Annotated in this window: 197 protein-coding genes, 3 tRNA genes and 9 pseudogenes (1 of these 209 running past the window's edge); 116 read left to right on the plus strand and 93 right to left on the minus strand. The window is 60.0% G+C overall.

Annotation, left to right across the window (positions count from 1 at the left end; translation table 11 throughout):
- The coding region (locus tag AACY19_RS03250) for a retention module-containing protein (protein ID WP_339447894.1) at positions 1 to 3,775 on the minus strand (3,775 nt) is incomplete at its 3' end.
- A 359-nt stretch (positions 3,776 to 4,134) separates the two neighbouring features.
- On the opposite strand from AACY19_RS03250, the gene AACY19_RS03255 reads away from it, so the two are divergent.
- The 15 genes from AACY19_RS03255 (at position 4,135) to AACY19_RS03325 (ending at position 23,421) form a co-directional block, all read left to right on the plus strand.
- The gene (locus AACY19_RS03255) at positions 4,135 to 5,487 is read left to right on the plus strand and encodes a TolC family outer membrane protein (RefSeq protein WP_339447896.1); all 1,353 of its coding nucleotides are present in this window, start codon (positions 4,135 to 4,137) and stop codon (positions 5,485 to 5,487) included.
- A gap of 34 nt (positions 5,488 to 5,521) precedes the next feature.
- Entirely contained in the window at positions 5,522 to 7,678 is a 2,157-nt protein-coding gene (locus AACY19_RS03260) for a type I secretion system permease/ATPase (protein ID WP_339447898.1), read from the plus strand.
- Complete coding sequence (locus tag AACY19_RS03265; RefSeq protein WP_339447900.1) at positions 7,668 to 9,035, plus strand: HlyD family type I secretion periplasmic adaptor subunit; 1,368 nt, start codon at positions 7,668 to 7,670, stop codon at positions 9,033 to 9,035. Before AACY19_RS03260 ends, AACY19_RS03265 begins: the two co-directional genes overlap by 11 nt.
- A gap of 373 nt (positions 9,036 to 9,408) precedes the next feature.
- Positions 9,409 to 10,305 (plus strand): TauD/TfdA dioxygenase family protein, encoded by an 897-nt coding sequence (locus tag AACY19_RS03270; protein ID WP_339447902.1) that lies wholly within the window; start codon positions 9,409 to 9,411, stop codon positions 10,303 to 10,305.
- 18 nt (positions 10,306 to 10,323) lie between these two features.
- On the plus strand, positions 10,324 to 11,349 hold the full coding sequence (locus AACY19_RS03275; protein WP_339447904.1) for an ABC transporter substrate-binding protein: 1,026 nt from the start codon (positions 10,324 to 10,326) through the stop codon (positions 11,347 to 11,349).
- A 5-nt stretch (positions 11,350 to 11,354) separates the two neighbouring features.
- A complete protein-coding gene (locus tag AACY19_RS03280; RefSeq protein ID WP_339447906.1) occupies positions 11,355 to 12,215 on the plus strand; it encodes an ABC transporter ATP-binding protein in 861 nt (286 codons plus the stop codon).
- A gap of 21 nt (positions 12,216 to 12,236) precedes the next feature.
- Positions 12,237 to 13,103: an ABC transporter permease gene (locus AACY19_RS03285; RefSeq protein ID WP_339447908.1), complete on the plus strand. Its 867-nt coding sequence runs from the start codon at positions 12,237 to 12,239 to the stop codon at positions 13,101 to 13,103.
- Positions 13,104 to 13,196: 93 nt separating this feature from the next.
- Positions 13,197 to 14,114 carry a LysR family transcriptional regulator gene (locus tag AACY19_RS03290; RefSeq protein ID WP_339447910.1) on the plus strand — a complete coding sequence of 306 codons (918 nt, stop codon included), beginning with the start codon at positions 13,197 to 13,199 and terminating at the stop codon, positions 14,112 to 14,114.
- A 118-nt stretch (positions 14,115 to 14,232) separates the two neighbouring features.
- Positions 14,233 to 15,771 (plus strand): MFS transporter, encoded by a 1,539-nt coding sequence (locus tag AACY19_RS03295; RefSeq protein ID WP_339447912.1) that lies wholly within the window; start codon positions 14,233 to 14,235, stop codon positions 15,769 to 15,771.
- Positions 15,772 to 15,797: 26 nt separating this feature from the next.
- Positions 15,798 to 16,868: an HlyD family secretion protein gene (locus AACY19_RS03300; RefSeq protein ID WP_339447914.1), complete on the plus strand. Its 1,071-nt coding sequence runs from the start codon at positions 15,798 to 15,800 to the stop codon at positions 16,866 to 16,868.
- Positions 16,865 to 18,448: an efflux transporter outer membrane subunit gene (locus AACY19_RS03305; RefSeq protein WP_445262283.1), complete on the plus strand. Its 1,584-nt coding sequence runs from the start codon at positions 16,865 to 16,867 to the stop codon at positions 18,446 to 18,448. The genes AACY19_RS03300 and AACY19_RS03305 overlap by 4 nt, the downstream gene beginning before the upstream one ends.
- Positions 18,449 to 18,722: 274 nt before the next feature.
- The gene (locus AACY19_RS03310; protein WP_339447916.1) at positions 18,723 to 19,502 is read left to right on the plus strand and encodes an efflux RND transporter periplasmic adaptor subunit; all 780 of its coding nucleotides are present in this window, start codon (positions 18,723 to 18,725) and stop codon (positions 19,500 to 19,502) included.
- Positions 19,499 to 20,818 (plus strand): efflux RND transporter periplasmic adaptor subunit, encoded by a 1,320-nt coding sequence (locus AACY19_RS03315; protein ID WP_339447918.1) that lies wholly within the window; start codon positions 19,499 to 19,501, stop codon positions 20,816 to 20,818. Before AACY19_RS03310 ends, AACY19_RS03315 begins: the two co-directional genes overlap by 4 nt.
- Positions 20,819 to 22,915, plus strand: a complete 2,097-nt coding sequence (locus tag AACY19_RS03320; RefSeq protein WP_339447920.1) for a biotin/lipoyl-binding protein — start codon at positions 20,819 to 20,821, stop codon at positions 22,913 to 22,915.
- 11 nt (positions 22,916 to 22,926) lie between these two features.
- Positions 22,927 to 23,421 carry a GNAT family N-acetyltransferase gene (locus tag AACY19_RS03325; RefSeq protein WP_339447922.1) on the plus strand — a complete coding sequence of 165 codons (495 nt, stop codon included), beginning with the start codon at positions 22,927 to 22,929 and terminating at the stop codon, positions 23,419 to 23,421.
- A gap of 45 nt (positions 23,422 to 23,466) precedes the next feature.
- Here the strand turns inward: AACY19_RS03325 and AACY19_RS03330 are convergent, their stop codons facing one another.
- Positions 23,467 to 23,778 carry a DUF6916 family protein gene (locus tag AACY19_RS03330; RefSeq protein ID WP_339447924.1) on the minus strand — a complete coding sequence of 104 codons (312 nt, stop codon included), beginning with the start codon at positions 23,776 to 23,778 and terminating at the stop codon, positions 23,467 to 23,469.
- A 52-nt stretch (positions 23,779 to 23,830) separates the two neighbouring features.
- Positions 23,831 to 24,418 (minus strand): phage tail protein, encoded by a 588-nt coding sequence (locus AACY19_RS03335; protein WP_339447926.1) that lies wholly within the window; start codon positions 24,416 to 24,418, stop codon positions 23,831 to 23,833.
- A gap of 238 nt (positions 24,419 to 24,656) precedes the next feature.
- Between AACY19_RS03335 and AACY19_RS03340 the strand changes: the two genes are divergently transcribed.
- From AACY19_RS03340 to pgaD, 20 genes and pseudogenes are all read left to right on the plus strand, one after another.
- A complete protein-coding gene (locus AACY19_RS03340) occupies positions 24,657 to 26,288 on the plus strand; it encodes a glycosyltransferase family 39 protein (protein ID WP_339447928.1) in 1,632 nt (543 codons plus the stop codon).
- A 99-nt stretch (positions 26,289 to 26,387) separates the two neighbouring features.
- Positions 26,388 to 27,233 (plus strand): sulfotransferase family protein, encoded by an 846-nt coding sequence (locus AACY19_RS03345; protein ID WP_339447930.1) that lies wholly within the window; start codon positions 26,388 to 26,390, stop codon positions 27,231 to 27,233.
- A 56-nt stretch (positions 27,234 to 27,289) separates the two neighbouring features.
- Positions 27,290 to 33,700, plus strand: coding sequence for an Ig-like domain-containing protein (locus AACY19_RS03350; RefSeq protein WP_339447932.1), 6,411 nt, complete (start codon positions 27,290 to 27,292; stop codon positions 33,698 to 33,700).
- A 46-nt stretch (positions 33,701 to 33,746) separates the two neighbouring features.
- Positions 33,747 to 35,264, plus strand: a complete 1,518-nt coding sequence (locus AACY19_RS03355; protein ID WP_339447934.1) for a TolC family protein — start codon at positions 33,747 to 33,749, stop codon at positions 35,262 to 35,264.
- Positions 35,248 to 35,352: pseudogene (locus AACY19_RS03360) on the plus strand (adenylyl-sulfate kinase); the annotation flags it as partial. The gene AACY19_RS03355 and the pseudogene AACY19_RS03360, both read left to right, overlap by 17 nt.
- 29 nt (positions 35,353 to 35,381) lie before the next feature.
- Positions 35,382 to 36,167 carry an aspartyl/asparaginyl beta-hydroxylase domain-containing protein gene (locus AACY19_RS03365; protein WP_339447936.1) on the plus strand — a complete coding sequence of 262 codons (786 nt, stop codon included), beginning with the start codon at positions 35,382 to 35,384 and terminating at the stop codon, positions 36,165 to 36,167.
- Complete coding sequence (locus AACY19_RS03370) at positions 36,155 to 37,117, plus strand: sulfotransferase family protein (protein WP_339447938.1); 963 nt, start codon at positions 36,155 to 36,157, stop codon at positions 37,115 to 37,117. Before AACY19_RS03365 ends, AACY19_RS03370 begins: the two co-directional genes overlap by 13 nt.
- A gap of 128 nt (positions 37,118 to 37,245) precedes the next feature.
- Positions 37,246 to 37,332 (plus strand): annotated as a pseudogene (locus AACY19_RS27810) (aminoacyl-tRNA deacylase); the annotation flags it as partial.
- A gap of 103 nt (positions 37,333 to 37,435) precedes the next feature.
- Complete coding sequence (locus tag AACY19_RS03375; RefSeq protein WP_339447940.1) at positions 37,436 to 37,681, plus strand: DUF2789 domain-containing protein; 246 nt, start codon at positions 37,436 to 37,438, stop codon at positions 37,679 to 37,681.
- Positions 37,682 to 37,941: 260 nt separating this feature from the next.
- A complete protein-coding gene (locus tag AACY19_RS03380; RefSeq protein ID WP_339447942.1) occupies positions 37,942 to 38,370 on the plus strand; it encodes a MarR family winged helix-turn-helix transcriptional regulator in 429 nt (142 codons plus the stop codon).
- Complete coding sequence (locus AACY19_RS03385; RefSeq protein ID WP_339447944.1) at positions 38,367 to 40,430, plus strand: FUSC family protein; 2,064 nt, start codon at positions 38,367 to 38,369, stop codon at positions 40,428 to 40,430. The genes AACY19_RS03380 and AACY19_RS03385 overlap by 4 nt, the downstream gene beginning before the upstream one ends.
- Positions 40,427 to 40,636, plus strand: coding sequence for a DUF1656 domain-containing protein (locus AACY19_RS03390; RefSeq protein WP_236430529.1), 210 nt, complete (start codon positions 40,427 to 40,429; stop codon positions 40,634 to 40,636). Before AACY19_RS03385 ends, AACY19_RS03390 begins: the two co-directional genes overlap by 4 nt.
- A complete protein-coding gene (locus AACY19_RS03395) occupies positions 40,633 to 41,535 on the plus strand; it encodes an HlyD family secretion protein (RefSeq protein ID WP_339447948.1) in 903 nt (300 codons plus the stop codon). The genes AACY19_RS03390 and AACY19_RS03395 overlap by 4 nt, the downstream gene beginning before the upstream one ends.
- Positions 41,532 to 42,974 carry an efflux transporter outer membrane subunit gene (locus AACY19_RS03400; RefSeq protein ID WP_339447950.1) on the plus strand — a complete coding sequence of 481 codons (1,443 nt, stop codon included), beginning with the start codon at positions 41,532 to 41,534 and terminating at the stop codon, positions 42,972 to 42,974. Before AACY19_RS03395 ends, AACY19_RS03400 begins: the two co-directional genes overlap by 4 nt.
- Before the next feature lie 93 nt (positions 42,975 to 43,067).
- Positions 43,068 to 43,703 (plus strand): NADH:ubiquinone oxidoreductase subunit N, encoded by a 636-nt coding sequence (locus tag AACY19_RS03405; RefSeq protein ID WP_339447952.1) that lies wholly within the window; start codon positions 43,068 to 43,070, stop codon positions 43,701 to 43,703.
- A 292-nt stretch (positions 43,704 to 43,995) separates the two neighbouring features.
- Positions 43,996 to 45,501, plus strand: a complete 1,506-nt coding sequence (locus AACY19_RS03410; protein ID WP_339447954.1) for a YdgA family protein — start codon at positions 43,996 to 43,998, stop codon at positions 45,499 to 45,501.
- A 255-nt stretch (positions 45,502 to 45,756) separates the two neighbouring features.
- Positions 45,757 to 48,237: a poly-beta-1,6 N-acetyl-D-glucosamine export porin PgaA gene (gene pgaA / locus AACY19_RS03415; RefSeq protein ID WP_339447956.1), complete on the plus strand. Its 2,481-nt coding sequence runs from the start codon at positions 45,757 to 45,759 to the stop codon at positions 48,235 to 48,237.
- A 12-nt stretch (positions 48,238 to 48,249) separates the two neighbouring features.
- Positions 48,250 to 50,247 carry a poly-beta-1,6-N-acetyl-D-glucosamine N-deacetylase PgaB gene (gene pgaB / locus AACY19_RS03420; protein ID WP_339447958.1) on the plus strand — a complete coding sequence of 666 codons (1,998 nt, stop codon included), beginning with the start codon at positions 48,250 to 48,252 and terminating at the stop codon, positions 50,245 to 50,247.
- Between the two features lies 1 nt (position 50,248).
- Entirely contained in the window at positions 50,249 to 51,604 is a 1,356-nt protein-coding gene (gene pgaC / locus AACY19_RS03425) for a poly-beta-1,6-N-acetyl-D-glucosamine synthase (protein ID WP_339447960.1), read from the plus strand.
- Positions 51,601 to 52,128 (plus strand): poly-beta-1,6-N-acetyl-D-glucosamine biosynthesis protein PgaD, encoded by a 528-nt coding sequence (gene pgaD / locus AACY19_RS03430; protein ID WP_339447962.1) that lies wholly within the window; start codon positions 51,601 to 51,603, stop codon positions 52,126 to 52,128. The genes pgaC and pgaD overlap by 4 nt, the downstream gene beginning before the upstream one ends.
- Positions 52,129 to 52,180: 52 nt before the next feature.
- Here the strand turns inward: pgaD and AACY19_RS03435 are convergent, their stop codons facing one another.
- On the minus strand, positions 52,181 to 53,704 hold the full coding sequence (locus AACY19_RS03435) for an FAD-dependent oxidoreductase (protein ID WP_339447964.1): 1,524 nt from the start codon (positions 53,702 to 53,704) through the stop codon (positions 52,181 to 52,183).
- Positions 53,705 to 53,843: 139 nt separating this feature from the next.
- Between AACY19_RS03435 and AACY19_RS03440 the strand changes: the two genes are divergently transcribed.
- The 5 genes from AACY19_RS03440 to AACY19_RS03460 all read left to right on the plus strand — a co-directional run bounded on the left by AACY19_RS03440 (position 53,844) and on the right by AACY19_RS03460 (position 57,657).
- On the plus strand, positions 53,844 to 54,404 hold the full coding sequence (locus tag AACY19_RS03440) for a YbhB/YbcL family Raf kinase inhibitor-like protein (RefSeq protein WP_339447966.1): 561 nt from the start codon (positions 53,844 to 53,846) through the stop codon (positions 54,402 to 54,404).
- 87 nt (positions 54,405 to 54,491) lie between these two features.
- A complete protein-coding gene (locus AACY19_RS03445; protein WP_339447968.1) occupies positions 54,492 to 56,171 on the plus strand; it encodes a vWA domain-containing protein in 1,680 nt (559 codons plus the stop codon).
- Between the two features lie 30 nt (positions 56,172 to 56,201).
- Entirely contained in the window at positions 56,202 to 56,783 is a 582-nt protein-coding gene (locus tag AACY19_RS03450) for an RNA polymerase sigma factor (protein ID WP_339448881.1), read from the plus strand.
- A complete protein-coding gene (locus AACY19_RS03455; RefSeq protein WP_339447970.1) occupies positions 56,780 to 57,370 on the plus strand; it encodes a hypothetical protein in 591 nt (196 codons plus the stop codon). The genes AACY19_RS03450 and AACY19_RS03455 overlap by 4 nt, the downstream gene beginning before the upstream one ends.
- Positions 57,371 to 57,390: 20 nt before the next feature.
- Entirely contained in the window at positions 57,391 to 57,657 is a 267-nt protein-coding gene (locus tag AACY19_RS03460; protein ID WP_339448882.1) for a hypothetical protein, read from the plus strand.
- Positions 57,658 to 57,727: 70 nt separating this feature from the next.
- Here AACY19_RS03460 and AACY19_RS03465 read toward each other — a convergent pair.
- Positions 57,728 to 57,804 (minus strand) — tRNA-Arg (locus AACY19_RS03465).
- Between the two features lie 441 nt (positions 57,805 to 58,245).
- Between AACY19_RS03465 and gabD the strand changes: the two genes are divergently transcribed.
- From gabD to AACY19_RS03480, 3 genes are all read left to right on the plus strand, one after another.
- Positions 58,246 to 59,688, plus strand: coding sequence for an NADP-dependent succinate-semialdehyde dehydrogenase (gabD, locus tag AACY19_RS03470; protein ID WP_339447972.1), 1,443 nt, complete (start codon positions 58,246 to 58,248; stop codon positions 59,686 to 59,688).
- A gap of 185 nt (positions 59,689 to 59,873) precedes the next feature.
- On the plus strand, positions 59,874 to 61,151 hold the full coding sequence (gene gabT / locus AACY19_RS03475) for a 4-aminobutyrate--2-oxoglutarate transaminase (protein WP_339447974.1): 1,278 nt from the start codon (positions 59,874 to 59,876) through the stop codon (positions 61,149 to 61,151).
- Positions 61,152 to 61,286: 135 nt separating this feature from the next.
- Complete coding sequence (locus AACY19_RS03480; protein WP_339447976.1) at positions 61,287 to 62,498, plus strand: response regulator; 1,212 nt, start codon at positions 61,287 to 61,289, stop codon at positions 62,496 to 62,498.
- An 80-nt stretch (positions 62,499 to 62,578) separates the two neighbouring features.
- Here the strand turns inward: AACY19_RS03480 and AACY19_RS03485 are convergent, their stop codons facing one another.
- On the minus strand, positions 62,579 to 63,568 hold the full coding sequence (locus tag AACY19_RS03485; RefSeq protein ID WP_339447978.1) for a GGDEF domain-containing protein: 990 nt from the start codon (positions 63,566 to 63,568) through the stop codon (positions 62,579 to 62,581).
- Between the two features lie 144 nt (positions 63,569 to 63,712).
- Positions 63,713 to 64,897 carry a delta-9 fatty acid desaturase DesA gene (desA, locus tag AACY19_RS03490; RefSeq protein WP_339447980.1) on the minus strand — a complete coding sequence of 395 codons (1,185 nt, stop codon included), beginning with the start codon at positions 64,895 to 64,897 and terminating at the stop codon, positions 63,713 to 63,715.
- Positions 64,898 to 65,043: 146 nt separating this feature from the next.
- On the opposite strand from desA, the gene dibA reads away from it, so the two are divergent.
- From dibA to AACY19_RS03520, 6 genes are all read left to right on the plus strand, one after another.
- Positions 65,044 to 66,963 carry a phosphodiesterase DibA gene (dibA, locus tag AACY19_RS03495; RefSeq protein WP_339447982.1) on the plus strand — a complete coding sequence of 640 codons (1,920 nt, stop codon included), beginning with the start codon at positions 65,044 to 65,046 and terminating at the stop codon, positions 66,961 to 66,963.
- Between the two features lie 238 nt (positions 66,964 to 67,201).
- Complete coding sequence (gene oscA, locus AACY19_RS03500; protein WP_041477433.1) at positions 67,202 to 67,384, plus strand: sulfur starvation response protein OscA; 183 nt, start codon at positions 67,202 to 67,204, stop codon at positions 67,382 to 67,384.
- A gap of 132 nt (positions 67,385 to 67,516) precedes the next feature.
- On the plus strand, positions 67,517 to 68,530 hold the full coding sequence (locus tag AACY19_RS03505; protein ID WP_339447984.1) for a sulfate ABC transporter substrate-binding protein: 1,014 nt from the start codon (positions 67,517 to 67,519) through the stop codon (positions 68,528 to 68,530).
- A 174-nt stretch (positions 68,531 to 68,704) separates the two neighbouring features.
- A complete protein-coding gene (cysT, locus tag AACY19_RS03510) occupies positions 68,705 to 69,523 on the plus strand; it encodes a sulfate ABC transporter permease subunit CysT (protein ID WP_007917680.1) in 819 nt (272 codons plus the stop codon).
- A 13-nt stretch (positions 69,524 to 69,536) separates the two neighbouring features.
- The gene (gene cysW / locus AACY19_RS03515) at positions 69,537 to 70,409 is read left to right on the plus strand and encodes a sulfate ABC transporter permease subunit CysW (protein ID WP_007917679.1); all 873 of its coding nucleotides are present in this window, start codon (positions 69,537 to 69,539) and stop codon (positions 70,407 to 70,409) included.
- A gap of 3 nt (positions 70,410 to 70,412) precedes the next feature.
- Positions 70,413 to 71,402 (plus strand): sulfate/molybdate ABC transporter ATP-binding protein, encoded by a 990-nt coding sequence (locus AACY19_RS03520; protein ID WP_339447986.1) that lies wholly within the window; start codon positions 70,413 to 70,415, stop codon positions 71,400 to 71,402.
- A gap of 95 nt (positions 71,403 to 71,497) precedes the next feature.
- Here AACY19_RS03520 and AACY19_RS03525 read toward each other — a convergent pair whose 3' ends face one another.
- Positions 71,498 to 72,022, minus strand: a complete 525-nt coding sequence (locus tag AACY19_RS03525) for an Mpo1 family 2-hydroxy fatty acid dioxygenase (protein ID WP_339447988.1) — start codon at positions 72,020 to 72,022, stop codon at positions 71,498 to 71,500.
- A gap of 84 nt (positions 72,023 to 72,106) precedes the next feature.
- Between AACY19_RS03525 and AACY19_RS03530 the strand changes: the two genes are divergently transcribed.
- Complete coding sequence (locus AACY19_RS03530; RefSeq protein WP_339447990.1) at positions 72,107 to 72,784, plus strand: Crp/Fnr family transcriptional regulator; 678 nt, start codon at positions 72,107 to 72,109, stop codon at positions 72,782 to 72,784.
- A 126-nt stretch (positions 72,785 to 72,910) separates the two neighbouring features.
- Here AACY19_RS03530 and uraH read toward each other — a convergent pair whose 3' ends face one another.
- Both uraH and AACY19_RS03540 read right to left on the minus strand, forming a co-directional pair.
- Entirely contained in the window at positions 72,911 to 73,321 is a 411-nt protein-coding gene (gene uraH, locus AACY19_RS03535; protein WP_339447992.1) for a hydroxyisourate hydrolase, read from the minus strand.
- A 12-nt stretch (positions 73,322 to 73,333) separates the two neighbouring features.
- A complete protein-coding gene (locus AACY19_RS03540; RefSeq protein ID WP_339447994.1) occupies positions 73,334 to 73,819 on the minus strand; it encodes a GlcG/HbpS family heme-binding protein in 486 nt (161 codons plus the stop codon).
- A 136-nt stretch (positions 73,820 to 73,955) separates the two neighbouring features.
- Between AACY19_RS03540 and AACY19_RS03545 the strand changes: the two genes are divergently transcribed.
- A complete protein-coding gene (locus AACY19_RS03545; protein ID WP_339447996.1) occupies positions 73,956 to 74,636 on the plus strand; it encodes a heavy metal response regulator transcription factor in 681 nt (226 codons plus the stop codon).
- On the plus strand, positions 74,626 to 76,011 hold the full coding sequence (locus AACY19_RS03550) for a heavy metal sensor histidine kinase (protein WP_339447998.1): 1,386 nt from the start codon (positions 74,626 to 74,628) through the stop codon (positions 76,009 to 76,011). Before AACY19_RS03545 ends, AACY19_RS03550 begins: the two co-directional genes overlap by 11 nt.
- A 108-nt stretch (positions 76,012 to 76,119) precedes the next feature.
- Here the strand turns inward: AACY19_RS03550 and AACY19_RS03555 are convergent, their stop codons facing one another.
- A complete protein-coding gene (locus AACY19_RS03555; RefSeq protein ID WP_339448000.1) occupies positions 76,120 to 77,124 on the minus strand; it encodes an AraC family transcriptional regulator in 1,005 nt (334 codons plus the stop codon).
- A gap of 100 nt (positions 77,125 to 77,224) precedes the next feature.
- On the opposite strand from AACY19_RS03555, the gene AACY19_RS03560 reads away from it, so the two are divergent.
- The 3 genes and pseudogenes from AACY19_RS03560 to AACY19_RS03570 all read left to right on the plus strand — a co-directional run bounded on the left by AACY19_RS03560 (position 77,225) and on the right by AACY19_RS03570 (position 79,638).
- The gene (locus AACY19_RS03560; protein WP_339448002.1) at positions 77,225 to 78,298 is read left to right on the plus strand and encodes a fatty acid desaturase; all 1,074 of its coding nucleotides are present in this window, start codon (positions 77,225 to 77,227) and stop codon (positions 78,296 to 78,298) included.
- Between the two features lie 531 nt (positions 78,299 to 78,829).
- Positions 78,830 to 79,021: pseudogene (locus AACY19_RS03565) on the plus strand (hypothetical protein); the annotation flags it as partial.
- A 290-nt stretch (positions 79,022 to 79,311) separates the two neighbouring features.
- Positions 79,312 to 79,638 (plus strand): hypothetical protein, encoded by a 327-nt coding sequence (locus tag AACY19_RS03570; RefSeq protein ID WP_339448004.1) that lies wholly within the window; start codon positions 79,312 to 79,314, stop codon positions 79,636 to 79,638.
- Positions 79,639 to 79,728: 90 nt separating this feature from the next.
- Here the strand turns inward: AACY19_RS03570 and AACY19_RS03575 are convergent, their stop codons facing one another.
- Positions 79,729 to 80,034 carry a hypothetical protein gene (locus AACY19_RS03575; protein ID WP_339448006.1) on the minus strand — a complete coding sequence of 102 codons (306 nt, stop codon included), beginning with the start codon at positions 80,032 to 80,034 and terminating at the stop codon, positions 79,729 to 79,731.
- A 284-nt stretch (positions 80,035 to 80,318) separates the two neighbouring features.
- On the opposite strand from AACY19_RS03575, the gene AACY19_RS03580 reads away from it, so the two are divergent.
- From AACY19_RS03580 to AACY19_RS03605, 6 genes and pseudogenes are all read left to right on the plus strand, one after another.
- On the plus strand, positions 80,319 to 80,450 hold the full coding sequence (locus AACY19_RS03580; protein ID WP_445262284.1) for an energy transducer TonB family protein: 132 nt from the start codon (positions 80,319 to 80,321) through the stop codon (positions 80,448 to 80,450).
- Positions 80,451 to 80,562: 112 nt separating this feature from the next.
- A pseudogene (locus tag AACY19_RS03585) lies at positions 80,563 to 80,745 on the plus strand (MotA/TolQ/ExbB proton channel family protein); the annotation flags it as partial.
- A gap of 1 nt (position 80,746) precedes the next feature.
- Complete coding sequence (locus AACY19_RS03590; RefSeq protein WP_339448008.1) at positions 80,747 to 81,025, plus strand: ExbD/TolR family protein; 279 nt, start codon at positions 80,747 to 80,749, stop codon at positions 81,023 to 81,025.
- A gap of 191 nt (positions 81,026 to 81,216) precedes the next feature.
- Positions 81,217 to 81,798 carry an alpha/beta hydrolase gene (locus tag AACY19_RS03595; RefSeq protein ID WP_277760130.1) on the plus strand — a complete coding sequence of 194 codons (582 nt, stop codon included), beginning with the start codon at positions 81,217 to 81,219 and terminating at the stop codon, positions 81,796 to 81,798.
- 55 nt (positions 81,799 to 81,853) lie between these two features.
- Complete coding sequence (locus tag AACY19_RS03600; protein ID WP_339448015.1) at positions 81,854 to 82,786, plus strand: sigma 54-interacting transcriptional regulator; 933 nt, start codon at positions 81,854 to 81,856, stop codon at positions 82,784 to 82,786.
- Positions 82,787 to 82,953: 167 nt separating this feature from the next.
- A complete protein-coding gene (locus AACY19_RS03605; protein ID WP_339448017.1) occupies positions 82,954 to 83,751 on the plus strand; it encodes a MetQ/NlpA family ABC transporter substrate-binding protein in 798 nt (265 codons plus the stop codon).
- Positions 83,752 to 84,216: 465 nt separating this feature from the next.
- Here the strand turns inward: AACY19_RS03605 and AACY19_RS03610 are convergent, their stop codons facing one another.
- Positions 84,217 to 85,377, minus strand: a complete 1,161-nt coding sequence (locus AACY19_RS03610) for an AAA family ATPase (protein WP_339448019.1) — start codon at positions 85,375 to 85,377, stop codon at positions 84,217 to 84,219.
- Positions 85,378 to 85,514: 137 nt separating this feature from the next.
- Here AACY19_RS03610 and AACY19_RS03615 point away from each other — a divergent pair, with 137 nt between their 5' ends.
- The 3 genes from AACY19_RS03615 to AACY19_RS03625 are packed head-to-tail and all read left to right on the plus strand — an operon-like array spanning position 85,515 to position 90,729.
- Positions 85,515 to 86,618, plus strand: coding sequence for an efflux RND transporter periplasmic adaptor subunit (locus AACY19_RS03615; protein ID WP_339448021.1), 1,104 nt, complete (start codon positions 85,515 to 85,517; stop codon positions 86,616 to 86,618).
- Entirely contained in the window at positions 86,615 to 87,679 is a 1,065-nt protein-coding gene (locus AACY19_RS03620) for an efflux RND transporter periplasmic adaptor subunit (protein WP_339448023.1), read from the plus strand. Before AACY19_RS03615 ends, AACY19_RS03620 begins: the two co-directional genes overlap by 4 nt.
- Positions 87,676 to 90,729: an efflux RND transporter permease subunit gene (locus AACY19_RS03625; RefSeq protein ID WP_339448025.1), complete on the plus strand. Its 3,054-nt coding sequence runs from the start codon at positions 87,676 to 87,678 to the stop codon at positions 90,727 to 90,729. The genes AACY19_RS03620 and AACY19_RS03625 overlap by 4 nt, the downstream gene beginning before the upstream one ends.
- A gap of 117 nt (positions 90,730 to 90,846) precedes the next feature.
- Here the strand turns inward: AACY19_RS03625 and AACY19_RS03630 are convergent, their stop codons facing one another.
- From AACY19_RS03630 to AACY19_RS03685, 12 genes are all read right to left on the minus strand, one after another.
- Entirely contained in the window at positions 90,847 to 91,476 is a 630-nt protein-coding gene (locus AACY19_RS03630; protein WP_339448027.1) for a class I SAM-dependent methyltransferase, read from the minus strand.
- A gap of 138 nt (positions 91,477 to 91,614) precedes the next feature.
- Positions 91,615 to 92,259 (minus strand): methionine ABC transporter permease, encoded by a 645-nt coding sequence (locus AACY19_RS03635; RefSeq protein ID WP_339448028.1) that lies wholly within the window; start codon positions 92,257 to 92,259, stop codon positions 91,615 to 91,617.
- Positions 92,249 to 93,370 (minus strand): methionine ABC transporter ATP-binding protein, encoded by a 1,122-nt coding sequence (locus tag AACY19_RS03640; RefSeq protein ID WP_339448030.1) that lies wholly within the window; start codon positions 93,368 to 93,370, stop codon positions 92,249 to 92,251. Before AACY19_RS03640 ends, AACY19_RS03635 begins: the two co-directional genes overlap by 11 nt.
- A gap of 2 nt (positions 93,371 to 93,372) precedes the next feature.
- On the minus strand, positions 93,373 to 94,182 hold the full coding sequence (locus AACY19_RS03645; RefSeq protein WP_339448032.1) for a MetQ/NlpA family ABC transporter substrate-binding protein: 810 nt from the start codon (positions 94,180 to 94,182) through the stop codon (positions 93,373 to 93,375).
- A gap of 118 nt (positions 94,183 to 94,300) precedes the next feature.
- Complete coding sequence (locus AACY19_RS03650; RefSeq protein ID WP_339448034.1) at positions 94,301 to 95,659, minus strand: LLM class flavin-dependent oxidoreductase; 1,359 nt, start codon at positions 95,657 to 95,659, stop codon at positions 94,301 to 94,303.
- The gene (locus AACY19_RS03655) at positions 95,659 to 96,852 is read right to left on the minus strand and encodes an SfnB family sulfur acquisition oxidoreductase (RefSeq protein ID WP_339448036.1); all 1,194 of its coding nucleotides are present in this window, start codon (positions 96,850 to 96,852) and stop codon (positions 95,659 to 95,661) included. The genes AACY19_RS03650 and AACY19_RS03655 overlap by 1 nt, the downstream gene beginning before the upstream one ends.
- A gap of 38 nt (positions 96,853 to 96,890) precedes the next feature.
- Positions 96,891 to 98,132, minus strand: a complete 1,242-nt coding sequence (locus AACY19_RS03660; RefSeq protein WP_339448038.1) for an SfnB family sulfur acquisition oxidoreductase — start codon at positions 98,130 to 98,132, stop codon at positions 96,891 to 96,893.
- A gap of 344 nt (positions 98,133 to 98,476) precedes the next feature.
- On the minus strand, positions 98,477 to 99,241 hold the full coding sequence (locus tag AACY19_RS03665; protein ID WP_339448040.1) for a hypothetical protein: 765 nt from the start codon (positions 99,239 to 99,241) through the stop codon (positions 98,477 to 98,479).
- 463 nt (positions 99,242 to 99,704) lie between these two features.
- Positions 99,705 to 100,454: an L-cystine ABC transporter ATP-binding protein TcyN gene (tcyN, locus tag AACY19_RS03670; RefSeq protein WP_339448042.1), complete on the minus strand. Its 750-nt coding sequence runs from the start codon at positions 100,452 to 100,454 to the stop codon at positions 99,705 to 99,707.
- A 4-nt stretch (positions 100,455 to 100,458) separates the two neighbouring features.
- Positions 100,459 to 101,124 (minus strand): cystine ABC transporter permease, encoded by a 666-nt coding sequence (tcyL, locus tag AACY19_RS03675; RefSeq protein ID WP_093106265.1) that lies wholly within the window; start codon positions 101,122 to 101,124, stop codon positions 100,459 to 100,461.
- Positions 101,124 to 101,924 carry a cystine ABC transporter substrate-binding protein gene (gene tcyJ, locus AACY19_RS03680; RefSeq protein WP_339448046.1) on the minus strand — a complete coding sequence of 267 codons (801 nt, stop codon included), beginning with the start codon at positions 101,922 to 101,924 and terminating at the stop codon, positions 101,124 to 101,126. The genes tcyL and tcyJ overlap by 1 nt, the downstream gene beginning before the upstream one ends.
- A gap of 203 nt (positions 101,925 to 102,127) precedes the next feature.
- Positions 102,128 to 103,120 (minus strand): D-cysteine desulfhydrase, encoded by a 993-nt coding sequence (locus AACY19_RS03685; RefSeq protein WP_339448048.1) that lies wholly within the window; start codon positions 103,118 to 103,120, stop codon positions 102,128 to 102,130.
- A gap of 190 nt (positions 103,121 to 103,310) precedes the next feature.
- Between AACY19_RS03685 and epsC the strand changes: the two genes are divergently transcribed.
- The 3 genes from epsC (at position 103,311) to mgrA (ending at position 107,858) form a co-directional block, all read left to right on the plus strand.
- Positions 103,311 to 104,237 (plus strand): serine O-acetyltransferase EpsC, encoded by a 927-nt coding sequence (epsC, locus tag AACY19_RS03690; protein ID WP_339448050.1) that lies wholly within the window; start codon positions 103,311 to 103,313, stop codon positions 104,235 to 104,237.
- Between the two features lie 378 nt (positions 104,238 to 104,615).
- Positions 104,616 to 106,577 (plus strand): choline transporter BetT, encoded by a 1,962-nt coding sequence (gene betT / locus AACY19_RS03695; protein ID WP_339448884.1) that lies wholly within the window; start codon positions 104,616 to 104,618, stop codon positions 106,575 to 106,577.
- A gap of 243 nt (positions 106,578 to 106,820) precedes the next feature.
- Positions 106,821 to 107,858, plus strand: a complete 1,038-nt coding sequence (gene mgrA, locus AACY19_RS03700) for an L-glyceraldehyde 3-phosphate reductase (protein WP_007917913.1) — start codon at positions 106,821 to 106,823, stop codon at positions 107,856 to 107,858.
- Between the two features lie 45 nt (positions 107,859 to 107,903).
- On the opposite strand, the gene gshA is transcribed toward mgrA, so the two are convergent.
- From gshA to AACY19_RS03715, 3 genes are all read right to left on the minus strand, one after another.
- Positions 107,904 to 109,487: a glutamate--cysteine ligase gene (gene gshA / locus AACY19_RS03705; protein WP_339448053.1), complete on the minus strand. Its 1,584-nt coding sequence runs from the start codon at positions 109,485 to 109,487 to the stop codon at positions 107,904 to 107,906.
- Between the two features lie 213 nt (positions 109,488 to 109,700).
- Positions 109,701 to 110,084, minus strand: a complete 384-nt coding sequence (locus AACY19_RS03710; protein WP_187679402.1) for a PaaI family thioesterase — start codon at positions 110,082 to 110,084, stop codon at positions 109,701 to 109,703.
- Entirely contained in the window at positions 110,084 to 112,408 is a 2,325-nt protein-coding gene (locus AACY19_RS03715; RefSeq protein WP_339448059.1) for a Tex family protein, read from the minus strand. The genes AACY19_RS03710 and AACY19_RS03715 overlap by 1 nt, the downstream gene beginning before the upstream one ends.
- Before the next feature lie 358 nt (positions 112,409 to 112,766).
- On the opposite strand from AACY19_RS03715, the gene ompR reads away from it, so the two are divergent.
- Together ompR and AACY19_RS03725 are read left to right on the plus strand one after the other, a co-directional pair.
- On the plus strand, positions 112,767 to 113,507 hold the full coding sequence (ompR, locus tag AACY19_RS03720) for an osmolarity response regulator transcription factor OmpR (RefSeq protein ID WP_339448061.1): 741 nt from the start codon (positions 112,767 to 112,769) through the stop codon (positions 113,505 to 113,507).
- Positions 113,508 to 113,618: 111 nt separating this feature from the next.
- A complete protein-coding gene (locus tag AACY19_RS03725; RefSeq protein WP_339448063.1) occupies positions 113,619 to 114,932 on the plus strand; it encodes an ATP-binding protein in 1,314 nt (437 codons plus the stop codon).
- Between the two features lie 82 nt (positions 114,933 to 115,014).
- Here the strand turns inward: AACY19_RS03725 and rimK are convergent, their stop codons facing one another.
- Genes rimK through rimA form a run of 3 tightly spaced genes read right to left on the minus strand, consistent with a single transcriptional unit; the run spans position 115,015 to position 117,192 of the window.
- The gene (gene rimK / locus AACY19_RS03730; RefSeq protein WP_054047778.1) at positions 115,015 to 115,920 is read right to left on the minus strand and encodes a 30S ribosomal protein S6--L-glutamate ligase; all 906 of its coding nucleotides are present in this window, start codon (positions 115,918 to 115,920) and stop codon (positions 115,015 to 115,017) included.
- Positions 115,917 to 116,396 carry a retropepsin-like aspartic endopeptidase RimB gene (rimB, locus tag AACY19_RS03735; protein WP_003220644.1) on the minus strand — a complete coding sequence of 160 codons (480 nt, stop codon included), beginning with the start codon at positions 116,394 to 116,396 and terminating at the stop codon, positions 115,917 to 115,919. The genes rimK and rimB overlap by 4 nt, the downstream gene beginning before the upstream one ends.
- Before the next feature lie 16 nt (positions 116,397 to 116,412).
- Positions 116,413 to 117,192 carry a S6 modification regulatory phosphodiesterase RimA gene (gene rimA, locus AACY19_RS03740; protein WP_339448068.1) on the minus strand — a complete coding sequence of 260 codons (780 nt, stop codon included), beginning with the start codon at positions 117,190 to 117,192 and terminating at the stop codon, positions 116,413 to 116,415.
- A gap of 115 nt (positions 117,193 to 117,307) precedes the next feature.
- Between rimA and AACY19_RS03745 the strand changes: the two genes are divergently transcribed.
- Positions 117,308 to 117,718 carry an RNA-binding S4 domain-containing protein gene (locus AACY19_RS03745; protein WP_339448070.1) on the plus strand — a complete coding sequence of 137 codons (411 nt, stop codon included), beginning with the start codon at positions 117,308 to 117,310 and terminating at the stop codon, positions 117,716 to 117,718.
- Positions 117,719 to 117,850: 132 nt separating this feature from the next.
- Here AACY19_RS03745 and AACY19_RS03750 read toward each other — a convergent pair whose 3' ends face one another.
- Positions 117,851 to 118,651 (minus strand): phosphatase PAP2 family protein, encoded by an 801-nt coding sequence (locus tag AACY19_RS03750; RefSeq protein WP_339448072.1) that lies wholly within the window; start codon positions 118,649 to 118,651, stop codon positions 117,851 to 117,853.
- A 105-nt stretch (positions 118,652 to 118,756) separates the two neighbouring features.
- Between AACY19_RS03750 and hslO the strand changes: the two genes are divergently transcribed.
- Together hslO and AACY19_RS03760 are read left to right on the plus strand one after the other, a co-directional pair.
- Positions 118,757 to 119,659, plus strand: a complete 903-nt coding sequence (hslO, locus tag AACY19_RS03755; RefSeq protein WP_339448074.1) for an Hsp33 family molecular chaperone HslO — start codon at positions 118,757 to 118,759, stop codon at positions 119,657 to 119,659.
- A gap of 181 nt (positions 119,660 to 119,840) precedes the next feature.
- Entirely contained in the window at positions 119,841 to 121,382 is a 1,542-nt protein-coding gene (locus AACY19_RS03760; protein ID WP_007952682.1) for a phosphoenolpyruvate carboxykinase, read from the plus strand.
- A gap of 182 nt (positions 121,383 to 121,564) precedes the next feature.
- Here the strand turns inward: AACY19_RS03760 and AACY19_RS03765 are convergent.
- From AACY19_RS03765 to AACY19_RS03775, 3 genes and pseudogenes are all read right to left on the minus strand, one after another.
- A pseudogene (locus AACY19_RS03765) lies at positions 121,565 to 121,783 on the minus strand (hypothetical protein); the annotation flags it as partial.
- 348 nt (positions 121,784 to 122,131) lie between these two features.
- Positions 122,132 to 123,274, minus strand: a complete 1,143-nt coding sequence (locus AACY19_RS03770) for a hypothetical protein (RefSeq protein WP_339448886.1) — start codon at positions 123,272 to 123,274, stop codon at positions 122,132 to 122,134.
- A gap of 94 nt (positions 123,275 to 123,368) precedes the next feature.
- Positions 123,369 to 123,632, minus strand: coding sequence for a hypothetical protein (locus AACY19_RS03775; protein ID WP_339448075.1), 264 nt, complete (start codon positions 123,630 to 123,632; stop codon positions 123,369 to 123,371).
- 298 nt (positions 123,633 to 123,930) lie between these two features.
- On the opposite strand from AACY19_RS03775, the gene AACY19_RS03780 reads away from it, so the two are divergent.
- The gene (locus tag AACY19_RS03780; protein ID WP_339448076.1) at positions 123,931 to 124,434 is read left to right on the plus strand and encodes a polysaccharide deacetylase; all 504 of its coding nucleotides are present in this window, start codon (positions 123,931 to 123,933) and stop codon (positions 124,432 to 124,434) included.
- 6 nt (positions 124,435 to 124,440) lie between these two features.
- On the opposite strand, the gene AACY19_RS03785 is transcribed toward AACY19_RS03780, so the two are convergent.
- Positions 124,441 to 124,572: a hypothetical protein gene (locus tag AACY19_RS03785; protein WP_339448077.1), complete on the minus strand. Its 132-nt coding sequence runs from the start codon at positions 124,570 to 124,572 to the stop codon at positions 124,441 to 124,443.
- Between the two features lie 238 nt (positions 124,573 to 124,810).
- Between AACY19_RS03785 and AACY19_RS03790 the strand changes: the two genes are divergently transcribed.
- The 3 genes from AACY19_RS03790 (at position 124,811) to AACY19_RS03800 (ending at position 128,576) form a co-directional block, all read left to right on the plus strand.
- A complete protein-coding gene (locus AACY19_RS03790; protein WP_339448078.1) occupies positions 124,811 to 126,745 on the plus strand; it encodes a RecQ family ATP-dependent DNA helicase in 1,935 nt (644 codons plus the stop codon).
- 144 nt (positions 126,746 to 126,889) lie between these two features.
- Positions 126,890 to 128,113: a 3-hydroxyacyl-CoA dehydrogenase gene (locus AACY19_RS03795; protein ID WP_339448079.1), complete on the plus strand. Its 1,224-nt coding sequence runs from the start codon at positions 126,890 to 126,892 to the stop codon at positions 128,111 to 128,113.
- A gap of 31 nt (positions 128,114 to 128,144) precedes the next feature.
- Complete coding sequence (locus tag AACY19_RS03800; protein WP_339448081.1) at positions 128,145 to 128,576, plus strand: acyl-CoA thioesterase; 432 nt, start codon at positions 128,145 to 128,147, stop codon at positions 128,574 to 128,576.
- Between the two features lie 55 nt (positions 128,577 to 128,631).
- On the opposite strand, the gene AACY19_RS03805 is transcribed toward AACY19_RS03800, so the two are convergent.
- The 4 genes from AACY19_RS03805 to AACY19_RS03820 form a co-directional block, all read right to left on the minus strand.
- Positions 128,632 to 129,111 carry a glycine zipper domain-containing protein gene (locus tag AACY19_RS03805; protein ID WP_339448083.1) on the minus strand — a complete coding sequence of 160 codons (480 nt, stop codon included), beginning with the start codon at positions 129,109 to 129,111 and terminating at the stop codon, positions 128,632 to 128,634.
- A gap of 326 nt (positions 129,112 to 129,437) precedes the next feature.
- Entirely contained in the window at positions 129,438 to 131,786 is a 2,349-nt protein-coding gene (locus AACY19_RS03810) for an FdhF/YdeP family oxidoreductase (protein WP_339448085.1), read from the minus strand.
- Entirely contained in the window at positions 131,783 to 132,622 is an 840-nt protein-coding gene (gene fdhD / locus AACY19_RS03815; RefSeq protein WP_339448087.1) for a formate dehydrogenase accessory sulfurtransferase FdhD, read from the minus strand. Before fdhD ends, AACY19_RS03810 begins: the two co-directional genes overlap by 4 nt.
- Before the next feature lie 92 nt (positions 132,623 to 132,714).
- Positions 132,715 to 133,602 carry a LysR family transcriptional regulator gene (locus AACY19_RS03820; protein WP_339448089.1) on the minus strand — a complete coding sequence of 296 codons (888 nt, stop codon included), beginning with the start codon at positions 133,600 to 133,602 and terminating at the stop codon, positions 132,715 to 132,717.
- A 137-nt stretch (positions 133,603 to 133,739) separates the two neighbouring features.
- Between AACY19_RS03820 and lysM the strand changes: the two genes are divergently transcribed.
- A complete protein-coding gene (lysM, locus tag AACY19_RS03825; RefSeq protein ID WP_123449437.1) occupies positions 133,740 to 134,180 on the plus strand; it encodes a peptidoglycan-binding protein LysM in 441 nt (146 codons plus the stop codon).
- Between the two features lie 108 nt (positions 134,181 to 134,288).
- Here the strand turns inward: lysM and yrfG are convergent, their stop codons facing one another.
- On the minus strand, positions 134,289 to 134,951 hold the full coding sequence (yrfG, locus tag AACY19_RS03830; RefSeq protein ID WP_339448095.1) for a GMP/IMP nucleotidase: 663 nt from the start codon (positions 134,949 to 134,951) through the stop codon (positions 134,289 to 134,291).
- Between the two features lie 88 nt (positions 134,952 to 135,039).
- Here yrfG and nudE point away from each other — a divergent pair, with 88 nt between their 5' ends.
- Together nudE and cysQ are read left to right on the plus strand one after the other, a co-directional pair.
- The gene (nudE, locus tag AACY19_RS03835; RefSeq protein WP_339448097.1) at positions 135,040 to 135,606 is read left to right on the plus strand and encodes an ADP compounds hydrolase NudE; all 567 of its coding nucleotides are present in this window, start codon (positions 135,040 to 135,042) and stop codon (positions 135,604 to 135,606) included.
- A gap of 11 nt (positions 135,607 to 135,617) precedes the next feature.
- Complete coding sequence (gene cysQ, locus AACY19_RS03840; RefSeq protein WP_339448099.1) at positions 135,618 to 136,445, plus strand: 3'(2'),5'-bisphosphate nucleotidase CysQ; 828 nt, start codon at positions 135,618 to 135,620, stop codon at positions 136,443 to 136,445.
- 41 nt (positions 136,446 to 136,486) lie between these two features.
- Here the strand turns inward: cysQ and AACY19_RS03845 are convergent, their stop codons facing one another.
- Genes AACY19_RS03845 through rfbC form a run of 4 tightly spaced genes read right to left on the minus strand, consistent with a single transcriptional unit; the run spans position 136,487 to position 140,716 of the window.
- The gene (locus tag AACY19_RS03845) at positions 136,487 to 136,942 is read right to left on the minus strand and encodes a thioesterase domain-containing protein (protein WP_339448101.1); all 456 of its coding nucleotides are present in this window, start codon (positions 136,940 to 136,942) and stop codon (positions 136,487 to 136,489) included.
- Positions 136,939 to 138,324: a sigma-54-dependent transcriptional regulator gene (locus AACY19_RS03850; protein WP_339448103.1), complete on the minus strand. Its 1,386-nt coding sequence runs from the start codon at positions 138,322 to 138,324 to the stop codon at positions 136,939 to 136,941. The genes AACY19_RS03845 and AACY19_RS03850 overlap by 4 nt, the downstream gene beginning before the upstream one ends.
- Positions 138,321 to 140,129, minus strand: a complete 1,809-nt coding sequence (locus AACY19_RS03855) for a sensor histidine kinase (protein ID WP_339448105.1) — start codon at positions 140,127 to 140,129, stop codon at positions 138,321 to 138,323. Before AACY19_RS03855 ends, AACY19_RS03850 begins: the two co-directional genes overlap by 4 nt.
- Positions 140,130 to 140,170: 41 nt before the next feature.
- A complete protein-coding gene (rfbC, locus tag AACY19_RS03860; RefSeq protein WP_339448107.1) occupies positions 140,171 to 140,716 on the minus strand; it encodes a dTDP-4-dehydrorhamnose 3,5-epimerase in 546 nt (181 codons plus the stop codon).
- A gap of 166 nt (positions 140,717 to 140,882) precedes the next feature.
- On the opposite strand from rfbC, the gene AACY19_RS03865 reads away from it, so the two are divergent.
- From AACY19_RS03865 to AACY19_RS03875, 3 genes are all read left to right on the plus strand, one after another.
- Positions 140,883 to 143,795 (plus strand): aminotransferase, encoded by a 2,913-nt coding sequence (locus tag AACY19_RS03865; protein WP_339448109.1) that lies wholly within the window; start codon positions 140,883 to 140,885, stop codon positions 143,793 to 143,795.
- 153 nt (positions 143,796 to 143,948) lie between these two features.
- Positions 143,949 to 145,055, plus strand: coding sequence for an agmatine deiminase (gene aguA / locus AACY19_RS03870; protein ID WP_339448111.1), 1,107 nt, complete (start codon positions 143,949 to 143,951; stop codon positions 145,053 to 145,055).
- A 246-nt stretch (positions 145,056 to 145,301) separates the two neighbouring features.
- Entirely contained in the window at positions 145,302 to 145,514 is a 213-nt protein-coding gene (locus tag AACY19_RS03875; protein ID WP_339448113.1) for a hypothetical protein, read from the plus strand.
- A gap of 190 nt (positions 145,515 to 145,704) precedes the next feature.
- Here AACY19_RS03875 and AACY19_RS03880 read toward each other — a convergent pair whose 3' ends face one another.
- Positions 145,705 to 147,798 carry a TonB-dependent receptor gene (locus tag AACY19_RS03880; protein WP_339448115.1) on the minus strand — a complete coding sequence of 698 codons (2,094 nt, stop codon included), beginning with the start codon at positions 147,796 to 147,798 and terminating at the stop codon, positions 145,705 to 145,707.
- 248 nt (positions 147,799 to 148,046) lie between these two features.
- Between AACY19_RS03880 and AACY19_RS03885 the strand changes: the two genes are divergently transcribed.
- From AACY19_RS03885 to AACY19_RS03910, 6 genes are all read left to right on the plus strand, one after another.
- Positions 148,047 to 148,715: a DsbA family protein gene (locus AACY19_RS03885; protein ID WP_339448117.1), complete on the plus strand. Its 669-nt coding sequence runs from the start codon at positions 148,047 to 148,049 to the stop codon at positions 148,713 to 148,715.
- Positions 148,716 to 149,012: 297 nt separating this feature from the next.
- Entirely contained in the window at positions 149,013 to 150,299 is a 1,287-nt protein-coding gene (locus AACY19_RS03890) for an OprD family porin (RefSeq protein WP_339448119.1), read from the plus strand.
- 231 nt (positions 150,300 to 150,530) lie between these two features.
- Positions 150,531 to 151,277 carry a 2OG-Fe dioxygenase family protein gene (locus AACY19_RS03895; RefSeq protein WP_339448121.1) on the plus strand — a complete coding sequence of 249 codons (747 nt, stop codon included), beginning with the start codon at positions 150,531 to 150,533 and terminating at the stop codon, positions 151,275 to 151,277.
- A 79-nt stretch (positions 151,278 to 151,356) separates the two neighbouring features.
- Positions 151,357 to 151,734, plus strand: a complete 378-nt coding sequence (locus AACY19_RS03900; RefSeq protein ID WP_339448887.1) for a GNAT family N-acetyltransferase — start codon at positions 151,357 to 151,359, stop codon at positions 151,732 to 151,734.
- A complete protein-coding gene (locus AACY19_RS03905) occupies positions 151,731 to 152,447 on the plus strand; it encodes an AzlC family ABC transporter permease (RefSeq protein ID WP_339448123.1) in 717 nt (238 codons plus the stop codon). Before AACY19_RS03900 ends, AACY19_RS03905 begins: the two co-directional genes overlap by 4 nt.
- Entirely contained in the window at positions 152,426 to 152,743 is a 318-nt protein-coding gene (locus AACY19_RS03910) for an AzlD domain-containing protein (protein WP_115076201.1), read from the plus strand. The genes AACY19_RS03905 and AACY19_RS03910 overlap by 22 nt, the downstream gene beginning before the upstream one ends.
- On the opposite strand, the gene AACY19_RS03915 is transcribed toward AACY19_RS03910, so the two are convergent.
- Complete coding sequence (locus AACY19_RS03915) at positions 152,660 to 153,586, minus strand: LysR family transcriptional regulator (protein ID WP_339448124.1); 927 nt, start codon at positions 153,584 to 153,586, stop codon at positions 152,660 to 152,662. The two genes, AACY19_RS03910 and AACY19_RS03915, sit on opposite strands and share 84 nt — an antisense overlap.
- Positions 153,587 to 153,920: 334 nt before the next feature.
- On the opposite strand from AACY19_RS03915, the gene AACY19_RS03920 reads away from it, so the two are divergent.
- Positions 153,921 to 154,331, plus strand: a complete 411-nt coding sequence (locus AACY19_RS03920; RefSeq protein ID WP_007961687.1) for an MbcA/ParS/Xre antitoxin family protein — start codon at positions 153,921 to 153,923, stop codon at positions 154,329 to 154,331.
- Positions 154,328 to 155,008, plus strand: coding sequence for an RES family NAD+ phosphorylase (locus AACY19_RS03925; RefSeq protein WP_339448126.1), 681 nt, complete (start codon positions 154,328 to 154,330; stop codon positions 155,006 to 155,008). Before AACY19_RS03920 ends, AACY19_RS03925 begins: the two co-directional genes overlap by 4 nt.
- Before the next feature lie 199 nt (positions 155,009 to 155,207).
- Here AACY19_RS03925 and AACY19_RS03930 read toward each other — a convergent pair whose 3' ends face one another.
- The 4 genes from AACY19_RS03930 to AACY19_RS03945 form a co-directional block, all read right to left on the minus strand.
- Positions 155,208 to 155,612, minus strand: coding sequence for a nuclear transport factor 2 family protein (locus AACY19_RS03930; protein ID WP_339448128.1), 405 nt, complete (start codon positions 155,610 to 155,612; stop codon positions 155,208 to 155,210).
- On the minus strand, positions 155,602 to 155,973 hold the full coding sequence (locus tag AACY19_RS03935) for a Rid family hydrolase (protein ID WP_339448130.1): 372 nt from the start codon (positions 155,971 to 155,973) through the stop codon (positions 155,602 to 155,604). The genes AACY19_RS03930 and AACY19_RS03935 overlap by 11 nt, the downstream gene beginning before the upstream one ends.
- A gap of 64 nt (positions 155,974 to 156,037) precedes the next feature.
- Complete coding sequence (gene gstA / locus AACY19_RS03940) at positions 156,038 to 156,649, minus strand: glutathione transferase GstA (protein WP_339448132.1); 612 nt, start codon at positions 156,647 to 156,649, stop codon at positions 156,038 to 156,040.
- Between the two features lie 155 nt (positions 156,650 to 156,804).
- On the minus strand, positions 156,805 to 157,731 hold the full coding sequence (locus tag AACY19_RS03945; protein WP_339448134.1) for a LysR family transcriptional regulator: 927 nt from the start codon (positions 157,729 to 157,731) through the stop codon (positions 156,805 to 156,807).
- A 99-nt stretch (positions 157,732 to 157,830) separates the two neighbouring features.
- Between AACY19_RS03945 and AACY19_RS03950 the strand changes: the two genes are divergently transcribed.
- A complete protein-coding gene (locus tag AACY19_RS03950) occupies positions 157,831 to 159,204 on the plus strand; it encodes an MFS transporter (protein ID WP_339448136.1) in 1,374 nt (457 codons plus the stop codon).
- A 170-nt stretch (positions 159,205 to 159,374) separates the two neighbouring features.
- Here AACY19_RS03950 and AACY19_RS03955 read toward each other — a convergent pair whose 3' ends face one another.
- The 6 genes from AACY19_RS03955 to AACY19_RS03980 form a co-directional block, all read right to left on the minus strand.
- Positions 159,375 to 159,941: a UbiX family flavin prenyltransferase gene (locus tag AACY19_RS03955; protein WP_339448138.1), complete on the minus strand. Its 567-nt coding sequence runs from the start codon at positions 159,939 to 159,941 to the stop codon at positions 159,375 to 159,377.
- Positions 159,928 to 161,436: a UbiD family decarboxylase gene (locus AACY19_RS03960; protein ID WP_339448140.1), complete on the minus strand. Its 1,509-nt coding sequence runs from the start codon at positions 161,434 to 161,436 to the stop codon at positions 159,928 to 159,930. Before AACY19_RS03960 ends, AACY19_RS03955 begins: the two co-directional genes overlap by 14 nt.
- 66 nt (positions 161,437 to 161,502) lie before the next feature.
- Positions 161,503 to 161,925, minus strand: coding sequence for a DoxX family protein (locus AACY19_RS03965; protein WP_045157108.1), 423 nt, complete (start codon positions 161,923 to 161,925; stop codon positions 161,503 to 161,505).
- 15 nt (positions 161,926 to 161,940) lie between these two features.
- Positions 161,941 to 162,975, minus strand: a complete 1,035-nt coding sequence (locus AACY19_RS03970; RefSeq protein WP_339448145.1) for a hydroxyacid dehydrogenase — start codon at positions 162,973 to 162,975, stop codon at positions 161,941 to 161,943.
- Positions 162,972 to 163,844 (minus strand): TauD/TfdA dioxygenase family protein, encoded by an 873-nt coding sequence (locus AACY19_RS03975; protein WP_339448147.1) that lies wholly within the window; start codon positions 163,842 to 163,844, stop codon positions 162,972 to 162,974. Before AACY19_RS03975 ends, AACY19_RS03970 begins: the two co-directional genes overlap by 4 nt.
- Before the next feature lie 26 nt (positions 163,845 to 163,870).
- On the minus strand, positions 163,871 to 165,166 hold the full coding sequence (locus AACY19_RS03980; RefSeq protein ID WP_339448149.1) for an aminotransferase class I/II-fold pyridoxal phosphate-dependent enzyme: 1,296 nt from the start codon (positions 165,164 to 165,166) through the stop codon (positions 163,871 to 163,873).
- Positions 165,167 to 165,307: 141 nt separating this feature from the next.
- Here AACY19_RS03980 and AACY19_RS03985 point away from each other — a divergent pair, with 141 nt between their 5' ends.
- Positions 165,308 to 166,234: a transcriptional regulator GcvA gene (locus AACY19_RS03985; protein WP_339448151.1), complete on the plus strand. Its 927-nt coding sequence runs from the start codon at positions 165,308 to 165,310 to the stop codon at positions 166,232 to 166,234.
- Positions 166,235 to 166,748: 514 nt separating this feature from the next.
- Here the strand turns inward: AACY19_RS03985 and AACY19_RS03990 are convergent.
- The 11 genes and pseudogenes from AACY19_RS03990 to AACY19_RS04040 form a co-directional block, all read right to left on the minus strand.
- Positions 166,749 to 168,101 carry an ATP-dependent nuclease gene (locus AACY19_RS03990; RefSeq protein ID WP_068936921.1) on the minus strand — a complete coding sequence of 451 codons (1,353 nt, stop codon included), beginning with the start codon at positions 168,099 to 168,101 and terminating at the stop codon, positions 166,749 to 166,751.
- A gap of 2 nt (positions 168,102 to 168,103) precedes the next feature.
- Complete coding sequence (locus tag AACY19_RS03995; protein ID WP_339448155.1) at positions 168,104 to 169,075, minus strand: reverse transcriptase domain-containing protein; 972 nt, start codon at positions 169,073 to 169,075, stop codon at positions 168,104 to 168,106.
- A gap of 605 nt (positions 169,076 to 169,680) precedes the next feature.
- Positions 169,681 to 169,947 (minus strand): annotated as a pseudogene (locus tag AACY19_RS04000) (hypothetical protein); the annotation flags it as partial.
- Positions 169,944 to 170,924 (minus strand): integrase domain-containing protein, encoded by a 981-nt coding sequence (locus AACY19_RS04005; RefSeq protein ID WP_339448157.1) that lies wholly within the window; start codon positions 170,922 to 170,924, stop codon positions 169,944 to 169,946. The gene AACY19_RS04005 and the pseudogene AACY19_RS04000, both read right to left, overlap by 4 nt.
- A gap of 910 nt (positions 170,925 to 171,834) precedes the next feature.
- Positions 171,835 to 173,164: pseudogene (locus AACY19_RS04010) on the minus strand (tyrosine-type recombinase/integrase).
- 172 nt (positions 173,165 to 173,336) lie between these two features.
- Positions 173,337 to 173,412: transfer RNA gene (locus AACY19_RS04015), tRNA-Thr, on the minus strand.
- Between the two features lie 419 nt (positions 173,413 to 173,831).
- On the minus strand, positions 173,832 to 175,067 hold the full coding sequence (locus AACY19_RS04020; RefSeq protein ID WP_339448159.1) for a methyltransferase: 1,236 nt from the start codon (positions 175,065 to 175,067) through the stop codon (positions 173,832 to 173,834).
- Positions 175,048 to 175,737 (minus strand): ABC transporter permease, encoded by a 690-nt coding sequence (locus tag AACY19_RS04025; protein WP_003220713.1) that lies wholly within the window; start codon positions 175,735 to 175,737, stop codon positions 175,048 to 175,050. Before AACY19_RS04025 ends, AACY19_RS04020 begins: the two co-directional genes overlap by 20 nt.
- Positions 175,734 to 176,429, minus strand: a complete 696-nt coding sequence (locus AACY19_RS04030; protein ID WP_339448161.1) for an ABC transporter permease — start codon at positions 176,427 to 176,429, stop codon at positions 175,734 to 175,736. Before AACY19_RS04030 ends, AACY19_RS04025 begins: the two co-directional genes overlap by 4 nt.
- A gap of 78 nt (positions 176,430 to 176,507) precedes the next feature.
- Positions 176,508 to 177,257 carry an ABC transporter substrate-binding protein gene (locus AACY19_RS04035; RefSeq protein WP_339448163.1) on the minus strand — a complete coding sequence of 250 codons (750 nt, stop codon included), beginning with the start codon at positions 177,255 to 177,257 and terminating at the stop codon, positions 176,508 to 176,510.
- A 13-nt stretch (positions 177,258 to 177,270) separates the two neighbouring features.
- Positions 177,271 to 178,044, minus strand: coding sequence for an ABC transporter ATP-binding protein (locus AACY19_RS04040; RefSeq protein WP_025110949.1), 774 nt, complete (start codon positions 178,042 to 178,044; stop codon positions 177,271 to 177,273).
- 551 nt (positions 178,045 to 178,595) lie between these two features.
- On the opposite strand from AACY19_RS04040, the gene gabP reads away from it, so the two are divergent.
- The gene (gene gabP, locus AACY19_RS04045) at positions 178,596 to 179,987 is read left to right on the plus strand and encodes a GABA permease (RefSeq protein ID WP_339448166.1); all 1,392 of its coding nucleotides are present in this window, start codon (positions 178,596 to 178,598) and stop codon (positions 179,985 to 179,987) included.
- A 70-nt stretch (positions 179,988 to 180,057) separates the two neighbouring features.
- Here gabP and vapC read toward each other — a convergent pair whose 3' ends face one another.
- From vapC to AACY19_RS04105, 12 genes and pseudogenes are all read right to left on the minus strand, one after another.
- Positions 180,058 to 180,465 (minus strand): type II toxin-antitoxin system tRNA(fMet)-specific endonuclease VapC, encoded by a 408-nt coding sequence (gene vapC, locus AACY19_RS04050; protein WP_339448168.1) that lies wholly within the window; start codon positions 180,463 to 180,465, stop codon positions 180,058 to 180,060.
- Positions 180,465 to 180,695, minus strand: a complete 231-nt coding sequence (gene vapB / locus AACY19_RS04055) for a type II toxin-antitoxin system VapB family antitoxin (RefSeq protein WP_339448170.1) — start codon at positions 180,693 to 180,695, stop codon at positions 180,465 to 180,467. The genes vapC and vapB overlap by 1 nt, the downstream gene beginning before the upstream one ends.
- Before the next feature lie 163 nt (positions 180,696 to 180,858).
- Positions 180,859 to 181,311, minus strand: coding sequence for a hypothetical protein (locus AACY19_RS04060; RefSeq protein ID WP_339448172.1), 453 nt, complete (start codon positions 181,309 to 181,311; stop codon positions 180,859 to 180,861).
- Between the two features lie 6 nt (positions 181,312 to 181,317).
- A complete protein-coding gene (locus AACY19_RS04065) occupies positions 181,318 to 181,731 on the minus strand; it encodes a hypothetical protein (protein ID WP_339448174.1) in 414 nt (137 codons plus the stop codon).
- A gap of 29 nt (positions 181,732 to 181,760) precedes the next feature.
- Positions 181,761 to 181,952: pseudogene (locus tag AACY19_RS04070) on the minus strand (alpha/beta hydrolase); the annotation flags it as partial.
- A gap of 150 nt (positions 181,953 to 182,102) precedes the next feature.
- Positions 182,103 to 182,198, minus strand: a pseudogene (locus AACY19_RS27815) (DUF1016 N-terminal domain-containing protein); the annotation flags it as partial.
- Positions 182,199 to 182,276: 78 nt separating this feature from the next.
- Positions 182,277 to 182,630, minus strand: coding sequence for a hypothetical protein (locus AACY19_RS04080; protein WP_339448176.1), 354 nt, complete (start codon positions 182,628 to 182,630; stop codon positions 182,277 to 182,279).
- 125 nt (positions 182,631 to 182,755) lie between these two features.
- Positions 182,756 to 182,831 (minus strand) — tRNA-Phe (locus tag AACY19_RS04085).
- A gap of 103 nt (positions 182,832 to 182,934) precedes the next feature.
- Positions 182,935 to 183,207 carry an oxidative damage protection protein gene (locus AACY19_RS04090; protein ID WP_064388926.1) on the minus strand — a complete coding sequence of 91 codons (273 nt, stop codon included), beginning with the start codon at positions 183,205 to 183,207 and terminating at the stop codon, positions 182,935 to 182,937.
- On the minus strand, positions 183,204 to 184,271 hold the full coding sequence (gene mutY / locus AACY19_RS04095) for an A/G-specific adenine glycosylase (protein WP_339448180.1): 1,068 nt from the start codon (positions 184,269 to 184,271) through the stop codon (positions 183,204 to 183,206). Before mutY ends, AACY19_RS04090 begins: the two co-directional genes overlap by 4 nt.
- Complete coding sequence (locus AACY19_RS04100) at positions 184,268 to 186,493, minus strand: AsmA family protein (protein ID WP_339448182.1); 2,226 nt, start codon at positions 186,491 to 186,493, stop codon at positions 184,268 to 184,270. The genes mutY and AACY19_RS04100 overlap by 4 nt, the downstream gene beginning before the upstream one ends.
- A 78-nt stretch (positions 186,494 to 186,571) precedes the next feature.
- Positions 186,572 to 186,976 carry an acetyl-CoA sensor PanZ family protein gene (locus AACY19_RS04105; protein ID WP_339448184.1) on the minus strand — a complete coding sequence of 135 codons (405 nt, stop codon included), beginning with the start codon at positions 186,974 to 186,976 and terminating at the stop codon, positions 186,572 to 186,574.
- 224 nt (positions 186,977 to 187,200) lie between these two features.
- Between AACY19_RS04105 and AACY19_RS04110 the strand changes: the two genes are divergently transcribed.
- The 7 genes from AACY19_RS04110 to AACY19_RS04140 all read left to right on the plus strand — a co-directional run bounded on the left by AACY19_RS04110 (position 187,201) and on the right by AACY19_RS04140 (position 193,182).
- Complete coding sequence (locus AACY19_RS04110; protein WP_339448186.1) at positions 187,201 to 188,865, plus strand: OFA family MFS transporter; 1,665 nt, start codon at positions 187,201 to 187,203, stop codon at positions 188,863 to 188,865.
- A 270-nt stretch (positions 188,866 to 189,135) separates the two neighbouring features.
- On the plus strand, positions 189,136 to 189,729 hold the full coding sequence (hisB, locus tag AACY19_RS04115; protein ID WP_007909204.1) for an imidazoleglycerol-phosphate dehydratase HisB: 594 nt from the start codon (positions 189,136 to 189,138) through the stop codon (positions 189,727 to 189,729).
- On the plus strand, positions 189,729 to 190,367 hold the full coding sequence (hisH, locus tag AACY19_RS04120; protein ID WP_008080553.1) for an imidazole glycerol phosphate synthase subunit HisH: 639 nt from the start codon (positions 189,729 to 189,731) through the stop codon (positions 190,365 to 190,367). The genes hisB and hisH overlap by 1 nt, the downstream gene beginning before the upstream one ends.
- Positions 190,368 to 190,628 carry a DUF2164 domain-containing protein gene (locus AACY19_RS04125; RefSeq protein ID WP_339448188.1) on the plus strand — a complete coding sequence of 87 codons (261 nt, stop codon included), beginning with the start codon at positions 190,368 to 190,370 and terminating at the stop codon, positions 190,626 to 190,628. It begins immediately after the preceding gene.
- A 103-nt stretch (positions 190,629 to 190,731) separates the two neighbouring features.
- Positions 190,732 to 191,481, plus strand: a complete 750-nt coding sequence (gene hisA / locus AACY19_RS04130; RefSeq protein WP_339448190.1) for a 1-(5-phosphoribosyl)-5-[(5-phosphoribosylamino)methylideneamino]imidazole-4-carboxamide isomerase — start codon at positions 190,732 to 190,734, stop codon at positions 191,479 to 191,481.
- A 92-nt stretch (positions 191,482 to 191,573) separates the two neighbouring features.
- A complete protein-coding gene (gene hisF / locus AACY19_RS04135) occupies positions 191,574 to 192,344 on the plus strand; it encodes an imidazole glycerol phosphate synthase subunit HisF (protein ID WP_007909211.1) in 771 nt (256 codons plus the stop codon).
- A gap of 82 nt (positions 192,345 to 192,426) precedes the next feature.
- Complete coding sequence (locus AACY19_RS04140; protein ID WP_339448193.1) at positions 192,427 to 193,182, plus strand: substrate-binding periplasmic protein; 756 nt, start codon at positions 192,427 to 192,429, stop codon at positions 193,180 to 193,182.
- A gap of 134 nt (positions 193,183 to 193,316) precedes the next feature.
- Here the strand turns inward: AACY19_RS04140 and AACY19_RS04145 are convergent, their stop codons facing one another.
- The 4 genes from AACY19_RS04145 to gpmI form a co-directional block, all read right to left on the minus strand.
- The gene (locus AACY19_RS04145) at positions 193,317 to 194,093 is read right to left on the minus strand and encodes a divergent polysaccharide deacetylase family protein (protein WP_339448195.1); all 777 of its coding nucleotides are present in this window, start codon (positions 194,091 to 194,093) and stop codon (positions 193,317 to 193,319) included.
- A gap of 2 nt (positions 194,094 to 194,095) precedes the next feature.
- The gene (locus AACY19_RS04150; protein ID WP_339448197.1) at positions 194,096 to 195,415 is read right to left on the minus strand and encodes a S41 family peptidase; all 1,320 of its coding nucleotides are present in this window, start codon (positions 195,413 to 195,415) and stop codon (positions 194,096 to 194,098) included.
- 31 nt (positions 195,416 to 195,446) lie between these two features.
- Positions 195,447 to 196,733, minus strand: coding sequence for a murein hydrolase activator EnvC family protein (locus tag AACY19_RS04155; protein WP_339448199.1), 1,287 nt, complete (start codon positions 196,731 to 196,733; stop codon positions 195,447 to 195,449).
- 242 nt (positions 196,734 to 196,975) lie between these two features.
- Positions 196,976 to 198,505, minus strand: coding sequence for a 2,3-bisphosphoglycerate-independent phosphoglycerate mutase (gene gpmI, locus AACY19_RS04160; protein WP_339448201.1), 1,530 nt, complete (start codon positions 198,503 to 198,505; stop codon positions 196,976 to 196,978).
- A 153-nt stretch (positions 198,506 to 198,658) separates the two neighbouring features.
- Between gpmI and AACY19_RS04165 the strand changes: the two genes are divergently transcribed.
- From AACY19_RS04165 to secB, 3 genes are read left to right on the plus strand one after another with little or no spacing between them, the layout of a single operon-like run.
- A complete protein-coding gene (locus tag AACY19_RS04165; RefSeq protein ID WP_016986346.1) occupies positions 198,659 to 199,072 on the plus strand; it encodes a rhodanese-like domain-containing protein in 414 nt (137 codons plus the stop codon).
- A gap of 1 nt (position 199,073) precedes the next feature.
- On the plus strand, positions 199,074 to 199,328 hold the full coding sequence (gene grxC, locus AACY19_RS04170) for a glutaredoxin 3 (RefSeq protein WP_339448212.1): 255 nt from the start codon (positions 199,074 to 199,076) through the stop codon (positions 199,326 to 199,328).
- A 57-nt stretch (positions 199,329 to 199,385) separates the two neighbouring features.
- Complete coding sequence (gene secB, locus AACY19_RS04175) at positions 199,386 to 199,871, plus strand: protein-export chaperone SecB (RefSeq protein ID WP_197869348.1); 486 nt, start codon at positions 199,386 to 199,388, stop codon at positions 199,869 to 199,871.
- A gap of 130 nt (positions 199,872 to 200,001) precedes the next feature.
- Here secB and AACY19_RS04180 read toward each other — a convergent pair whose 3' ends face one another.
- On the minus strand, positions 200,002 to 200,457 hold the full coding sequence (locus AACY19_RS04180) for a tRNA (cytidine(34)-2'-O)-methyltransferase (RefSeq protein WP_339448216.1): 456 nt from the start codon (positions 200,455 to 200,457) through the stop codon (positions 200,002 to 200,004).
- Between AACY19_RS04180 and AACY19_RS04185 the strand changes: the two genes are divergently transcribed.
- Positions 200,456 to 200,896, plus strand: a complete 441-nt coding sequence (locus AACY19_RS04185) for a hypothetical protein (protein ID WP_339448218.1) — start codon at positions 200,456 to 200,458, stop codon at positions 200,894 to 200,896. The genes AACY19_RS04180 and AACY19_RS04185 overlap by 2 nt on opposite strands.
- 542 nt (positions 200,897 to 201,438) lie before the next feature.
- Here AACY19_RS04185 and ntrC read toward each other — a convergent pair.
- From ntrC to glnA, 5 genes are all read right to left on the minus strand, one after another.
- Positions 201,439 to 202,875 carry a nitrogen regulation protein NR(I) gene (gene ntrC / locus AACY19_RS04190; protein ID WP_339448220.1) on the minus strand — a complete coding sequence of 479 codons (1,437 nt, stop codon included), beginning with the start codon at positions 202,873 to 202,875 and terminating at the stop codon, positions 201,439 to 201,441.
- Positions 202,872 to 203,957: a nitrogen regulation protein NR(II) gene (gene glnL, locus AACY19_RS04195; protein ID WP_158959732.1), complete on the minus strand. Its 1,086-nt coding sequence runs from the start codon at positions 203,955 to 203,957 to the stop codon at positions 202,872 to 202,874. The genes ntrC and glnL overlap by 4 nt, the downstream gene beginning before the upstream one ends.
- A 231-nt stretch (positions 203,958 to 204,188) precedes the next feature.
- On the minus strand, positions 204,189 to 204,806 hold the full coding sequence (locus tag AACY19_RS04200) for a DUF4124 domain-containing protein (RefSeq protein WP_339448222.1): 618 nt from the start codon (positions 204,804 to 204,806) through the stop codon (positions 204,189 to 204,191).
- Positions 204,803 to 205,315 (minus strand): DUF4124 domain-containing protein, encoded by a 513-nt coding sequence (locus tag AACY19_RS04205; protein WP_339448223.1) that lies wholly within the window; start codon positions 205,313 to 205,315, stop codon positions 204,803 to 204,805. Before AACY19_RS04205 ends, AACY19_RS04200 begins: the two co-directional genes overlap by 4 nt.
- A 226-nt stretch (positions 205,316 to 205,541) precedes the next feature.
- Positions 205,542 to 206,948: a glutamate--ammonia ligase gene (gene glnA, locus AACY19_RS04210; RefSeq protein WP_339448224.1), complete on the minus strand. Its 1,407-nt coding sequence runs from the start codon at positions 206,946 to 206,948 to the stop codon at positions 205,542 to 205,544.
- 327 nt (positions 206,949 to 207,275) lie between these two features.
- Here glnA and thiI point away from each other — a divergent pair, with 327 nt between their 5' ends.
- Both thiI and typA read left to right on the plus strand, forming a co-directional pair.
- Positions 207,276 to 208,730, plus strand: coding sequence for a tRNA uracil 4-sulfurtransferase ThiI (gene thiI, locus AACY19_RS04215; protein ID WP_095047172.1), 1,455 nt, complete (start codon positions 207,276 to 207,278; stop codon positions 208,728 to 208,730).
- 139 nt (positions 208,731 to 208,869) lie between these two features.
- Complete coding sequence (gene typA / locus AACY19_RS04220) at positions 208,870 to 210,690, plus strand: translational GTPase TypA (protein WP_339448233.1); 1,821 nt, start codon at positions 208,870 to 208,872, stop codon at positions 210,688 to 210,690.
- A gap of 121 nt (positions 210,691 to 210,811) precedes the next feature.
- Here the strand turns inward: typA and AACY19_RS04225 are convergent, their stop codons facing one another.
- Positions 210,812 to 211,249, minus strand: a complete 438-nt coding sequence (locus tag AACY19_RS04225) for a YkgJ family cysteine cluster protein (RefSeq protein ID WP_041477534.1) — start codon at positions 211,247 to 211,249, stop codon at positions 210,812 to 210,814.
- 259 nt (positions 211,250 to 211,508) lie between these two features.
- Here AACY19_RS04225 and AACY19_RS04230 point away from each other — a divergent pair, with 259 nt between their 5' ends.
- The 5 genes from AACY19_RS04230 to AACY19_RS04250 all read left to right on the plus strand — a co-directional run bounded on the left by AACY19_RS04230 (position 211,509) and on the right by AACY19_RS04250 (position 221,013).
- Positions 211,509 to 213,959 (plus strand): glycogen/starch/alpha-glucan phosphorylase, encoded by a 2,451-nt coding sequence (locus AACY19_RS04230; RefSeq protein ID WP_339448236.1) that lies wholly within the window; start codon positions 211,509 to 211,511, stop codon positions 213,957 to 213,959.
- A 181-nt stretch (positions 213,960 to 214,140) separates the two neighbouring features.
- A complete protein-coding gene (locus AACY19_RS04235; RefSeq protein ID WP_339448238.1) occupies positions 214,141 to 217,725 on the plus strand; it encodes a DUF2339 domain-containing protein in 3,585 nt (1,194 codons plus the stop codon).
- A complete protein-coding gene (locus AACY19_RS04240) occupies positions 217,722 to 219,086 on the plus strand; it encodes a DUF3999 domain-containing protein (RefSeq protein ID WP_339448240.1) in 1,365 nt (454 codons plus the stop codon). Before AACY19_RS04235 ends, AACY19_RS04240 begins: the two co-directional genes overlap by 4 nt.
- A 310-nt stretch (positions 219,087 to 219,396) precedes the next feature.
- Positions 219,397 to 220,407 carry a class 1 fructose-bisphosphatase gene (locus AACY19_RS04245; protein ID WP_339448242.1) on the plus strand — a complete coding sequence of 337 codons (1,011 nt, stop codon included), beginning with the start codon at positions 219,397 to 219,399 and terminating at the stop codon, positions 220,405 to 220,407.
- A 3-nt stretch (positions 220,408 to 220,410) separates the two neighbouring features.
- Positions 220,411 to 221,013 (plus strand): DUF924 family protein, encoded by a 603-nt coding sequence (locus AACY19_RS04250; RefSeq protein ID WP_339448243.1) that lies wholly within the window; start codon positions 220,411 to 220,413, stop codon positions 221,011 to 221,013.
- 109 nt (positions 221,014 to 221,122) lie between these two features.
- On the opposite strand, the gene AACY19_RS04255 is transcribed toward AACY19_RS04250, so the two are convergent.
- Entirely contained in the window at positions 221,123 to 223,015 is a 1,893-nt protein-coding gene (locus tag AACY19_RS04255) for a methyl-accepting chemotaxis protein (RefSeq protein WP_339448245.1), read from the minus strand.
- Positions 223,016 to 223,298: 283 nt separating this feature from the next.
- On the opposite strand from AACY19_RS04255, the gene AACY19_RS04260 reads away from it, so the two are divergent.
- Positions 223,299 to 223,553, plus strand: coding sequence for an outer membrane protein assembly factor BamE (locus AACY19_RS04260; RefSeq protein WP_150604007.1), 255 nt, complete (start codon positions 223,299 to 223,301; stop codon positions 223,551 to 223,553).
- 30 nt (positions 223,554 to 223,583) lie between these two features.
- Positions 223,584 to 224,153 (plus strand): lipocalin family protein, encoded by a 570-nt coding sequence (locus tag AACY19_RS04265; protein ID WP_339448252.1) that lies wholly within the window; start codon positions 223,584 to 223,586, stop codon positions 224,151 to 224,153.
- A 121-nt stretch (positions 224,154 to 224,274) separates the two neighbouring features.
- On the opposite strand, the gene AACY19_RS04270 is transcribed toward AACY19_RS04265, so the two are convergent.
- Positions 224,275 to 225,639, minus strand: coding sequence for a formimidoylglutamate deiminase (locus AACY19_RS04270; RefSeq protein WP_339448254.1), 1,365 nt, complete (start codon positions 225,637 to 225,639; stop codon positions 224,275 to 224,277).
- Between the two features lie 146 nt (positions 225,640 to 225,785).
- Here AACY19_RS04270 and hutC point away from each other — a divergent pair, with 146 nt between their 5' ends.
- The 3 genes from hutC to hutU form a co-directional block, all read left to right on the plus strand.
- Positions 225,786 to 226,496 carry a histidine utilization repressor gene (hutC, locus tag AACY19_RS04275; RefSeq protein WP_339448889.1) on the plus strand — a complete coding sequence of 237 codons (711 nt, stop codon included), beginning with the start codon at positions 225,786 to 225,788 and terminating at the stop codon, positions 226,494 to 226,496.
- Positions 226,493 to 227,062, plus strand: coding sequence for a HutD/Ves family protein (locus AACY19_RS04280; protein ID WP_339448256.1), 570 nt, complete (start codon positions 226,493 to 226,495; stop codon positions 227,060 to 227,062). The genes hutC and AACY19_RS04280 overlap by 4 nt, the downstream gene beginning before the upstream one ends.
- A gap of 403 nt (positions 227,063 to 227,465) precedes the next feature.
- Positions 227,466 to 228,152, plus strand: the 5' portion of a protein-coding gene (gene hutU / locus AACY19_RS04285; protein ID WP_339448258.1) for a urocanate hydratase. It continues 981 nt past the right edge of the window; 687 of the gene's 1,668 nt are visible here — the first part of the coding sequence; the start codon lies at positions 227,466 to 227,468; its stop codon lies beyond the right edge, outside the window.

The raw sequence follows: 228,152 nt of genomic DNA on the forward strand, positions 1-228,152 counted from the left end.
CCACCAGGTTTTCGTAGTTGCCGCCGCTTACACCCGTGATCGAATTACCCAGCGACGCCTGACCGGTCAGTGCATCGTTCGGCGCGGTGAAGGTCACGGTGCCGGTAGTCTTGCCGATTTCAATGGTAATGCTCTGACCATTGGCCAGGGTCACCACGACCGGCGAACCGGTGACTGGCGCGCCAACAGTGGCGGTGTAGGTGACGGTGCCACCTTCGGCCACAGTGGTGTCAGCCGTCAGTTTCACGGTCGAGGTGTCAATGGTGTCCGTCACTTCGGTCACGGCTGGTGTGGTGCTCGGCACCAGATTCTCGAAGTTACCGCCAGTGGCGTCCTTGATGGTGACTTCGACTTTGCCGGCGTCTTTGTAGACGTCATCGGCGGGTGCTGGAACCGTCACGGTGCCTGTGGTTTTGCCGGCCTCGATGGTGATCACCGAGCCGTTGCTCAGTGTCACGGTTACCGGCGTGCCGGCAGGATTGGTCAGGGTCGCGGTGTAAACGATCGAACCACCCTCGGCCACGGAGCCGGTTGCGCTCAGCGACAGGTTGGTGGTGTCGGCGACGTCGGTAACAGTGGTCGATACCGGGGTTTTGTCGGCGACCAGATCTTCGTAATTACCGCCGGAAACGCCGGTGATCGAGTTGGTCAGCGGCGCATTGCCAGTCAACGCATCGTTAGGCGCAGTGGTGGTCACGGTGCCGGTGGTTTTGCCGACTTCGATGGTGATGTTTTGACCATTGGCCAGCGTTACAACCACGGGCGAACCGGTCACCGGCGAGCCGACGGTGGCGGTGTAAGTGACGGTGCCACCTTCAGCCACCGAGGTGTCAGCCGTCAGTTTCACGGTCGAGGTGTCGATGGTGTCCGTCACTTCGGTCACGGCTGGTGTGGTGCTCGGCACCAGGTTCTCGAAGTTACCGCCAGTGGCGTCCTTGATGATGACTTCGACCTTACCGGCGTCTTTGTAAACATCATCGGCAGGCGCTGGAACAGTGACGGTGCCAGTGGTTTTGCCGGCCTCGATGGTGATCACCGAGCCGTTGCTCAGTGTCACGGTTACCGGCGTGCCGGCAGGATTGGTCAGGGTCGCGGTATAAACAATCGAACCGCCTTCAGCCACGGTGCCGGTGGCCGTCAGCGACAGGCTGGTGTCGTCGATCGAGTCGGTGATGGTGGTGGTCGCTGGCGTCGTGTTCGGCACCAGGTTTTCGAAATTGCCGCCGGTAGCACCGGTAATGGTGGTGCTGACCGTGCTGCCATTGTTGTAAACGTCGTTGGCCGCGGTCGGCACGTTGACCGAGCCGGTGGTCTTGCCGGCTTCGATGGTGATGGTCGAGCCGTTCGACAGGGTGATGGTCACCGGGGTTTGCGCGGCGTTGGTCAGCGTTGCGGTGTAGGTGATCTGGCCGCCTTCGACGACGGTACCGGTGGCGGTGAGGCTCACAGTGGTGGTGTCGATCGAATCAGTCACCGTGGTGGTGGCTGGCGTGGTGTTTGGCACCAGGCTTTCGAAGTTGCCGCCGCTGGCGCCAGTAATGGTGGTGCTGACGGTGCCGCCATTGTTGTAGACGTCGTTCGCCGCGGTCGGCACGTTGACGGTGCCGGTGGTCTGGCCGGCTTCGATGGTGATCGTCGAACCGTTCGACAGGGTGACGGTCACCGGGGTTTGCGCCGGATTGGTCAGGGTCGCGGTGTAGGTGATCTGCCCACCCTCGACCACTGTGTCGGTGGCCGTCAGGGTCAGGTTGGTGGTGTCGATCGAGTCGGTGATGGTAGTCACCGCTGGTGTCGGGTTCGGCACCAGATTTTCGAAATTGCCGCCGGTAGCGCCAGTGATGGTGGTGCTGACGGTGCTGCCATTGTTATAGACGTCGTTTGGCGGCGTCGGCACATTGACGGTGCCGGTGGTTTGACCCGCGCCAATGGTGATGGTCGAGCCGTTCGACAGGGTGACGGTCACCGGCGTTTGCGCCGGGTTGGTCAGGGTCGCGGTGTAGGTGATCTGCCCGCCTTCGGTGACACTCGGCGCGGCCGTCAGGGTAACGGTGGTGGTGTCGACCGAATCAGTGATGGTGGTGACTGCTGGCGTCGGATTCGGCACCAGGTTTTCGAAGTTGCCACCAGTGGTGCCGGTAATCGTGGTGCTGACGGTGCTGCCGTTGTTGTAAACATCGTTGGCGGCGGTCGGCACGTTGACCGAGCCCGTGGTTTTGCCGGCTTCAATGGTGATGGTCGAGCCGTTCGACAGGGTGATCGTCACCGGCGTTTGCGCGGCGTTGGTCAGGGTCGCGGTGTAGGTGATCTGGCCGCCTTCAACGACCGAACCGGTCGCGGTGAGGCTGACAGTGGTGGTGTCGACCGAATCAGTCACCGTGGTGGTGGCTGGCGTGGTGTTCGGCACCAGGTTTTCGAAGTTGCCGCCGGTAGCGCCAGTGATGGTGGTGCTGACGGTGCTGCCGTTGTTGTAGACGTCATTGGCCGGAGTCGGCACGTTGACGACGCCCGTGGTCTGGCCGGCTTCGATGGTGATCGTCGAACCGTTCGACAGGGTGACGGTCACCGGGGTTTGCGCCGGATTGGTCAGGGTCGCGGTGTAGGTGATCTGGCCACCTTCAACGACCGAGCCGGTCGCGGTGAGGCTGACAGTGGTGGTGTCGACCGAATCGGTAATGGTGGTGGTTGCCGGTGTCGGGTTCGGCACCAGGTTTTCGAAGTTGCCGCCGGTAGCGCCCGTGATGGTGGTGCTGACGGTGCTGCCATTGTTATAGACGTCATTGGCCGGGGTCGGCACGTTGACGGTGCCGGTGGTCTGGCCGGCGCCGATGGTGATCGTTGAACCGTTCGACAGGGTGACAGTCACCGGCGTTTGTGCCGGATTGGTCAGGGTCGCGGTGTAGGTGATCTGGCCGCCTTCGGTGACACTCGGCCCGGCCGTCAGGGTGACGGTGGTGGTGTCGATGGTGTCAGTGATCTGAGTCGTGGCCGGGGTGGTCGGCGGGGTCACGGTGATGCCGTTGCCGCCGGTGGTGCCGGTGACGGTCACGTCGATCTGGGTCGGGTCGTTGTAAACGGTGTCGTTCGGCGCCAGCGGCACGTTGACAGTGCCAGTGGTGGAACCGGCCGGAATCACGATCACCGCGCCGTTGGACAGGGTGATGGTCAGTTCGGTTTGCGGCGCCTGGGTCAGGGTCGCGGTGTACACCAGGACGCCGCCCGCTTCAGTGATGGTCGGCGTGGCGCTGAGGCTCAGGGTCGACTCGCGCAGGGCGTTGGCGGTGGTGTCGTTGGTCTGGCCGCCTGTGATGTTCTGTGCGACTTGGGCGCCGGCGTTGATGCCTGCGGTCGGGAAGCCAATGGTGGGGTCGACGCGGCCAGCGGTGGCGTCGAGCATCACAAAGCTGTGACCGCCACCCGCGGCACCGCCAGTACCTGCGGCGCTTGGGCCGGCAGCGGTGGCATCAAGGGCGGTCGTCGGGTCGACGCCGGCGGCAATGGCCTGCTGCAGTTCTTCTACAGAGGGCGCAGCCTGCGCAGTGGCTTCGGCCAGGTCAGTGCTGGAGTCGGGCGCGTTGGCGCTCCATTGGGTTTCGCGGCCCAGGTCCAGTGTGCGGCCATCAGCCAGTTCAAGCGACACGGCGCCGGAGAGGCCGGTGTCGATCTGATCGCCGACAAACAGTCGATCGCCTTCAACGAGTACGCGACGCACGCCCTCTGGGGACACCACGAATACCTGACCAACAATGCTTTTGACGATGGCAACAACACTGCTCATTGAAGACTCTCCGGGGTGTCACGTTCAGTTGACTTCCATGGACCTGACGGCATGGGCGCCGATTCAGTCTGGACGTACTTTTAAAATTTGCTAAACAAGTTTTGACGCGTCTGATCGTCAATAAATTGGCTAGATTCTTTCGCTATTAACTTTATGCCAAACTATTGACCTTCTGGGTGCCATCCTAAACAATCGCCCCACTAATGTCACATTGATATTTCCGCGGCGACCTGTGCTTCAGCGTGTGATCCAGTTCCTGTTTTGAACTTTCCGACATACGGTCATTCCGGTTGCCATCATCCGACGCAGCGCCACGTTCTGCTGTGATTCAAGACAAGAAGTTCTGGGAAATTCCTACCATGCGTTCGCCCCTGTTTTTGGCTGTACCCTTCGCTCTCGCCGCCTCTTTCGTACAAGCACAATCCTTACCAGAAGCCATGCAACAGGCATTGGATGTTCATCCGGAAATCCAAGCAGGGGTGAACAGTCGTTTGGCCGCGGATTATCAATTAAGAGCGGCGAAAGGTGGATACCTGCCGAAGGTCGATCTGCTCGGCGGTTATGGCCGTGAAGGCACCGACAGCGTCACCACCCGTGCCAATGGCGGCGGCAACCACTGGGAAACCCTGAACCGCAGCGAGTCAAGTTTACGTCTCTCGCAAATGGTCTTTGACGGTTTTGCGACGTCCAGCGAAGTCGGGCGTCAACAAGCCACCGTCAACTCCCGCGCCTACTCGTTGCTCGGCACTTCCGAGCGCACCGCACTGACCGTCGCTCAGGTGTACCTCGACGTCCTGACCCGCCGTGAATTCGTGCGTCTGGCTGAGGACAACCTCAAGAGCCACCAGCGCATTTACGACCAGATCCAGTTGCGCACCCAGCGCGGTGTCGGCAGCGGTGCCGACCTCGATCAGGCCGAAGCGCGGATGGCCCAGGCCCGTAACAACCTGATCACCGAGCAGACCAACCTGGCCGACTCGGAAACCAACTTCCTCAGCGCCGTCGGCCAGATGCCCGATCAACTGGAGCGCCCGGCACCGTTCCTGGCGATGATGCCGGCCAACCTCAATGAAGCCCGGCAGCAGATGCTGGAAAACAGCCCGATCCTGCGCTCGGCCGAGTCCGACATCGCCGCCGCCGAGAAACAGTACGAAACCGCCAAGTCGACGTTCTACCCGCGTTTTGACGCCGAACTGGGCCGCACTGCCGACAACGACCTCGACGGCCAGAACGGTCACAACAATGAATGGCAAGCCATGCTGCGCATGCGCTTCAACCTCTACTCGGGCGGCAGCAACAAGGCCGATCTGGAATCCAAGTCGTACCTGTCGAACCAGGCGCTGGATATCCGCAACAACGCCTTGCGTCAGTTGAACGAAGAACTGGGTCTGGCCTGGAACGCCTTGAACAACGCCAATGCGCAGGTGCCAATCGCTCAGCAGTACGTCGACCACAGCACCTCGGTGCGCACCGCTTACCAGCGTCAGTTCAGCCTTGGCGAACGCACCCTTCTCGATTTGCTCGACAGTGAAAACGAGTTGTTCACCGCTTCGCGGCGTCTGGCTGAAATCAAAAACATTCAGTTATTTACTCAGTATCGAATCAAGGCGACCATGGGCGAGTTGCTCAGAAGCCAGGGAGTGGTCGCACCGTTGGCATCCGTTGTGCAGAACGACGTGAAGCCCAAGGTGCAGTTGCCTGGGATGAATTGAGTTATCCCTTTTCAACCGTCAAAGAGTGTCGAGCGTGGAATCAGAAGTCAGTCGAGTTCATCTCAGTCATGATCCACGCGCGTTGCACGACGATCCGTTACTGGACGGTCTGCTCGCCCTTTGCATGCTGCACCAGAAGCCCGCCAGCGCGGCAATGCTGACCACCGGCCTGCCGCTGCCCAAACAACGCCTGAGTGTCGATTTGTTGCCCCGCGCGGCGGCTCGCGCGGGCCTGCAGGGTCGGGTGCTGCAACGCAAGCTGGAAGAGATTCCGGCGATTGCGATGCCGGCGTTGCTGCTGCTCAAGGATGGCCGCAGTGCCGTCCTGCTTGGCTGGCAAGGCGACAACGAAGCGCGGGTGCTGCTCAGCGAAAGCGATGGCGGCGAGTCCGTGGTCAGTCGCGAACTGCTCGCCGACGATTATATCGGCAAGGTCTTCTTCGCCCAGCCGCAGCACAAATTCGACGTCAACCACGGCACGCTGATTCCGCGTGCGCGTTCGTGGTTCCGCGACACCCTCAAGCGCTCGCGCTGGCTGTACGCCGATGCGATTGCCGCCAGTTTCCTGATCAACATCATCGCCATGGCCGCGCCGCTGTTCGTGATGAACGTCTACGACCGCGTGGTGCCGAACCAGGCCGAAGCCACCTTGTGGGTGCTGGCGCTGGGCATCACCGGCGCCTACATCTTCGATCTGGTCCTCAAAAGCCTGCGCAGCCTGTGCCTGGATCTGGCCGGGAAGAAAACCGACCTGATCATCTCGGCGACGCTGTTCGAACGCATCGTCGGCATGGCGATGAAGTACCGCCCGGCGCGGGTCGGCAGCTTCGCGCAGAACATCCATGAGTTTCAGAGCCTGCGCGACTTCCTCGCATCGCTGACCCTGACCAGCCTGATCGACCTGCCGTTCACCATCCTGATCTTTATCGTCATCGCCATTCTCGGCGGGCATCTGGTGTGGATTCCGGTGTTGGCGTTCCCGATTGCCTTGCTGATTGGCTACGCGTTGCAGAAACCGTTGGTGGCGACGATGGAGCGCACCATGGCCCTCGGCGCCGAGCGCCAGTCGAGCCTGATCGAAACCCTCGCCGGCCTCGACGCGGTCAAGGTCAACAACGCCGAGAGCGAACGCCAATATCAGTGGGAGCAGACCATCGGCACCCTCAGTCGCCTCGAGTTGCGAGTGAAAATGCTCTCCGGGCTGGCGATGAACATCACCCTGCTGATCCAGCAACTGGCCGGGGTGATCATGATCGTCTTCGGCGTGTACCAGATCATCGCCGGCAACCTGAGCATGGGCGGCCTGATTGCCTGCTACATGCTCAGCGGCCGCGCACTGAGCCCGCTGGCGTCGCTGTCCGGTCTGCTGACCCGCTACCAGCAAGCGCGGGTGACCATGACCTCGGTCGACCAGATGATGGAGCTGCCGCAAGAGCGCAACTTCGAAGAACGCCCGCTCAGCCGCAAGGTTTTGCAGGGCGCTATCGAATGCCGTCAGCTCAATTTCACCTACCCGGAACAACAAAATCCTGCGCTGAAGAACATCAACCTGGTGATCCGTCCCGGCGAGAAAATCGGCATCATTGGCCGTAGCGGTTCGGGCAAGAGTTCGCTGGCGAAACTGCTGGTCGGCCTGTATCAGCCGGACGACGGCGCGTTGCTGGTCGACGGCGTGGACATCCGCCAGATCGACGTCAGCGAACTGCGCTACAACATCGGCTACGTGCCGCAAGACATTCAACTGCTCGCCGGCACCCTGCGAGACAACCTGGTCTCCGGCGCACGTTATGTAGAAGACGAACTGGTCCTGCAAGCCGCCGAACTGGCCGGCGTCCACGAATTTGCCCGCCTGCACCCGCAAGGCTACGAACTGCAAGTCGGCGAGCGCGGGCAGAACCTTTCCGGCGGCCAGCGGCAGAACGTCGCCCTGGCCCGCGCACTGCTGCTCAATCCGCCGATCCTGCTGATGGACGAGCCGACCAGCGCGATGGACAACACGGGCGAAGAACGTCTCAAGCAACGCCTCGCGGCCGTGATTGAAAACAAGACCGTGGTGCTGGTGACGCACCGGGCTTCGCTGTTGTCGCTGGTGGATCGCCTGTTGGTCATCGACCGTGGACAGATTCTCGCCGATGGCCCGAAAGCCGCCGTGATGGAAGCGTTGAAGAAGGGGCAGATCAGTGTTGCTTAAGTCCGGTTTCAAGGATTCGATCCGTCGTTACTTCAAGGGCTCGGCATCGCTGCAGGGCCAGCCGCTGCCGGAGGTCAACAAAGCGCTGATCGAAGACGCCCCGCGCGTCGTGCGCCTGACCATCTGGGCGATCATCGGCTTCTTCGTGTTCCTGGTGCTATGGGCCAACTTCGCGGTGATTGACGAAGTGACCAAGGGCGACGGCAAGGCGATTCCGTCGTCGAAGATTCAGAAAATCCAGAACCTCGAAGGCGGGATCATCTCCGAACTGTTCGTCAAGGAAGGCCAGGTCGTCGAAGCCGGCGCGCCGCTGATCCGTCTCGATGACACGCGATTTGCCTCCAACGTCGGTGAAACCGAAGCGGATCGTCTGTCGATGCTGCTGCGCGTCGAGCGTCTGAGCGCCGAGGTCGATGACCGTCCGCTGAATTTCCCCGAGGACGTGCTCAAAGCCGTGCCGGGCCAGGCGAAAAGCGAAGAATCGCTGTACATCAGCCGTCGTCAGCAATTGCACGACGAGATCGGCGGTTTGCAGGAGCAGTTGATCCAGCGTCAGCAAGAGCTGCGCGAGTTCACCTCCAAGCAGGCGCAGTACCGCCAGCAACTCGGTTTGCAGCGTCAGGAAATCAACATGTCCGAGCCGCTGGTGGCTCAGGGCGCGGTGTCGCCGGTGGAAGTGTTGCGGCTCAAGCGTGCCGAAGTGGAAACACGCGGTCAGCTCGACGCCACGACCCTGGCGATCCCGCGCGCGGAATCGGCGATCAAGGAAGTGCAGCGCAAAATCGACGAGACGCGCGGCAAATTCCGCAGCGAAGCGCTGACTCAACTCAATGAAGCGCGCACCGATCTGAACAAGGCCCAGGCCACCGGCAAGGCGCTGGAAGACCGCGTCAGCCGCACGCTGGTGACATCGCCGGTGCGCGGTATCGTCAACAAGTTGCTGGTCAACACCATCGGCGGCGTTATCCAGCCGGGCAGTGACATGGTCGAGATCGTGCCGCTGGATGACACCTTGCTCGTCGAAGCGAAGATCCGTCCGCAGGACATTGCCTTCCTGCACCCGGGTCAGGAAGCGATCGTCAAATTCACTGCGTATGACTACACCATTTACGGTGGGCTGAAGGCCCAGCTGGAGCAGATCGGTGCGGACACCATCACCGACGAAGACAAGAAAACCACCTATTACGTGATCAAGGTGCGCACTGAGCGCAGTCACTTGGGCACCGATGAAAAACCCTTGCTGATCATCCCGGGCATGGTCGCGTCGGTGGACATCATCACTGGCAAGAAGTCGGTGTTGAGTTATCTGCTCAAGCCGATCATCCGCGCGCGGGCTGAGGCGTTGCACGAACGCTAGAGGTGCAGCGCGGCTTGCGGCCCCTTCGCGAGCAAGCCCGCTCCCACATTTGGATTTCTTTTGAACACAGAATTTGTGTCCACTGAAAATCAACTGTGGGAGCGGGCTTGCTCGCGAAAGCGTCAGTTGATTCGCAACGTCCCTGTCAGTAAGTGACAAAAACCGTCACTCACCATCTCGTCCATTTCTCACCAATCGCCATATCGTTATTCATTAACGGTATTTAATTTCCGATTCTTATAGCTATAAAGTCATCCCCCTGCGTACCTGCCGACCAATCGGCGCGCCGCACGACCTGAACCCACACGCAATCCAGCGTGAGTTTCTGATCGACGCGCGCGCCCATGAGCGTGCCGTGCGTGGGAGATGATTGATGTCCGCAGCCACTGCTACCCCGAGCGCCGCGTCTGCCGCGCCGCAAACTTTTGAAATCCGTCCGTTCAGCGGTGCGGTCGGCGCCGAAATCGTCGGCCTTGATCTGACCCGCCCAGTCAACGCTCAGGACTTCGCCCGCATTCACCGCGCGCACCTGGATCATCACGTCGTGGTATTTCGCGACCAGCAGATCACTGCGCAGCAACAGATCGACTTCAGCCGCCGCTTCGGTGTGCTGCAGATTCACGTGCTCAAGCAGTTCCTGCTGGCGAACCACCCGGAAATTCTCATCGTTTCCAACATCATCGAAAACGGCCAGAACATTGGCCTCTGTGACGCCGGCAAATTCTGGCACTCCGATCTTTCTTATAAAGAGCTGCCGAGTCTTGGTTCGATGCTGCATGCGCAGGAGCTGCCGTCCGAAGGCGGCGACACGCTGTTCGCTGACATGCACAAGGCCTGGGACAACTTGCCGGAAGCCCTGCGCAATGCCGTGCAGGGTCGCTTTGCTGCGCATTCCTACACCGCCCGCTACAGCGAAACCAGATTCGAGGGCAACTGGCGCCCGACCCTGACCCCGGAGCAACTGGCTCAGGTCGCCGAAGTGGTGCATCCGGTGGTGCGCACGCACCCGGAAAACGGGCGCAAGGCATTGTTCGTCAGCGAAGGCTTCACTACGCGCATCGTCGGGTTGCCGGAAGACGAAAGCCAACAATTGTTGAGTGAGCTCTACAGCCACAGCGTGCAGCCGCAGAACCTCTACCGCCATCAGTGGCAGCCCCATGATCTTGTGTTCTGGGACAACCGTTCGCTGATCCACCTCGCGGCCGGCTGCCCCGCGCACCTGCGCCGCAAGCTGTACCGCACGACCATTCAGGGCGACGCGCCATTCTGATTTGCCGGAGATTCGATCATGTCCAAACGTCTTCCATTCGCCCCCCTGGCCGCCGCTATCGGCCTCGGCTTCAGCTTGATCGCCGGCAGTCTGGTGGCGCCGCCGGTGGTCCACGCCGAAGGTGAAATCCGTATCGCCGAGCAATTCGGGATTGTCTATTTATTGCTCAACGTGGTTCGCGATCAAAACCTGATCGAGAAGTACGGCAAGCAGGAAGGTATCGACATCAAGGTCGACTGGACGCAGCTCTCGGGCGGCGCGGCGGTCAACGATGCGTTGCTCTCCGGCTCCATTGACATCGCCGGTGCCGGCGTCGGTCCGCTCTTGACCATTTGGGATCGCACCCACGGCAAGCAAGGCGTCAAAGCCGTGGCGTCGCTGGGCAATTTCCCGTACTACCTGGTGAGCAACAATCCCAAGGTCAAAACCATTGCCGACTTCACCGGGCAGGACCGCATCGCAGTGCCTGCGGTCGGGGTGTCGGTGCAGTCGCGCTTCCTGCAATACGCCGCTGCCAAACAATGGGGTGACAAGGAATTCAATCGCCTCGACAAATACACCATCGCCGTCCCGCACCCCGATGCGACGGCTGCATTGATCGCTGGCGGCACCGAGCTGACCGGGCATTTCTCCAACCCGCCATTTCAGGATCAGGCGCTGGAAAATCCCAACGTGCATGTCGTGCTCAATACCTACGACCTGCTTGGGCCGAACTCACCGACCGTGCTGTTCGCCACCGAAAAATTCCGCAACGAAAACCCGAAGACTTATAAAGCGTTCGTCGAAGCGCTGACGGAAGCGGCGCAGTTTGCGCAGAACGACAAGGGCGCAGCGGCCGACACCTACATCCGCGTGACCAAAGCCAAAATCGACCGCGCTGCGCTGCTGAAAATCATCGACAACCCGCAGTTCGAATTCAGCGTCACCCCGAAGAACACCTACCCACTGGCCGAATTCCTCTACCGCGTCGGCGCGATCAAAAACAAACCTGAATCGTGGAAGGACTACTTCTTCCAGGATGCCAAACCTCTGCAAGGGAGCTGACCGCGATGAATGCCCCTTTGCCAGGCCTCGCGGCCAGCAACCCTGTCGCCCGCAGCCAGGCGCTGCTGGCGGTTGATCAGGTCAGCCTCGAATACCGCACGCCGCAACGCGTGGTACGCGCAACCCATCAGGTCAGTTTCGACGTCGACCAGCAAGACCGCTTCGTGCTGCTCGGCCCTTCCGGCTGCGGCAAGTCAACCTTGCTCAAAGCCGTCGCCGGGTTCATCGCGCCTTGTGAAGGCGAGATCCGCCTGCAAGGCAAACCGGTCGATGCACCGGGCCCGGACCGGATCGTGGTGTTTCAGGAGTTCGATCAACTGCCGCCGTGGAAAACCGTCAAACAGAACGTGATGTTTCCGCTGCTGGCGTCGCGCACGCTGAACAAAAAGGACGCCGAAGCACGCGCGCTGCACTATCTGGAAAAGGTCGGTCTGGCGGCGTTCGCCGATGTTTATCCGCACACCTTGTCCGGAGGCATGAAAGCGCGGGTGGCGATTGCCCGGGCATTGGCGATGCAGCCGAAAATCCTCCTGATGGACGAGCCGTTCGCCGCGCTCGATGCGTTGACCCGACGCAAGATGCAGCAAGAATTGCTGCGGCTCTGGGAAGAGGTGCGCTTCACCTTGCTGTTTGTTACGCACTCGATAGAAGAGGCGCTGGTGGTGGGCAATCGCATTCTGTTGTTATCGCCGCATCCGGGACGGGTGAGGGCAGAAGTACACAGCCATCAATATGATTTGCAGAGCCTTGGCGGCGTCGCTTTCCAGGCATCGGCCCGACGCATTCACCGTTTGTTGTTCGATGAAGGTCAGTCGCCGGAAACCGAGCGCGATCACGACTTCAACGATATTCGCATCGCTTATTGAGCGCTTTTTGAGGATTGCCCGATGAGCCATTCATCATCTGTACGTCAAGAATTCGAAACCGTGCTGGCGCCGCTGACCCGCGTGCCGGTCGAGCGCGAACTGCCGCTCGGCCAACGCTTGTGGCAACAGGGTTGGTTGCGTAAAAGCGTGATCCTGATGTTGCTCGCGGTCATTTGGGAGATCGTTGCTCAAGTACAGAACAACGACCTGCTGCTGCCGGGTTTTGTGCAGACCAGTCATGCGTTGTATGACGGCCTGCTCAGCGGCGAGTTGCCGGGCAAGGTATGGATATCGCTGGTGGTGCTGCTCAAGGGTTACCTGATCGGCATCGTCCTGGCGTTTGCCCTGACGACGCTGGCGGTCTCCACTCAGGTTGGCCGGGATCTGCTGAGCACGCTGACGTCAATGTTCAACCCGCTGCCGGCCATTGCCCTGCTGCCGCTGGCCTTGCTCTGGTTTGGTCTTGGGCAGAACAGTCTGATATTCGTGTTGGTGCATTCGGTGTTGTGGGCGTTGGCGCTGAACACTTACGCGGGTTTTCTTGGCGTCTCGGAAACCTTGCGTATGGCCGGGCGCAATTACGGACTTAAGGGCATGCGCTTTGTCCTGTTCATCCTGATCCCTGCGGCGCTGCCGTCGATTCTCGCCGGGCTGAAGATTGGCTGGGCGTTTGCCTGGCGCACGTTGATCGCCGCTGAGCTGGTGTTTGGCGCCACCAGCGGCAAGGGCGGGCTGGGCTGGTACATCTTCCAGAACCGCAATGAGCTGTACACCGACAAGGTGTTTGCCGGGTTGGCGGTGGTGATCCTGATCGGCTTGCTGGTGGAGAACCTGGTGTTCGATACGCTGGAGCGGGTGACGGTTAAACGTTGGGGCATGCAGCGCTGAAAGAGAGGATGGGCCCGTCCGGCTAACACCTTGCCTTGAGGTATTTGCTAGCATTGCGCGCAGATCAATCCTGATCAGCCATGAGTGCTCAGCATGCAACTCCCGGACATGAACCTTCTGGTCGCCCTCGACGCTTTACTCGACGAGGGCAGTGTGGTCGGCGCCGCACGTCGGATGAACCTCAGTCCGGCGGCCATGAGCCGCACTTTGACGCGAATCCGCGAAGCGATTGGCGATCCGGTCCTCGTGCGTGCGGGGCGGGGGCTGGTGCCAACGCCCAAGGCGCTGGAGCTACGCGAGCAGGTGCGTGACGTCGTCGAGCAGGCCGCGCTGCTGTTCCGCTCCGCCGATACCGTGGAGCTGGGCACACTGCGCCGGCGTTTCAGCATCCGCGCCAATGACTTTTTCATCGGTGTTTACGGCGGCAAACTGTTCGATACCCTCGACCAGCAGGCGCCGCATTGCGAACTGCGCTTTGTCCCGGAAGGCGATGGCGATGATGAAGCGCTGCGCGAGGGGCGCATTGATCTGAGCGTCAGCAACACCCGGCCCGTCACCCCTGAAGTCAAGGTGCAGAACCTGTTTTCCACCCATTTCGTCGGTCTGGTGCGCGAGGATCATCCCTTGCTCGACGGCGAAATCACCGCTGAACGCTATGCCGGTTTTTCCCACATCAGCATGTCGCGCCGGGGCATCGCTCGGGGGCCCATCGACACCGCGCTGAATGCCTTGGGCCTGGAGCGGCGGGTGGCGGTGATTGCGCCGAGTTTCCATGCTGCCATGTTCGCCCTGCCGGATTCCGACCTGATCCTGCCCGTGCCCAAGGAGGCGCTGCTGAGCGTGCGCCGGCTCGGTTTGAAACTTCGTTCGTTCGACTTGCCGGTCCCGCTGCCGACGCTGATGCTGACTCAGGCCTGGCACCCGCGTTTCGACAAGGACCCGGCGCACCGCTGGCTGCGCGAAACCCTCAAGGCTTGCTGCGACGAGACGTGGCTGGCGGCTCAACCCTGAAGATCTTTTGCTTTACATCATTGCGTCTGGCGCACTTATAAGCTGCCAATAAGTCAATTTTCGTCATTGCCAAGTCCCACTAAGATGCTCCGGTATTTTTCCTTCCGGAGTTCTATCCATGACATCCCTGAAGGTCGCGGCGCCCCTCGCTGCGACCCGCCCGGCGCAGGCGGTCACGCCCCCGGTGTTCGGGGCGCGGATCATCATCGGTCTGCTGGGCGTTTTGCTGGCCGTGCTGGTGTCGGGCCTCAACGAGATGGTGACCAAGGTTGCCCTCGCCGATATTCGCGGTGCGCTGAACATCGGTTACGACGAAGGCACCTGGCTGGTCGCCAGTTACACCGCGACGTCGGTCGCAGCGATGGCCTTCGCGCCGTGGTGTTCGGTGACCTTCTCGCTGCGCCGTTTCACCCTCTGCGCAATCAGCCTGTTCACCCTGCTCGGGGTGCTTTGCCCGTTCGCGCCGAACTACGAAAGCCTGTTGCTGATGCGCACCCTGCAAGGCCTGGCGGGCGGTGCGTTACCGCCAATGCTGATGACCGTGGCCCTGCGCTTTCTGCCGGCGAACATCAAGCTTTATGGCTTGGCGGGTTATGCGCTGACGGCCACGTTCGGTCCGGGTCTCGGCACGCCGCTGGCCGGCTTGTGGACGGAGTACGTCGGCTGGCAGTGGACGTTCTGGCAAATCGTCGCGCCCTGCCTGATCGCCATGGCCGCCGTGGCGTATGGATTGCCCCAGGACCCGTTGCGTCTGGAACGCCTCAAGGCCTTCAACTGGAAAGGCCTGCTGCTGGGCTTTCCGGCGATCTGCATGCTGGTGATCGGTCTGTTGCAGGGCAATCGCCTGGACTGGTTCGAGTCGAACCTTATCTGTGGCTTGCTCGGCGCCGGCGCGCTGTTGCTGGTGGCGTTTCTGATCAACGAGTGGTCACAGCCGATTCCGTTTTTCAAATTGCAGATGCTTGGTATCCGCAACCTGTCATTCGCCCTGATGACTCTGGCCGGGGTGCTGGTGGTGTTGTTGGCGGTGGTGCTGATTCCGTCGAGTTATCTGGCCCGGGTGCAGGGTTATCGTGCGGCGCAGACCGCGCCGATCATGCTTATCGCCGCGATACCGCAACTGATTGCGCTGCCGCTGGTGGCGGCGCTGTGCAACTTGCGCTGGGTTGACTGCCGCTGGGTGCTCGGGATTGGTTTGAGCATGTTGGCGCTGTCGTGCGCGGGTGGATCGCAGCTGACTTCGCAATGGATTCGTGACGATTTCTACGTCCTGCAATGGCTGCAGATTTTCGGCCAGCCGATGGCGGTGCTGCCGCTGTTGATGCTTTCCACCGGCAGCATCACGCCGCTGGATGGGCCGTTCGCCTCGGCATGGTTCAACACCGTGAAAGGCCTGTCGGCAGTGGTTGCCACCGGGGTGATCGAGGCGCTGAGCACTTCGCGCCTGCATTTTCACTCGACGATGCTGGTCGACAACCTCGGCAACTCACCGTTGGCCGACAGCAGCGATCCCGGTCTTGCCCATCGCCTGCATGAGCAGGCCGTGGTGCTGACGTCTGCCGATCTTTATTGGTGCATGGTCGGCGTCGCGGTGGCGCTGATCCTGTTGATTTTCTGGCTGCCGACGCGAATTTACCCACCGCGTGCACCGACCTGAACGCGGCACTGAACCTGAAGGTTTTTATGACGACTCAAACAACGCAAAAACTCGCTGTGGCCGTGGCCGCCGCGCTGGCCGTAGGCGTGCTGGTGTACCTGGCGCTGCCCGGCGTGTTCGGCAAACGGACCCAGCAAAATACCAACGACGCCTTTGTTTCCGCCGATTACACCCTGGTGGTGCCGCGTGTGGCCGGTTTCATCAAGGAAGTGCTGGTCGAGGACAACCAGCAGGTCAAGGCCGGGCAGTTGCTGGCCTTGATCGATGACCGCGATTTGCGCGCCTCCGCCGAAGCGGCGGACGCGCAAACGCTGGTGGCACGGGCGCAGTTGCAGAACGCTAAAGCGACCCTCGAACGCCAGGCTTCGCTGATCGCTCAGGCGAAGGCGGCGGTGGTTTCGGCCAAGGCGGAAATGGCCTTCGCCCGGCAGGAACTGAATCGCTACAACCATTTGGCCGGCGTCGGTGCCGGCACCGTGCAGAACGCGCAACAGGCGCGCACCCGTATTGATCAGGCCAGCGCACGGCTGGACACTGCAACGGCAAAGCTCGCGGCGGAACGCAAGCAAGTCGAGATTCTCACGGCGCAGCGGGATGCCGCCGAAGGCCGCCTGAAACACGCGCAAGCGGCGCTGGAAATCGCCAGTTTCGAACTCTCGTACACACGGATCACCGCCCCGCAGGACGGCATGATTGGCGAGCGGGCCGTGCGCGTCGGCGCTTACGTCACGCCCGGCAGCAAGTTGCTGGCGGTGGTGCCTTTGAAACAGGCCTATGTGGTGGCCAACTTCCAGGAAACCCAACTGATCGACGTGCAGCCGGGGCAGCAAGTGCAAGTGCGGGTCGACAGCCTGGGTGGCGAAGCCTTGAGCGGTCGCGTCGAAAGCATTGCGCCCGCCACCGGTGTGACCTTCGCGTCGGTGAAACCGGATAACGCCACGGGCAATTTCACCAAGGTGGTACAGCGGATTCCGGTGAAAATCATGCTGGAGCCGGGTCAGCCGCTGGCTGAGCGGTTGCGCGTGGGGATGTCGGTGGAGGCGAGTATTGATACGCGCAGTCCGGCGACGTCGGTGCGTGAGGTGACCCAGCGATGATTTGTGGTAACTCGGATGGCCTCATCGCTGGCAAGCCAGCCTCCACAAGGTTCATCTTTGCGGAAAACCAGGCCGGTCAATCTGCGCAATCCCTGTGGGCGCTGGCTCGCCAGCGATTGCGCCAGTGGCAGCCACTCAGCTTGAGTGCCTTGCTCACAGTAACGCTCACCGCCTGCACGGTTGGCCCCGACTTCCAGAAACCCGAAGCCAAACAAATCACCGACTGGACCAAACCCGCCAGGTCCGCCCCCAGCCAAGCCGTCAATGAACCGCTTGACGAACGTTGGTGGGAGGTCTTCCACGACTCACAACTGTCGGCCCTGACTCAGCGTGCAGTGCAGAGCAACCTTGATCTGCAACTGGCCAGCAGCCGTCTGCAACAAAGCCGCGCCGCGCGCCAGGTGATCACTGCCGAGCGCTATCCGAACACTGCCGCAACCGGCAGTTACGGGCGTGAACGCAACAGCAGCAAAGGTTTGAATGACCCGTCCGGGCACAACGGTGATTCGGCCTTCAACCTCTGGGACGCTGGTTTCTCCGCGTCATGGGAGCTGGATTTCTGGGGCCGCGTGCGCCGCGAAACCGAAGCTGCCGACGCCAGTCTCGAAGTCGCCGAAAACGATCGTCGCGGCGTGCTGCTCACCGTTCTCGCCGACACCGCGCAGAACTACATTCAATTGCGCGGCGTACAAAACACCCGAGCTGTCACCGAGCAGAACCTCGACGTCGCCCGGCATAGCCTGAAACTCTCGCAACTGCGTCTGGCCGACGGCGTCGCGACTGACCTTGATGTCGCCGAGGCCGCCGCGCAAGTCGCGGCCATCGAATCGCGCCTGCCGGCGCTGGAACAACGCCAATCGCAATTGATCAATGCGATCAGTCTGTTGCTCGGCGAACCGCCGCAAGCCTTGAGCAAAGCACTGTCCACGGACGGCGCCGTGCCGCAGTCGCCGCTGCAAGTCGCCATCGGCCTGCCGTCGCAACTGGCCGAGCGCCGCCCGGACATCCGCCAGGCCGAGTCGCGCCTGCATGCGGCGACGGCGAGCATCGGTGTTGCCAAGGGCGATTTCTACCCGCGCATCACGCTGTCCGGCAACGTGGGCTCGCAAGCCATGCAGCTCAGCGATTTCGGCTCATGGGGTTCTCGCGCCTTCGGCATCGGTCCGCAATTCAGTCTGCCGCTGTTCGACGGCGCACGCTTGCGCGGCGTATTGCAGTTGCGTGAAGCCCAGCAACAGGAAGCGGCCATCGCCTACCAGCAAACCGTGCTGCGCGCCTGGCACGAGATCGACGATCAACTCACTGCCTACAATGCCAGCCAACGCCGCCGCGACAGCCTCGCTGAAGCCGCACGCCAGAACCAGATCGCCCTGCGCACCGCGCAACAACAATACGTCGAAGGTGTGGTCGATTTCGTCAACGTCCTGACGGTGCAACGCGCGCTGCTGGAAACCCAGGAACAATGGGTGGAAAGCTCCACTGGCGTGTCGCTGGCGATGGTCGGGTTGTACAAGGCTCTGGGTGGGGGATGGGAGTCGGTATATCCGGTCAATCAAGCGGCTACCCATAATCCGGCGTGATGCTTGAGTACTTCCATCGATAAATCGTGGTGCGTTCGCGGGTTCCAAGGGATGGCGTCCAGAATGCGCGCTGACCTTGCCGTCACGCAAAGCGCCCAGAGGAATCGGAAGTTTCTCTAACCCGGGCAGGAAGCTGCTGATCACCAGCAGCGTTCAGACGGTTCAATAGGTCCTGGCCCCTTTGCAACCCTACAATTCCAAGGAGTAGTGGCCTTTCGCTTGACGCTAAACCCCGCTGTCGTAGACTCCGCACATCCGTCAGGGAGTAGCGGTCATGCAGCGTTTTCGTGGTTGGGTTGTAGGATTGGCCTTTGTCAGCTGTGCAGTTCAGGCGCAAACGCCCGGGCCAGACGATCCGCTGCTGGATAACAGCGCGCCGGGCGCGCAGGCGTCGGGCAGTGAAGCGCGGGGTGTATTGCGGGCGCGGGATCAGGCGACGCTGGCCAGTGAGCTGTCCGGACGGATTGTCGAGTTGCCCTTCAGCGAGGGTGAGTCGTTCAAGAAGGGCGACACCCTGGCGCGTTTCGATTGCTCGGCTTATCAGGCGCAGCTCAATGCGGCGCAGGCCGCCAACCGTGGGGCTGGTGAGGAACTGGCACACAACAGGCAATTGGCCGCGCTCAATTCGGTCGGGCGGTTCGAAGTCGCCAGGGCCGAGGCCAAGGTCAGCGAGACCCAGGCGCAATCCCAGGTTTATCAGGTGCAGGTCAAGCGTTGCAGCGTGATCGCGCCGTTCGACGGGCAAGTGGTCGAGCGCAAGGTGAAGCGCTACGAAAGCGTGCCGGCCGGTGCGCCGATGCTCGATGTGGTCGACAACCGCACCCTGGAAATCCATCTGCTGGTGCCGTCGCGCTGGATGGCCCGGCTCAAGCCCGGGCAGACGTTCAGCTTTGTTCCCGATGAAACCGGCCAGCCTCTAGAAGCCACGGTCAAGCGCCTCGGTGCGCGCATTGACGAAGGCAGTCAGACACTGTTGCTGGTCGCCACCTTGCCCGAAGCCAAGGGCTTGCTCGCCGGCATGAGCGGCACTGCGCGTTTCCCGGAGCTTAAGTGAACGCTCCGGTGAGCGGTGGCGCCGAGCAGGTATTCGCCAGATTTCTCGACCTCGAACGCCAGACCCGTGCCGCCCGCGATGCTGCGCAACTGGCCTACAGCCTGGTCAATGACGGCCAGTCGTTGTTCGGTTTTCGCCATGCGGCGTTGCTGATTGCCGGCAAGGTGCAAGCGGTGACCGGGGTCAGCGCGGTGGAGCCGAATGCGCCGTTCGTGGCGTTTGTCGAGCAGGCCGTCGCCCAATTGTTCAAGCAGGATGTGTTGAAGCAGGCGCGGGTGATTGCGCCGGAACTGGTCAGCGAATCGATTCAGGCCGACTGGCGAAGTTTGTCCGCCGCACAGGTGTTCTGGCTGCCGCTGATTGATCGCGACGGGCAAGTGTTTGGCGGTCTGTGGCTGGCGCGGGATGTGCCGTGGAACCCTTCCGAACAAGTCCTGCTGTCGCAACTCGGTGACACTTACAGCCACGCCTGGCAGGCGCTGCAACCGCGCAAACCGTGGCGGCTGCGCTGGACCCGTAAGCGTCAGGTGGCCTTGCTCGCCGTGTTGTTGCTCGGGCTGCTGATCCCGGTGCGCCAATCGGTGCTGGCCCCGGCCGAGGTGGTGCCGCTGGGCGGGCGCGTGGTCGCGGCGCCGTTGGACGGGGTGATCGCCGAGTTTCTGGTCAAACCCAACCAGACCGTGAAAGCCGGTGACGTGCTGGTGCGTTTCGAAAGCACCACGCTCAAGGCCCAGGCCGACGTCGCCGAGCGTGCGCTGGGTGTGGCCGAAGCTGAATTGAAAGCCAATTCCCAGCGCTCGTTTGCCGACGCTGAATCAAGCTCCAAGGTGGATTTGCTCGCTGCCCGCGCCGAACAGAAGCGCGCCGAACGCGATTACGCCCGCGAGCTGCTCAAGCGCAGCGAAGTGCGCGCCGAACGCGATGGCATCGCGGTGTTCGCCGATGCCGAGCGCCTGACCGGCAAACCGGTGCAGACCGGTGAGCGCTTGATGGAGATTGCTGATCCGAGCCAGGCCGAGTTACGCATCGAACTGGCGGTCGGCGATGCGATTTCCCTTGAGTCTGGCGCCGAAGTCGCGCTGTTTCTCGACAGCGATCCGTTGCAACGTCACCTCGCCACGCTGGAACGCTCGGCTTACGAGGCGCAACCCACGGCGGGCGGGCAACTGGCCTACCGCCTCGATGCCAGTTTCGCCGGCGCGCCGCCGCGTATCGGCCTGCGTGGCACGGCGAAGATCTTCGGCGACCGCGCACCGCTGGCCTTGTACCTGCTGCGCCGGCCACTGGCCGGTCTGCGTCAGAGCGTGGGCCTGTAAATGAATCTGCCGAGCCTGCGCGCCGACCTGCAATTGTCGCCCGCGGCGCCGGCCCTCGACGGTTCGCCGCGCTGGACCCTGGCCGATCCGGTGCGCGGGCGCTACTTCAAGCTCGGCGCCGCGGCGATGCGCCTGTTGCGTCATTGGTCGCTGGGTGATGCCGAGCAGGTGCTGCGCGCCGCCAATCGTGAACCGGGGCTGCGTCTGGACGGGACAGAGCTTGAGCAACTGCTGGAGTTTTTGCGCGGGCACGATCTGATCAGCGCCGTCGACGACCAGCAGCGCGCCAGCTATCGGCTCAAGGCCTTGGCGCAAAAACAAAGCGTGTGGCAAATCCTCCTGCATCAATACCTGTTTTTCCGCATTCCGCTGTGGCGCCCGGACGCATTTCTCAATCGTGCCTGGCCGTGGCTTGCGCGATTCGGCCCGCGCCTGCTGCGCTACGGTGTGCCGGCGACGCTTGGGCTGGGTGTGTTTCTGGTGTCGCGAGACTGGCAGCGTTTCGTCGGTACTTTCCCGCACCTGTTCAGCCTCGGCGGCGCGCTGGCCTTCGGTGTGGCGTTGTTGTTCGCCAAGCTCTGCCATGAGTTCGGTCACGCGTTCATGGCCAAACGCGCCGGGTGTCGAGTGCAGAGCATGGGGGTGGCGTTCATGGTCTTGCTGCCGATGTTCTACACCGATGTCAGCGATGCCTGGCGGGTCAATGATCGCCGCGCGCGGCTGTTGATCGGCGCCGGTGGCGTGCTCGCGGAACTGGTGCTGGCGTGCATCGCTCTGCTGGCATGGTCGTTGTTGCCGGACGGCCCGGCGCGCACGGCGGCGTTCATGCTCGCCAGTGCGACCTGGATCACCACGCTGGTGGTCAACCTCAATCCCTTCATGCGTTTTGATGGCTACTTTCTGATCAGTGACTTCTGGGAAGTCGACAACCTGCAGGGTCGCGCATTTGCGCTGTGTCGCTGGCGCTTGCGCGAGTTTTTGTTCGGCTACGGTGCACCGGCGCCGGAGCCTTGGTCGCCGAAGATGCAACGGCGTTTGCTGATCTGGGGGTATGGTTCGTGGTTGTGGCGTGCGGTGTTGTTTTTCGGGATCGCGCTGGCGGTCTATCACCTGTTCTTCAAGGTGTTGGGGATTTTCCTGATGCTGGTGGAACTGGTGTGGTTCATCTTTTTGCCGATCATGCGTGAGTGGCGCCAGTGGTGGGGCCGCCGCGAACAGGCCCACGGCCCGCGCGTACTGCTCAGCGCGCTGGCGCTGCTCGGTCTGTTGCTGGTGCTGATCGTGCCGTGGCGCAGCTCGGTGGAATTGCCCACGATGCTCGAGGCCGGGCGTGCCAGTGCCCTGCATGCGCCGACGGCGGCGCGGGTGAAAGCGGTGAAGGTCGCGGACGGGCAGGCCGTCGCTCAGGGTGACGTGCTGATCGAACTGGAATCGCCGGACCTTGAATCGCGGCTGGCGATAGTGCGTCGGGAAATCCAGATCCAGCAGTTGCAGATGCGCCGTCAGGCCAGCCGCAGTGAAACCGCTGCGGATGCCGGCATCGTCGAGCAACGCCTGGCAGAAGCGGTCGCCGAATACCGGGGCTTGAGTGCCCAGCGCGAACGCTTGCTGCTGCGCGCACCGCATGCCGGCAACGTGCGCGATCTGCTGCCGAACCTGAGCGTCGGCCGCTGGCTGTCGACCCAGGATGCGTTGGCGCGGGTGGTCGAAGAAGGCACGCGGTTGCGCGGTTATCTGGCCGAAGCGCAATTGTGGCGAGTCAAACCGGGAGCCACTGGGCGGTTTATCGCCGACGACCCGATGCACCCGGCGCTCGCCGTGCAGCTCAATGAAATCGACACCAACGGCGTGGCTTACGTCGATCAGGAGGCGTTGACCTCCGATCATCACGGGCCGATTGCCGTGCGCCGTGATCAGCAGCAACGCGCGGAGCCGGTGCAGGCGCAATATGGCGCGCGGTTGAGCGCACTGGATGCGGCGTCGACGCCGGCGCAACCGTTGCGCGGTGTGGTGGTGTTGCAGGGCAGCGGCGAGTCGTTGCTGGGCGTGGCGTGGCGCCGAATGGCGGCGCTGGGTGTCAGGGAAAGCGGTTTCTAACGGAGAGCACGATGACGGACAACGCAGCAGTGGCGGCAGAGGGATTGGTGGTGCGGCCTTCGCGGGCCACGGACGGGCCATTTCTGCACAGCCTGTATCAGATGGCGCGCCCGGACCTGCAATGGATCGACGGCGAGCAGGAACAGGTGCAGCAAGTCGTCGCCCAGCAGTTTCAGGTGCAGGAACAAGGCATGGGCGAGAATTTTCCCAACGCCATGCATTACGTGGTGGAAAAACTCGGCACTGCCATTGGCGCGTTGAGTACTGACTTTGGCACTAACGAGATTCGCGTGTTGTATCTGGCGTTCATCCCGCAGGCACGCGGCAAGGGTTTTGGTCGCGCGGTGCTGCAAGGCGTACAGAAAGCCGCGCAACAGATTCGCTGCCCGGTGGCGACGGTGGTGTGGAACAGCAATCCCCATGCGCGCCGGCATTACCTGGCGTTGGGTTTTGCCGTCGAAGAGAGCAACCCGGCAGCAGAACGATTGGTCTGGTACCCCCGATAATCCCTGTGCAGGAGCAGCCTGCGGCAGCTCCTGCAGGGGAGGCGGTCAGTTGAACACGATGTGGAAGTAGCCCAGCCGCGCATCCCGGCCCATCGGTGGCACCCGCGATACGAAGATGCCGTCGACCCGCCCCAGTTCCGGTAACTCCAGTGCACACAAACCGTCGACAAACTCGGTGGGCTCCAGGCTGCTCAATTCGACGCTGAAGGGCATGCGCTCGCTGTAGCGCATCTTCGCCTTGGGATTCTCTTCAAGTTCACCGATGTGTATTTGCAGCGCACTGCCGTCGGGCAGGTGCAGTGTGCCAATCCGTCCCGACAGGGCGCGGAAATGTCGGCTTTGAACCGCTTGCAGCATGGTTTCGCTCCAGCAATCAAAGGAGCCGGGGGGAGGGCCCCCCGGTGGTGGGTCAGTTACGCGATGGGAAGATGCCTTCCAGCGCGATGCTGAAGTTGAGCACCAGATACGGGTTCATGACCGGCAATGGCAGGCCGTTGCCGGTGGCTGTGATTGTCCCGCTGATGCTGGTTGCTGCCCCTTTGAGGGGAACGGGCGAAGCGCCTTGAGCATCGGAAAAGATATTCGCCAGACCCGGGCCGGTACCCGAAGCGCCGATATAGGCGTTGGTGGCGGTCGGCGCGCCGGCTGGATTGCTTGCCGGGTTAGCCAGTTGCACGGTGGTGGTGGCCGTGAGGCCGGCGAGGGCGTGGGTGTGGTTTGGCAGGTTGTTGATCGTCGCAGTCACTTGTTCGTTGCCGGAGACTTCCCCCATGACCCGTGGCGTCAGGCCTGCGCCACTGCCCTGGCAGATCGGCATGCGGCTTTGCAGGTTGGGTAGCGCGAACGTGGTCGAGCCATTACCCCCATAAAACGTACCCAGCAATGCAAACAAGGCCTGATTCTGGCTGACGCCGATGAGTTGACCGTTGCACAACGACCAGCCTCTGGGCGCAAAGTTGAAGGCAAACATCTGAACAGTACCCAAAAAAACTTCCATAAAATCCTCATCCTTCTGATTGGTTGTCGGCGGGCCGCTAGTAGGTTCAGGCTGCTGCTATTGCCTTGGCACTCCGTGGCCAGGTCACGCCACGCCCAAGCGTAGACGCGGATTGGCAAGGTTGCCGAGTGTCGTGCAAGCGCAAATCGGCATCGACGGTTCTCCCGTGGCTGACCTAAAGTGACTGGCACGTTCTGACTCATAGAAGCGCGCTGTCGTGGTGCGGCGAGAGGAAGCAATGGCGGTCAACAGAGTTACGCCGGTGGGTGACACACAGGACCCGCATGCGACGCCGGGCTCGTCGTTTGGCAGCCTGCGATTGATCCGCTGGGCCCGGGAACACTGGCTGCTGCCCATCATGCTGCTGGCCGCAGCGGTCAGGTTCTACGACCTGACCGCTGCGGCGATCTGGGGCGATGAGGGCTCCAGCGTGCTGCTGGCGCGCTATTCACTGGCGCAGATCTGGGATCACGCCGCATTCGATGTGCATCCGCCGCTGTACTTCATGCTGCTCCACGGCTGGATCGAATTGTTCGGCGACGGAATTTTTGCCGTGCGTTGCCTCAGCGTTCTGACCGGTATTGCTGCCGTCGGGTTGGGCATCTGGCTGGTGGATCGCCTGGCCACCCGCCGCGCCGCGATGATCGCCGGGCTGCTGTTGGCGCTGCTGCCGACAGCGGTGCGCTACAGCCAGGAAGTGCGCATGTATTCGCTGCTCGGCCTGCTGCTGATCGCCGCGACACTGGCGCTGGTCTACTGGATCAGACACCCGCAGCGTCATGGTTATCTGGTGGGGTATGCGCTGTTGATGACGGCGGCGCTCTACACCCATTACTTCGCCGTGCTGGCGGCGCTGTGTCACTGGATTTACCTGGGAGTGATCCGGGTGCAGCGCGGTTATCGCTTCCGGCATATCCAGCGCCCTGGCTGGTGGCTGGCAAACCTGGCGATGGTTGCAATGTACCTGCCGTGGCTACCGCAATTGCTGGACCTGATGCAGCACATGGAGCAACTCAGGGCTGGCGGCGATGTCGGCTGGGAAGACCCGGCGACGCTGGGCTCGCTGCCCGCGATGATCTGGACCTGGATGATTCAGGAGGAGGGCGAACATCTGCCGGTGTTGCTGTTCGGCGCTTTGCCGCTGGGTTTGCTGGGGCTGGCGGCGGTGGCGCTGATCCGAGATCGCAGCGTGTCGCGCGGCAGTGTCCTGCTGGCGTTGTATACCGGATTACCGTTGTTGCTGGTGTTTGCCGTGTCGTTCATGACCCCGGTGTTCATCGAACGCTACCTGACCGCTTATGCGCTGGGCCTGCCGCTGCTGGCGGCGCTGGCCATCGACCGTTTGTACAGCCGCATGCGGGTGTTGGCGCTGGCGGTGCTGGTATTGCTGGTCGGGGTTGAACTGGTGGGGGTGAACAACAACGCCACGGTCGACAGCAACGACCAATTCGACCGCGTGGTGAACTACGTCAACCAGCACTACCAGTCCGGTGACCGCATCGTCACCAGCGACATGCTTTGGTACCTGAGTTACGTCTACTACGACCGCACCGGCGCCCCTGTGCGCCTGTTTACTCCGCCCGCTGCGGACGGCCGTTCGACCCGCCCGAACGAATACGGATTCGGCACTCTGGTGAGCGGCGACGTGTACCTCGACAGTCTCAGCGAACTCACCGGCAATGCGCGGGTGTGGCTGGTCGGAGCGTTCGATGAGCCCGGGGAATTCCAGCCGTTGCCCGCAACGTGGAAGGCCAGCGCAGAAATCCATGCGGGCGGCGTGCAGGCGCGATTATTCGTGCCCAGACCGAGGGTTGATCCGGTTGTATCGCAAGAAAAACGTTTCACCTACAAATTCGCGATAAAAGATTAGCTATTTAGTTCTTTTTGCTCTTAGTTGATATCAAAACACTACTAGTCGCAGGGTTACTGTTGGACTACGCTTCTTCGGACAAAAGGACTTCCGACTACGGTGAAGGGATTGCAGCAGTTCCACTTTATCTCAGGCCTGCCGCGCGCAGGTTCGACCCTGCTTTCTGCAATCCTTTTGCAGAATCCGCGTTTTCACGCCGGCATGACCAGCCCGGTCGGTTCCTTGTTTTCCAGCGTTCTGGAGCAATGCAGCGCCGGCAGCGAATATGGCGCGGTGATCGACACGGCCATGCGCCGCCGTCTGCTGCGCGGTCTGTTCGAATCCTGCTACGCCGACAAGGCCGACAAACCGGTGGTGTTCGACACCAACCGCCAGTGGAGCTCACGCCTGCCGGCGCTCAACGACCTGTTTCCCAACGCCAAAGTCATTGCCTGTGTGCGCAACGTCGCCTGGGTGATGGACAGCCTCGAACGGCTGTACCGCGCCAATCCTTATGAAAATACCAAGCTGTTTGGCGATGCCGCCGAGCGCAACACGGTGTACAGCCGCTGCGAAACCCTGGCCCAGCGCAATCGCCTGGTGGGTTTTGCCTGGGCGGCGCTCAAGGAAGCCTATTACGGCGAACACGCCGATTCTTTGCTGATCGTCGATTACGACCTGCTGACCCAGGCTCCGGAGCGGGTCATGCGGCTGGTCTACGATTTCATCGGCGAGCCGTGGTTCGAGCACGATTTCGACCATCTGGCCTACGACGCCCCTGAGTTCGACCAAAGCCTGGGCCTTGCCGGCCTGCACAAGGTCAAGCCGAAGGTCGCGCTGCAGTCACGCCGCACGATCCTGCCGCCGGACCTGTTCAAGCAATACGCCGATCTGTCCTTCTGGCTCGATGGCTCCGCCAGCGCCGCCAATGTCATTCGTATGAAGTCCGACGCCGCGATCAATTGATCGCGGCGTTTTTTATTGATGCGTCACGTACAGTCGTTCGAATTCGGGTGAGCAACATGTGGTGGTCTCTTTTTGGCGGTGCGAAGGTCAAGTCACGGTCCGGTGAGGGTCAGCGCTCGCTGGCGTCGCCGATGATCATGTCGCTGGAACCGCGCATGCTGTTCGACGGCGCGGTGGCCGCCACCGTGGCCGATACTGCTGCGCAGGCGGACAGTCATGCCACGGCGGATGCTGCCAAGGCACCAGCGGCCGATCACCCGGTCGCCAGCAAGGACACCCACGGCCAGGCCGATGCCACGCCAGCCACCAGCCCGGTGGCGGTGCCGGGCCAGAGCGTGGTGTTTGTCGACTCGCGCGTAAAGGATGCCGACAGCCTGCTCCAGGGCGTCGCCCCCGGCACCCAAGTGGTCAAACTCGACGCGACCAAGGATGGCCTGCAACAGATCGCCGACTACCTTGATCAGCATCACGGCGTCAGTTCTGTGCAGATCATTGCCCACGGTAATGCCGGCGATTTGTGGCTGGGCGACAGCTATCTGTCCGCCGACAACGTCGCGCAGCGCAGTGCGGTCCTGGCGGAAATCGGCAAGGACATGAATGCCGGCGGCGACATCCTGATCTACGGCTGCTACACCGCCGAAGGGGATCGCGGTCTGAGCTTCGTCGACTCGCTGGCGCAACTGACGGGTCGTGACGTGGCGGCCTCGAACAACCGTACCGGCGTCGGTGGCGACTGGGATCTGGAGATTGCCACCGGCACCATCGAAAGCGCCAACGTGCTGTCGACAAGCGCCATGAGCGAATACCAGTGGGGCCTGGCCACCTGGACGGCGACCAACAACCTCAACAGCGGCGTCGGATCGTTACGCGCGGCGCTGGCTTCGGCGCAGAACGGCGACATTGTCACCTTTAATTCCGGCATGACCATCCAGCTCACCTCCGAGCTGCTGATCAACAAAAGCATCACCGTCGATGGCGACCTGAACAACGACGGCGTGGCCGACGTGACCCTCGATGGCCAGTACAAGACCCGCGTCGTGGAAGTCACTTCCGGCAGCACCGTGACCCTCGACGGTCTGGTGATCACCAAAGGTCTGGTGGCAGGTAACGGCGGGAATGGCGGCTCGGCGGCGGCAGGAGCCATGGGCGGCGGGATTTTCAACGCCGGGATTCTGACCCTGAACAACGTGAGCGTCACCGCCAACGCGGCCTCTGGCGGTGGCGGCGGTGGTGGTGTGACCGTTGGCTATGTTGGCGGTGGCGGTGGCGGTGGTGGTGGTATCGGCGGCCAGAACGGTGGCCACGGCGGCACGTCGGGCCCGGGCACCGGCACGTATGCCGGCGGCGCAGGCAGTGCCAATGCCGGCGGCTATGGCGGCGGTTACAGCCCGACCGACATGGGCGGGCGCGGTGGCACCAGCACCGGTGGCGCGGGCGGCAATGGCGGCAGTGCCGGTGCCGGTTACAGTCAGGGCGGCAGCGGTGGTTCGGCCACCAATGGGTCACTGTCCATCGGCGGTGGTGGTGGCGGTTCCGGTTGGGACAAGGTCGGCGGCGTTGGCGGCAACGCGGCGGGCGGTATCTACAACGCGTCGAGCGGCACCCTGAAAGTCATTGGCACCTCGGTCATCAGCAACAACATTGCCGCCGGTGGCGGCGGCGGTGGTGGCGGTGGTGTCGGCAGCAACGGCGCCGATGGCGGTGCCGGCGGTCGTGGCGTCGGCGCGATCTGGAACAACGGCGGCGTGGTGCTGATCACCGCGAGCAACTTTGCCGCCATCAGCGGCAACGCCGCGGCCAGCGGCAGTGGTGGTCTGTCCAGCGGCGGTTCGACCGGCACCACGCCGGGTGCGCTGGTGGGGATCTTCAATAATGGCGGCACCCTCAACACCGCCTATGTCGAACCACCGACCGCCAGCATCGTGGTTGCCGATACGTCCCTGCGCATCGGTGAAACGTCGCTGGTGACCATCACGTTCAGCCGTGCGGTCAGCGGTTTCACCAACGCCGACCTGACCATTGCCAACGGCACGTTGACCGCAGTGTCCAGTGCTGACGGCGGGATTACCTGGACGGCGACCTTCACGCCGACCAACAACCTTACCGACACCACCAACCTGATCACCCTCGACAACACCGGGGTGACGGCCGTGTCCGACAGCGTGGCGGGCGTAGGCACCACCAACTCGAACAATTACGCGATCGACACCCAGCGTCCGACGGCGACCATTGTCATGGCCGACACCGCCCTGAAAATCGGCGATACCTCGTTGGTGACGATCACCTTCAGCGAAGCGGTGGTCGGTTTCACCAACGCCGACCTGACGATTGCCAACGGCACACTGTCCAGCGTTTCCAGCGCTGATGGCGGTATTACCTGGACGGCGACCTTCACCCCCACCGCCAGCATTACCGATGCCAGCAACCTGATCACTCTCGACAATACCGGCATCGCCGATCTGGCTGGCAATGCGGGCAGTGGCACTACCGACTCGGTCAATTACGCCATCGACACCGTGCGTCCGACCGCGAGCATCGTAGTCGCCGACACTGCCTTGAGAGTCGGCGAAACGTCATTGGTGACCATTACCTTCAGCGAAGCCGTGAGCGGTTTCACCAACGCCGACCTGACCATCGCCAACGGCACGCTCAGCGCAGTCAGCAGCGCCGACGGCGGCATTACCTGGACGGCGACGTTCACCCCGACCAGCAACATCAGCGACGCCAGCAACCTGATCACCCTCGACAATACCGGCGTGGCCGATCTGGCGGGTAACGGCGGGACGGGCACCACCGATTCCAACAATTACGCCATCGACACCCAGCGCCCGAGCGCGACCATCGTGGTCGCCGACACGGCCTTGAGAATCGGCGAAACCTCGCTGGTGACCATTACCTTCTCCGAGGCCGTGACCGGTTTCACCAACGCCGACCTGACCATCGCCAACGGCACGCTCAGCGCAGTCAGCAGCGCCGACGGCGGCATTACCTGGACGGCGACGTTCACTCCGACCAGCAACATCAGCGACGCCAGCAACCTGATCACCCTCGACAATACCGGCGTGGCCGATGCGTCGGGCAACGCTGGCGCGGGCACCACCGATTCCAACAATTACGCCATCGACACCCAGCGCCCGAGCGCGACCATCGTGGTCGCCGACACGGCCTTGAGAATCGGCGAAACCTCGCTGGTGACCATTACCTTCTCCGAGGCCGTGACCGGTTTCACCAACGCCGACCTGAGCATTGCCAACGGCACCCTCAGCGCGGTGTCCAGCAGCGATGGCGGTATCACCTGGACGGCGACCTTCACCCCGACCAGCAACGTCACCGATGCCAGCAACCTGATTACGCTCGACAACACCGGCGTGGCCGATGCGTCGGGCAACGCCGGGACGGGCACCACCGATTCCAACAATTATGCAATCGACACTCAGCGTCCGACCGCGACCATCGTGTTCGCCGATGCCGCACTGAGCGCTGGCGAAACCTCGCTGGTGACCATTACCTTCTCCGAGGCCGTGACCGGTTTCACCAACGCCGACCTGACAGTCCCCAACGGTACGCTCACCACATTGAGCAGCGCGGATGGTGGCATCACCTGGACGGCGACCTTCACCCCGACCGCCGGCATCCAGGACACCAGCAACATCATTACCCTGGCCAACACCGGGATCGCAGACCTTGCCGGGAACGCCGGCACGGGCACGACTAACTCCGGCAACTTCACCATTGACACGGTTGCCCCCAATGCCACGATCGTCGTCGCTGACAACAGCCTGGCCATCGGTGAAACGTCGTTGGTAACCATTACCTTCTCTGAGGCGGTGAATGGTTTCAACAACGCCGACCTGACCGTTGCCAACGGCACCCTCAGCGCAGTGTCCAGCAGCGATGGCGGTATCACCTGGACGGCGACCTTCACCCCGACCAGCAACATCACCGACGCGAGCAACCTGATCACCCTCGACAACAGCGGCGTACAAAACGGTTCCGGCAACGCCGGCGTTGGCACCTCCGTTTCCAACAATTACGCCATCGATACCCAGCGTCCGACCGCGAGCATCGTGGTCGCCGACGCCGCGCTGGGCGTCGGTCAGACCACCACCGTCACCATTACCTTCAGCGAGGCGGTGAGCGGTTTTACCCTCGCCGATCTGACCGTGGCCAACGGCACGCTGTCCGGGCTGAGCACCTCGGACAACATTACCTACACCGCGACCTTTACCCCTTCGGCGGGCGTCACTGACACCAGCAACATCATCACTCTGGACAACACCGGCATCACCGACGTCGCCGGCAACACCGGCAGCGGCACCACCGATTCGAACAATTACGTGATCGACAGTCAGCGCCCGACGGCCACCATCGTCATCAGTGACAACGATCTGCGTCCGGGTGAAACGGCGACCGTGACCATTACCTTCAGTGAAGCCGTCAGCGGCTTCGACAATGCCGACCTGAGCGTGGCCAATGGCACCCTCAGCAACGTCACGTCGAGCGATGGCGGCATCACCTGGACGGCAACCTTTACCCCGACCATTGGCGTCACCGATGCCACCAACCTGATCGTCCTCAATAACAGCGGCATCGCCGATCTGGCGGGTAATGCCGGCACCGGCACCACCAATTCGGCCAACTACGCGGTGCAGACCGAAGTGCCGACGGCGACCATCGTCGTCGCGGATACCTCGCTCAAGGCCGGGGAAACCTCGACGGTGACCATCACCTTCAGCGAGGCGGTCTTGGGCTTCACCAACGCTGACCTGACCATCGCCAATGGCACCCTTAGCAACCTCAGCTCCAGTGATGGCGGGATCACCTGGACGGCGACGTTGACGCCCACCGCCAACATCACCGACACCAGCAACCTGATCACCCTCGACAACAGCGGCGTGGCCAACGCATCGGGCAACAGCGGCGTGGGCACCACCGACTCGAATAACTTCGCCATCGACACCACGTTGCCGACTGCGAGCATCGTGGTCGCCGACAATCGTCTGGGCATCGGCGAAACCAGCATCGTGACCATCACCTTCAGTGAAGCGGTCAGCGGTTTCGACCTGTCGGACATCAGCGTAGCCAACGGCACGCTGTCGAGCCTCAGCAGCAACGACGGCGGCGTCACCTGGACGGCAATCCTGACGCCGACCGCCAACGTCAACGACACCACCAACCTGATCGTGATCGATACCGCCGGTGTGCAGGATCTGTCCGGCAACCTTGGCGCGAGCATCGCGATTTCCAACAACTACGCCCTTGATGCGACCCGGCCGACGGTGAGCATCGTGGTCGCCAACCCGAATCTGGGCATCGGCCAGACCACCACGGTGACGTTCACTTTCAGCGAGGCGGTGAGCAACTTCGATCTGTCTGACCTGAGCGTGACCAACGGCGATTTGAGCAACCTGAGCAGCAGCGACGGCGGCAAGACCTGGACGGCGAGCTTCACGCCGACCGCCAGTGTCACCGACCCGAGCAACTTCATCGCGCTCGACACCCGCAACGTTACCGATCTGGCCGGCAACGTCGGCAGCACCGTGGCGGTGTCGAACAACTATGCGCTGGACAGCGAGCGGCCCACCGCGACGGTGGTGATTGCCAACCCGAACATTGGCGTCGGCCAGACCTCTCAGGTGACCATCACCTTCAACGAAGCCGTGATCGGCTTCGATCTGTCTGACATCAATGTTGCCAACGGCACCTTGTCCAATCTGAGCAGTAACGATGGCGGCAAGACCTGGACCGCCACCCTGACGCCGACCGCCAACGTCAACAGCGCAAGCAACGCGATCAGCGTCAACAGCGCGGGCGTCAGCGATGCTTACGGCAACAGTGGCAGCGGCGTCAGCAGTTCCAACAATTACGCGATCAACACCGTGCCACCGGTCATTCCGCCGACCACACCGACCACACCGACCAGTGTCGTGATCCCCGATCCACTGATTCGCAGCAGCGACCCCGTGGTGCCGGCATTGCCGCTGAATGTGCCGCTGCAGCCGATCATTTTCACGGCACCGACCGGTGATCTCGGCTCGCCGCTGACGTTTGCCCCGCTGTTCGAGCAACGGGTGCTCGGCAACGGTATTCGTCCGGTCGGCGACATTTTCATCAACCGCGGCGCCCTGAGCCCGAGTTTCATCGCCCAGGTGTTCGCCAGCAGTGACAGCAGCGGCGACGGGGCCGGCCATGGTTTCCTCGGTTTCGGCGGCGGTGATGGCGGTGTGTTTGCCAGCAGCAACCTGGCCAGCCTGTTCAATCAGGACAGTGCTGCGCAACGCGATACGCTGAACGCCTTTGGCAGTCAGTCGCTCAAGGCCGGCGATATTTCCCAGGGTTTGCGCGGCGTGTTTGGCGCACCGACCTTAGGCCAGCAATTGCAAGACATCAAAGACACCGAGCAGCACCGGGTGGACAACCTGGCGGCGGCTCTGCAGCAGGTCGGCATCAGCGAAATTCCGGCCTGAACACACAAAAACTCAACACTGTGCGGTACCTAGGGGCGATCCAGGGATGAAAAGAAGTCAGAAGTTGTTCGGCGCCAGCCTGCTGGCGCTGGCGATCAGCGGGTGTGCGGTGACCAGTGATCCGATAGAACGCAGCGTCAGTGAACAGCGGGCCAGGTCCGACCTGCAAGGCATGTACAAGGATCAGGAACCGCTGCGCGGCCCGCTCACCCTGCACCAGGCCATGGCCCGCGCGGTGAAATACAACCTCGAAGGTCGCTTGAAAATCATGGAGGAAGCGCTGGCCAAGCGGCAGCTCGACCTCGCCAGTTTCGACATGCTGCCGCGCATGGCGCTGGACGCCGGTTACGTCGGGCGTAACAACGTCAACGCTTCCAGCAGCCAGAGCGTGCGCACCGGCACTCAATCGTTGGAGCCGTCGACTTCCCAGGACCGCGACCGCGACGTCGCCGACCTGACCATGGTCTGGAACGTCCTCGACTTCGGTGTCAGCTACATCAGCGCCAAGCAACAGGGCGACCAGCGCCTGATCGTCCAGGAACGCCGGCGCAAGGTGATCAACACCATCGTCCAGGACGTGCGTTCGGCTTATTGGCGGGCGATGGCCGCCGAACGTCTGCTCAAGCAGATCGACAGCCTGATGGCGCGGGTGCAGACCGCCCGGGACAACAGCCAGACCCTCAGCGATCAACGCATTGGCGACCCGGTGCAATCGCTCGGTTACCAGCGTTCGCTGATCGAAGCCACCCGGCAACTGGAAGAGCAACGCCGTGCCCTGTCACTGGCGAAAACCGAACTGGCAACGCTGATCAACTTGCCACTGGGCACTCAACTGACATTGGCAACCGATGACGGTTATCAGATTCCCGAGCTCAAGGTCGATCTGGCGAAACTGGAGCAGGAAGCCCTGACCAGCCGCCCGGAGCTGCGCGAACAGGATTACCAGACGCGTATCAGCGCCGCCGAAACCCGCAAAGCCATGTTGCGCCTGTTGCCGGGCCTGGAGTTTTCCGCTGGCGGGCACTACGACAGCAACTCGTTCCTCGTCGAACAGGGTTGGGCCGATTACGGGGTGAAAATCACCTGGAACCTGTTCAACGTGATCTCCGCCCCGGCAGCGATCAATGTCGCCAAGGCCGGCGAAGAAGTCGCCACCGCGCGGCGTCAGGCGATGTCGATTGCGGTGCTGGCGCAGCTGTATGTCGCCAACGCCAACTATCAGGAAGCCCTGCGTCAGTTCAAGACCAATCAGCAACTGTCGGACATCGACGGGCAAATCGTCGGTCAGTTGCGTAATCGTCATCAGGCTGCCGGCATCGGTGAGCTGGAGCTGATTCAGGGTGAGTTGAACAACCTGCAAGCGGATCTGCGCCGTGATCTGTCTTACGCCGACCTGCGCAACGCCTACGGGCAGATCTTTGCCAGTGCCGGCCTCGATCCACTGCCGGACCAAGTGCAGTCCACCGAGGTGGAGTCGATTGCCACGGCGCTGGCCAACCGCGAGTCAGCCTGGGCGGCGGGGGATATCTCTGTGCCTGTAGTCGCCCATGCCCCGGCCCAGTGATGTGCTGGCGCCGCACGCCAGCATCAGCCGCACGCAACGCGAGGCCCGCAATGGTCATCGTGGTGCGGCGATCCTGCTGACCGGTGTGCTCGGTGAATCCCCGGTGTTGCCCAAGACATGACCCGCCCCGCGTATTCGCGATTGCCGGTGAACGTGGATCTGCCCTTGCTGTTACAGGCGCTGGCAGCGATTGCCGACGACGCTTGGCGTGGTCATTTCAATGCTGATTATTTTTCCGGCGACTGGAGCGGGGTGGCGCTTGTTTCGGCAGCCGATACGCTGACCGAGCTGTCCCCGGGACGCGGTGAGCCGGTGCCGCGTGGCCCTTGGCTGCGTGATGAGCGCTGGCAAAAAGGGCTGCGCAATCTCTCCGTGGATATCGTCAGTGCACGATTGCTGCGCCTCGGGCCTGGCGGAAAAATTCACGAGCACCGCGATTACGACCTTGATGGCCCACAGGCCGACCGGCGTTTGCACATTCCATTGCTCAGCCCGCCGAACGTCGACTTCTGGCTCGACGGCCAGCGCATGCCCATGCAGGTCGGGGAATGCTGGTTTCTTGATCTCGCCCGGCGACATCGTGTGGATAACCGTGATACCTCGGCGCGAGTCCATCTGGTGCTCGATTGCCGCCCCGGTGCCTGGCTTGAGCAGGTCATCAACGAAGGCTTGCACTCCACCCCCGAGCCCGGTTTGGCCGATACGCCGTTGCAGCGCTTTCAGAGGCTGGTGGCTGAAGATGTTTCGCTCTCTCTTGTCCTTCGCGCGCTGCACGATCCCGACCTGTTCATCACCCGGTCGCTGGAACTGGGCGCTGAACGTGGTTTGTTGTTCTCCCGCGAAGAAGTGCGTGCAGCGATGCGCGAGGGTCGCCGGCAATGGAATGAGCAATGGAGCGTTTGAATCTCGAAGGCTGGCTGCCGATTCGTGTCTGGCCGGTTGACGGACAGTGGCAGGTGGATTGGTGCTGGTTCGGTGACGCGCCGCTGCATCAGCCGTTTTTTCGCGAGACGGTCGAGGAGGCATTGCGGCTGCCGTTCAATCAGGCATTTCGGCGGCAGACGCCGTTGGCGGCGCTGAGTGAATGGCAAGCGCAAAGCTTCGGAGTCGCGCCGAGTGCTTTTATTCTGCATGCCTCGCGCTGCGGTTCGACATTGCTCAGCCAAATGCTCGCCCGACTTGACGATCACATCGTCGTGTCCGAGCCGCCGCCGCTGGACGCCTTGTTGCGCAGCGATTTACCCGCCGCCGAACGCCGGGCCGCCATTATCGGATTGCTTTCGGCCTACGGTCAGCGCCGGCGCGGTGTGGAAAAGCGCCTGGTGATCAAACTCGACGCCTGGAACATCGGTGAGTGGCCCCTGCTACAGGACTGTTTCCCGGATACGCCGTGGCTGTTTCTCTATCGCAACCCGTTGGAAATTGCCGTTTCCCACCTGCGTCGATCAGGCATGCACATGGTGCCTGGGATGCTCGGCGAATGTGCGCTGGAGGATGGTTTGCCGTTCGAGGGGCGCGAAGACTTTATTGCCAGGCGTTTGGGACGATTGCTTGAGGCGGGTGCGGTGCATTGCCGTGACTCGGGCGGTTTACCGGTCAATTACAGCGAGTTGCCCGAGGCGATGGCCGGGCGGTTGGCAAGGTTTTTCCACTTGAACGATGAACAGCGCAGGCAGGTTTTTACCGCGACCGTGCAGCATGCGAAACAGCCTTCGCAAACATTCATTGCCGACAGCGAAGACAAGCGGCGCGAGGCATCGGCGCTGCTGCAAATGCACGTGCAGAGGTGCACGCAAGCGTCTTACGAGGCACTGGAAAAACTTCGTCTGACCGCCACAGCGTTTGCTTCATGAGGCCCTGAAACGGAGCCTCGACCTCTGACTTGGCAGTGGCGCTGGCTGAATTCTGATCAGTGAGCGGACGTGTCCAGTGAGCGGAATTCCCTGCGCCGGCACTTCGCCGAACTAGACTCAAAAGACATGGCAACCACAGCTATCTGCTGCACATGAGCATGCCCGAGTTTCTGAAAATGGTGCCGCATGCCCCGGTGCGGGAGTTGAGTCATTAGGGGCTGTGCTGTCAGCACCGGCGCTTTCGCGAGCAAGCCCGCTCCCACACGGATTCAGGCGCGAATAATCTCCCAAACACCCCCGTTTTTGAAGGAACTCAGCATGGAACAACCAACCCACACCCTCCCAGCCCTGTTCAAACAACTCGGCCTGGACAACGACCCGGTCAGCATCGACCAATTCATCGCTACCCATTCCCCGCTCAAACCCGAGCTGCACTTGGCGGATGCATTTTTCTGGTCGAAGAGCCAGGCGCAATTTTTACGCGACGAGATTCTGGAAGACGCCGATTGGGCGGAGGTGGTGGATCAGCTGAATGTGATGTTGCGCAGGGGGCGGGCGGGGTAATGCGACTTTGCGAAAGGCCAGGCCCTTGCCGTATGAACCAGCACGATGATCCAGGCGCCAAGCCGCCTCGGTGAAGCGGCGATCCATGTCGAGCGCGTATGTAAATCGTCTACCTGCCTGATAAAGCTTCCGCTTGTGCCGCCGACCAGCGGGGCAATTTGTTTCAAAACTTGACTGAAATTCCCCGCCAATGCGATATTGATAGTTAGCAAACTAACAGTGTGCATTTTCTCGTGCCGAACGAACTCGACGCTCTCCAGATGAACATCAGCAGTGCCATGGTGGTGGCCGCCAGGCATTGGCGGAAGATCTGCCAGACCACGCTGGTCAACTATGGAATCTCCGAAGCCTGCGCCGTGCCGCTCTTGATGATCGGGCGTCTGGGCGAGGGTGTGCGGCAGGTGCAGGTGGCGCAGGCGGCCGGAATGGAAAGTCCGTCGCTGGTGCGTCTGCTCGATCAGTTGTGCCATTCAGGTTATGTCTGCCGTACCGAGGATGCCCAGGATCGCCGGGCCAAGTGCCTGAGCCTGACCGACACGGGTCGCGAACTCGTACACGCGGTCGAGATCGAACTGGTGCGCTTGCGTCATGAGGTGCTCGAAGGCATCGAGCAAAGCGATCTGGAAGCTACGCTTCGGGTACTCAGAGCTTTTGAGGCGGCCAATCCGCCTGTGGTGGTCAATTCTTGAACGGTTTTTTCTCAGGCATTCCGCCGGCCCGTGACTGGTTCTACGGGATTCGTACTTTTGCAGCGTCGATGATCGCGCTGTACATCGCCTTGCTCATGCAAATGCCGCGTCCGTATTGGGCGATGGCCACGGTGTATATCGTCTCCAGCCCCTTTCTCGGCCCGACCAGTTCCAAGGCGTTGTACCGTGCCATCGGCACTTTCCTCGGCGCGGCAGCGGCGGTTTTTTTCGTGCCGATGTTCGTGCAGAGCCCGTATGTGCTGGTGGTGGTGATTGCCTTGTGGACGGGGATTTTGCTGTTCATGTCCCTGCATTTGCGCACCGCCAACAGCTATGCGCTGATGCTCGCCGGCTACACCTTGCCGCTGATTGCCTTGCCGGTAGTCGATAACCCGCTGGCGGTGTGGGACGTGGCGGAAGCGCGGACGGAGGAAATCTTTCTCGGCATCGCTGTCGCTGCCGTGGTCGGCGCGATGTTCTGGCCGCGCCGTCTGGCGCCGGTGTTCAACGATGCCGTGGGCAAGTGGTTCGCCGACGCCACCACTTACAGCCTGAAATTCCTCAGCCGCGACGTGCAGCCCGAACAGGTCACCGCGCTGCGCATGGCCATGGTCGCCAACTTCAACAGCCTTGAGCTGATGATCGGCCAACTGCCCCACGAAGGCGCGCGGCCGCAAACCGTGCGCAACACCAAAGAGCTGCGCGGGCGCATGATTCATCTGCTACCGGTCATCGATGCACTGGAAGACTCGCTCTACGCCCTTGAACGGCGCACGCCGGAGCTGGTGGAAAAGTTCGAGCCGCTGCTGGTCGCGACCCGCGAATGGCTCGCTCATCAGGACGCCGATCTCGAGCGGTGGCAAGCGTTGAAAGATCAGCTCCAAGCCTTGCAACCGAGCGCCGAAGCGCTGGAAGATCGCAAGCAACTGCTGTTCTCCAATTCGATCTATCGTCTGGGCGAATTCATCGATTTGTGGCAAGACTGCCGCAGCCTGCAAGACGCCATTCTCTGTGACCGCCAGGATAACTGGCGCGCGGTATATCGCCACTGGCGACTGGGTCGCCTGACACCGTTCATTGATCGTGGGCTGATGCTGTATTCGGTGGCCTCGACGATTCTGGCGATCATCACCGCCTCGGTGCTGTGGATTCTGCTCGGCTGGCCGGACGGCGGCAGCGCGGTGATTCTGGCAGCGGTGGCGTGCAGCTTCTTCGCCTCGATGGACGACCCGGCGCCGCAGATTTACCGGTTCTTTTTCTGGACCGGGATGTCGGTGCTGTTCGCCAGTCTTTATCTGTTTTTGATCCTGCCCAACCTGCACGATTTTCCGATGCTGGTGCTGGCGTTTTCGATCCCGTTCATCTGCGTCGGCACCCTGACGGTGCAGCCGCGTTTCTACCTCGGCATGCTGCTGACGCTGGTCAACACCTCGTCGTTCATCAGTATTCAAGGCGCTTACGACGCGGACTTTTTCGCCTTCGTGAACTCCAACCTCGCGGGGCCGATTGGTCTGTTGTTCGCCTTCATCTGGACGCTGGTGGCACGCCCCTTCGGTGCTGAACTGGCGGCCAAGCGCCTGACCCGCTTCAGCTGGAAAGACATCGTCCACATGACCGAACCGGCCAACCTCGCCGAGCACCGCAAACTGGGGGTGCAATTGCTCGACCGTTTGATGCAGCACCTGCCGCGCCTTGCCCTGACGGGCCAGGACACCGGCATCGCCATGCGCGAAGTGCGTGTCGGCTTGAACCTGCTCGATTTGCTCGCCTACACCCCACGAACAAGCGGCGTGCCGAACGCGCTGTTGCAGCAAGTGGTCAGTGAGGTCGGCGAGTATTTTCGCGCCTGTCTCAAGGCTGGCGAACGCTTGCCGGCGCCAGCCCCGCTACTCATGACCATGGATCGCACCCGTCGCGCGCTCAATGGCCAGGGCGATGATGAAACCCGGCTGAACCTGTTGCACGCCTTGAGCGGGTTGCGTCTGGCGCTGTTGCCCGGCGTCGAATTCGTCTCCAGCGCCGAGCCCGAAGAACCGCTGCCTGATGGAGCGCCCCTATGATCGGTGATCTGGACATCAGCGGCATTTTCCTGCCGACGCTGCTGGTGTTGATGGGCATCACTTATGTGCTGTTTTTGTTGGTGCATGCCGTGCTTACGCGTCTGCACTTTTACCGTCTGGTCTGGCACCGGGCATTGTTCAACGTGGCCCTCTACGCCGTGCTGCTGTACGGCGTGGACTCACTCAGTCGATACCTGATGACATGAAAAAACCGTTTTTGACCATCGGTCGCGTGGTACTGACCCTGCTGATCGTGACTTTTGCCGTTGTCCTCGTCTGGCGCATGGTGATGTATTACATGTTCGCGCCGTGGACCCGTGACGGCCACATTCGCGCCGACATCATCCAGATCGCCCCGGACGTGTCCGGTCTGATCCAGCAGGTTGAAGTGAAAGACAACCAGTTGATCAAGCGCGGCCAGGTGCTGTTCAGTATCGACCAGGATCGCTTCAAACTGGCACTGCGTCAGGCCAAAGCGGCTGTCGCCGACCGCGAAGAAACCCTCGCCCAGGCCCAGCGTGAAGCCAAGCGTAACCGTGGCCTCGGCAACCTCGTGCCCGCCGAGCAACTGGAAGAAAGCCAGTCGAAGGTCGCCCGCGCGCAATCGGCACTGGCCGAAGCCATGGTCGCTGTGGACAGTGCCCAGCTCAACCTCGACCGCTCGGTGATTCGCAGTCCGGTGGACGGCTACGTCAACGACCGCGCGCCGCGTCCGCAGGAATTCGTCACCGCCGGGCGTCCGGTGTTGTCAGTCGTCGACAGCAACTCCTTTCACATCGACGGCTATTTCGAAGAAACCAAACTCGACGGCATTCATGTCGGTCAGTCGGTGGATATCCGGGTGATCGGCGACCGTGCGAAATTGCGCGGGCATGTCGAAAGCATCGTCGCCGGTATCGAAGACCGCGACCGCACCAGCGGCAGCAACCTGCTGCCGAACGTCAACCCGGCGTTCAGCTGGGTGCGGCTGGCGCAGCGGATTCCGGTACGAATTGCCTTTGATGACGTGCCGGAAGATTTCCGCATGATCGCCGGGCGTACCGCGACCGTTTCGATCATCGACGATCAGCCACGCGACGAACGTAAACAGGAGCCTGCGCAATGAGCAGGGCGCTGATGATCGCCGGGTTGGGCGTGATGCTGTCGGCCTGTCAGATGGTCGGGCCGGACTATCACGTGCCAGAAAACGCGGCCGTGCAACGCAAGGATTTTCAGGGTGAGCTGGCCGTCGCGGGCAAACCGGTGGTGTCGGCACCCGTGCCGGCGGATTGGTGGCGGCTGTATAAAGATCCGCGCCTCGATCAACTGGTGCAGCAGGCCATGGCTTCCAACACCGATCTGCGCGTCGCCGCTGCCAATTTGCAGCGGGCCCGTGCGCAGGTCGATGAGGCCGAAGCGGCCGGTGGCTGGAGCGGCGGGGTGAAAATGGGCGCCCAGCGGTTGCAGGAGTCCGGTCAGGCCTTCCTGTTGCCGGAAAAAGTCCCGGTCGCCAACATCGGCGATATCGGCATCAGCGCCTCGTATCAGTTCGATCTGTGGGGCACCTTGCAGCGTGGCATCGAAGGCGCCAAGGCCAATGCCGACGCGACCCAAGCTGCAGCGGATACCGCACGGATCACCTTGGTGGCAGATGTGGTGCGCGCTTACACCCAGGTCTGCGCAGCCAACGAAGAACGGGAAATCGCCCAGCATTCCCTCGACCTGCAATCCCAAGGCACCACGTTGATTCAGCGTCTGCGCGACGCCGGTCGTGGCGATGAAACCCAGGTCACCCGTTCGCAAACCCAATTCAAATCCCTGCGCGCCGAGATGCCGCGCTATGAAGCCGCGCGTCAGGCCGGGTTGTTCCGGCTGTCGATGCTGCTGGCGAAACCGGTCGATCAGTTGCCGGCAGGCACCGCCACGTGCGATGAACTGCCGAAAATCGCTCAATTGGTGCCGGTCGGTGACGGTGCCGCGCTGCTCAAGCGTCGCCCGGACATTCGCCAGGCCGAACGCCGTCTGGCCGCCGCAACTGCCGGAATCGGTATCGCCACCGGCGAGCTGTACCCGGACATCAGCATAGGCGCGACCATCGGCACCGTCGGTATTCTTGATGACCTCGGTGATCCGTCGACCAACCGCTGGGGCTTCGGTCCGTCGCTGAGCTGGAAAGTACCGACCAACGGCGCCCGTGCACGCATTCGCGAAGCGGAAGCGACGACCCAGGGCGCCCTGGCGCATTTCGACGGCGTGGTGCTCAACGCCATTCGCGAAACCCAGACCGGTCTGGCGCAGTACAGCGCGCTGCTGCAACGCCGTGATGCGCTGGCTGATGCCGAGCAGTCGGCGAAACTCGCTGCCGACCAGACCCACCGCTTCTTCCAGGCCGGCCGCGAGTCATTCCTGGCGGACCTGCAAGCGACCCGCACCTACACCGACGTCACCGCGCAACTGGCCGCCGCCAATACCCAGGTTGCGATGAGCCAGATCGATTTGTTCCTCGCCCTGGGCGGCGGTTGGGAAAGCGGACGAACGCACGCTGCAAGCCCCGGCAAACCCTGAGGCCGTTGCTATGCTTTGAAGTGTTGGAAGGGCGCCCCGTGCAAAGCACCCTTCCAGCGCACATTGCTAGCGCTGGTCTAGGGGAAACCAATAATGAAAAACCCTTACGCTCTCGGCTTCTGGTGCGCCCTGGTCGCACTGGTGCTGCTGTCGGCCACCTATTTCTACGGCATCATGCTGGCCCATCAGATCGACAAGGCCATGATCTTCCTCGACAGCGCCGTCGCGCTGATCGCGGTCATGGCAATCGTTGTGGTGGCCTGGGCGTCGGTGCAAGTGCAGCGGGTCAAGAAACGGCAGCTTGAACAGGGCAAGACCCTGGTGCTGATCTGGGACACCAAAGTCGCCCTGCGCCGGGTCGAAACCGTGTTCGACCGGTATTTCTGGGGCAGCTACTGGCAGCCGGGGCGCACGTTCGCTGAGGTCATGGGCGAACTCACCGGCACGCCGCTGGAAAAAAGCCTCGAGGCGCTGAAAAAGCAGTGCCTGGAGCTCGACAAGCAGATCGCCGACGAGGGCTGGCACTGGCTCAACAATGCCCGTGAATTGTCCGATGTCGCCACGGCCATGGCCCGCGAGCGCTACCAACTGGATTTCTGCGATCCGCGCGCTGACGGGCCGGGCGGGGCGGTGATCGATCGGGATTTTGAAGTGCTGGTGTACACCTGGACTGCGCGGCTCAAAAGCTTTGATCATCAGCTCGATGAGATCGAGGTTCAGTATTCATGAATGGCGTTTGAATCATCTGGCCGCTTCGCGAGCAAGCCCGCTCCCACAGGTACGGCGTTGTCCCTGTGGGAGCGGGCTTGCTCGCGAAGGCGGCTACATCAACAGCGAAACTCTCAATGCCCGCCCACTGTCCACTCTCCCCATAGACACTCTTTAACCTTTAAACATTGGGCCACCACCCGCGCCCAGTGCTAATCTCCACCGCTAATTTCAGCGGAGTCGAGCCGCGACCCGGTCACGGGTTCAGGGAAGACGACCACACTCACAGCCACGGAAATCGATCAGGTCATTCATGAATAAATCAGCAGGCGTGCTCCTCGGAATTGTTGTTGCCATCGGCGCGATCAGCGCAGGCGGGGCCTGGTACACCGGGACCAAAATCGAAGGCGTGCTGAACAACGCCGTCAGCAACGCCAACAAAGAGCTGCAAACCGCCATGGCCGGCTCCAACGGCACCGCGTCGCTGGAACTGGTGTCGCTGGAACGTCACACCTTCACCAGCACCGCGCACTACCGCCTCAAGGGCGAAGGCGAGATGTTTGGCGACAAGCCGGTCGAATTGCTCTTCGTCGATCACATCGAACACGGCCCGCTGCCGTTCTCGCGTCTGGTATCGCTGAAGTGGCTGCCGGTCATGGCCACCAGCAACTACGAACTGGAAAAGAGCCCGGCCACCGAAAAATGGTTCGCCGCCACCAATGGCGCCGCGCCGCTCAAGGGCGTGACCAGCATCGGCTACGACGAATCCACCACCAGCTCCCTCGAACTGCTGCCGTTTGAAACCGCACTGGACGAACAATCGAGCCTGAAGTTTTCTGGCCTGACCATGGACATCTCCGCCAGTGCCCAGGCGCAAAAGGTCAAAGCCAACGGTTACATGGACAACCTGAAACTGGTCACGGTGGCTGAAGATCAGGCGCCGGTGCAGGTCGAGCTCAAAGGCCTGACCCTGGCCAGCAACCTCGCCAAAAGCAGCTACGGCTACTACACCGGCGAAAACACTCTGGAGCTGACCGACAGCAAAACCACCTTCGGGCCCAAGCAATCGGTGCTGGGTGTGAAGAAATTCGAAATGAAGAACCTCACCGAAGAAAGCGGCAGCAATGCGTCCGGTCGTGCTGACTACAAGATTGGCGAAATCAGCCTTAACGACAAGAAAATCGGCTCGGCGAACATGGCCATGAGCCTGAAAAATCTCGACATTCCGTCGACGATGTCGCTGATGCAGATCTACCAGACCAAACTGCAGCCATACGAGAAAGCCGCTGCCGAGGCCGCCGCTCAAGGTCTGCCAGCGCCAGAGCTGAACCTCACCGAAGCGGAAAGTGCGCAAGTCAAAGCCGACCTGCAAAAACTCCTGGCGGCCGGCCCGCAGATTGCCCTGGAAAACCTCTCGTTCAATACCGCCAACGGTGAGAGCCGCGCCAACCTGGTCATCGACCTGACCAAGCCGCAATCGATGGATCTGCCGCCGGATCAACTGGGCAAACAATTGATCGCACTGCTTGACCTCAATATCCAGGTGTCCAAGCCAATGCTGGTCGATCTGCTTAGCGTGCAGGCGCAACTCGATGGTCAGACCGATGCGAAAGCCATCGTCGATCAGTCAAAAGAAGCGGCTGACATGTTCGCAGGCATGGCAGTCGGTTCGCAGTTGGCAGTTGTCGAGGGCACCAACGTGGTGACCAAGCTGCATTACGCCGCCAATCAGGTCGAATTCAACGGCCAGAAGATGACCGTCGAGCAGTTCGTCAGCTTCCTGATGAGCAAGTTCGCAGGCGTCACGCAAGTGCAGTAATTCTGCGTCGTTAATAGCAACGCCCGGCCTCTGCTGAACAGACGCCGGGCGTTTTGCTGTCTGGCGTTCGGGTTTCGGTCCTCCGGCTGAGCCGTTCTCGGGAATCTGAACAATTATTGTGTTCTGAGGATTGGTCGACGTCTGCGTGCAAGACTGCCTGACTAAGCTTGGCCGTTGGATGTGCATGGGCGGCCACCGTTACGAATGGGCAAGGAGGGCATCGCGACCCGGCTGGCCATGTAAGGATGCTGACGAATGCCGCGTATTGATGTTCCTGTACTGCATCGTGGTTTACGCCCTTTGTTTCGTGTTGCGCTGTGCAGCCAGTTGCTCTGGCCGGCACTGGCGCTCGCCGATACACCCTATGATCAGATGGTGCGCGACGCCCGTGCCGGGCAGTACACGCCTGCGCTGACGGTCTTGCGTCAGGTCCCGCCGGGGCAGTCAACCAACGGGCAGATCAGCGATCACATGCAAATCGCCAGTTGGGCGGGCCTCGACGCCGAAGTGGTGCAGGTCTATGAAACCCAGGGTCGCGACCGTGTGCTGCCGGTGCAGGCGCTGACCGCCACCGCTCGCGCCTATCGCAACCTCAAACGCTGGGATCAGGCCACTCGGGTGTACAACAAGGCCCTGGCGCTGGAGCCGGACAACGCCGATCTGCAACTCGGTCTGGCCTTGACCCAGGCCGATGCCGGCAAGCCCGACGAAGCGGTGACTCGCGCCAAGGCGCTGGTCGCAGCCAAACCCGATGATCCTTCTCGCCGTCTCGCGCTGGGCTACGCGCTGACCCGTGCCGGCAAGCAATACGACGCGCTGTTCGAATACGATCAAGCCTTCAAACGCGCCGGCAGCAAACCCGAAGTCGCCAGCGAATACGTGGTCGCCCTGCAAAAGGCGCGTCTGCCGGAACCGGCGCTGCGTCTGGCCAATCAACGTCCGGGCCTGATCGATCCGGTGACCCGGCGCCGCCTCGAAGGCGATCTGGCCGCCGAACGCGTGCGCCTCGCCGAACTCGCCACTCGCAGCGAAAAAGAGCGCTACGTCATCGCTGACCGCGCGCTGGCCGACTACGACAAATTGCTCGCCACCTGGGCGCCGGATGCCACTGCCCATGACGACGTGACCCGCTGGCGCATCGACCGCATGGGCGCGCTCAAGGCCCGGGCGCGCACCGCCGACGTCATCAGTGAATACCAGAAACTGCAAGCCGAAGGCGTGAAGATTCCGACTTACGCCCTGCGCTGGGTCGCGTCGTCTTACCTCGATCAGCGCGAGCCGGAAATCGCCACTGACCTCTACCGTCAGGTGCTTTCGGCGTCGGACGCCGATGTCGGTGATCGCCTCGAAGACAGCGCGGCGCTGTACTACTCGCTGCTCGAAAGCGACCGCGCCGATGAAGCGCGCAAGGTCGCCGAAGACCTGGCCAAATCCCAGCGTCCGCGCATCGAGCTAAAGGGCTTGCCAATCGGCAATCCTAACGATGAGTGGATGGACGCCCAGCAACTCGCTGCGCAGGCCGGCACTTACGGCTCCGATTTACCGCACGGTGAAGAGCGTTTGCAGACGCTGGTCGATCAGGCGCCGGGCAACATCGGCTTGCGTCTGGCCCAAGCCGATCTGTACCTGGCTCGCAACTGGCCGCGCCGCGCAGAAATGCAGCTCAAGGAAACCGAGAGCATAGTGCCGCGCGACATGGGCCTGGAAATTGCCCAGGCGCGCACGGCGATGGAACTGCAGGAATGGCGGCAAATGGATGCGCTGACCGACGATGTCGTCGCGCGGAATCCGGATAACCGCCAGGTTCAGCGTCTGGCCCGCGAGCGCGAAGTCCACGACATGTCCGAGCTGCGCGTCGAAGCCTACGGCGGCAAGGCCAACGGCGGTGGCGACAGCGACGCTGGCGCCGTCAGCGGCAGCCGCGACTTCGGTATTCAGAGCACCCTTTACAGCCCGCCGATTGATGAAGACTGGCGGGTGTTTGCCGGGGTCGGCTATGCCACCGGCGACTTTACCGAAGGTACCGGCCACCACCGTTTCCAGCGCGTTGGCCTGGAGCGGCGCACCCGCGACATGACCCTCGAAGCCGAAGTCTCCAATCACGATTATGGCTACGGTGACAAACAGGGCGCGCGGCTGGCAATCGCCCGTGACATCAACGATCACTGGCAGTATGGCGGCAGCCTCCAATACCTCTCGGCTGAAACACCGCTGCGCGCGCTCAACAGCGACATCAAGGCCAACGGCGGCAGCGGTTTCATCCGCTGGCGCGGCAACGAAAGTCGCGAGTGGCGCCTGTCGGTCAGCCCGTCGCACTTCAGCGACGGCAACAACCGCGTCGAGGCTTTGCTGACCGGTCGCGAGGGCATCTACAGCGCGCCGAACCTGCAGGTCGATGCAGGCCTGGAAGTCGGCACCAGCCATAACTCGAAGTCCGATGACGTGCCGTACTTCAACCCAAAATCCGACTTCAGCGTGATGCCGCTGGTCAACGTCAATCACGTGCTCTACCACCGCTATGAGACGTCCTGGAGCCAGCAATTCCAGGCTGGCGCGGGTACTTACAGCCAGCGTGATCACGGCACTGGCGGCATGGCGTTGCTCGGTTACGGCCAGCGTTATGCCTGGAACGACGTGTTCGAGGTGGGCGGTTTGTTCAGTGTGATCAACCGGCCCTACGACGGTGATCGGGAGACCGATCTGCGTCTGCTCGTCGACCTCACTTTCCGCTTCTAGAAGAGTTTGAAGATGCCTTTGATTTCGCGTTTCATCCTTCTGCTGGGAGTGCTGTTGATCAGCGCTTGCGCCCAGCAAGCTCCGGCCTTCACACCGCCGTCCGAGCGTCCGCTGGCGGCCAGTGAAAAACCGTGGCCGAAAAACCACGTGCTCGGCATTGCCTACCACGATGTCGAAGACCGCGACCCCGATCAGGCCGTGGTCGCCGTGCGCACCGAGCGCATGATCGAACAACTCGCCTGGCTGCGCGAGAACGGCTACAAGCCGGTGACGGTCGATCAGATCATGGCCGCGCGCAAGGGCGGCCCGGCGTTACCGGCCAAGGCGATTCTGCTCAGCTTCGACGACGGTTATTCGAGCTTTTACACCCGCGTGCTGCCGGTGCTGCGCGCCTACAACTGGCCCGCGCTGCTGGCGCCGGTGGGCAGCTGGATCGATACCCCGCTCAATCAACCGGTGGATTTTGCCGGTGCGCCGCGTGCGCGTTCAGACTTTCTGACCTGGGATCAGGTGCGCGAGATTTCCCGGTCCGGTCTGGTGGAAATCGCTGCCCATACCGATGCCAATCACAAGGGCATCCTCGCCAATCCGCAAGGCAACCTGCAGCCTGCCGCCGCGACCCGGCGTTACGATCCGGCGACCAAACGCTATGAATCCGAGGCCGAATTCCAGGCCCGGATTCGCATCGACGTGAACAACATCTCGGAGAAAATCCGCAAGGTTACTGGCAAGAAACCGCGCGTCTGGGTCTGGCCTTACGGCACCGCCGACGGCACCTCGCTGACCGTGGTGGGCGAGGAGGGCTACGAAATGGCCCTGACCCTCGACGACGGTCTCGACACCCTCGACAACCTGATGAGCAGTCCGCGTTTCCTCGTTGCCTCCGACCCCGATGGCGAGCACTTCGCCAACAGCGTCGTCGGCGTGCAATCGAATTTCGCCATGCGCGTGGTGCATGTGGATCTGGACAACGTCTACGATCCTGACCCGGCGCAGCAGGACATCAACCTCGGCAAACTGGTCCAGCGCATGGCTGACATGGGCGCCAACACGGTGTTCCTGCAAGCCTTCGCCGACCCCAAGGGCGATGGTTTGGTGCACTCGCTGTACTTCCCCAACCGCCACTTGCCGGTGCGCGCCGATATCTTCGACCGCGTGGCCTGGCAATTACGCACCCGCGCCCATGTGAAAGTCTTTGCCTGGATGCCGGTGCTGAGTTTCGGCCTCGACTCTAAACTGCCGCGCGTTACCCGCTGGGACCCGAAAACCGGCATCACGGCGGTCGATCCCGACCAGTACCAGCGCCTGTCACCGTTCGACCCGGAGGTGCGGCGGATCATCGGTGAAATCTACGAAGACGTCGCGCGGCTGACGTCGGTCGACGGCATTCTTTATCACGATGACGCGGTACTCTCGGACTTCGAAGACGCCAGCCCCGAGGCCTTGAAAACCTATGCCGCCCACGGCTTGCCAGGTTCGATTGCGGCGCTGCGCGATGACCCGGCGGCCATGCAGCGCTGGACCCGTTTCAAGAGCCAATACCTCATCGATTTCACCAACGAGCTGACGGCCAAGGTTCGCGCCATTCGTGGCCCGCAGGTGCTGACTGCACGCAATATTTTCGCCGAGCCGATGCTCAATCCCGAGAGCGAAGCGTGGTTTGCGCAGAACCTCGACGACTTCCTCGTGACCTACGACTGGACGGCGCCGATGGCCATGCCGTTGATGGAAAAACAAACCCAGGCGCAATCCGGCCCTTGGCTGGAAGCGCTGGTAGCCACGGTCAGGAAACGCCCTGGGGCACTGGATCGCACAGTGTTCGAATTGCAGGCGCGGGACTGGACGAAAAAGGATCAGGCCGACATCGACGGTGCGCATCTGGCGGACTGGATGGGCCGTCTCAAGCGTCAAGGCGCGACCAGTTTCGGTTACTACCCGGACAACTTCCTCGACAACCTGCCGGACCTGAAAACCGTAAGGCCTGCGCTTTCCAACAAATGGAATCCATAACATGCTGGATAGACTGTTAGCCCTGCTTGTTCTGGCGCTCGTACTCGGCCTGCCGCTGGGCCTGATCTTCCTGGTCACCGGGCAGTTCCTGATGGACTTCGTGTTCTTCTACCCGTTGTTCATGTCCGGGTTGTGGATTTCTGGCGGTCTGTATTTCTGGCTGCATTGGGAGCGCCACTGGCCCTGGAAAGACGACACGCTGCCGCCCCCGCTGGAAGGCGAGCCGCTGATCTCGATCCTGATCCCTTGCTACAACGAAGGCGAGAACGCCGCCGACACGATCCACGCGGCACTGGCCCAGCATTACCCGAACATCGAAGTCATCGCGATCAATGACGGCTCCAAGGACAACACGGCCGAGGTGCTCGACGCACTGGCCAAGGAAGATCCGCGCCTGCGGGTGCTGCACCTGGCGGAAAACCAGGGCAAGGCTGTCGCTCTGCGCATGGGCGCCATTGCTGCGCGCAGTGAGTATCTGGTGTGCATCGACGGTGACGCGCTGCTGGCGCCGAACACGGCGGCCTATCTGGTCGCACCGATGCTGGATAACGCCCGCCTCGGCGCGGTGACCGGCAACCCGCGGATTCGCACGCGGTCGACGCTGGTCGGGCGGGTGCAGGTCGGCGAGTTCTCCTCGATCATCGGCCTGATCAAACGCACGCAGCGGGTGTTCGGGCGGATCTTCACCGTGTCCGGCGTGATCGTCGCGTTCCGCCGTTCGGCGCTGAACCGGGTCGGCTACTGGAGCCCGGACATGATCACCGAAGACATCGACATCAGCTGGAAGCTGCAACTCGATCACTGGAGCATCTTCTACGAGCCCCGCGCACTGTGCTGGATTCTGATGCCGGAAACCCTTGGCGGCTTGTGGAAGCAGCGGCTGCGCTGGGCTCAGGGCGGTGCCGAAGTGCTGTTCAAGAACATTCGCGGCATCTGGCAGTACCGCCATCGTTACCTGTGGCCGCTGCTGTTCGAATACTGTCTGTCGACCGGTTGGGCCTTCACGTTCCTGCTGTCAGTGATTTTCTGGGGCGTGGGCAAGTTCGTGGTGATGCCGGAGGCCATCGCTGTTGATCACTTGATGCCGCCGGCGTTTACCGGATTGTTGCTGGCCTTCGTCTGCCTGGTGCAGTTCGCCGTCAGCATCATCATCGACCGCCGTTACGAACCCGGGCTGGGCAGGACCATGTTCTGGGTGGTCTGGTACCCGATTGCGTTCTGGTTCGTCAGCCTGCTGACCACGCTGGTGAGCTTTCCCAAAGTATTGTTCGGCCAACATCAGAAACGTGCGCGTTGGGTCAGTCCCGACCGTGGCATCAAACCGATCGGGGACGACGAAGAGGAGGTCATCAAATGAAAATCATCCGGACCCGCCAGCGACCATTTCTGGTCGTGGTCGATGTGTTCCTCACGGTAGTGGCGTGGGTCGGCCTGCTGTTTCTGCTGGTACGTGGACTCTGGCCGTTGATCGAAACCCACACCGCTGGGCCGCGCATCGACAACCCGGCGTTCGACGCGCTGGGAACGTTGCAGATTTACCTGTGGGTGGCGCTGGTCAACGCGGTCATCCTGATTGGCTGGGCGCGCTATCAACAGCGCAAAAGTCGCAGCTTCGCCCAGCGCCGTTTGCCGTCGCCGGTGATTGACGATGAAGGGCTGAGCAAGAGTTTCAAACTCTGCGATGAACGCTTGCAGAAATTGCGCACGCCCGGGGTGATGACCATCCATAACGATCAGGAAGGTGATATCAGTCATGTGGTGACGCATTTCTGGCCGGTGCAGCAGGAGAAATTGCCACCGCCACTGGCACCGCTGGAGCATCCGCGAGTGATCTTTCTGCATGCCGAAGATGACGATAACCGTGAGCCTCTGCCGCGTTGATTGATTGCTCCCATGCTCCCGCGTGGGAGCAATCAAGCACGATCAGCGCGGGTCAGGCCTGGATCAGTGCCCAGGCTTCCTCCATCGGCAAGGGCTGCTTCATCCGCTCGGCCAGCAAGGCCATGGCGCGTTCCTTTTCGCAGGCGACTGCGGCGACCAACACACCATTGCGGCCAAACAGGCCAATGAACGGTGGATGTTCGGGCTCGCCAAGAAACTCCACCTCATCCCAATGCTCGGCGTGTCCGAGGTAGTCGTAGTTCTTGCCGAAATGCCAGGTCCAGAAAAACGGCACGTCGAGGTAATGTTCTTCGCCACCGAGCATATTGGCAGCGGCGATGCGTGCGTGTTGCTGGGCCAGGCGCCAGTGTTCGATGCGCTGCAACTGGCCGTTCAGCGCAAACGTGGCGATGTCGCCGATGGCCCAAAGATTTTCGCTCACGCGCATCCCGCCATCTACGCGCAGTGACTGGTCCTTTTCCCTTGGCAGTGACGCGAATGCTTCTGTCGCCGGATGAACGCCAACCCCGGCCAATATCAGATCCGCCGAGAGCTTTAATCCATTGCTGAGCAATACCGCTTCGACTTTGCCGTCGCCAATGATTGCTGTCGCCTCATGATCGTCGATGAATTTCACGCCATGTTCTTCATGCAGTGAGCGGATGGCCTTGCCCACGGCGTCACCGAATTGAGCGGCGAAGGGGATGGCGTGGCGGGCGAGCACGGTGACGTCGAGGCCATGCTGGCGCAGGGCCGAAGCGCATTCGAGGGCGATGAAACTGTCGCCGATGACCACTGCGCGTTGATCAGGGCTGGCGGCATTCATGATCTGTGCAGCCTGAGCTTTTGAGCGCAGCACGAAGACTTGCGGCAGGTCGGCACCGGGCAATTCCAATCGGTTCGGCTCTCCACCAGTGGCCAGCACAGCGGCGTCGTAGCGCAGGGGCTGGCCATCGCGCAGATGCAAAATCCTGTTTGCGGCGTCGAGCGAGATAAGCTCGTTCTCCAGTCGTTCGATGCGCTGTTCTGTATAGAAATTGTCATCTCGCAGCGGCGCCGTCTCCTCGGGCGGCATTTCCCCGGCGAGGACAAATTTGCTCAGCACCGTGCGGTCGTAACCGGCATCGGCCTCGCGGTCGATCATGACGATGCGACCACCGAAACCCTTTTCCCGCAGCGCCGCCGCACACGCGGTGCCAGCCGCGCCCGCGCCGACGATCACGAACGTGCGCGGATCATCCGCCGGTGGGGTGTGCGTATCCGGCAACGGTTGGTCATCGATCCACACCTCGTCGCCGCGCAACTCCAGTGGATATCGCTTGAGGCTGTCGAGGGCGGGCGGCTCACACAACGCGCCGTCTTCGGCGCGAAAAGCGGCCTTGTGCCACGGGCAGATCAACCGTCCGTGACACAAGGCGCCGTCAGCCAACGGCGCGCCGGCATGTGGGCATTCGCCCTGAAAGGCACGCAACTGCTCGCCTGCGCGCAGCAGCACAATCTTGCAGTCGCCGATTTCCACTTGCAGGCCACGGTCTTGCGGGACATCGGCGATACGGGCGACTCGGTGCAGGGACATGCTCGGCTTCCTCGCGGGTATTTCTCTTGTGAGTTTGCGCAGCCGTGCGAGGTTCAGCCATTTGCCACTGCCACCGCACGAACGGTACGGCTATAGTTTGCAGGCCGCCGACGGCCCAACTGCACAAGGTGCTCCCGGAATGACCCGATTGACCTCTCTCAACCCTTGGCTCGCCGCCGTTGCTGTCGCCCTTTGCGTGCAGTTTCCGGCGCAGGCCCAAGAGCGTTTCACCCTGAGCATCCCGGGTGTGTCCGATAACCGTCTGTTCACTGCGGCTGCGGCCAGCGATGCGCCCGGTTGCGGTGGCAAGAACCAGTCGCCGGCGTTGAGCTGGAACGCCGGCCCTGCGGGCACCCAGAGCTACGCCATTGTCATGCACGATCCGGACGGCCAGAAAGGTTTGGGCGTCGATCACTGGATTCACTACGGCATCAAGTCCACCACGCACCAGATTGCGGCGGGTGTCGGCGCCAAGTCCGCGTTCGAAGGCGTCGGCGGCACCAACAGCAAGGGCAACACCCATTACATGGGCCCATGCCCGCCAGTGGGCGACAGTGCGCACCACTACATCATCCAGATCTACGCGCTGGATCTGGCTCCGGATGCCTTGCCCGCCGGTCTGAGCCGCGCCGAGCTGATGGAAAAAATCAAAGGCCATGTGCTGCGTAACAGCAGTGTGGTGCGGCGTTATCACCGCTGAAAAAATTTTTGGCGGCGTTTAACCCGAACTGAAAGGGCTGCCCGTCTCAGTGGATGAATGATCAATTTCATCCCGAGGTCAGCCCCCATGTCACTTCCTCTTCTACGTCCAGTTGCGGTCGGTGTGCTGCTGGCGCTTGTCGGTTGCGGTGTTTCTTCCAAACCCGATTCCGCTGCTGTGCCAGCGCCGGCGCAGCCGCAAGTGCTGGTTCAGCAGGAAGCGATGCCGGTCGCTGGCGCGCAGGCCAAGCGCGTGGCACATCCGGCACCGGTTGCCGGTTTCGCCGTGATGCCGTCTGCGGACAGTTATCCACAGGGTTATCGCGATGAGCCGCGCGAGCAATATCAGGCGCTGGTCGATAACCCGATCCATAGCGTTGCCGAAACCCCGGTTTCAACCTTCAGTGCTGACGTCGATACCGGCGCCTATGCCAATGTCCGCCGCATGCTCAATCAGGGCCGTCTGCCTCCGGAAGGTGCCGTGCGGCTGGAGGAAATGGTCAATTACTTCCCCTACGACTACGCGTTACCCAGCGATGGCTCGCCGTTTGGCGTGACCACCGAACTGGCCGTCGCCCCGTGGAACCCGCACACCCGCTTGTTGCGTATTGGCATCAAGGCTTCCGACCTCACCGTGGCGGAACTGGCCCCGGCCAACCTGGTGTTTCTGGTGGATGTGTCCGGTTCGATGGATCGCCGCGAAGGCCTGCCGATGGTTAAAAGCACGCTGAAATTACTGGTCGATCAATTGCGCAACCAGGATCGAGTGTCACTGGTGGTGTATGCCGGCGAATCCAGAGTGGTGCTGGAGCCGACTTCCGGACGGGAGAAAGCGAAAATTCGTACAGCCATCGAGCAATTGACCGCCGGCGGTTCCACCGCAGGTGCCTCCGGTATCGAACTGGCCTACCAAATGGCACAGCAGGCCTTTATCCCTAAAGGGATCAATCGCATCCTGTTGGCCACCGACGGTGACTTCAATGTCGGCATCAGCGACTTCGACAGCCTCAAGCACATGGCTGTGGATAAACGCAAAACCGGGATTTCGCTGACGACCCTGGGTTTCGGTGTGGATAACTACAATGAACACCTGATGGAACAACTGGCCGACGCCGGCGATGGCAACTATGCCTACATCGACAACCTGCGCGAGGCGCGCAAAGTGCTGGTGGATCAATTGAGCTCGACCCTCGCCGTGGTGGCGAAAAACGTCAAGTTGCAGGTGGAATTCAACCCGGCGCAGGTCAGTGAATATCGTCTGCTCGGCTACGAAAACCGCGCGTTGAAGCGTGAGGATTTCAGCAATGACAAAGTCGATGCCGGCGAAATCGGCGCAGGACACACGGTGACCGCGTTGTACGAAATTGTTCCGGCGGGTGAGAAGGGGTGGCTGGAGCCGCTGCGTTACGGCAAGTCGGAGTCGGTTGTTTCGCGGCAAAATGGAGAATTGGCAATGCTGCGCGTGCGTTATCAACCGCCCGAAGGTGGGAAAAGTCTGTTGATTGAGCGTCCAATTGCCAATCAGGTCGCAACCGCCAGCGAGGATCTGCGTTTTGCTGCTGCGGTCGCGGCATTTTCCCAGCAACTCAAGGAGGATCGTTATACCGGCGACTTCAACCTGCAAGACACCGAAGCACTGGCCCGTGGTGCTCGTGGCGATGATCGCTTCGGCTTGCGCAACGAGTTCGTGCAACTGATCGAGCTGGCGCAGAGCCTGCGTATCTCGACCGCAGCGAACGTGCAGCCCGCTGAGCGACGGATTGAATAAGTGAGTCGTCTGAAAGGCTTCATCAGTCAGCTGTTTGCCTGCGCAGACAGCTCAACCGCCAGCAGCGATGAATCGCTGCTGGCGCGTTATCGCGAGGGCGACAGCGCGGCGTTCGAGATCTTGTACGCCCGCCATCGGCAGGGGTTGTATCGGTTTTTACTGGGGTTGAGCGGCAAGCCGGACCTGGCCGACGAAGTGTTCCAGGACACCTGGCTGAGCCTGATCCGCAGCGCCAGTCAGCCACAAGGCAGGGCGACTTTTCGCACATGGCTGTTCCAGATCGCCCGCAATCGCCTGATTGACCATTGGCGCAAACACGGCGCCCGGCAACCGCTGCACGACAGCTATGACGAACAAAGCCACGCGGTCAGCGATGAGGCGAATGATCCCGAACAACTGCTGAGCCTCAGCCGCGATAGCCAACGCCTGGAAAGCGCCCTGCAAATCCTGCCCGCTGATCAGCGCGAAGTGTTCCTGCTGCGTGCCCACGGCGATCTCGACCTGGCGCAAATCGCCAGCCTCACCGAAACACCGCTGGAAACCGTCAAAAGCCGCTTGCGCTACGCCCAGCAAAAACTGCGTCGGCTGCTGGCCGAGGAGGTACTGACATGACTGACGCCCGCCAGACACCCGAAGATCAACTGCTCAAGCATTACCGCGAACAGCACAACGCCGAGCCGCCAGCGCACCTCGATGCGTTTATCCTCAACGCGGCCCGTCGCGAGGTCCCGACGCCCAGACCAAGCCTGTTGCAACGCTGGCTCGATGCATGCCGCAAACCACGCTGGCAAGTCGCGTTCGCCAGTCTTGTTGGCGTCGCCCTGATGTTGTCGCTGGTGCAGCGCGCGCCCGAACCGCAAGGGCAATTCGACTTTGCCCCGGCAGCGAAACCCGCCGCACCGCTGGCGCGCAAGCAAGCGCCTGAAGCATTGTCCGCGCCTGCAGGAGCCATGCCCGCGCCCGCACCGATGGCAGAAATGGCTGCGCCCATGCAAAGCGAAGCCATCAGCGCTGACCAAGCCAGACTCAGCAAACGTGCCGCCGCCCCCGCCAATGGCCTCGATGCACAACTACGCGAAGTCCTGCGTCTGCGCGAAACCGGCCAATCGCAAGCGGCCGACAGCCTGTTCAACAACCTGCACAAACGCTACCCGAACACTGATCTCGACGCCCGATTTCAGCAGTTGCAGAAAAAATGACCGCCTCATCCCCGAGCCATTTGGCATTGCCCCGGAAAAACGCGCACTATCGGGTCATTGCCAAGACGCTGGAGGACAACGTGGCAGCAAAAATTGACCGCATTGCCCAACTGCTCAACTGCCCGGACAAGGGCGAAGAGATGCGGCGCGCTATTACCGAGGCACGTAAGGAATTTCTGCTTAACCAGTCACAAGAGGATGTCGTTGATGAAGACGACGTCTTTGAGGAGGAGATTGGGGAAGAGGACGACGATGATTACGATGAGTTTGATTGGACGACGGAGTGACGTCTGTCTTTGCGTCGCCCACAAAAAAGCCCCTGACCATCACAGTCCGGGGCTTTCTCGTTTAAATCAATGGTGCACCAGGCGGGATTCGAACCCACGACCCCTGCCTTCGGAGGGCAGTACTCTATCCAGCTGAGCTACTGGTGCAGCGGGCGACATCATACCTAGGTCGGCTCGGGGCGTCCATGCTGGGTTTGGCGTGGATTGTCAGTGCGCGTGTCGGCTGAAATCGCTGCATTCCATAAAGCTGTAACGTCCTGCAAAACCCTCGCTTGGCGCTTTGGCGGGGTTGATCTAAGGTTTTCATGCGCCGGGGGCTTTTGGCTCGTTGATCTGAAAAAACCGGCAAAAGCGGCGTTTTTGTTCTTTTTTTCGAACGACCTATTGTCCTTTAACCCCTTTGATCCTACGATCCGTTTGAGATTTCAAACGCTCGTTGACGGGGTGTTGAAGCGCCGGTGCTTCGAATCGTGCACTGTTCATGCGCCACACCTGGTCACTGATTTCCCTGACGGCAGCCTTGCGAGGCGCCTTTCTACAATCATAATTTGCTCCGCGCGGGCCGCGGTGCTGTTAAGGAAAGCCGACATGCAGCTTAAAGACACCCTGTTGTTCCGCCAGCAAGCCTTCATTGATGGCGCTTGGGTCGATGCGGACAACGGTCAGACGATCAAGGTCAACAACCCGGCCACCGGCGAAATCCTCGGCACCGTGCCGAAGATGGGCGCTGCCGAAACCCGTCGTGCCATCGAAGCCGCTGACAAGGCGCTGCCGGCATGGCGTGCACTGACCGCCAAGGAGCGTGCCGGCAAGCTGCGTCGCTGGTTCGAACTGATGATCGAAAATCAGGACGACCTCGCGCGCCTGATGACCCTCGAGCAGGGCAAGCCGCTGGCCGAAGCCAAGGGCGAAATCGTTTACGCCGCTTCGTTCATCGAGTGGTTCGCCGAAGAAGCCAAGCGCATCTACGGTGACGTCATACCAGGTCACCAGCCAGACAAGCGCCTGATCGTGATCAAGCAGCCAATCGGCGTGACCGCGGCAATCACCCCGTGGAACTTCCCGGCGGCGATGATCACCCGAAAGGCCGGCCCGGCATTGGCCGCCGGTTGCACCATGGTGCTCAAGCCTGCTTCGCAAACTCCGTTTTCTGCTTTCGCACTGGCCGAACTGGCCCAGCGCGCCGGCATTCCTGCGGGCGTGTTCAGCGTGGTTTCCGGCAGCGCCGGCGACATTGGCAGCGAGCTGACCAGCAACCCGATCGTGCGCAAGCTGTCCTTCACCGGTTCGACCGAAATCGGTCGTCAACTGATGTCGGAATGCGCCAAGGACATCAAGAAAGTCTCGCTGGAACTGGGTGGTAATGCACCGTTCATCGTGTTCGACGACGCCGACCTGGATAAGGCCGTCGAAGGCGCGATCATTTCCAAGTACCGCAACAACGGTCAGACCTGCGTCTGCGCCAACCGTTTGTACATTCAGGATTCGGTCTACGACGCGTTTGCCGAGAAGCTGAAAGTGGCCGTGGCCAAACTGAAGATCGGCAACGGTCTGGAAGACGGCACCACCACTGGCCCGCTGATCGACGAAAAAGCCGTGGCCAAGGTGCAAGAGCACATCGCTGACGCCGTATCCAAAGGCGCAACCGTACTGGCTGGCGGCAAGCAGATGGAAGGCAACTTCTTCGAACCGACCATCCTGACCAACGTGCCGAAAAACGCCGCCGTGGCCAAGGAAGAAACCTTCGGCCCGCTGGCGCCGCTGTTCCGTTTCAAAGACGAAGCCGAAGTGATCGCGATGTCCAACGACACCGAGTTCGGTCTGGCCTCCTACTTCTATGCTCGCGACCTGGGTCGCGTGTTCCGTGTGGCCGAAGCCTTGGAATACGGCATGGTCGGCGTCAATACCGGGCTGATCTCCAACGAAGTCGCGCCATTCGGCGGCATCAAGGCCTCGGGCCTGGGCCGTGAAGGCTCCAAGTACGGCATCGAGGATTACCTGGAAATCAAATACCTCTGCCTGGGCATCTAAGCCCGGACAAGGATCGCTGCAAACGCAAAGGGCACGAGAGCGCTGTCCCTTTGCGTCGTTTCAAACCGGAATTTTCTCTGCGGCCAGGAACGCCGTGGCAGTCGATCATCGCATGCTGCCACCGTCGATTTCTCCCGCTTAATCCTTGAACCACGCCGCCCGATGAGCGGCGAATGAGGACTGTAATGAGCAAGACTAACGCTGAACTGATGGCCCGTCGTACCGCAGCTGTTCCACGTGGTGTCGGCCAGATTCACCCGATCTTCGCTGAATCGGCCAAGAACGCTACCGTGACTGACGTTGAAGGTCGTGAGTTCATCGACTTCGCTGGCGGTATCGCTGTACTGAACACCGGCCACGTTCACCCGAAAATCATTGCCGCCGTGACTGAGCAGCTTAACAAGCTGACCCACACCTGCTTCCAGGTGCTGGCCTACGAGCCCTACGTTGAGCTGTGCGAAAAGATCAACGCCAAGGTGCCAGGTGATTTCGCCAAGAAAACCCTGCTGGTCACCACCGGTTCCGAAGCCGTCGAAAACGCCGTGAAAATCGCCCGTGCCGCCACTGGCCGCGCTGGTGTGATCGCGTTCACCGGTGCTTACCACGGTCGCACCATGATGACCCTGGGCCTGACCGGTAAGGTCGTGCCTTACTCGGCCGGCATGGGCCTGATGCCGGGCGGCATCTTCCGCGCGCTGTACCCGAACGAACTGCACGGCGTGAGCATCGACGACTCGATCGCTTCCATCGAACGCATCTTCAAGAACGACGCCGAGCCGAAAGACATCGCCGCGATCATCATCGAGCCTGTGCAGGGTGAAGGTGGTTTCTACGTCGCGCCGAAAGAATTCATGAAGCGTCTGCGCGCTCTGTGCGACCAGCACGGCATCCTGCTGATCGCTGACGAAGTGCAGACTGGCGCTGGCCGTACCGGTACGTTCTTCGCCATGGAGCAGATGGGCGTTGCTGCCGACCTGACCACCTTCGCCAAATCCATCGCTGGCGGGTTCCCGCTGGCCGGTGTGTGCGGCAAGGCCGAATACATGGACGCCATTGCTCCAGGCGGCCTGGGCGGCACCTACGCCGGCAGCCCGATCGCTTGCGCCGCTGCCCTGGCAGTGATGGAAGTGTTCGAAGAAGAAAACCTGCTGGATCGCTGCAAAGCAGTCGGCGAGCGTCTGGTCACTGGCCTGAAGGCTATCCAGGCCAAGTACCCGGTGATCGGCGAAGTCCGTGCCCTGGGTGCGATGATCGCGGTCGAGCTGTTCGAAAACGGCGACAGCCACAAGCCGAACGCCGCTGCTGTGGCGTCCGTTGTCGCCAAGGCTCGCGACAAGGGTCTGATCCTGCTGTCCTGCGGCACCTACGGTAACGTCCTGCGCGTACTGGTACCGCTGACTTCGCCGGACGAACAACTGGACAAAGGTCTGGCGATCATCGAAGAGTGCTTCTCCGAGCTCTGATCACCCCGTGTGACCTGATCGACAAAAAACCCGCTTCGGCGGGTTTTTTTTGCTCCTTGAAACACATCGACGCATTAGCGCTGTATCGAATCGCCAGCATTGGCTAAGGTTCAGGCATTGCAAGGGAGAGCGCGCATGACTGCCGTTGATTTACCCGCCGTACCAAGAGTGCTGATTGCCGAGGCCGACCCCTGGTCTCGCGACCTGCTCAAACAAGTGCTGTTGAACGTGCGTTGCGATGCACGGCTGGATTTGTGTGCCGATGGTCAGCAAGCGATATCGCTGCTGAGCGAAGTGCCGTATGACCTCGCTATCGTCGATTGGGAGCTGCCCGGCGTCGATGGCTTGAACGTGCTGCGCAGCGTGCGTCAGCGCAAACGCAATCCGCCGTTGCCGTTCATTCTGATGAGCAGCCGCAACGATAGCGCCAGTGTCCGTGAGGCCCTGCCGCTGGCACCGACGGCGTATCTGACCAAACCCCTGAACATGGAAAGCCTGACCGAGCGCTTGCAGGGTTTGCTGCTCCATGCCGGTGAAGAAGTGCTCTGTGAGGTGCCGGCGTTGGCGCCGGGCATGACCTTGTCGGTGTTTCTTGAGCGCCGTCGTGAGCAGGCCGACGGTGCGCCGTTGATGACCGACGTTCAGGTGGCCGTCAAACGCAGCCTTAATCCCGGCGGCCTGGATCTGAAACTGTTGGAAGAAGAGATAAAAACCGATCCACAGATCACCGCAGTGTTGATCGCCGCAGCCAACAGCGCTGCGCAACACCACGGCGCACCGGTGCAAACCCTGGCGCAGGCGCTGCATCGACTGGGCACCGGGCAGAGCATGAATCTGATTCTTGGGCTGGCGCTCAAGCGCAGTGCCAAGCTCAGTGACCCGTGTCTGGCGGATTACGCCGAGCGTTATTGGGGGCTGTCGCTGCACACCGCTGAGTACGCCCGCACGCTGGCGCGTCTGCTCGACCTGGATCAGGAGCGCTGCTATTGCGCGGGCATGCTCCATCGCCTGGGTGACCTGGCGTTGCTGCGTTGCTTGCAGGAATGGCAGCAGGCGGGTGGTGAGCTGGATGAACTGGAGGAAGTCGGCGAAGCGCTGGCGGAGTTTGGCGCGGCTTACGGGTCGGCTCTGCGCACCCGCTGGCGTCTGCCGTTGGAGCTGCGGGAGTTGATTGCGTCGGTCTACCAGCTCGGTGGCGGGGTGTATTCCCGTGAGGCGTTGGTGATGAACATGGCGGCGCAAATGGCACGCCTGACTGAACATGAAGGCATCGAGGAGTTGGCGAAGAGTCGCACGGCGCGATTGCTCAAGATCGGGCTGCCGGAGTTGATGCGGATGCGTAAATAACCCGCACTCACCGGCATGCCAAAGGTGGGAGCGAGCCTGCTCGCTCCCACAGTGGGATTGTGTTGAAGCGAGGGGCGGGGTCAGGCAGAGATGATGCGGTTCTTGCCCTGTCGCTTGGCCTCATACATTGCACCATCTGCGCGGGCGAACAGGCTGTCGAGGCTTTCGTCTTCTTCGGTGAGGCCGGTCAGGCCCTGACTGACGGTGATGCCGAATGTCCGGCCATCATGGCTGAAACGCAACCGCTGAATTTCCTGCTGCAGTCGTTCAGCCACTTGCATGGCCATGTCGGGCGCACATCCTGGAAACACCGCAGCAAACTCTTCACCGCCTATTCGCCCGAACAGATCCCCCCGACGCAACGACCCACGCCCGCACTCGGCAATCCGCTGTAGCACGTTGTCGCCTTCCGGGTGTCCGTAGCTGTCGTTGATTACCTTGAAGTCATCGATATCCAGCAGAAGAAACGCCAGCGGTGAGCCTTGCAGGCGAGCCTTTTCGAACTCATGCTGGGCACATTCGAAGAAATGGCGGCGGTTGCTGCTTTGCGTCAGTACGTCGGTCGTCGCCAGACGATGCAACTCGGTTTCCATTTGCTTCTTGTCGGTGATGTCCTCGGCGATACCGACGATGATCACCGGTTGCCCGGGTTCGTCCTGACGGTTGATGAAGCACTTGTCGCTGAGCCAGCGCACCTGGCCATCAGCGGCGATGATCCGATACTCGCGATCTTCCACCGCGCCCTTGTGCAGCACTTCGGCGAGGCTGCGTTCGGCGTAGTCCAGATCGTCGGGGTAGATGCTGTCGCGCCACTGGTTGTAGTCGGCCAGCAGAAGCGCTGCGGATCGGCCGAAAATCCGTTCATAGGCGGGGCTGACGTAAAGCACCTGCCGGGTTTCCCAGTTGAAGGCCCAGAGCACGGCGTTGACGCTGACCAGCAAAGAGCTGAACAGCTGCTCGCGTTCGCTCAGACGAGCGACTTCGCCTTGGGCGTGCATCAATGCCATAAGGGTTTGTGCGGCTTCAGGCCACTGCGGCAAGGATGAGTCTTGTTGGTTGTTATTGACCATCGGCACCAATCTCAAAAGGCGTGCCGGAAGTCGACAACGGCCACGGTACAACCCGCCGGAGGTGGCGAAGTGTCATTGAGATAGGGGATTGGAGGGGAAGTTCCAAAGGGTGCGCCCGGGTGGCGGGCGCACCGATCAATGGCTTCAGGCCGCTGCTGGACGCAGCGAGTAGGTTTTCAACTGGTCGGCGAACTCACGCAGGGACTGGATGCCGCTGGCCTCTGCTTCATGAATCCACTCCTTGATGGCGGCGAGCATGTCGTGGCCATTTGCGCTGGTCTTGACCCAGATCTGCTGCAAGGCCAGGCGTTTTTCGTAAATTACCTTCAACGACTGACTGTGCTCGAGCATGGTCTGGATGCGCAGGTGGTGACGATCCTCCAGCAGGCTGGTTTCGCGCGACAACAGACGCTTGGCGCGGTGGAACTGGTGCCGTACCGAATGATCGACCTTGGCCAGTTCCTGCTTGACCAGCGGCCCGATCACGAGCTTGCGGTACTGGGCCATGATCTGGAAGCGGTTGTTGAGGATTGCCATCGCGGTGTCCATATCCAGGCTGCCCTTGCCTTCGACGCGGTGGGCAATTGGCGCGACCCGCTGAACCTTGGCCAGATGCAGGAAACTGAAGACCTTGATCCATGCCCAGCCCAGATCGAACTCCCACTTCTTCACCGACAGCTTGGCCGAGTTAGGGTAGGTGTGATGGTTGTTATGCAGCTCTTCGCCGCCGATCAGGATGCCCCATGGCACCAGATTGGTCGCCGCATCGCGGCATTCGAAGTTACGGTAGCCGACGGCATGGCCGAGACCGTTGATCACGCCGGCGGCCCACACTGGAATCCACATCATCTGGATCGCCCAGATGGTGATGCCGATGGTGCCGAACAGCAGCAGGTCGATGACACCCATGATCGCCACACCCAGCAAAGGATAGCGGCTGTAGACGTTGCGCTCGATCCAGTCTTCCGGGCAGTTCTTGCCGTAGATGCGCAGGGTTTCCGGATTCTGCGCTTCAGCGCGGTACAGCTCGGCGCCGGTACGCAACACCGTCGACAAACCCTTGATGACCGGGCTGTGCGGGTCATCCTCGGTTTCGCATTTGGCATGGTGTTTACGGTGGATGGCGGTCCACTCGCGGGTGTTCTGCGCGGTGGTCAGCCACAGCCAGAAACGGAAGAAATGCTTCAGGCCGGCATTCAGCTCAAGGGAGCGATGGGCCGAGTAGCGGTGCAGATAGACCGTGACGGCAACAATCGTCACGTGGGTCATCAGCAGGGTGACTGCGACCAGAGACCAGGCCGACAAGCCAAGAAAACCTTCGTACCACATAGGCTATAGGGCCCTCGATAAAGATAAAAACAGCCGTTGCATTATCACCAAGCACACAGATAAAACCAGTCGCCCTTTCAGATAAGAGTCGCTGGATGTTTCTTGACCTATAATTCCCAACTTTTTGCAGGGACATGGACGGCCGAATGTCTGCCACTTACCGCGATGCCATGCGTGCAGCATTGCTCTATCTCGTGCTTGCCGCCGTCTGGCTGTTGGGTACTGATCATTTATTAAACAATTTCTTCGATAAATCCGTCGATCTTGCCCGGTGGCAACTGATCAACGGTTACATCTTTGCCGCGCTCAGCGCCGGGCTGATCTTCCTGGCGCGGGCGCGCTTGTGCGGATTTCTCGGCATTGGCGCACGGTTGCGCGAGCGTCACGCGGATCGCGAGCGCTTGCGTCAGGCCGCGGCGGTGTTCGATTGCACCCGCGAAGGCGTGCTGGTGACCAATCATCAGGGCCTGATCGTGCACGTCAATCGCGCTTTCATGGCGATCACCGGCTATCAGCGTGAAGAGGTGCTCGGTCAGCAACCGAGCCTGTTCAAATCCGGGCACCATCCGCCGGGTTTCTATCAGGCCATGTTCGCCACACTGGAGTCGCATGGCGAGTGGAGCGGGGAAATCTGGAACCGCCGTAAAAGCGGCGAGATTTATCCACAGTGGCAAACCATCCGCGTCATTCACGATGATCAGGGGCGGCTCAGCCATTACGTCGCGGTGTTCTCCGACATCAGTGCGATCAAGGATTCCGAACACGAATTAAAGCACCTGGCGCACCACGATCCGCTCACCGATCTGCCCAATCGCCTGCTGTTCAGCGACCGCGCCGAGCAGGCGTTGGCGTCGGCGCAGATCCACAAGCGCGGCTGTGCCTTGCTGATGCTCGATCTCGATCACTTCAAAATGATCAACGACAGCCTTGGGCATAACGTTGGCGACCGCTTGCTCAAGGCGGTAGCGGCGCGCCTGCAGGAACTGTCTGGCCCCGGCGTGACCCTGGCGCGCCTCGGCGGCGACGAGTTCGCGGTGCTGGCGGAAAGTTGTCCACAGCTGGTTCAGGCCGCGGCGCTGGCCCAGCGCATTCTCGATGCGCTCAAGGAGCCGTTTCGCATCGAAAGCCATGAACTGTTTATCAACGCCAGCATCGGCATCAGTCTGTTCCCCAGTGATGCATTGAGCGCCGAGCAACTGTTGCGCAATGCCGGTGCCGCCTTGTTCAAGGCCAAGAGCAGCGGGCGCAACGATTATGCCCTGTACACCGAGGAACTCACTGCTCACGCTCAACAACGCGTGGAAATCGCTTTCGAACTGCGCCGCGCGCTGGAGCAGCAGGAACTGCGGGTCTATTACCAACCGGTGCATGACTTGAAAACCAGTCGCCTGATCGGTCTCGAGGCGTTGGTGCGCTGGCAGCATCCGCAGCGTGGCCTGGTCTCGCCAGCCGAGTTCATCCCGATTGCCGAACGCACCGGGCTGATCGCCGAAATCGATGCCTGGGTCATGCAGCAGGCTTGTCGGCAAATGTGCCAATGGCAGCAGGCGGGCATTGCGCTGTCGTTCGTCGCGGTGAATGTCTCGTCGCGTCTGTTCGCCCGGCGTGAGCTGTACCAGCAAGTCGCGCAGGTGCTGCATGACACCGGGCTGAATCCGGCTTATCTGGAGCTGGAAGTCACCGAAAGTGCGGTGATGGATGACCCGGAAGTGGCGCTGGAACAGATGCATCGCCTGCGCGAGTTGGGCGTTCGCCTGGCCATTGACGATTTCGGCACCGGCTACTCGTCGCTGCTGAGACTCAAGCGCTTGCCGGTGCAGAAGCTGAAGATCGATCAGGGTTTCGTCGCCGGGCTGCCGTGGGATGAGGACGACGCGGCGATTGTCCGGGTGATTGTCGCGCTGGCGCGCAGCATGGGCATGCAGGTGCATGCCGAGGGGATCGAGCAGGTTGAGCAGGCGGTGTTTCTGTTGGGGCAGGAATGCGATCTGGGGCAGGGCTACTGGTTTGGGCGACCGGGGCCGGCGGCAGAAATTGACTGGACGCGCGCGCCATCGATGGCTTAACGACCAAAAGGTCGCAGCCTGCGGCACCTCCCACGGGGATGGGTGTAAAAGCTGCTGAAGGCTGCGATCTTGTTGCTTCACCAGCGCGCAAACCCTTGCCCTGTCACATAATGTTTTTTTGGTTATATAAAAATTCTTAAATAGTCTTTTTAAGAATATCTGTGCCTCTCTTATATTGCTCCTACGCCGAACGCAGTGCCGCCCACTGCCAGGCAATCCCATTCAAAGGAGCAGCACCATGAGCGCATCCCTTCGCAGCGTTGACGGTCAGGACGAAGCCACCATCTTGCGTGAAATCCAGAGTGCCCTGCGCGATCTGCGGTTTGGTGCGGTGGAGATCACCGTGCACAACGCGCAAGTCGTGCAGATCGAACGCAAAGAAAAATTCCGTTTGCAGCAGCCAGGCAAACAACCGGGCTGAAAGATTGCGGCCCGTGCCAGCTCCGGCGGGGGATTGATGCACGCGCTGGCGCAGACCGCGATCTTCAACAGGCCACCCGATTCCAGATACTCATAAGAAAAAGCCACCACCAGAATTCCAGGAGCTTTCACCATGTCGTCGATTCGCCGTTACGCTTTGGCCGCCCTGGCCAGTGCTGTGTTTGCCGGTTCCGCGGTTGCCAAGGATTACGAGCTGCTCAACGTGTCGTATGACCCGACGCGCGAGCTGTATCAGGAATACAACGCTGAATTCATCAAGTTCTGGCAGAAAGATCACGCTGGCGACACCGTGAAAATCCAGCAATCCCATGGTGGTTCGGGCAAACAGGGTCGTGCGGTCATCGACGGTCTGCGTGCCGACGTCGTGACGCTGGCACTGGCCGGCGATATCGACGAAATCGCCAGGCTTGGCAAGACCCTGCCCGCCGACTGGCAGAAGCGTCTGCCGCAAGCGAGTACGCCGTACACCTCGACCATCGTCTTCCTGGTGCGCAAAGGCAATCCGAAAGGCATTAAGGATTGGGGCGATCTGGTCAAGAACGACGTCTCGGTGATCACGCCGAACCCGAAAACCTCCGGCGGCGCACGCTGGAACTTCCTCGCCGCGTGGGCCTATGGCCTGAAAGCCAACGGTGGTGACGAAGCGAAAGCCAAAGAATATGTGCAGACCCTGTTCAAGCACGTGCCGATTCTCGACACCGGTGCACGCGGTTCGACCATCACCTTCGTCAACAACGGTCAGGGCGACGTGTTGCTGGCCTGGGAAAACGAAGCGTTCCTGGCGCTGAAAGAAGATGGCGGCGCCGACAAGTTCGACATCGTCGTGCCTTCGCTGTCGATCCTCGCCGAACCTCCGGTGGCCGTGGTCGACAAGAATGCCGAAAAGAAGGGCAACGGGCAGATCGCCGAAGCCTACCTGAAGCACTTGTACAGCCCGGCCGGTCAGGAAATCGCTGCGAAGAACTTCTACCGTCCGCGTGACAAGGATGTGGCCGCCAAATACGCCCAGCAGTTTCCGAAGCTGGAGCTGGTGACCATCGACAAAGACTTCGGCGGCTGGAAAACCGCGCAGCCGAAATTCTTCAACGATGGTGGCGTGTTCGACCAGATTTATCAGGCGCAGTAATCTGACTTCAGCCACACCACAAGCCTGATGCTCAGGTGCAGTCAGTGTGGGAGCGGGCTTGCTCGCGAAAGCGGGGTGTCAGACGACGTAGAGTTGGCTGATACTCCCTCTTCGCGAGCAAGCCCGCTCCCACATGGGTGCGTTCAGCGAAATGCTTTTTAACCAAGGACTTTTATGTCGCGTCGTATCTCCCCCGTCATACCCGGCTTCGGGCTGACGCTGGGTTACACCTTGGTGTACCTCAGCCTGATTGTGCTTATCCCGCTGGCGGCGATGTTCGTCCACGCCGCCCAACTGACCTGGGATCAGTTCTGGACGATCATCTCCGCGCCACGGGTGCTGGCCGCCTTGAAGCTGAGCTTCGGCACCGCGCTGTGTGCGGCGATCATCAACGGCATCATCGGCACGTTGCTGGCGTGGGTGCTGGTGCGCTACACCTTCCCCGGACGCAAGGTGATCGACGCGATGATCGACCTGCCGTTTGCCCTGCCGACCGCTGTGGCCGGTATCGCGCTGACTGCGCTGTACGCGCCGGCCGGTCTGGTCGGGCAATTCGCCGCAGACCTCGGATTCAAAATCGCTTACACCCCACTGGGTATCACCCTCGCGCTGACCTTCGTCACCCTGCCGTTCGTGGTGCGCACGGTGCAGCCGGTACTGGCCGATATTCCCCGTGAAGTCGAAGAAGCGGCGGCGTGCCTCGGTGCGAAACCATGGCAGGTGTTCCGCCACATTCTGGTTCCGGCACTGCTGCCCGCCTGGCTGACCGGTTTTGCCCTGGCGTTCGCCCGTGGCGTCGGCGAGTACGGTTCGGTGATTTTCATCGCCGGCAACATGCCGATGAAAACCGAGATCCTGCCGCTGCTGATCATGGTCAAACTCGACCAATACGACTACACCGGCGCCACCGCTATCGGCGTGTTGATGCTGGTGGTTTCCTTCGTCCTGTTGCTGCTGATCAACTTGCTGCAGCGGCGCATCGAAACCCCATAAGGAGGCGCGAACAATGTCCCAATCGTCTATTGCGGCCGCCTCTTCGGCCAACGCAGCGCGCCGTGGCAGTGCCACTTCGCGCAGAATCCTGATCGGCCTCGGCTGGCTGATCTTTTTCCTGTTTTTGCTGCTGCCGTTGTTCATCGTGGTGTCGCAAGGCTTGAAGAATGGCCTCGGTGCGTTCTTCACCGCGATCTTTGAACCGGATGCGTTATCAGCACTGAAACTCACCGTGTTCGCCGTGCTGATTTCGGTGCCGCTGAACCTGGTGTTCGGCGTCAGCGCCGCCTGGTGCGTGAGTAAATACTCGTTCCGCGGCAAGAGCATGCTGGTGACGCTGATCGATCTGCCGTTCTCGGTATCGCCCGTGATCGCCGGTCTGGTCTACGTGCTGATGTTCGGCGCGCAAGGCCTGTTCGGGCCGTGGTTGCAGGATCATGACATCCAGATCGTTTTCGCCTTGCCGGGCATCGTGCTGGCGACGATCTTCGTCACCGTGCCGTTCGTGGCCCGTGAGCTGATCCCGCTGATGCAGGAACAAGGCACGCAGGAAGAGGAAGCCGCACGCCTGCTCGGCGCCAACGGCTGGCAGATGTTCTGGCACGTCACGGTGCCCAACATCAAATGGGGCCTGATCTATGGCGTGGTGCTGTGTACCGCACGGGCCATGGGTGAATTCGGCGCGGTGTCGGTGGTTTCCGGGCACATTCGCGGGGTGACCAACACCTTGCCGCTGCACGTCGAGATCCTCTACAACGAATACAACCACGTGGCCGCGTTCGCCGTGGCGAGCCTGTTGCTGATCCTGGCGCTCTTCATCCTGCTGCTCAAGCAGTGGAGCGAAAACCGTATCAACCGCCTGCGCGCCAGCGCCGCGGAGGAATAATTCATGTCGATCGAAGTGCGTAACGTCAGTAAGAATTTCAATGCGTTCAAAGCGCTGGACAACATCAGCCTCGACATCCAGAGCGGTGAACTGGTGGCGCTGCTCGGCCCGTCGGGCTGCGGCAAGACCACCCTGCTGCGGATTATCGCCGGTCTGGAAACCCCGGATCAGGGCAACATCGTGTTCCACGGTGAAGACGTCTCCGGCCATGACGTGCGTGATCGCAACGTCGGTTTCGTGTTTCAGCACTACGCCCTGTTCCGCCACATGACCGTGTTCGACAACGTCGCCTTCGGCCTGCGCATGAAACCGAAAAACCAGCGCCCGAGCGAAAGCCAGATCGCGACCAAGGTTCACGAACTGCTGAACATGGTGCAGCTGGACTGGTTGTCGGATCGTTACCCGGAGCAGTTGTCCGGTGGTCAGCGACAGCGGATTGCCTTGGCCCGTGCCTTGGCGGTCGAGCCGAAAGTGCTGCTGCTGGACGAACCGTTCGGCGCACTCGACGCCAAGGTGCGTAAGGAGCTGCGCCGCTGGCTCGCGCGGCTGCACGAAGACATCAACCTGACGTCGGTGTTCGTGACCCACGACCAGGAAGAAGCGATGGAAGTCGCCGACCGTATCGTGGTGATGAACAAGGGCGTGATCGAGCAGATCGGCTCACCGGGCGACGTCTACGAAAACCCGGCCAGCGATTTTGTTTATCACTTCCTAGGCGATTCGAACCGCTTGCTGTTGAGCGACGACAATCACGTGCTGTTCCGTCCGCACGAAGTATCGTTGTCCAGGCATGAGCTGGAGGATCACCACGCGGCTGAAGTACGTGATATCCGCCCGTTGGGTGCGACCACGCGGGTGACGCTGAAAGTGGAAGGGCAGACGGATCTGATCGAAGCCGAAGTGGTGAAAGACCACGACAGCCTGATCGGCCTGGCCAAGGGCGAAACCCTGTTCTTCAAGCCGAAGGTCTGGCAGAAAGTCGCCAACCTCTAAAGTCAAAAGCTTCGTCGGATCGCCGTCCGGAGCAAGCTCGCTCCCACATTTGGAACGCATTCCATTGTGGGAGCGAGCCTGCTCGCGAATGCGGTCTAGACAGCCGCACGATTCGGGTTAACTCGCACCACCCCCGCCCGCGCCTCGATCTGCTCTTTCAACTCATGCCGCATCCCGAGCATGAATGCCACTTCGGCCACCACAAACAACGGCCCGACGATCAGCCCGCTAACATCATCGACAAACGCCGGTTTGCGCCCTTCGTAGTGATGCCCGACAAACTGGATCACCCAGCCGATCACAAACATCCCCAGCCCGCTGCTCAACCAGACCGTCGTGCTTTGCTGTGCCAGCAGATGCCCGGCCCAGACTGACAGGCCCATCAGCACGGTCATCAGCACGCCAAGCTTCACTTCCAGACGCAGGTAAAACCACGCCGAGGCCAGCGCCACGACAACGGCTGGAGATATCCACAAACCACCCAGCGACCATTCCGGCCGCGACAACAAGACTGCAACGGCCACCACAATCAGCGGAATGCCAATAAAGTGGCTGGCGATGTTGCGCGGATCACGGTGGTAGGCGGCGTATTGACTGAGGTGGTCGACGAGGCTTTTCATTGTTGTTCCTCCGGTAGGGTTGATCGCATCATCCCTCGGGATCAGGGTTCGCTCTGTCAGGCAGGCGACAATCCAGGAGTGTTTATGCAAATACGTTCGCGATTGATGACCGGACAATGGTTCAGTCATCTGCCGGCGTCCTTTCAGGATAGTCTGCTGGCGGTGGCCCGGGAGCGGCGGCTGACGGCAGGTCAGTGCCTGTTCCAGCGCGGTGATGCGCCGTGTGGCCTGTACGCGGTGCTCGACGGCACCGTGCGCATCGGCGCGGTGAGCGAGCAGGGCAAGGAGGCGTTGCTGAGTCTGGTGGAGGCGCCGCACTGGTTCGGCGAAATCTGCCTGTTCGATGGCCAGCCGCGTACTCATGATGCCTATGCGGTCGGGCCGTGTACGTTGCTGAATATTCCGCAGGCTGCGTTGCTGAAGCTGCTCGATGAGAACCCTGTGTTCTGGCGACATCTGGCGCTGCTGATGAGCCACAAACTGCGCCTGATGTTCATCAGCCTCGAACAGCTGAGCCTGCTGCCAGCCCCGGCGCGTCTGGCCCACCGCTTGCTGATGATCGCCGAAGGCTACGGCGAACTCGACGCGCCGCGCCGCGTGCTGCAACTGCCGCAGGAACAGTTGGCGTCGATGCTGTCGTTGTCGCGCCAGACCACTAACCAGATCCTCAAGGATTTGCAGGGGCAGGGGATTCTCGGGCTCGGGTATGGCGAGATTGAAATCCTCGATGCCGAGCGACTGCGCGTCCTCGCCACGATCTAAAAAACACCTGAAACCGATGTGGGAGCGGGCTTGCTCGCGAAGGCGATTTACCATTCAACCTCAATGTTGACTGACACACCGCCTTCGCGAGCAAGCCCGCTCCCACATTTTTGATCTGTGTTGATCTTACGAGCCGCGATAGGTCGAGAAACCATACGGGCTCAGCAGCAGCGGGATGTGGTAATGCTGATCCGTTTGCTTCACTTCGAAGATCACCGGAATCTCCGGGAAGAACGTGTCGTGCTTGATCTTTTTGTAGTACTCGCCGGTCTTGAACACCACGCGGTACTCACCCGCCTCGAAGGGCTGTTTGGCCGGGAACAGTTCGGCGATGCGCCCCTGTTCGTTGGTTGTGCCCTGAGCCAGCGGCTGCCAGTCCTGGCCGACGTGTTTTTCCAGGGTCACGTTGATGCCCGGCGAAGGCAGGCCGTTTTCCAGATTGAGCACGTGAACGCTCAACGGGTTGCCGGCCGCCAGAGCCAGACTCGAGAAAGCGCTCAGGCCGAGCGCGGCGAAAGTCATGCGCAACGTTTTCATGGATGCATCTCCTTATTGGGAACGGGTGGTGGCCAGACCGGTTTCCCCGGCAGCCTTGATCGCACAGTTTTCGTCTTGCTCACCGCCGCCAGAGCCGGCAACGCCCATGGCGCCGACCAGTTCAGAGCCGAGGAACAGCGGAATGCCACCACCGAGCAGCAGCAGCTCGTCGAGGGTGTTGAGGTTGACGGTTTCCGGATGGCTTCGGGCCCGCTCGGCAAATAACCGTGTGGCGGTTTTGGTTGATAGCGCGGTGTACGCCTTGCGTTGGCTGGCGGCGGTGTTGTGCGGGCCGACCCCATCGCCACGCAAGGTCACCAGCAGATTGCCGCCACGGTCGAGCACCGACACCGTGCCGGTGCAATTGACCAACGCTGTGTCGGCGAGCAGACGTGCGGTTTTCAGATCGAGATCGGCGTGGCGAGGCAGTTCAGGGGCGGCGAACACGCTGGCACTGAGGCCGATGGCAAGACTGGCTGCAAGGTATTTGACGGTCATGGACAGGCTCCAAAAGCGAAGACCGTCACCTTAATCGCCGGTCTTCGTCAGAACCTCGTCAGTCTGATTACAAGTTTGTAATGGGCAACGCCGCCAAAGGCGCCTAGCCTGTGTGTCTGAATAATCGAGGTGTGCCATGCGTTTGCTGGTCGTAGAAGATGAAGCCAAAACCGCGAACTTCCTCGCCAAAGGCCTGGGCGAGTCGGGTTTTGCCGTGGACGTGGCGCTCAATGGTCTCGATGGGCGCTACTTCATCGAGCAGCAGGAATACGACCTGATCATCCTCGACGTAATGCTCCCCGGTCTCAATGGCTGGCAGCTCTTGCAACTGATCCGTCAGCGCGGCGCCACGCCGGTGCTGTTTCTCACCGCCAAGGACGCCATTGAAGACCGCGTGCGTGGCCTCGAACTGGGTGCCGACGATTACTTGCTCAAACCCTTCGCCTTCGCCGAACTGCTTGCGCGGGTGCGCACGCTGCTGCGGCGCGGGCCGATGCGCGAAGCCGAGTCGTACAGCATCGCCGACCTGGAAATCGATGTGCTGCGCCGTCGAGTCAGTCGGGGCGGTCAGCGCATCGCTTTGACCAACAAGGAATTCGCCTTGCTGCAATTGCTCGCCAGTCGCCAGGGCGAAGTGCTGTCGCGCACGCTGATTGCCTCGCAAGTGTGGAACCTGAATTTCGACAGCGACACCAACATGGTCGAAGTCGCGGTGCGCCGTCTGCGTTCGAAGGTCGACGATCCGTACATGCCGAAGCTGATCCACACCGTGCGCGGCGTCGGTTATCAGCTGGAAGCACCCGACGATGCGCGCTAGGTCGATCGCCTGGCGCCTGGCGCTGGCGTTCGCATTGGTCTGTGCCTTGGTGTTGAGTGCGATTGGCGTGTTCCTCTACCGCTCCCTGGCATCGGAAATCGCCTGGCGCGACGACCTCGCGTTGCTCGGCCGACTGGAGCAGGTGCGCGCCTTGCTCGCCGACAGCGACAGCCTCGGCGCCTTGCAGGCGCGGCCACGGCTGTATCAGAACATGCTTGGCAATCTCGACAGCCTGCTGCTGGTGCGCCGCGCCGATGGCTCCAGCGTCATCGCCATCAACCCGCGTCAACGCGATTTGCCGGCGCTGAGCGCAATCCCCCGCGAGCAAACGCCGCAGCGTCGCGACGTGCTGACCTGGCAAGCGCCGGACGGTGCCGAACTGGCGCTGCTATCCGGTGAAGCACAAGGGCCGAACGGTGAGCCGCTGACGGTCATCGCCGGCAAGGTGTTGAGCGAGCGCGAGCAGATGCTCGCCAGTTACCGTTTGCGTTTGTATCTGGCGGTCGGCCTCGGTGCGTTGCTCGCCTTTGCCTTGGGCTTGCTGTTGCTGCGCCGGGGATTGCAACCATTGCGCCAGCTGAGCGAAGCGGTGCGCGGCATCGATCTGCGCAGCCTTCATCAACGCTTGCCCGCCGCTGACACGCCCGCCGAACTGCTCGAACCGGTGCAGGCGCTCAACGGCATGCTGGCGCGGCTGGACGACAGCGTGCAGCGCCTGTCGCAGTTTTCCGCTGACCTTGCCCACGAAATTCGCACGCCGTTGCACACGTTGCTGGCGAGCAACGGCCAGGCGCTGAATCATCCGCGCAGCACGGCGGAATATCAGGAAGTGCTGGCCTCGAACATGGAAGAGTTCGAGCGCCTCAAGCGCATGGCGCAGAACCTGATGTTCCTCGCCCGTGCCGAGCAGGCCGAGCGCGCGCTCAATCGGCAAACGCTCGATCTGCACAGTATTGGCAGTGAGCTGTGCGATTACTTTGAAGCCCTGGCAGAAGACCGCGATCTGCGGCTGGACAATCAACTGCACGGCGAACTGCTCGCCGATCAGCAGTTGCTGCAGCGGGCGCTTGGCAATCTGCTGGCCAATGCTGTGCGCCACGCTGGCTCCGGAACCGTGATCAGCCTGCGTCGCCGCGATGAGGCGGGTTGGTGCTGGTTGCAGGTGCACAACCATGGCCCGGCCATTGCGTCGGAGCATCTGGGCAAACTGTTCGACCGTTTCTACCGTGTCGATCCTTCGCGCGCGGAGCCGGGGGATTCGGGTGGGTTGGGGTTGGCGATCGTGCAGTCGATCATGCAGTTGCATGGGGGGCGGGTGCAGGTGAGCAGTGATGCGGCGGGTACGGTGTTTGAGCTGGGTTTTGTGGTGAATTGAAGGACGTCTTCGCGAGCAGGCTCGCTCCCACATTTGGAATGCGTTTCACATGTGGGAGCGAGCCTGCTCGCGAAGGCGTGGGAGCTGACGACCCAACCCTGGGATCAATCAGCGCAAGCCATCGCGAAACTGCCCCGGCGTCAGCCCCGTCCAGCGCTTGAACGCGCGGCTGAAGCTGCTGGTATCGGCGAAGCCGAGCAAGTAACTCACTTCGCTCAACGAACACTGCGGGTCGCGCAAATGCAGCAGCGCCAGATTCTCGCGACTCTCGTTGAGCAACGTATCAAAGCGACAACCCTCGTCCGCCAGATGCCGTTGCAAGCTACGCAAACTCAGGTGCAACGCCTGGGCAATCCGCTCGGCACTTGGCTCACCTTCCGGCAATTGTTCTTCAATGGCATCGCGCACCTTGCGCTCCCAGGTCAGCGGTTGAAGCTGAGCCATGGTGCGTTTGAGCACGGCTTCGTTGTGTTCGGCGAGTTCCGGGTTGGCATCGTCGAGGTGGCTGTCGAAGTCGGCGAGGGCGAATTCCAGGCGATCCTCGACACAGCCGAAATGCACCGGGGCGCGGAACACTTTGTGCCATTGATGCGCGTCGCTCGGCTCCGGGCGGCGCAGATAAACCGCCAGCGGCGCGTAATCGCGACCGAGGCGATTGCGGCAGGTGCGCACGTAGATCGCGGTGAACGCATCGATGGCTTCGAAGGCTGGCGCCGGATTGCCTGACGGAATCTTCAGACGAAATTGATAGCGGTCGTCGTTGCGACTCAGCTCCAGCTCAAGGGCATCGCTGACCACCGGGTGATAGCGCACGATGCGCTCAAAGACCTCGCGCAGACTGCCGCTGGCGACCAGCGCATAACCGAGGGCATGGAACGTGGTCGGGCTGACAAAGCGCGATACGCGCAAACCAATCGCCGGATCGCCGCTGACCTGCACGGCAATCTCCCACAGGCGCGTGGTGCCGGACAGCGGATAGCGCGCGTTGGGGTCGTCCATCCATTGCGGATCGAGCCCGGCCTGTTGGCACAGGGCAATGCTGTCCAGCCCCAGCGCATCGAGTTGCTTGCGCAAGGCACGGGTCCAACTGGCGAGGGAGGTCGGTTCCTTCATGCTGATTGGCGCTTCCGGTCAACAGGTTGGCGTTCTCGGCTACCGCGATTTAAGGCCTGACGAGGCACGATGCGAACATCCATAAACAGAGGATGGAAGCATGGACGGTACTTCTGCAAGTCCCCAGCGACACAATGCGGCCCAGCGATCAGCGCGTATTCGCGAAGTGGTGCTGGCCAAAGGCGTCGAACTGCGTGAGCGCTACCCGATTCTCAAGCATCAGGATGCGCTTGGGGCCGGGATTCTGGCCTTTGCCCTGATCGGCATGATTGCCTCGGCGACGCTCTACATCAACGGCCATCTGGCGTGGTGGGTGTGCGTGCTGCTCAATGCGTTTTTTGCTTCGCTGACCCATGAGCTGGAGCACGACCTGATCCACAGCATGTACTTTCGCAAACAGCGCGTGCCGCACAACCTGATGATGGGGCTGGTCTGGCTGGCACGGCCGAGTACGATCAATCCGTGGATTCGTCGCCATCTGCATCTCAATCACCATAAGGTCTCCGGCACTGAAACCGACATGGAAGAGCGCGCGATCACCAACGGCGAGCCGTGGGGCTTTGCGCGGTTGCTGATGGTCGGCGACAACGTGATGTCGGCATTCATCCGCATGCTGCGGGCCAGGACCTGGGCGCATAAATTCAGCATCATCAAACGCACGCTGAAGGTCTACGCGCCGCTGGCGCTGGTGCATTGGGGCGCGTGGTATGTGTTTCTCGGTTTTCATGCGGCCAATGGCGTCGCGTATTTGCTGGGCGCGCCGATTGAGTGGTCGGCGAACACACTAGCGGTGATGCAGGTGATCGATATCGCCGCCGTGGTGATCATCGGCCCGAACGTGTTGCGCACCTTTTGCCTGCACTTCATCAGCTCGAACATGCACTACTACGGCGATGTCGAGCCGGGCAATGTGCTGCAGCAATGTCAGGTGCTGAACCCTTGGTGGTTGTGGCCGTTGCAGGCGTTCTGCTTCAACTTTGGCAGCAGTCACGGGATTCACCATTTTGTGGTGAAGGAGCCGTTTTACATTCGCCAGATGACCGTGCCGGTGGCGCACAAGGTGATGCGCGAGATGGGCGTGCGGTTCAACGATTTTGGTACGTTCGGGCGGGCGAACCGCTTTGTTCGGCAGGCTGAAGGGGTGAGTGAAGAGGTGCGTACAGTCCGGGCTTGATCTGTTGTTGCAAAGGGCCTCTTCGCGAGCAGGCTCACTCCTACAGGGGTGCGCATTCCAACTGTGGGAGTGAGCCTGCTCGCGAAAGCGGTTTGTCAGGCAACCTCAATCCGGCTGAAACGGCGAAGCACTGAGAATCCCCCCGGTCTCCTCCACATATTTCTGCCAGTGACCGATCAACGTGCTGAGCTTGTCAGGCTGACTCAACGCCAGGTCATAAAGCTGCCATTGTGTGGCTCCTTGCGCCTCAATCACCCAAGCGGAGAGTGACTCCCAAGGTACGAAAACCGGTGTTTGCGCGTCCGTGGGCATGAAAACAATTGAGGTTTGCCACCACCAAAGTCCAGATACGCATCGTTCAGCTCGCTTATCTAAGGACTGTGGGGCGATGCATCGGTGGGTAGTGGCAGCGGTGCCAGGTAAGCCCAGGAATCGTATTCGATGCGACCGACTTGAACAGACGGTGCCTGCATTATTTCGGTCAGCGAGCGTTGATACGTTGCAAGATCCGAGTAGGTGCGATTGCTCGCATCTTTTCCCCACGGCGATCTCAATCAGTACAGCTCCAGCCCGTCCGGGTTGCTCAACCTCAGCTATCGCATCACCGATGATCTGCTCGGCTACGCCACCCTGTCCCACGGCGAAAAATTCGCTGGGGTGAACCTCGCGGTGGGGTCTGCGCCCACCGCCGGCGCCGACTCGCTGCTGATCGGCACCCCGCGCACCCTTGGTGTGACCGGTCGTTATGACTTCTGACTGGATCGTTCAAGGCGCTGCATCATGTTGCCCGCCATCGGCGTGCAGCAGACCAACGTGAGTTATTAGTAGAAATGGAATTAATGCTCGACGGATTGGCAATAACTTATGAGTAACCGGAACAGTGGTTATTGCAATTTCGTTAGTTTGAGGCATGGACAATATTTGAATGTCGAACCATCCTGACTGTCGTGAGTTTCCAGGAGGAAACTTGCTCTCATCGGAAGACACTTATCCAACGATAAAGGAATCTCGTTATGTCGAACATTAACGGCAATTATGTAAACGCTAACGCTGGCGCCAAACTGACGATTACCGATGGCAACGATTCCAACGGCACTTTCAGCGGCAAGTTCAGCCAGAACGGCGTGAACTACGACATCGCTTATGGGCATTACCATTTCCAGAACAGCACCGGCCAGCCTACGATCATCACGTTCACGGCCCTCAATGACAGTACGGGTTATCAGTCCTGGGTATTGTTCTCGTCGGACCACAATTATTCGAAAGTTCGTGCGGTTGGCTCACGTAATAACTTTGATGGCGATGTTGTAGGGCTGGCCGGGGAGTTCGTCAAACAATAAGCACTGTAAATAAGAGTCGCCATACCCTCATCGGGTATGGCGGCTTTTTTATAGGCGGCGCACGTGTCTGATATTTCCCTTCGGCAACATTCAGTTGCCGTCGATCAAGATACACGTTTGTGCTTTACAGCCCTTTGCCTGACTGAGCGTGACAAACTTGAATCCCGCCTCTGGCGTCGAAGTCGAGACTGTCAACGCCGATGATTTGTAATCTTTGGCCTGAAAGTGTTCACCCGGTAAAACCACACCGCGCCACTTTCCCTGAAACACATAAATCGGAAAACCGGTTTTATTGGTGATTTCCAACTCAACCGGGGCCGTGTCCTTGGCAGTGGCGAGCGATAGCGGCGCCAGTAATAGCGCCATGTAGATCAATGTCCATTTGCTTGATTGCATGCTTACTCTTCCTGAGTCGATTGATAACGCGATAGCGATCTAATGCGCTCGTGACAACTCATGCAATGTGATTGTTGTAAGTGGGCATGTAGACGAACCCATACCTTGTACGAATATTTCTGATGCTTGAAAGCATCGAATTTTGTCCGTTCGGCTACAGCCCTTGATTGGCATGGGGTTGCGAAAAATGATCAGTTCGCATATTTCCAAATGGTCTATGTATAGCCTGAAAATTTACTTTCGGAGATAAGCGTCAGACCCAATGATTAACCCATCGATCTGTCGTGGGGGGTTCAACAAACGGCGGATCGGCAGCGCTGAGCGCGGCCAAGCAGTGGAGCTTCGTCCCGGCCAAGCAGGGTGATGTTGCCCAGGATGGCTGGGTCAGCGTGCCCATCGATTTCAAGATTCATTAAACCGAAACCTATTTCGCGCTAAACGTTTACACGAGGGAACACATCATGACGTCACTGGCATCTCCACTGGAATCCATCGAAAGCGCGGTGATCTGGCTGCTGGTGGTTTTTTCCGGCGGCGCTGGTTTACAACTACTTTTTGCGGCGTCTGAAACTGACCGCCGCGGATCTGGATGACTTCGCCCATGACTTCTACAGCCTGGCACAGAAGAACTCGTTCCGCGTGCTGATCCACCCGACTGCAAACAAGGTAGCGGCGCCGGGCAACGCGACAAAAGTGAAGGAGGCGTCCTGATATGGCCTTCTCCACGCAAGACAGCGACGAGGTGCTGAGCGAGATCAACGTGACGCCGCTGGTGGTGAGCATCGACGACGTCGGCAAACTGTTTATCAACAAGGATGGGATTCAGCCGGACCTGCTGGAATTCAAGCTCAAGTCGGCCAAGGCGAAAGACCCGGAAGTGCGCGTGCAACTGCAGGCTGACGACGGGGTGAACTACGGCGAAGTGGCGCAGGCCATGGCTTCGATCGAGCGGGCGGGGATTACCAAATGGTCGGTGATCACGGCGCGGTAACAGGATTTTCGTTTTTCCGGGGCCGTCTCCTTGGCAGGGTGCGGCCCTTTTTTTATCCCGAACGGCCCTGCTCCTACAGAGAACTATTTATATTCATTTCGGGTATTAACAAATAGCTTCTTATTCCTTAACGAATATAAATCCCGTCCCTATACTCGATCAGGAACAGACACGACGCAGGAGAGCTCCCCATGCGCAACGAATCAATCCGCTACCTGATTGTGCCGGGCTGGCAAGGATCGCCAGAAGATCATTGGCAAACCCACTGGCAGAACAGTCTGCCAAACAGTGCGCGGGTCGAGCAGGCCGATTGGCTGACGCCGCGTCGTGAAGACTGGGTCGCTGCGCTGGCCGAGGCGATTGCCGCCGACAGCACGCCGGTCATTCTTATCGCCCATAGCCTCGGCTGCGTCACGGTTGCTCATTGGGCCGCCACGGCGCCGCTGCAATACCTGCGTCAGGTCCGCGGCGCTTTGCTGGTCGCGCCAGCGGATGTCGAGCGTCCGGCCTGCGCGCCAGCCCTGCGCAACTTTGCACCGATTCCGACGGATCTGCTGCCGTTCCCGAGCCAGGTTGTCAGTTCCGACAACGATGCCGCCGTCAGCGCGCCGCGAGCGCTTGAGCTGGCCCGCAACTGGGGCGCCGAGGCGGGGATTCTCGCCGGTGCCGGACACATCAACGTCAAGTCCGGGCATCAGCGTTGGGAGCAGGGATTTGCTTACCTCTATCGCCTGCAAAACCGTATGGAACACCACGCCCGCCGTCGTGCCTGATTTCTTTTTTCCTTGAGCGCCCCCGTCTGCCGGCGGTTTTGGGCGGGAGTCTGCCATGAGTTTCGAAACGTTCGGTCCGCCATTGCTGACCTTTCCCGATGCGGAAAAAAGCCCCCTGAGCATTCGCGCCAAAGCTCTGGTGTTCGTCGATCCGCGCTCGCGTCAGTTGCGCGAAGAACTGGAGCAATTGGCGCCGCGCTCGACCTCGGTATTGATCCGTGGCGAGACCGGTACGGGTAAAGAATTGCTCGCTCGGCACATCCATCGCGCCAGTGACCGCAGCGGTCTGTTCGTCTCGGTCAATTGCGGTGCGATCAGCCCGACCTATGCCGACGCCGAACTGTTCGGCTATGCCGCTGGCAGCTTCAGCGGCTCGGCGAGCAGTCGCGCCGGTTGGTTCGGTTCGGCCAATGGCGGCACCTTGTACCTCGACGAAATCGGCGACTTGCCGCTGCCGATCCAGATCAAACTGCTCGCCGCCCTGGAGAACCACGAAGTCACCCGTGTAGGTGCGCATCAGCCAAGTCCCGTGGATGTGCGCCTGGTTGCGGCCACCAGTATTGATCTGGCGCAAGCGGTGCACGCCGGGAAATTCCATGAGCGGCTTTATCACTACCTCAGCGAAGGTCATCTCGAGTTGCCGGCCCTGCGCGCGCGCACCGGCGATATCCTGTCGCTGGCTGAGTACTTTTTAGGCATCTACAGCCAGCGTCTGGACCTGCCAGTGCCTTTAATCAGCGAGGCGGCGCAGCACCTGCTCGAACAGCACAGCTGGCCGGGCAACACCCGCGAGCTGGAAAACGTCATTCACTTTGCCCTGCTAGTAAGCACCGGCGACGAGATTCTGCCGGAGCATCTCAATTTGCCCGAGGCGTCTGGGCCGCAGCTTCAGATCGAACGACTTGTGGCACAAATCAACATCGGCGGCACCGTGACTGAGCTTAAGGCCTTGAAAGAGTTGCTGATTAATTTGAGCGAAGCGTTGTAACCATTTTGTTCAATATGAACAAAATGGAATATGAAGCTGAATAAACGTTATTGTCCGGGAATAAAAAATCCCGGTATTGTCCGACCCACGCCAGCGATATCACTTCACTGGCACACGTATTAAATGCCGTCGTCGATGACGACCGTGATTTTCGATAAGGACACTGCATGAAAAAGGTTCTGTTGTTTACCGCATTGGCGGCGGCTCTGACTGCTTCCCTGGCCAGCGCTGGTGAAAAACTGGTGGTTGCTGCGACCCCGGTGCCCCACGCTGAAATCCTTGAGCTGATCAAACCGACCCTGGCCAAAGAAGGCGTGGATCTGGAAATCAAAGTGTTCACCGACTACGTCCAGCCGAACGTACAGGTCGGCGAGAAGCGTCTGGATGCCAACTACTTTCAGACCCTGCCGTACCTGAACAGCTTCAACCAGGGTAAATACAAGGACGACAAGTCCAAGTATCTGGTGACCGTGCAGGGCGTGCACGTCGAACCGTTCGGTGGCTATTCGAGCAAGTACAAGACCCTGGCTGAACTGCCGGACGGCGCCACCATCGCCATCCCGAACGAAGGCAGCAACAGCGGCCGTGCATTGATCCTGCTGCAGAAGGCTGGCCTGATCGAACTGAAAGATCCGAAAAACGCTTTGGCAACGCCGAAAGACATCGCCAAGAACCCGCACAACTTCAAGTTCAAGGAACTGGAATCGGCCCTGCTGCCACGGGTTCTGAAGGAAGTTGATCTGGACATGATCAACACCAACTACGCGCTGGAAGCCAAGCTGAATCCGCAGAAAGATGCGCTGGTGATCGAAGGCGCTGATTCGCCTTACGTCAACTTCCTGGTGGCCCGTGAGGACAACAAGAACAGCGACGCGATCCAGAAACTGGCCAAAGCCCTGACCAGCCCTGAAGTCAAAGCGTTCATCGAGAAGAAGTACAACGGCGCGGTACTGCCGGCGTTCTGATCTGACGCTTGAACCACCCCTTCAAGGTGTGAAAACGCCGATGGCCAGTGATGGTCATCGGCGTTTTTGTGTGTGCCTTGGAAAAGCCCCTCACCCTGGCCCTCTCCCTACGGGCGGTCCGACGTTTCGGGAGGGCTGGGGTGAGGGGCCTTTGATTTACGCTGTGGCCTTCAACGCTCGCCTCAACGCCATGAGCAATTTCACAATCTCCTGCGGGTCCAGTCGCTGCGGCACTTTTACGTCCATGTTCTCTTCCTTGTTATGGGTTTGGCCGAGGGAGTCTGGCCAAAAGCTGTTCGTCCTTGGAGGGCTTACGTGAAAAAAAGATCCTTCCTACAGCGCAAAGGAAAATAGCCTTCTTATTCCTTCCCGGCAAACTGCGCGATGTGTGTATTAAAAAGTGTCCACCCTGTGTCCGGTACATACAGGGAGTGGACCAGGGTTAAGGGCTTTTGCCTGGAGCGCTCAATCAGGCCAGTTCCACGCCGGCTCATCCAGCACCCGCTGCCCGACCATCCCGGTCTGCCCCAGGGTTTTCTCCAGCACGATGCAATTGCACTCCGGGTCTTCCTGCAACGCCGAAATCAACCGCCGCGCATGCGACACCACCCACACCTGACACTGCTCCGAGGCACGAATGATCAATCGCGCCAATGCCGGTAACAGATCCGGGTGCAGGCTGGTTTCCGGTTCGTTCAGCACCATCAGCGACGGTGGCCTCGGTGTCAGCAGCGCCGCGACCAGCAGCAGATAGCGCAACGTGCCGTCCGACAACTCCGCCGCCGACAATGGCCGCAACAAGCCTTCCTGAAAAAACTCGATGGCAAAGCGTCCGCCCGTCAATGGCTCGATGCGCAGGCGTGCCCCAGGGAACGCGTCGCTGATTGCAGTCTGCAACGCCTCGGGATCGCCGATTTCGATGATGGTCTGCAACGCCGCCGCCAGGTCGCGACCGTCGTGATGCAGCACCGGCGTGCGCGTCCCCAATTGCGGCTGGCGCACTGGCGCATCGGCGTCGCTGCGAAAGTGATCGTAGAAGCGCCAGCGTCGGATGAACTCGCGCATCTGGAACACTTCCGGCGAGCTGCGCAGGCTGCCGACCTGATCGAACAGGCTGTCGAAGTTTGGCGTGTGCTGCGCCAGCACATCCCAGCCACGACCTTCGCGGGCACGGATCATCGGGCCGTTGCGATCCACAAGCAGACTCGCCGGGCGATACAGCGGCCCGGCCCAGATGCATTCGCGTTTGATTTGCGGATCGAGGGAAAAAAACGAGCGGCTCGGCTCGGGCAGCCCCAAGGCAATCGAATAACTGAAGTCTTCCCCGGCAAATCCCAGGCGCAAACGCCGCACGCCCTGCCGCACCGTCGGCTCGATCGCCACTTCACCGTTGAGCATGCGCCGGCTGATGGTTTCCGGCCCGGCCCAGAATGTCGAATCCAGTCCGCCTTCGCGCGCCAGTGCGTTGACCACACCGCCCTGCGCGGTTTCCGCGAGCAGGCGCAAGGCCCGATAGAGGTTGGACTTGCCGCTGCCATTGGGGCCGGTGATCAGGTTCAGGCGACCCAGCGGGATCACCAACTTGTTGATCGAGCGGTAATTGGCCACTGCCAGAGTGTTGAGCATGGAATTCCTTCTCTATGAGGCGCCCATTGTGGAGGTGCCGCAGGGAAATATGGGGATCGAACGGGCGAACGTTGAACCCTGTTCTAAGCTCACAGTCGTATCGTCACTTGCACGTTCGTACACAGGAAGGAGTCTGCATGGCGAGTCCCGGATTGAAAACAGCGATCATGCTGAGTCTGTTCACTTTGCTGACGGCATGCGGCGACGAGAAACCCGCTGCGCAGTATCTGCCACGGGTGTTCGTGCAAGAGGTCAACCCCACGGATTACGCGGCGTCGGTGACGCTCACCGGCGACGTGCAGGCGCGTGTGCAAACCGAATTGTCATTTCGCGTCGGCGGCAAGATCATCCAGCGCATGGTCGACGTCGGTGACCGCGTCACGGCCAGACAGGTGCTGGCCAAACTTGATCCCAAGGATTTGCAGACCAACGTTGATTCCGCCCAGGCCCAGGTCGTCGCCGAACAGGCGCGTGTGAAACAGAGCGCAGCGGCGTTCGTGCGTCAGCAGAAGTTGCTGCCCAAGGGTTACACCAGCCAGAGCGAATACGATTCCGCCCAAGCGGCGTTGCGCAGCAGTCAAAGCGCCCTCAGTGCGGCCCAGGCGCAACTGGCCAATGCCAGGGATCAACTCAGCTACACCTCGTTGATTGCCGATGCGCCAGGTGTGATCACCGAGCGACAGGCCGAAGTCGGCCAGGTCGTGCAGGCCACTGCGCCGATTTTCAGCCTCGCCCGCGATGGCGACCGCGATGCAGTATTTAACGTTTATGAATCACTGCTGGCCGAGCGTCCCACCGATAACAGGATCACCGTCAGCCTGCTCGACAACCCCGACATCAAAACCACCGGCACCGTGCGCGAAATCACTCCGGCGGTGTCGGCCCAGTCCGGCACCGTGCAAGTCAAAGTCACTCTCGACAAACTGCCGCCGGGCATGCAGCTCGGCTCGGTGGTCAGCGCGACCGCCAAAGGCACCGGCAAATCGGCGGTGGAACTGCCGTGGTCGGCGCTGACCAAAAACGTCAGCGACCCGGCGGTGTGGATGGTCGACGACAAGGGTGAGGCGCAGCTGCATACGGTCACGGTCGGCCGTTACCTGACCGGCAAGGTTATCATCAGCGGAGGCCTCAAGGGGGGCGAGAAAGTTATCGTCGCTGGCGGACAGTTGCTGCATCCGGGGATGAAAGTCGAGATCGCCGAAAACACCTATAAAGATCTGCAACCGGGAGCACAGCCATGAAGCATCTGTGGCTGTTACCCGTCGCTGTGCTGCTGGCCGCGTGTTCGAAGAAGGAGCCGCCGCCGGAGCCGGTTCGTCCGGTGCTGTCGGTCAAGGTCGAAGCGCTGAGCGAAGAAAATCTCGGACGCTTCGCCGGCAGCATTCAGGCGCGTTATGAAAGCAACACCGGTTTCCGCGTCGGCGGGCGTATCGCCAGTCGCAACGTCGATGTCGGTGCCGAGGTGGAGAAGGGCACGCTGCTCGCCACCCTCGATCCGTCCGATCAGCAGAACCAGTTGCGCTCGGCCCAGGGCGATCTGGCAAGAGTCCAGGCGCAGTTGATCAATGCGCAAGCCAATGCCCGTCGCCAGCAAGCACTGTTTGACCGTGGTGTCGGTGCTCAAGCCCAACTGGACATCGCCACCACCGATCTGAAAACCACCCAGGCCTCGCTCGATCAGGCGCGCGCGGCGGTCAACCAGAGCAAGGACCAGCTCGGCTACACCGAATTGCGCTCCGACCACCGCGCGGTGGTCACTGCGTGGAACGCCGAAGCCGGACAGGTCGTCACGGCGGGCCAGCAAGTGGTGACCCTGGCGCAACCGGACATCAAGGAAGCGGTGATTGATCTGCCGGATACCCTGGTCGATCAGATCCCCAGCGACGTGGTGTTTTCCGTGGCCGCGCAACTCGACCCGAGCATCAACACCACAGCGGTCATCCGCGAGATCGAACCGCAGGCGCAAAGCGCTACACGCACGCGACGGGCGCGCCTGACCCTGGCCGATACGCCGGACGGTTTGCGCCTCGGCACGGCCATCAGCGTGACCCTCAGTTCGGCAATCAAACCGCGCATCGAATTGCCTGTCACCGCGCTGCAGGAGGTCGATGGCAAATCGCGTATCTGGGTGATCGACACGCAAAACAAAACCGTCAGCCCCCGCGACGTCACGCTGATCAGTCGCACCGACAGCAGTGTGGTGCTGGGCGGTGGCGTGAAGAACGGCGAGCGCGTGGTGACTGCCGGCGTCAACAGCCTCAAACCCGGACAATCCGTGAAACTTGACGAGGACAGTCAATGAAAGGCTCTTTCAACCTCTCCGAATGGGCCCTCAAGCATCAGTCTTTTGTCTGGTATCTGATGTTCGTCGCGTTGCTGATGGGCGTGTTCTCGTACTTCAATCTGGGGCGCGAAGAAGACCCGTCGTTCACCATCAAGACCATGGTCATCCAGACCAAATGGCCGGGCGCGACCCAGGAAGAAACCCTCAAGCAGGTCACCGACCGCATCGAGAAAAAACTCGAGGAACTCGATTCCCTCGACTACGTAAAAAGCTACACGCGGCCCGGCGAATCGACGGTGTACGTGTACCTGCGCGACACCACCAGTGCCGAGGACATCCCGGAAATCTGGTATCAGGTGCGCAAGAAGATCGACGACATTCGCGGGCAGTTCCCCCGAGGGATTCAGGGCCCGGGATTCAACGACGAGTTCGGTGACGTATTCGGTTCGGTGTATGCCTTCACCGCCGACGGCCTGACCATGCGCCAGTTGCGCGACTACGTGGAACTGGCGCGGGCGGAGATACGCAATGTGCCGGGGCTGGGCAAGATCGAGATGGTCGGCCAGCAGGACGAAGTGATTTACCTGAATTTCTCAACGCGCAAACTCGCCGCGCTGGGCATCGATCAGCGCCAGGTAGTGGACAGCCTGCAATCGCAGAACGCCGTGACGCCTGCGGGCGTGATCGAGGCCGGGCCCGAGCGGATTTCGGTGCGTACCTCGGGGCAGTTCGCTTCCGAAAAAGACCTCGCCGAGGTCAACCTCAAGCTCAATGACCGGTTCTACCGGCTGGCCGACATTGCCGACATCAGCCGTGGTTACGTCGACCCCGCCACCCCGGAGTTTCGCTTCGACGGCAAGCCGGCCATCGGCCTCGCGATTGCCATGCAGAAGGGCGGCAACGTTCAGGAGTTCGGCAAGGCCTTGCATGCGCGCATCGACCAGCTCACGGCCAACTTGCCGGTCGGCGTTGGCGTGCACACGGTTTCCGATCAGGCGGTGGTGGTCGAAGAGGCCGTTGGCGGCTTCACCAGCGCCCTGTTCGAAGCGGTAATCATCGTGCTGGTGGTGAGCTTCATCAGCCTTGGCGTGCGCGCCGGTCTGGTGGTGGCGTGTTCGATCCCGCTGGTGCTGGCGATGGTGTTTGTGTTCATGGAATACAGCGGCATCACCATGCAGCGGATTTCCCTCGGCGCATTGATCATCGCCCTCGGCCTGCTGGTCGATGACGCGATGATCACCGTGGAGATGATGGTCACGCGCCTGGAAATGGGCGAGACCCGCGAGCAGGCGGCGACGTTCGCTTACACCTCGACGGCGTTCCCGATGCTCACAGGCACGCTGGTGACGGTGGCCGGTTTCGTGCCCATCGGCCTCAACGCCAGCTCCGCCGGTGAGTACACCTTCACCCTGTTCGCGGTGATTGCGGTGGCGATGCTGGTGTCGTGGGTGGTGGCGGTGTTCTTCGCGCCGGTGATCGGCGTGCACATCCTCAGCGCCAACGTGAAACCCCATGAAGCCGAGCCGGGCCGCGTTGGCCGCGCGTTCAATGGCGGCCTGTTGTGGGCGATGCGCAATCGCTGGTGGGCCATCGGGATTACCGTGCTGCTGTTTGTCCTGTCGATCTTTTGCATGCGCTTCGTGCAGAACCAGTTCTTCCCGTCCTCGGACCGTCCGGAAATTCTCGTTGACCTGAACCTGCCGCAAAACGCCTCGATTGATGAAACCCGCAAGGCCGTCGACAAGCTCGAAGCGACGCTCAAGGGCGACCCGGACATCGTGCGCTGGAGCACTTACATCGGTCAGGGCGCGATCCGTTTCTACCTGCCCCTCGACCAGCAATTGCAGAACCCGTACTACGCGCAACTGGTGATCGTCAGCAAAGACTTCGAAGCCCGCGAGGCTCTCAGTCAGCGTCTGCGCGAACGCTTGCACAAGGACTTTGTCGGCATCGGCAGCTACGTGCAGGCGCTGGAAATGGGCCCGCCGGTAGGGCGCCCGATCCAGTACCGGGTCAGCGGCAAGGATATCGATCAGGTGCGCAAACACGCCATCGACCTGGCCACCGAACTGGACAAGAACTCGCACATCGGCGAAATCATTTACGACTGGAACGAGCCGGGCAAAGTCCTGCGCATCGACATCGCCCAGGACAAGGCACGCCAACTCGGCCTGTCCTCCGAAGATGTGGCGAACCTGATGAACAGCATCGTCAGCGGCTCGCCGTTGACTCAGGTCGATGACGATATCTACCTGATCAACGTGGTCGGACGTGCGGTTGATTCCGAACGCGGCACGCCGGAAACCCTGCAGAACCTGCAGATCGTTACGCCGAGCGGCACGTCGATTCCATTGCTCGCGTTCGCCACGGTTCGTTATGAACTGGAGCAGCCGCTGGTGTGGCGTCGCGACCGTTTGCCGACCATCACCATCAAGGCCTCGGTGCGCGACGAGATCCAGCCGACCGATCTGGTGAAAATCCTCAAGCCGTCCATCGACGCCTTTGCCGAGAAATTGCCGGTTGGCTACAAAGTCGCCACTGGCGGTACGGTGGAGGAAAGCGGCAAGGCCCAAGGGCCGATTGCCAAGGTCTTGCCGTTGATGCTGTTCTTGATGGCGACCTTCCTGATGATTCAGTTGCACAGCGTGCAGAAGATGTTCCTGGTGGCGAGTGTCGCCCCGCTGGGACTGATCGGCGTGGTGCTGGCGCTGGTGCCGACGGGTACGCCGATGGGCTTCGTGGCGATTCTGGGGATTCTGGCACTGATCGGCATCATCATCCGCAACTCGGTGATTCTGGTGACCCAGATCGATGAGTTCGAGCAGAAAGGCTATGCGCCGTGGGACGCGGTGGTCGAGGCCACCGAGCACCGGCGCCGGCCGATCCTGCTGACCGCCGCTGCGGCGAGCATGGGCATGATCCCGATTGCCCGGGAAGTGTTCTGGGGGCCGATGGCTTACGCGATGATTGGCGGGATTGTGGTGGCGACGTTGCTGACGCTATTGTTCCTTCCGGCGCTGTATGTGGCCTGGTACAAGATTCGCGAGCCACAAAAGGATGCCGCTTGAAAGCGAGTGCTGCGCACTCTTTTCGCGAGCAAGCCCGCTCACACAGTTGACCGAGTTGCCCAGGCGGACGCGGTCAACATGTGGGAGCGGGCTTGCTCGCGAAGGCGTCAGAACCGGCTACGCAGATTTACGCCAGACACTCGCCAGCCAGGGCTGCTGCTCTCGCGGCAGCCCTGCCGGCCGGTAGTAGTGCTCCAGCTCGACAAAACCCGCCGCCGTCAACAGCCCTTGCCAGGCCGCCAGATCGTGATACGAGCCATAACGCGGCCCGTTCCAGCCTTCACGGTTATCCCCACGCGGATTGGAGCTGAACAACACCCCACCCGGTTTCAACGCACCCTGCAATTGCTTGAGCACTCTCGGCAATTCCTGCAACGGCACATGAAACAGCACCGCATTGGCAAAAATTCCGTCGAAGCGTTCGGCTGGCAGATCCAGCTTCAGAAAGTCCTGCTGCAACACTTCGCAGCCACTGTCCTCACGGGCCATCCGCGCGAATTCCTGCGAACCATCCAGCCCGACCGCAACATGACCCATGCGCGTAAACGTCTGCAAATCCCGGCCCGGACCACAACCGAAATCCAGAATGGTAAACGGTGCTGAGCCCTGAATATGCCGCAGCAGCGCGTCTATGTTCTGGCTGACATCGTGGTCGCGGGTGCCTTCACGGAAGTCCTCGGCCACCGAGTTGTAGTGGCCGAGGGTGGTGGCAGTGATCTGGTCGAGATCGGCGGGAGTCTGTTTCATGGTCGAGGGCTGCACGGGCAAAGGAGATTTGCCGAATATACGCCATCGGGGCCATTCGCGAGCAGGCTCGCTCCCACAGGGGAACACCATTCCAAATGCGGGAGCGGTTTTAGCGGTGTGACATGATTGCGGATGAGTTCAGCGCTTGTTCAACCCCCGCGCCAAGCGATCCCCACACAACTGAATCACCGCCACCAACGCCACCAGCAACACAATGACCGTCAGCATGATCTGGCTGTCAAAGCGCTGATAGCCGTAGCGATAAGCGATGTCGCCCAATCCGCCAGCACCAATCGCCCCGGCCATCGCCGACGAGTTGATCATGGTCACCAGGGTAATGGTGAACCCACCGACGATGCCCGGCAGCGCCTCCGGCAAAAGTACATGCCAGACGATGTGCCAGCGCCGGCAACCCATCGCTTGCGCGGCTTCGATCAAGCCATGATCGACCTCACGCAAACTCACTTCGGCAATTCGCGCAAAGAACGGCGTCGCCGCAATCGTCAGTGGCACCACCGCAGCCCACACGCCGTAGGTCGTCCCGACAATCAGGCGGGTAAACGGAATCAGCGCAACCATCAGAATCAGAAACGGGATCGAGCGAAACAGGTTCACGAACGCGCCCAAGGCACGGTTCAACACCGGCGCTTCATAGATCCCGCCCTTGTCGCTGGTGACCAGGATCACCGCCATGGGAATCCCCACCAGCAACGCGATCAGCGACGACACGCCAACCATCAGGAACGTGTCGATAAAGCCCTGCAACAAGCGATCAAACCACATAGCCCACCACCTCCACCCGTTGCGCCCATGGCGTGGCGCGCTCGCGCAGTTGCACGGCGCTGAGCGAGGAGCCGTTCACCGCCAACAACAGTTGCCCCAACGCATGCCCCTGAATCCGTTCGACGCCGCCCTGAAGCAATTTCACTCGTCCACCGAGCGCAGCAAACAGTGCCGCCAGATCCGGCTCATCACTGGCACTGCCGGTGAACTGCAAGCGCAGCACCACAGCAGCAGCGCAAGAGGGCACTTGCGCGTGCAGGCGGCTGCGCAATTCTTCCGGCAGCGCGTGTTGCAACGGCGCCAGCAAAGTCCGGCTGACTTCGTGCTGCGGGTTGCCGAGCACTTCCCACACCGGGCCCTGCTCGACGACGCGGCCGTGTTCCAGCACCACAACGCGGTCGCAGACTTCGCGAATCACTGCCATTTCATGGGTGATCAACACAATGGTCAGACCCAGGCGCTGGTTGATCTCGCGCAGCAGGCCGAGGATCGACTGGGTGGTTTGCGGATCGAGTGCCGAAGTCGCTTCGTCGCAGAGCAAAATATCCGGGTCATGCACCAGCGCGCGGGCGATGCCGACGCGCTGTTTCTGGCCGCCGGAAAGCTGCGCCGGATAGGCCTGGTGCTTGGCTTGCAGGCCAACCAGTTCGAGCAGTTCGCGAACCTTTTTCTCGCGTTGTTCCTTCGCCACTCCAGCCACTTTCAGCGGCAGTTCAACGTTCTGCCAAACGGTCTTGGCCGACATCAGATTGAAGTGCTGGAAGATCATGCCGATCCGTCGGCGCAGTGCTACGAGGCGATCTTCATCGAACTCGCCGATGTCGACCTGATCAATCAGCACCCGCCCCGAAGTCGGTTGTTCCAGGCGATTGATCATGCGAATCAGCGACGATTTGCCAGCGCCGCTGCGGCCGATGATGCCGAACACCTCGCCGTGCTGGATTGCCAGGTCGATGCCTTGCAACGCCGCCACCGGACCTTGCCGACCGTTATAGGTTTTGCCCAGACCGATGAAGCGCACATGGGCGCGATTCAATTCAGGGTGAAGTTCGGTTTTTTCCGCATTGTGTGGCTCTGGAGTTTCCAGTCGCCGCTGGATCGCCGCCGTCATGCTCAGCTCTCCCAACCGGCTTGATACAGCTTGCCGTGGGCCTTATCCAGCGCCGCGCGAACGGCCGGCGAATGCTGGTAAATGTCGACGAATTTGATCAGGCGCGGGTCGGTTTTGCTCTTCGGCTGAATGACGAACTGGATCACGTATTCCTTGTGGTCGAGACCGTCGAACAGCAATGCCGAGCCAGCATCGAAGGTCTTCGCCAGCCGAATGTACGCCGGGTAACCCTGCACCAGGTCGGCGTCGTCGTAGGCGCGCACCAGCTGCACCGCTTCCACCTGAAGAATTTTGATTTTCTTCGGGTTGGCGACGATGTCGTCTTCGGTGGCCTTGTAGCCGACGCCGGGTTTCAGCGTGATCAGACCGGCCTTTGCCAGCAGCTGCAAACCGCGACCGCTGTTGATCGGGTCGTTGGCGATGGCGACGCTGGCGCCTTCTGGCAATTCGTCGAAGCTTTTGTATTTCTTCGAATACAGGCCGACGTTGTTGATGATCCCCGGCGCGAACGGCACCAGATCAAAACCCGAGGCGGCCTTGGCGTTTTCGAGGAACGGGATGTGCTGGAAGTAGTTCACGTCGATGTCGCCGGCGGCGAGGCTGACGTTCGGTGCGATCCAGTCGGTGAACTCCACCAGCTCGACGTTCAGGCCTTGTTTGGAGGCCTCTTCGACGGCGGCTTCCAGCGGAATGGCGAAGGCAGCGGTGGTGCCGATTTTCAACGGAGCGTCGGCGGCGAACACGGCCGAGCTGAACAGGCCGAGGGCCAGGGCCAGTGCTTTGACTGGGTGGGACAGGCGTTTCTGGGTCATGATGAGTTTTCCAGTCAGTGCAATAATTTGTGGTGTCTGGTCGGACTTCTTCGCGAGCAGGCTCGCTCCCACAGGGAAATGCATTGCAAATGTGGGAGCGAGCTTGCTCGCGAAGCTTTTAGCGGCGGTACGAAGATCCAGTGTGTTGCTCCGGCAACTGCGCCGCGCCGTGAAACAGCTTTTGGCGCAAGCTGCCGTTGTCGTATGCAGTCTTGTACGACCCACGCCGCTGCAGCTCGGGAATCACCAGCTCGATGAAATCGACGTAGCTTTCCGGCGTAACGATCCGGGTCAGGTTGAAGCCATCGAGGCCGGTTTCGGCGATCCACGCTTCCAGCTCATCCGCCACTTGCTCAGGAGAACCGACGACGGTGATGTAGCGCCCACCGAGGGCGTGCTGGTCGAGCAACTTGCGCCGGGTCCAGTCGTTGTTCTGCAGGTTTTTGGTGGCGGACTGGATGGCGTTGCTTTTCACGTACTGGATCGGTTCGTCGATCTCGTATTGGGAAAAGTCGATACCCGTCGATGCGGAAAAATGCGCGACGCCGGCCTCGGCACTGGCGTAGCTGAGGTATTCGGCATGCTTGGCCCACGCGGCTTCTTCGGTCGCGCCAACAATCACGTTGAGGCCCATGAACACCTTGATGTCTTCGCGATTACGTCCGGCTTCGACGGCGCTGGCGCGGACCTTGTCGACCTGAACCCTGGTCGACGGCTTGTTCTGGCCGCTGATGAACACGCACTCGGCGTGACGCCCGGCAAACAGCAGACCGCGATCCGAACTGCCGGCCTGAAACAGCACTGGCGTGCGTTGCGGCGACGGCTCGCAGAGGTGATAACCCTCGACCTGATAGAACTCGCCCTTGTGCTCGACCTTGTGCACTTTTTCCGGATCAGCGTAGACCCGCTGCTGGCGATCATTGCGCATCGCGCCGTTTTCCCAACTGCCTTCCCAGAGTTTGTAGAGCACTTCGAGGTATTCGTCGGCCTGATCGTAGCGACGATCATGCTCGACCTGTTCGCTCAGCCCCATGGCTTTGGCGGCGCTGTCGAGGTATCCGGTGACGATGTTCCAGCCGACGCGGCCACGGCTCAAATGATCGAGCGTGGACATGCGTCGGGCGAACAGGTACGGCGGCTCGTAGGTGAGATTGGCGGTGAGACCGAAACCGAGGTTTCTGGTCACCGCAGCCATGGCCGACACCAGCAACAGCGGGTCATTGACCGGTAACTGGATCGACTCTTTCAGCGTGACGTCGACCGAGTTCTGATAGACGTCGTACACGCCGACGATGTCGGCGATGAACAGCCCGTCGAACAGCCCGCGCTCGAGCAGTTGTGCCAGTTCGGTCCAGTATTCAATGGTGTTGTAGCGGGTTGAGGTGTCGCGCGGATGCGCCCACAAGCCGTGGTTGATGTGGCCGATGCAGTTCATGTTGAAGGCGTTGAGCAGCATCTTCTTTTTCGCAGCACTCATCAGATCGTCCCTCGCAGCGGAGGGTTTTCGTCGTTGAGGTAGTAGTTGCCCACCGCGTGATACTTCCAGCGCACCGGGTCGTGCAGGGTATGCACGCGGGCGTTGCGCCAGTGGCGGTCGAGGCCGTGTTCGATCAGGGTGGCCTGGCTGCCGGCCAGTTCGAACAGCGTGCTGCCGGCGGCGAGGGAAATTTCAGTGCTGATCGCGCGGGTTTCGGCCACGGCAATCGACGCGGCGGCGACGGTATCAGCGCTGGTTTCGGCCTGCGCGGCGTCGAGGAACTCCCCGGCACGCTCCAGCAATGCTTCAGTGGCGTGCAGGCGAATGCCCAAGTGGCCGAAGCTTTTCAGCGTCAGCGGATCTTCGCTGGCTTTGTCGTTACCGGAATCGATCCATGGCCGGGTTTTGCTGCGCACAAAGTGCAGCGCATCTTCAAAAGCGGCACGGGCAATGCCGGTGTCGATGGCGGCGTGAAGGATTTGCGCCAACGGGCCGACCGTGGTCGGGCGTTCAAAAGCACTCTGGAACGGGATCACGTCTTCGGCGGCGACATACACGTCTTCAAACACCACCGAACCGCTGCCGGTGGTGCGCTGGCCGAAGCCGCTCCAGTCGTCGATTACGGTCAGGCCCCGGCTGTCGCGCGGCACAAAGGCCAGTTGCTGCACGCTGTTTTCATCGACCACGGACGTCGGAATGCGCTGGGCGTAAATGGCGCCGGTCGCATAGAACTTGCGGCCATTGATGCGATAGCCATCACCGTCGCGCTTGAGGCGGGTGACGCGGTCGTGAGCGGTTTTGGTACCCAGTTCCGCGAGTGCATTGCCGAAGCGTTGGCCGGCGAGCACTTCGGCGTACAGCCGTTGTTTCTGCGCGTGACTGCCGTTCACACGGAGCACTTCGAGGGCGTAGAAATGGTTCTGCGGAATCTGCCCGAGCGAGCCGTCAGCCTGAGCGATCAGGGCGATGACTTTGGCCAGTGTCACGTTGGACACCCCAGCGCCGCCGTATGCCTTCGGCACGCTGATGCCCCACAGGCCCGAGCGGGAAAACACGTCGAGTTCCGGTAAGGGCAGGCGGCGTTCGCGGTCGCGCACGGCGCTGTCGCGTTTGAAGTCTTCGGCAAGGTCGCTGGCGACGATCAGGGCTTGCTCATCGCTGGTGATGACCGCGACGTGATGGGAAAAAGTCATGGGTTTCTCCATTGCACTTGAGAAAGTGTGCGGTCGTCTCAGATCCAGGAATGGCGGGCAGGCAGCGTGCCGTTGAGGCGATAGGCGCCGACCGCGTGATATTTCCAGCGCACCGGGTCGTGCAGGGTGTGCACGCGGGCGTTGCGCCAGTGGCGGTCGAGGTTGAATTCGGCGAGGGTCGCGCGGCTGCCGGCCAGTTCGAACAGCTTTTCGCTGGCGAGCAAGGAGATTTCGGTGGTCAACACTTTCGCCTCGGCCACGGCAATCGAGGCGCGGGCGGCGGATTCGGCAGTGAGCGGCGCGGCGTGCACCTGATCGAGCACTTTGCCGGCCTTGCGTAGCAGCGCCTCGGCGGCATGCAATTCGATTTTCAGTTTGCCGATGTCGGCGATGACGTAGAGGTCATCGCTGGCGCGATCAACCCTGGCGTCGATCCATGGCCGCGCACGGGTTTTGACGAATTCGATGGCGTCTTCGATGGCGCCACGGGCGATACCGGCGTCGATGGCGGCTTGGATCAGCTGCGACACTGCGCCTTGGGTGTTCGGGGTTTCGTTGATCTTCCAGTTGTCGACCACCAGACTCGACTCTACGCGGACGTTGTTCAGCAGAATCGTGCCGCTGGCGGTGGTGCGCTGACCGAAGCCCGACCAGTCGTCGACGATGCGCAACCCCGGCGTGCCACGACGAACAAAGGCCAGCACTTGCTTGCCGTCGTCGTTGAGCGCTTTCACCGCAACCCAATGCGCAAACAGTGCGCCGGTGGAGTAGAACTTCTGGCCGTTGATCACGTAATCATCGCCGTCGGCGGTGATCCGTGCTTTCAGCTCCAACGTGTTTTTAGTGCCGCGCTCCGGGCCGGCATTGCCGATGCGCCAGCCTTCGAGGACGCTCTGGAACAGCTGCTTTTTCTGCTCATCGCTGGCACTGCCGAGCACCAGATTGATGATGCCGAACTGGTTCTGCGGGATCTGTCCCAACGCCGGATCGGCGGCGGAAATGATCGCGAACACCTCGGCCAGAGTGACGAACGAAACTTGCGGGCCACCGTATTCGCGCGGGATGGCGATGCTGCCCAGACCGCTGCGCGTGAACTGTTCGATTTCCGACCACGGCAATTTGCGCTGACGGTCGCGGGTGGCGGCCTGTACGCGGGCAACCTGCGCCAGCTCATGGGCAGCCTTGATGGCTTGGGCGTCGTTGCGCAAGACCTGTGCGGGCAACAACAACGGGGCGATGTCCAGATCAGACTGGACGTTTGCATCGGCCAGACTGGACATCAGTGCCGCTCCTTGGCTGCACGCAATGCCCTGGCGATCTGCACTGGGGTGATTGTGTTCCGGACCATACTACCTACCTCACATCTCATGAAAAACGCCGCTAGAGTGCGGCGAACGAAAGAATGTCCGGTGGTCCGGTTCATATACCCTAAGCTTGTATAAATATTAAATATACTAACTTTTAGGAATATGCATAGAAGGGGTGATGGTCAGGTTGGTTAAAAGTTTTCAGTGGACGAGCAGATCTCGATGGACTGCGCAGCAGGCCTTTTGTCGGGGCCCCCTGCGCGCGACTTCGAGGATGAATTCCTTCGCCACGGAGGCCCCCTCGCCGTGAGCCTGGTTTATTGCCTGGGGGATTCGGCAGCTTTGAGTTCAGGCCGCAGCGGCACTTTCAGATAAGGGTTGGCACAACCGATTTTCAGCGTTCTCGGCGGTGCCCAGCGCGAGTTGTTGCCGACCCGGTCGAGGATGCAATACGTCACGTCCAGGCGCAGATCCTCGCCGCCTTCCATGATCACGGCCGGAGGCACCCAGACCTGTATCGGCAGCCCGACATCGGCTGCCGTCACCTGGGCCAGATCCATGCGCACGTCGCCCCAGCGCAGGGTGATGGCATCGCCCTCGGCCATGTTCACGTAGGGCTCGATGGTCAGCGGTACGCCGCGTTTGATCTGGTTCGGGTTCACGCCCTGGCGCCGAATGCTTTCCGGGATCGTCACGGCGGCCAGTTGCTGGTTTTCATCGCCAGAAAGTGCCGGCGGTTGCCCTCCCGGACAGTCGAGCTTCACCTCCACCCGCGTCGCCGCCGACAGGGCCGGGCCCTGACCGACCTGCATCAACCGGTAGTGGATGCGCGCAGTGCCGTTGGCAACGAAACTTTCCGGCACCCGCAGGCTGACGGTCGTTCCCAGATCCTCGGCTGTCAGCACCCGGGAGGCGACGTAGCATTTGTTCCAGAACAACTCGATCAGGTCACCGCAATCCATGCCGGGCCAAGGCGCAATGTCGACCAGCAAATGAGCGGCGGCGGCGAGGTTGATACCGTTTTTTTGCGTGGGCGCCAGGGTTGGCGCGGTGAGTTCGGGGGTGTGCAAAGTGCGGGTCATCGATTTCTCTCCTTGAAGCCTTGCAACGAATTCCGTTTCTGGAAAAACAAAAGGCGTGAATCAACTGGCAATAAAGCTGTGGGCTTTTATTGATGTAGGGTGCAAGTTGATCGAACTAAGTCGCGCCGGTTGGGGACTAGATAAGAACGTGACGGGTGGGGTGTCAATAGAGCGAGTTAGTTAATCCGTGAATTACGCTTCAATCAGAATGTTCCTACAGCACAGAGGCCATATGCCTAGGCGATGAGGCGAATAAGGCTACGTATCTTCGCTGTTTTTGCAGGTTTTTACACAGACGTGTTGAAACCCTTTTATGAAATATCTAGCGCATTCAGAGTGAATCAACTCTGTTGCAGAACATATATGTGCAGCGCGGGAAGGGAGGTTTTTTATATGTGATTATCAGTGAGGGTTAACGTAACTTCCATCCGTGGAAGTTGACGGTCAACTGCAACTAGCGTTTTCAAGCGTGGTTAAGAAACTTGCTGAGGAATTGTTGAGTGCGCACTTCTTGCGGGTTGGCAAACAATGCCTTGGCTTCACCTTGCTCGACGATCACGCCTTTGTCGAAAAACACCACGCGATTGGCCACGTCGCGGGCGAAGCCCATTTCGTGGGTGACAATCACCATCGTGCGTTTCTCTTCGGCCAGACCGCGAATGGTCGACAGCACTTCACCGACCAGTTCCGGGTCGAGGGCCGAGGTTGGCTCGTCGAACAGGATCACTTCCGGCTCCATCGCCAGCGCGCGGGCAATCGCCACGCGCTGTTGCTGACCACCGGAGAGACGACGCGGGTATGCGTCTTCTTTACCGGCCAGGCCGACCTTGGCCAACAGTTTCTTGCCCAGGGCCGTCGCTTGGTCGCGGGGCATCTTCTTGACCACAATCGGGCCTTCGATGACGTTCTCCAGTGCGGTGCGATGGGGGAACAGGTTGAAGTTCTGGAACACGAAGCCGACGTGTTGGCGCAGGTTGCGTACCAGGCTCTGCTGCTGGTTCAGCGGGCGGCTGGTATCGATCTCGATATCGCCGACCTTGATCCGGCCGCTGGTGGGTTCTTCAAGGAAGTTCAGGCAGCGCAGGAAGGTCGTTTTGCCCGAGCCGCTGGGGCCGATGATCGCGACCACCTCGCCTTCCTTGACCTCCAGGTCGATGCCGTTGAGCACGACTTGACCCTTGAATTGCTTGGTCAGTTTTTCCACGACAATCATCGGGTCAGGACTCCTGGTCGTGCCGATTGACCCGCTCTTCCAACTTGTTCTGCAGGTGCGATAGCACCGTGGCCAGAATCCAGTAGATCAGCGCGGCGGCAAGATACATGGTGAAGACTTCGAAAGTCCGGGCGGTAATCAACTGCGCCTGACGGAACAGCTCCGGCACCTGAATGGTGGCGGCGAGTGCCGTGTCCTTGACCAGTGAAATAAAGCTGTTGCCCAGCGGCGGCAACGCCGTGCGCATCGCTTGCGGCAGGATGGCCCGGCGCAAGGTTTGCGCACGGGTCATGCCGATGCTCGCAGCGGCTTCCCACTGTCCGCGCTCGATGGAGCCGATGGCGGCACGGAGGATTTCACAGGCGTAGGCAGCCATGTTCAGCGAGAAGCCGATGAGCGCCGCCGGCAGCGGATCAAGTTCCAGACCCAATTGCGGCAAGCCGTAATAGATCACGAACAGTTGCACCAGCAACGGCGTGCCGCGAAAGAACGACACGTAGATGCGCGCCAGCCAGCTCACCGACTTGAACCGCGACAGGCGCATCAGCGCCAGGCCAAAGCCCAGCAGCAGACCGAAGAACATGCCGCCGAGGCTGAGGACGACTGTGTAGTACGCGCCCTTGAGCAGGAAGGGCGCGGAATCCAGGGCGAGTTGGAAAGCTTCTTCCATTATTGAGTGACGTCAGCGTTGAAGTACTTCTCCGACAGCTTCTTCAAAGTGCCGTCGGCACGCAGCTCGTCGAGGGCCTTGTTGACCGCGGCCAGCAGTTCCGGCTCGCCTTTGCGCAGGGCAATACCGGATTCCTGACGGGAGAAGGCTTCACCGGCAGCGACGGTTTTCGGGGCTTTCTTGGCGTATTCCAGAGCAGCCAGGCGGTCAATCAGGATCGCATCGGTGCGGCCATTGTTGAGGTCGGCGAACTTGGTCGGATCATCGTCGTAGGTGCGCACGTCAGCACCCGGCACGTTGGCGCGGACCCATTGTTCGTAGTTGGTGCCCAGGCCGACACCGACTTTCTTGCCGGACAGGTCAGCGGCGGTCTTGATGTTCAGCGCGGATTCCTTGCTCTTCAGCACCAGAGCCTGAATCCCGGAAACGGTGTACGGCTCGGAGAAGTCATACTTCTTCTTGCGCTCGTCGGAGATGGTCACCTGATTGACCACGACGTCCAGACGCTTGGATTCCAGTGCCGCGAGGATGCCGTCCCACTTGGTCGGCTGAACCTTGGCTTTTACGCCCAGCTTCTGCGCCAGGGCTTCGGAGAGTTCGACTTCGAAACCGGACAGCTTGCCGTTCTCGTCAACGAAGCTGAACGGTGGGTAAGTGCCTTCCAGGCCGACGTTGATAACGCCTTTGTCCTTGATCTGTTGCAGTTGCTCACCGGCCACGGCCTGGCCAATCAGGCCGGCGCTCAGCGCCAGGCCCAGCGAACCGACCAGCAGATTGCGACGTAGTGCGGAAAAATTCATGACAAGCCCCTGTGTTTTCTTATGGAAGACGCTTAAGGAAAGTTGGCGAATTCGTGATTCGAGTGACGGCGTTATCGTGCCCTAAAGCAGCTTATGCGTCTCGCGCGAAATTCGCCTGCGGCGAGACTATAAGGTGATCAAGTTAGATCCGAAAATAATCAATATCTAATCTGTTAGATCTTACTCGAATATAAGGATCGCTCTCAGAGAAAATCCTTGTAGGCGAACAGCGCCGGCGCGCCACCGGTGTGCAGGAAGATGATCGGGCCCTCAGCAAAACGCTGACGCCCGATGCCATCGAGCAGCCCGGCCATCGCCTTGCCGGTGTACACCGGGTCGAGCAGCACGGCTTCCTGACTCGCCAGCAATTTCACCGCAGCCAGTGTCCCGGCGTTCGGTTCACCATAACGCGGGCCAAAATACTCATCCCACAACTCGACCTTGAAAGCGGCCGGCAGCTCGACACCGAGCAGCTCTGCCGTGCGCTCCGCCAGGCCTTGGACTTTCGGGCGCTGGTCTTCTTCACTGCGCGAAACGGTCACGCCAATGACCGGCAATTGCGGCAACAGTTCAGCCAACGCCAAGGCCAGGCCGCTGTGTGTGCCGGCGCTGCCCGAGGCCAACACCACGGCGGCAAAATCGACGCCGGCGTTCTTGATCTGCTCGGCCAGTTCAAGTCCGGCGCGCACGTAACCCAAGGCACCAAGGGCATTCGAGCCACCGATTGGTACCAGATAGGGCTTCTTGCCGTTGCTGCGCAGACGCACGGCGAGGGCGGCCAGTTGTTCGTCGGCATTGTCGAGGTTATCGACCCGTTCGACCTTGGTGTCGAACAGATCCAGCAACAGGCGGTTGCCGTTGCCGGTGTAATTGCTGTCGTCGGTGCCCAGCGGATTTTCCAGCAACGCCACGCAGCCGAGACCGAGCTTGGCGGCCAGCGCGGCGGTCTGGCGAACGTGGTTCGATTGCAGCGCGCCGGCGGTGATCAGCGTGTCGGCGCCTTGGGCCAGCGCGTCGGCGGCGAGGTATTCGAGTTTGCGCAGCTTGTTGCCGCCCATGGCCAGCGGCGTCAGGTCATCGCGCTTGATGTACACCTCGCGGCCGAGCCAGGTGGACAGGCGTTCGAGTTTTTCCAGCGGGGTGGGGTGGCCGAGCAGGTCGAGACGGTTGAAGCGTTCCAGCTGATTCTTGATCATGGGTCCGTACTGGCGGAGAAAGATGAAGGGACTATAGGCACGCGCTTTTGCAGGGGCAACCGTGAATCGCTTATAGCCAAATCGACTGAGGCCAGCACTATCGGTTCTTAATTCGCCCTTGCGACCTTGCCGTAAAGTAAACGCCGTTGACGCGGCCAGACAGTCCGGCCGCCCGTGAGGAGTCTTTACCGTGAGCGAGCGTTCCAGCCATTGGCAATTGCAGACCATCGTCAGTCAACTGCGCAGCGCGCGGGATCAGTGGCGGGCACAGAACGGCCGGGCGTCCGGCGAGCAGGGTGGTCGCGAGTTGCCGTCGCGGGCGGCGATGGCGGAGATTCTCGAAGCGTTGTGTGGTGCGTTGTTTCCGATGCGACTCGGTCCGGTGGATCTGCGCGAAGAGAGTGAGGACTTTTACGTCGGTCACACCCTTGATGTCGCACTGAATGCCTTGCTGGCGCAGACCCGCCTGGAGCTGCGCTATGCCGCCCGCCACAGCGCGCAGGCCGACACCGAAGTCGAGCCCCGCGCCATTCAGATCGTGCAGGATTTTGCCTTGGCTTTACCGGGCTTGCGCACGTTGCTCGACACCGATGTGCTGGCGGCTTATCACGGTGACCCGGCGGCGCGCAGCGTTGATGAGGTCCTGCTGTGCTATCCGGGGATTCTCGCGGTGATCCACCATCGTCTGGCCCATCACCTGTACCGCGCAGGGTTGCCGTTGCTGGCGCGGATCAGCGCGGAAATCGCCCATTCGGCGACCGGCATCGATATCCATCCGGGCGCGCAGATCGGTCGCAGTTTCTTTATCGATCACGGTACGGGTGTGGTGATTGGCGAGACGGCAATCATCGGCGAGCGGGTGCGGATTTATCAGGCGGTGACGCTGGGGGCGAAGCGGTTCCCGGCGGATGAAGACGGGCAGTTGCAGAAGGGCCATCCGCGTCATCCGATCGTTGAGGATGATGTGGTGATTTACGCCGGTGCGACGATTCTCGGGCGGATCACCATTGGCAAGGGCTCGACCATTGGCGGCAATGTGTGGCTGACCCGCAGTGTGCCGGCGGGGTGCAATTTGACTCAGGCCAATCTGCAGCATGATGACGGGACGCAGAAGTAGGCTCTGAAATTGCGTTGCGGCATCTGGCCTCTTCGCGAGCAGGCTCTCTCCCACACTGGAATGCGTTTCGCGAATGGTTTTAAGGCCAAATCGGGATAATGGCCATCAGCCAATTCTCAAGTGAACGAATCCCCTCAAACCCGCGTCATACCCCTCCTTGGGCTACTGTAGGAAAACTACCGCCCAGCCCTGCGATTAGTCCTTACCACCCGATCCATGTTTAACTTGAACGTTCATTCAAGTTAAACCGGTGGTTCGCTGCCCGCTCACAACAGGAGGCTTGCCTTTGCTGAGTCCGATCATTTCAGCCACGTTTAAACCCCTCGAGGTGCACGTTTCATGAGTGCATCGTCTACCCCCGCCAGCGGTCTGGTGCGCATGAATCCGCCGGTGTTCTATTTCGCCGCGACGGTGATTCTGCTGTTTGGTCTGGTTGTCATTGCCATGCCGGAACAGGCCGGCGCCTGGCTGCTGGAAGCGCAAAACTGGGCGGCCAACACGGTCGGCTGGTACTACATGCTGGCGATGACCCTGTACCTGGTCTTCGTGGTGGTCACCGCCTTATCCGGCTACGGCAAGATAAAACTCGGTGCCGACCACGACGAGCCCGAATTCAGTTACCTGTCCTGGGCCGGCATGCTGTTCGCCGCCGGGATCAGCATCACGCTGTTCTTCTTCTGCGTCTCTGAACCGCTGACCCACATGATCCAGCCGCCGCAAGGCGAGGCCGGCACGGCGGAGGCGGCGCGTCAGGCCATGCAGATTCTGTTTCTGCACTGGGGCCTGCATGGCTGGGGCGTGTTTGCTTTCGTCGGCATGGCGCTGGCGTATTTCGCTTATCGCCACAACCTGCCGCTGGCCCTGCGCTCGGCGCTTTACCCGCTGATCGGCAAACGCATCAACGGCCCGATCGGTTACGCGGTGGATGGCTTCGGCATCATCGCCACAGTGTTCGGTCTGGGTGCCGACATGGGCTTCGGGGTGCTGCACCTCAACTCCGGTCTTGATTACCTGTTCGGCATCGCTCACACCCAGTGGATTCAGGTCGGCCTGATCACGCTGATGATGGGCGCGGCGATCATCGTGGCCGTTTCCGGCGTCGATAAAGGCGTGCGGGTGATGTCCGACATCAACATGCTGCTGGCCTGTGCGCTGCTGCTGTTTGTGTTGTTCGCCGGGCCTACCCAGCACCTGCTCAACACGTTGATCCAGAATATTGGCGACTACCTCGGCGCCTTGCCGATGAAGAGTTTCGACCTCTACGCCTACGACAAACCAAGCGACTGGCTTGGCGGCTGGACAGTGTTCTACTGGGCCTGGTGGATTGCATGGTCGCCGTTCGTGGGTCTGTTCATCGCGCGCATTTCCCGTGGCCGCACCATCCGCGAATTCGTCTTCGGCGTGTTGTTGATTCCGCTCGGCTTCACCCTCGCGTGGATGTCGATCTTCGGCAACAGTGCACTGGATCAAGTGCTCAACCACGGCATGAGCGCGCTGGGCATGTCGGCCATCGACAACCCATCGATGAGCATTTACCTGCTGCTGGAAACCTATCCGTGGAGCAAAACCGTCATCGCCGTGACGGTGTTTATCAGCTTCGTGTTTTTCGTGACGTCTGCCGACTCCGGCACCGTGGTGCTCTCGACACTGTCGGCCAAGGGCGGCAATCCGGACGAAGACGGGCCGAAGTGGCTGCGGGTGTTCTGGGGCGCGATGACGGCGCTGATCACCAGCGCTCTGCTGTTCTCCGGCAGCATCGACGCGCTGAAATCGGCGGTGGTGCTGACCTCGTTGCCGTTCTCGCTGATCCTGCTGCTGATGATGTGGGGCCTGCACAAGGCGTTCTATCTGGAGTCGCAGAAGCAGATCGCACAGTTGCATTCGCTGGCACCGGTCTCCGGTTCACGGCGCGGCACGGGGGGCTGGCGACAGCGCTTGAGCCAGGCGGTGCACTTCCCGTCGCGCGACGAGGTGTACCGCTTCATGGACACCACGGTGCGCCCGGCAATTGAAGAAGTGACGGCGGTGTTCGTCGAGAAAGGCCTGAATGTGGTCACGCAGCCGGACCCGGCGCACGACAACATCAGCCTGGAAATCGGCCACGGCGAGCAGCATCCGTTCATCTATCAAGTGCAGATGCGCGGCTACTTCACGCCATCGTTCGCGCGCGGCGGCATGGGTTCCAAGCAACTCAACAACCGCCGCTACTACCGCGCCGAAGTGCATTTGAGCGAGGGCAGTCAGGATTACGATCTGGTCGGCTACACCAAGGAACAGATCATCAACGACATCCTCGACCAGTACGAACGGCACATGCAGTTCTTGCACCTGGTACGTTGATCGGCGCCTGAGCGCCGGGGCTTTTCAGGACTCGGCGCTCAGCATCATCAATAACATCATCGCCGCCAGCAGCACTGCTCTGTGGGACACCGGTTGCGATGCTCAAAGAGCGTTTGGCCGGCGACTTTTTTTGCTTGCTGGCCTGCGCCTGCCGTTGATCCATCCTTCTGACCGATGAGCTGATATCCACCTTAGGGTGTATCGTGTGCGCTAAAGACGCCCACGGCCCCTGGAGAGGATTCGATGACTTACACCGCTGCCGAAAACCGCTATGACTCTATCCCTTACCGCCGCGTTGGCCGCAGCGGTCTGGTGCTGCCAGCGCTGTCGCTGGGCCTGTGGCACAACTTCGGCGACAGCACGCCGATCGACACCCAGCGCGCCTTGCTGCGCACCGCGTTTGACCTGGGGATCAACCATTTCGACCTGGCCAACAACTACGGCCCACCGTATGGCAGCGCCGAGATCAATTTCGGACGTCTGCTGCGTGAAGACTTCAAGCAGTACCGCGATGAGCTGATCATCTCCAGCAAGGCCGGTTGGGACATGTGGCCAGGCCCTTACGGTCAGGGCGGCGGCTCACGCAAATACGTGCTGGCCAGCCTCGACCAGAGCCTGCAACGCCTGGGTCTGGACTATGTGGATATCTTCTACTCGCACCGCTTCGACCCGGACACTCCACTGGAAGAAACCGCCAGTGCCCTCGCCACCGCCGTTCAACAGGGCAAGGCGTTGTACATCGGCATCTCGTCGTACTCCGGGGTGAAAACCCGTGAGATCGCTGCGCTGCTCAAAGAGTGGAAAGTGCCCCTGTTGATCCATCAACCGGCCTACAACCTGCTCAATCGCTGGGTGGAAAAAGATCTGCTCGATACCACCGATGAACTCGGCACTGGCGTGATCGCTTTCACGCCGCTGGCGCAAGGTCTGCTCACCGACAAATACCTCAACGGCGTGCCGGCGGATGCGCGAGTCAATCGTCCGGGCGGTGGCTCGCTGCAGGCTTCGCACTTGTCCGAGGCCAACATTGCCCACGTGCGCGCCTTGAACGAGATCGCCAAGCGTCGTGGCCAGAGCCTGGCGCAACTGGCGTTGGCGTGGACACTGCGTGATCCGCGAGTGACCTCGGCACTGATCGGCGCGAGCCGGCCGGAGCAGATCATCGAGAACGTCGGCGCGTTGAAGAATTTGAGCTTCAGTGCTGAAGAGCTGGCGGAGATTGACCGGTTTGCCCAAGAGGGCGGGATCAATCTGTGGGAGAAGCCGTCGACGGCGGAGTGAGTCACCCCAGCCCTCTCCCCCCAAGGGGGCGAGGGTGAGGGGCTCTTAGTTGCTGATCGCCAAAATACTCGCCTGATACGAGCCAACGAACACATCAAAATCCCCCACCTCGTTCTGCTCCAGCTCAGCCTGAGCTGCCAGCGACGAACGCGCCAGTTCCTCAAACTTCGCCTGCTCATCCGCCGCCAATGGCTCGCTGCGGAAGAACCCGGCATGGGCCTGGCTCTGACGCAGCGAGAACTGCGCAAAGCTTTCTTTATGCTCAGCCATCGCCGCCAGTACTTGCGCGGAGGGTGTCAGGGACGGGTCGCTGACCTTGGCCAGTTGCGCATCCAGCGCCTTGCTGTGGGCGTCGCCGCCATGGCTCTGATCCAGCAACGCTGCCAGTGGCGCGATTTGCTCCAGCAATTGTGCAGCCCACTCTTTCATCTCGACCGACTCACCGTCACGCTGCAATTGCAGGCCCGGGCGACGACCTTCCTTGACCACGCTGAGGAAGTTCGACGTCGCGTTGCCGCAAGACGTGTTGGTCAGCAGCGGGCTGTCATTGAGCGCGCAGTACAGCAGGAACGCATCGAGGAAACGCGACTCGGTCAGGTCGATACCCATTGGCAGGAACGGGTTGATGTCCAGGCAACGCACTTCAACGTATTGAATGCCACGGGCCACCAATGCCTGAATCGGCCGCTCGCCGGTGTAGGTCACGCGTTTCGGGCGGATGTTGGAGTAGTACTCGTTTTCGATCTGCAGGATATTGGTGTTCAGTTGCACCCACTCGCCATCCTGGTGCGTGCCGACCTCCACGTAGGGTGCATACGGCGTGGCCACGGCTTTGCGCAGGCTGTCGGTGTAGCTCGCCAGATCGTTGTAGCACGGGGTCAGGCCGGCCTGGGCGTTGCTCTGGTAACCGAGGTCGCTCATGCGCAGGCTGGTGGCGTACGGCAGATACAGGGTGTCCGGGTCCAGTTGTTCCAGTTGATGCGAACGACCGCGCAGAAATCCGGCGTCGAGCGCTGGCGAAGCACCGAACAAGTACATCAGCAGCCAGCTGTAACGACGGAAGTTGCGGATCAGCGCGATATAGGACGACGACTGGAAATCACGGTCAGTGCCGACAAAACCTTCGGTTTCGCGCAGCAGCGGCCAGAGTTTTTCCGGCAGCGAGAAGTTGTAGTGAATCCCGGCGATGCACTGCATGGTCTTGCCGTAGCGCAGGGCCAGGCCCTTGCGGTAGACGTACTTGAGCTGACCGATGTTGGACGTGCCGTAATAGGCAATCGGGATGTCTTCCTCGGCCGGCAACGGGCACGGCATCGATGGACTCCACAGGTACTCGTTGCCGAGCTTGCTGTAGGCAAAACGATGAATCTTGTCCAGGCTCGCCAGCGTGTCCGCCGGGTCGGGCAGGGCGGGTGTGATGAATTCCAGCAGCGACTCGGAGTAGTCGGTGGTGATCTGTTCGTTGGTCAGCGCGGAACCCAAGGCTTCTGGATGCGGCGTTTGCGCCAGGCGACCTTCGCTGGTCACGCGCAGGCATTCACGTTCGATACCGTGCAGGCACTGTTCGAGCAGAGAGAGGTTAGCGCGCTCGCCAAGCAGGGCCAGGCGGCGGTTGAGAAGTTCGCTCAATTTGGATTCCTTCACGCGTCAGTCGCCCCAATATGGGGGTGGGCAAGACGGTCTACAAGGGTGAAGTTGAAACTGGCGTTTTCGCCTGGTTTTTGAGCCGTAAAGGCCCGTGCCGATCGCCAACTTCACTCCTTGAATCTGGCTATTGCGCGTGCGGAAAAGTTCGACGCCGCAGACACAGCGCCGAAATTAACTCAAATTGATGACCAGTAGCTACAGGACAGCGAACGTGCCTTGCGCTTTTGCGACCAGTTTGTCGCCCTGCATCACGTCGGCTTCAACCACCAGCGTGCGGCGGCCCGGGTGGATCACCCGCGCCGTGCACAGCACCTCACCGTCGGAAACGGCGCGGATGTAGTTGATCTTGCACTCGATGGTCGCGCTCTGCTGATCGAAACCGTGAGTGCTGGAACAGGCCAGCCCCATCGCGATATCGACCAGACTGAACAGCGCGCCGCCATGCAATTTGCCGCCGCGATTGCGCAGTTCCGGCTCCAGCCCCAGGGCGACTTGCGCCACCCCGGTTTCCAGGCTGTGCAGGCGGCAGCCCAGCAGCTTGAAAAACGCGCTTTCGACGAGCCCGGCCGGAATCTCCATCAGCGTTTCTTCAACTGCTTGGCGTTGGCGAACAGCGAGGCCATCGCATTGTTCACCGGCGCAGCGGTGGCGGTTTCCTTGCGGGGCGCGTTGTTCGAAGGCTGGCGTTGCGCCGAGCCCGGACGTGAGCCACGGGCACCGTCGATCTTCTCGCCAGGCGTGTCGCCCATGCGCATCGACAGGCCAACGCGTTTGCGCGGAATATCGACTTCCATGACCTTCACTTTCACCACGTCACCGGCCTTCACCGCTTCGCGTGGGTCCTTGATGAACTTCTCCGACAGCGCCGAGATGTGCACCAGACCGTCCTGATGCACGCCGATGTCGACGAACGCACCGAACGCAGTCACGTTGGTTACCACGCCTTCGAGAATCATGCCCAGTTGCAGGTCTTTCAGATCTTCGACGCCTTCCTGGAACTCGGCGGTCTTGAACTCCGGACGCGGGTCGCGGCCCGGTTTTTCCAGTTCCTGGAGGATGTCGGTGACGGTTGGCAGACCAAAAGTCTCGTCAGTGAATTTCTTCGGGTCCAGACGCTTGAGGAACCCGGCATCGCCGATCAGCGAGCGAATGTCGCGGTCGGTTTCGGCGGCGATGCGCTGCACCAGCGGATAGGCTTCCGGGTGAACGGCCGACGAATCCAGCGGGTTGTCGCCGTTCATCACGCGCAAGAAGCCGGCCGCCTGTTCGAAGGTCTTTTCGCCCAGACGCGCGACTTTCTTCAGTGCTGCACGGGTTTTGAACGCGCCGTGCTCATCGCGGTGAGCGACGATGTTTTGCGCCAGCGTTGCGTTGAGGCCGGAGATACGGGCCAGCAGCGCCACCGACGCGGTGTTCACATCAACGCCAACGGCGTTCACGCAATCTTCGACCACAGCGTCCAGACCGCGCGCCAGTTTCAGCTGCGAAACGTCGTGCTGGTACTGGCCGACACCAATGGATTTCGGATCGATTTTCACCAGTTCTGCCAGCGGGTCCTGCAGGCGGCGGGCAATCGACACCGCGCCACGGATCGACACGTCCAGATCCGGGAATTCCTTGGCGGCCAGTTCCGACGCCGAGTACACCGAGGCACCGGCTTCAGACACCATGACCTTGGTCATTTTCATGGCTGGATATTTTTTGATCAGTTCGATGGCCAGTTTGTCGGTCTCGCGGCTGGCGGTGCCGTTACCGATGGCGATCAGGTCAACCGAATGCTTGGCGCACAGGGCGGCGAGGATGGCGATGGTCTGATCCCATTTGTTGTGTGGCACATGCGGGTAAACCGTGGCGTGATCGAGCAGCTTGCCGGTCGAGTCGACCACAGCGACCTTGCAACCGGTACGCAGGCCCGGGTCGAGGCCCAGCGTTGCGCGCGGGCCAGCCGGGGCGGCCAGCAGCAGGTCGTGCAGATTGTGGGCGAAGACGTTGATCGCCTCGGTTTCGGCACCGTCACGCAGTTCGCCGAGCAGGTCGGTTTCCAGGTGCGTATAGAGCTTGACCTTCCACGTCCAGCGCACCACTTCGCCGAGCCATTTGTCGGCCGGGCGATTCTGGTTCTGGATATTGAATTGCTGGGCGATCATGCCTTCGCACGGGTGCATGGTGCCCGGCAGTTCGTCGCCGACTTTCAGCGCGGAACTGAGGATGCCTTCGTTGCGGCCACGGAAAATCGCCAGTGCGCGGTGCGACGGCATGCTTTTCAGCGGTTCGTCGTGTTCGAAGTAGTCGCGGAACTTGGCGCCTTCTTCTTCCTTGCCGGCAATCACGCGGGCGCTGAGGGTCGCTTCCTGTTTCAGGTAGCTACGCAGTTTTTCCAGCAGGCTTGCGTCTTCAGCGAAGCGCTCCATCAGGATGTACTTGGCGCCTTCGAGGGCTGCCTTGACATCGGCCACGCCTTTCTCGGCGTCGACGAAGCGTGCGGCTTCGGTTTCCGGGGCGAGACTCGGGTCGTTGAACAGACCGTCGGCCAGGTCGCCGAGGCCGGCTTCCAGGGCGATCTGGCCCTTGGTGCGGCGTTTTTGCTTGTACGGCAGGTACAAGTCTTCGAGGCGCGTCTTGGTGTCGGCGAGTTTGATGTCGCGCTCAAGGGCAGGGGTGAGCTTGCCTTGTTCCTCGATACTGGCGAGGATGCTGATGCGCCGTTCGTCGAGTTCTCGCAGGTAGCGCAGACGCTCTTCCAGATGACGCAACTGGGTGTCATCGAGGCTGCCGGTGACTTCTTTCCGGTAACGGGCGATGAAGGGAACGGTAGAGCCTTCATCGAGTAGCGCGACGGCCGCTTCGACCTGTTGTGGGCGTACACCGAGTTCCTCGGCAATGCGGCTGTTGATGCTGTCCATAAAACCACCTGACATATTGTGAAAGCAGGCTCGCAGGCGCGCAAATAAAGGCCCGGAGTCTGGTTGAGCGGCTAGAGAATTGCCGCTGCCTGGGTCAAAAGGCAGCCCGTTGACCCGTGAAATCGAATAATTACTGCATCGGCCCGGAGAGAATTCCGGCCACCTGCGGTAACGATTCAGACGTTGCCTGGCACAAAACGCCGCGCATTATAACCAGCGTTCTGTCATTCGGGGGCGTTGCAGTCTGTAGGCATAAACCCCGGTTTTCTGGTCGTGAAGGAAAAATCTGCTAACAATGCACTCGGTGCGTATAACGTCAGCTACGCCATAATGCGCGCCGAGCTAAAAGGAGCATCCAATGAGCAGCACTGCACAAACTGCTGAAGGCGAAAAAATTCTTATCGTAGATGACGATCCGGGGCTGAGCAGCCTGCTGGAGCGTTTCTTCACCAGCAAGGGCTACCGCGCCCGTACCGTTTTGAACACCGAGCAGATGGACCGTCTGCTGGCCCGTGAAGTTTTCAACCTGGTCGTCCTCGACCTGATGCTGCCGGGCGAAGATGGCTTGACCGCCTGCCGCCGCCTGCGTGGTGCGAACAACCAGATTCCGATCATCATGCTCACCGCCAAGGGCGACGAGCTGAGCCGTATCAAAGGCCTCGAACTGGGCGCCGACGATTATCTGGCCAAGCCGTTCAACCCGGACGAGTTGATGGCGCGGGTCAAGGCGGTACTGCGTCGTCAGGCCGCGCCGGTGCCGGGTGCGCCGGGCAGCGAAGACGAAAGTGTCACTTTCGGTGATTACGTGTTGTCGCTGGCGACTCGTGAACTGACGCGTGGCAACAAAGTGCACATGCTCACCACCGGTGAGTTTGCGGTACTCAAGGCACTGGTGATGCATGCTCGCGAGCCGTTGACCCGCGACAAACTGATGAGCCTGGCCCGTGGCCGCGAGTGGGATGCGCTGGAGCGTTCCATCGACGTGCAGATTTCCCGTCTGCGCCGGTTGATCGAGCCTGATGCGTCGAAACCACGCTACATCCAGACGGTCTGGGGCGTGGGCTACGTATTCGTACCGGATGGCACCGCCACCAAGTGATCGGTGATTTGTAGGAGCGGGTCTGCAGGGTGGTCAAATGACCTTGCCCGCAGACTCGCAAACCGCAATATGCGAGCATGGCTCGCTCCTGCAAGCGTGTAACGGTTATCGATGAAAACCCCCGTCTGGTTCCCCCAAAGTTTTTTCTCCCGCACCCTCTGGCTGGTGCTCATCGTCGTGCTGTTTTCCAAGGCGCTGACGCTGGTTTATCTGTTGATGAACGAGGACGTGCTGGTGGATCGCCAATACAGCCACGGCGTCGCCCTGACGCTGCGCGCCTATTGGGCTGCCGATGAAGAAAACCGCGCGAAGATCGCCGATGCCGCGACCCTGATCCGGGTGGTCGGTGCCGGTGTGCCGGAAGGCGAACAGCATTGGCCGTACAGTGAAATCTATCAGCGACAAATGCAGGCGGAGCTGGGTGCCGACACCGAAGTGCGTTTGCGCATGCATTCGCCACCGGCGCTGTGGGTGCGGGCGCCGAGCCTCGGCGATGGCTGGCTGAAGGTGCCGCTTTACCCGCATCCGTTGCGCGGCCAGAAAATCTGGAACGTGCTCGGCTGGTTCCTCGCCATCGGCTTGCTGTCGACCGCCTCGGCGTGGATTTTCGTCAGCCAGCTCAATCAGCCGCTGAAGCGTCTGGTTTATGCCGCCCGGCAACTTGGTCAGGGGCGCAGCGTGCGTCTGCCGATCAGTGACACCCCCAGCGAGATGACCGAGGTGTATCGCGCCTTCAATCAGATGGCCGAAGACGTCGAACAGGCTGGGCGCGAGCGCGAGCTGATGCTGGCCGGGGTTTCCCACGATTTGCGCACACCGTTGACGCGGCTGCGCCTGTCTCTGGAACTGATGGGTGATCACACCGACCTGACGGACGACATGGTGCGCGACATCGAAGACATGGACGCGATTCTCGACCAGTTCCTGGCGTTTATCCGCGATGGTCGGGACGAGTCGGTGGAAGAGGTCGATCTCAGCGATCTGGTACGCGAGGTGGCTGCACCCTACAACCAGAATGAAGAGAAGGTGCGCCTGCGTCTGGAGCCGATCCAGCCGTTTCCATTGCGTCGGGTGTCGATGAAGCGCCTGCTCAACAACCTGATTGGTAACGCGTTGAACCACGCCGGCAGCAGTGTCGAGGTGGCGGCCTATGTGTCCGGAGATACCAGCGCGCCGTATGTGGTGCTGAGCGTGATGGATCGTGGCGCGGGGATTGATCCTTCGGAGCTGGAGGCGATTTTCAACCCGTTCACCCGTGGCGACCGCGCGCGGGGTGGTAAGGGAACCGGGTTGGGTCTGGCAATTGTGAGACGGATTGCGTCGATGCATGGCGGCAATGTTGAGTTGCGCAATCGGTCTGGTGGTGGGCTGGAAGCGCGGGTGCGGCTGCCCCTGGGGTTGATGTTGCCCCGGGATGCGGTATAGAAGCAGCTACAAGCTACAAGCTACAAGCTACAAGCTGCACGCAGTAGCTTTCACTTGTCGCTTGCAGCTCGAAGCTGCTTTTCTAGCCCTTGCCTTTGGTGCGGGTCATGTTCGGCCCGCCATTCTTCTCAAGATGCTCAATGATGATCCCCGCCACGTTCTTGCCCGTGGTGGTCTCGATCCCCTCCAGACCCGGTGACGAATTCACTTCCATCACCAGCGGCCCGTGATTGGAACGCAGGATATCCACACCGGCCACCGCCAGGCCCATGACCTTGGCGGCGCGCAACGCGGTCATGCGTTCTTCCGGGGTGATCTTGATCAGGCTGGCGCTGCCGCCACGGTGCAGGTTGGAACGGAACTCGCCCGGCTTGGCCTGACGTTTCATCGCCGCGATGACTTTGTCGCCGACCACGAAACAACGAATATCCGCCCCGCCCGCTTCCTTGATGTATTCCTGAACCATGATGTTCTGCTTCAGACCCATGAAGGCCTCGATCACCGATTCGGCAGCGGTCGCGGTTTCACACAGCACCACACCGATGCCCTGGGTGCCTTCCAGCACTTTGATCACCAGCGGCGCACCGTTGACCATGTCGATCAGGTCGGGAATGTCATCCGGCGAGTGAGCGAAACCGGTGACCGGCAAGCCGATGCCTCGACGCGACAGCAATTGCAGCGAACGCAACTTGTCCCGCGAACGGGCGATGGCCACTGACTCATTGAGCGGAAAAACGCCCATCATTTCGAACTGGCGCAACACCGCGCAGCCGTAGAATGTCACCGAAGCGCCGATGCGCGGGATCACCGCATCGAAGCCTTCCAGGGGTTTGCCGCGATAGTGGATCTGCGGCTTGTGGCTGGCGATGTTCATGTAGGCGCGCAGGGTGTCGATCACTACCATTTCATGCCCGCGTTCGATGCCGGCTTCGACCAGGCGACGGGTGGAATACAGACGCGGATTTCGCGACAGCACAGCGATCTTCATGCAACACCTGTGGAGGAGGTAGATACCGGGAACACCGGCTTGTCTTGTACATATTTGATGCCCGGATTGACCACCAACTGGCCATCGATCAGGGCTTTGGAACCGAGCAGCAGGCGATAACGCATGGACTTGCGGCAGGCGAGGGTGAATTCCACCGCCCAGACCCGATCACCCAGCGCCAGGGTCGTGCTGATCACGTAGCGCACCTGCGCCTGGCCATTGGAGCTTTTGATGGTTTTGCGCGTCACCAGCGGTGCTTCGCAGCGCCGATGACGCAACTGCACCACCGTGCCCAGGTGCGCGGTAAAACGCACCCATTTCTCGCCGTCGCGTTCGAACGGCTCGATGTCGGTGGCGTGCAGGCTCGAGGTACTGGCGCCGGTGTCGATCTTTGCCCGCAGGCCCGCGACTCCCAAATCCGGGAGCGCCACCCACTCGCGCAGACCCACAACGGTCAAATGGTCAAATGTCTTCAATAGAAAAAACCAACGATTAACGCTTCCAGGCCTCAGGTGATACCTGGGCCAACGCTTTGAATGCAGGCTTGGCGAACCAGTAGCCTTGCATCAGAAATATTCCACAGTCCGCCAGGAAGTCCCGTTCACCGGCGCTCTCAATGCCTTCGGCAATGACTGTAACGTCCAACTCCGCACAGATTGTGACAATCCCCCGGACGATAGCCTGACGAACACGGTCTTGATCGACATCGCGGATCAGCGCCATGTCGAGTTTGATCAGGTCCGGTTGGAAATCAGCCAGCAGATTGAGCCCCGAATAACCGGCACCGAAATCGTCGATGGCGGTCTTGAAGCCGAATTCGCGGTATTCACGCAGAATATTGGTCAAATGGCGATAGTTATCTACGTGCTGGCTTTCCAGGGTTTCGAAAATCAGTCGGTTGATCGGGAAATCGTGTTTTTTGGCAGCCTCAAGCGTACTGCGAATACATAACTCTGGACGATAGACGGCGTTGGGCATGAAGTTGATCGACAAGTGTGTCTGCATATTTAGACGGGCCGCGCCTTCGATGGCGCGGGTCCGGCAGAGTTGGTCGAAACGGTAGCGGTTCTCTTCTGTAACCTGATCCAACACTGTGGGTGCGCCTTCACCGGCCACCCCTCGAACTAGCGCTTCATGAGCGAAGACCGACTGATCGCGCAGGTCCACGATGGGTTGGTAGGCAAAAGCGAAATCGAAATTCAAAGGCTCAGTCTGCTGGCAGCTCCGGCAGCCGGTTCCGGGTGAAGTCAATGAAGATGGAAATTTGGTCACTCGATCACCCCGTGCCGCTGAACCGGCCAAGATCACAGTCTATCTGGAGGCCCGGTTCTTGCGCCTGATAGAAACGGTAGTAGAGTTCCGACTACTGGCTGAACGAGGAATTCAAATGGCACAAAAAAACGACGAGGACGACAACAGGGTTCGTCTCGACAAGTGGCTATGGGCTGCGCGTTTTTACAAAACCCGTGCGTTGGCCAAAGCCGCCATCGAGAGTGGCAAGGTGCATTGTCGCGGCGAGCGCTGCAAACCAGGCAAAGAGCCGCGCATTGGCGATGAGTTCGAGATTCGGACCGGGTTTGAAGTGCGGACCGTCAAGGTTGAAGCGTTGTCGATTGTGCGGCGCGGCGCACCCGAGGCGCAGACCATGTACGCGGAGACGGAGGCGAGTATCGCCAAGCGTGAAGCCGCAGCGGCGATGCGCAAGGCGGGCGCGTTGGGCGTAAGCACCGACGGCAAGCCGAGCAAGAAGCAGCGGCGGGATTTGTTCAGGTTTCGTGGCAGCAGTAACGACGAGTAAAAACCGTACTTGCGTGTTGTGGGTTCTGGTCTCTTCGCGAGCAGGCTCGCTCCCACAGGAGATTGCATTCCAATGTGGGAGCGAGCCTGCTCGCGAATCGAGGGTGCAGCCGTCGCCGAAGACCGCCCGGAATCAGGCGCTACGCACCACGCTCATCCGCGACACCACCGGCAACTTGCCCAGCAGTGCGAAAATCGGCGCTGTCACTTTCAGCCAGAAGTTCGACGCGTGACAAGCAAACGGCGTGTAGTAACCCCAGCCCAACGCCCACACGGCCAGCAGCATGCCGCCGATGTAGTCGTCCTGGCCCCAATGCGCACCGGCCACCAGTCGCGGCAACATGAACAGCAGCGCCAGGCCCCAGACCGTCACGAACTGACCCGTCGTGCGACTGAACACACCCATGAACAGCGCCCAGATCAACAGCACTGACGCGTGATCACCCGGAAAGCTCTGGCCCGAGCGATCCTTCAGCTCCCAGGTTTTTTCCAGATTCGGGAAGTAGTCGCTGATGTGCACGGCGCCTTCCAGCACCATCGACGGACTGCTGTGTTGCCAATCCATGTAGTCGGCGAACTTGGAAAACAGCGCGCGAATCACCACCATCAACAACAGAATGGACAGAAAACCGAAAAAAGCCCGGCGCACATCAATCGCCTTGAACACCCAGTCGCCCTTGATCAGCAGTGTCAGCAGAATCAGGCCGACGATGATGTCGAACGGTCGCAGACTTGCAATTGCCCAGATGTGGAGCCATATCGGGTTGCTGGCCAGCGGTGCATTAAGCGAGCGGAACAGCCACTCGTCGAAAATCACACACAGCGAGTTGCCCGTAGGCCATAACCAGAAAGCCAGTAGCGCTAATGGCACTACGTTGCACAGAACCAGCCGGCCGAGGTTCCACCTTGATTGGAACAAACCCGGATTGTTCATAAAATGCCTCCCATGGCAGAGCAGTCGGCACCAAAAAGGGTGCCAGGAAGCGCAAATTTTCACGTCTTGTAACCATTTTGTCACCACATTCAGATACCCAGACCTATGACCGACCTACCGGATACCGATTTCACACAGCGCTTCATCTTCGATGACAGCGACACCCGCGGCGAACTGGTGGCGCTTGAGCGCAGCTACGCCGAAGTCCTCGCCAAGCACCCGTACCCCGAGCCAGTGGCGCAACTGCTGGGCGAATTGATGGCGGCCGCCTCGTTGCTGGTGGGCACGCTGAAGTTCGACGGTTTGCTGATCTTGCAGGCGCGCTCCGAAGGCCCGATTCCGCTGCTGATGATCGAATGCTCCAGCGAGCGCGAGATCCGTGGTCTGGCGCGCTACAACGCCGAGCAGATCGCGGCGGATGCGACCCTCGCCGACCTGATGCCGAACGGCGTTCTGGCCCTGACCGTCGACCCGAACGTCGGCCAGCGCTACCAAGGCATCGTCGACCTCGACGGCGAAACCCTGTCGGAATGCTTCACCAATTATTTCGTCATGTCGCAACAGGTCGGCACCCGCTTCAAGCTGTTTGCCGACGGCCGTCGTGCCCGTGGCATGCTGCTGCAACAGCTGCCGGCCGATCGTCTGAAAGACGAAGAAGATCGCGCCGCCAGCTGGCAGCACATCACCGCGCTGGCCAGCACCCTGAGCGCCGATGAATTGCTCAGCCTGGACAATGAAACCGTGCTGCATCGTCTCTACCACGAAGAGCAGGTGCGCCTGTTCGACGTGCAACATTTGCGCTTCAACTGCAGCTGCTCGCGGGAACGCTCGGGCAATGCGCTGGTCAGCCTTGGGCTGGAAGATGCGCTGGCGCTGGCAGCCGAGCAGGGTGGCAAAGTCGAGATCGATTGCCAGTTCTGCAATCAGCAGTACCTGTTCGATTCGGCCGATATTGCTCAGTTGTTCGCTGGCGCAGGCGTGGACACGCCGTCAGATACCCGGCACTAAAACGGTTCAGCGCAGGTAAATTCACTGCGTAACGACGGAATTTCGCCGTTACGACGGGAGGACCCTACTCTTTTTGGGCTTTTCTGGCATAATCCGGCCCACTTTTTTCGCGGTAGTAGTGCACGACTTTCTACTACAAAACGTTTGGAGCACACTCGGCCACTGGCCGACGGGGAACCTCATGACGCAAGCCAATAACGCCGTGTACACCGATCTGAGTGTTGATGATCTGGTAAAAGAAGCCCTGAACCGCGGTGAGGGCGAGCTTGCCGATACCGGCGCTCTGGTTGTTCGTACTGGTCATCGCACCGGTCGTTCGCCTGTAGACCGTTTCATCGTTGAAGAGCCTTCGACTCAGGCCGCTATCGCCTGGGGCCCGATCAACCGCAAGTTCCCGGCCGACAAGTTCGATGCCCTGTGGGCTCGCGTGGAAGCCTTCAACAACGCGCAAGAGCACTTCGTTTCCCACGTGCATGTAGGCGCAGCTGAAGATCACTACCTGGCTGTGAAAATGACCACCCAGACTGCCTGGCAGAATCTGTTCGGTCGTTGCCTGTTCATCAACCCGGCCCAGTACAACCCGGCTGGTCGTGAAGAGTGGCAAGTGCTCAACGTGGCCAACTTCGAATGCGTGCCTGAGCGTGACGGCACCAATTCCGATGGTTGCGTGATCATCAACTTCGCACAGAAAAAAGTGCTGATCGCTGGCATGCGTTACGCCGGTGAGATGAAGAAAGCCATGTTCTCCGTGCAGAACTTCCTGCTGCCGGCTGCTGACGTGCTGCCAATGCACTGCGCTGCCAACATCGGCGAAGAAGGCGACGTGACCCTGTTCTTCGGACTGTCGGGCACTGGCAAAACCACCCTGTCGGCTGACGAAAGCCGTTACCTGATCGGTGACGACGAACACGGCTGGGGCGAAGGCGTTGTCTTCAACATCGAAGGCGGTTGCTATGCCAAGTGCATCGACCTCTCCGAGAAGAACGAGCCGGTTATCTGGAAAGCCATCAAGCACGGTGCCGTGCTGGAAAACGTTGTCATCGACGACGCCAAGCACGCCGACTACGCCGATGTCAGCCTGACCCAGAACAGCCGCGCAGCCTACCCGCTGGAGCACGTTGCCAAACGTTCCGAGAAGAACCTGGGCGGCGAGCCAAACGCTGTAATCTTCCTGACCTGCGACCTGACCGGCGTGCTGCCGCCAGTGTCGATCCTCAACGAAGAACAAGCGGCCTACCACTTCCTGTCCGGCTACACCGCTCTGGTGGGCTCGACTGAAATGGGTTCGGGCAGCGGCATCAAATCGACCTTCTCCACCTGCTTCGGCGCACCGTTTTTCCCGCGTCCGGCTGGCGAATACGCAGAGCTGCTGATCAAGCGCATCCGCGGTTTCGGTTCGAAGGTTTATCTGGTCAACACAGGCTGGACTGGCGGCGGCTACGGCGTCGGCAAGCGCTTCAACATCCCGACCACCCGTGCGGTGATCGCGGCGATCCAGAGCGGCGCGCTGATCGGCGCTGCCACTGAACACCTCGACACCATCAACCTCGACGTGCCACTGGCCGTACCGGGCGTTGAAACCAACCTGCTCAACCCACGCAACACCTGGGCTGACAAGGCTGCATACGACGAGGCTGCCAAAGCATTGGCCGGTCTGTTCATCGAGAACTTCAAGAAGTTCGAAGTGAGCGACGCGATCAAGGCGGCTGGGCCAAAATTGTAAGATTGGTTTGTGGTGAATGAAAAAGCCGCCCATTGGGGCGGCTTTTTTGTGGGTAACTGATCCTGAGGCAAAGGCTTGACTGCCATTATTCCCGCAGAATGTTGCTCAATCAGCCAACGCATTCCTCCCGCCCCTTCTATTACATCGCCGATAGACGGATTCACAACTAGCTGCTTTTGGAAGGCGTGGGTGATGTGAGGGATGTCTTCGACGTCGGCTTGTTTGAAGTTGAGGCAGTAGAGGGTGCGTAGCAGGTCGCTTGAAGCGCGCAGGCGCTGGACGGCGCATTCGAGGATGTCTTGCGGATTGGCTTCTGAGTCGATGATCAGTGGCTTTGTGTCGGTGAGGTTTGATTCGAGTGGGCGGTAGCGATCAGCGGTGAAGTGATTCCATGTTTTCATTATTTTTTGCCTCGTTTTGCGTCATGTGAATCCGCACCCACCGTGACCAAGCGATAGGTGGCGGACTGCGTTCGGGTTGGTCAACCGATGAGGCATTCACAACCGGCACGCCCGAAGGCGTCCCGAACACAGCCGCCATAAAGCGTGCTGACACAAAAAAGCGCCAGCAGCATACAACGACTGTAAATGCACATCTAATACGGGTGACCAAGCCCGAGCCGCTGATTAGCAGCGACAGCCACAACTATAGGTTCACACCCTCAAGCGCCGATAGGCGACAAAGCGTCTGCTCCTGTAGGAAGCGGACGAAGATTTGGCCGGACGTTCCTAGCGTCTGATAAACGCCTTTCAACGCAAATGCCGATACGCCGAAATATCCAGCAGGCTCGTCGAAAGCCCTGTCGCCGGCTGATAGATCGTGCCCTTCACCGTCGAGAACGGCACGCCTTTGCTGCCCAGCGAAACCGGGCGCTCGCCTTTGTCCAGTTCGGTGAAGTAGGTGTAGGACTGGCCGTGCATCAGTTGGTAGAGCGCTTCATTGCGAGCGATATTGCCAGTGAGGAGGTTCAGATCGGCGTCGGTCAGGTTCAGGGTTTTGCTCAGTTGAACGCCCCAGCGCTTCAGGCAGGTTTCTGCGAAGTGGCGGACGATGCGCCCAGGTTCGACCAGCCTTTTCAGGTCGTCGGTGTTAAGCGGAACACCTCCGCTGGCAGTGGCATTACCCGCCATGGTCGCGTGGCGGCCGGCCATGGGATAGATGGAGGTTTTAGTGCCCGGGGCGGTTTGCGGGATGACGCAGCTGAAGCCTTTGGAGCGCTCGTCGCGAGCGTAAAAACCCACATATTCTTTGACGTTGGCGCCGAGTTTGACGCGCTCTTCCTGGAAGTTGCCGATACCCGGCACAGGGTCGAGGGCAAATATGTTGATCGGAATATGCTTAAGTTGTTGATCTTTTAACAGGGTATTGGCCAGCATGTGGCAACTAATGCCGCCCCGGCTCCAACCGACAAGATTGACTTGAGTTGGAATGACACCGCCGGTGCGGAACGTCTTGATGATTTGTTCCTGTAGTTTCTGTTGAGTAATGCTGCGATCGCCATAGTTATATTTACGCCAGAACCATGAGCCTTCAACTTTCACATCCTCGATAGGAATACCGGCGGCTTTGAGGCGGTTGTATTCGGCTTCGGTCAATTGCTCGCGCTGCCAGTCACATTTGCCCTTGATGACATTGACGGCGTGCCGGACGTTTTCTTCCCAGCCCTTGCCGAACAAAGTGCCGCTCAAGCCGTATTCCTTGCTTTTGGTGAGCAGGTCGTCGGCCTGCAGGTTACCGCTGCCGGGGCCGTCGACGACGATCCACTCGGCAAACTCGCGACCGGGATGATTGGCCGCCAATGTGGAAATCAATTCGCCGTCGTGAAAGTTTGTGTGATTGACGTCGAACTTGTTGGAGCCAGTGCCGCAAAAGAAAATGGTTAAAACTGTCATGGTGTTGCCCTTGGTTAAATATAAGAGCAAGCAACTTAGTGTCGGGCAGGTGAGTAAATAAAGAGTCCTGTTGTTTCCTGGTTTGTAAGGGTGATTATCCCGGTTGTTTTTGTTTTGCAACTTCGAGCAAGTCGCAACCGTCCTGCACTAGCAAATAAAGCGCATTGACGATGTTGGGGATGTCTTTGGCATCGGCTTTTTTGAAACACATGCAGTAGAGGGTTTCCAGCAGATCGCTGGCTGCACGCAAACGCTGGTCGGCGGCATCAAGCAAGTCGCCGTGACTGGATTGAGTGTCGATGACGAGTACAGGATTTTCGCTGTAGCAGCTTTTGAGCGGGCGGTAACGGGTGATCATGGTGAGGCGTTTCCTTCGAAGGCACTCTGATGGCGAATACGATTTGTCAGCCACGCCGCCACTATAAAAGGCTGCCGAACGGCGGAACAAGACAGCCAAAATGGACGGCGTTCGTAGGGGTTTTTCCGGGGTTTGGGCATTTGCCCTACGCGGTTTCTTGGCCTCTGCACGGTAAAACCCCTAGGCGGGAAATTTCCTACTGGTTTGTCAGGCGTTTCTCAGCAAACCTCTGTATGGTGCGCGCCAGAATCTGTGGGACGTTTCCAAACGTCCGATACGCGCTTAAAGGGAATTAGGTATGCATTGGCTACGAATGGCCTCGATGGTATTGCTGTGGATCAGCGGCTGCCCCTTGGTGATGTCGACCGAGCTTGGCAACACGCTGATGATGAATCAGCTGGATCGCACGGGATGGCCGGATGCGCTCACCAGTCAGGCGAGCGTCGACACGGCCTCGCGCGCTGAAGTGTTGATGTTCGGCAAGGCCTTGCTTGCCAGTGAGGCGCTGGACGAGGAGGGACTCGAGCAGCGCCTGGGTGTGCCGCACGTGCAACTGAAGTCGGTCAGACAAGTGCGCGAGAGTCTGTGGGATCATTTGCTGAACACCTATCACAGCGCCAGCAAAGACTGTGACGGCCAGCCATTTTGCCCTCGCGTGCGCGGTGTTGCCGACTTGCGTCAATTGGCGGCGGCGTTTACTGGCGATATCAGCCCCGGCCATGCGCTTTGGGCGAGCAAGAGTCAGGGCGTGCACGAGCAAATGTTGAACGAACAATTACGTGTCGCGGTGTTGTTACCCTGACGGAGATCAGACCTGCGTGGCTGCAACGGCCTTCACGTGACTGGCAAGCGGCGGCAGATCATCGGGAACCCGCATGCATCCACCCAGCAGCAGAAATGCGAGGGTGAGTACGAAAGGGAGTTTGATTGTGTTCGACATTTTCATTCCTTGATGAGTTTGCCAGGCACCTCAGCCGTCCGGGCGTGGTGCGGAAGAGAGGGCACGTTAGCGCGCTGCCACAAACGCAGCGATAAACAATTTGAGTCGTTTGTTTCTTCCCGTTGCGAAGCATCTGACGCTGTATCATTCCGAATCGATTTGGCCCCGACCTTTTCTCGACTCGCTGCGATGGCCCGCTAGGCTGTTGGCATGGCAGCGGTCAAAGGAGTGACAGCGAATGCACAACACCCTGGAACAGGTTTTTGGTTATCCACAGTTTCGTCCCGGACAAGAGGCCGCGATCAGCGCGGTGCTCGCCGGGCGCTCGGCGGCGGCGATTTTCCCCACGGGTTCCGGCAAGTCCCTTTGCTATCAACTATCGGCGCTGATGCTGCCGCACCTGACGCTGGTGGTCTCGCCGTTGCTGGCGTTGATGCAGGATCAACTGGCCTTCCTGGAACGCCACGGAATTTCCGCGGGCAGCATCGATTCGGCACAGAGTCGCGATGATGCCAATGACGTGATGGCCCGCGCCCGTGCGGGTGAACTGAAAATCCTGATGATCTCCGTGGAGCGCTTGAAGAACGAGCGCTTCCGCAACTTCTTGCAGCAGGTGCCGATCTCGTTGCTGGTGGTGGACGAGGCGCATTGCATCTCGGAGTGGGGCCACAATTTCCGTCCCGACTACCTGAAACTGCCCGATTACCAACGGCAGTTCAATATCCCGCAGACCTTGCTGCTGACGGCCACAGCGACGCCGAAAGTCATCGCCGACATGCAGGCCAAATTCACCATCGCCCCTGACGATGTAGTCACCACCGGTTTCTACCGGCCCAACCTCAATCTGCTGGTGGAACCGGTACGCGGTCAGGACAAGCGCCGGCGTCTGGTGGAGTGGATGTCTCAGCGTCCCGGGCAGCCGAGCATCGTTTACGTCACGTTGCAGAAAACTGCTGAACACATTGCCGAGCATCTGCTGCGCAACGGTATTCAGGCCGAGGCGTACCACGCCGGTTTGCCGAATGATAAACGTGAGGTGATCCAGAAGCGCTTCATGGCCGGGCAGTCCAATTGCATCGTCGCGACCATCGCTTTCGGCATGGGCATCGACAAGAGTGACATCCGCAATGTGGTGCACTTCGACCTGCCCAAATCCATCGAAAACTACAGTCAGGAGATCGGTCGTGCCGGACGTGACGGGCAACCGTCGGATTGTCTGGTACTGGCCAACCGCGACAGTCTCAATGTGCTGGAAAACTTCGTTTACGGTGATACACCGGAGCGCGAGGGCATTCGCCATGTGCTTGATGAACTGAAGGCCTCGGCGCCAGAAGGGCAGTGGGAGTTCTTGCTCGGGCCGCTGGCGGATCAAAGCAACATTCGTTCGTTGCCGTTGAAGACGTTGCTGGTGCAACTGGAACTGCACGGCTTGATCGCGCCGCGCTATGCCTATTACGCCGAGTACCGTTTCAAATACCTGCTGGAACCCGAGGCCATTCTTCAGCGCTTCGAGGGCGAGCGCAGGGATTTCGTCGCGGCGCTCATTCAGACCTCAAGCCGCGCACGCACCTGGGCTACGGTGAATTTCGACGCGATGTACGCGCAGTATTCGGCAGAGCGCAACCGCGTGGTGGCGGCGCTGGATTATTTTCAGGAGAAGGGCTGGGTCGAGCTTGAGAGCAAGCAGATGACCGAGGTCTACAGCCTGTTGCACAGCGACTTTGACAGCGATGTGTTGAGTGGCGAGCTGCATGGCTACTTCACCCGGCATGAGCAGACCGAGGTCGCGCGGATTCACGCGATGCTTGAAATGTTCGCCACCGAACGGTGCCTGGGTTATCGATTGGCCGAGTACTTCGGCGACCACGACGCGCCTGAGCATTGCGGGCATTGTTCGGTGTGTCACGGGCATGTCGCACGGTTGCCGGCACCACCGGAATTACCGACGCTTGTGGATAAAGATTTCGCGGCGTTGTGCGGCGATTTTATCCACAGGCATGAGCAGCACACCGGCAGTATTCCAACCGCAGAGCGACTGACGCGGTTTTTGTGCGGGATCAGCGTGCCGATGTTCACCAAACTCAAGGCGCGGGCGATTTCCGGGTACTCGGCGCTGGAGCAATACCCTTACGCCGAAGTGCGCAGATGGGCAGACAATCACTTGCTGGACTAAACAAGAAACCACAAGGGGAAATGTGGCGTCCTGAAGGCCTGTATCCATCCGCTGAATGTTGATCATCACGGTAATAAACTTCAAAAAGCATGGCGGGCTGACTATGGTTGGGATCTGTCTTCGGATCGCCAACAAGAGAACAACATGAGCCAGACATCCTTCGATATTCAGCAGGCTGCCGTGATCGGTGCGGGCACCATGGGCCGTGGTATTGTCATGTGCCTGGCCAGTGCCGGCGTGGCCGTGCAGTGGGTGGACAACAATCCGCAGATGCTTGAACAGGCACTTGTCACCGTGGCCGAGACTTATGCACACAACGTGCGCCAGGGGCGGATTGATCAGGCGCAGGCCGATGCGCGCATTGCCCGTATCAGTGCGGCGGCGGGTTACGCGGCCATTCGCAATGTCGATCTGGTGATCGAAGCGGTGTACGAGAATCTCGAACTCAAGCAGAAGATCTTCCGTGAGCTGGATGGCTTGCTCAAGCCTGAGGCATTGCTGGCGAGCAACACTTCAGCGCTGGATATCGATGCAATTGCCGCGGCGACAAAGCGCCCGAATCAGGTGCTCGGCCTGCATTTCTTTAGTCCGGCGCACATCATGAAGCTGCTGGAAATCGTTCGAGGGGCGCAGACTTCTCCCGCCGCGCTGGCAGCAGCGTTGGCGCTGGGCGAGCGCATGGGCAAAGTCAGCGTCGTGTCGGGCAATTGCCACGGTTTTATCGGCAACCGCATGCTGCATCCGTATGTGCTGGAGGCGCGCAAGATGTTGCTTGAGGGCGCTTATCCACAACAGGTCGATGCGGCGCTGCAGAGCTTCGGTTTTGCCATGGGGCCGTTTCGCATGTACGACGTGGTGGGCATCGATCTCGAATGGCGCGCGCGCGAGCTGGCTGGCAAGGGGCAGGAGGCGCCAGAGGTTCAAGTGGATAATCGCTTGTGCGAACTGGGTCGGTTCGGGCAGAAGTCCGGTAACGGCTATTACCATTACGAACCTGGCAGTCGTCAGGCCGAGCATGATCCCCAGGTTGATGCGCTGGTGTTGAACGTTAGCGAGAGGTTGGGCTTTCAGCGCCGTGAGATCGGCTCCGAGGAGATCCTTGAGCGGTGTCTGCTGGCGTTGGTCAACGAAGGCGCGAAGATCCTGCAGGAAGGGATTGCCGAGTCCGCGCGTGATATCGATCAGGTCTATCTGAATGGCTACGGCTTTCCGGCGCAGAGAGGCGGGCCGATGGCCTGGGCGGATGATCAGGGTCTGGCAGACATTCACAAGCGATTGTTGGCGCTGGAGACCCGACAGGGTGATCACTGGCGGCCGGCGCCCTTGATTGGCGAGCTGGCGGCGCGAGGCAAGGGTTTTTACCTTTAGACTGGGCAGATCATTAAAGGAATCGACACTGATGTCCAACCCGATGCCACAACGCAGCGATTATCTGCATTTCCAGCCTGTCACCACGCGCTGGCACGACAATGACGCCTATGGCCACGTCAACAACGTCACGTATTACAGTTTTTTCGACACGGCGGTGAATACCTACCTGATTCAGGTGGGTGGTCTGGATATCCATGACGGCGAGGTGGTGGGGTTCGTGGTCAGTTCGGCGTGTGATTACTTCGCCTCGATCGCGTTTCCGGATCTGATCGAGATCGGTTTGCGGGTTGGCAAATTGGGTAACAGCTCGGTGCAATACGAATTGGCCGTGTTCAAGGTGGGCGAGAGCGAAGCGTGTGCGGCAGGGCGTTTCGTGCATGTGTTCGTTGACCGGGCGAGCAATCAGCCGGTGCCGATCCCGGCCCGCCTGCGGGAGGCGTTGGAACGTCTGGTGGTTTGAGAAAAGCAAAAAAAATCGCAGCCCTCGGGCTGCGATTTTTGTTCAAGCACCCATCTTAGTGATGGCGATAGTACTTGTGGTGCTTGCGGTGGCCATAGGCATGACCGCGACCACGATGGTCATCGCGATAGTAGCGACGGTCACGACCGCGATCATAACGACGATCATCGTCATCGCTCTTGTTGCCCATGTAGTTGCCCAGCGCGCCACCCGCGCCGCCACCGGCTGCTGCTCCGATCAGGCTGCCGGTGGTGCCGCCCACGCTGCGACCTACCACGTTACCGCCGGCCGCGCCCAACGCACCGCCGATGGCGGCTTCGCCACGGCTGCGTTTGTCTGCGCCCACCGCACTGCCACCCGCGCCGCCCAGGGCCGCACCAATGGTTGAACCTGTGCTGCCGCCTAAAGACTGACCGACGACCGAGCCAAGAACCCCGCCCAATGCGCCGCCCACACCTGCTTCGGTGGTGCCGCCAGCAGATGCGAAACCACTGACCAGGCCAAGGGACAACAAGAGAATCGAGGAGAACTTCATAGAGGAGCCTCAAAGGGATGACGGCGCCGATCCTGAGGCTGTGTAACAAGCGTGACAATCGAAATCCGACGAATAGCACGACCTGTATACAATTTCGCAAGTTGCTGATTTGTATGCGGAACTTAATCGATTTTTGCCGGTCTTTAGCTACTTCGGACAGGCCGCTTTTGTGAAAAAGCGGCCTTTTTTGTGGGCGATTGGAAAGTGTTTGAGCGTAGAAATGTGTTGTCTGAACCGACGCCTTCGCGAGCAAGGCCGCTCCCACATCTGAAATGCATTCCAGTGTGGGCGGGCTTGCTCGCGAAGAGGCCGGTTCAAGCGCCGCGTTAAGCCGATTCAGCCATGATCAACCCCGTCTCACTCGCCGCTTCCAGCCGGATCGCAATGAACTTCGAGGTCGGCGTGTGGCTACCATCCCCGGTGCTTTCCAACGGCACCAGCGGATTCACCTCCGGGTAGTAAGCCGCGGCCTGCCCGGCCGGAATATCAAACGCCAACAGCGTAAAGCCCTTCACCCGGCGCTCGCGACCATCATCCCACAGCGAAACGATGTCAGCCTTTTGTCCCGGACGGAAGCCCAGGCGAATGATGTCGGCCTCATTGGCGAACAACACATCGCGCTGGCCCTTGACTCCACGATAACGGTCGTCGAGACCGTAAATCGTGGTGTTGTACTGATCGTGGGAGCGCATCGATTGCAGGATCAGGTCCGGCAGTTGTCCAGTGGCGCGGGTGCGTTCGTGCACCAGATCTTTGGGCAGCATGTTCGCACGGAAGTTGGCGCGGCCCGACGGTGTGTTCCACTTGCGGGCACCGGCGCTGTTGCCGAGGTAGAAGCCGCCCGGGTTCTTGATCTTCTCGTTGAATTCTTTGAAGTTGGGGATAGTGTCGGCGATCAGTTCGCGAATGCGCCCGTAATCGGCCACCAGCCAGTTCCAGTCCACCGGTTTGCTGCCCAGGGTGGCAGCAGCGATGCCGGCGATGATCGACGGCTCCGAGCGCATCTGGTTCGACAGCGGCTGCAACTGGCCGTTGGAGGCGTGAACCATGCTGAACGAATCTTCCACGGTGACCGCCTGCGGGCCTTCAGTCTGGATGTCGATGTCGGTACGGCCGAGGCACGGCAGGATCAGCGCGTCTTTGCCGTGAGCCAAGTGGCTTCGGTTGAGTTTGGTGCTGATCTGCACGGTCAGGTCGCAGTTGCTCAAGGCCTGGAAGGTGCGCGGGCTGTCCGGTGTGGCCTGGGCGAAGTTGCCGCCCAGACCGATAAAGACTTTGGCGCGACCTTCAGCCATCGCATGGATTGCCTCGACCACGTTATGGCCGTTGTGGCGCGGCACCTTGAACTGGAAGCGACGCTCCAGCGAATCGAGGAACGCCACGGGCGGGCGTTCGTTGATGCCCATCGTGCGGTCGCCCTGCACGTTACTGTGACCACGTACCGGGCACAGCCCGGCGCCCGGTTTGCCGATGTTGCCACGCAGCAGCATCAGATTGGCGATTTCCTGAATCGTCGGCACCGAATGGCGATGCTGGGTGATGCCCATCGCCCAGCACATGATGACGTTTTTGCCTTTGGCATACATGCGTGCGGCTTGCTCGATCTCGACCAGGGTCAGGCCGGACTGCTCGACGATCTGCTCCCACGGCGTGTCATCGACCACGCCCAGGTACTCCAGCACGTTGGCGCTGTGGGCGTTGAGGAAGTCGTGGTCGAACACCGCAGGTTCGCCAGCCTTCTGCGCATCGCGCTCCCATTGCAGCAGGAATTTGGCCATGCCGCGCAGTACCGCCATGTCGCCGCCGAGTGCCGGGCGGAAATACGCGGTGTTGGTCGGCTTGTCGCCGTTGGTGAGCATTTCGATAGGGTGTTGCGGGTGCTGGAAACGCTCCAGACCACGCTCCTTCAACGGGTTGATGCACACTACCTGCGCGCCACGCTTCACCGCTTCACGCAGCGGTTCGAGCATGCGTGGGTGGTTGGTGCCCGGGTTCTGGCCCCAGACGAAAATCGCATCGGCGTGTTCGAAATCGTCGAAGGTCACGGTGCCTTTGCCGACGCCAACACTTTGCGCCAGCGCCACACCGCTGGCCTCATGGCACATGTTCGAGCAATCAGGGAAGTTGTTGGTGCCATAGGCGCGCACGAACAGCTGGTACAGATACGCCGCTTCGTTGCTGGCGCGACCCGAGGTGTAAAACTCGGCCAGATCCGGGCTTGGCAGGTTTTGCAGGTGCTTGGCGATCAGCGCGTAGGCGTCGTCCCAACTGATTGGTTTGTAGCGATCGGTTTCGGCGTCGTAGACCATCGGCTCGGTCAGACGACCCTGATACTCCAGCCAATAGTCGCTCTGCTCCAGCAACGAAGTCACGCTGTGTTTGGCGAAGAACCTGGCATCCACACGACGTTTGGTCGCTTCCCAGTTCACGGCTTTGGCACCGTTTTCGCAGAACTTGACCATGCCGCTTTCCGGCGAATCACCCCACGCGCAACCCGGGCAGTCGAAGCCGCCGTTCTGGTTGGTCTTGAGCATCATGCGCAGGTTTTTCAGCGCGTTGTCGCTGGTCAACCAGGCCTGCGCCACGCTGATCAGGGCACCCCAGCCGCCGGCGGCGCCTTTGTAGGGCTTGTAGCGCGGGACAGGTTTCTGGTCGGCTTGATGATGTTGGCTCACGCTTGATTCTCCATCGCGGGGCTATACACCCGCGGCGCACTTTTCTGCGGCAGGTGGATGAGATTGAGGTTGTGTCGACGGGCCCATTGCACGGCAAGGCCTGTAGGTGCGGACAGACTGACCAGGGTCTGAATGCCGGCACGCAAGACTTTCTGGATCAATTCGAGGCTGCAACGGCTGGTGACAATCGCCAGCCCGCCTGCTGTGGATATCTTTTGGCGGATCAGGCCGCCGATCAGTTTGTCGAGGGCGTTGTGCCGGCCGATGTCTTCGCGTCCGAGCAACAATTCGCCGCTGGCATTCATGAACACTGCTGCATGCACCGCACCGCAATGCTGGCCGAGCGGTTGAAAGGCACCGATGCGCTGACGCAAACCGTCCAGCCATTCGACCGGTGGCAACGGTGCCCCGGGCAACACCTTGAGATCGGGCAGCGCCTGCTCGACCGCTTCCACGCCGCACAGTCCGCATCCGCTGGTGCCCGCCAATTGCCGGCGCTGCTGCTTGAGATTCCAGAACGCGCGGTTGGCGATGGTCACTTGCGCGTACTGCGCAGAACCGGCGCCGGTCAGTTGCAGGTCATAGATATCGGTGGCGTCCTCAATGATGCCGCTGCCGAGGCTGAAGCCGACGATGAAGTCTTCAAGGTCGGTCGGTGTGACCAGCATCACCGCCTGGCTGATGCCGTTGTAGGCAATCGCCAACGCGACTTCCTCGGCCAGCGCGGTGCTGGCCGATGCCTCGCGGGGCAGATCGCTGAAACTGTATGTCTGGCTGGCGGCGGGCGCGGGCGTTTTGAGTGCTGGCGCCGCGCAGGCTGGGCGCTTGGCGTTCATGGCATCACCGACGGTTTGATCAACGCTAAGACTAGGCGCGGCAAGTTGTCGCGTCTAATCGCTACTATCGATCTATTGATAGATACCGTCGATCAAGAGTTCATGGGTGATTGTTGATAGAGCGCAAAACAGGCTTCGGCCAGCGCCGAACGCGGTGCCCCGCGACGCATGATCAGGCCCAGCGGGGCGAGGGTCTGGGCGTTTTCGATGGGTTGCAGGCGCAGGTGGTCGGTGAGCTTTTCCAGCCCGCCTTCCAGCGGCATGATCGCGCAGCAAAAACCACCATGCACGGCTTGCAACAATTGATGCACGGCATCGGTTTGCAGCAGCGCTTGCGGAGTCAGGCCACGGCTGTGGAAGTTGTGGTCGATGGACTGGCGAAAATGCATGCCGCTGGTGAGCATCCCGAGGGGCAGTTCGATCAGCGATTCCCAGCTCAGCGGTGCCTCGCCGAAGCTGAAGGTGCGCTGGTCGTACAGCAGGCCCATGCGGGTTGCGGTGAAGGGCAGGGCTTCGAAGCGTTCGTTGTCGAGACGATCCAGATAGGACACGCCGAGGTCGATGCGATTGTTCGCCAGTTGCTCGAGGATCTGCTCGGAACTCAGCGCTGACATTTCGAAACGCAGGTCCGGATGCGCGCCATGCAGGCGTTGCATCAATGGCAACGGATCGAAACTCGACAGCGGCACCACGCCCAGCCGCAGCGTACCGATCAGGTTACCGCGACAGGCCGCAGCTTCCGCGTGCAAACCGTCGTAAGCCGCCAGCACCGAGCGTGCCCACGCCAGCACCCGTTCGCCCGGCGCGGTGAAACCTTCGAAGCGCTGGCCTCGGTTGACCAGCGGCAGGTCAAGCTCCTCTTCGAGGCTGCGCAAACGCATCGACAGGGTCGGTTGAGTGATGTGGCAACGCGCGGCGGCCTGGCCGAAATGGCGGGTCTCGTCGAGGGCGATGAGGAATTTCAGTTGCTTGATGTCCATCGTCGCTCCGGGTGCTGGCAGGGGTTGGGGGATTCTACCGCCTCGGTGGTGGCGGGGTCATTGGTCGGCTTGCAATCGGGTTTGTCTGTCGTGGTCTAGGCTTGGACGTCTGGAACCCAAATCAAGGAGTGTGCGCCATGAGTCTTTTGAGCTTTGTGAAAGAAGCCGGTGAGAAGCTGATCGATCTGCTGACCCCGGGCAATGCCAATGCCAGTGAGCAGTTGAAGGAACACATCAGCAAGGTCGGTCTGGGCAACCCGAATGTGCAGGCGACGGTGGACGGCGACAAAGTGACCGTCACCGGTGAAGTCGCGAGTCAGGAGGAGAAGGAGAAGATTCTGCTGGCAGTGGGCAATATTGAAGGTGTGGGCAGCGTTGATGACCAGATTACGGTGACCGGGCCAGTGGTGGCCGCAGCAAAGTTTGTCGTGGTGAAAAAGGGCGACACTCTCAGCGCGATTTCCCTCGCTGTGTATGGCAATGCCAACCAGTACAACAAGATCTTTGAAGCCAACAAACCGATGCTCAAGGACGTGAACAAAATCTATCCGGGGCAGACCCTGCGTATTCCTGAGTAACGCGTCGACACGCTTTCTCCGGAACGCCGCCCGGAACAGGCTCGCTCTCACATCTGATCGCATTCCAGATGTGGGAGCGAGCCTGTTCGCGAATGGGGCAACTCGGTATCAAAGCCCTGCGATCAAGCTGCGATAGTCCTCGACGGCGGCAAACTCAGCCGTGTCCTTCGGCCCTTTGCGGCTGTCCGGCTCTTTCACCGCCAGCAAATGCCCCACACCAAATTCCCGCGCACTGCGCAGTATGGGCAAGGTATCGTCGATAAACAGACTGCGCGCCGGATCAAAATCGATATCCGCCTGCAAGGCATCCCAGAACTGCGGGTTCTCCTTGGGGAACCCGTAATCGTGGGAGCTGATCAGTCGTTCGAAATACGGCGCCAGTTCAATCCGCTCCAGTTTCAGCGACAGCGAATCACGGTGCGCGTTGGTGATCATGATCACCCGTTTGCCAGCGCGTTTGATCGCCTCCAGAAAGGTATCGGCATCCGGTCGCAGGGCGATCAGGTGCGCGGTTTCCACTTTCAGCTCGCGCACTGACAGCTTCAGTTCGGCGCTCCAGAAATCCAGGCAATACCACTGCAATCGACCGGCATGGCGTTCGAACAGCGGCTGCAATTCCATCTCGGCCATGGCCCGGCTGACGCCGTGCAGTTCAGCGTAACGCTGGGGCAGGTGTTCCAGCCAGAAGTGGTTGTCGAAGTGCAGATCCAGCAACGTGCCGTCCATGTCCAGCAGAACGGTATCGATGTCGGACCACGGTAATGAAGGCATGGCAACGTCTCGAACGGTAGAAAGATATCCGACATAAACAATCGGGAAAGCCGCGTTATAGTAGCGCGTTCACGCCAAGGAGCTTTGCATGCGCCAGAAACCCACCGTACTTGCCCGCGAGATCGTCGCTACCAGTCGTCTGTTCTGCGTCGAAGAGTTGAAGCTGCGTTTTTCCAATGGCGTGGAACGCACCTACGAGCGTCTGGTGGGCAAGGGCGCCGGCTACGGCGCGGTGATGATCGTGGCCATGCTCGATGCCGAGCACGCGGTCCTGATCGAAGAATATTGCGGTGGCACAGATCAATACGAATTGTCCCTGCCTAAAGGTTTGATCGAACCGGGCGAAGACGTATTGGCGGCGGCCGAACGAGAGCTCAAGGAAGAGGCCGGTTTCGGTGCGCGGCAACTGGAGCACCTGACCGAGTTGTCGTTGTCGCCCGGTTACATGAGCCAGAAAATTCAGGTGGTGCTGGCCACTGATCTGTACGAAGAACGGCTCGAAGGCGATGAGCCCGAGCCGATGCGGGTCGACAAGGTCAATCTGCGCGACCTGTCGACGCTGGCGCAGAATCCGCAATTTTCCGAAGGCCGCGCACTGGCGGCGCTTTATTTGACCCGTGACCTGCTGAGCCAGCGCGGGTTCTTTCAGTTATGAGTGAGATGTCGATGAATTTTCCCCATCCGATGATGGCGCCGGTGGTTGAGCTGGCATTGCAGGCCGGTGAGGCGATTTTGCCGTTCTGGCGCGCGGGCGTTGAAGTGACGGCCAAGTCCGATGATTCGCCGGTGACCGCCGCCGATATCGCGGCGCACCACGTCATCGTCGCCGGTCTGAAGGCGCTGGATCCGAGCATTCCGGTGCTGTCGGAGGAGGACGCCAACATCGCGCAAAGCGTTCGCGCCGGCTGGCAGCGCTGGTGGCTGGTGGACCCGCTGGATGGCACCAAGGAATTCATCAGCGGCAGCGAGGAATTTACCGTCAACATCGCCCTGATCGAAAACGGTCAGGTGGTATTTGGCGTGGTGTCGATGCCGACCAACGGCCGCTTCTACGTGGGGGGTGCCGGCTTCGGTGCCTGGCGTTGTGACAAGGGCGGCACCCCGGTGGCCATTCAGGTGCGCGATGTACCAGCACCGGGTGAAGCGTTCACCGTGGTCGCCAGTCGCCGCCATTCCAGCCCGGAGCAAGAGCGCTTGCTGGCCGGCCTGAGCGCCAGCCTGGGCGAGTTGCAATTGGCCAATATCGGCAGCTCGTTGAAGTTTTGCCTGTTGGCCGAAGGCGCGGCGGATTGCTATCCGCGACTGGCACCGACCTCGCAGTGGGACACCGCTGCGGCGCAAGGGGTGCTGGAGGGCGCGGGTGGTGAGGTGCTGGATCTGAGCGGTGAGGCGTTCTGTTATCCGGCGCGGGAATCGTTGCTCAACACTTCGTTTCTGGCGTTGCCAGCGAAGGCGGCGTGGCGTTCGAAACTTCTGGAACTGGCTCGCGGTTGAGAGCAACAGATCGCAGCCTGCCGCAGGCTGCGATCTGTGCTTTAGCGGTGCAAGACGTACTGCCCGGTAAACGTCACCGCATCCTCATCGCGTCCCTGATTGACGATGCGCGTGTGTAACGTCAACCGCGCCCGGCCATAGCGCTGGTACATCGCGATAAACTTCTTCCACACCGCCGCACTCGGCGCCGGGCAGATCGCCGTAGCGTCTCCCGTCACGGGCAGTGGATAACTGATGTGCCCCTCCTGAATCACGATGTGCCCGTCGTCAATTCCTTCTTCCTTCAGACGCAGATGCAGCCAGCCCCAACCGGCCAGCACGGCGCCGCAGTACAGGCTGCCACCGAACATGGTGCTCTTGTGATTGACGTTGGGCTCCAGCGGCAAATGCAGGCGCAACTGTTGGGCCTGCCAGTCGAGCACGGTCATGCCCATGTCACGGGTCAGCGGAATGTCGTGATGCAGAACCGCTTGCAGATACTCGGCATTGGCGCTCATTCGTTCTCATCCCCATGGCTGCTGTCGCCGAAATTGAGGCCGTGCTTGCGCAGCTTGTCGTGCAGCGTTTTGCGCGGAATGCCCAAGGCTTCGGCGAGGCTGCGCACCGAGCTGTGAGCGCGGGTCAGTTCGGCGGCGATCAATGACTTCTCGAAGTGTTCCACTTGCTCACTGAGCCCGCCGTGAACGATTTCCACGGCCGTGCCGCCGCTGCCTTCTGCAGCGTTGCTGTCCAGCGCCAGTTCGAGGCCGAGGGCGAACCGCTCGGCGGCGTTCTGCAGTTCGCGCACGTTGCCTGGCCAGGTGTGGCGCAGCAGCAAGGCGCGTTGTGCCGGTTGCAGTTCGTGGGGCGGCAAGCCATGACGAGAGCTGGCTTCATCGGCGTAGTGCTGGAACAGCATCAACACGTCTTCGCCTCGTTCGCGCAGCGGTGGAATGCGCAGCGGGGCGACGTTGAGGCGGTAATACAAGTCGGCGCGGAAACGCCCCTGATCGGCGGCCTGACGCAAGTCTTCCTTGGTCGCGGCGATGACGCGGATGTCCAGCGGGATCAATTGATTGCCGCCCAGCCGCTCGACCACGCGCTCCTGCAACATGCGCAGCAGTTTCACCTGCACGTCGAGACTCATGCTTTCGATTTCATCGAGGAACAGCGTGCCGCCATTGGCGAATTCGAACTTGCCGATCCGGCGTTTCTGCGCGCCGGTGAAGGCGCCGGGCTCATGGCCGAACAGCTCGCTTTCCACCACGGACTCGGCCAGCGCGCCGGCGTTGATCGCCACGAACGGGCCGTTGCGGCGGCTGGATAAATCGTGCAGCGCGCGGGCGACCACTTCTTTGCCGGCGCCGGTTTCGCCGAGGATCAGCACGTCTGCCCTGGTCGCCGCCAAGGCGCCGATCTGCTCGCGCAGGCGCAGCATCGGTGCCGATTGGCCGACCAGCCGCGCGCTCAGTTCGTTGCGGTCACTCAGGGCCAGACGCAGGCTGCGGTTGTCCAGCACCAGGCGACGCAGGGCCAGGGCGCGGCGCACGCTGTCGAGCAACGCGTCGCTGGCGAAGGGTTTTTCGAGGAAGTCATACGCCCCGGCGCGCATTGCCTGCACCGCCAGCGGCACGTCACCGTGGCCGGTGATGAGCAGCACTGGCAGCTCCGCGTCTTGCGCGTGCAATTCGCTCAGCAACTCCAGGCCATCCATGCCAGGCATACGGATGTCGCTGACCACCACGCCCGGCCAGTCGCGCTCAAGCTGCGCGGCCAGGCCTTTGGCCTCGGACAGCGGCAGAATTTTCAGACCAGCCAGATCCAGGGTCTGGCCGAGGGCCTGACGCAGGTGCGGATCGTCGTCGATCAACACCACCTGAATGCGATTGTCGATGGTCATGCACTTCGATCCTCGGACGGTTGCAGGCTGACCCCGGGCGCACCGGCGCGCAGCCGCAGGGTAATCAAGGCGCCGCCTTGCTTGTGGTTGGCAAACGACAGTTCGCCCCCGAAGGCGCGCATCAGGGTTTCGCAAATGGCCAGCCCCAGTCCCAGGCCCTGAGTGCGGGTCTTGGTGGTGTAGAAGGGCTCGCTGGCGCGGCCGAGGGCTTCCATGCAGAAGCCCGGGCCGTTGTCGCGAATGTACAGATTGACGCCCTCGGCGGTGGATTCGGCACTCAGCCACAGTTTGCGCGGCGGGCCTTTTTCGGTGAGGGCATCGAGGGCGTTGGCCAGCAGGTTGCCGAGTACCTGGCGCAGGCGGGTTTCCCCTGCTTCGACCCATAAGGTGGCGGCGGGCAAATCGCGGATCAACTCGACTTCCATGCTCCGCCGACGCTTGGCCAGCAAGGCCAGCGCATCGTCCAGCGCTGGTTGCAGGGCCACGCTTTCCGGGGCGTGGCGATCACGGCGGGCGAAAGCGCGCAGGTGGGCGATGATCGAGGCCATGCGCCCGGTCAGTTCGCTGATCAGTTTGAGATTGCCGCGCGCATCGTCGGTGCGCTGATGGTCGAGCAGCACTTCGGCGTTTTCGGCGTAACTGCGGATCGCGGCCAGAGGCTGGTTGAGCTCGTGGCTGATGCTCGCGGACATCGTCCCCAGCGCTGACAGTTTGCCGGCCTGCACCAGGTCGTCCTGGGCCCGCACCAGTTCCTGTTGCGCGTTTTCACGCTCCAGCACTTCCTGTTTCAATCGGCGGTTGAGGCCTTCGAGATCGCTGGTGCGCTCGGCGACCCGGCCTTCCAGCTCGCGGCGTGCCTTGGCTTCGAACGCAATGCGGTCCAGATAATGGCGGCGGCGTTGCATCATCAGGCCGAGCAGGAGCATCGCCACCAGCAGCGTGGCTCCGCCGATGGCGACCACCGTGCGTACCGGGCGGTCGATCAGCGTGCGCGGGGCGAGGATGCTGACACTCCAGCCGGTTTCGGCGATGTCGTGGGTCTGCGTCAGCCACGCGGTCGGGCTGAGGTTCAGCGGGCGCGGTTCACGGGTCGGGTAGGGCTGAATCGCGGTGATCGCCGCGCGTTCGCTCTCACTCAACACCCGGGTCGAGCGAAAACGCCATTCCGGGCGCGAGGTGAGGATGACCACGCCGTTATGGTCGGTCACCAGCAGTTGCTCCGGGGTTTTGCCCCACAGGCTTTCGGTGTGGTCGAGGTCGACCTTGATCACCAGTACGCCGATGATTTTTTCGCCATTGCGCACGGCGGCGGCAAAGAAATAACCGCGTTTGGCCGAGGTGGTACCGAGGCCGAAAAAGCGTCCGAGCCGCCCGGCCATGGCTTCGCTGAAGTACGGGCGGAAGGAAAAATTGCGGCCGACGAAGCTGTCGTGTTTGTCCCAGTTCGACGCTGCCAGTGTCTGGCCGGAAGTGTCCATCAGGTACATGACTTCAGCGCCGGTCTGCGCCGCGATGTTCTTCAGCAGGCGGTTGGCATTGCCTTGGGTGACACCGTCGTCCGGAGCCCCGAGCACCGAGCGCAGGGCTGGCAAGTCACCGAGGATTTGCGGCAACACCTCATAGCGATGCAGGGTGCCCAGCAGGTTGGCGACGTACAGGTCGAGGGTCTGGCGGTTCTGCCCGGCCAGTTCACTGCGGTAGTAGCGCTCGGCAAGGTGTTCCAGCGGCCACAGCAACGGCGCCAGGCACAAGGCAAGAAGGGCGAGGCTGCGCCAGCGGGGTCTGTGTGGAAGTGTTGGTTTCATGGGCCGATGTGCCTGTAGGGACAGGCGCATTATGCCTAGGCTCAGGAAAAGACGTCAGCGTCCTTGAACAATGCCGCCGCCTGGTCCTTGGCCGACAGTATTGGCGGGTTGTCCAGCTGCCAGTCGATGGCCAGGTCCGGGTCGTCCCAGCGAATGCTGCGTTCGGCCGAGGGGGTGTAGTAGTCGGTGGTCTTGTAGAGAAACTCGGCGAACTCGCTCAGCACCACGAAACCGTGGGCGAAACCTTCCGGAATCCACAATTGGCGATGGTTGTCGGCAGACAGACGCACGGCGACCCATTTGCCGAAATGCGGCGAACTGCGACGGATGTCCACAGCCACATCCAATACTTCGCCGGCGGTGACCCGGACCAACTTGCCCTGAGTGTTCTGCAGTTGATAGTGCAGTCCGCGCAGCACGCCTTTCTGTGAGCGTGAATGGTTGTCCTGGACGAAGTGCGCATCTACGCCTGTTGCGTCATGAAACGCCTTGGCATTGAAACTCTCGTAGAAGAACCCGCGCTCGTCTCCGAACACCTTGGGTTCGATAATCAGAACACCGGGCAGATCGGTGGTCACTGCATTCATGAAGATTTCCATTGGCAGAGGTGCATGGCCGACATTCTTGCGCAAAGTGCCTGAGAGCGCGAGTCTTGCAATACAAATAGCCTGCCTGTGTTACAGCATTTGGGGGTTGCGCATCCTCGGCGGCAATGGCGATATAGGCGCCTAATAAAATTTCAGGGGTCGTTTCATGTCGCTCGCCACGTTGATTCATCGCGCCAGTTTGCCCAGCCCCCAGGTTTCGCCAGAACAGGCGCTGCAATGGCTGGTCGAGCATTACGGGCTCGACGGCACCTTGCAGGCCCTGGGCAGCCAGCAGGATCTCAACTACCGCGTGGACAGCCCGCGTGGGCGCTTTGTCCTGAAAATCTGCCGTGGCGACTACGCCCTTGTGGAATTGCAGGCGCAGCACGCCGGCCTCAAATACCTCGCCGAGCATGGCTCGGTAACCGTGCCCCGGGTGATAGCAGCCAGGAATGGTGAGGATCTGCTGTCGCTGGAGGTGGCCGGCGAAGCGGTGCATGTGCGGCTTCTGGATTACATCGAAGGTCAGCCGCTGACCCATCTCGAGCATCTGGGCCACGCCGTGGTCGCGGAGTTCGGCCGGCTCTGCGGTGCGATGGATCTGGCACTGGCCGGTTTCGACCATCCGGGCCTTGAGCGCACCCTGCAATGGGATGCGCGCCACGCCAGCGCCCTGATCAAGCATTTGTTGCCGGTGATCAAGAACGAGCAGCAACGCACATTGATCGCCAGCGCTGCCGAGCAGGCCGAGCAGCGATTACTGCCGTTGCAGGACCAACTGCCGGTCCAGGCCATTCACATGGACATTACCGACGACAATGCCGTCTGGGCGCGGGATGCCCAGCGTCACTGGCAGTTGCAGGGGGTGATCGATTTCGGCGATCTGGTGCGTACCTGGCGTATCACCGATCTGTCGGTGACGTGTGCGGCGTTGCTGCATCATGCCGTAGGTGATCCGTTTGTCATTCTGCCGGCGGTTCAGGCGTATCACGCAGTCAACCCCCTGCAATATCAAGAGCTGCAGGCGCTGTGGCCGTTGATCGTGGCCCGGGCCGCGGTGCTGGTGCTCAGCGGTGAGCAACAGGTCAGCATCGACCCGGGCAACACCTACAGCCGCGACAACCTCAGCCATGAATGGGAGATCTTCCGCGTCGCGACGTCGGTGCCGCTGGCACTGATGGAAGCCGCCATTCTGACGTCGGTCGGGCATCCTTTGCCGGCGATCGACAGCGCAGGGTTTGCGCCATTGTTGCCGAGCCTGGTGGGGCGTGAGTTTGCCTTGATCGACCTTGGCGTCCTCAGCCCGCATTTCGAGGCGGGCAACTGGGAGCAGGACGGTATCGATCAGCGCCTGTTGACCGAGGCGCAGGCGGCCCATGGCCTGGCGGCCAGTCGCTACGGTCAGTACCGATTGTCGCGCACCCGCCCGGACACGGCCGATGAGCCGGAGACTTTCCCGCTGCACGTCGAACTGCGCGTACCGGACGGTACGCCGGTGCAAGCGCCGTTTGCCGGTGTGCTGCATCAAACGCCGGACGGCGCGCTGCAATTGGCCAGCGCGCAACTCAGTGTGCGTTTGTGGGGGGTGAGCCCGACGCTGCACAATGACGCGGCGCTGGTCAAAGGCCAGGTGCTGGGGGCGGTCAGCGGCCCATTGCGGGTGCAATTGAGCCGGGGTGCGCCAGGAAACGCTCCATTGTTTTGCACACCATCCCGCGCGGCGGCGTGGCAGGCGTTGTGCCCATCGCCGGCGGCGTTGCTCGGCCTTGCTTGCGATGCCGAGCCGGAGCTTGATGCGAAAACCTTGCTTGAACGCCGTGATGCCAGTTTCGCCCGCACGCAAAAACATTATTACGTCGATCCGCCGCGTATCGAACGCGGCTGGCGCAATCACCTGATCGACATGCAGGGGCGTTCCTATCTGGACATGCTCAACAACGTCGCGGTGCTTGGCCATGGTCATCCGCGTATGGCCGCCGTGGCCGCACGCCAGTGGTCGCTGCTCAACACCAACTCGCGCTTCAACTATGCGGCGGTCGCCGAGTTTTCCGAGCGCTTGCTGAAGCTGGCGCCGGAGGGCATGGATCGGGTGTTTCTGGTCAACAGCGGCAGCGAGGCCAATGACCTGGCGATTCGTCTGGCGTGGGCCTACAGCGGTGGGCGCGACATGATCAGCGTACTGGAGGCCTATCACGGCTGGACGGTGGGGGCCGATGCGGTGTCGACGTCGATTGCCGACAACCCGAAAGCGCTGGAGAGCCGACCGGACTGGGTCCACCCGGTGCCTGCACCGAACCTCTATCGCGGCGAGTTTCGCGGTGTGGATTCGGCGCCCGGGTATGTGCGCAGCGTCGAACATCATCTGCACAGTATCGCTGCGCAAAATCGCCAATTGGCCGGATTCATCTGCGAGCCGGTGTACGGCAATGCCGGCGGTATCTCATTGCCACCGGGCTATCTGCAACAGGTGTATGGACTGGTGCGCGCCCAGGGCGGCGTGTGTATCGCCGACGAAGTCCAGGTCGGTTACGGACGCATGGGCAATTTTTTCTGGGGCTTCGAGGATCAGGGCGTGGTGCCGGACATCATCACCATGGCCAAGGGCATGGGTAACGGCCAACCGCTGGGCGCCGTGATCACCCGCCGGGAAATCGCCGAAGCGCTGGAGGCCGAGGGTTACTTCTTCTCATCGGCAGGCGGCAGTCCGGTCAGTTGTCAGATCGGCATGGCGGTGCTGGATGTCATGGAAGAGGAGAAACTCTGGGAGAACGCGCAAGTGGTCGGCGGTCATTTCAAGGCGCGGCTCGAAGCATTGATCGATAAACATCCGCTGGTGGGGGCGGTGCATGGTTCCGGGTTCTATCTGGGCGTCGAGCTGATCCGCAACCGCGAAACCCTCGAGCCGGCGACCGAGGAGACCACGTTGCTGTGTGATCGCCTGCGCGAGCTGGGGATTTTCATGCAGCCGACCGGTGATCACCTGAACATCCTCAAGATCAAACCACCGATGGTGACCTCTCAGCGCAGTGTGGATTTCTTCGTCGACATGCTCGACCGGGTGCTCGAAGAGGGCCTGTAAGCCGGACTTTGACATTGATCTGGATTTATATCGGTGAATTTAGCTTAATTTTAGATGGAAGGTTTCTCGGTTGCTGTTAATGCCGATATTTATCGGTTATAAAGTCGCCAATGCTGTAAAAATCCTCGACGGTTCCCTGGAGTCCTGATCCCGATGACCACATTGAAAAGTACCCCGCGCGCCGATGGCTTCCATATGCCGGCCGAATGGGCACCGCAAACCCAGACCTGGATGATCTGGCCTGAGCGTCCGGACAACTGGCGTCTGGGCGGCAAACCGGCGCAAGCGGCACACGCTGCCGTGGCTCGGGCCATTGCCCGTTTCGAACCGGTGACCGTTGCGGTGTCCGCCGGCCAGTACGAAAACGCGCGCGCCCGCCTCGATGTGCCGAATATCCGTGTGGTAGAGATGTCCAGCGATGACGCCTGGGTGCGCGACAGCGGGCCGACGTTCGTCATCAACAACAGCGGCGAAGTGCGCGGCGTGAACTGGGACTTCAACGCCTGGGGCGGATTTGACGGTGGCCTGTATTCGCCGTGGAATCGCGATTCACAGGTCGGCGGCAAGATCCTCGAGATCGAGCGCAGCCCGCGTTACCGCACTGAAGGTTTCGTCCTTGAGGGTGGTTCGATTCATGTCGACGGCGAAGGCACCCTCATCACCACCGAAGAATGCCTGCTCAACCGCAATCGCAACCCGCACCTGGGCCGCGAGGAGATCGAAGCGCTGCTGAGCGCCAATCTGTCTGTGGATAAAATCATCTGGCTGCCGGACGGTCTGTACAACGATGAAACCGACGGCCATGTGGATAACTTCTGCTGTTACGTGCGCCCTGGCGAAGTCCTGCTGGCGTGGACCGACGATCCGCAAGATCCGAACTACCCGCGTTGCCAGGCGGCGATGAAAGTCCTGCAAAGCAGCACCGATGCCAAGGGCCGCCCGTTCGTGGTGCACAAGATGCCGATTCCGGGCCCGCTGTTCGCGACCGAAGAAGAGTGCGCCGGTGTCGATCCGGTGGACGGCACCCAGGAGCGCAATCCGTCTGTGCGCCTGGCCGGTTCCTATGTGAATTTCCTGATCGTCAATGGCGGCATCATCGCGCCGAGCTTCGACGATCCGATGGATGCGCCGGCCAAGGAAATCCTGCAGAACCTGTTCCCGCAGCACGAAGTGGTCATGGTGCCGGGCCGTGAACTGTTACTGGGCGGGGGCAATATCCACTGCCTTACCCAGCAGCAGCCTGCGCCGCACAAAGAGTGAGTTGAGTCGTAACAGCTTGAGTTGATTAATAAATCAGCCGGCACATTAATAGCTCGCTATGGATCAATGGAAGCCCGCAGCCCGTAAGGACTGCGGGCTTCTTTGTGTCCACTTGTCGACAAATGAGAAACCTTGGCATAGCTCTTGTATCGGATGTATCCGCACTAGGGAGGGGGGAGAACTTCAATAGTTCTGTCATAAACCTTGGATAACGTAGCCGCTCACGAACGGGGAGAGGGCGCTGAAATGAACGCCGAAGTGAACGTAGTCAGCGAGCGGACTTTGCATCCCATGGCCGTCAACGGCGAATCGCTCCAGATTGTCGCGCACTGGTTGAAATCCAATGGAACGCGTCAGATCAGGGAACCTGATCCGCGCCGGATGATGATCGAGCGTTACCCCGCTGGTCTGTTCAGCGAGGCCGAACTGGAAGCTTTGTGGGCTGTACTGGAAGGATAAGAAGAACAACAGGGATTGGTAAAAGCGCTGCCGGGATGGCGGCGCTTTTTTATGCGCAACAGAAAACCAATGTGAACACTCAATTTGTGGGAGCGGGCTTGCTCGCGAAAGCGTCCGGTCAGGCAACATCGTCGTTGAATGCCCCACCGCATTCGCGAGCACGCCCGCTCCCACAGGGTTATGTGTGAAGTCAGAAGCTGTAGGTGCCGGTCATCACGACGCTGCGCGGTGCACCTGGCTGGATTTGATAGGCACTGGTCGCCGAGGCGTAGTAATCACGATCAGTGATGTTGTTCAGCGCCGCGCGCAAATCCCAATCCTTGAAGCGGTAACCGACCAGCGCATCCCAACGACCGTAACCCGGCAGCACGGTGGTGTTGGCGTTATCGGCATAACGTTGGCCGACCAGGGTCAGACCGGTTTCGCCGTACCAGCCCATTTCCGGTTTCCAGGTCAGGAACAGGCTGCCGTTGTGCCTGGCGACATTGTTGATGCGCTTGCCTTCGAGGCCGTTGTTGTCCTTCTCGATCTTCGCGTCCTGCACACCGACGCCACCGCGCACGTACCAGTTACCGACGATGTTGCCGGTGGCCGTCAGTTCGATCCCGCGAGAGCGTTGCAGGCCGCTCAGCACGGTCAGGGTCGGATCGTTTGGATCGGTGGTACGTCGGTTGTAAAGCTCCAGATCATAAATCGCCAGCGTGGTGCTCAGGCGATCATCCAGCCAGTCACTCTTCACGCCGATTTCTTTCTGTTTGGTCAGCTCGGGGCTGAGGTCGTTGCTGTTTCCGGCCGCGCCCGGGGTGATGCCGATCAGGCCACCGCCCACGGGCGAGAAGGTCTTCGACCACGAGGCATAGAACGAGTGATTCTGCAGCGGCGTCCAGACCAGGCCTACACGTGGGCTGGTGCTGTGGCTGTCACGGTCTTCGGAAATATTGCGCAGTTTGTTGGTCGACTCTATGTCGAACGTGTCGTAGCGCAATCCACCGAGCAGTTGCCATTGATCGTTCAGGCGCAGTTGATCCTGGACGTAGACCGCGCGGCTTTCGACTTCGGTGTGGCTGCTGCTGGAAACCTGCATGCGGCCGGTGTGGCGCAGGTCGCGATTGGGGTTGAACAGGTCGAGCGCCGGCACCGGCTGTGCCCCCGGCGTTCGACCGGTGGCGGCGTTGTACAGCGTTGGATCGCGGCGTTGGCTGCCGATCTCGACACCGGTGAGCAGGCGATGTTCCAGACCGAAGGTGTCGAATCCGCCTTCCAGCTCGATGTTGTTATAAACGTTGCGGGTCGTCAGATCCTGCTGCCAGTGCTGGCGTGTGACTTTGTTTGTGGCCGGTGTGTAACCGGTGAGGTAAGTGTTGTCGAAATCGCTGTCGAGCTTGAACACGCCGAGGGTCTGGCGCAGTTGCCAGTTGTCGTTGATTTCGTAGGTGAGCTTGGAACGCAGCGACTGCGACTTGTCGTCGATGAAATCGTGATCGTTGCCGTAGGTGGTATCGCGACCGACATCTGCCGGACGCCCGTTAACGCCGGGAATGCCACGATCCGGGGTGCGGTTGTAGCGGCTGTATTCGTATTGCACCAGCCAGTTCAGATCCGGCGTCAATTGCCAGCTCATCGACGGCGCGAACAGTTGGCGATTGCCACTGACGCCATCGCGGAAACTGTTTTCATCCATGTTGCCCATGTTCAGGCGCAGGCTGATGTTTTCCGTCGGGTCGGTGCTGAGGTCGGCATAGAGGCTGCGCAGATCTTCGCTGCCAGCCTGGGCTTCGATGGTCGAGCGGCGGCCGAATTCAGGCATCTTGCTCACGCGGTTGACGATCCCGCCCTGACTCCCACGCCCGTACAGGACGGCGGCCGGGCCTTTGAGCACTTCTACGCGTTCGATGTTGTGCAGGTCGCGCTTGTACTGGCTGTCGTCGCGGATGCCGTCCAGATAAAAGTCATTGCTGGCGTCGAAGCCGCGGATGCGCAGGCTGTCGAAGCGGGTGTCGGCGCTGCTGCTGACGTTGGGCATGCCGCTCAGGGCGTCGCCGAGATCGTTGGTGCCGTAGTTGGCGACGTTGGAGGTCTTGATCGCGTCAATGGCTTGTGGCACGTAGCGGACCGGCGTCGAGGTGCGGGTCGCGGTGTTGCTGACCTTGGTGCGCGGATCATCGGCTTGCGCTTCGGCGCTGATGGCCGTGGCAGGTAACTCAGTCGCAGAATAGGCAAAACCGCTGGATAGAAAGGCAGAAAGCCCAAGAGTGACGGGCGTGAGACGGAACGGGGCAGGCATTGAAAAGCGCATCCGAAAAAGTGGAAGAATTCGAGCGCTCGAATGGTAATGCTTTGCATTTACTTTCGTTAATGATTCCCTAAAAGTTCACTTGCTGGATTGTTTCTATTTGTGTCCAGATAGAAACAATCTGACTAATCGGACCATTCGACCGATTCGTGAAACAGACTCGAAGCCATTCCGGCGTTTTTCTGCAACGCGTCGAGGCATAGTCTGCCGGCATTGATTTTTCTTGCCGGAGTTTTCTGATGATCCTTCACTACATTTACGATCCGTTCTGCGGCTGGTGCTATGGCGCCAAACCGCTGGTGCAAGCGGCCCAACACGTGCTGCCGGTGATCGCCCACGCCGGCGGGATGATGAGCGGTAGCAATCGACAACGCGTGTCGCCGCAATTGCGCAATTACGTCATGCCCCACGACCGGCGTATCGCCGAGTACACCGGGCAAACTTTCGGCGAGGCTTACTTCGAAGGCCTGCTGCGCGATCACTCGGCGGTTTTCGATTCAACGCCACCGATTGCTGCGGTGATGGCGGCAGAGCAAATCGACGGACGTGGCCTGGAAATGCTGGGACGTCTGCAAACGGCCCACTATGTGGAAGGCCGGCGTATCGCCGATCAGGACGTGTTGCTGGAACTTGCCGCACAACTCGGGTTTGATCCGGCAACGTTCACGGCCGCATTCACCAGCGTCGATAGTGAGCGCCATATAAAGGACAGTCGCGCACTGCTGGCGAAGCTCGGTGGCCAGGGTTTTCCGACCCTCGCACTGGAACAGGATGGTCAGTTCAGCGTAATCGACCTCGGGCCCTGGTTAGGCAAGCCGCAGGCGTTTACACAATGGTTGAGTGGTGCGCTGTCAGCCACACAGAAGTCGGCTTCGCCAACGGTTTGCGGCCTCGACGGCTGTATTTGATCTGCCAATGGATTCACTGAAAGTCGGCAGTAATGGGCAAGCAGCTACTGCAAAAAAAGCATTTCTTAGACGATTTTTGCCTATTTAAAGACGATTCTTGAAATTGACACATAGTTCAGGGCGCGGCTACGATTCGGCCCCAGCGCCTGTGGCCAACCGCCATGACTCAAATAATTAGAAGGCCCGCCATGACTTGCTTGTGGGCGGGTGTTTTCGTTTTGGGGTGAAAAAAGAGTGCGATAGCGCCGTTTCAGCCGTTCGACACAGCGCGTTTCGACCCGAAATAAGGAAAATAAAATGTTGAACAAGCGAATCAGTCTGATCGCACTGGGGATGTTGAGTGCCACTCAGGCCATGGCTAATGACCAGGCCGAGTCCAAGGGTTTTGTTGAAGACAGCAGCCTGAAAGTGCTGCTGCGCAACGCCTATATCAATCGTGACTACAAAGACGGCAACGCCGACAAGGCCGAGTGGGGTCAAGCGGCCATCGGTACGTTCTCGTCCGGCTTCACCCAAGGCACCGTCGGTGTGGGTGTAGACGCCTTTGGTCTGTACGCACTGCGTCTGGATGGCGGCAAAGGCCGCAGCGGCGCCGGCGGTATCGACTTCTTCAAACAGGGCGATAGCGGCAACGCGGCTGACGATCTGTCCAAGGGCGGCGCTGCGGTTAAATTCCGTCTGTCCAGCACCACGCTGACCTACGGCGACCAGATGCCGGCGCTGCCGGTGCTGAACTACGACAACTCGCGTCTGCTGCCGGAAAGCTACACCGGGACGTTGATCACTTCCAAAGAGATCAAGGGCCTGGAACTGAACGCCGGTCGCTTCACCGCCGAATCGCGCAAGAGCGCTGAAGGCCGTGACAGCGGTGGTCTGAAGTCGATCAACGTATTGGGCGGTAGCTATCAGTTCACCGAACAGTTCAAGGCTGCGCTGTACGCGTCCGACGTCGAAGACGTACTGAAGAAGCAGTACGTGAACGCCAACTACGTGTTCCCGATCAACAAGGATCAGTCCCTGACCCTCGACTTCAACGGCTACCGCACCAAGCTGGACAACGCCTATGTCCGCGAAAACGGTGTCACCGGTGATGACAACAAGATCTGGAGCCTGGCAGCAACTTTCGCCACTGGCCCGCACTCGTTCACCGTGGCGCATCAGCGCTCCACGGGCGACAGCAACCTGGGTTACGCCTACGGCGGTTATCAGCGTGGTCAGAACCGCGTTGGTGACGGTGGCAACACCATCTACCTGGCCAACTCCTACTGGTCCGACTTCAACGCTGAAGACGAGCGCAGCTGGCAGTTGGGCTACGGCCTGGACTTCGGCGCATTCGGCGTCCCCGGTCTGAGCTACAACTTCGCTTACGTGCGTGGCGACAACATCACCACGTCCACCAGCGAAGGCGGCACCGAGCGCGAGATCTTCAACCAGTTCAAATACGTCGTGCAGTCTGGCCCGGCCAAAGACCTGAGCGTGAAACTGCGTAGTTCGATCCTGCGTGTGTCGCAGAAATCCAGTGAATACAACGTCAGCGGTAATGAGCTGCGCGTGTTCGTGGATTACCCGATCAACATCTTCTGATGATCGATCAAGTGTAAGAAACTTGAGAAAAACCCCGATTGATTCGGGGTTTTTTTCGACCGTTTTCCGATGAAAACCAGAAAAACCCCGTGTTTTTGTCATGTAAAAGTTGTTTTCAAGTCGCTGCAAACGCCGTTTCAAACTGGGCTTTAAATGCCTGAAATTCTTTCTCATGGACGCAAATTCTCCACCTAATAGATTAGGCCGCTCAACGCAGCGGAGAATTTGGTAATGATCGTTTTGAACAGAGAAGTGGGCGAATCGCTACGGCGCGACAAATATGTCAACGTCCAGGGTGGTGACTTCAATCTCTACGGTCATTTTGCCGACTTCGTGAGACTGACCAAGAGTTGGGAAAACATGGAGCCTGACAGTTACTACGGTCAGGCCGAAGCCGGTATGCGCTACCGTCGTTATAGCGACTTCGAGTACAACCCGAAAACCCGCGAGCTCAAGCAGCTCGAACATCGCGCTTATGTGCAGTCCAAGGAAAACAACGCCTACGTGGGTGGCGTGGTTCGTCACTTCCAGGATTTCTCCGATGAAGTTATCAGCTCACCGGTGATGCGCAGCCTGATCGACACCGATTTCGAAGTGTACAAAAGCGTCCTGCCGGAAGAACTTCACGATGAAATCTGGCAGTGCCAGATTCACCAGATTCGCATCGAAATCAAACCCGGCAAGCAGCTGGAGATCACTCCGGAAGGCATTCACTGCGACGGTTATCCGTTCAGCGGTGTGCATTTCTGGGGGCGCAACAACGTCGAGGGGGCCGAGAGTCGTTTGTACGACATTCATGAGCATCAACTGGCGTCGACCACTTACCAGGAAATTCTCGACACGACCTACTTCCTCGACCGGGATATGCGCCACTACGTGACCCCGGCGCGCAACAACAACCCCCATGCCATGGCGTACCGGCAGATTCTGGCGATTTCCTTCTCGCGGCCCGGGACCGCTTTCGACATTGTTCGCTAATCAGATCACCCCAATCGACGGCGTCGAATGCTCGACGCCGGTGGTGCTGCGACGCGCCACGGCCAAGGATGCGCAGCGCATGGAGCGCTTCTTCCGCCAGTTCGACGAAGTGTCCTTCTGCGAGTGGCAGGACGCCAAGTGTCTGCGCGGTGTGCTGATCCAGAAAACCACCACGGCCTATCTGGCCTTCGACGTCGCCGGGGAAATCTGCGGCGCGGTGCTCGGTGGCATGCTTGGCAGTCGCGGCACCATCAACCACCTGGCCGTCAGCCCGCTCTATCGCAGCCAGGGTGTCGGGCAGCGTTTGGTGGAAGCGGCGTCGTCCGACATGAAACGGGTCGGCGTGTTACGGATGTTTCTGTTTGTCGACGATGCTAACCTCGCGGGCAAGCGTTTTTGGACTGCCCAGGGTTTTTGCGAGCCTCACGGCGAACGGACATTTGAGAGGGATCTATGAATGAAACGTCCGGCAGTGCGCCGCTGATGGCGACCCATCAGCCGTCGCGCACGTTCGCCGAAGCCAGCCCGGTCGTCGCCGGATATTTCACGGTGTCGTTCGTGTTCGGGCTGATGGCCGTCAACGCCGGGCTGCCAGTGTGGCTGCCGGTGGCGATGTGTCTGTTCGTCTACGCCGGCGCTTCGCAGTTCGCCGCGCTGGCGCTGATCAGCAGCGGCGCATCGCTGACCACCATTGTGCTGACCACCTTCCTCATCAATGCGCGGCACATGCTGATGTCGGTCTATATGGCCAAGGCGTTGCGCGTGCTGGGGCTCAGTCGCATGGAGCGCTGGTGCTATGCCGGCGGCCTGACTGATGAATCGTTTGCCTTCCACAGCGTCAAGCTCGGCAAAGGTGCGCCGGTCAACGTGCGTTACCTGATCGGTTTCAACCTGTTCTGCCACACCTCGTGGGTGCTCGGTGGTTTGCTGGGGGCGCTTTGTGCGCAGTACGCGGCGCACCTGATCAAATATCAGCTCGATTATGCCCTGACGGCGATGATGCTCTACGTGCTGGTGTCGCTGTGCAACACCCGCAACAAGCTCATTGCGGCCGGCGCCGCTGTGGTTTGCATGGGTGCACTGAGCCTGGTCGGCAGCTCGCCTTTCAACGTGTTCATCGCCACATTCGTGGGCTGCGGAGTGGGTGTATGCCTGACCAAACGTTCCTGATTCTGGTGGTCGTGCTGATGATGGCCGTGACCTTCCTGCCGCGCGCCTTGCCATTGCAAGTGAATACCGAGCACTGGCCGCCGTTCGTGGCGCGGGCGCTGGAGTACCTGCCGGTGGCGATCGTCGCTGCGATCAGCCTGACTCCCTTGTTGATCAAGGATCAGCACATACAGCTCGATCGCCCGGAATTCTATGCAGCCATTCCGACGTTGTTATGTGCGTATTTCAGCAAAAACCTCTTTCTCAGTGTGGCGGTTGGGACGGCTGCGTACATTGCGCTCGGCTCGTTCATGTAGCGGCAGATCGACCACGTCGCTCAGCGCCTGATTGGACAGCTCCGGATTGTTCACCGCCAGACGCACTTCGAGGAAATCCTCGAAGTCGGGGAAAATCGTCAGGCCGTTTTTTTGCGCGGCCTCGCGCGAGACCATGCCCACCGCATCCATCTGAGTGATGAGCGACAACGTCAGGGTTTCACTGCACGAATAGACCATGCGCTGGCCGTTCTCGTGATTGCCCAGCCCGGCGTCGAGAAAACGCAAAAAGCTGTGGGAATACGGACAATCTTCCGCAGGACGCACCTGAAACTTGTTGCCCAACAGCGTCAGCGGATCGTTCTCCTGACCACAATGCGCGCCGACCACCTGCACCTGCACATCGGGCAGAACGATACTCGGCAAGCCCGGACGTTGCGGACCGATCAACACCGCCAGGTCAAAGTCCTCGTTCTTCAGCTTGCTGAGGTTTTCCATCGACTCGGCGTAGCTGAATTCCATCTGATAATCGGGAAACACCTCGATCAGTCGTCCGATCATTCGCCGGTTGAAATCGGGCGACAGCGTGTTGTTCAAGGCAACCTTCAACGTGCGCTGCCCTGGTACCTTGAGCGACTCGACTTTTTCTTCCATCTGCCGCGTGGCGATCAGCACTCTGTCCATGTAAGGCGTCAGCTCAGTGCCTTGCGGCGTCAGCGTCAGCCCTTTGTTGGAACGTCGAAACAAGCGGAAACCGAACTGCTCTTCGACCTTGTTCAACTGCGCGGCCAAGGCCTGCACAGTCAGGCACGAATGCTCGGCTGCGGCCGACAGGGAGCCGGTCTGCACGATGCGCATCAGGTTGCGTAAGGTTCTGCTATCCATAGGTAATGCCCTCTGAAGTGGGCTGGGTATTGTTGTTTACGAGACTGCCGGACCGGCGCCATATGCTGGCTATATTCCTGTACCTGAGCATAGTTGTCGCGGGTTTAGTAGCGAATTGATGCCCCTGCCGATGGCTGGAGGCTGACACAGGATCGGGTTTTTTGCTGGCGTGAGGGTGATGAAGGTCAACCAAATGCTGACTTGGAATAACAATTCGTGGCTTTTTCCAGGATCTGATCAAAAGCAGAAGCTGATTCACTTGCGGATTAAAACAAAACATAAATCCGGATCTGTACTAGGCTTGAAAGCATGTGATTCAGCCTTGGAGGCGGCCGTGCCTACTTCATCCCCAGCCCTCACCCCGCGTGAACAACTCGACGTCCCGGAAGCCGGCCGTGTTGCGTTGAAGTTTTTCTTCAATCTCATGGAGCGCTGGGGCTGTAACGCCGAGCAGCAGCGCACGCTATTGGGGGGCGTCGGCAACACCACGTTCTACAAGTACAAACACCTGCCGCCGAACATCCGCCTGCCGCACGACACGCTGGAGCGCATTTCGTACCTGATGGGTATTCACAAGGCGTTGAGCATCATCTTCAGCAACAGTCGCGAGCGCGCCTACACGTGGGTCAGCAGCCCCAACACTGCCGCGCCATTCAATGGCCGAACCGCGCTGGACTACATGCTGGCAGGGAGGGTGGTCGACATCGCCGACGTGCGCCGCTACCTCGACGGGGTGCGCGGTTGAAAGCCCCACCGCTGGCCGAACCGCAATGGCCCAAGGCCTACCGGATCGTCAACAGCAGCTTCCCGCCGATTGCACTGTTCGAAGACGTGCTCGACCCCGAAGACCTGGAAATCGCCTACGCGCTGGAAGCACTGACCAACGACCGCCTGATCGAAGAGGCCGGCGTCCTCGCCCGCGTGCGTCCCGAAGACCGACTCTGCGGCCCCGGTTCAACGCCGGTGATGGCGGCGTTTACCCACATCGGCAAAAGCAGCCGCTTCACCGATGGCACCTTCGGCGTCTACTACGCCGCCAGCAGTCAGGCCGCCGCCATCGCCGAAACCTGCTATCACCAGGAGCGTTTCCTCGCGGCCACCAACGAAGCCGATCTTGAGCTGACCATGCGTACTTACGTCAATCGCGTGGTTAAACCGCTGCACGACGTGCGTCACGACTTTCCACAGCTGCATCAACCCGATCCAGACGCCTATGGCCCATCCCAGGTATTTGCCCGGCAACTGCGCGAGTCTGAATCCTGGGGCCTGCTCTACAACAGCGTCCGCCTGCCGGGCCACGACTGTGTCGCCGCATTCCGGCCGCCGGCGGTGTCGATTCCGAAACAGGGCAAGCATCTGCGTTATGTGTGGAGTGCGAGTGAGCGAAGGATTTCGCTCGTCTTCGAAATCGCCCGAGTTTGAGAGGTGAAGGTTCGACGTAAAATGGACGTGCCAGAAACAACAAGATCGACCCTGGAACGAGAAGCTTTGCTGCCTTCAGCGGGAGGCTCAATGGCGGCACAGTGCGAATCTGATCCTCAAAAGAATTCAGCCCTGCACGTCAGATGCGTGCAGGGCTTTTTTGTTTCACGCGATTGAGCACTGGCGCGCGCCGACTCGCTTACGTTGTCTCGAGCACCACGGCTGGCTCGAGCGGCGTCGCTTGATAGACCAGCAGTTGCCATTGTTCATCGGTTTTCTGCCACGCTGTGAGCGTTCGGTTGTGCAGAAGTTTTCGCACGCCCCCGGAGGTGACGGTGGTGGACATTTCGCCAAACGCGATCGCCAGTTCACCCACCCGGGTCACTTTGTCGATTTGATGGTTGAGGGTGTGATAGACGAACTCCCGAGAGCGGCATTTCTCAAGGTAGCTCTTGAGATCGTCGACCACACCGCTGGCGTGGATGTAGGTCAGGTCCGGGTGGAACAGGTAGCTGAAGATATCCAGATGACCGCCGAGCATCGCGGCACTGCGTTGTGCTTCGCAGGTGCGGATCACCAGGTCGATTTGATCGTTATGCGTCATCAGCCGTTCCTCGCGCCGCCGCCACGATGATTTCGATCAGCAGTTTGCCGCCCAGATCGACGCCGTAACAGGCGCGCTGGGGCCAATGCTGCGGGTTGTCGCCGATCCACTTGGCCCAGATTTCATCGACCACGGGTTTGCTGCCCATGTCTGCCAGCAGCACCTGGGCTGACAGCATGCGCGAGGCGTGAGAGCCAAGGCCTTCGAGGCTGGTGCTCAACGCGGCCAAGGCCTGGTGAGTCTGGCCGGCGATGTCCAGTGAGGTGTCCGCAGAGGTTGCCACGGTATAAACGATGTTGGCGTAGGCGCAGGAACGGCTACGTCCTGCGTGGCCGCTCGGGACGCGTTCAATTGTGTGCATAGGGGGCATCATCCAGGTTGAAGTGAGGCAGAAGCCAGCATCGACCGGCTTCTGTCATCCGTGATTAAACCGGCTGCGTTGCCTCTTCCGCGGCAATGGCGGCTTGCACGCTGGGACGTGCTTCGATGCGCTGCATGAACGACGCCAGTTCCGGCCAGCCCTTGACATCGATATTGAAGAACGGGAGCCACTTGAGCACGGTGAACAGATAGGCATCGCTCAGGCCGAACGCGCCGAGCAGGTAGTCTTTGTTAACCAGTTCCCTGTTCAGGTAGTCCAGGCGCTTGAACAGTTTCTGCCGGAAAATTTCTTTTGTCGGCTCGGGAATTTCAGCATTGAACAAGGGGGCGCTGCCGCCATGGATTTCCGAGGTGATGAAGTTCAGCAGTTCCTGCAGACGAGTGCGCTCCCAGGTGCCGTTGGCCGGTGCCAGGGAATTGCCCGGAACCTGATCGGCCAGGTACTGGACGATGGCCGGCCCTTCGGTCAGTACCTGGCCGTTATCCAGCACCAGTGCGGCGACATATCCCTTCGGGTTGATCTCGCGGAAATCACGGCCGTCTGCCGTGGCTTTGGTCTTGTTGTTGACTCGGATCAGTTCGAAAGGCAGGCCCAGTTCACGTAGCACGATGTGCGGCGACAGTGAGCAGGTCATGGGGGCAAAGTACAGTTTCATGGATATCTCCTTATAAACGGGCAACGCTTACCCGAACGTGTTGCCGTTCCAGACATGAAACGGCTGTGACCCTCGTTCCAGACATATTGGTGTCATGTCACCAAACGGTAAAATTACGATCTTATGCGCCCATCATTAGGTGCTCTTATGTCTATTCAGGCGACTTTCGCTTGAGTACTGCGAACCGTTAGCGGGATGTCGCTACCGAGGGCCGACTTGCGGATTTCATTGAGAAACGCCAGGGCAGAAGGCGTGTGTTCGCCGGCGGGTGAGCACACCAGGCCGAACTCGCGATAGATCGGTTTGCTCAATTCGAAGACCCGCATTCCCCGGCGATCAACCGGCAGTGTCGAGGCCGGTACGATCGAAATGCCCATGCCTTCACTGATCAACGCAAACGCCGTGGTCCAGTCGCGCACGGTAATCTTGATGTCCTTGAGCTTGAGTCCTTCACGCTCGACCAGTGACTGACCATTGAGGTAGCAGCCGCCGGTCGCGAGGATGAAAGGCTCTTCCACCAGATCCTTGAGTGCGACTGTGCTGGCCGAGGATTTGCGGGCCAGGTCATGGTTCGCGGGGACTGCCGCCACCCAGGAGTCGCGGCCCAGCAACAGCGCACCACGGGACGGGCAGGGGTTCATCACGACGCCCAGGTCGATGCTACTGTTGGTCAGCCATTGTTCGACTTCTTCGTCGGTGCCTTCGAGCGAGACGATTTCGATGCCGGGGTGCAGCCGGCTGAAGCTTTGCAGTAGCGGCGGCAGCAGGTTGGCGAACACGGACGGAAAACTGGCAAGTTTGATTCGCCCCAGATGGCATCCGCGTGACGCATCCACCAGGTTCTGGATCGATTCGAATTCGCTGAGCATGCGTCGTGCGCGGTCGATGATCTGCTGCCCGATGGCCGTCGCGGTGGTCTGGCGGCGGTCGCGCACGAACACTTTTACGCCCAGCGCTTCCTCCATCTGCGTCAGTGCCTGGCTTGCACCCGACTGGGTAATGCCATAGCGCTCTGCGGCGCGGGAAACATTTTCGGCGTCAGCCACGGCGACCAGCAGGCGCCAATGCATCAGGTTCATCATCTCAGTAGTTCCTCTTATGTTCGGCTAATCGAGATTTAATTTTACGAAGCACCTGCACAGCCTCAGGATCGCCCTGAATACACAGTGAGGTGTTGGAAAGTGGGCAAAACCTTGTCAATGGATCTGGCGGCCAGCCCCGTCTCGGCAGCTCCTGTTCTGGTGAGCGTGGCGTTGAGTTCGTTCATGGTCGCGCTGGATGTCACAGCGCTTAACGTGGCGCTGCCGAGCATCGGGATTGACCTGGTAACGGGTATGGATCGGCTGCAATGGATCGCCGGCGCCTACACCCTGGTGTTTGCCAGCCTGCTGTTGTCCGCCGGTGCGTTGAGTGATCGTCTGGGAGCCAGGAAGGTGTTTCTGTTTGCCCTGTTGGTTTTTACCGGTTCATCGGTGGCCTGCGGGTTGGCACAAGGCGTTGTTGAACTGATTGCCGCGCGGGCCATTCAAGGCATCGGTGCGGCACTGATGCTGCCGTGTTCCATGGCGTTGCTGGTCGAGGCGTATCCCGATCCCAAGGCGCGGGCCAAGGCAGTGGCCTTGTGGGGCGGGATCTCTGCACTCGCGCTGGTGAGCGGCCCGTTGTTGGGGGGCATGCTGGTGGAACTGGTCGACTGGCGTTCGATTTTTTATCTGAACGTACCGTTCTGCCTGATTGCCTTGGGCTGTTGCGCGGTACGCAGCAGTCGCCTTGCCATCCAGCCGCGTTCGATTGACTGGGCGGGACAGATGCTTTCGGCGCTGGCGTTGGTGTCGTTGATCTTTGCCCTGATTGAAGGGCCGGTGTGGGGCTGGGGCAACCCCTGGGTAATCGCGACATTACTGGTGGCGCTGGTTTCGGGCGCGGCGTTTATCTATTCGCAGCAGGCGCAGCGTGAACCGATGCTGCCGCTGAATCTGTTCGAGTCCAGAACCTTTTCCGCCGCCATTGGTGCCGGGTTTCTGCAAACCCTGGCGTATTACGGCAGCCTCTTCGTGCTGCCCTTCGCATTGCAGGGGCAGGGCCGGACGCCGGTGGAGATCGGTCTGGCAATGATCCCGATGACGATTGCGACTGGCGTGATGGCGAGTCTCTCGGGGCGTTTGTCCAATGCTTTCGGTGCCCGTTCAGTCGGTGCCGCCGGCATGCTTTGTGGAGCGCTCGGGGCGGCATTGCTGGCGCTGTACGGAGTGGATCGCATCAGCCTGATGCTCGGGGGATTGTTGATCGGTCTGGGCGGTGCGACGTTGCCGGTCATCGTCGGCGCTTGTCTGGCGAGTGTGCCGAGCGGCAAGGTCGGCGTCGGTTCCGGGGTACTCAATGCCGCGCGCCAATGTGGCGGGGTGACCGGTATTGCCTTGCTCGGCGCCACGCTCCAAGCGCCGGGGCACGCCACCGGCGCCTTATCGATCATTGCCCTGTCGTTCGTTGCCGCCGCCTTGTTGACTGTACTGCGGTTGTACACCGACGGAGTCGATGTCGTGAGTGAATGCTGACCGGCGCGCCGAAGCTGTCCGGTGAGTATTTCAATGAATCGACGTAGCGTTGCCTGCCCCGTCTCGAGCAGGCAGGCAAACGCAACGTTGTTGTGTGGGTTCAGGTTGTGAAAGAGCGATTCGGCAAGGCGCCGAAGCACGCTTGCCGAAGATGCAGCCAACAGCGACATTCAACCCCAGCGACGTACTGTCCCGGTGTCCAGCCCCAACAGATCGAGCATTCGGCCAACCGTGTGATCGACCATGTCTTCGATGGATTGCGGTCGGGCATAAAACGCCGGTACCGGCGGCATCACGATGCCGCCCATCTCACAGATCTGGGTCATGCTGCGCAGATGTCCAAGATGTAACGGCGTTTCCCGCACCATCACAATCAATGGCCGGCGCTCCTTGAGCGTCACATCGGCGGCGCGACTGAGCAGGCTGCCGGTGATGCCGCTGGAAATTTCCGAAAGACTCTTGATCGAGCACGGGGTCACCACCATGCCCAGGGTCTTGAACGAGCCACTGGAAATCGATGCGCCGATGTCCGCGGGATCGTGCACGACGCTGGCAAGCGCTTTGACATCTGCCACTTTCATATCGAGTTCATGGGCTAGCGTGACTTGAGCCGATTTGGTCATGATCAGGTGGGTGGCAATGTCCAGCTCGCGCAGCAGCTTCAGTGTGCGCACTCCGTAAATCACGCCGCTGGCACCGCTGATGCCGACCACGATTCGTCGTTCAGGGCTGCTCATGGGAATCCACCGTGTTGTCGAATGCGCTGACCGCTGGCGCTTCGCCCGGCAGACCCAAATCGTTCCAGCGCTCGCGCACGCGTTCATAGATTGATGGACGCAACAGGGTGCGGGTCGGGAAGTTGCGAATGTTGCGGTAATCCTTGCAAGCGTTGATTAAGGCTTTGGAACCGAAGAAACGCTTCTCAGGCGGGTTCTGTGCCGGGTCCAGCGGCGAGCCGCGGGTGTTGCGCAGAATGTCGATGTCATCGCTGGGCGTGGCGCGCGTGGCCATAGCCCACAGCACTTGATTCATGTCGGTGGGATCGACGTCCTCATCTACCGCGACAATCCATTTGCTGATGTAGGCGCCACCGGGCACCTGGCCGGCGAGGGCCAAGGCTTGTGCGGCATGCCCGGCGTATTTCTGTTCGAGACTGATGATGATCATGCCGAAGGCCCCGGCAGCGGCGGGCGGGCAATACACCCCTTTGATGCCCTGAATGCCGAGCTTGTCGAGGTCGTTCCAGATCTTGGCCGAACGGATGGTAGAGAAAAACGCGCTTTGCTCGTTCGAGGGGAAATCGGCCATCAGGGCGTTGGTCAGGATCGGTCGGGTGCGGTAGTGCAGGGCGGTGACTTCGATTAGCGGGCAATCGATGTCCTTGTAGCCGTAATAGCCGGTGAACTCACCGAAAGGCCCTTCTTCACGGGTTGAGCCCGGGCGAATGACGCCCTCAATGACAATCTCCGCTGCGGCAGGAATCAGCAGGTCGGAGTTTCTCGCGCGCACCACTTCAATGGGTTTGCCCTTGATGCCACCGGCAAAATCATACTCGCTGACGCCCGGCGGCAACGACTGTGATCCCACCACCATCATCAATGGATCGACGCCCCAGGCTGCCGCGACGGGCAGAGCCTCGCCCCTGGCCCACGCCTGGTGGATATGGCGCAGGGCATCCTTACCCGGTGCCAGCGACAGGCCGACCTCGCGCGGACCCTGGATCATCATTCGATAAGTGCCGACGTTCAGGTAGCCGGACTCCAGGTCCCGGGTGAACACCGCATCCGCGGTACCGGCGTAGGCGCCGCCATCCCTTGGCCAGTGTTTGGGGATCGGCAGGCGGGTCAGGTCAATGTCGTTGCCGGTGAGGGTGTTCTGGTAGATCGGCGCGGCTTCAGCCGAGATTTCAAGCGGGGCGATGCTGTGTTTGAGCTTGTCTTTGGTGCGCCGGATCAGTTCCATGGTCGGCGTATCCGGAGCCTCTTCAAGGGTGATCGCGGTGCGCGCCACGCTCGGGCCGAAGATGTTCCACAAATGACGCAATCCCAATGCCGAATCGGCCTGGTCGAAGAGCACCGCAGGCGAGGTGGTCTGGCGAGCTACCAGATAAGTGATTGCGCTCATTTCTTCAATCGGGTCGACGGCTTGCGAGACGGTCTGCAGTTCGCCGATCTTCTCGGCCCGTGCCAGCCAGTCTCGAAGGTCGGCAACCGGTTCAATCAATTCGTTCATCTTGGGTATCCGCAGGGACTGAATAGAAAAAACGGCGGGCGCATTTCTGCACCCGCCGTCAGCAGATCAACGTTTGTCGATCGAGTACTTTCCAGGCCCCAACAGGCAGAGGAAAAGGAAACCGCCGGCGATGCTCACGTTCTTGAAGAAGTGCACGAACAGGGTGTGATGATCGGCCGGATTGGTGGTGTTCCAGAACGCATGGCCGATGATCCCGGTGCCGATGGTGTACAGCACGAAAATCGCTGCGATGGGCCGGGTCCAGAAGCCGAACAGCAGGGCCAGTCCGCCGAAGAATTCGACGAGGGTGGCGACGATCGCGGTGAACTCAGGGATCGGCGCGTTTACCGATTTGAGGTAGGTCACGAAGCTGCCGTGGTCGGTGACATAGGTAAAGCCGAAATAGCCGTACAGGATCAGAATCATGATCCGTGCCACGAGGATCAGTGCGTCGCGTTGGTCATCGAACAGCTGATAGCGTAAGTACATTCCATTGCTCACAAGTCAGATTGGGTAAGGGATGGCGTCGGCGGAGTCTGCTTCAGCCAGGTGGAACGTTCGGTCGAACACCTGCGGGTTCACCACCTTGTCGCGGTTTGGTTGAGCGTCGAAAACGTCGAGTACGTTGCCGGCGGCCAGTTTCGCCATGCGGCTCACTGCCTCGCGGGAAACCCCGGCCAGGTGCGGCGAGCAGATAACGTTGTCGAGGCTGGGCAGACCGCTGCCGTGGGGAGGCGGTTCTGGCAGGAACACGTCCAGCGCGGCACCGGCGATGCGTTTCTCGACCAGTGCCTGATAAAGCGCCTGCTCGTCGACGATGCCGCCACGTGCGGTGTTGATCACATACGCCTGGGGTTTCATCAGGGCTAAACGCTCGGCGGACAGCAAGCCGACCGTTTCGGCAGTCTTCGGGCAGTGCAAGCTGACGTAATCAGCACTGGCCAATCCGTGTTCGAGCACTGCAACCGGTTCTACGCCGTGGGGCAATTGCCGTGGAGCGAGGTATGGGTCGTACACCTTGACGCGCATCCCCAGCGCCACGAGGAGCGTGGCAACACGGGCGCCGATCCTGCCGCAACCGACGAGCAGCACTTCGCGGCCTTCCAGTTCACTGGGCAGGTAGTCGTAGCGCTGATGCCAATTGCCGTTGCGCACCAGATGAGTCAACGCCTCGGTACGTTTCGCCAAGGACAGCATGAAACCCAGCGTGTGCTCCGCCACTGCCCGGTGATTGGCATTGGCGCAGACCATCACTGGAATCGCGGCCTCGGTCATCGCCGGGATATCGACGGCGTCGAAGCCCACGCCGATCCGCGACACCACCTGCAAACCCGGCGCGCGTTGCAATTCGGCGGTGCCGAACCGGGTCAGGCCGAGAACCACGCCGTGCACTTCATCGAAGCTTTCGAGCAAGGCCTGGAACTGGCCCTGCTCGATGGTGTTAGGAAACTCCACCACTTCGATGTCGTCACGCTCGCGCAGCATTTGCTTGCCTTCGGCGCCCAGGATATGGGCAATCAGTACGCGCTTGCTGCTCATGCGACGTGCTCCTTTAACGCGTCCCGGGCAAAGAACTCGCCGTCATTGACGCCGATGCGGAACATCACCCGCTCGGCATCGCGCGACAGCTCGGTAGCGCAGTGCAGCACCGAACGGTTATCCCAGATCAGCAGGTCGTCAGACTCCCACTGGTAGTTGAAAACCCGCTCCGGCGTCAGGGCAAACGCGAACAGCTCATCAAGCAACGCCCGACTTTGCTCTTGCGAATAACCGCTGATGCGCGTGGTGTAGCCCGGGTTGACGTACAGGCTTTCGCGCTGTGTGCGCGGATGCACGGCAACCGTTGGGTGGGTGCTGGCCGGGAAGGTCTGCTCCAGGCGAGTGAAGATTTCCTGGATCGACTCCCCGACATCGTCTTCCTTGACTTTGTAAGTCCAGCGAACGTCATGTACCGCCTGACGATTTTTGACCCGCTCGTACAAATCCTTGGGCAGATCGTCATACACCGATTGCATATCCACGAAGAGCGTATCGCCACCCGTCGAGGGAATCTGTTGCGCGTGCAGCATGGTCAGCGGCAGTGGTTCTGCCAGGTAGCTGGAGTCGCTATGCCACATGTTGCCGAGCTTGCGCGCACCGACCGCGCCAGCTCCGTTGCGGTTATTGATCACCAGAATGTTCGGATACGCCGGGTCGTGGTAACTCTTGAGCTTGAACTGTTCGAGTTCCCCGAAGCACGCTGCGAACTGTTGATAGCCCTCACGGGTCAGTGTCTGGTTTTTCAGTGCCACCACTTTGCGTTCGTATACCAGCTCCTGGATGGCACGAATCTCGTCCAGGGAAGCCGTGTTGATATCGAAATCCGTCACTGCCGTGACGAAGGTTTCCGCCAGATCCGTTCGCTTCACGTTGAGAGTCTCCTGCACGACGTCAGTCAAACGGCCAGCGCCGGCTGGAGTTGATTAGCGGTAGGGGTGCTATCCAGATTTGAATCGCTGCTTTTGAGCATCAGGCTCAGATCGAGGATGTCGGCCGGGTTGTGTGCCGAGGTGACCGACATGCGCAGTGCTGCCTGACCGCGTGGTACGGTCGGGAAGAACACGACGGAAGTGTAGTGACCCTGTTGCAGCAGGTACTCACCCTTGGCGATGGCTTCCTCTTCGTTACCGATACGCACGATCCGGATCGGCAATTCGCTGCCGCTGGTTTCGGTCGGGATCAGGTTGTCGAACAGCTTCATGTTGTTGCGCAGCGAGCGTTGCAGTTTGTGCAGTTCCGGCGAGGCATGGATTTCCGCCGACGCCAGTGCTGCGCCCACGGCAGCCATGTTTGGTGCGCAGGAGAAGCCGTAGGTGGGTGCATAGCGACGGATCGAGTTCTCGATGTGCTTGGTGCCAAGCATCAACAGACCGCCCGCTGCGCCATAGCCTTTACCCAGGGATGCGGCCACGATGGTGTTCTCATCCAGGCCGTCCAGTTGCGAGCGGACGAAACCTTCACCGTGCTGGCCAACCACCGAAATACCGTGGGCATCGTCCAGATACACAAACAGACCGTACTTGTCCTGCAGGGCTCGCAGCTCACGAACCGGCGCCGCGCCGCCCATCGAGTAGGCACCATCGCCCACGTAGGCGACCTTGCGACCGCCCTGGCACAGACGCTCCAGGTGTTCGAGGTCGTTGTGCTCGATCACGATCACATCAGTTTCTTCGCGCAGAACCGGGATGTGGTACTGCAGAGTCACGTGGGCGAAACGGTCGAAAGCGATCAGCGGTTTTTCACCGCCAGTGAACAGGCCGGCAGCCAGCAGCGGCAAGGCGCCCATGTTGGCGGCAGCCACGGTCGGGAACACCACCACACCGTTTACATCAAACAGCTTGGCCAGAGTGTGTTCCAGGCGTACCAGCGGCTCGGCGGAGAGGCGTGTGCGGGCTACCGAAAAGTGCGCCGACGGGATGTCATCCATCGAGGCCTTGGCGGCGGCGAGCACTTTGGGGTGGGCGTCCAGGTTGAGGTAACCGCAGCGGGTGTAGTCGATCACTTCCTTGCCGCTGGTGGCAATTTCGATGCGGCGGTTGTCGAGCACACGGCAGGAAACCCCCATCAGACCTTTTTCATACGCGGCGTCGAAATGTGGACGGCTGATTTCAGCCATTCTCGAGGCATTGCGAGCCTTCAGTTGTGGCGCTTTTTCGTCCGGGCTGTTGTTGATTTCAACTGTTTTATTCACGGCGATCTCATCCTTTGAGTGGTCGTTTTAAAGCCGTTGTGGCTTGAGAACGACGCTAGGATCTACGACCGCTGAAACATTTTGCAAAGGACTTCTTGAGTGCTACCTTATGACAAAATATCATGAGCATTACGAAGTCTTATGGTTGCCAGAATTCCCTCTCTCAATGGATTGAAAGCGTTTGAATCTGCTGCCCGCCATATGAGTTTTACGAAGGCCGCTGAAGAGCTCAATGTCACGCAGACGGCCATCAGTCATCAGATTCGCCGACTTGAAGATGAACTGGGCATTCGCCTGTTTCTGCGGCTCAAGGACGGCCTGGCGCTTACCACTGAAGGCCATGCCTATTTACCTGGCATTCGCTCGGCGTTTCATGAGTTGCGCTATTCCACGGAAATGTTGCTCGAGTCGACCAACAACAGCGCATTGACCATCAGCACCCTGGTTTCCCTAGCGTCCAAATGGCTGTTGCCGCGCCTGGCATCCTTTCAGGATGCATTTCCCAACATTGACGTGCGGGTCACCGCATCAACCGAACTGGTCGACTTCCGCAAGGGCGGCATCGACGCAGCGATCCGCTACGGCTTTGGCGACTGGAAGGGTTTGCGGGCGGACTGGCTGATGTCCGACGAGATCTTTCCTGTGTGCAGCCCCAAGCTGTTGACTGGCCCCAAAGCCTTGAAAAGCCCGGTCGATCTGGCCAATCACACGCTATTGCAGGTCAGCGGCATGACCAGCAACGACTGGAACATGTGGTTGAGCGCGGCAGGACAACCGAAGAAGCTCGCCGAAGGCACGCGGCTGACCTTCGATCTGGCAATGATGGCGGTGCAGGCTGCCATTGACGGATTGGGGGTGTGCATCGGTCGCTCCACCTACGTCGATGACGATTTGAAGGCCGGGAAACTGGTAGCGCCGTTCAACCTCAAGTTGAAGTCCGATCTGGGATTCTACCTGGTGACGCCGCTGGAAATTGCCAACTCGAAAAAAGTCGTGGCTTTCCGCACCTGGCTGATCGATCTGGTGCAGAGCGCCGAATCGGCCTCAGCTTCCGAAATCCTTAAATAAGCTTTGCGTTTTGTATTGGCATCTATCAATCCCGCTCTTGTATACATGCCGATAACAATCGAAGGGCCTCATGTAATTTCTCCAGGCAAAAAAAACCGCACGATTTGCGCTTGCTGACCAGGTCAACCTAGGCTTGGCGGGTGTGTTGCGGTGCAGTACAGGTAGGTGCAAGAGCCCGTCAATGTTGGGCTGATGTGAAAATGTAACGTTTGAGGCGTGGCAAGCACAGCTTGGTCGATTGATCGAGACAAGCAGTCGCTGAACTTGTCGCAGCGATGTGGAAGCGGCTGGAAGTTCCAAACGCCAGAAACAACAAAGCCCCTGCATTTCTGCAGGGGCTTTGTTTTGTATGGTGCGGCACCAGGAGTCGAACAGCGCTACAACCCATTGTAAAAAAAATATTTGTTATATGTATTTTTTATTCTATCTCTAAATGTATCCTTTTTGATGGGGCTATCTGTTGGCGATACTCCGGACCAGAACGAGCAGTCCCCTATCATTTATAGAATTCGTTTCAGACCTTTGGGTCTACGGGGTCGTATAAAAAGGACTTTAGTATTTCCGAGAATTTCGTTATTTCGTCAATGTAGATACGGCACAAATACTCAAAGATTTGAGCTTCTGACATTAGCCGTTTACCAGTTAACTTGCTGAACATGTCTTTGTCGTCATGAAACGTAAGACCGGCGGACACTCGTACTAGTTCTTCTGCACCTGACAGATAATCCTCGTAAATTTTCTTCTCCACGCTGCTAAGAGGGATGCAATGAACATTCTTAAAATTAAGAGTGTGCTTTTGGTCTGCTTGGTCTCCATCCAGTATCGAAATTACGTTATCTTTTGTCGACAGAAATTCTTCGTCAGCATTTCTTTGCATTAAATTAACTACATTGGGCGCTCCACCAATGTAAATAATTTTGAATCGATAAAAAGTTTCTGCGCAAAATTTATTAATAATGAATTCTAAAAAGCGCTGCAGTACTTTGTCTTCAGTTAAGATGTATTTGTCCCATCCCTCGAATCCAAATAACAAACTTTTGATGAAGTTGTAAGAGACTGGAAGTGGGCTTACAATTCCGTCTACCTCCTCCAAATGAAATAGCTCGCCGTACAGCAGTGTCTTCATTAACGGGAGGGAGTGCGTGGTGAAAAAAATGTTAACCTTATACTTTTCACAGAACTCTCGTAGCTTTCCAGCTAGTTTTGTTTGTGCGGCAGCATCCAGTGAAATATCTATTTCGTCAATAGCAATGAGTTTTGCCCCGGCCTTTATTTTTCGATAAAGGCTGATGAGAAAAAACTCTCCGGAGCTCAAGTAGTCTTCTCGGATATATTTGCTATCGTCTAACAAAACGCAATAATAGTTTGTTTTTTTGATTTTTATCTCTACTAGGGTATCAAATCTTGAAGTAGAGTAAATCTCATTCAGCATTTTTATAAGCTCTAACGGACGCTCATGATTATCCAATACGATAGATCGTCGAATATCTAGGTCAGCTGAGATGATATTTTGGAAAAAGTTAAATCTCTGGCCATATGGCATAGGCAATTCGGCATCAATGCTTGCCTTGATTTCGTCTGGTATTATATCTTTTGAGTTGAGTGTCCTGATCTCCGGATCATAATAAAAGCTATATTTATCATCTTCTGCAGTATAAGTTACGGCGCTGTCTGTATTGAAGATGCTAGCCGGGGATGTCCGTGCAAATGTGTCAGCAAACTGGAGGTTTTGAATAGCCTTGACTAACGTGGTTTTGCCTGCGCCGTTTCTTCCTACGATACAGGTTAACTTGCACGAACTCAGGTCTAAATCTACAAGCATGTTTCGAATGTGTTGAATGTTGGAGATCTGGATTCTCAACTTCATGGCTACTTCACCGTGCCGCGAATAAACGCGTCAACAACTGAAGTTCCATATTTTTTCCGTAGTTTATTTAAGTAGTGGGGGTCGGTAGTGTTTACGTAGTTCAAATAACCCGATATCTGTAAAAGGCCAACACTGTTGTCGCCTTTTAGTTTTGAACTTTCTGATTCTAGTCTATCATTGAATTTGGTTTTATTGCTCGCGTAGAAGTGAAGTAGAACCTCAATTGTATTTTTTAGTTTTGAATCAATGGTGACGGTTCCATTGGGCAAAATAACCATCCCCAAAATTTTTATTTTATTTCCTACAGAAGAAAATTTGGTTTTGCTGAAGTTTAGGTTTAGCTTCTCGCCGAAACACTCTCTCAGCATTTCTCCAACTGTAGTATCGATCCCATATAGTCGGGTGTCCCCACTGCTAGACAAGATAATGTCGTCAGAATATCTAGTGTAAATTAGATTTTGAGCGATACAGTAATCTTCAAGTATGCTGTCAAATTTTTGAAGGCACGCATTGCTAATAATAGGGGATGTTGAAAACCCAATGGGCAGCATGTCATTTACGGTTGACATTTCTATAATTCTATCTAAATATCTGTCTATGTCGGAGGCAGGTATAGAGTCGAAATTGTTTTTTACTGTTTCTCTTACTAAGGCGCTATCAATACTGTTAAAAAAGTTTTTCAGGTCTGTTTGAAAAAAATGACGGCTGCCGGCATGTTTTTGTACTGCACTTGCAACGTTCACTCCTTTTCTGTAGGAATAAACAACATTTTCATTTACTTTTAAAAATTCGAAGACAAATAAATTTAGAAATTTATGGTAGGCCTTCAGTTTTTCGTCGGTCTTGTATAGTTCCATGCCTTTGAGGGTGGTTACTTTATAGCGTGTTGTTATATCTCCCGCCAAAAAATCCTGGAAATCATGTTTTCCATGATACATGGCGTCAAATATCGAGCTTAATTCTTTCTTTGCCATAACAGCCCCTCAAACCTTCGACTCACTATGTGTTACGCGAATTTTTTATTCGTGACAGCAAAACTAATACTGTTGTGGTGTTTGCCTCAGTCTATATATGTACAGCAGACTATGGATTCAGGCTGGGGTCACTGTAACAAAAAAAAGGCGCATAAGCAGGTATTAAGCCAGAATGCACCATAAGTGCACAGCTAATTGAACAGTTGAAAGTGATCTTTAGGTGCAGGCAGGAAGGGAGTTACGGGTAACGCAAATTTTACTGTTCGTGCGGCTTCCCTCAATCAGCAGATTGGGGAAGTCACACAAAAGTAACTCGGATACAGGCCTTTAGAGGTCAGCTTGAGACTGGAGATGCTCCTAGTCACTGACATGAAGAGATCCTAAGCCGCATTCCCAAAAAAAACAAGGGTAGGCGGGTCATCCCTGAGTTCTAGCTCTGAGATATGTACAGTCATATTCTGTGAGTCTAAAGCTGACCCAGTGCTGATGTACGTCGCCTGCCGAGACGAATGTCCGCTATTGGGTCGTTTCTGCCGAACTCCTATTTTTTTGCGATGGTCGGTCTTTACGTCCTCCATGGATGGTGGAACTGCACCTATCACTTTGAATTGCCAAGGCTTCCCTAGACGAGTAGTGATCAACTGCATGGTCAGTAGATAGTAATAGCGCGTTGATTCGGCGTGCTGATTGAGGTGGTTTTTTAGAAACCATGCGAGATGCTTTCTCTGCCAGGCCCATGGGTTCTCTCGGTGCCAGCGATCAGAGATCGCCGCTTGAATGGCCTTTGCTTGGCGTAGGTGACGTTCGCGAGTGGCATGCGACCCGGTGAGAACGCCCGCCAGAAAAATCTCCATATCGAATGGCTTGCTCATGCTCGAGCGCCAATGTACGCCGATACAACGTCGATTCGACCGTGCCCCAGCTCATAGCTGATTTGTGCTCGAGCCTTCTGATCGAGGTGATGATCGAGCTGGTAACAATTGCCTCCATTGATTGGGGCGGGATGAAGGGTGATTTGCTCGTAGCGTTCGCATGCATAGGCCGCCCGCAGTTCGTGGAAGCCTTTGAGGTTGTGCGTGTGGAGGATGTCTCGAGCGGGGCGAACAGTGCCCTGTAAGAAATCCTGGTAGCTTTCGTGCGGAGCTAATACGTTGCGGCTAGTGTCAGGCGAGGCCTGTTCGGCAAACCTCAGGGCATCACGAATATGATTATCTACCCCGATCCAGCGAGGTGCCGAAGCACCTGCGCGACCACCTTTGGTGCCATCCTGGATGTTGATCTTCCCGTATTGTTCGGACTCGCGCTTCAGGCGCGGAAGGTCGGCCAAAATCGCCTCGCGCAAGCGCATGCCGGTGGCTCGCGCCAACTGCGCGATGGCCGCAGCGCGCGGCATTTGGTGTTCGCAGAGCACGGCGACGAGCCGCTTCACGTGTTCGCGGTCTTGGCCTTGCGGCACCGAGCGACGAACATTGGTGCGCTGCATTTCCAACGCCTTGCTCGGACTCGGTACTTTCACGTACTGATCACCGCGAAGCGCTGCCATGGTCCGGTTCAGGCTGGATAATCGATTTTGTGCGGTGGCGATAGCGAGGTCGCCGCGCTCGACTAAGTGACTCAGATGCGCCGCGTAATCCGACAAGATCTGGCGATCTATCTGCCGTGCATCGTTGAGCCCTGGTCCATCGTCTGAGCGGCACCAGCGCACAAACGCCTGCCAGCGATCACTGTGCGCCTTGACCGTGCCGTAATGCCCACCGCCAAACATGTCCTGCAACGCCTGCGGTCCGGCGTAACTCAATTGCCGACCATAGCCAAAATTACGCCCATCCCGTCTACCGACCAATGCCATGACCAAACTCCTCTCGAAGCCACACTTGTAAAACCTTCCCCACGTCATCCCGCCACGAATGTTGAGTGTTATCAGGGATCAAGGCCCCTGCGACCTGTGAGGGTTGTCCACTAACGCGGGACTGGCGGCTCCTTACGACCGGGAACTTGGGCATCTCATGATCTGGCCTCCTGAACACCTCCGAAGAGGTGGGCGGGTGGAGGCTGTACTGGCTGACGAGACCGGCGCCGCGAGATCCTGAGTCGGGTGAAGGCAGGGATGCGATGACCGGGGCATGCCTGACTGTCAGTCAGATGCAGTCCATTCCGTGGGCTGCGGCACCATCATCTGCATCGCTGTTGCTGGTGACTTCGGTGTTTGTCACGCCGATTGTCACGAGGGGAAATGCCGCAAAGCCTTGTACGAGTTGGGCTGCAGCAGCGGTAGGAGCGCCCGTCTCTTTCCGGGAGAAAGAGACGGGCGCAGGTTGGCGCACGGGAATGGCCAAGTGGATAGGTTGTTGCAGGGCAGCTATGAAAGGGGATGAGTTTGCCGCAGTGGGCACACTGGTAAAAGTAGGCATCCATCACATCGCTGTGACCGTGCGAGCCGCCGGACGCTAATCGCACTTTGGGAGAACCACCACGGTGTGGCGTAGCCTTAAAGGTTCTGGCTACCTGGGTTGCTGTCAACGACAACGCTTTGCCCGATCTTTTCTACGCCTGTGGATAATTCGGGTCAAGGCTCAAATTTTCGGGAGTTCTGCGGCTGTGGATGAAATTATCCACCGGTGGAAATCAGTGGTTTTCCACAGACAGTTACTTGGGCTTTAGATTTTTTAGTGAGGTCCATCCAAGCAGGGCGGCTTTGCAGCCCTGTTTGGATGGACCCGCGTGGACGAGCGGATCACTGAGATATGAAGACCGAGCGCTTACTCGGTTGCGCCACGTTTTGCTTTTGGACGAGTGACGTTCGCTCCGGTCTGGTTCGCGCACTCGTGTGGAGTGACATGCTCCTGCCGGTTGGCCTCCCGGTAGCGGCTCCACCAGTTCATGATCAGCCTGCGCTCCTCGATGAACTCGGCCTTGTGGATGTAAGCGGCGCGGACGTTGTTGCGCTCCTCGTGGCTCATCTGCCGTTCAATAGCTGTCTCCGACCACAATCCTGACTCGATCAGTGCGCTGCAGGCCATCGAACGAAATCCATGCCCGCAGATATCGGTTTTGGTGTCGTATCCCATCGTCCGAAGCGCGTTGTTCACGGTATTTTCAGACATGGGCTTCCAGGGTTTGGCATCCCCTGCGAAGACCAATGCGAATTTGCCTGTGAGGGCATGGATTTTTTCGAGTAGCGCCACTGCTTGCGGCGATAAGGGTACTAAATGGATATCCCCTGCCATCTTCGTACCCCTTGTGGAAAAGGGTACTCCTTCCAGCGCGGGGCGAGTGTCCGGTATCTCCCAGGTGCCGCGCTTGAGGTCGAACTCGCTCCAGCGGGCGAAACGCAGCTCGCTGGATCGTACAAACACATGCAGCGACAGCATCACCGTCAGACGGGTAAGTGCCCGGCCTTTGTAGGTGTCGATCCGCTCCTGCAGTTCCGGCAGTCGCGATAAGGGTTGAGCGGGGCGATGGACCACCTGCGGGGCCTTGATCGAGCCTTCGAGGTCGTAAGCAGGGTTTGCGGTGATAAGTCGGAGGCGCTTTGCCTCGCGCATGATGCTCTGCAGGTAGTTTTGTACCCTTAAAGCTACGTCTATGGTTCCGCGCTTCTTGATCGCTTCCAAGGGCTGCATAAGGTCATGGGTGTCGAGATCAACAATGGCGCGTGCGCCGATCAGCGGGAACACGTGGGTTTTGAGGCGGCTCATCACAGTCTTGGAGTGGCCTGGTGCCCACTTGGCCGACATTTCCGTGTGCCAGTCGAGCGCAACGCTTTCAAAGGTTCTTCCTTTGATCACGGCTTCCGCCTTGGCTTGGTGCTTGATCTCTATGGGATCAACGCCATCCGCCAGCATTCGCTTAACTTCCAAGCGCTTGCGGCTCGCATCGGCGAGGCCGATGACGGGGTAATTGCCGAACGAGGTCAGTCCTTCGCGTCCGTAAGGTTTGACGTAACGGAGCCGCCAGCCTTTGCGGCCATTGGGTTGGACTAGAAGGTAGAGGCCATCGCCGTCGAAAAGCTTGTAGGCGCGGTCTGTGGGTTTTGCCAAGCGGCAAGCGGCAAGCGGCGTCGGAGAGCGGAGCTGTGGTGCGCGACATAAGGGTACTCCCTTTTATCGAAGTGACCTGTATCCCAAACCCCACCCTTAAAACAGTTGGAATCCACAAGTTTCTGACGGAAACCGATGGAACGCCAAAACGAAAAAACCCGCCAGAAGGCGGGTTTTTCGGGGGTTCCAGAGATTTTGAAAGCTTTCTCTGGAACCTTGTATGGTGCCGGCACCAGGAGTCGAACCCGGGACCTACTGATTACAAGTCAGTTGCTCTACCAACTGAGCTATACCGGCGTGTGGGCGACGATTATAGCGATTGGGTTGGTTCTGTAAACCCCTGAATTCAGACTATTTTTAAGCAGACTGCGGATCGGGCTTTACGGAGGCAGACGACGTGCGGATTCATTGGGTAAAAACAGTGACAGCACGCTCTGTTTCCTATCCTTCCCGAGAGGCTTTTTATGCGTCTCAACCCAGCGTTGATTCTGTTGTGATGTCGTTTGGGCTTGGGCCTTATGCACAACGCCAAGGCCCAATGGGTCGTTCAGGTGCGATTTTGTGGACGCGTTCTCATTTTGTTCGCAAATTGCTGTTTTGCAGGTTCTTTATTTGTATGAACAAAAAATGACCAGCGCCGTTAAGTGGCCGAAACGGGCGTGGTTATTGGATCCACAGTAAATTCATCAACAGAGTTATCCACAGGGTGTAACGTTTCAAGAACGCTCTGCCAGCAGCAGGAAATTTCGCGGCGTCACGGGCGTGTCGCAGAAAGTGCCAAGGCGCACGGTGTAGCCCTGTTCGACGAGGAAAAGTGCGCGATCCAGATTCAGCCAAAGCTCCAGAGGTCTTCGGAATAATCCCCGGAGCAATTCCAGATTGCGAACTTCGCCTAACCGCTGCCAACCGGCTAACTCCAGTGCCTGCCAATCCGGTGAGCCAATTGTGGATAACTCTTTCACTGCGGCCAGTTCGCGACAGTAATCGGCGAACGGTTTGTCCAGCCAGACGCTGGGCAGGGATGGCGTTGGCAGGTATTCGTCGACGCTGCGTACTTGCCGTTGCAGCAGATCAAACGCCAAGCGTCGGGCCATCGAGGTGTCGCGTTGACGTCGGACCCGTGCACCGGCGGTGACGGTTTCGCTCATTGGCAATGCCAGATCTTCGAGCGAGAGCTGTAGGAGGGATCTTGAACCTGCCGAGGACAATGGTTGATATTCGCTGCGATTGATCCGGTTGTAGCAGCACGGCGCTATCGCCATTTGTCGACAACCGGCGGCAGTGGCCAATTGCATCAGGCGCACGTGCAAATCGCCACAGGCATGCAGGGCGACAGGTGTGTGGTTAGCGCTCAACACGGTTGATGCATCTGCTGCCAGCACGTCCTGTTCTACATGCAAGGCTTGCAGGCGATGACGCTGACTCAGCGCCTCACCGCTGGCGACCAATGCCGGATCGTACTCCACGCAGGTCAGCTGTTGCCCCTCGCCCAGCAACCGCCGCCCCAAATGGCCTTTGCCCGAGCACCAGTCGAGCCAATGCTTTGGTTTGGAGGCAAAAGACAAACAACTGGCGAACGCCTCGATCTGCTGCCACTTGCGCCCCGGGACATCGACGTTCAAGCGGGGGCCGGCAGCTTGCAGCGCATGTCCAGGCAGTTCACCGACCGCGCTCAGCTCGGCTGACAACGCCGCCAGTGAAGCGAACGGCTCCGGCGCATCGGCGAGATCGGTGGGGTGATTGTGAGCGTTTTCCGCGTCTTCGAGGGACCGTCCGCGTAGCCATAAGGCCAGCTCCGGGTAGGACGCTTCCCAGGGAAGTTGCAGGTGGGTGAACGGTCGAGGTTTCCACAGCGCCTGATACGTCGTAAGAAAAGTATCCAGTGCGGTGAAGCGGGCGAGCAGGTGCTCGCCCGTCAGCACGTGGGAAGCATTAACGCCCTTGGCAGGCATCAACGCGCAGCCAGCGCTCCAGCAGCTTGAAGCCGCGCACCAGCACGTAGGACATCAGCAGATAGAACACGCCGGCGGCGAAGAAAATTTCCACTGGCAGATAAGTGCGCGCGATGATCGTGCGGGCCATGCCGGTCAGTTCCAGCAGGGTTACGGTGCTCGCCAGCGCGCTGGCCTTGAGCATCAGGATCACTTCGTTGCTGTAGGCCGGCAGCCCGATCCGCGCCGCACGCGGCAGCATGATGTAGAACATTGCCTTGGGTTTGGACATGCCCAGCGCCCGCGCCGCTTCGATTTCCCCGGGCGGAATGGCCTGGATCGCGCCACGCAGGATCTCCGCGATATACGCTGCGGTGTGCAGGGTCATGGTCGCGGTGGTACACCAGAATGGATCGCGCAGATAGGGCCACAGCGCACTGCTGCGAACCGCGTCGAACTGCGCCAGGCCGTAATAGACGAGGAACAGTTGCACCAGCAACGGTGTGCCACGGAAAAAGAAGATGTAAGCGTAGGGCAAAGCGCGCACGTACCACAGCTTCGAAGAGCGGGCGATGCCCAGCGGAATCGCCAGCAGCAGGCCGGCAATCACGGCGATCGCCACCAGTTCCAGGGTCAGGGTCGCGCCCTGCGCCAGCTTCGGCAGCCATTTGATGATGACTTCCCAGTTCATGAGTCGCTCCTCGCAAAGCCGCGAGCGGCGCGTTTTTCCAGGAAGTGCATGCCGGTCATCGCCAGGACCGTCAGGCCCAGGTACATGACGGCGGCCACCAGATAGAAGGTGAACGGCTGTTTCGACACGGTCACGCCGATCTGCGCGTGACGCATGATTTCTTCCAGGCCAATCACCGACACCAGCGCGGTGTCCTTCATCAGGATCATGAACAGGTTGCCCAGGCCGGGCAGGGCGATACGCCACATCTGCGGCATGATCAGTTTGGTGAAGATCCGCCATTTCGACAGGCCCAGCGCCACACCGGCTTCACGGTGGCCCTTGGGAATGGCGAGGATCGCGCCGCGAAACACTTCTGTGGCATAGGCGCCGAAGCACAGGCCCAGCGCAATTACGCCGGCAGCGAAGGCGCTGAGTTGCAGGTCGGGGTTGCCGAAGAACTCACCGAGGGCGCGCATCATGTTGACCGTACCGAAGTAGATCAACAGCACCCAGAGCAGTTCCGGGACACCACGCACAAGGGTCGAATAGGTGCCGCCAAGCCATTGCAGAGGCTTGTACGGGGAAGTCTTGGCCAATGCGCCTAGCAGGCCGAGGACCAGCCCCAGGCACAGGGCCGTGAGAGCCAGTTTGACGGTCATCAGCGCGCCGGCAGCGAGGGCCGGGCCGAATCCGTAAAGGTCGATAATCATGGATTTCTGTTCAAATCGCGGCAGGCAAGGCGGGGAGCCGACGCCGCAGAATCACGGCGCCGGTCCCGCAAGTCAGAATCAATAGATGCTGAACGGGAAGTACTTGTCGTTGATTTTCTTGTAGGTACCGTCGGCAACGATTTCCTTCAGGGCAGCATTCAACTTCTCGCGCAGTGGGTCACCTTTACGCACAGCGATGCCGATCTTGTCGCTTTCTACCACCGGGTCGCCCTTGAACTCGTAGTTCTTGCCGGCGTCGCTTTTGAGCCAGTCATAGTTGGCGTACTTGTCGGCGAGGATCGCGTCGACGCGACCGGAGGTCAGGTCGAGGTAGGCGTTTTCCTGGGTGTCGTAGAGGCTGACCTTGATGTCATCGGCGTAGGTGTCTTCCAGCCAGGTACCGGCCAGGGTCGCACGTTGCGTACCGATGGTCTTGCCCTTGAGCGAGTCCTTGTCGGTTTTGAAGTCGACGTTTTTCGGTGCGATGAACTGCAGCTTGTTCGAGTAGTACGGGTCGGTGAAGTCCACCGCGCCTTTGCGCTCTTCGGTGATCGACAGCGAGGAGACCAGGAAGTCGAACTTCTTCGCGTTCAGGGCCGGGATGATGCCGTCCCAGTCGGAAGTGACCACGGTGCACTCGACTTTCATCTTCGCGCACAGGGCGTCGCCGATGTCTTTGTCGAAGCCGACAACGTTGCCGCTGGCGTCTTTATTGTTGAACGGCGGGTAAGCCGCTTCGATGCCCATCTTCAGGGTCTCGGCCATGGCACCGGCGCTGAACGCGAGGGTGACGGCCGCAGCCAGGAAGACCTTTTTAAAATTCTGCATGCATGTTGCTCCGTTAGCGGTTGCTGGACATGAATTGTTTGCAGCGCGCCGAAAGCGGGTTTTCGAATACTTGCTGTGGCGATCCTTGCTCCTCGACCAGGCCCTGGTGAAGGAACACCACTTCGCTGGAGACCTGACGGGCGAAGCCCATTTCGTGGGTCACAAGCAGCATGGTGCGGCCTTCTTCGGCCAGTGCGCGGATGACACTAAGTACTTCCTGAACCATTTCCGGGTCAAGGGCCGAGGTGGGCTCGTCGAACAGGATCACCTTCGGCTGCATCGCCAAAGTGCGGGCGATGGCGGCGCGTTGCTGCTGACCGCCGGACAATTGCGCCGGATACGCATGGCGCTTGTCGGCGATGCCCACCTTGGCCAGCAACGCTTCGGCGACCTCGATGGCCTCAGCCTTGCTCTGCCCGAGTACGCGGCGCGGGGCTTCGATGATGTTGTCGAGCACGCTCATGTGCGGCCACAGATTAAAGTTTTGAAACACAAAACCAATCTCGGAACGCAGGCGGTTGATCTGTTTGCCGTCGGCGGCAACCAGTTCGCCATTTTTGGCGGCTTTCAGCTTGAGCTCTTCACCGGCGACCAGGATCTGGCCCTGATGCGGGTTTTCCAAGAGGTTGATGCAACGCAGGAACGTGGACTTGCCGGAACCGGAGGAACCGAGGATCGAGATCACATCGCCGTCGCGGGCGGTCAGCGAGATGCCTTTGAGCACCTCAAGCTGTCCGTAGCGTTTGTGCAAGTTGCGGATTTCAAGCGCGGGCGTGGCCTCAGCCATGTGCGTTCCTCATATATGTTGCTCCTGCTGTTGGTTGGCCTTCCTGGCGAGGCGGCCAAGCTAGCATAGCGTTTCAATGGCAGCCAACAGCGCGGCGAGCAGTAAACGGATGGCGTGTGGCGGGTTGTCGCATCGGCGCAGCAGACTGTCGCCCTATCAACAACCGAACGGGCGTTTGAACGTGAAAACCCGTGGGTGTCGCGTAAAAAAAGGCGCGATGTTGCCAGCTTTGGCGGGGTGTTGGAAGCGCTATCCGGCCGAACGTTCCAGATTCGCCCTTTTATTGTGCATCCCACACTTTTTCAGTGTGTTTCTGGTGCGCTGATTCGTCCTGAAAGTGAGTCGCAGGGTAACGTTCTGGCGAATAGCCATTAATCTCAAGGACTTGCGATGACTGTCCGGTCGCTCTGTGGGCCGCAGCCCAGAAGAGTTTGAAATATTTTGGCGCAAATATTGCGTGCAGAATAAGGAACGCCCCGTTGGATTCTTTTTACGGAAAGGAAATTCCAGACGGGCCGGACGCAATCGCTTTCCTTGCAAAGGTAGTTTCGATGAGCAGTACCCCAAGCTCCAATGGCCTCGAACAGGGGCTCAAACCGCGTCATGTGACCATGTTGTCGATCGCCGGTGTGATCGGCGCCGGTCTGTTCGTTGGCTCCGGCCACGCCATCGCCGCTGCCGGCCCTGCGGTACTGCTGGCCTATGCCGCCGCCGGTACCCTGGTGGTTTTGGTGATGCGCATGCTCGGCGAAATGGCTGTTGCCTCGCCGGACACCGGCTCGTTCTCGACTTACGCCGACCGTGCCATCGGGCATTGGGCCGGTTTCACCATCGGCTGGCTGTACTGGTGGTTCTGGGTGCTGGTGATTCCGCTGGAAGCCAACGCCGCCGCAACCATCCTGCACGCATGGTTCCCTGATGTCGGCATCTGGGCCTTCGCGCTGGTCATCACGCTGCTGCTGACCGTCACCAACCTGTTCAGCGTGAAGAACTACGGTGAGTTCGAATTCTGGTTCGCCCTGATCAAGGTGCTGGCGATCATTGGCTTCATCGCCCTCGGTCTGGCAGCAATCTTCGGCTTCCTGCCGAACAGCCAGGTCAGCGGTGTGTCGCACCTGTTCGACAGCGGCGGCTTCCTGCCGAACGGCATGGGCGCGGTGCTGGGCGCGATCCTGACCACCATGTTCTCCTTCATGGGTACCGAAATCGTCACCATTGCGGCCGCGGAATCGAAGAACCCGGGCAAGCAAATTTCCAAGGCCACCAACTCGGTGATCTGGCGGATCGGCTTGTTCTACCTCGTGTCGATCTTCATCGTCGTGGCCCTGGTGCCGTGGAACGATCCTGCGTTGGCTAACCTGGGCTCCTACCAGACCGTGCTCGAGCGCATGGGCATCCCGAACGCCAAGATGATCGTCGACATCGTGGTGCTGGTTGCTGTAACCAGCTGCCTGAACTCGGCGCTGTACACCTCCTCGCGCATGCTCTTCTCCCTCGGCAAGCGTGGCGACGCCCCGGCCATGTCGACCCGCACCAACAAAAGCGGTACGCCTTACTGGGCGGTGATGCTGTCCACCGGCGCGGCGTTCCTGTGCACCTTCGCCAACTACGTGGCCCCGGCAGCCGTGTTCGAATTCCTGCTGGCCAGCTCCGGTGCTATCGCATTGCTGGTGTACCTGGTGATCGCGTTCTCGCAATTGCGCATGCGTAAACAGCGCATGGCCCGTGGCGAGAAAATCGTCTTCAGCATGTGGCTGTTCCCGGGCCTGACCTACGCGGTGATCATCTTCATCGTCGCGGCCCTGACCATCATGCTGTTCCAGGAAGCGCACCGCGTGGAAATCCTCGCGACCGGCCTGCTGAGCCTGTTGGTGGTGGCTGCCGGCCTGCTGGTAGCCCGCCGTCGCAAGCTGGAAAAACGTGGTGCGGCAGTGTTGAACTGATTCGTAGCGCGTCCTGCAAAACGGCCGCTGTCAGTGATGACGAGCGGCCGTTTTTGTTTGTGAACGCCGCTCAGACGGGATGAACCCAATCCTCAATACGCAATCCGGAAGCACGTTCAAATTCCCGCACGTTGTTTGTGACTACGATAAGTCCTAGCGACCGCGCGTGGCCTGCGATCATTTGGTCGTACGGCCCAATCGGTGTTCCAGCTTTCGCCAGTTCAGACCGGATCATCCCGGCCTGTGCTGCGGCGTCATTGTCGAAAGGCAAGACTTCCAATCGCGCAACGAATCCTTCGACAATCGCTAGATTCTTTTCAGGGGACGCCGACTTTTCAGCACCGTAAATAAGCTCCATAAGTGTGATAGCGCTGATGCACAACTGCCCGGAATGTTGATTGAAGGCTTCCCGGACAATTTGTGGTTTGTTTTTGATGGTGAAGATGCAGATGTTGGTATCCAGCATGTATTTGATCATCAGAACGACTCGCGCTCCTGATCAGCAGGTTGCTCACGGTCAGCCATGAAATCAGGGGTGACGCTGTCGCCATCAAACCAGCTATCCCAGCTTTCTCCAGCAGGCGTAATGACGCGTGTTCTGCCAATCGCAATGACTTCCACTCGTTTAACGTCGCTGGGCATCGCAACCGCCTTTGGCAGTCGAACTGCCTGACTTCGATTGCTCATGAAAATAGTGGTCTGTTCCATATTTGACCTCCCGGGTCTGATCCTGTGATGGGCTCAGGATAGGTTGTGCTTTGGATATGTCAACGGGATATACATTGTCATCGGGCAGAGAGTAGATAAGCCATCCAACAAAAAACGGCCGCTGTCAGTGATGACGAGCGGCCGTTTTTGTTTGTGAGTGATGTTATTCGCTCTTGTCTTCCTGCGCCTCTACCGACTTGCCATAAGCATCCAGCGCCACCCCGAAATCGGTGATGAACTGTGGCTCGCTCAGCCAGGCCTGTGCGGCTTCGATGTCCATGCCGTCTGCCCACATGCGGTAGTCGATCAGCATGTCGGCGGCCAGATGGGTGGCGGCCATGCCTTCGTTGTCGGCGTTCTCCATGTCCAGCAGGTCTGGGTGATCGACAATGATGAACGCCAGTTCGCGCAGCAACGTCAGCAGCATTTCGTTGCGGCTGATGGCTTCGGCATCGCGCATTTTGCTGAACATTGCCAGGGTGTAATCCGGAATCGGCTCGGCGAGGTGGCCGAGGTCTTCGTCCTGGTCCAGTGGCTTGCGGCCAACCATGCGGATTTGCTTGGCTTTGGCCTTGGCGCGTTTGGCGCGTTTCTGTTGCTTGTTCAGGGATGCCATGGGAACTCAGTTCTTCTGTTGGGTTTGTGCAGCGATTGCGTCGGACGCCGCCACATAGTCGGCCTGGAAGGCCGGGGATTCGATCCACGCCAGCGCGCCGGCTTCGTCGGTTTCCTGTGACCACTGGCGATACTCGATCAGTGCGGCAAGGATGAAATCCATCGCGCCCTCTTCGCCTTCCTGTTCGTAAACCAGTTCCAGCAGCGGATCTTCGAGAAACGCAGTGCACATGGCCTGCTGGCTGATCTTCTCGGCGTCGATCATTTTCTTGAACAGCTCGGTCAGGTCCACCGATTCGAAATCGATGCGATCATCGTTCGGGTCGAGCTCGAGCGGAGCCTCGGCGCGTTTGGTGCGGTTCTGCTTGGCCTTGGCTTTGGCTCGGGTGGCGCGTTTTTGCTGCTTGTTGGCGGAGGCCATGATGTGTTCCGTCGTGCGTTGGGAGAGGCTCAGCTGCGCGGGACTTGCCGCCCGGGTGTGTTGGGGGGCAGTGCGACGTTTTGCAGCCAGGTCAGAGCGATGGGCCATAGTGTGGCTTGGTATGCGCTGCGAAAAAAGGCGAAATGTCCGACTTGTTGTTCGCCGATGACCTGCGGCTCGATGCGCAAGTGGGTTTTTGCAGCGTTGCCGAAGCAGCCGAGACGCTTGCCGGTGGCTTGTCGTCCTCGCCGCGCATGAGCTCGTCGTACATGCGCACATACATGTCCATCTGCCCGACATCGCGGACGCTGAGCTTGCCGCGTTTGAGATCAATGATCACAAAGCATCAGTAGACGGCGGTAATGGGTTCAGCTCAATTCGTGCCGCAGTGCGTCCCGAATTGGAAACGCCTGATAAAAGAGGCGCATATAGCGCAGATTGGAAGCGTCAAACCCCTTTCCGAACTGCGGCGGTGATGATGTCTTATCTCTGCCAGTGGGCGCCGCGCTGGACACGGTGCTGCCTGTCGATTACATCAATGCGCTTTAGGTTTTCTTTGCGCGGCGTTTGCGATTCGCCGGGTTCGACGGCTTCTGAATTTTGCGGTAGATCCACACGCCGAACACTGCAATTGCCAGCAGCAACAGCGTGACGACGCCTTGCCGGACAAATTCAAACCAGAACCGCCGGGGTTGCTCGGCCAGGGTGTAGGTGCTGCGCGGGCCACGGTTAGTGGTGGTGATCGAGCCGCTGACCCAGCTGTCGATCAGCATCCAGATCGATGCACCCACGGCGAACGCCATCAGCACGACAACGAGCGCGGTCAGCCAATAACTCACGCGGCTTGGGCGATAGGGCGGCGGATGGGGCAGGGGCACGCGGGTTCGTTTCTGGTTCATTGCGGGGAAGATCCTCTTCCGTAAGGGGGTGCCAAAGTAGCGCGTATTCAGCTGGCTGAAACGGTTGTCACCAAATCGCAGGCATAAAAAAACCCTGAATCTTGCGATTCAGGGTTTTCGGTATTTGGTGCCCAGAGACGGAATCGAACCGCCGACACGGGGATTTTCAATCCCCTGCTCTACCGACTGAGCTATCTGGGCAACGGGGCGCATTAAAAGGGTTTTTCGGATTTACGTCAACGACTTTTTTAAAATTTCTTAAATTAATTCCGTCGCTTACGATCCGACCCCCGATTTGCGGGGTTTACTCTGCGGGCGGAACGTAGCCTTCGGCTTGGGCGTATTCCTCGCCGGAGAAGTACTTGTCCATTTCGCCCTGAAGAAATTTGCGATCTTCGGCGTTCATCATGTTCAGACGCTTTTCGTTGATCAGCAGGGTCTGGTGTTTCTGCCAGTCGGCCCAGGCCTTTGCGGAGACGTGTTCGAAAATGTCCTGGCCCTTGGCACCTGGATACGGTGGGCGTTCCAGGCCTGGCAGTTCTTCTTTGTACTTGCGGCACATTACGGTGCGGGTCATGGCGACTCTCCTGCGTTCAATACGGCGGCCGCGCGTTCGAGCAAGGTCTTGACCGGGGCGGCGAGGCCCAGGCGCGGCGGGGTGGCGAGGTTATACCAGAGCCAGTCGGCCTCGGCCACGTGATGGCTCGCCTCCTGCACCTGAACCAGCCAGGGTTCGATGGACAACTGGAAATGGCTGAAGGTGTGGACCAGGCTCGGCAGCGCCTGCTGCTCGCCCATGGTCAGCGCGTGCTGGTCGGCGAGGTGTTGCAGGTCATCGAGGTCGTCGAGTTCCGGCAGGCTCCACAGACCACCCCACAAACCGCTCGAGGGGCGACGGTAGAGCAGAATCGCGCCGTCGCCGTTGGCCAGCATCGGCATCAGCGTGCGCTTCTGCGGGATGGCTTTGCGCGGCTTGGGAATCGGGTAGCGGGTTTCGAGGCCGAGCAAGTGTGCTTCACAACCGCGCTCCAGCGGACACAGCAGGCAACTCGGCTTGCTGCGCGTGCACAGCGTTGCGCCCAGATCCATCATTGCCTGGGTGTAGGCGTTGACCCGGTCGTGCGGCGTAAACCGCTCAGCGTTGGCCCAGAGCTGTTTGGCAACCTTCGGCTCGCCGGGGTAGCCCTCTTGTGCGGTAAAGCGCGCCAGCACGCGTTTGACGTTGCCGTCGAGGATCGGCGCGCGCAGGCCCATGCTGATGCTCGCGATGGCGCCAGCGGTGGACAGACCGATGCCGGGCAGATCCGTAAGTTTTTCGACGTCACGGGGAAATTCGCCGCCGTACTGGCTGACAACGATCTTCGCGGTCTTCTGCAGATTGCGCGCACGGGTGTAGTAACCCAGGCCCGTCCACAGGTGCAGCACTTCGTCTTCCGGCGCTTGCGCCAAGGCTTCGACTGTCGGCAGCGCGGCCATGAAGCGGTCGAAGTAGTTGAGCACGGTGCTGACCTGGGTCTGCTGCAACATGATTTCCGACACCCATACCCGATACGGGTTGATGTTCTGCTGCCAAGGCAAATCGTGGCGGCCGTGGCGGTCGAACCAGTCCAGCACCGCCGTTGAAAACTGCTCCGCTCTCATCGCTTGAACAGCCCCTTCAATGCGTTTTTCAGTTCCGGGCTGACCTTGTCACCCAATTTCTCGTCGATCTTCTCGCTGAGCTTGTCGCCGGCCAGTCTGGCTGCGACCTGACCGAGACGGTCGTTGTCCACGCGGCAGGCCTTGGCGCCGAGCTCAAGCGGGCCGCGGCAGCGCAACGGCCACTCGATGCCGACAAACTTTTCGCCGACCTGGCAGGCCGGGTCCGGCATCGCGCGGGTGTCGCCCTCAACGATGATGCCGACGCGATAATCCATGCCCAGCACGCGCAGGTCGATGTCGCCGTCACCGTTGACGGTCATGCCGGGGATACGCACTTTCAGGTCAGGGTTGCTGGCGACACCGTTGCGGAAGGTCAGGTTGCCCTTGAGTTCCTGGAACGGCGTGTCCTTGCCCCGAGGCTCGCCGCTGAGGGATTTGCGGTTGAGGGTGGCGATGCCTTTGCACAGTTGCTGTTCAAGGTTGGCGTTGAGCAGCACGCCGTTGTTGATGACGAAACTGGCGTTGCCGTTGAGGGTATCGATCAGCGCCTGTTGGCTGTTGCCGCTGCCGGTGACGTTGCTGGTGAGGGTCACCAGGCCTTTGACGGGCGGGTTCTTGCCTTGGCTCTCAAGAATTTTTTCCACAGGGACACGGTTGAGCCTGGTCTGCAGGTTCAGCACCGGGGCGCTTGGACGCACATCCAGAGTGCCGTTGGCTGCAAAACCACCGTTGTACAGCTCGCCGCTGAGATTGCTCAGGGTCAACAGACCGCCCTGAGCGGTGGCTTTAAGTGCGGCGTTCTGAATCGGCAATTTGTCGAGGGTCAGTTGGCCGAAGCTCAGATCGGCGTCGACGTCGAGTTTGGCCAGACGCTCCACCGGCAGCAGGCGCTCGGTGCTCCAGGCGGTCTTGCTCGGCTTGTCCGGCAGCGGCGTGGAGCCCGCGCCAGCCATGGCATCGGCTTCGGTGCTGGCGACTTCGGCCTGACGTGTCTGGGTGGCGCTGGTGGCTTTTTCCGATTTCGGCGGCAGGTAACGATCCGCGTTGAACGTGTCTGCCTTGAGGACCGCGCGCAAGGATTGCCTGGCGAAATCCTCGACGGCGATGCGACCGCTGAAGCTGCTGTCGTCGAGTTTCAGGTTGATGTTGTCGAAAGCGACGCTGGTCGGCGTGGCGGCCACGCGGCTGACCAGTTCGACTTTGCTCAGGCTGCCTTCGGCCATGACCGGCAGTTTCTGGCCAATGCTGTCGACGAACTTCGCCAGATCGAACTGGGCGATGGAGATGCCGCCAGTGATCTGCGGGGTCTTGTCGAGGTCATTGGCTTTGAGTTCACCCAGCGCGCGCAACTGGTTGGCGGAAATCTTGATGCCAGTCCATTCGGCGACGTTAGCGGCTTTATCCAGCAACATCTGCCCTTGGGCGGAGAAGGTCACGGTCTTGCCTTGCAGCGGATCGCCGGCCAGTTCGCCGGAAAGTTTCAGGTCTTCGAGCTTGTAGCGTTGCAGTGCGCGCTCAATGCGCAACTCGCCAGTCAACTCGGTGCGCACGCGCAGAACGGGTTGATTGGTACCGAGGAATGCGGTGGCTTTCACCGGGATATTGGTCGAGTCGTGAACCGGGCCGGTGCTCAACTGAATGCTCTCGGCGCTGAATTGCTTGCCGGTCAGCTCGTCGTTGTATTCAACGCGGGCGTTGTTGACGGTCAGGCTGTCGATATCGAGGCGGATCGGTTGGGGCGGTTTTTCCACCGCAACAGGAGTTTCGCCGGCCGGTTGGCCCGGCGTAGCGGCCGGTGGCGTTGCTCCAGCCGGAGCGGGCACCTTGCCAATGTCTTCCCAATTACCGTGGCCGTTCTTGTCACGGGTCAGGCGCAGGTTGAGGCCTTCGACACGCACGTCGCTCATCTGCACTTCGCGGCGTAGCAGCGGCAGTACGCGCACGGACAGGCCGATCATCTGCAGATCGGCAAACGGTTCGGCAGGCTTGGCCAGGGTAGCGACGCTGGCCTCGTGCAATTCCAGGCCGAGCCAGGGGAACAGGCTCCAGCCGATATCGCCATTGAGCGTCAGCTCGATGTGGGCCTTGTCGCGGGCTATCTGGCGGATCTCGTCTTTGTAGTCGTTGGGATCGAAGAGGTGGGTCAGGGCAAAGCCTGCCGCCACAATGATCAGCAACAGCCCGAGAAGTACCAGACCCAGGATTTTGCCGAACGCTTTCATGGGCGAGTCCTTGTAGTTAGTCGAATTCTTGATTTAGCCGGGGAGTATAGCGCTGCAACGGCCCGGTTCGGTGTGGCCTCATTCTGCCAGTGCCACGAGCGGCACCTGCAGCTTCGCGGAGAATACCTGCACCTCAGGGTACCCCGCAGGCGCCAAAAGACGCCGTTCAGCCCCCGCTTGCGACGCCATTTTCTGCGCTTGGTTCACCCGTCGCTCGGCAACCCCACGGCGGCGGGTAACTTTTCGCACGCATAAATAGGACAAGTACCAAGCGTCGGGGTGCCTTTGCAGGCGCGCGGCGCCGAGCAGGCGTTCATTGAAGCGTCCGGCGATCAGCGAGCCATCCGCCAGCCCCGTGTCGATCAGCCCGTCGCCCCCGGAATACGGGGCGAACAGCCATTGCGGAGCGTCGCGATAGATGTTCTGCAGATCCTCCTGATCCTGATAATTGGCGGCGTTCAGCACTTCTACAGTGATCGGCATGGCGGTTTCCTGAGAGGTACGAGAACAGATGACTGAAAAAAGGTGATATCAGTTTGGTTTTTCTGTCACCTGCAAATGGTAACCTTCGCCCGTTCGTCCGTCCTTCTGCGACTTAACGTCGCGCCATCAAGGAGCTTCACCCAAAAAAACGGTCATGCCTGCGTGCATAAAGGCCGGGGGTGAGCAGTGGCTGGCGAACCATACTAATAATTGGGGGATACACAATGAGCACGAGCATCACGGCGGACGGCCTCAGCGCCGCCCAGCCTGCGTTCCTGTCCAAGGAACGCATTATCGCCAAGCCTGGTTTCAACCGTTGGCTGGTGCCACCGGCCGCTCTGGCCATCCATCTATGCATCGGCATGGCCTACGGCTTCTCGGTGTTCTGGCTGCCGCTGTCCAAGGCGCTGGGCGTTACTGCTCCAGTGGCTTGTGCACCGGACATGAGCTTCATCGCACAAGTTTTCTCGTCGCAATGTGACTGGCCGATCTCCATGCTCGGCTGGATCTACACCCTGTTCTTCATCTTCCTCGGCTGCTCGGCAGCGATCTGGGGTGGCTGGCTGGAACACGCAGGGCCGCGCAAGGCTGGCGTGGTATCGGCACTGTGCTGGTGCGGCGGTCTGCTGATTTCGGCGCTGGGTATCTATACCCACCAGATCTGGCTGATGTGGATCGGCTCCGGCGTGATCGGCGGTATCGGTCTGGGCCTGGGCTATATCTCGCCGGTGTCGACCCTGATCAAGTGGTTCCCGGACAAGCGCGGCATGGCGACCGGTATGGCGATCATGGGTTTCGGTGGCGGCGCGATGGTCGGTGCACCGCTGGCGACTGCACTGATGAGCCACTTCGGCTCGGCTGAAGGTGTCGGCGTCTGGCAGAGCTTCGTGGCCATGGCTGCGATCTACTTTGTGTTCATGATCGGTGGCGCTCTGTCCTATCGCGTTCCGCCAACCGGATGGAAACCTGAAGGCTGGACCGCTCCGGCGAAGAAAGCCGCAAACGCGATGATCACCAATCGTCACGTACATGTGAATGTGGCGTGGAAAACCCCGCAATTCCGTCTGGTGTGGCTGGTGCTGTGCCTGAACGTGTCCGCCGGTATCGGCATTCTCGGCATGGCTTCGCCACTGCTGCAGGAAGTGTTCGGCGGCAAGCTGCTGGGTGTTGATGTGCCGTTCGGCCAGCTTGATGCCGGTCAGTTGGCGTCGATTGCTGCAATCGCGGCAGGCTTCACCGGTCTGCTGAGTCTGTTCAACATCGGTGGCCGCTTCTTCTGGGCTTCGTTCTCGGACTACCTGGGCCGTAAAAACACCTACTTCGTGTTCTTCGCCTTGGGCTTTGCCCTGTACGCGCTGATTCCGAACATGGGCCACTTGGGCAACGTTGCGCTGTTCGTGGCGGCGTTCTGCATCATCCTGTCGATGTATGGCGGTGGTTTTGCCACGGTTCCGGCATATCTGGCCGACCTGTTCGGTACACAGATGGTCGGCGCGATCCACGGTCGTCTGCTGACGGCCTGGGCTGCAGCGGGCGTACTCGGTCCGGTGCTGGTGAACTACCTGCGTGAGTATCAGTTGAGCATCGGCGTTGAACGCGCTGCCGCCTACGACATCACCTTATACATCCTCGCCGGCCTGCTGGTGCTGGGCTTCCTGTGCAACCTGATGGTCCGTCCGGTAGCCGACAAATACTTCATGACCGACGCCGAACTGGCTGCCGAACAGGCGCTGGGCCATGACAAAGGTGCTGATGCCAGCACGGTTCTGGAGTGGAAAGTCGCACCGGGCAGCAAGCCGCTGGCGATCGCTGCGTGGCTGGTGGTGGGTATTCCGCTGGCGTGGGGTGTGTGGGTGACCCTGCAGAAAACGGCGGTACTGTTTCACTAAGTAATGGGTGAAACGCAGTACCCCTGTGGGAGCGGGCTTGCTCGCGAAGACGGACGGTCAGTTGACATAAGTGTTGGCTGATCCACCGCATTCGCGAGCAAGCCCGCTCCCACATTTTTTTTGCGCTGCCTGTAATGGCTTGTATGGACATGTCTACCCGCGACAGCCGGGGGTTCTATCCGTCAGCCATCTCACCTCTCATGTTTCTGTTTGCTTCCTGCGTGCCTATAATGGCTGCCTTTTTCGCCCAATGATTTTGCGGAGCTGGTGATGGCCGAACGTAAGGCGTCTGTCGAGCGCGACACTCTGGAAACCCAGATCAAAGCCTCGATCAACCTCGATGGCACCGGAAAGGCCCGATTCGATATCGGTGTTCCTTTTCTTGAGCACATGCTGGATCAGATCGCCCGTCACGGGTTGATCGACCTGGATATTGAATGCAAGGGCGATCTGCATATCGACGACCACCACACGGTGGAAGACGTCGGTATCACCCTCGGCCAGGCATTTGCCAAAGCAATCGGCGATAAAAAAGGCATCCGTCGTTACGGTCACGCCTACGTGCCGCTCGATGAAGCGCTGTCGCGCGTGGTGATCGATTTCTCCGGTCGCCCAGGCCTGCAGATGCACGTGCCGTATACCCGCGCCACCGTCGGCGGCTTCGACGTTGACCTGTTCCAGGAGTTCTTCCAGGGCTTCGTCAACCACGCGCTGGTCAGCCTGCACATCGACAACCTGCGCGGCACCAACACTCACCACCAGATCGAAACCGTGTTCAAGGCTTTCGGCCGCGCGCTGCGCATGGCCGTCGAGCTGGACGAGCGCATGGCCGGGCAAATGCCGTCGACCAAAGGCGTTCTGTAATGCAGACGGTTGCAGTTATCGATTACGGCATGGGCAACCTGCACTCGGTGGCCAAGGCCCTCGAGCACGTCGGCGCCGGCAAGGTGCTGATCACCAGCGATGCAAACGTGATTCGCGAAGCGGATCGCGTGGTGTTTCCCGGCGTTGGCGCTATTCGCGATTGCATGGCGGAAATCCGTCGCCTCGGTTTCGACTCGCTGGTGCGTGAAGTCAGCCAGGATCGTCCGTTTCTTGGCATCTGTGTCGGCATGCAGGCCTTGCTCGATACCAGCGAAGAGAACGACGGCGTCGACTGCATCGGCCTGTTCCCGGGCGCGGTGAAGTTCTTCGGCAAAGACCTGCATGAAGACGGCGAGCACCTGAAAGTCCCGCACATGGGCTGGAATGAAGTGAAGCAGAAGGTCAGCCACCCGTTGTGGCATGACATTCCGGACATGGCGCGTTTCTACTTCGTGCACAGCTATTACATCGCTGCCGCCAACGCGCGGCAAGTGGTCGGTGGCGGTCATTACGGTGTCGATTTCGCTGCAGCGCTGGCCGATGGCTCGCGTTTCGCCGTGCAGTTCCACCCGGAGAAGAGCCATACCCATGGCCTGCAGTTGCTGCAGAACTTCGCCGCGTGGGACGGTCGCTGGTAAATGGCTGCCAAGAAGTCCAGACCGCCGATCCTGACCCTCACTCCCGAGCAGGAGAGTGAGGCCAATCGCAAGATTCAGCGGTTCATGGAAGACCGTTTCGAACTGGACCTGGGTTCGTTCGAAGCGGCGGAAATTCTTGAGCTGTTTACCCGCGAAATTGCTCCGCACTATTACAACAGGGCGATTTTCGATGTGCAGACCCACCTCAAAGAGCGGTTTGAAAGCATCGAAAGCGACCTGTGGGCGCTCGAAAAAAATTAGGAGCAGCGGCAAGCGTCAAGCTGCAAGCTGCAAGAGATAGACGCGCGTGCGCGCTTGCAGCTTATGGCTTGCAGCTTGCCGCTCTTTTGACGAAGGAAAAAGCATGCTGATTATTCCCGCTATCGATCTTAAAGACGGTGCCTGTGTACGTCTGCGCCAGGGCCGCATGGAAGATTCCACAGTGTTCTCCGATGACCCGGTGAGCATGGCTGCCAAGTGGGTGGAGGGCGGTTGCCGCCGTCTGCATCTGGTCGATCTTAACGGCGCTTTCGAAGGCCAGCCAGTCAACGGCGAAGTGGTGACCGCCATCGCCAAGCGCTACCCGACCCTGCCGATCCAGATCGGTGGTGGCATCCGTTCGCTGGAAACCATCGAGCACTACGTCAAGGCCGGCGTGAGCTACGTGATCATCGGCACCAAAGCGGTAAAAGATCCGGCGTTCGTCGCCGAAGCCTGCCGCGCGTTCCCGGGCAAAATCATTGTGGGTCTGGATGCCAAGGACGGTTTCGTCGCCACCGATGGCTGGGCTGAAATCAGTACCGTGCAGGTCATCGATCTGGCCAGGCAGTTTGAAGCCGACGGTGTCTCCTCGATCGTTTATACCGACATCGCCAAGGACGGCATGATGCAGGGCTGTAACGTGCCGTTCACCGCGGCGCTGGCCGCTGCCACCAAGATCCCGGTGATCGCTTCCGGCGGCATTCACAATCTGGGTGACATCAAGTCGCTGCTCGACGCCAAGGCGCCAGGCATCATCGGCGCCATCACGGGTCGCGCGATTTATGAGGGCACGCTGGATGTGGCAGAAGCCCAGGCTTTCTGCGATAGCTACGCGACCAGCTCCAAGCTGTAAGCTGCGAGCTGCAAGTTTGAAGCGCGACCGCGTCCGTTCTTTCTTGCAGCTCGTAGCTTGAAGCTTGCAACTCTTAATCGGAGATTAAGCTCATGGCGTTAGCCAAACGCATCATCCCTTGCCTGGACGTGGACAACGGCCGGGTCGTCAAAGGTGTGAAGTTCGAAAACATCCGCGATGCCGGTGACCCGGTGGAAATCGCCCGTCGTTACGACGAGCAGGGCGCTGACGAGATTACCTTTCTCGACATCACCGCCAGCGTCGATGGTCGCGACACCACGCTGCATACCGTCGAGCGCATGGCCAGCCAGGTGTTCATTCCGCTGACCGTCGGCGGTGGCGTGCGTACCGTGCAGGACATTCGCAACCTGCTCAATGCCGGCGCGGACAAGGTCTCGATCAACACCGCTGCCGTGTTCAATCCGGAATTCGTCGGCGAAGCCGCGCAGCATTTCGGCTCGCAGTGCATCGTTGTCGCCATTGATGCCAAGAAAGTCTCCGGCCCGGGCGAAACCCCGCGCTGGGAAATCTTTACTCACGGCGGGCGCAAGCCAACCGGCCTCGACGCAGTCGAGTGGGCGAAGAAAATGGAAGGCCTCGGTGCCGGCGAGATCCTGCTGACCAGCATGGATCAGGACGGCATGAAAAACGGCTTCGACCTCGGCGTAACCCGTGCGATCAGCGATGCGCTGGGCATTCCGGTGATCGCTTCCGGCGGCGTCGGCAATCTGCAGCACTTGGCTGACGGCATTCTCGAAGGCCACGCCAGCGCAGTGCTGGCGGCGAGTATTTTCCACTTCGGCGAATACACCGTACAGGAAGCCAAGGCCTACATGGCCAAACGCGGCATCGTGATGCGTTAAGCGTCAAAATCGATACAGGCCAGTGGACACCATGGCGCACCCAAGGCACTCTTGGGCACGCCATGGATTTCGGTAGCCCGATATGATCAAACGCCTGCTTCTAGTTCTCGCCAGCGCCTCGATGTTGCTCATCAACACGGCCCGCGCCGAAACCAGTCCCGACACTGATCTGGTGCTCCTCACCGAAAACTTCCCGCCGTACAACATGGCGAAGAACGGCAAGAATTTCGCCCAGGGCGAAAACATCAACGGCATCGCCACCGACATCGTTCGCGAGATGTTCCAGCGTGCCGGCATCACCTACAGCCTGACCCTGCGATTCCCTTGGGAGCGTGTCTACAAGCTCGCCCTGGAAAATCCCGGCTACGGCGCCTTCGTGATGGCGCGCTTGCCGGATCGCGAAAAACTTTTCAAATGGGTCGGGCCGATAGGTCCGGATGACTGGGTCATGCTCACCAAGGCCGACAGCAAGATCACCCTCGAAACCCTCGAGGACGCACGCAAATACAAGATCGGCGCCTACAAGGGTGATGCAATTGCCGAAACCCTGACCAAGCAAGGCTTGAAGCCGGCGGTGGTGTTGCGCGATCAGGACAATGCCAAGAAGCTGGTCAGGGGCCAGATTGACCTGTGGGCCACTGGCGATCCGGCCGGGCGTTATCTGGCGCGGCAGGATGGCGTGACCGGGCTGAAGACGGTGCTGCGTTTCAACAGTGCCGAGTTGTATCTGGCGCTGAACAAGGACGTCCCGGAAGAGACCGTGAAAAAGCTCCAGACTGCGCTGGATCAGATGCGCGAGGAGGGTGTGGTGGACGAGATCATGGGACGGTATCTCTGATCTGGCGTTATTGAGAACCAAATGTGGGAGCGGGCTTGCTCGCGAATGCGACGTCTCAGCCAACCTCTATGGTTCCTGACACGCCGCATTCGCGAGCAAGCCCGCTCCCACAAGGTTCTGTGCTTTTTGCCGGGCTATCGGTACAAGCCATTCTTGCCGTGTGCAGCCGTCGCCTTGTTACTGCGCACACTGATCATCTGCCGGACATCAATCCACTCAATCCCCTGGGCTTTCAGCTTGGGCAATTCGCGTTCCAGCACCGCCAGCGTCTGCGGATACGGATGCCCGATCATCACTGCTGAGCCTTGCTTGTGCGCCAGGCTGATCGCCGTCTGCAACTGCGTGTAAATGGCTGCTTCAGTACGCTCGTCATCCAGAAACACATCCCGCGAAACACTCGCCAGATCAATCTTCTGCGCCTGCTGCGCCGCCACAGTCTGGGCACTGGTGCGGCTGTCGACGAAGAACTTGTGCCGGCGCTGCAACTCGCCCATCAACCAGGCCATCGCCGCCGGTTGTGCGGTCATGCGACTGCCCATGTGGTTGTTGATGCCGGCAGCGTAGGGAACCATTTTGAACGCAGCGTCGAGGCGTTTTTCCAGTTCCTCGACGGGCAGTTCCGGGTGCCAGGCGTAAGGCCCGGTGGCCGGGTCCATTGGCATGTGCAGGATGACGATCTTGCCGGCGCGATGGGCTTCGCGGGCAAATTCGCTGGCGTGTGGGGTGTCGGGCATGATCGCCGTGGTGACCGGGCCGGGCAGGGCCAGCACGCGGCGATCCCGGGGCAGGTTTTGCCCCAGGTCGTCGATGATCAGTGTCAGGTAGGCTTTTTGGGGCTTTGGGCTGACGGGCTCCGCGTGAGCAGCACCCGCCAGACAGCACAACAGAACGAAGACGAAGCGCAAAGACATCCTCAACGGCCGGACGTGATGCTCAGCCCTTTGAGCAGGCTCAGGGCCTGGGCCAACTGGTAATCCTCATCCTGCGGCATCGCTTTGGCCTTGGCGCCGGAGCCGGTCGGTTTGTCCGCGCCGCCGTTGCCATTGCCCAAGTGACCTTGCAGGTCGGCTTCCTTGAAGTATTCGCTGTCCGCCTCGCTGGTGATCTTGGCCTTGCGCACTTCGATGTCCGGAACGATGCCTTGGGCCTGAATCGAGCGCCCGTTCGGCGTGAAGTACAGCGCAGTGGTGATCTTCAGCGCACGGTCGTTGTTCAGCGGCAGCACGGTTTGTACCGAGCCCTTGCCGAAACTGGTGGTGCCCATGACCACGGCGCGCTTCTGATCCTGCAATGCGCCGGCGACGATTTCCGACGCCGAGGCGCTGCCACCGTTGATCAGCACGACCATCGGCACCGCTTCGCTTTCGTCTTTGCCGGTGGCCGAGAAACGCAGCTCGGAGTTGGCGATCCGGCCTTTGGTATAAACGATCAGGCCTTTGGTGATGAAGTGGTCGACCACTTCCACCGCTGCCTGCAAGACGCCGCCCGGGTTGTTGCGCAGGTCGAGGATGACGCCGTTGAGCTTCTTGCCGTTGTCCTTGCGCAACTTGGCCAGGGCCTTGGAGACCTCTTCGCCGGTCTTGACCTGGAACTGGGTAATGCGGATGTAGCCGTAGCCCGATTCAAGCAGCTGCGCCTTCACGCTCTTCACCTGAATCACCGCACGGGCCAGGGTCACGTCGAACGGCGTGCCGCCGTCGCGCACCAGGGTCAGGGTGATTTTCTGGCCGATCTTGCCGCGCATCTTGTCCACGGCTTCGGTCATGGTCTGGCCGCGAGTTGGCTGGCCATTGATCTTGACGATGAAGTCACCGGCCTGAATGCCGGCCTTCGACGCCGGCGTGTCATCGATTGGCGAGACCACTTTGATGAAACCGTCTTCGGTGCCGACTTCGATGCCCAGGCCGCCAAATTCACCGCTGGTGCTTTCCTGCAGTTCGGTGAAGTCTTCAGGGCCGAGGTAGGCCGAGTGCGGATCAAGGTTGCTGAGCATGCCCTTGATGGCGTTTTCCAGCAGGGTCTTGTCGTCTACCGGTTCGACGTAGGCGGCTTTGATCCGGTCCATGACCTCGGCAAAGGTGCGCAACTCTTCCAGTGGCAATGGCGCCTTGGAGGTCGCGGCAGTGCCTGCCGGAGCGACGGCCGGAGCCGGTTGAGCGGCAAACGCCAGAGGCGCGCCGATCACCAGGGCGATCGTCAGGGCCAGCGAGGTAAGGCGGGACAAATGCAGCATGTCGAACGAACTCCTTAATTAGGCGGTGCGCTTATCCTTGCGCACGACACCATTGCGCCGGATCACTCGGGTGACCCTGCTGACGAATTGCGAAATACAGCGCTGGTGTGTCCTGACCGCCACTGTTACCGACAGTGGAGATCGACTCACCGGCTTTGACCACATCACCCGCCGACTTGAGCAGCGTTTGATTGTGGCCATAAAGACTCAGAAAACCGTTGCCGTGATCAAGAATCACCAGCAGCCCGGCGCCACGCAACCAGTCGGCGAACACCACGCGACCGCCGTGAACGGCGTGCACCTGGCTGCCGGCGGAGGCGCTGATCATCACGCCGTCCCACTTGGTACGGGCATCGTTGCCACGGGATTCACCAAAGCGTGCCAGTAGTCGACCATCAACCGGCCAAGGAAGTTTTCCCCGGGTTGCAGCAAAAGGGCCACCGAAGGTCTCGCCGCTGCTGGACACCAGTGCGCCGGGAGTGGATCTGGCGGGTTTTCGTGGGGCGTCGCTGTTTTCAGCTTGCGCCTCACGCAAGCGCTTTTTTTCTGCTTCCTGCTGGGCGATCAGCGCTTTCTGTCGCGCTTCTTCTGCCTCACGAGCCTGGCGGGCCAGGGTTTCTTCAATGGTTTTAAGGACTTTAGACAGGTCTGCCTGATCCTGCTCGCGGGCGGCGATTTTCTGGTCGCGCGCCTTTACTTCATCATTGAGCCTGGCGAGGACTTGCTGGCGTTCCTTGCGAACCTGTTCGAGCTCGTCACGCCGGGTGTCGAGACTGCTTTTCTGCACCAGTAACTGTGCCTGCTGCGCGGCGATGTCCGTTTCGACATTGGCCAGTTGGCGCAGGGTTTCGTTGAAGTTCTTCAGCTGCTCCAGGCGGGCCTGGCTCAGGTAATCGTAATAGGTGAGGGTGCGGGCGAATTTCTCTGGATTCTGCTGGTTGAGCAGAAGCTTGAGGTATTCCTGGCGACCGTTCTGATAGGCCGCCCGAGCCTGGATGGCGATCAGTCGCTGTTGTTCAGTGCGCGCGCTCTGGAGTTTTTTTTTCTCTGCATCGAGTCGCTGCAGCTCGGATTCGCTTTTCTGCAGTTCTTTCTGCAGCGCATCGACCTGCTTCTGCAGCTTGCCCATCTCGGTTTCGGTGCCCTTGAGCTCCTTCTGCACGCCGGACTTTTCCGCCTGGACCTTGCTCAGCAGCTTCTTCAGCTCGGCAATGTCCTGGCGCGTGGCGTCCAATTGCTGTTGGGTTTGCGCGCGCTCGTCAGCGAAGGCCGGTTGGAGCAGGCAGGTCAGAGCGAGGGCGATCAGGACGCGAAGCATAGGGGCGAGCGGCACCAGGGTAAGGGACGGCCTAGTATGCCCGCCCGAAGCTGCAAAAAAAACGCCCAATTGGGGCTGTGTGATAACTGGAGCAGATTCGCTATTGAAAATAGCGCAAAACCAATGTGGGAGCGGGCTTGCTCGCGAATGCGGTGGATCAGGCAGCATTGAAGGCGACTGATCTGCCGCATTCGCGAGCGAGCCCGCTCCCACAGGGTTTTGCGGTGTTTTGGCGACTGGGGTCAGACCAGAATCGAAGTGCCGGTCATTTCCGCCGGTTTTTCCAGGCCCAGCAGCTTCAGCATGGTCGGCGCGACGTCGGCCAGCACGCCGCCTTCACGCACCTTGAGGTCACGCTTGCCGACATAAATGAACGGCACCGGCTCAGTGGTGTGCGCGGTGTGCGCCTGGCCGGTGGATTCATCGGCCATTTGCTCGACGTTGCCGTGGTCAGCGGTGATCAGCGCTTCGCCGCCGACCTTTTCCAGCGCTTCAACGATGCGGCCAACGCAGGTGTCCAGGCATTCCACAGCCTTCACGGCCGCGTCGAACACGCCGCTATGACCGACCATGTCGCCGTTGGCGTAGTTGACCACGATCACGTCGTAACGCTGGTGCTCAATGGCGTCGACGATGCGGTCGGTGACTTCAGGCGCGCTCATCTCCGGCTGCAAGTCGTAAGTGGCGACTTTCGGCGACGGGATCAGGATGCGCTCTTCGCCCGGAAACGGTTCTTCACGGCCGCCGGAAAAGAAGAAGGTCACGTGTGCGTATTTCTCGGTTTCGGCAATGCGCAGCTGGGTTTTGCCGTTCTTCGCCAGATAGTCGCCGAGAACGTTTTCCAGGCTGCCCGGGGCAAATGCCGACGGCGCTGGAATGCTCGCTGCGTATTGGGTCAGCATGACGAAACCGGCCAGTTTTGGCTGGCGTGCGCGCTCGAAATCCTTGAAATCGTCTTCGACGAATACACGAGTCAGCTCGCGTGCGCGGTCGGCGCGGAAGTTCATGAACACCACGGCATCGCCGTCTTCGACTTTCACCGGCTCGCCGATGGATGTGGCTTTGACGAATTCGTCGCTCTCGCCGCGAGCGTAGGCGGCGTCCAGACCTTCCTGCGCGGTGGCCGCGTGAAATTCGCTGTTGCCATCGACGATCAGGTTGTAAGCCTGGGCCACGCGATCCCAGCGGTTGTCACGGTCCATGGCGAAGTAACGGCCAATGATGCTGGCGATGCGGCCCTTGCCGAGTGCCTGAAAGGTCGCGTCGAGCAGCTCGATGGACGATGCCGCGCTTTTCGGCGGGGTGTCGCGGCCATCGAGGAAGGCGTGCAGGTAGATTTTTTCGGCGCCGCGCTTGAACGCCAGTTCGGCCATGGCGATCAGGTGGTCCTGATGGCTGTGTACGCCGCCATCGGACAGCAGACCCATGAAGTGCACGGCTTTGCCGGCGGCCACAGCTTTATCCACAGCGGCGCAGATGGTCGGGTTGTCGAAAAACTCACCGTCGCGGATCGCTTTGGTCACGCGGGTGAAGTCCTGATACACCACGCGACCGGCACCGAGGTTCATGTGACCGACTTCGGAGTTGCCCATCTGGCCGTCCGGCAGTCCGACGTCCATGCCGCTGCCCGAGATCAAGCCGTTCGGCACAGTGGCCCAGAGGCGATCAAGAACAGGCTTCTTCGCGGCGAAAACGGCGTTGGATTCGGGGCTGTCGCTGTGACCGAAGCCGTCGAGAATCATCAGGACCAAAGGTTTAGGCGTAGTCGTCATGGAATCCACTCGTGGCTAATAAAGAAGAGGGCGATGGAAAAGGGAGTTGGAGTTTAAAGCGAAGTTCCTGCCGCGTCACCGCCGGACGGGGTTTGGCCGGCCATAGTGGCTGTGTATACTGGCCGACATTTTAACGCCCTGGAACCTCCTTCGATGGTTGCTCACCTGATTGAATTTGCCACTAACCACTACATTCTTGTCGGTATCTTCGTCGTACTGCTGGCTCTGCTGCTGGCGCACACGATGCAGGGCGGCGGTAAAAGCCTGAGCACCGGCGAGCTGACTGCGCTGGTCAATAAAGATGCAGGCGTGGTGGTGGACATCCGTCCGGCCAAGGATTTCGCTGCCGGCCACATCGTTGGCGCGGTGAACATTCCTCAGGACAAACTGGCCGCGCGCGTCGCGGAGCTGGAAAAACACAAGGCCAAGACCATCATTCTGGTCGACGCCCTGGGCCAGACCGCCGGCACCCACGCCCGCGAACTGATGAAATCCGGCTTCACCGCCGCCAAGCTGTCCGGCGGGATCTCCAGCTGGAAAGGCGACAACCTGCCGCTGGTGAAGTGATATGAACGAAGTCATCGTCTACTCCAGCGATTACTGCCCTTATTGCTCGCGAGCCAAATACCTTCTCGAGAACAAAGGCGTGGCCTTCAAAGAGATCAAGGTCGATGGCAAGCCGCAGGTGCGCGCCGAAATGACCCAGAAAGCCGGACGCACATCCGTGCCGCAGATCTGGATCGGCACCAAGCACATCGGCGGTTGTGACGATTTGTATGCCCTGGAGCGCGCCGGCAAGCTCGACGCGCTGCTCAAGGCCTGAACGGCTGCACCCACGTACAGCACTCCCTAAAAGACCCAAGATCGAAAAGGATCTGAGATGACTGACCAACAGAACACTGCAGCCAGCGAAGAAGAAACCGCACCGCAATTCTCCTTGCAGCGCATCTACGTTCGCGACCTGTCCTTCGAAGCACCGAAAAGCCCGGCGATCTTCCGTCAGCAGTGGGACCCGACCGTTGGTCTGGATCTGAACACTCGTCAGAAAGCGCTGGAAGGCGATTTCTACGAAGTCGTGCTGACCCTGTCCGTTACCGTGAAAAACGGTGAAGAAGTCGCCTTCATCGCTGAAGTGCAACAGGCCGGTATCTTCCTGATCAAGAACCTGGATGCGGCTTCGATGAGCCACACCCTGGGTGCGTTCTGCCCGAACATCCTGTTCCCGTATGCCCGCGAAACCCTCGACAGCCTCGTCACCCGTGGTTCGTTCCCGGCGCTGATGCTGGCCCCGGTGAACTTCGACGCCCTGTACGCGCAAGAGCTGCAGCGCATGCAGGAAAGCGGCGAGACGCCAACCGTTCAGTAACAATCTGAGCGTTGACGCAAGTCCAGTGTGGGAGCGGGCTTGCTCGCGAAGGCGGAGTCTCAGGCGACATTGATGTCATCTGATACGCCGCTTTCGCGAGCAAGCCCGCTCCCACATTTGTTATGTGCCGTTACTTGAAGTCGTTCTGCCGCCAGGCTTCGTAAACGGCGACCGCGACGGTGTTGGACAGGTTCAGGCTGCGGCAGCCCTCGCGCATCGGCAGACGCAAACGCTGCTCGGCAGGCAGCGCATCCAGCACGTCCGCCGGCAAACCACGGCTTTCAGGGCCAAACAGGAACGCATCACCGGGGACAAACGCGGCATCATGAAACGGTCGCGAGCCCTTGGTAGTGAACGCAAAGACCCTTGGGTTGCCGATGCTCTGCAGGCAACTGGCCAGATCGGCATGACGTTGCAGCGTGGCATATTCGTGGTAGTCGAGACCGGCGCGGCGCAAGCGCTTGTCGTCCATCTCGAAGCCCAGCGGTTCGATCAAATGCAGGTGGCAGCCGCTGTTGGCGCACAGCCTGATAACGTTGCCGGTATTCGGCGGAATTTCTGGTTGAAAAAGGATGACGTGAAACATGCACGGCTCCGAAGGTAAAGATGAGCGGCATTCTACGCCGCCTGTGGACAACCGTTCGAAACTATTCCCGCGGGTGATCGGTTCGCTGGCGATTGTCGGGGTGATGATCGGCCTGATGATCGGTCGCCTGACCACGCCGGATCCCACCGTGCTGCAGCAGGTCGATGTCACAGATCAAGGGCTGGTGGTGTGGTTCAACAACGAACCAAAGCTGCACGGCGAAATCATCGATGGCACCGTAGCGCTGTTGTTTCAGGCTGAAGGCCGGGCGCAGAAAGGCCAGCTCAGGCTCAACGGCAAGGACGTCAACTGGCGTACACGAGCGAGTGATGGTGGATTGTTGTTGACGGTGCTGGCAGCGCGACCGCTGCAGGGGGACTGGGCCGGTAACGCGGTCGATGACCGCTGGCGGCTGGAGATCCATCTCCGTGAGCAATAAAAGCGGGAATCCCTGACCTGCCTGTATCAGGGTTCCCAAAACGGGTGGACTTCGCGTGACGCGTCGGTCCGGTGTAAAGAGGGAACCCCCGGCCTGCCTGTACCAAGAGCCCCAAAAGGGTAGGGCTCGCCGCGTTGCGGTGTGAGCCCGGTGTAAAGAGGGGAATCCCCGGCCTGCCTGTACCAAGGCCCCCGAAAGGGTGGGTGAATCGAATCACCTGTGAGAGATATTGCAGGGGGCGTGCCAGGTTTTAATCTGTTGAAACAAAAAAGCTGAACAGAAATACGAAAGCCCCGGAATTCGGGGCTTTCGTGTGGTTGCGTGATTGGGTTTTCAGGCATGTCTGGATGTTTTCTGACCAGACTGTCATGCCCGATCACGGGTCATCGTGCATTGATGCGGTGCATGAAGAGCTAAATGTGGGAGCGGGCTTGCTCGCGAAGGCGTTGTGTCAGTCACCCGATATTTCAATGACGCACCGTATTCGCGAGCAAGCCCGCTCCCACAGAGAGGCGAGTGCTCACATCAGCGTTGAAGGCTGATCAGCCCTCATCTCCCTCATCATCATCCCCACCATCAACCTTCATCCCCAATTCCTTGATCTTGCGCGTCAGGGTATTGCGCCCCCAACCCAGCAACACCGCGGCATCACGCCGGCGCCCAGCCGTGTGCTTCAGCGCGGTCTCGATCATGATCCGCTCAAACGCCGGCACCGCACTGTCGAGCAAGCTCGACTGGCCGCGCGCCAGGGCCTGATCAGCCCACTGGCGCAGCGCCTGCTCCCAGTTGGTCACGGGCGCCGAGTCTTGCGGCAGGTTCAGCAGCTCTGGTGGCAGGTCGCTGATGTGCACCTCGCGCCCGGACGCCATCACGGTGATCCAGCGGCAGGTGTTTTCCAGTTGGCGGACGTTGCCCGGCCACGGCAGGTTCTTCAGGTATTCCTCGGTCTCGCTTTTCAGCAGTTTCGGCTCCACTGCCAGCTCTTGCGCCGCGCGGCCGAGGAAGTGCTTGGCGAGGGTCGGGATGTCTTCGCGACGATCCGACAAGCGCGGAATATGGATGCGGATCACGTTGAGGCGGTGGAACAAGTCCTCACGGAATTTCCCGGCGTGTACCAGGGTTTCCAGATTCTGGTGCGTCGCGGCGATGATGCGCACGTCGACCTTGACCGGTACATGACCACCGACGCGATAGAACTCGCCATCGGCCAATACGCGCAACAGCCGGGTTTGCGTATCCGCCGGCATGTCGCCGATTTCATCGAGGAACAGCGTGCCGCCGTCAGCCTGTTCGAAACGACCGCGACGCAGATTGGCTGCGCCGGTGAACGCGCCTTTCTCGTGACCGAACAGCTCGGACTCCATGAGATCCTTGGGAATCGCCGCCATGTTCAACGCAATGAACGGCGAGGCCGCGCGCGGGCTGTGACGGTGCAAGGCGTGGGCGACCAGCTCTTTACCGGTGCCGGATTCGCCGTTGATCAGCACGGTGATGTTGGAATGGCTCAAGCGGCCGATGGCGCGAAACACTTCCTGCATCGCCGGCGCTTCGCCGATGATTTCCGGGGTGCGGGTCAGCGCCGGGACGACTTCCAGGCCTTGCTGTTCTTGCGCGTGCTGATTGGCACGTTTGACCAGCGATACCGCCTCGTCCACATCGAATGGTTTTGGCAGGTACTCGAACGCGCCGCCCTGATAAGAGGCGACCGCGCTGTCCAGATCGGAGTGAGCGGTCATGATGATGACCGGCAACCGTGGGTGCTGTTCGCGAATCCGCGCCAACAGGTCCAGACCACTGGCGCCTGGCATACGAATGTCGGAAATGATCACGTCAGGCTGCTGACGGGCCAGACGACTCATCACGCCATCGGCGCTGTCGAAGCTCTGCGTGGTCATGCCTTCCTGCTGCAAGGCTTTTTCCAGAACCCAACGGATAGAACGGTCGTCATCGACGATCCATACGGTTTCACTACGGCTCATGTCGATGTGGCTCCTTGTTCCAGTGGCAGAAAGATCGAGAACGTGGTGTGGCCGGGGTGGCTGTCACACTCGATCAGGCCCTGGTGCTGGCTGATGATGTTCTGGGTGATGGCCAGGCCGAGCCCGGTACCGTCGGGACGGCCGCTGACCATGGGAAAGAAAATGGTTTCCTGAAGTTCCGCGGGTATGCCGGGGCCGTTGTCGATGATCTCGATCTTGGTCACCAGGCGATGGCGGATGTGGCCGATGGTGAACTGGCGCATGGCGCGGGTGCGCAAACTGATGCGGCCCAGACGCAGCTCGTTCTGGCTGCTGATCGCCTGCATCGCGTTGCGCACGATGTTCAACACGGCCTGAATCATTTGCTCGCGGTCGATCAACACGTCGGGGATGCTCGGGTCGTAATCGCGCACCAAGGTGATGCAGCCCTGACTTTCGGCTTCGACGAGGTGGCAGACGCGCTCGAGCACTTCGTGAACGTTGCACATGGCCAGCGACGGCAGTTTGTTCGAGCCGAGCATGCGGTCGACCAGATTGCGCAGGCGGTCGGCCTCTTCAATGATCACGTTGGTGTAATCGCGCAGGCTGTCTTCCGGCAGTTCGCGGGCCAGCAGTTGCGCGGCACCACGGATGCCGCCGAGCGGATTCTTGATCTCATGGGCGAGGCCGCGCACCAGCATCTTGCTGGTTTCCTGCTTGGACAGCTGCGCCTCTTCCTTGGTGATCCGCAGCAAGCGGTCACGGGGGTGAACCTCCAGCAGAAGCATGGTCGCGCCATTGCTGAGGATCGGCGTCACCGCGTAATCCACGGTCAGGGTCTGGCCGGTGAGGGCGGTGAGCATGGCTTCGCGTTTGGTGAACGGATGCGCCTGTTCCACGGCCTGGCGCAGTGAATTCAGCGCCTCGGTGGATTCGGTGAACAGCTCGCTGATGAACTGCCCATGGCTACGCTGCCCGCTGATGGCGAGCAGCATCTCCGCCGCCGGGTTCATGTATTCGAGGCGCAATTCGGCGTCGAGCAGGATGGTGGCGGTGGTCAGGTTGTCGAGCAGCAAACGGTGGATTGCGTCGCTAATGGTCATCGGAGCCTCTTTTGGGGGCGGAGCGTGCGCAACAAGCAAGCGTCGGTATCGGGAAAATGCAAAAACCAAACCAAGGCTCCGAAAAGAAGCGTTCGTCGCCTGAAACAGGCGTTTGACGCTCGTTTGCGTGGCATCCGGCCAGCACGAACGGGAAGTTTCGAACCAAAATGGGTTGGAATGTGAGTACGGTGCAGTCTGTTGCACCAATATAGTGCGCAAAGCTGAGCGGCGTTAGAAGAAACGCAGGAAGGGGTTTTTCGGCTCTTCGGGTTTGTCTTTCAGAGGGCATTCCGGGCGCACGCCGTAGTCTGCGGTGACGCAGGGTTTGATCTGGCGTTTCTGCGCAAGCGAGATGCGCTGCATGTGAAAGGGCTGGTTGGCAGTACGTTCGACGGTGCGGCCCTGCTCATCAAGGACTTCCACCGACAGGTTATGGCTGCCACGGTCGATGTTGTTCAGCGGGAATACCGGACTCAGGCCCGGCTCGCCAGTGGCCTGGCCGTCCAGCAGCAGGCGATAGCGATGGCCCCGCTGCAAGCCTGGTTCGCTGGTGACGCTGACGATCACCTCACCCGCGCTGCTGCGAATGGTTGCGTCTGGTTCGGGAATCAGGATGCGCAGCATGTCGTAGTGAAACAAGGGTGGTTCCGCGATCTTTTTTGCAGTGCTGATCGGTGCTGCAGCGGTGGGGTTGGCCGACATGCGATTACTGGTCGCGACCGGTACGCGTTTGGCGTTGCCGCGCGGCTGGTCGGTGTAGACACGATTGCCCTGAGCATCGACATAGGTGAAGACCTCCGCCGAAACGGGCAGGGCGAACAGGCACAGCATCAGCCAGAAAATCCTCATGGCCTGTGCACCCGCTGCACGGTGAACACCAGCGCCGGGCTCTGCTGGATGATCGCTTGGCCGTCGATCACCTGCACGGCAAGACGATGCTCCCCGCGATCAACGTTCACCAGTTGCAGGATCGGCACGTTGCTCGGCTGACCGTAGGGTTCGTCATCCAGAACCAGCCTCAATTGGTGGGGAGGTTGCAGGCGCGGCTTGATCAGCACCTGGACGGTGAACGTGCCGTTATTGGCACGCAACGCTTCTTCGGTGGGCAGGCCGACGAGCTCGAGAGTGTCGTAGGCGCTCCGTGCGGGTTGGCGGTTGTCGGCTTCAGGCGCGGGCGGCGTGCCCGGTGCCTGGGTCTCGACGCTGTTGATTGGCGGCAGCTCCACCGGTTGCGCCTGCACGCCGTCGGGCGAATGATCGCTGTACACCGTGTTGCCGTTGGCGTCGGTGTACTTGTAGATCTGCGCGACGGCGGGCAGGGCGATCAGCAGCAGAATGTAGAGAACGATGCGACCCATGAAATCGACCGGGATTGAACGCGATGGGGTGCAGCATAGGACAGTCGCGGCGGATGGCCCAACTCGCTACACATCGAGAGATCATTCAAACACCACAATTGCCCTGTGGGAGCGAGCAAGCCCGCTCCCACACGGGATTTGCGTGAGCCCATAAATGGAAGGCAATAAAAAAGGCCTCCCGAAGGAGGCCTCTTTCTGTCACGCCGCGTCGCGCGGCGCTACCGGATCAGCAGCTGTAGTACAGCTCATATTCCAGTGGGTGTACGAAGGTGCGGACCTTGATTTCTTCTTCCGATTTCAGCGCGATGTAAGCGTCGATGAAGTCGTCGGAGAACACGCCGCCCTTGGTCAGGAACGCACGGTCCTTGTCCAGCTCTTCCAGGGCTTCTTTCAGGCTGCCGCAAACTTGTGGGATCTCTTTCGCCTCTTCAGGTGGCAGGTCGTACAGGTTCTTGTCGGCCGCATCGCCTGGGTGGATCTTGTTCTGGATACCGTCCAGGCCGGCCATCAGCAGTGCTGCGAAAGCCAGGTAAGGGTTGGCAGCCGGGTCCGGGAAACGTGCTTCGATACGACGGCCACGTGGGCTGTTGACGTAAGGAATACGGATCGAGGCGGAACGGTTGCGAGCCGAGTAGGCCAGCATTACCGGTGCTTCGAAGCCTGGCACCAGACGCTTGTAGGAGTTGGTGGCCGGGTTGGTGAAGCCGTTCAGGGCCTTACCGTGCTTGATGATGCCGCCGATGAAGTACAGAGCGGTTTCCGACAGGCCGGCATAGCCTTCGCCAGCGAAGGTGTTCTTGCCATCTTTGGCGATGGACATGTGCACGTGCATGCCCGAACCGTTGTCACCGTACAGTGGCTTCGGCATGAAGGTCGCGGTGCGGCCGTAAGCGTCGGCAACGTTGTGCACAACGTACTTCAGGGTTTGAACCTCGTCGGCCTTCTTCACCAGAGTGTTGAACTTGACGCCGATTTCGTTCTGACCGGCAGTGGCCACTTCGTGGTGGTGCACTTCAACGGTCTGACCCATTTCTTCCAGTGCGTTGCACATGGCAGTACGGATTTCGTGGTCGTGGTCGAACGGCGGAACCGGGAAGTAACCACCTTTGATACCTGGGCGGTGGCCTTTGTTGCCGCCTTCGATGTCCTGATCGGACATCCAGGAACCTTGTTCGGAGTAGATCTTGAACATCGAACCGGAGATGTCGGACTTGAACTTCACTTCGTCGAAGATGAAGAACTCTGGCTCTGGACCGGCGAATACGGTGTCACCGATACCGGTGGTCTTCAGGTATTCCTCGGCGCGGTGCGCGATGGCGCGCGGGTCGCGGTCGTAACCTTGCATGGTCGAAGGTTCGATGATGTCGCACACGATGATCAGTGTGGCGTCTTCGGTGAACGGGTCGAGAACGGCCGTTTCGTCGTCCGGCAGCAGGATCATGTCGGAGGCTTCGATGCCTTTCCAGCCAGCGATGGAGGAACCGTCGAACATCTTGCCGACTTCGAAGAAGTCGTCTTCCAGCGCATCGCGAGCCGGCATGGTCACGTGGTGCTGAGTGCCTTTGGTGTCCGTGAAGCGCAGATCAATCCACTTGACGTCATGATCTTTGATGAGTTGAACCGACTTCGACATAGTGTCCTCCGGGTGAATTAGGGCTGGTAGTGGATGCCCTTAATAGTGGTGATGCCGGCGCGAATACTCTGCCAAGGCAACCTGCCTCACAAGGGAGCAAATTGCATGCCAGTGCCCCAGCATGGGTTTTTTGCCCCAAATTCACGCTTATTAAGGTGCAAAGCGTCTTAATGAAGAAAATCTCGCCCTTTAATGTAGCGTCTTCATCACAAAGTGAACCGTTTTGGTGCATGCAAAACCTTCTGCACATTAACTGGTTAAACCTTGAGCAATTTCCGCTATAATCCGCGCCCCCCTTTTTCGGCTGGCCGTTCGCGCGCTGTTTTCATGAAACTAATCGTAAAAGTCTTCCCCGAGATCACCATCAAAAGCCGACCTGTCCGGACGAAATTCATCCGCCAGTTGGCCAAGAACATCCGCACCGTGCTCCGTGACCTGGACCCGGCCGTGGTGGTGAACGGTGTGTGGGACAATCTCGAGCTGGAAACCCGCGTCACCGATCCCAAAGCCTTGAAAGAGATGGGCGAGCGCCTGACCTGCATGCCCGGTATCGCGCACTTTCTGCAGATCGACGAGTACCCGCTGGGCGACTTCGACGACATCACCGAAAAGTGCAAGCAGCACTACGGCGATGCGCTGGCCGGGAAGATTTTCTCGGTGCGCTGCAAGCGTGCCGGCAAGCACACCTTCAGCTCGATGGACGTCGAAAAATACGTCGGCAGCAAGCTGCGCCGTGAGTGCGGTGCGGCCGGGATCGACCTGAAAGCGCCGGAAATCGAAGTGCGCATCGAAGTTCGCGACAAACGGTTGTTTGTCATCCACAGCCAGCACAACGGCATCGGCGGTTACCCGCTCGGCGCCCTGGAGCAGACGCTGGTTTTGATGTCAGGCGGCTTTGACTCGACCGTTGCGGCCTACCAGATCATTCGACGCGGCCTGATGACGCATTTCTGCTTCTTCAATCTGGGCGGTCGTGCTCATGAACTGGGCGTGATGGAAGTCGCGCATTTCATCTGGAAGAAGTACGGCAGCTCGCAACGCGTGCTATTTGTCAGTGTTCCGTTCGAAGAAGTGTTGGGCGAAATTCTCGGCAAAGTCGATAACAGTCATATGGGCGTCGTATTGAAGCGTATGATGTTGCGCGCGGCTTCCAACATCGCCGACCGCCTGCACATCGAAGCGCTGGTCACCGGCGAAGCGATTTCCCAGGTGTCGAGCCAGACCCTGCCGAACCTGTCGGTGATCGACTGCGTGACCGACAAGCTGGTCCTGCGTCCGCTGATCGTGGCGCACAAGCAGGACATCATCGACACGGCGAACGAAATTGGCACCGCCGATTTCGCCCGGCACATGCCGGAGTACTGCGGGGTCATTTCGGTCAACCCGAAGACTGCCGCCAAACGCGGTCGCGTTGAGCATGAAGAGAAAGAATTCGACATGGCGGTGCTCGAGCGTGCGCTCGAAAACGCCAAGCTGGTGCCGATCGATCGGGTGATCGACGAATTGGGCCAGGACGTACAGATTGAAGAAGTCAGCGAAGCACTGGCCGGCCAGATCGTGATCGACATCCGTCACCCGGATGCCGCCGAGGATGAGCCGCTGGAACTCGCTGGCGTAGAAGTACAGACGATGCCGTTCTACGCAGTGAACGCTCGTTTCAAGGAGCTGGACCCGACTCGCCAGTACCTGCTGTATTGCGACAAAGGCGTGATGAGTCGCCTGCATGCTCACCATTTGCTCAGTGAGGGGCATGCCAATGTGCGCGTTTATCGACCGAGCTAAGTGCCCGGGGCTGTTTGCCTGTGGCCTGCGTCACCGGCCCCCCGACACCGCCGTCAAGCTGTAACGGCCATGCCGGACACTACTGCTAATCGCTGCCAAGACTTGTCAGCAAACCGAATCCTCTGATCGAGATACACAAGTGATCGAAAATCTACGCAACATCGCCATCATTGCCCACGTTGACCATGGTAAAACCACCCTGGTAGACAAACTCCTGCGTCAATCCGGCACTCTGGAGCGCAACGAGCTCAACGACGAGCGCGTGATGGACTCCAACGACCAGGAAAAAGAGCGCGGTATTACCATTCTGGCGAAAAACACCGCCATCAACTGGAACGGCTACCACATCAACATCGTGGACACCCCGGGCCACGCCGACTTCGGCGGCGAAGTTGAACGTGTAATGTCGATGGTTGACTCCGTTCTGCTGCTGGTTGACGCTCAAGACGGCCCTATGCCGCAAACCCGTTTCGTGACCAAGAAGGCTTTCGAAGCCGGCCTGCGTCCAATCGTGGTCATCAACAAGGTTGACCGTCCAGGCGCGCGTCCGGACTGGGTTCTGGACCAGATCTTCGACCTGTTCGACAACCTCGGTGCTACCGAAGAACAACTGGACTTCCAGGTTGTTTACGCCTCGGCCCTGAACGGCATTGCCGGTCTGGACCACACCGCCATGGGCGAAGACATGACTGCTCTGTACCAGGCAGTTGTTGACCACGTTCCGCCTCCGGCCGTTGACCGTGACGGTCCGTTCCAGATGCAGATTTCCGCTCTGGACTACAACAGCTTCCTGGGTGTTATCGGTGTTGGCCGTATCGCTCGTGGCCGCGTCAAGCCAAACACTCCGGTTGTCGCCATCGACGCCGAAGGCAAGCGCCGCAACGGTCGTATCCTGAAGCTGATGGGTCACCACGGTCTGCACCGTGTTGACGTTGAAGAAGCAGCGGCCGGCGACATCGTCTGCATCAGCGGCTTCGACGAGCTGTTCATCTCCGACACTCTGTGCGACCCACTGACTGTTGAAGCGATGAAGCCGCTGACCGTTGACGAGCCAACCGTTTCCATGACCTTCCAGGTAAACGACTCGCCATTCTGCGGTAAAGAAGGCAAGTTCGTGACTTCCCGTAACATCAAGGATCGTCTGGACAAAGAGCTGCTGTACAACGTTGCCCTGAAAGTTGAAGAAGGCGACAGCGCTGACAAGTTCAAGGTTTCCGGCCGTGGTGAGCTGCACCTCTCGGTACTGATCGAAACCATGCGTCGCGAAGGCTTCGAGCTGGCCCTGGGCCGTCCTGAAGTAATCATTCGTGAAGTGAACGGCGTGAAACAGGAACCGTTCGAAAACGTGACCATCGACATCCCTGAAGATTCGCAGGGCAAGGTCATGGAAGAGATGGGTCTGCGTAAAGGCGACCTGACCAACATGGTGCCGGATGGCAAGGGCCGTGTTCGTCTGGAATACAACATCCCTGCTCGCGGTCTGATTGGTTTCCGTAACCAGTTCCTGACCCTGACCAACGGTGCTGGCATCCTGACCTCGATCTTCGACCGTTACGACACCGTCAAGTCGGGCCACATGTCCGGCCGTCAGAACGGCGTTCTGGTTTCGGTTGAAACCGGCAAGGCACTGACCTACTCGCTGGAAACCCTGCAGGCTCGTGGCAAGCTGTTCGTAGAACACGGCCAGGAGATCTACAACGGTCAAATCGTTGGTCAGAACAGCCGCGACAACGACCTGGGTGTAAACCCTACCAAAGGCAAGAAGCTCGACAACATGCGTGCTTCGGGTAAAGACGAAACCATCGCTCTGGTCCCACCTGTTCGCTTCACCCTGGAACAGGCTCTGGAATACATCCAGGAAGACGAGCTGTGCGAAGTGACTCCTAAGTCCATCCGTCTTCGCAAGAAGATCCTGGACGAAAGCGAGCGTACCCGCGCTGCCAAGAAAGCCAAGGCGTAATTTAGCCCTGGAATAAAAAACGCCCCCGGTCGCGAGACCGGGGGCGTTTTTGTTTGTCTGGGGTTTACGCGTTGTTTGTGCCGGCCCTTTCGCGAGCAGCCGCCGAAAATTTCAGGGCAGATCAGAACTTCTCGATCGACCGCGAGTTCTGCACGCGCTCGACTTCCTTCGGCTTGTACGCGCAATACCCCGGCCGCGGCCCGATCTTCGGGTGATTGCGGCAGGTATCCGGGCGCTTGTCATAAATGGTGCACAGGCGGCTCTTACGATCCAGGTAGTAGCAATCGTTGTTGCTCATGCGTTGCAGGGTGAAGATCCCCGACTTCTGATTGAAGCGCTCGACCAGGCCTTCCTTTTGCAAACGCTTGGCGATGTTCTTCGGCGGGTCGCCCAGTTCGAACTCGTCGACCACGCCGATGCGCACCAGATCCTTGATCTTCACCTCAACCGGCAGCGTGCAGCAACTGGACATGCAGGAACCGCACATCGGGGCCGAGTATTTCGCCCACGTATCGAGACGGTCGATCTCGGCGGCGGCAATCAGGTTGGGCTTCATCATCGGGAGTTACCAGGCGTGTATGCATCAGGGCGCGCGATCATACCGGGACTGGTGGATTTTTGAACAACCTTTCGCCAGATTTTTTCTCGAGTCAGTCACTTTGCCGGAAAGTTCGGCACGGCCCCTGCATTCATTCGCCCATCCGCCAAGGTAATGCCGGGCCATCGCACCGTCTCAGGAAAAACTGCCGAACCAGCGCCTCGACCGTCGGTCAGACCGTCTAGGCTCAGACAATTCCCGCTCGCTCGAGGTCCTATTGATGACTCAAGAACCACTAGTTCGCGAAGCAGAGGTGGCCGCATTCCGCGACGCCGTCCTGACCAAGCTCACCTATGCGGTGGGCAAAGACCCTGATCACGCTTTCGACCATGACTGGTTCGAAGCCATCGCCCTGGCTGCGCGTGATCACATGGTCGAACACTGGATGGACCACACCCGGCAGATCTACCGCAAAGGCCAGAAGCGGGTGTATTACCTCTCGCTGGAATTCCTCATCGGCCGTTTGCTCTACGACAGCCTGAGCAACCTCGGCCTGCTCGACGTTGCCCGCGAAGCGTTGACCGAACTTGGCGTCGACCTGGAGCGCATCCGTTTGCTCGAGCCCGACGCGGCGCTGGGCAACGGCGGCCTCGGTCGTCTGGCAGCGTGCTTCATGGAAAGCATGTCGACCCTCGGTATCGCCGGGCACGGTTACGGTATTCGCTATGAACACGGCTTGTTCCGCCAGGCCATCGTCGATGGCTGGCAGCAGGAGCAGACCGAGCACTGGCTGGATTTCGGCAACCCCTGGGAGTTCGAACGGCCAGAGGTCGTCTACACCATCGGCTTCGGCGGCAGCGTCGAAACCGTCACCGATGTTTCCGGTAAGTCCAAACAAGTCTGGTCGCCAGCGGAAACCGTCCGCGCGATTGCTTATGACACGCCGGTGGTCGGCTGGCGCGGGGCGAGCGTTAACACCTTGCGTCTTTGGCGTGCCCGCGCGATGGAAGATTTGCACCTGGAGCGCTTCAACGCCGGTGACCACCTGGGCGCCGTCGCCGAAGTGGCGCGAGCGGAAAGCATCTCCCGCGTACTTTACCCGGCGGACAGCACCGAAGCAGGGCAAGAGCTACGCTTGCGCCAGGAATACTTCTTCGTCGCCGCATCGCTGCAGGATCTGCTGCGTCGCCATCGCAACATGCACACCTCGGTGCTGACCCTCGGCGATCACGCGGCGATTCAGCTCAACGACACCCACCCCTCGATTGCCGTGGCCGAACTGATGCGCCAGTTGGTCGACGTCTATGACGTGGCGTGGGATGCGGCATGGCAAGTCACCGTCGACACGCTGTCGTACACCAACCACACGCTGTTGCCGGAAGCGCTGGAAACCTGGCCGGTGGGGTTGATGGAGCGGATGTTGCCACGACACATGCAGATCATTTACCTGATCAACGCCCAGCACATCGATTCGCTGCGGGCCAAGGGCATTCACGATTTCGACGTGCTGCGCGCGGTGTCGCTGATCGAGGAAGACAACGGTCGCCGGGTGCGCATGGGCAACCTCGCGTTCCTCGGTTCGCACAGCGTCAACGGCGTGTCCGGGCTGCACACGCAGTTGATGCGCAAAACCGTCTTTGCCGAACTGCACAAACTCTATCCAGAGCGGATCAACAACAAAACCAACGGCATTACTTTCCGCCGCTGGCTGTTCCAGGCCAACCCGGAACTGACCTCGATGCTGATCGATTCTCTCGGCCCGCAAGTGCTGGATAGCCCCGAGGAGCGTTTGCTCGACCTCGAACCCTTCGCCGAGCAACCCGCCTTCCGCAAAGCCTTCGCCGAGCAGCGGTTGCACAGCAAGAAAGCGCTGGCCTATCTGATTCATGAGCGGCTGGGAATCGCGGTCAACCCGGCGGCGATGTTCGATGTGCAGGTCAAACGCATCCACGAATACAAACGTCAGTTGCTCAACCTGATGCACACCGTGGCGTTGTATCAGGCGATTCGCGCCGAGCCGGAAGTCGACTGGGTACCCCGGGTGAAAATCTTCGCCGGCAAAGCGGCGGCGAGTTATCACCAGGCCAAACTGATCATCAAACTGACCAACGACATTGCTCGGGTGGTGAACAACGATCCGACCGTGCGCGGGCTGCTGAAAGTGGTTTTCCTGCCCAACTACAACGTCAGTCTGGCGGAGAGCATCATTCCGGCGGCGGACTTGTCCGAGCAGATCTCCACCGCCGGTTTCGAGGCCTCGGGCACCAGTAACATGAAGTTCGGCCTCAACGGCGCGCTGACCATCGGAACGCTGGACGGCGCCAACGTCGAAATGGCCGAGCGCATCGGCGTTGAACACATGTTCATCTTCGGCCTCAGCGCGCAGCAGGTTGAAGCGCGCAAACAGAACCACGAGTTCAGCGCGGTGCCGGACATCGCCGCCTCCCATCGTCTGAACGACGTGCTGCAAGCGATCCGTAGCGGGGTGTTTTCGCCCGATGACACTTCACGCTATACCGGGTTGATCGATTCGTTGGTGGATTACGACCGCTTCCTGGTCTGTGCCGATTTCGACTCCTACTGGGAAGCGCAAAAGCGCGTCGAAGCGCACTGGCACGATTCCAACAACTGGTGGCGCTCGGCAGTGCTCAATACGTCGCGAATGGGCTGGTTCTCCTCCGACCGGACGATTCGTGAGTACGCCACGGATATCTGGAAGGCACTGGAGTAACCTTCCGCAACAAATCTGCGCAAGGCCCAACGTTTGTTGGGCCGGATCGATATACTGAGCGCCGGTTACCGGGCTGCATCAGGCACCACACAACCCAGGTGGGAGCGGGCTTGAGGTTTGTGCCTAGACTGATGCAATCGCCGGACTCGCCCCGCCTTGGGGCTGCTTAGGGATATCGACCATGCAATGGATGTTCATGTTGATCGGGCTGGTGCTCGGCTGGCTGCTCGACGAGTCGTTCAGTGATGCGCTGCTGGGCGCGCTGCTGGGGCTGGCGATCGGCCAGACGATTCGTATCGCGCACCTTGGTTCTCAGGCGGCGCAGCAGCAACGGGAACTTGAACGAACGAAGGTCGCGCTGCAGAGCGTCGAGCAGCGCCTGTTTCTGCTGGAAGGCGCGCCAGTTCATGCCGCCTCGCCACTGAGTACAGCAGCGGTCACCGAGCCAGTCGTTGAACCGTCCAGAACCGTCGAAGAAGCCCCGACGCCTGAGCTGATCTGGGAACTGCCGCCTGAACTCGAACCGATTCCCACTGTTGCGAGCGAACCCGGCCAACCGCTGCCCGCGGATGTCTGGCGTCACGACGCCGTCACGCCTGCACCGCAACAACCTGCCGAACCCCGTGGCCCGAATCTGATCGAGCGCGGCATCAGTGCCGCGCGCAACTGGCTGTTCGGGGGCAACACGGTGCTGCGCGTCGGCGTGGTCTTGCTGTTCTTCGGTCTGGCGTTTCTGCTGCGCTACGCCACTGAAGGCATGGTCGTGCCGATTGAGGTGCGTTACGCCGGCGTGGCGACCGCCGCGTTGGGCCTGCTCGCGTTGGGCTGGTGGTTACGGCGACGCAACAGCAGTTACGCGTTGATGCTGCAAGGCACCGGTATTGCGGTGCTGTACCTGACGGTGTTTGCGGCGATGCGTCTGCACCCGTTGCTCGATCCTTCCGCCGCCCTGGGTTTGCTGGTCGCGGTGACCGTGTTCTCGGCGATTCTGGCGATCACCCAGGACTCGCTCGCGCTAGCGGCAGTGGCGGCATTGGGCGGTTTCGCCGCGCCGATCCTGACCTCGACCGGCGCCGGCAACCACGTCGCGCTGTTCAGTTATTTCGCCCTGCTCAACGCCGGCATTCTCGCCATCGCCTGGTTCAAGGCCTGGCGCCTGCTCAACCTGATCGGTTTCGTTGGCACCTTCGGCATCGGCTTCGCCTGGGGTTTGCGCTCCTATGCGCCGGAGCTGTTGTGGAGCACCGAGCCGTTTCTGATTCTGTTCTTCCTGATGTACCTCGCCATTGGCTTGTTGTTTGCCCGGCGCAAGTTGCTCGACATGCCCGGCGCACCGGCGGATGACGACCGCGAAGCGCTGCTGGACTGGTCAGCGCGCAAGGGCGATTACGTCGACGGCACGATGCTGTTCGGCCCGCCGATCATTGGCTTCGGACTGCAGTTCGTGTTGGTTCAACACCTGGAATTCGCCGCTGCTTTCAGCGCGCTGGTGCTGGGCATGATTTACATGGGCCTGGCCAAAGTGCTGATGGGCGGGCGCGCGGTGCTGCTGGGTGAAACCTGTCTGGCGCTGGGGGTGATTTTTGCCAGTCTGGCGATTCCGCTGGGGCTGGATGCGCGCTGGACATCGGCGGCGTGGGCGGTGGAAGGCGCAGGGATTTTCTGGCTTGGCTTGCGCCAGCATCGACCGTTCGCCCGAGCCTTTGCCTTGCTGTTGCAATTGGGCTCGGCACTGGCGTTTCTCAGCCAGTTGCGCGTTGGCGAAAGCAGTTTGCTCGAGGGTGCGCCGTTGGGTGCATTGATGCTCGGCATGGCGTTGTTGTTCAGCTTCCAGCAATTGCGCCAAGCGCCGCCGGTGCAAGCATCGCCATGGGAGCGCCAAGGGTTGCCAGTGCTGGCGAGTCTGGGTCTGACCTTCCTCTATCTGTTGGCGCCGCTGTTTTTCTTCGTGCAGGGCACGGCGATCAGTTGGGCGCTGGCCGGGTTGGCGACGTTGTTTGTCGGCCTGCGGGTTCAATCGCGCACATTCCTGTTCAGTGCGTTTGCCGTGCAGTTGCTCGGCGGTGCGCTATTCCTGCTGCGTCTGCAAAGCGCGGGCGAAGATTCGGCGGCGGTGTTCAGTGCAGGCTGGAGCGGCTTGCTCAGTGCGTCGTTGATCGGGCTGGCGTTGATCGCCGGCATGCTGATGGCGGCTCGCGATGACATGGTGCGCGCAGATGTACGCCTGTTGCGCGGTCTGTCGGTGGTGTTGCTGGCCGGATTGGTGTTGATCAATCTGGCGGTGTTGTTCGTGCTGCCGTGGCAAACGGCGAGCGCAGTGTGGGCGGCCAGCGGTTTGCTGATCATCTGGCTGAGCCTGTATCTCCAGCAGCGCGTGAGTTTTGTCTTCGGTCTGCTGTTGCAGGTGATGGGTGGCGCGGCGTTCTTGCTCGCAGGCCCCGAGATGCTCGGGCCGCTGTCCAGCGAGGGCCTCAGACCGTTGGCCCATGGCGGATTCTGGACACCGTGGGTGCTCGGCCTGGCGGCGATGATCGGGGCGTGGCGCCTGCAACTGGGTAATCACGCCTCGGCTTTCGATGCGTTGAGTGTGCAGCGTCTGTCCGCCGTGTTGTTGGTGTGGGGCGCCGGTTGGTGGGCGTTGGCGTGGAGCAGCGAAGTGCTGCGATTCGCCGCGCCGAACCTGCAGGGCACCTTGCTGCTGTCGGTTGCAGCCGTCAGCGTAGCGTTGTGGAGTGTGCTGTCGCTGCGCCTGAAATGGCCGGCGCTGGGCTTGCTTTGCACTGTGTTGATTCCGGCAGGGGCGTTGGTGCTGCTCGGAGCCTGGCATTCACGTTATCACCCGGCGGCGGATGTCGGCTGGCTGGCGTGGGCGGCGGTGTTCGCCGTGCATTTCTTCAGTCTGCGGCGTTTGGCACCGATGCTCCCTGCATGCGCCTTGAGCGCCGCGCATGTGCTCGGCTGCTGGTTGCTGATCGGCGTGCTGGCGCTGGAATTGCGCTACGGCCTGCTGCTGTTGTCCGAGCAATACAACGCTTGGCGCTGGCTGGGCTGGGCGATTCTGCCGAGCCTGTATCTGCTGCTGGCGGCGGCCCCGCGCAACTGGCCGTGGCCGGTCGCCGCGTTTGCCCGCGAGTACCGCTTGTACGCCGCTGCGCCGCTGGCGGTGTTGATGCTGGCGTGGTTCTGGCTGGCGAACGGTGTCAGCGATGGCAACGCCGAGCCGTTGCCGTATGTGCCGCTGCTCAACCCATTGGAGTTGGGTCTGCTGTTCGCGTTGTTTGGCGTCTATGTGTGGTCGCGCAGCGCAATTTCGCAGTTGTCGATTCGACAGGATTACGCCGCTTACGCCACGCAACTGATCGCCGGAGTTTCGCTGTTCGCCTTTTGTACCGCGCTGGTCACTCGCGCGGCGCATCACTGGGCTGGCATCCCGTTCGAGCTGGATACGCTGCTTGCCTCGATGCTGGTGCAGGCCGGGTTGTCCATTGTCTGGACGCTGATGGCGCTCGGATTGATGATCGGCGGCCATCTGCGCCACCGGCGCGAGGTCTGGCTGATCGGCGCGGCGCTGATTGCGCTGGTGGTGGCCAAACTTGTTTTTGTCGAACTGAGCAACCGTGGCGGCCTCGCCCGGATCGTTTCGTTTATCGGCGTCGGCGTGTTGCTGTTGGTGGTCGGCTATTTCGCGCCACTGCCGCCCAAACGCGTCGAAGCTGAACCGGCGGCGCAAAACCCGGCCCCGGACACCGAAGGAGTTTCATCTTGAGTCGCATGCTGAATCTGGGCTGGTTGGCGTTGGGCGTGGTGATGGTGGCCGGCGCTCAGGAAAAACCGGCGGACTTCGCCACACACGTGCCGTTGGCGGTGAGCGGCAACGGCCCGTGGTATCGCCTCGAGCTGCCACTGAGCGTGCAATTGCAGGCGCGCCAGACCGATCTCCGCGACCTGCGCGTGTTCAACGCCGCCGGCCAACCACAGGCCTACGCCTTGGCGCGCGAATCGGCGCAGACCCGCGACGACGGCCAGTTGCACGAGGTGAAGTGGTTCCCGCTGTACAACGCCGCCGACGCCAGCGAACGCGCGCCGAACGTGCGCGTGCAAGCGACCACCAGCGGCACGCTGGTCGAGGTGCAGCCGTCCAGTCAGCTGGAGGCGGGCGAAGAAGTCCTGCGCGGCTGGCTGCTTGATGCCAGTGCGATCAAGGCGCCGCTGCAGCAACTGATTCTCGACTGGACCAGCGAGCGTGATGGCTTCCAGCGTTTCAGCATCGAGGCCAGCGATGACTTGCAACACTGGCAGCCGTGGGGCGAGGGGCAAGTGGCGCGGCTGACCTTCTCCGATGAACGTATCGAACAGCATGAAGTGACATTGCCGGGGCAGTCTGCACGTTATCTGCGCTTGTTATGGGAATCGCCAAACTCGGCGCCGACCCTGACCTTGGCGCAATTGAAAAGCAGCGACCCGCGCAATCTGCCGCTGCCATTGGTCTGGTCGCCAGCGTTGGCGGGCAGCAGCACCAAGGCTGGCGAATACACCTGGCAATTGCCGATGGGGTTGAATGTCGAGCGGGTGCAGGTCGAGCTGAAACAGCCGAACAGCCTCGCCCCCGTCACGCTGGCGGGGCGACGTGAAAGCAGTTTGCCGTGGCAGATGCTGAGCAGCGGTTTGCTCTATCGCCTGACCCAGAATAATCAGGACGTGCAGCAGAACGAATTGCAGCTCTACGGGCAGACCGTGCAGCAGTTGAAGCTGACGGTGGATGAGCGCGGCGGCGGTCTGGGTGAGCAGGCGCCGAGTCTGAAATATGCGGTGCGGGCGACGCAGGTGATCTTCCTCGCGCGCGGGGAGGGGCCTTACAGTCTGGCGTTGGGTAATCCGACGGTGAAAACGGCGAACTTGCCATTGGCGACGCTTATTCCCGATTTCAAACCGGAGAAGCTGGCGGCATTAGGTAAAGCTGTGGCTCAGGGGGAGGCGGTTGTTACGCAGACTTCTACGGCTACGACGGCGGCGGTGGCTGAGACCAATTGGAAGAAGATTGGCTTGTGGGCGGTGTTGTTGTTGAGTGTGGTGTTTTTGGGGGCGATGGCGTTTAGCTTGTTGCGCAAGCCTCCAACCAGCAACTGAGAATGGCTGTCGCTGTGCGCCATTCGCGAGCAGGCTCGCTCCCACAGTGGATATGTAAACGACGCAGATCCAATTTGGGAGCGAGCTTGCTCGCGAAGGCGGCCTTTCAATCAATACATATCCCAAGCCGATCAACCTTGGTCCGATTTCGGTCTACGCTAAATCCGCTACCTGAACTCTCCACCGACAATCACGTCTCATGCAGGCAATTACACCCCAACGCACGTTACCGGGCGTCTTCGCTCGCTACGTTTTCAGACTCCCTGTAAACTGCGCGGGTTTTTAGCCCCCCATTCCACCGGAGCCGTCCATGTCCCGCGTTACCCTGAGTCGCTATTTGATTGAGCAGACCCGCAGCAATAACACTCCTGCCGATCTGCGCTTCCTGATCGAAGTGGTGGCGCGTGCCTGCAAAGAGATCAGCCACGCCGTGTCCAAAGGCGCCCTGGGTGGTGTTCTGGGCAGCATGGGCACTGAGAACGTCCAAGGCGAAGTGCAGAAGAAACTCGACGTGATCTCCAACGAGATCCTGCTCGAAGCCAACGAATGGGGCGGTCACCTGGCCGGCATGGCGTCCGAAGAAATGGACAATGCCTACCAGATCCCGGGCAAATACCCGAAAGGCGCGTACCTGCTGGTATTCGACCCACTGGACGGTTCGTCGAACATCGACATCAACGCCCCGGTCGGCACCATCTTCTCGGTACTGCGTTGCCCGAATGAATACCTGAGCCAGAACGAGCCGCTGAACGAGAAAGCGTTCCTGCAGCCAGGCACTCAACAGGTTGCCGCCGGTTACGCGATCTACGGCCCGCAGACCATGCTGGTGCTGACCCTCGGTGACGGCGTCAAAGGTTTCACCCTGGACCGCGAAATGGGCAGCTTCGTGCTGACCCACGAAAACATCACCATTCCTGAATCGACCCAGGAATTCGCTATCAACATGTCCAACCAGCGTCACTGGGAAGCCCCGGTACAGCGCTACGTCGGCGAGCTGTTGGCCGGTGAAGAAGGTCCGCTGAAGAAGAACTACAACATGCGTTGGGTCGCGGCGATGGTCGCCGACGTGCACCGCATCCTGACCCGTGGCGGTCTGTTCATGTACCCGCGCGACAGCCGTGAGCCGTCCAAGCCAGGCAAACTGCGTCTGATGTACGAAGCCAACCCGATGTCGTTCCTGGTGGAACAGGCCGGCGGCGCGTCCACCGACGGTCATCAGCGCATTCTCGACATCCAGCCGGAAGGCCTGCACCAGCGCGTAGCGGTGTTCCTTGGCTCGAAAGAAGAAGTCGCACGCGCTACGGCCTACCACAAGGAATAAATCATGACCGCGCCCTGGCAGCCGTTGCTCGATTGGTGGTTCGGACACGCCGAATCCCCGGACGAGGTATCGGCTGACAAGGGCAAGTTGTGGTTCGGCAAGCGAGACAGCCAAGACCTCGAAGCGCGTGAGTGTTTCGGGGTCTTTGTCGATCAGGCCCTGGCTGGCGAATTGACCGGGTGGACGCAACGTCCCGAAGGTTGGCTGGCGGTGGTGCTGTTGCTCGATCAACTGCCGCGCATGATTTTTCGCAATTCTCCCAAAGCCTTCTCCGGTGATCAGCGCGCACAGAAGCTCGTTGCGCAAGGCATTGCGGCGGATTTTGATCGGCAGCTAAAACCGATCCAGCGTGTGTTCATCTATCTGGTGTTAGAACACTGCGAAAACCTTGCGGTGCAGAACGAAGCCGTTTCCCGATTTATCGAACTGGTGGCTGAACAGCCAGAGGCGGAACGGGCGGTGTTTGCCGACAATCTCGACTATGCCGAGCGACATCAGAAAGTGATTGCGCGGTTTGGCCGGTTTCCGCATCGCAATGCGGTGTTGGGGCGGGAGTCTACGGCTGAAGAGTTGGTGTTTCTTTCTGAGCCGGGGTCACGGTTCTAAATCTTCATTACGGCTGATGCCGCTTTCGCGAGCAAGCCCGCTCCCGCATTTTGGAATGCGTTCCCCCTGTGGGAGCGGGCTTGCTCGCGAAGAGGCCAGTGGCAGCGCCTTAGATGCGGAAGCTGCCGACCAATTGCTTGAGACGCGCCGCCTGCTGCTCCAGATCCGAGCAAGCCCGCAACGTCGCCTGCAAGTTCTCCACGCCTTCCTGATTCAGCGTGTTGATCTCGTTGATATCAACGTTGATCGACTCGACCACAGCAGTCTGCTCTTCAGTCGCCGTTGCCACCGACTGGTTCATCCCGTCGATCTCGCCGATTCGCTGGGTCACGCTGCCCAGACGCTCGCCGGCCTGGTTGGCGATGCCGACGCTGCTTTCGCTCTCGCGCTGGCTCTCGGTCATGATGTTGACCGCCTGACGCGCCCCGACTTGCAGTTCTTCGATCATCTTCTGCACTTGCTGCGCTGAGTCCTGAGTACGGTGGGCCAGATTGCGCACTTCATCGGCAACCACGGCGAAACCACGACCGGCTTCGCCCGCTCGCGCCGCTTCGATAGCGGCATTCAGTGCGAGCAGGTTGGTCTGCTGGGAAATGCTGGTGATCACTTCCAGAATCTGGCCGATGTTCACTGTGTTGCTGTTCAGGGTTTCGATGTTGCCGCACGAATCGCTGATCTTCGCCGACAGTTGCTGCATCGCATGAATGGTTTTATCCACCACCTGCTGACCGTCGACCGCGAGGCTGCGCGCGTCGCTGGAATGCTGCGAGGCGAGGGCGGCGTTCTGAGCGATTTCCTGCGCGGCTGCGCCGAGTTGATTGATTGCCGCAGCGACGCTGTTGGTGCGGCTGGCTTGCTGGTCAGAGTTGTACATCGACGAGTTCGACGCCGCGACCACGCGCAGGGCGACTTCATTGACCTGGCCGGTGGCCGAGGACACTTCGCGAATCGAAGTATGGATACGCTCGACAAAGCGGTTGAACGAGGTGCCCAGCGCGCCGAACTCGTCGTTGCCGTGGATCACCAGACGCTTGGTCAGATCGCCTTCACCTTCGGCGATGTCGTGCATCGCGCGGCCCATGGTCAGCAGCGGTTGCATCAATACGCGGATGAGCATGCCGAGCAGAGCGATGATGATCACCACGGCAATGATCATGGCGATCAGCGCCGAGGTGCGGAATTCGCTGAGCATTGCGAACGCGGTGTCTTTATCGAGCACCAGCGCCACGTACCAGTCGGCTGATGGCACGCCGTTGACGCGGGTGAAGGAGATCAGTTGGGTCTTGCCGTCGAACTCGACTTCCTTCAGGCCCGGGCTGACTTTCGGCGCGCCGTTCGGATAAGCCTCGGCGAGGGTCTTGAGCACCAGTTTGCTGTCCGGGTGAATCAGGATCTTGCCGTCGGCACTGACGATGAACGCATGCCCGTGGCCGCCGAAATTCAGCGAGTTGATGATCGCGCTGACGCTGGTCAGGTCGATGTCCGCACCAGCGACGCCGAGCATCTGGCCTTGGCGCTGCACAGGCGTGGCAACGGTGATCACCAGTTTGCCCGAGGAAGCGGCGATGTACGGTTCGGTGACGATGGTCTGTTGCGCGCTGTTGGCGGCTTTGTACCAGCCACGGGCGCGTGGATCGTAGTCGGGCGCGCGGTTGCCGGCCGGCACCGAGAACATCACACCATCAGCACCGCCGAAATAGCTGAGCTGGAAATTGCCGGTGTAGGCGGGTAGGTCGATGATGCGTTTCAGGCTGGCCGGGGCATTGCCGTCGACGGCCACTTGCTGTGACAGCGATTGCAGCAACTGGATACGGCTTTCCAGCCAGGTCTGGATGTTGCTGGTGGTCAGGCTGCCGAGTTCCTGCATCGACGCTTCGGTGCTGGTGTTCAGGGCTTCGCGCTGTCGATAGTCGTTGAACAGGATGAAACAGGCGAACGCAACGGCCACCACGAGGGCGGCAGCCAGCAGGATCTTGTGGCTGAATTTCATGTTTCTGGTCATCGAATGAGCTACCGCGAAGGGGCTGGTCAAGAAAGGGCGGCAATTTGCCACACTTCGGGGGCTTTGCGCTGCTCTTATTTCGACCGCGACGCGCCAAAGATTAGGCGTATTGTGCGAAAGGCGACGAAATGCTCAATAGCCTTACAAAGCGTCTGATTTATCGGCAAAAGCCAGACGGGCGGCCTAATAAATAGCCGTATCGCCAGGGAACCAGATGAGGGTTTTCTCTTCTAAGCTTCTGGTTGGCACCATGCCATCCCCCCCTCGTTCCAGGAGTTTCACCATGTCGCTGCGATCTCTCGCCCTTCTGTCGTTTTGCGTGTTGTTGGCCGCATGCAGCAAGGTCAATCAGGAAAACTACTCGAAGCTCTCGGCCGGTATGGCCAAGACCGAAGTCGAGACCCTGCTCGGCAAACCGACCGATTGCTCGGGCGCGCTCGGCATGTCCAGTTGCACCTGGGGCGATAAGAACAGCTTTATCAGCGTGCAGTACGCCGGTGACAAAGTGCTGATGTTTTCCGGCCAAGGCCTGAAGTAAACCGGGGCTTCGCGCCCACGGAGAAGAAAAATGAAGCGGTTATTGCTGATCCTTTTTGCCGGCCTGGTCTTGGCCGGCTGCGCCAGTTCCGGCGTCGACCCGTTGGCGCCGAAAACCGTCAACAGCGTCAATCTCAAGCGCTATCAGGGCACCTGGTACGAGCTGGCGCGTTTGCCGATGTACTTCCAACGCAATTGCGCGCAATCCGAAGCGCGCTACACCCTCAAGCCTGACGGCAACCTCGGCGTGTTCAACCGCTGCCTGACCGCCGATTGGCAATGGGAAGAGGTCAAGGGCACGGCTTATCCACAGGTGTCGGGCAAGACCGACAAGTTGTGGGTCGAATTCGATACCTGGTTTTCTCGTTTGATTCCAGGTGTGGCCAAAGGCGAGTACTGGGTGTTGTACGTCAGCGACGACTACAAGACCGCCATCGTCGGCGACCCGAGTCGCAAGTACATGTGGTTGCTGTCACGCACGCCGACGGTCAACGGTGTGGTGCGTGAAGAGTTGCTGAGCAAGGCGCGTCAGCAGGGCTATGACACCACGCGCCTGATCTGGCGTGCGTCGGATCGGCAGATGGCCAAAACCTCGAACTAAAGAACACTGCAAAACCAATGGGGGAGCTAGCCTGCTAGCGATAGCGGTGTATCAGTCAAAACGTTGTCGACTGATATGCCCTCATCGCTAGCAGGCTAGCGCCCACAATGGGTTCTGCGTGTTAGCCCAGGAGGTCGCGCAGGACCTGGGTGAACGCGCGCGCACTGTTCTCTTCCCCGGCATGCCGGCCATCACGCACCACCCACTGGCCGTTGACCAGCACATCGCGCACCTGACGATCGCCACCGGCAAACAGCCAGCGATTCAAAATCCCGTCACCGCTCGCCGTCGCCAGATACGGATCGTTGCCATCAAGGACAATCCAGTCCGCACGCTTGCCCACCTCCAGCGCACCAATCGGTTGCCCCAGCGCTTGCGCACCACCGTCCAGCGCCGCGTCATACAGCGTGCGCCCGACTATCGGCTGCTCCGCGCCATACAAACGGTTACGTCGCTGATCGCGCAGACGCTGGCCGTATTCCAGCCAACGCAACTCTTCCACGACACTGAGCGACACATGGCTGTCGGAACCGATACCCATGCGTCCGCCCTGCGCGAGGAAATCCACCGCCGGGAAAATCCCGTCACCCAGGTTCGCTTCGGTCGTCAGGCACAGGCCGGCGATGGCGCGACTCTTGGCCATCAACGTGACTTCTTCAGGATTGGCGTGAGTGGCGTGCACCAGGCACCAGCGCTGATCGACTTCGGTGTTTTCGTAAAGCCATTGCAGCGGACGGCGACCGCTCCAGCTCAGGCAGTCGTCGACTTCCTTCTGCTGTTCGGCAATGTGGATGTGAATCGGGCATTGCTTGTCGCTGGCCGCCAATACTTCGCTGATTTGCTGCGGCGTCACCGCGCGCAAGGAGTGGAAGCACAGGCCCAGTGATTGCGCCTTTTGCTGCGCCAGCATTGGCTGCAAGCGTGACTGCAGATTCAGGTAATTTTCGGTGCTGTTGATAAAGCGACGCTGGCCGTCATTCGGCGTTTGTCCGCCAAAACCGGAGTGGCTATACAGCACCGGCAGCAGGGTCAGGCCGATGCCGCTTTCGCTCGCCGCCTGACTGATGCGCAAGGCCAGCTCAGCCGGATCGGCATAAGGCTGACCATTGCTGTCGTGGTGCACGTAATGAAACTCTGCGACCGATGTGTAACCAGCCTTGAGCATTTCGATGTACAACTGACGGGCGATCACGCCGAGCTGATCGGGACTGATTTTTCCGACGAGCCGATACATCAGATCGCGCCAGGTCCAGAAACTGTCATTCGGATTGCCGGCCACTTCGGCCAGTCCCGCCATCGCTCGCTGGAAGGCGTGGGAGTGCAGATTGGGCATTCCCGGCAGCAACGGGCCGCTCAGCCGTTCGGCGCCATCTGCAGTGGAATCGGCCTGGATTTGGGTCAGCAGGCCCTCGGCGCTGACCTCAAGACGTACATTGTTGGCCCATCCGTTAGGCAGCAGCGCGCGTTCGGCAAAGAAGGCGGACATGGTTCAGCACCCCATCGTGTGTTATTTGTATATACATATACAGACGTTTGCCTGCTCGGTAAACTCCGGCAAGCTAGCCACTTTCATCCAATGAACAGGGATCAACCGTGCCGACTCCGCCTCCAGTCTCCCCGTTGGCCGCGAACATGGGCGACAGTCCGGCGCCCTTGTACGCCCGCGTCAAACAGATGATCACCCAGCAGATCGACAGCGGAAACTGGCCGCCGCACTACCGCGTGCCGTCCGAGAGCGAGCTGGTCAATCAACTCGGTTTCAGCCGCATGACCATCAACCGCGCATTGCGTGAGATGACCGCCGACGGTCTGTTGGTACGCATGCAAGGCGTCGGTACGTTCGTCGCCGAACCGAAGAGCCAGTCCGCGTTGTTCGAAGTGCATAACATTGCCGACGAAATCGCCTCCCGGGGCCATCGCCATACCTGCCAGGTCATTACCCTCGAAGAAGAGGCCGCCGGTTCCGAGCGCGCGCTGGCGCTGGACATGCGTGAAGGGCAGAAGGTGTTTCATTCGCTGATCGTGCATTACGAAAACGACATTGCGGTGCAAATCGAAGACCGTTTCGTCAACGCACTGGTCGCCCCGGAATACCTCAAGCAAGACTTCACCCTGCAAACGCCTTACGCCTATCTCAACCAGGTCGCGCCGCTGACTGAAGGTGAGCATGTGGTTGAAGCGATCCTTGCCGAGCCTTCCGAATGCAAGTTGCTGCAGATTGAAAAAGGCGAGCCCTGCCTGTTGATTCGTCGCCGCACCTGGTCAGGGCGTCAGCCGGTGACGGCGGCGCGATTGATTCACCCGGGTTCCCGTCATCGTCTCGAAGGGCGCTTTCACAAATGAATGGTTTAAAGGTTTTACGCGCCGAAGGCTACCCGCGCATGCCGTGGAAAAACGGCGGCGGCAGCACTGAGGAAATCACCCGCGACGCGGGCGCCGGTCTGGATGGTTTTGGCTGGCGCCTGTCGATTGCCGACATTGCCGAGTCGGGCGGTTTCTCGACATTCGCAGGCTATCAGCGAGTGATTACGGTGTTGCAGGGTGACGGCATGACCCTGTGCGTCGATGGCGACGACACTCGGCCGCTGTTACCGCTCGACCCGTTCGCCTTCAGCGGCGAAAGCCAGGTTTCATGCACGCTGCTGGGCGGCGTCATTCGCGACTTCAATCTGATCTACGCGCCGCAGCGTTACAGCGCGCGGTTGCAGTGGCTGGACGGCGAGCAGCGGTTCTTCAGTTCGGCGAAGACGCTGCTGGTGTTCAGTGTCAGTGAGCTGCTGCAAGTGCAGGCCGGTGACAGCGTTTCACAGTTGGGACGCCATGACTGTCTGCAACTGGACGGTAACGTTGGGTTGGTCGAAGTTTCAACCAATGCCGCTTGCTGCGTTATTGAGCTCACTTCGCGCTGACTGATCGTTCTCGCGCAGAGCGTGGGAACGATCCCGAATCTTGTTTCCATCCACGCACCAACTTGTTACCGAACGCCCCAGCGTGGCGCAAAGCCACGCTCCTTTAACAAAACCCTATCCGAACAAAATCCCCCTGCGAAAAATTTCATCCACGCCAGAACCCTCGATTCAGGCGCTCTCCAGCCCTGTCCGCATTTTTTCTTGAGCGCGTCTCCAACAAGTTGGCCGCTTGATTGCATATGCTTGTATGTACAAGTAAAGACGTATGCGTATGAGTCGGTCGAGACTCTCCGCAGCGTCCACTGATTCGCTTGTCGCGCATCGATGCGCGCAGGCTGCTTGCCCACTGCCAGGGTTGGTTTGAATTGATCGCTGAGGAGTCTCTTTCGTGACTGACAACAAAATGACTAAGTTTCGCGACGTCGAAATCCGTGCATCGCGCGGCAACAAGCTGACCGCCAAAAGCTGGCTGACCGAAGCGCCGCTGCGCATGCTGATGAACAACCTTGACCCGGAAGTCGCCGAGAACCCGAAAGAGCTGGTGGTTTACGGTGGCATCGGTCGCGCCGCGCGTAACTGGGAATGCTACGACAAGATCGTTGAAAGCCTGACCAACCTGAACGACGACGAGACCCTGCTGGTGCAATCTGGCAAGCCGGTCGGCGTGTTCAAGACCCACAGCAACGCACCGCGCGTACTGATCGCCAACTCCAATCTGGTGCCACACTGGGCAAGCTGGGAGCACTTCAACGAACTCGACGCCAAAGGCCTGGCCATGTACGGCCAGATGACCGCCGGCAGCTGGATCTACATCGGCAGCCAGGGCATCGTTCAAGGCACCTACGAAACCTTCGTCGAAGCCGGTCGCCAGCACTACGACGACAACCTTACCGGCAAGTGGGTCCTGACTGCCGGCCTCGGTGGCATGGGCGGCGCACAACCTTTGGCGGCAACCCTGGCTGGCGCGTGCTCGCTGAACATCGAATGCCAGCAAGTGAGCATCGATTTCCGCCTGAAAAGCCGCTATGTCGACGAGCAAGCCAAGGACCTCGACGACGCCCTGGCGCGCATCGACAAATACACCAAGGAA

This window comes from Pseudomonas sp. EA_5y_Pfl2_R50 (assembly GCF_963970475.1).
Lineage (GTDB): Bacteria > Pseudomonadota > Gammaproteobacteria > Pseudomonadales > Pseudomonadaceae > Aquipseudomonas.

What these genes read in the sequence shown, in the direction of transcription:
- AACY19_RS03255 (WP_339447896.1), top strand. Translation starts at nt 4,135, where the DNA reads ATGCGTTCGCCCCTGTTTTTGGCTGTACCCTTCGCTCTCGCCGCCTCT.
- AACY19_RS03270 (WP_339447902.1), top strand. Translation starts at nt 9,409, where the DNA reads ATGTCCGCAGCCACTGCTACCCCGAGCGCCGCGTCTGCCGCGCCGCAA.
- AACY19_RS03275 (WP_339447904.1), top strand. Translation starts at nt 10,324, where the DNA reads ATGTCCAAACGTCTTCCATTCGCCCCCCTGGCCGCCGCTATCGGCCTC.
- AACY19_RS03280 (WP_339447906.1), top strand. Translation starts at nt 11,355, where the DNA reads ATGAATGCCCCTTTGCCAGGCCTCGCGGCCAGCAACCCTGTCGCCCGC.
- AACY19_RS03285 (WP_339447908.1), top strand. Translation starts at nt 12,237, where the DNA reads ATGAGCCATTCATCATCTGTACGTCAAGAATTCGAAACCGTGCTGGCG.
- AACY19_RS03290 (WP_339447910.1), top strand. Translation starts at nt 13,197, where the DNA reads ATGCAACTCCCGGACATGAACCTTCTGGTCGCCCTCGACGCTTTACTC.
- AACY19_RS03295 (WP_339447912.1), top strand. Translation starts at nt 14,233, where the DNA reads ATGACATCCCTGAAGGTCGCGGCGCCCCTCGCTGCGACCCGCCCGGCG.
- AACY19_RS03300 (WP_339447914.1), top strand. Translation starts at nt 15,798, where the DNA reads ATGACGACTCAAACAACGCAAAAACTCGCTGTGGCCGTGGCCGCCGCG.
- AACY19_RS03305 (WP_445262283.1), top strand. Translation starts at nt 16,865, where the DNA reads ATGATTTGTGGTAACTCGGATGGCCTCATCGCTGGCAAGCCAGCCTCC.
- AACY19_RS03310 (WP_339447916.1), top strand. Translation starts at nt 18,723, where the DNA reads ATGCAGCGTTTTCGTGGTTGGGTTGTAGGATTGGCCTTTGTCAGCTGT.
- AACY19_RS03320 (WP_339447920.1), top strand. Translation starts at nt 20,819, where the DNA reads ATGAATCTGCCGAGCCTGCGCGCCGACCTGCAATTGTCGCCCGCGGCG.
- AACY19_RS03325 (WP_339447922.1), top strand. Translation starts at nt 22,927, where the DNA reads ATGACGGACAACGCAGCAGTGGCGGCAGAGGGATTGGTGGTGCGGCCT.
- AACY19_RS03330 (WP_339447924.1), bottom strand. Translation starts at nt 23,778, where the DNA reads ATGCTGCAAGCGGTTCAAAGCCGACATTTCCGCGCCCTGTCGGGACGG.
- AACY19_RS03335 (WP_339447926.1), bottom strand. Translation starts at nt 24,418, where the DNA reads ATGGAAGTTTTTTTGGGTACTGTTCAGATGTTTGCCTTCAACTTTGCG.
- AACY19_RS03340 (WP_339447928.1), top strand. Translation starts at nt 24,657, where the DNA reads ATGGCGGTCAACAGAGTTACGCCGGTGGGTGACACACAGGACCCGCAT.
- AACY19_RS03350 (WP_339447932.1), top strand. Translation starts at nt 27,290, where the DNA reads ATGTGGTGGTCTCTTTTTGGCGGTGCGAAGGTCAAGTCACGGTCCGGT.
- AACY19_RS03355 (WP_339447934.1), top strand. Translation starts at nt 33,747, where the DNA reads ATGAAAAGAAGTCAGAAGTTGTTCGGCGCCAGCCTGCTGGCGCTGGCG.
- AACY19_RS03365 (WP_339447936.1), top strand. Translation starts at nt 35,382, where the DNA reads ATGACCCGCCCCGCGTATTCGCGATTGCCGGTGAACGTGGATCTGCCC.
- AACY19_RS03370 (WP_339447938.1), top strand. Translation starts at nt 36,155, where the DNA reads ATGGAGCGTTTGAATCTCGAAGGCTGGCTGCCGATTCGTGTCTGGCCG.
- AACY19_RS03375 (WP_339447940.1), top strand. Translation starts at nt 37,436, where the DNA reads ATGGAACAACCAACCCACACCCTCCCAGCCCTGTTCAAACAACTCGGC.
- AACY19_RS03380 (WP_339447942.1), top strand. Translation starts at nt 37,942, where the DNA reads ATGAACATCAGCAGTGCCATGGTGGTGGCCGCCAGGCATTGGCGGAAG.
- AACY19_RS03390 (WP_236430529.1), top strand. Translation starts at nt 40,427, where the DNA reads ATGATCGGTGATCTGGACATCAGCGGCATTTTCCTGCCGACGCTGCTG.
- AACY19_RS03395 (WP_339447948.1), top strand. Translation starts at nt 40,633, where the DNA reads ATGAAAAAACCGTTTTTGACCATCGGTCGCGTGGTACTGACCCTGCTG.
- AACY19_RS03400 (WP_339447950.1), top strand. Translation starts at nt 41,532, where the DNA reads ATGAGCAGGGCGCTGATGATCGCCGGGTTGGGCGTGATGCTGTCGGCC.
- AACY19_RS03405 (WP_339447952.1), top strand. Translation starts at nt 43,068, where the DNA reads ATGAAAAACCCTTACGCTCTCGGCTTCTGGTGCGCCCTGGTCGCACTG.
- AACY19_RS03410 (WP_339447954.1), top strand. Translation starts at nt 43,996, where the DNA reads ATGAATAAATCAGCAGGCGTGCTCCTCGGAATTGTTGTTGCCATCGGC.
- pgaA (WP_339447956.1), top strand. Translation starts at nt 45,757, where the DNA reads ATGCCGCGTATTGATGTTCCTGTACTGCATCGTGGTTTACGCCCTTTG.
- pgaB (WP_339447958.1), top strand. Translation starts at nt 48,250, where the DNA reads ATGCCTTTGATTTCGCGTTTCATCCTTCTGCTGGGAGTGCTGTTGATC.
- pgaC (WP_339447960.1), top strand. Translation starts at nt 50,249, where the DNA reads ATGCTGGATAGACTGTTAGCCCTGCTTGTTCTGGCGCTCGTACTCGGC.
- pgaD (WP_339447962.1), top strand. Translation starts at nt 51,601, where the DNA reads ATGAAAATCATCCGGACCCGCCAGCGACCATTTCTGGTCGTGGTCGAT.
- AACY19_RS03435 (WP_339447964.1), bottom strand. Translation starts at nt 53,704, where the DNA reads ATGTCCCTGCACCGAGTCGCCCGTATCGCCGATGTCCCGCAAGACCGT.
- AACY19_RS03440 (WP_339447966.1), top strand. Translation starts at nt 53,844, where the DNA reads ATGACCCGATTGACCTCTCTCAACCCTTGGCTCGCCGCCGTTGCTGTC.
- AACY19_RS03445 (WP_339447968.1), top strand. Translation starts at nt 54,492, where the DNA reads ATGTCACTTCCTCTTCTACGTCCAGTTGCGGTCGGTGTGCTGCTGGCG.
- AACY19_RS03455 (WP_339447970.1), top strand. Translation starts at nt 56,780, where the DNA reads ATGACTGACGCCCGCCAGACACCCGAAGATCAACTGCTCAAGCATTAC.
- gabD (WP_339447972.1), top strand. Translation starts at nt 58,246, where the DNA reads ATGCAGCTTAAAGACACCCTGTTGTTCCGCCAGCAAGCCTTCATTGAT.
- gabT (WP_339447974.1), top strand. Translation starts at nt 59,874, where the DNA reads ATGAGCAAGACTAACGCTGAACTGATGGCCCGTCGTACCGCAGCTGTT.
- AACY19_RS03480 (WP_339447976.1), top strand. Translation starts at nt 61,287, where the DNA reads ATGACTGCCGTTGATTTACCCGCCGTACCAAGAGTGCTGATTGCCGAG.
- AACY19_RS03485 (WP_339447978.1), bottom strand. Translation starts at nt 63,568, where the DNA reads ATGGTCAATAACAACCAACAAGACTCATCCTTGCCGCAGTGGCCTGAA.
- desA (WP_339447980.1), bottom strand. Translation starts at nt 64,897, where the DNA reads ATGTGGTACGAAGGTTTTCTTGGCTTGTCGGCCTGGTCTCTGGTCGCA.
- dibA (WP_339447982.1), top strand. Translation starts at nt 65,044, where the DNA reads ATGTCTGCCACTTACCGCGATGCCATGCGTGCAGCATTGCTCTATCTC.
- oscA (WP_041477433.1), top strand. Translation starts at nt 67,202, where the DNA reads ATGAGCGCATCCCTTCGCAGCGTTGACGGTCAGGACGAAGCCACCATC.
- AACY19_RS03505 (WP_339447984.1), top strand. Translation starts at nt 67,517, where the DNA reads ATGTCGTCGATTCGCCGTTACGCTTTGGCCGCCCTGGCCAGTGCTGTG.
- cysT (WP_007917680.1), top strand. Translation starts at nt 68,705, where the DNA reads ATGTCGCGTCGTATCTCCCCCGTCATACCCGGCTTCGGGCTGACGCTG.
- cysW (WP_007917679.1), top strand. Translation starts at nt 69,537, where the DNA reads ATGTCCCAATCGTCTATTGCGGCCGCCTCTTCGGCCAACGCAGCGCGC.
- AACY19_RS03520 (WP_339447986.1), top strand. Translation starts at nt 70,413, where the DNA reads ATGTCGATCGAAGTGCGTAACGTCAGTAAGAATTTCAATGCGTTCAAA.
- AACY19_RS03525 (WP_339447988.1), bottom strand. Translation starts at nt 72,022, where the DNA reads ATGAAAAGCCTCGTCGACCACCTCAGTCAATACGCCGCCTACCACCGT.
- AACY19_RS03530 (WP_339447990.1), top strand. Translation starts at nt 72,107, where the DNA reads ATGCAAATACGTTCGCGATTGATGACCGGACAATGGTTCAGTCATCTG.
- uraH (WP_339447992.1), bottom strand. Translation starts at nt 73,321, where the DNA reads ATGAAAACGTTGCGCATGACTTTCGCCGCGCTCGGCCTGAGCGCTTTC.
- AACY19_RS03540 (WP_339447994.1), bottom strand. Translation starts at nt 73,819, where the DNA reads ATGACCGTCAAATACCTTGCAGCCAGTCTTGCCATCGGCCTCAGTGCC.
- AACY19_RS03545 (WP_339447996.1), top strand. Translation starts at nt 73,956, where the DNA reads ATGCGTTTGCTGGTCGTAGAAGATGAAGCCAAAACCGCGAACTTCCTC.
- AACY19_RS03550 (WP_339447998.1), top strand. Translation starts at nt 74,626, where the DNA reads ATGCGCGCTAGGTCGATCGCCTGGCGCCTGGCGCTGGCGTTCGCATTG.
- AACY19_RS03555 (WP_339448000.1), bottom strand. Translation starts at nt 77,124, where the DNA reads ATGAAGGAACCGACCTCCCTCGCCAGTTGGACCCGTGCCTTGCGCAAG.
- AACY19_RS03560 (WP_339448002.1), top strand. Translation starts at nt 77,225, where the DNA reads ATGGACGGTACTTCTGCAAGTCCCCAGCGACACAATGCGGCCCAGCGA.
- AACY19_RS03570 (WP_339448004.1), top strand. Translation starts at nt 79,312, where the DNA reads ATGTCGAACATTAACGGCAATTATGTAAACGCTAACGCTGGCGCCAAA.
- AACY19_RS03575 (WP_339448006.1), bottom strand. Translation starts at nt 80,034, where the DNA reads ATGCAATCAAGCAAATGGACATTGATCTACATGGCGCTATTACTGGCG.
- AACY19_RS03590 (WP_339448008.1), top strand. Translation starts at nt 80,747, where the DNA reads ATGGCCTTCTCCACGCAAGACAGCGACGAGGTGCTGAGCGAGATCAAC.
- AACY19_RS03595 (WP_277760130.1), top strand. Translation starts at nt 81,217, where the DNA reads ATGCGCAACGAATCAATCCGCTACCTGATTGTGCCGGGCTGGCAAGGA.
- AACY19_RS03600 (WP_339448015.1), top strand. Translation starts at nt 81,854, where the DNA reads ATGAGTTTCGAAACGTTCGGTCCGCCATTGCTGACCTTTCCCGATGCG.
- AACY19_RS03605 (WP_339448017.1), top strand. Translation starts at nt 82,954, where the DNA reads ATGAAAAAGGTTCTGTTGTTTACCGCATTGGCGGCGGCTCTGACTGCT.
- AACY19_RS03610 (WP_339448019.1), bottom strand. Translation starts at nt 85,377, where the DNA reads ATGCTCAACACTCTGGCAGTGGCCAATTACCGCTCGATCAACAAGTTG.
- AACY19_RS03615 (WP_339448021.1), top strand. Translation starts at nt 85,515, where the DNA reads ATGGCGAGTCCCGGATTGAAAACAGCGATCATGCTGAGTCTGTTCACT.
- AACY19_RS03620 (WP_339448023.1), top strand. Translation starts at nt 86,615, where the DNA reads ATGAAGCATCTGTGGCTGTTACCCGTCGCTGTGCTGCTGGCCGCGTGT.
- AACY19_RS03625 (WP_339448025.1), top strand. Translation starts at nt 87,676, where the DNA reads ATGAAAGGCTCTTTCAACCTCTCCGAATGGGCCCTCAAGCATCAGTCT.
- AACY19_RS03630 (WP_339448027.1), bottom strand. Translation starts at nt 91,476, where the DNA reads ATGAAACAGACTCCCGCCGATCTCGACCAGATCACTGCCACCACCCTC.
- AACY19_RS03635 (WP_339448028.1), bottom strand. Translation starts at nt 92,259, where the DNA reads ATGTGGTTTGATCGCTTGTTGCAGGGCTTTATCGACACGTTCCTGATG.
- AACY19_RS03640 (WP_339448030.1), bottom strand. Translation starts at nt 93,370, where the DNA reads ATGACGGCGGCGATCCAGCGGCGACTGGAAACTCCAGAGCCACACAAT.
- AACY19_RS03645 (WP_339448032.1), bottom strand. Translation starts at nt 94,182, where the DNA reads ATGACCCAGAAACGCCTGTCCCACCCAGTCAAAGCACTGGCCCTGGCC.
- AACY19_RS03650 (WP_339448034.1), bottom strand. Translation starts at nt 95,659, where the DNA reads ATGAGTGCTGCGAAAAAGAAGATGCTGCTCAACGCCTTCAACATGAAC.
- AACY19_RS03655 (WP_339448036.1), bottom strand. Translation starts at nt 96,852, where the DNA reads ATGACTTTTTCCCATCACGTCGCGGTCATCACCAGCGATGAGCAAGCC.
- AACY19_RS03660 (WP_339448038.1), bottom strand. Translation starts at nt 98,132, where the DNA reads ATGTCCAGTCTGGCCGATGCAAACGTCCAGTCTGATCTGGACATCGCC.
- AACY19_RS03665 (WP_339448040.1), bottom strand. Translation starts at nt 99,241, where the DNA reads ATGACCCGCACTTTGCACACCCCCGAACTCACCGCGCCAACCCTGGCG.
- tcyN (WP_339448042.1), bottom strand. Translation starts at nt 100,454, where the DNA reads ATGATTGTCGTGGAAAAACTGACCAAGCAATTCAAGGGTCAAGTCGTG.
- tcyL (WP_093106265.1), bottom strand. Translation starts at nt 101,124, where the DNA reads ATGGAAGAAGCTTTCCAACTCGCCCTGGATTCCGCGCCCTTCCTGCTC.
- tcyJ (WP_339448046.1), bottom strand. Translation starts at nt 101,924, where the DNA reads ATGAATTTTTCCGCACTACGTCGCAATCTGCTGGTCGGTTCGCTGGGC.
- AACY19_RS03685 (WP_339448048.1), bottom strand. Translation starts at nt 103,120, where the DNA reads ATGATCAAGAATCAGCTGGAACGCTTCAACCGTCTCGACCTGCTCGGC.
- betT (WP_339448884.1), top strand. Translation starts at nt 104,616, where the DNA reads ATGAATCCGCCGGTGTTCTATTTCGCCGCGACGGTGATTCTGCTGTTT.
- mgrA (WP_007917913.1), top strand. Translation starts at nt 106,821, where the DNA reads ATGACTTACACCGCTGCCGAAAACCGCTATGACTCTATCCCTTACCGC.
- AACY19_RS03710 (WP_187679402.1), bottom strand. Translation starts at nt 110,084, where the DNA reads ATGGAGATTCCGGCCGGGCTCGTCGAAAGCGCGTTTTTCAAGCTGCTG.
- AACY19_RS03715 (WP_339448059.1), bottom strand. Translation starts at nt 112,408, where the DNA reads ATGGACAGCATCAACAGCCGCATTGCCGAGGAACTCGGTGTACGCCCA.
- ompR (WP_339448061.1), top strand. Translation starts at nt 112,767, where the DNA reads ATGAGCAGCACTGCACAAACTGCTGAAGGCGAAAAAATTCTTATCGTA.
- AACY19_RS03725 (WP_339448063.1), top strand. Translation starts at nt 113,619, where the DNA reads ATGAAAACCCCCGTCTGGTTCCCCCAAAGTTTTTTCTCCCGCACCCTC.
- rimK (WP_054047778.1), bottom strand. Translation starts at nt 115,920, where the DNA reads ATGAAGATCGCTGTGCTGTCGCGAAATCCGCGTCTGTATTCCACCCGT.
- AACY19_RS03745 (WP_339448070.1), top strand. Translation starts at nt 117,308, where the DNA reads ATGGCACAAAAAAACGACGAGGACGACAACAGGGTTCGTCTCGACAAG.
- AACY19_RS03750 (WP_339448072.1), bottom strand. Translation starts at nt 118,651, where the DNA reads ATGAACAATCCGGGTTTGTTCCAATCAAGGTGGAACCTCGGCCGGCTG.
- hslO (WP_339448074.1), top strand. Translation starts at nt 118,757, where the DNA reads ATGACCGACCTACCGGATACCGATTTCACACAGCGCTTCATCTTCGAT.
- AACY19_RS03760 (WP_007952682.1), top strand. Translation starts at nt 119,841, where the DNA reads ATGACGCAAGCCAATAACGCCGTGTACACCGATCTGAGTGTTGATGAT.
- AACY19_RS03770 (WP_339448886.1), bottom strand. Translation starts at nt 123,274, where the DNA reads ATGACAGTTTTAACCATTTTCTTTTGCGGCACTGGCTCCAACAAGTTC.
- AACY19_RS03775 (WP_339448075.1), bottom strand. Translation starts at nt 123,632, where the DNA reads ATGATCACCCGTTACCGCCCGCTCAAAAGCTGCTACAGCGAAAATCCT.
- AACY19_RS03780 (WP_339448076.1), top strand. Translation starts at nt 123,931, where the DNA reads ATGCATTGGCTACGAATGGCCTCGATGGTATTGCTGTGGATCAGCGGC.
- AACY19_RS03785 (WP_339448077.1), bottom strand. Translation starts at nt 124,572, where the DNA reads ATGTCGAACACAATCAAACTCCCTTTCGTACTCACCCTCGCATTTCTG.
- AACY19_RS03790 (WP_339448078.1), top strand. Translation starts at nt 124,811, where the DNA reads ATGCACAACACCCTGGAACAGGTTTTTGGTTATCCACAGTTTCGTCCC.
- AACY19_RS03795 (WP_339448079.1), top strand. Translation starts at nt 126,890, where the DNA reads ATGAGCCAGACATCCTTCGATATTCAGCAGGCTGCCGTGATCGGTGCG.
- AACY19_RS03800 (WP_339448081.1), top strand. Translation starts at nt 128,145, where the DNA reads ATGTCCAACCCGATGCCACAACGCAGCGATTATCTGCATTTCCAGCCT.
- AACY19_RS03805 (WP_339448083.1), bottom strand. Translation starts at nt 129,111, where the DNA reads ATGAAGTTCTCCTCGATTCTCTTGTTGTCCCTTGGCCTGGTCAGTGGT.
- fdhD (WP_339448087.1), bottom strand. Translation starts at nt 132,622, where the DNA reads ATGAACGCCAAGCGCCCAGCCTGCGCGGCGCCAGCACTCAAAACGCCC.
- AACY19_RS03820 (WP_339448089.1), bottom strand. Translation starts at nt 133,602, where the DNA reads ATGGACATCAAGCAACTGAAATTCCTCATCGCCCTCGACGAGACCCGC.
- lysM (WP_123449437.1), top strand. Translation starts at nt 133,740, where the DNA reads ATGAGTCTTTTGAGCTTTGTGAAAGAAGCCGGTGAGAAGCTGATCGAT.
- yrfG (WP_339448095.1), bottom strand. Translation starts at nt 134,951, where the DNA reads ATGCCTTCATTACCGTGGTCCGACATCGATACCGTTCTGCTGGACATG.
- nudE (WP_339448097.1), top strand. Translation starts at nt 135,040, where the DNA reads ATGCGCCAGAAACCCACCGTACTTGCCCGCGAGATCGTCGCTACCAGT.
- cysQ (WP_339448099.1), top strand. Translation starts at nt 135,618, where the DNA reads ATGAATTTTCCCCATCCGATGATGGCGCCGGTGGTTGAGCTGGCATTG.
- AACY19_RS03845 (WP_339448101.1), bottom strand. Translation starts at nt 136,942, where the DNA reads ATGAGCGCCAATGCCGAGTATCTGCAAGCGGTTCTGCATCACGACATT.
- AACY19_RS03850 (WP_339448103.1), bottom strand. Translation starts at nt 138,324, where the DNA reads ATGACCATCGACAATCGCATTCAGGTGGTGTTGATCGACGACGATCCG.
- AACY19_RS03855 (WP_339448105.1), bottom strand. Translation starts at nt 140,129, where the DNA reads ATGAAACCAACACTTCCACACAGACCCCGCTGGCGCAGCCTCGCCCTT.
- rfbC (WP_339448107.1), bottom strand. Translation starts at nt 140,716, where the DNA reads ATGAATGCAGTGACCACCGATCTGCCCGGTGTTCTGATTATCGAACCC.
- AACY19_RS03865 (WP_339448109.1), top strand. Translation starts at nt 140,883, where the DNA reads ATGTCGCTCGCCACGTTGATTCATCGCGCCAGTTTGCCCAGCCCCCAG.
- aguA (WP_339448111.1), top strand. Translation starts at nt 143,949, where the DNA reads ATGACCACATTGAAAAGTACCCCGCGCGCCGATGGCTTCCATATGCCG.
- AACY19_RS03875 (WP_339448113.1), top strand. Translation starts at nt 145,302, where the DNA reads ATGAACGCCGAAGTGAACGTAGTCAGCGAGCGGACTTTGCATCCCATG.
- AACY19_RS03880 (WP_339448115.1), bottom strand. Translation starts at nt 147,798, where the DNA reads ATGCCTGCCCCGTTCCGTCTCACGCCCGTCACTCTTGGGCTTTCTGCC.
- AACY19_RS03885 (WP_339448117.1), top strand. Translation starts at nt 148,047, where the DNA reads ATGATCCTTCACTACATTTACGATCCGTTCTGCGGCTGGTGCTATGGC.
- AACY19_RS03890 (WP_339448119.1), top strand. Translation starts at nt 149,013, where the DNA reads ATGTTGAACAAGCGAATCAGTCTGATCGCACTGGGGATGTTGAGTGCC.
- AACY19_RS03895 (WP_339448121.1), top strand. Translation starts at nt 150,531, where the DNA reads ATGATCGTTTTGAACAGAGAAGTGGGCGAATCGCTACGGCGCGACAAA.
- AACY19_RS03900 (WP_339448887.1), top strand. Translation starts at nt 151,357, where the DNA reads ATGGAGCGCTTCTTCCGCCAGTTCGACGAAGTGTCCTTCTGCGAGTGG.
- AACY19_RS03905 (WP_339448123.1), top strand. Translation starts at nt 151,731, where the DNA reads ATGAATGAAACGTCCGGCAGTGCGCCGCTGATGGCGACCCATCAGCCG.
- AACY19_RS03910 (WP_115076201.1), top strand. Translation starts at nt 152,426, where the DNA reads ATGCCTGACCAAACGTTCCTGATTCTGGTGGTCGTGCTGATGATGGCC.
- AACY19_RS03915 (WP_339448124.1), bottom strand. Translation starts at nt 153,586, where the DNA reads ATGGATAGCAGAACCTTACGCAACCTGATGCGCATCGTGCAGACCGGC.
- AACY19_RS03930 (WP_339448128.1), bottom strand. Translation starts at nt 155,612, where the DNA reads ATGACGCATAACGATCAAATCGACCTGGTGATCCGCACCTGCGAAGCA.
- AACY19_RS03935 (WP_339448130.1), bottom strand. Translation starts at nt 155,973, where the DNA reads ATGCACACAATTGAACGCGTCCCGAGCGGCCACGCAGGACGTAGCCGT.
- gstA (WP_339448132.1), bottom strand. Translation starts at nt 156,649, where the DNA reads ATGAAACTGTACTTTGCCCCCATGACCTGCTCACTGTCGCCGCACATC.
- AACY19_RS03945 (WP_339448134.1), bottom strand. Translation starts at nt 157,731, where the DNA reads ATGATGAACCTGATGCATTGGCGCCTGCTGGTCGCCGTGGCTGACGCC.
- AACY19_RS03955 (WP_339448138.1), bottom strand. Translation starts at nt 159,941, where the DNA reads ATGAGCAGCCCTGAACGACGAATCGTGGTCGGCATCAGCGGTGCCAGC.
- AACY19_RS03960 (WP_339448140.1), bottom strand. Translation starts at nt 161,436, where the DNA reads ATGAACGAATTGATTGAACCGGTTGCCGACCTTCGAGACTGGCTGGCA.
- AACY19_RS03965 (WP_045157108.1), bottom strand. Translation starts at nt 161,925, where the DNA reads ATGTACTTACGCTATCAGCTGTTCGATGACCAACGCGACGCACTGATC.
- AACY19_RS03970 (WP_339448145.1), bottom strand. Translation starts at nt 162,975, where the DNA reads ATGAGCAGCAAGCGCGTACTGATTGCCCATATCCTGGGCGCCGAAGGC.
- AACY19_RS03985 (WP_339448151.1), top strand. Translation starts at nt 165,308, where the DNA reads ATGGTTGCCAGAATTCCCTCTCTCAATGGATTGAAAGCGTTTGAATCT.
- AACY19_RS03990 (WP_068936921.1), bottom strand. Translation starts at nt 168,101, where the DNA reads ATGAAGTTGAGAATCCAGATCTCCAACATTCAACACATTCGAAACATG.
- AACY19_RS03995 (WP_339448155.1), bottom strand. Translation starts at nt 169,075, where the DNA reads ATGGCAAAGAAAGAATTAAGCTCGATATTTGACGCCATGTATCATGGA.
- AACY19_RS04005 (WP_339448157.1), bottom strand. Translation starts at nt 170,924, where the DNA reads ATGGCATTGGTCGGTAGACGGGATGGGCGTAATTTTGGCTATGGTCGG.
- AACY19_RS04020 (WP_339448159.1), bottom strand. Translation starts at nt 175,067, where the DNA reads ATGCCTGCCAAGGGCGTTAATGCTTCCCACGTGCTGACGGGCGAGCAC.
- AACY19_RS04025 (WP_003220713.1), bottom strand. Translation starts at nt 175,737, where the DNA reads ATGAACTGGGAAGTCATCATCAAATGGCTGCCGAAGCTGGCGCAGGGC.
- AACY19_RS04030 (WP_339448161.1), bottom strand. Translation starts at nt 176,429, where the DNA reads ATGATTATCGACCTTTACGGATTCGGCCCGGCCCTCGCTGCCGGCGCG.
- AACY19_RS04035 (WP_339448163.1), bottom strand. Translation starts at nt 177,257, where the DNA reads ATGCAGAATTTTAAAAAGGTCTTCCTGGCTGCGGCCGTCACCCTCGCG.
- AACY19_RS04040 (WP_025110949.1), bottom strand. Translation starts at nt 178,044, where the DNA reads ATGGCTGAGGCCACGCCCGCGCTTGAAATCCGCAACTTGCACAAACGC.
- gabP (WP_339448166.1), top strand. Translation starts at nt 178,596, where the DNA reads ATGAGCAGTACCCCAAGCTCCAATGGCCTCGAACAGGGGCTCAAACCG.
- vapC (WP_339448168.1), bottom strand. Translation starts at nt 180,465, where the DNA reads ATGATCAAATACATGCTGGATACCAACATCTGCATCTTCACCATCAAA.
- vapB (WP_339448170.1), bottom strand. Translation starts at nt 180,695, where the DNA reads ATGGAACAGACCACTATTTTCATGAGCAATCGAAGTCAGGCAGTTCGA.
- AACY19_RS04060 (WP_339448172.1), bottom strand. Translation starts at nt 181,311, where the DNA reads ATGGCATCCCTGAACAAGCAACAGAAACGCGCCAAACGCGCCAAGGCC.
- AACY19_RS04065 (WP_339448174.1), bottom strand. Translation starts at nt 181,731, where the DNA reads ATGGCCTCCGCCAACAAGCAGCAAAAACGCGCCACCCGAGCCAAAGCC.
- AACY19_RS04080 (WP_339448176.1), bottom strand. Translation starts at nt 182,630, where the DNA reads ATGAACCAGAAACGAACCCGCGTGCCCCTGCCCCATCCGCCGCCCTAT.
- AACY19_RS04090 (WP_064388926.1), bottom strand. Translation starts at nt 183,207, where the DNA reads ATGACCCGCACCGTAATGTGCCGCAAGTACAAAGAAGAACTGCCAGGC.
- mutY (WP_339448180.1), bottom strand. Translation starts at nt 184,271, where the DNA reads ATGAGAGCGGAGCAGTTTTCAACGGCGGTGCTGGACTGGTTCGACCGC.
- AACY19_RS04100 (WP_339448182.1), bottom strand. Translation starts at nt 186,493, where the DNA reads ATGAAAGCGTTCGGCAAAATCCTGGGTCTGGTACTTCTCGGGCTGTTG.
- AACY19_RS04105 (WP_339448184.1), bottom strand. Translation starts at nt 186,976, where the DNA reads ATGCCGATCACTGTAGAAGTGCTGAACGCCGCCAATTATCAGGATCAG.
- AACY19_RS04110 (WP_339448186.1), top strand. Translation starts at nt 187,201, where the DNA reads ATGAGCACGAGCATCACGGCGGACGGCCTCAGCGCCGCCCAGCCTGCG.
- hisB (WP_007909204.1), top strand. Translation starts at nt 189,136, where the DNA reads ATGGCCGAACGTAAGGCGTCTGTCGAGCGCGACACTCTGGAAACCCAG.
- hisH (WP_008080553.1), top strand. Translation starts at nt 189,729, where the DNA reads ATGCAGACGGTTGCAGTTATCGATTACGGCATGGGCAACCTGCACTCG.
- AACY19_RS04125 (WP_339448188.1), top strand. Translation starts at nt 190,368, where the DNA reads ATGGCTGCCAAGAAGTCCAGACCGCCGATCCTGACCCTCACTCCCGAG.
- hisA (WP_339448190.1), top strand. Translation starts at nt 190,732, where the DNA reads ATGCTGATTATTCCCGCTATCGATCTTAAAGACGGTGCCTGTGTACGT.
- hisF (WP_007909211.1), top strand. Translation starts at nt 191,574, where the DNA reads ATGGCGTTAGCCAAACGCATCATCCCTTGCCTGGACGTGGACAACGGC.
- AACY19_RS04140 (WP_339448193.1), top strand. Translation starts at nt 192,427, where the DNA reads ATGATCAAACGCCTGCTTCTAGTTCTCGCCAGCGCCTCGATGTTGCTC.
- AACY19_RS04145 (WP_339448195.1), bottom strand. Translation starts at nt 194,093, where the DNA reads ATGTCTTTGCGCTTCGTCTTCGTTCTGTTGTGCTGTCTGGCGGGTGCT.
- AACY19_RS04150 (WP_339448197.1), bottom strand. Translation starts at nt 195,415, where the DNA reads ATGCTGCATTTGTCCCGCCTTACCTCGCTGGCCCTGACGATCGCCCTG.
- AACY19_RS04155 (WP_339448199.1), bottom strand. Translation starts at nt 196,733, where the DNA reads ATGCTTCGCGTCCTGATCGCCCTCGCTCTGACCTGCCTGCTCCAACCG.
- gpmI (WP_339448201.1), bottom strand. Translation starts at nt 198,505, where the DNA reads ATGACGACTACGCCTAAACCTTTGGTCCTGATGATTCTCGACGGCTTC.
- AACY19_RS04165 (WP_016986346.1), top strand. Translation starts at nt 198,659, where the DNA reads ATGGTTGCTCACCTGATTGAATTTGCCACTAACCACTACATTCTTGTC.
- grxC (WP_339448212.1), top strand. Translation starts at nt 199,074, where the DNA reads ATGAACGAAGTCATCGTCTACTCCAGCGATTACTGCCCTTATTGCTCG.
- secB (WP_197869348.1), top strand. Translation starts at nt 199,386, where the DNA reads ATGACTGACCAACAGAACACTGCAGCCAGCGAAGAAGAAACCGCACCG.
- AACY19_RS04185 (WP_339448218.1), top strand. Translation starts at nt 200,456, where the DNA reads ATGCACGGCTCCGAAGGTAAAGATGAGCGGCATTCTACGCCGCCTGTG.
- AACY19_RS04180 (WP_339448216.1), bottom strand. Translation starts at nt 200,457, where the DNA reads ATGTTTCACGTCATCCTTTTTCAACCAGAAATTCCGCCGAATACCGGC.
- ntrC (WP_339448220.1), bottom strand. Translation starts at nt 202,875, where the DNA reads ATGAGCCGTAGTGAAACCGTATGGATCGTCGATGACGACCGTTCTATC.
- glnL (WP_158959732.1), bottom strand. Translation starts at nt 203,957, where the DNA reads ATGACCATTAGCGACGCAATCCACCGTTTGCTGCTCGACAACCTGACC.
- AACY19_RS04200 (WP_339448222.1), bottom strand. Translation starts at nt 204,806, where the DNA reads ATGAGGATTTTCTGGCTGATGCTGTGCCTGTTCGCCCTGCCCGTTTCG.
- AACY19_RS04205 (WP_339448223.1), bottom strand. Translation starts at nt 205,315, where the DNA reads ATGGGTCGCATCGTTCTCTACATTCTGCTGCTGATCGCCCTGCCCGCC.
- glnA (WP_339448224.1), bottom strand. Translation starts at nt 206,948, where the DNA reads ATGTCGAAGTCGGTTCAACTCATCAAAGATCATGACGTCAAGTGGATT.
- thiI (WP_095047172.1), top strand. Translation starts at nt 207,276, where the DNA reads ATGAAACTAATCGTAAAAGTCTTCCCCGAGATCACCATCAAAAGCCGA.
- AACY19_RS04225 (WP_041477534.1), bottom strand. Translation starts at nt 211,249, where the DNA reads ATGATGAAGCCCAACCTGATTGCCGCCGCCGAGATCGACCGTCTCGAT.
- AACY19_RS04230 (WP_339448236.1), top strand. Translation starts at nt 211,509, where the DNA reads ATGACTCAAGAACCACTAGTTCGCGAAGCAGAGGTGGCCGCATTCCGC.
- AACY19_RS04235 (WP_339448238.1), top strand. Translation starts at nt 214,141, where the DNA reads ATGCAATGGATGTTCATGTTGATCGGGCTGGTGCTCGGCTGGCTGCTC.
- AACY19_RS04245 (WP_339448242.1), top strand. Translation starts at nt 219,397, where the DNA reads ATGTCCCGCGTTACCCTGAGTCGCTATTTGATTGAGCAGACCCGCAGC.
- AACY19_RS04250 (WP_339448243.1), top strand. Translation starts at nt 220,411, where the DNA reads ATGACCGCGCCCTGGCAGCCGTTGCTCGATTGGTGGTTCGGACACGCC.
- AACY19_RS04255 (WP_339448245.1), bottom strand. Translation starts at nt 223,015, where the DNA reads ATGACCAGAAACATGAAATTCAGCCACAAGATCCTGCTGGCTGCCGCC.
- AACY19_RS04260 (WP_150604007.1), top strand. Translation starts at nt 223,299, where the DNA reads ATGTCGCTGCGATCTCTCGCCCTTCTGTCGTTTTGCGTGTTGTTGGCC.
- AACY19_RS04265 (WP_339448252.1), top strand. Translation starts at nt 223,584, where the DNA reads ATGAAGCGGTTATTGCTGATCCTTTTTGCCGGCCTGGTCTTGGCCGGC.
- AACY19_RS04270 (WP_339448254.1), bottom strand. Translation starts at nt 225,639, where the DNA reads ATGTCCGCCTTCTTTGCCGAACGCGCGCTGCTGCCTAACGGATGGGCC.
- hutC (WP_339448889.1), top strand. Translation starts at nt 225,786, where the DNA reads ATGGGCGACAGTCCGGCGCCCTTGTACGCCCGCGTCAAACAGATGATC.
- AACY19_RS04280 (WP_339448256.1), top strand. Translation starts at nt 226,493, where the DNA reads ATGAATGGTTTAAAGGTTTTACGCGCCGAAGGCTACCCGCGCATGCCG.